Genomic DNA, 202,924 nt, shown 5'->3' with positions numbered 1-202,924 from the left:
CCGAAACAAGACGCCGCATGCCTCCCTCATTCCGAGCTAGACCATGCCTGACCAGCGAAAATCAAGCGATCATGTTCGGTTGAGATACGGCTTCTTACCCCGCCTCCGCCCGGGGGGCGGAGGCATCCGGCGCCGAGGGGGCACCGGAGTCGGTCGGCCCTGGGGAGCCGACCGCAGAAGGGACCATCGGACCGTCGTCGAGCGTGACGCAGCAGTCCGCGCCGCGTCGTCGACTGCGTGACAAGCAACTTCGCGAGCGCCGCATCCACCCCCGCTACAACGAGCATGAGTTCGACCTCGTCAAAAATGCCGCCGCCCTGAGCACCATGGCACCGGGCGGCTACGTCGCCGAGAGCTCGCTCGCCGCCGCTCGCGCTGACAATCCCGCCTCGGCCGTCGCCGACTACCGCGCTCTGGTGAAGGCGCTGATGGCCGCCAACGGACAGCTCGGCAAGGTCGGCAACAACCTCAACCAGCTAGCCCGTCACCTCAACCAGGACGGAGCCTGGCCCCACCACGACACCGTCCAACGGCTCCTGGACCGCGTCGAGACATCCATCGCCGACCTGGATGCCGCCGTCGACCAGGTCACGACAGGGCGGTGATCCGGTGATACCTAAGATCATCCTCGGACGGGGTACCACGCGCAGCCTGATCAGGTACCTCTACGGCAAGGGCCGGACCAACGAGCACGTCGATCCACACCTGGTGGCCTCCTGGAACGGCTTCGCCCCCGATCCCGGCCGCAGTACACATCGCGATCCCAAGGAGGTGGAGAAGCAACTCGCCGCGCAACTCGACCAGCCGGTGCAGATGCTCGGCGACCTCGCCCCGGAGACGGCCTTCTGGCACTGCCCCGTCCGCGCCGCGTCCGAGGACCCGATCCTCACCGACGCCCAGTGGGCGGACATCGCCCGTCGGATTGTGGCCGCTGCCGGCATCTCCCCCGAAGGGGATGAGGAAGCTTGCCGCTGGGTGGCGGTCCGCCACGCGGACGACCACATCCACATCGCTGCAACCCTCGTGCGCCAGGACGGACGCCGTCCCAAACGCGGTCATGACATCCGCGCTGTGCAGAAGGAAGCCCGCCGGATCGAAGTCGACTACGGGCTGCGGCGGTTGAAGGCCGGCGACGGCACCGGTGCCAAACGCCCCACCAGCAAGGAGCACTTCAAGGCCAAGCGCCTGGGTCAGGATGCCCCGGCCCGCGAGGTACTGCGTACGCGGGTGCGCCGCGCGGTCGCGGCGGCGGCCGACGAGGCTGAGTTCTTCTCGCTGCTGGATGCGACCGGCGTGGACGTACGCCTCAAGCTCGGTCCCTCCGGCGACGCGCTCGGCTGCAACTTCAGCCTGCCCGGCAGTGTGAACGAGCAAGGGGAGCCAGTGTGGTTCGCGGGCTCCACTCTGGCCTCCGACCTCTCCCTGCCCAAGATCCGTCAGCGTCTCACCACCACCGACTCCGAACCGATCGCCGTCCGGCCGGGCAATCCGTGGCACCAGGCCACTGCGGCCACCGAACGAATCCCGCACCACCTCACCCGTGGCGAGGAGCACGCGGCCCAAGGCCAACTTGTAGCACTCGGCGCGACGCTGGACCTGCTGCCGCTCATGGCACCGGCCGGGGCGAGGGGTGACCTTGAACAGGCCGCAGCCATCTTCGAGCGCGCGACCCGCTCCCGCGTCATCGCTGACCTCAACAGCGCCCGCATCCTGCGCCGCAGTGTCCAGGCCATCTGGCGTGAGCGCCCCCAGGACCGCGATGGGACAGGTTTCGCAATGCTCCTGGACACCGTGCTCACCGCAGTAGCCTTCGCGATGCACTGGCACCGCATCCGCCAGAACGCTCAACAAGAGACGGCCGCCGAGGAGACCTTGGTCCACCTGCGGATCGCATACGAACAAGTCGCCGAACCCGTACTGGCGGGCCTCGCACGCCAGGCCCCCGCCGTTCCGACCCAGCGCCGCCTCGCCCAGCATCTCCAAGAGGCGATGCCGGAGCACGCCGACCGCATTCTCAACGACCCCGGCTGGGAGGCGCTCGCCACGGTTCTCGCCGAAGCGGAGTCTGCGGGACACAACGCAGGCACCATCCTCAACCAAGCACTCGGTCAACGCCCCCTGGGTGATGCGCACAGCCCGGCACGCGCACTGACCTGGCGTGTCCGCCGACTCGGCGTGCGTCCCGCTCCGAGCCCCCGGGCTCAGGCAGCCAACGCCCGCAGCACCACCCAACGCACGCCACGCCCGGCAGAACCGGTCCGTCCGACAGTGACCTCCCCGTCGCCGCAGGCGCCGTCCGCACGACGGCGCTGATCACGGGCCCGCGCAAACGACCCGAGACCGCGCCATCAGAGCGTCGTCAGGAACCGGGTGGCTTGTTCAGGAGATCGGGACAACAGATTTCGACCACTTCGGAGGCACGGACGTCCGGCGCTTTTCGATTGCCAGACGGCTAGAAGAGGTCGGCCGAGGCGCCCCGCGTGAGATTCTCGAGGATCGTGCGCAGCCACGGGCTGCGCACGGCTGGCAGCCGGACCAAGGTGTGCCGGAACGTTTCCAGGTCGGCCCGGAACAGGTAGTTGGGGCGCGGCGGGAGCGGATCGTCGCGGAGTACGTCTTGGGGTATGCGGCCTGACGCGGGAACCGGCAAGTAAGGCTGGGGGGAGATCAGCCACAGCCACACCCCCAGCGGCAGGGGCACCAGGTATGCCGACGCAGCCGGGCCGGCGGGCGTCCAGGTCTGACCTGTCTGGGGATGGACCGGTACGAGGAGGATGTCGACGCCCGTGTCCGGGGATTCCTGTCCGGGGCCGGCCAGGACGGCGCGCCGCTTCGAGGGGCCTGCCGGCAGCAGGGCATCGAGAGCGCGTTGGAACAAGTCCGCGGTCAGACCCCCCGGGACCTTCACCGGTTGTCCTTGGGAGGCAATCAGCAGGTGGGCGAGCGCCTGGCCTGCGGCCGCCTCCCACTGCGGGCTCCACGACCAGTAGTGGTTCGACCCCAACCGTCCTCCCCACGTGGCAATCGGCTCGAACGGAGCCGTCTTCTCGCCCCTCTCTGCCAGCTCCGACCAGGAGAGGGGCGCAGCGTGGATACCGTCAACGGGGACGCGGTGCACGGCGTCCGGGCTGAGCCGCACTGCCTGCCAAAGCGAGCAGTCGTCGACCCTGGTCGCCACGGGGAGGTCGCATCTATCGCAGGCCGTGTTGGGCCCGTCGGCTCCGTCGAGGCCGCAGCAGGCACCGCCGCGTTTCTCAGGAATCAGCCGGGTTCCACGGATATCACCGGGCGCGATAACGCTCGCCCCGGGGGTGCTGTCGGACAGGGCGTAGACCGGCGCGTAGATGCCGTGTGCCTCCGCCTCGTCCGGATCGATCTCACCCCACATCCGCCACGGCCCTCCCCAGGGGTCCGGGTCCACAGCAAACGTCCCGGACTCCATGAGCACCGGCAGCTGGGCACCATTCCCGTACTTCTGACGCGCGTGGACTGGCAGTGAGACCTGGGACAGCGGGGTGGTCAACTCGGCGGCGCATCCCGCGCACAAGAAAACGAACAAGTGTCCTCCACCTGAGAAACACACGCATCCTCGCAGCTCGTCGGCAGCCAGCCAACACGTTTTCTCATCCGTGGCGGGAACGGCACCGGTCACCGTCGTGGAGTATCAACGCAGCAAGGAATAGACCGTGTATCGAAAGGAAAGTTCTGGGATCGTCGAGTGGCAGCTGAAAAGACTCAGTTGCCTGATCTCCGCTCCTGACCATCAGCGCCGGTAAACCCGGCGATCCACAGCCATAGCGACCACAACACCACCAGGGCGCGCGGGCCCGCCCCGAGACCGCTGGCGGCCGATCGCCAACGCTGCGGCAGACGCAGGGGCGGGCGGGCGAATGACCTGGGCGGGGTGAGGAGGTTATTCGGGACTGCCTTCGTCTGTAGTGGTCTCGTCGTCGATCAACCCGTAAGGTGGCCGGTCCTCGTTGCGGCTGAACCGGACCACGACGTTCTCTTCCACGAGCACGGGCGGACTGTTGTCGACGATGATCACCTGGGCACCGGCCCCCTGTTCAGCCAGCCAGCTGGTCAGGTGGCGGTAGAAGTCGTCAATGGCGATCGCGTCTGCGATTACCGCGTCCCGGGTGGCGCTGTGGCCCAGGTTCTTCTGCGGGCTGTCGATCATGAGGAAGCCGGGGTGAGCGGCCGATGTTTCGACGGCCACCTCGAAGACGGCCAGCTGCCAGGCCAGGGCCAGGAGTGTTCGGGCGCCGGATGACGCCTCGCGGTAGGAGTCGCCGCGTACGTGAGGAACCAGGTTCGTGTCGATGATCGGCTGGCTGAGTTTCGGGTAGCGCCACTGCCGCAGGAGTTCGCTGTACCGGCCGCTGATTCGGCCGACGACCAGGTCGCGGTCCTGTGCTGCATCTCCCAGCCGGTCGCGTTCCTCCCGCAGGCGTTCGATCTGTGCCTCCTGCCGCTCCACGAGCGCCGCGCGCTTCTCCAGGCCAGCCTGAAGCTTCGTCGCGTTCTCGGCGTGCTGGAGATGACGGAGAACTTCCTCGCGCCGGCGCTGGAGGTTGTCGCGAGCGGCGAGGAACGGGGTGACGGTGGGCGAAGTGGCTTCGTCAACCGCGGCAGCGGCACGCTCTTCGTCGATGGCGGCGTCTTCTGCTTGAAGCTTCAACGTGGCGAGCGAGCTGTCCAGGCCCTCAACGTAGGCAGTGATCTCCTTCAAACGAGCCTTGGTGGCCCTGACCTCGGCCGCGACATTCAGCCGCCCTTCATCCGACGAGTGCTCGGCTGTGGCCCTCCCGAGCGTCAGGTGCCCGTCGCCGTGGGGCAGCTCGTGGCTGCACAGACTGCACGAGCCGTTCTCCACCGACGGGGGAGCGGTCAGCCGATTCAGGCATGCGGGGCAGGTGGTGACGCTGAGGGGGTCGAACAGGCGCTGCGCTTCCGCCAGCATATTGAGCTTGACGAGGTCGTCCGCGTACTGCGCCCGCAGCGGCATCATCCGGGTAAGTTGCGTCTCGCAGTCACGCACCACGCCAGCGGCTCGCCGGGCGCGCTGGGCAGCTTGCTGGTGCTCGCGGCGCAGACGCCCGGCGAAGGTGGTGCCGGCTTGCGCTGCCTCGTCGAGGGCCCGCAGCTGCTCGGTCAGCTCCCGCAGCTCGCCTTCGTATTGCTGAGCGATCAGCGCGCCGACCGTGGGAACGTCCTGCTCGTCGACGAACGCCCGTGCTGCGGCGAGTTCGGAGCGTGCCTGGGTTAGTCGGGTGCCCAGTTCCTTGATGCGTTGCCCAAGCTCGACGGCGCGGTCGTCGTGAACGCCGAAGACGACGTCGACCACCTGCTTCAGCTTGTGCTTCTTCATGTACTCGTTCTCGAACAGGAAGTTCTTGGAGGCGATGCGCTCGTTGGGCAGGAAGGCGAGGTTCATGAGGTCGCGGATACTCAAGGGGTCGGTCCGGGACTCACGGCTGGAGGGGGCCTCCCGCAGCTGGACGCCTTCGAGCTTGCAGTGCCCCAGCAGCAGAGCGGAAAGGCTCTCGGGCGCTCCCGCCGGCTCGATGGTCCTGCTCTCGGGCTTGGAGAGCGGCGGGATGTCCAGCGTCCCCCGGCGTACGTAGGCGACCTTCGACGGCTCCCCGACGGGCCGCTCGATGACGTGCGGTTCGCCGGACAGCTCGACTTCCAGAAGGCAGGAACGGACTTTCCGCAGCACCTCAGGATGCCGTGGATGGCGCTTCCCACCGAGGCCGTAGGCGATGAACTCCAACACCGCGGTCTTGCCCGAGCTGAATGCCCCGGCCACCACGGACAGGTCCCGCACCCGCTGGTCCTGCGTGAAATCGACGTCATAGTTCCGGCTGACGCCAGCAAGGCGCAGGCGCCGGATCCGGATGCCAGGCAGAGGCTGCATGGTGGTCATCCTTCCCAGGGCATGTCAGGTGCCTGCGGTCCCGGTCCGAGTACGCTGAGAAGCGCGGCACCGGGCCCGCCCTCTCCATCCGGCCGCAGCCACCGTGCGGTCTGTTCCCGCAGCGCCTTGTCGGTGAGCTTGCGGAGTCGACGCACGACGATGGACGCCGCAGTGGTGAACGACGCGGCGTAGGTGGCGGTGAAGCTAGCCCCGAGTTCCCGACCGCGGTCGCTGATCGAATAGGTGAAGGCGCCGTTGCGGTTGTGGACCTCGCAACACCCGTAAGCCACGAGTAGTCCGAGGTCGTGCTGGATGCGCTCGCGTCGACTGGTGAAGCGCTGCGAGGAGGACGCGTACGAGAGCACCTGCGGATCGAACCCGGCCAGCCTGAGCATATTGCCCTCCCGGCCGTCGGAATCGACGACGAGGAAGGGATTCGCCGACAGGAAGTCGTAGTAGCCGATGCGCTCCAGGCTCGCCCCCTTCGCGTCCTGTCCGGCGACAGCGTCGAGAAGAAGCAGCAGCTGCGCCAGCCGGAAGGTCACCTCGTCCTCCGGCATCATCACCGGTCGGTGTGCTTCCACAGCGAACTCCTCGTAGGTCTGACAGGACAGGCGACGGCGGTCAGCCGTCGGAGTGCTCGGCGGCGATCTGCCGCCAGTGTTTGACCCAGCCCGCCTTGCGGTTGTCCACGAGCCGGTGGACCAGCCCCCAGCTGTGCACCAGCTCCAGGCGGAGCGACTTCGGCAGTTTGTCGTGCTCGTTGCGTACATCCCGCCAGACACGGGTGTGGAGAACCCGAAGCGCGTCCTCGGCCGCGCATTCGTTGAACTGCATCTCCCAAAGACCGTGGAGCGTCGCATCGGCGGAACTGAGCGCCGCCACCTCCGCCGGAACATCCTTGTGCGCGATCTCGCGAGCCACCAGATCGGCATTGAAGAACTGCCTCTTGGCCGAATCCAGCTCCACGTGGCCGGCCTCGGCCATCTGCCGAATGAACAAGGCGGAGCCGAAGGCGGCTGCCTTGTCGTCCTCGACTTCGAGTACCAGCCGGAGCTGCTCCACGGAGGCGGGGGCGGCCTGAGCGTATGTCTCGTAGAAGCCGCGACGCACGTCGTCGCCCTCGGGGCTAAGCAGCTTCTTCCGGAGGGCGGTCTCGTCCCAGAGCTGGATGACGAGGCTGTGTTCCTTCTCCCTCGCCTTCGTCCACGTGTCCCACCATGCCGTCATCGGGCCGTCCATGCTGGAGGGGATGCACAAAATCCAGCTGGCGATGGTGTGGCCGTTCTTGACGGCTGCCTTCAGCACGTTGTCGAGCGACTCTTCGACCTGCTGTACGTGCCTCTTGGTGGTGACCGGCATGAAGTACTTGGACTGCCACACTGCGATAGCTCCGCCGAGGTTTCCGGCGAAAGCATCGATACCCCAGTCGCCCGGGTTGGCAGCGACGGACCGTACATTTGGGGTCGTCGCGGCGGCAAGCTGAGTGATCATCGTTTCGAAATCCGCGCGGGCTCCGCCGGGGCCTCCCCCGCGGACTACGTGCACGTCGAAGCTGATTGGCTGGACACCCGTCGGCACGGCTATCGAGTCAGGCACAACTCACCCCCCTGCGCCGGTGACTGAACACAGGATGTTCCCCGAGCGTCACACACCGCATCGATGGAGCCTATCCAACGGTCACTCGACTGAACAAGAAGTGGAACGCATCAGCATCTCAAATACGGTCCACCGCAAAGCGCGGCAATCGCGCGAAACCTGCGGGCCACGGTCCAAGCGCGCAGGTCGTCTTGGCGAGAGGGCTGCAGCCCTCTCGCGCTCTCCCGCACCATCCGTCCGTAGTCGTGCAGCGGTCAAACGTCGCCGTTGCGTGCGGCAGCCGAACTGCCGCCGGCCCGAGCAGGCGTGTCCCGGTGATGTACGTCGTGACGCCGGTCCCAGCCATCCTGGCCAGGGCCGACCCTCGGCGTACGGGCCGTCACCCGGCACCACAGGCGCCTCCCCCGGCTGCCGCTATCCGGGCAGATCGGGCTCTCGGCATCAAGCCGACAGCCTTTAACTGCTTGCCGTTTCGTGCTTCCACCGGCTCCCGCCGCAGAAGTTGCACGTCAGCGAAAGCGGGAGCGGCGTGCGAGACTCTCCCGAATCACGCTTCCGCTGGCGTGCAGAGCACCCTTCAGTTGTCCTCGCAGCCCATCGGGGAGGGTCCCTGCCCCGAGAGCACAAGCACGCACGAGAGCACGGCAATCCTGCTCTTGCCGGTCCGTGGCAAGCGCGGTGAACAGAGGGTTCGCCACGTTCTCGCGGGCCGCGTAGCCGTCTTCGGCGTCCGTGGCCCGGCGGTGCAAGTCGTCGACGATGCGCCGTGCTGCGGGCCCCTCGGCGGAACCGATCGCGTCAAGGACGGTAAGTCCGAGGCGGATGTCGAAGACGGTCATTCCGGGTTCAGGCTTCCACTCGGAGTAGGTAGCCACAAGGCACGCCAAGTGCCCTTCGATCGGCTGCCCGGTGTCCCGGCGGCACAAGACCGTCAGGCATGCCGTGACCGCTTGTTCCCAAGGGTCGCCAGATGTCGTCTCGGCAAGGAGGACGCCAGCTTGATCCGTGTCGCCTGTGACAAGAGCGGCCAGCACGGCGACTTGACGCCCGTCGAGCATCCGCTTGCCTACGCCGTTGTGAGCTTCGAGGTGTGTCAGGGCCTCGGCCCATCGGCCCGCGGTGGTGAGAGTGCGTGTCCCGTCGGCGAGGAGTACGCGCCACAGCCACGCGCGGACCTCTTCGCGGTCCTCGTCCGTCGCGGTGAGGTCCGCCGGTACCTCGACTCCCTCGAACCAAGCCGTTGAACCCGCCCCGACCGCCTCATACAGGTCGAGCAGTCGCCTGCGGCCCTCGTCTGCCCGGCCGGCGCGGATCTGGAGGCGGGCCAGGTTGACGACGGGCTCCAGCCCTCGGATGGCGCTCATGCCGGGCAGTGGGCAGGCATGGAGGTAGGCGGCGGCGTGCTGGTGGCACATCTCGCGCGCGAGGTCGGGCAGCCCGACATCGGAAGCGATGAGTGCGGCCTGGTTGTAGACGGCCGAGGCAAGTCCCTGGTCGGTCTTCTTCGCTGCGATGTCGGCAATTTCGACGAGCGCGCTCACGCGCCTGGGTAAGGGCAGGCAGGCCGGCCGGAATCGGGCGACGAGCGGGAAGCGTTGGGCTGTGGGTCCGTACGGGTCCATAGGTGTCCCCCGGGTGTGAGTGAGAACGGCTGAGGTGACGGAGCCCGCCGGGGTACGGAGGCGGGTCCCGTCACGGTTGCGGGTGGAGCGTCACTACCAGGCGACCACGATGCGGTTCAGCGGGGTATCTAGAGCGAAACGGCCTGCACGCTGCTCGACGGCGGGGGCGTCAAGAGCCTGAATCTCGAACGTGACTTCACGGTCGCGGTACTCGCGGTCCCAGGTGCGGATGGCGTCGGCCACTTTTGCGGTCAGCTTGTCGTTGCCGGGGCCATGCCCGACTACGCCGAACTCCCAGAGCTTGCCGCCCTCGTGGGTCTTCCGCTCGGACAAGCGCCGTGCCAGGTATGCGACGGCGCCCTTGTCGACGGTCGCGGTCGACGAGGGGTAGGGATCCTCTGTGAGTAGACCGCCCTTGGCACTCTGGGGGAACAGCATCCGGATCAGACCGGATCGGAGGGAGCAGGTGACGAACAGTTCCATCCACTCCGGCGACTCCATGGCGCGGACGGTCACGCCGGTCCACTCCTCGGTGCGCGGCTGATCGAGGACTCCCGCGAGGGCATCAGTGTCGATCTCCTGTCCGGCGGGGGCCTGGAGCCGTACGGTGCCGTCCGCGCTGAGCGGGATGACTCGACGGTCGTCGTCGGCGATGCCTCGCCGGAGCGGCATGAAGGTGTTCATCTCACTGCCGCGGGATACCCATCGACCGTCGCGCTCCTCATAGGCGATGGAGCGGGAGACACTGCCTTTGAGGCGCTGGGGGACGAGGAGCCGGCCGCCGGGCACGAGCTGCCGCAACCAGGCGTGCGGCACGCCGTGCGCGCCGACCGTGGCGATGATCCGGTCGTACGGCGCTCCTTCGGCGTAGCCGAGGGCTCCGTCTCTGGTGACGGCTTCGACGTTGGTGATTCCCGCGGCGGCCAGGTGCTCGCGGGCACCTTCCACCAAGTCGTCGTCGACGTCGAGGGTGGTGACGTGTCCGCTGTCGCCGACCAGATGGGCGAGCAGTGCGGCGTTGTAGCCGGTGCCGGCGCCGAGTTCGAGAATGCGCTCACCGGGCTGCGTGTCGAGTTGTTCGAGCATGAGGGCGACAACTCCCGGCTGGGAGGCGCAGGAGATCGATGTGCCGTCGGTGTCGTACTTGATGTGCACCGGCGCGTCGGCGTAGGCGTCTTCGAGCGGCGCGTCGGGCACGAACACGTGGCGTGGCACGGTCCGCAACGCGGTTTCGACGGTGATCGTGCGTACGTGCCCGTCCGCACGAAGCTGGTCGACCAGGGCGTTACGGAGCCGCTCGGCTTCCGTCGTGGGGGCGGCGATCGAGTCGTTGTTCACCGCGGCGACGCTATCGATCCGGGCCGTGGGCCGGTCGGGCGACGCGGTGTTGTCACTCGTTTCCATGACTACCTTTCTGGCAATGGTGAACAGGGCACTCTGGTCGTCTAGGAGGAGACCCGCCCGGTTGGCGTGGAAGATGACGTGGTGAGCGAGAACGGCTCGAAGGCCACGGGTGAGGGCGCCGCGGTGGGCGAGGTCAGCGAGCGCGGCTCCCGCCCCTTCGAAGGCGTCCACCCACGCGTCGTGTGCATACAAGGAGCCCTTCGGGCGGCAAAGGTCATGCGCGTCGGCGGTCATCAGCTTCCGCAGTGCCTGGGCCAGTTCGGCGGCTCGTTCGGATCGTAGAGGGTTGGTGGCCGGTCGGAGGGCGGCCACCTTCGCCCATACGTCTCCCTGCTCGTACCAGTCGAGTCCCGCACCGCGCATCATGGCGCTCACCAGCAAGACGGCGGTCTCCCGACGTCCCAGGTGCTCCGGGCTCGGCTTGTAGGTGAGCAGGTGGCGGGAGTCACTGTGGAACAGTTCGTGGGCAGCGTCCATGGCCGCCGGGCCCCCGAAGGCGTCGACTTCGGGCTCGTAGACACAGGGCAGCCACGACACGACCGCACCGTCGCCGACGAGATCGCTCAGCAGCGACTCAACGATCGGGGAGGGCCCGTCAGCGAGGTATCTCAGGGGCCAGGGTTGCTTGTTCATGAACCACCAGGTGCTGAGCTGCCCATCCTGTTCGGCCGCGAGAAGGGCCGGACCGAGACGCTCGGAAATGACGCGCTTCGCGCTCTCGCGATCAGCGAAGGTGATGTTGTGCTGCTGCCAGTGGTCGAGAGGCATAAGAGGGTCCTTCGGTCGGCGGATCAGGCGATGAGCAGGCAGGTGTCCCAGGCGGATTGCGGCGGTGCGGTGGTACTTGGTGCGATGAAGGCCAGGGCTGTACCGGCGGCGCCGTCGAGGAGACCGGGGCCCCGTTCGTCGTCCTGAATCAGCGTCTTTGCGGTGAACTCGGGATCAGCGCCCGGCGGGTGGACCGCAGCCAGGAGGGCCGGAATGGCGGCCCGGAGTTGGTCCACGGTCGACGGGTGGGCGTCCTCGGCCGCACGGGCGGCGACGTGGGCAAGGCCGGCGAAGCCATGGCACAGGCCGTTGTCCGTCGTGGCCTTCAGTTGTTCGGGATTGGTGAGGGCGGCCACCAGTGCGTTCTCGGCGTCGATCTGGCGACAGGTGTTGCCGAGGGCGAGCGCGGCGAGTTGCTGGGCACGGGCGAGGCCGGTGGTGCCGTAACACCAGGACGGCCGACGGGGCGCAGACGGGGTGAGGTGACCGGTACGCAGCTCACTGCGGGTGACCCAGTACGGCCAGGTCGGTCCGCTGCCCGTCTCCTCGCGCCAGCGGTCCAGCCACGCCAGGATGGTGCGCAGTGCCGTGTGGTGTCCGTCAACAACAGTGTCTTGCCGGGCGGCGAGGGCCAGGAGCGCGAGCACGCCGCCGACGCCGTGTGCCATACCGATGTTGGCGTCTCCGCCGGGGAACCGTTCGTCCGGGCTGCCCGAGGGCCCGGTCTCCGTCCACCAGCCCGGGAGGTGCTCGCCGCGCTGGGTGATCGGTGCGGTGAGGCGTACGCAGTAGTCGAGGACGGCGCTCGTCATGGGGCCAGCGGGGTCGTGGCGCAGGAGGTAGGCGCCGTATCCGGTGAGGCCCCGAATGGTGTCGAACTCGGCGAGGACCGGCGGACGCCCGGCATCAATGCGGCGGTGTGCGGCATCGAGACGGCGCCCGACATCGGCCGCGACCTGTCGGTCCACCGTGCTCAGAGCGCGCAGGTAGGAACCTGGCAAGTGGTCGGCGGCGCAGGACAGGGCGTGGGCGAAGGCGGGTACTCCGTAGAAGGAGTGACTGTCGGGGCCGCTGGTGAACGGCTGGCGGGAGGCGGCGGCGAGCCAGTCGTGGGCAGGCTGCCAGGGGCCAAGGCCGCTCGCAGCCCGCTCGATGTGCAGGAGTGCGATGCCGGGCGGGCCGTAAGCGAGGTGCTGCCGGTAGGCGGACGCTGCCCGGGGCTCCGGGAACACCACTGCGGGGTCGGTTAGTTGGGAGGCGATGGCGTCGACCAACTCCAGTGCAGGGTGGGCGGTCACGTTGCCCTCCCTGCGGCGCGGGCGGTCCAGGCCAGTGCGGCAGCGCGTGCCAGGTAGAGGCACACCTCTTCTTCCGGGAAGTTCACCGCGACGTGTCGTACGAAGTGCACGTGCAGCAGGGAGGTCAGGACGTCGTCGATGGCGATGCCTTGGGTGTCCGGGCCTGGCAGGTGCGACCGGTACGCGGCGAGGGCCGTATCCCGGTCTGCCCATCCCGACACAACGGCGTCTCCGCCCGGGACAGCTCGTAACGCCGCCCAGTTGTCGCGGGGATCGGCGAGCCGTACGGCCTCGGTGAAGTGCGGGCGCGGTACGGGCACGGGGGCAGTCGGCGGGATGTGGTCGATCAGCCACCGCATCGCGGCTTCGGTACTGCCGAGGAACGCGGAAACGACGGCGACGGTATGCGCCACGACCAAGGTGCGCTGGCCGGGGCGCTGCGGCTGCGCGAGCTGGGCCAGGACGGCACGCGAGTCCGCCCGGAACACCTCTTCGGCCGCGTCCCACGCGGCGCCAGATCCCCAGCGGCCCATCTCGCGGTAAGAGGTGGGGTACCGCAGATCGGCCAGCAGGCCAACGCGACGCAGCTCGTCCGCCCACTCGCTCACCGTACGGGCCGTCTGGGCGAAGGCTCCCGGGTCGGGGAGGGCAATGCGCAGGCGGAGGTGCTGACCGGGGTCGCGGAAGCGGATGAACCACCACGGTGGGTTGCCGAGCCGTTCGAGGAGGCCGGGCAAGTGCGTTGCGAGGAGGGCGTCTTGACGGCGAGGGTCTCCGTACAAAGCGGCCAGAAGCACCGAGGACAAGGCGGGGGTCCGGATCTGGTCCGGAGAAAGGGTACGAGCCTGGGTGGGGGCGGGAAGGGACGGCCACGTCGGCGGCCGGGTCGCTTTGAGGGGCACGACGACCTCGTGGGCGCGGCCGTCGCACCAGCCGTACGACTCCGGTTCCGGTGCCTCGACGAGCACAGCCGGGCGCGTACGGTCGAGGTGTCGGCGCAACAGCGCCCGGTGGCCGGCCTCGTCAAGGTCGAGGAAGAGACGCCGGTCGTCCTCAATGAGGTGGACTCGGCTCGGCAGCCTTCGCCGGGCCCGCCAGTCGGTCAGCGCGGCATCCCACTCGGCCCGGGGGCTGGCGCGGCCGGGCAGCTCGGACTCCTCCAGCCGCCAGCGTGCCGGGGCCAGCGCCGTACGCCCGTACCGCAGGCGAGGAAGGAACGGCATCGCCGATGCGGCGCCCCAGTCGAACATGGTCACCTGCGCGTACTGGGCGCGAGAAAGCTCGGCGAGGAAGCGCGCCAGCAGCGGTGTATGGGTGCGCGGGTTCAGCGCGTTCATACCAACTGCCTCGACGCGGTGACCTCGTTCAGGGGCGGCGAGATACATGCGGCGCCCGTCGCACCCCACCGCCAGGTCGTCCGGGGTGAGGACGGCGTCGTCCGGGGCTCGGTGCTCCTGGAGGCTGATCATGGTGGGCACGACCTGCGGCGTACGGGCGACGTGGGCGCTCTCGGGGAGCAGCGGCGGGAAGGAAAGCTGTGCGGGCACGGTATTACTGTCCGCGGTTGGGAGATCGGTCAGTTCTGCGGCCAGGGCGTCGGAGTCCGCAGGGTCCAGCATGCTGAGAAAGCGGCCCGTGGATACGCCGGCACCACGGGACACGCTCACGACCTCCAGCCGGAACAGCCCGCGCTCCAACTCCCCGGGGTCGGCCGCGTACACCCGCACACCCATCTCCACGTGCGGTGGTACTCGGGGCTGGTCTGGCCCGACGTCCAGCGCCGCAACGAGCTCGTCGCTGAGGACCACCTCGTCGCGGCCGTCGAGCGCGGCGGTCTGGGCGAGCCGTACGAGAATGTCGTCCCGAGCGGATAGACGCGGCCGACGCCCGCCGGCCGGAGTGCCCGGGTAGCTGTCCGGATAGCCGACGCCGCTGTCGGCGACCACCTCCTGGAGCGGCACCATCGTGCCGATGCCGTAACGCTCGTAAAACCGCTGGTGGTACTCACCCCACGCGGGGGTCCCGTACGGCCGGGGGCTCAACCGGGTCAGGACAAGGGCAGCGCGCTTGACCTCGCGTGCCACTTCGTCCGGCAGAACGATGCGGGCGTCCAGACGCAGATCGAGGGCGACGGGATGCCGGCGCAAGCCGGGCACCAGGGCTCGCATCCGAGCTGCGACGCTGTCCCTGACGCGGCGCGTGTCGCACTCCTCCAAGCCGGCCCGGACTGCGCGCAACTCGCATACGGTCGCCGCGGCCGAAGCGAGATTCCCCGCGTCGACCGCGTCGAGCTGGCCGAGCAGATGTCCGAGGCCGTCAGTCTCGGTGCTTGGTGCGTGCAGACTAGTGATCAACACCCGCCGCCGGATCAACTCCCCGAGCAGACGCCCCGTCTTCCCCGGACCAGCCTCGGGGAACTCCGCCCGCAACTTGTCCACGAGCGCACCGACACGAATCGGAGCCCGCGTCGCGGCGAGGACGGCACGCACCGGTTCCGTCAGGGCCAGGGATGCTTCGACCGTACGGGTCCGATCGTGCTGGACATCGGGCTGGAACGGCACAATGAGCCGATCTCCCCTGCTCGTCGCCGTGTTGTTCGCCACGACAGGCAACCGGTCGAGCAGGTCCGGGCACGACTCCAACCGCTCGACCACGGCAGCCAACCACTCCGCCCCCGCGCGGCCGACGGCCACGTGGCGTGTGCCCCAGGCTGAACGGACCTGCGGGCCGAACGCTGCGGTGGCCACGCCTGCGAAGAGTCCGAAGGGCGTCGCCCGGTGCTGGGACCGAAGCAGGTAACGGGCGACAGACAGTGCCGCTCGCCGCGTGTCCCGCGCTGAGGGATTCTCGGTCATGCACGAGGTCCGTACCTGCGCGGCAAGGGCCGGGCTGGAGTGTTGCAGTGCCTCGGCGATGTCCTCGTTCGCCCAGACCGCGCGCAGCCACTCCACGAATACACCCGAGCTGCTGGTCGAGCGGTCATCGAGGTCAGGAATCGGGGGAACTAACAGCTCCGGCTGAGCAACGGCGCGCAGGAGAGCGGTTGTGCCGGTTCGGAACGCTTCAGGCGGTGTACCCACCAGTGACCTCCGTAGGACGAGGGACGGACGGCTGGTGCCGCCGAGCTGCAGCGCGGCGGCACCAGCCGGGAGTGACCAGAGGTCCGGGTCAGGCCACGTTGGTGGTGCAGGCTCCACAGGTGGAGCCGCAACCGTCGTCGGTCAGGTTGACCAAACCTGCCGGGTCGGCGATCTCGACGAGAGAGACGTCCAGGTCGAAGCCGTCTGACGTACCCAGGCTCTGCGGACGTGCCTGGGTGTCACTGAGAACTGCGGTGCCGTGTGTCATTCCTGTCAACTCCTCATATGTGGTGGTCTCTTGCTGTGTTGTGGTGTCTCCAGGCGCCTCACTCGGAGCATCTGCCAGTAGCTGGCTCCTCGGGGGCTCCCGGCCCCCCGGCACGAGCTGACGTGTCCCGCAGAGGCAATCCGCAGGCGCCGTCGCCGTACGCCGGGAAGTCGTGTGCCGAAAGTCCGATCAGGCGGACGCCGGTCGTCGTTCCATGAAGTAGGCGAGGGCTTGAGCCCTGAGACGGTTGAGGCACGGCTCGCACGCGAAGAACGGGGCGTGCTGCCCGTCCCACTGCACAGGGCCGAGCCAGATCACTCGCACGTCCGAGCGCCCGCACCCAAGCCAGCAGTCACCAGTGATCCATTGCCGCCCCACGGAAGACTCCCCCCGTTCTCGATAGCAAGGACGGTCGCTCGGCCGCCCGACAGTTGAGCGATGCGCAGCCCCGGGACCGGAATGACAGACCCCGGTGGCGCGCCTCCCCAAGCGTCAGGCCCTCGGGGGGACGGGCGGACGACGTCCAGAAGTGGCGGGTGCGCTGCGGAGCGGTGGTATTCACTCGTCGCCCTTGAAGCGGAGTTCGGCCCAGACCTCTTTGGCCCACGGATGCCCGGCCGAGCCGTGCAAGTCGTAACCCCAACCGTCGGCGACGGCATCAATGAGGAACAGTCCGCGACCCGACTCGTCCTCGTCATCCGCCTGGCCGAGAGTCGGCAGGCACCACGGCGCCCGGTCCACGACCCCGATACGCACCCGGGTCCCGGTCGGCCGTCCGACTATCAGGCGGACCTCATGACACGGCGTGTGCCTGACGGCGTTCGCAATCAGCTCGGTGACAACCAACGCAGCACGGTCAGCGAGGTTGTCGAGGTGCCATACGCCGAGGACTTCCCGAACAAACCGGCGGCCGATCTCGGCCGTCGACGGCTCGCACGGAAAACTCTGGCTATAAGCGGGACGGCCGACGGAAGCGGCCAGAACAGACCTACTGAGACTCGTCATTGGGGTAGAGCCTTCGCGTTGTCTCGGCGCTCGGTCCGCCGCAGGAAAACGCCAGGGCCGACCGAGCCGTCAACAGCCGCCCGCACTCACGTGACGGCCGACCAACAACCAGATAACTCCGCCTCGCCACAGACCGGTTAGGGCAATCACGAGCCCGGCCCACGGGATGACCTAGGGCGATTTGACCTTCTCCTTGCCTGGCGAATGAGTGACGTGAGAGCTACCGTGCGTCAATGGACATCACGCGCAACACCACTCTTGCGGTGTGGATGGCCGAACACGGCTACAGCTCCAACAGCCTTGCTGACGCGGTGAACAGAGCCTTGGAGCACCTGACCGGGCGGGCCGGCGGGCTCGACGGGTCATCGATCCGAGCCTGGAAGGCAGGCCGGGTGACGTGGCCGAAGTCGGCAACCCGCAGGGCACTTGAGGACGTCACCGGCCTGCCCGCCACGGCTTTAGGGTTCGTGCCACGGAGACGCCCTCCGTCCACCCCAGCCGCACCGCAGCAGGAGGACCCCGACATGAAGCGCCGCACCCTCGTCGGTGGCCTTGCCGCGGCTGCCGCGGCGGCGGCAGCCGCCCCTGGCACCGCAACCCGCCGCATCGGCATGGGCGATGTCGACCGTCTTCAGCAGCGCTTCGCCGAGATCGTCGCCAGCGACCACCGCCACGGCGGACAACTCGGCATCGAGCAGCAGGCCACCGCGCTCGCCGAGGAAGCACTGAACCTCCAGCACGCGGGCAGCGCCTCCCAGCGCGTACGCAGCAGCCTGTATGCCTCCGCAGCCGCGTTCCGCTCCTCGGCCATGTGGGCCGCCATCGACGGCCGCCGCTACGACGCCGCGAAGGCCCACATGCGCGAGGCCCAGGCCCTAGCCGAGATGTCAGGCGACCAGGCGATCAAGTTCCGTATCTGGAGTCACGCGGGCACCATGTACCGGCACATGGGCCGACCCGCCGACGCGATCGCCGCCAACGATGTCGCCCGCAACCTGCACCTCACCCGCCGCGACCCCCTGTTCGCCTCCCTCGGCCTTGCCCGACAAGGGGCCATCCACGGCACCGCACAGAACCGCGCCGGCACTCACCGTGCGTTCGGCCAAGCGCAGGAAGCCATGCTGCGTGCCGACCCCGCCGACTACCGGCCGGTGTGGATGCGCGCCTTCTACGACCAGGCCGAACTGGACTCCCTGGCCCTCTCCGCGCACTTGGCGCTCGGTGACCACCCGACCGCCGAGTTCCACGCCCACCGCTGCTTGTCCGCGTTGCGACCCCACATGGTCCGTTCCCGGGCCATCGCCACAACCCGCCTCGCCCACGCCCAGCTCGCACAGGGCGCGCCCGACGCCGCCACGGCCACCGCGATGAAGGTCCCCACCGACGCCGCCACCCGTCACGCCCGCGTGGCACGCATGCTGCAAGAGTTCGGAGCCGCGCTGCGCGCCACGGCCCCGGGCAGCTCCACCGTGCAGACCTGGAACGAGCACGCCGCCCTCTGGAGGACTCCCGCATGACCACTGCGCCCGCCATCGAACTCCGCACGTTCACCACCCTCGACACGGTTCGCGGCGATCTCCTCGACGTATACGCCGACGTACGCGCCCCACTCCTCCACCTGCCGAACTACGCGATCACGGCCTTCGGCGAACGACTGGACCGCCATGGCACCGAGCCCGGCTTCGCAGCCGTACTCGCGTACGCAGACGGACACCCGGTCGGCTACGCCTACGGCACCACCATCGAGCACGGCGACCGCTACTGGCAGCGCACCAGCCCAGAGCCGGCGGCAAAGTACACCGAGCGTCCGGCCGTATCCCTGAAGGAAATCGGCGTCCGGCCAACTTGGCGAAAGACCGGCACTGCCCGGCGCATCCACGACACCTTCCTCACCACCCGAGAGGAGCCGTTCATCACTCTCATGGTCAACCGGGCCGCCGGCGACGGAAAGGTCCATGCGCTCTACAGGACATGGGGCTACGAGGACATCGGCCAGAGCCAACCGTCACCGGCCTCGCCAGTCCTCACCGTGATGATCCGCGCCAGCCGCTGACCCGATTCGGCGTACGCCAGCGCAGCAGCGGTCCGCTTCCCATTTCTGGTGCGGCCCCCTCCGAGGCAACGGAGCCACGGACAGGCGCTGCCCGCGCCACCGCATCGAGCGAGACACTCGGAGAAACGAGCAACTCAGCCTCGAAACCAGGAGATCTCCTGAGCCGAACACAGCAGCAAGACCGCGCAGGGCAGTACTCCAGCCGGACTTCTTCATTGGCCCTGGTCAATGAAGAAGTCCGGCTGGAGTACTAAGAGGCGACAGTGCTGGTCGCAGCTATCAACGAGTGGCTTTGACCAGCATTTTCGCAACACACCCTATTCGAAGGATGTCCTGACCGAGTCCGAGAGACCGACCGCGCTAATGTCCCGGGAAAGCCAGTTGTATGCGAGGGCCGTGGCCGGAGTGTCCTTGAACACCCAGAGGGTTTCGTGCGCAACGCTACGGCCCGACCAAGCGGCCGACTTGGGGCGAAGACGGCGGAAGTCGACCTCGTCAGAATCGATCCACTCGGGCCAGTAGTCGGATTCGGCGCTGACATCGTCCACTTGCGTGACGTCGACCTGTGAAGCAGAACCGGACGGCAACGGAAGGACAATGCGCGAGAACATGGGCCCGATGTCCAGTCGTCGGCTGTCTCCGACAGGAGGCCAGCTGATCTTGCATGCGAACCGGACAGGCAACGCTCCCCCGAGCCGCAGGGTCCGCTGCACGGGCGACAAGTACTCCGTGACGATGTCCTCGTAGATGGACAAGGCGTCGGAGTAGACGTGCCTGACCAGATCAGTCAACACCTCCCTGCTGTACAAACCGGAGATGCTCCTCGAAGCCGCGTGAGGCGGCCTATCCGGCACCGGATAGGGACGGTAGATCTTTTCGTCGCGCATTGTCGGAAGGCACTGTTCTGCGCATTGGTCACGGAGTTCAACGAGTTCCGTCCGTAGCGCCACGGTATTTCGCTGAAACTGGACCTGATCAGCGTTCGGAGCCAGCCGCAAGATCTCGTCAATCGAAGAGATCACGTCGACGAGTGGAATGGGCAGGTGGCCTAGGCGACCGCTCTGGCCGGTCAGCAGTCGGGACAGAGACCAGGCCCGTTCCTGACACGCGGCCAGATTACCGGGGAGCAAGAAGGCTCTGCTCTCCAAAAGCACCTTCATGCTCTTCTTCACCCAGGACAGAGTCAACCGCCATGGCCAGGCCAGCATATCGGACAGCATATTCGCCCAGTAGAAAGACGTGATCCTCACACCATTCACCTCCCCCCGCTCCAAGTCTGACGGTCCGACGACCTCGAAAAAGCGCTCGTTACGGTCGTAGCATGCGGGGTCGGCAAACACGACGTGAAGACCGGTGGAATGTCCAGCATCTGATCCAACTCCAATAGGAACCCCACGTCCCGTTCCATCCGAGCAGCTGAGTAGAGTTCCCGCACGGCCGATTCCAGCGAGCCAGGCGTCGAGTGTTACGGATAGGCGCCGGGCGCACTCAAGGGCTTCGGGAAGGGTTGCTACTGGTTCGCGTTCATAGCTTGGGACGGCCTTGTCAATGATCCACGCTGCCAGCCCCGGGTCTACTGTCGTCAGATCGCAGAGGAGCGCCGTCACACGTTCCCAAGAGCCGCTGGAGACGACGAGGGTCAGCGCGTCACGCCACCGGTCCCGACGCTGTGGTGAGAATTGCACGAGCTCGGGCAGTCCGTTGTCCAGTACGTACTGGCCACCGAAGTACTGTCCGAGCACGGGCAACGCGAAGGTGAACATGCGATTGCGGTGGACAACCAGGCGGGTCTGGACAAGTCGCGCCTGCTCCTCGCTGGTACCAACCTCGCCAGCCGGCACTCCGCCGCCGACATCCAGAGTGAGCCGTCCGAGCCGGGCAAGCAGGGCTTGCGTATCTGAGCCAAGCCCCGAGGTCCGGTTGAGAGCCCGTTCGACAAGGGCGGCGAGGAAGGATCCTCGCGAGTTGGGCACCTGCGAGCCAGCCTTGCGGCAGTCGGCAGCGATCAGAGCGAAAAGGGGGCGGTGCAGTGCGTCGCGGATCTCGGGGTTGGGATGCCAAGCCAAGTCTCGCGGGGCTCCCACCCTTTCAAGAAGGTCGCCGAGTTCGGTGCCTGAGAGTGCAGGCAGGCTGAGACAGTCGTGAGCCCGGAGATTGTTGTCCGGGCGGCTGGAGGCCAGAACTTTACGGCCGGGCGCGCTGTAGAGCCAGGTCTGGAGGTCATCAACAATCTCTGCCGAGCGTCCGGCTCCGAACTCGTCCAGTCCATCGAGGAAGATTGTCACCTCGCTGTGGGCACCGGGAAACCGTGTGATCTGCTCATTAAGGGCCCGCAGGAAGTCTGGTCCGGTCCGCTTCGCGGACAGGTGGACCGGCAACGGCTCGTCGGCGTTGTCGATGGCCCGCAGTGCCGAGGCTTGGTACTCCCGCTCTAGCGCCACAGTCTTCCCTGAGCCGAAGTCACCTGTCAGAACGGCGAACCTACGTCCTGCGTGGAACTGCTCGAACTCCGGAAACAAACCGACCGTACTGTCGTCGGCCAACTCCTCCGCCTGTTCGGGGTCCAGTCCAACAGCGATCCAACGACTCACCAACCGACCCCGGCTGGTGGACAAGTCAGCGAGCAGCGCCTCCCGTCTGGTCGGCTCGTTCGCGGCGGACCCATGAAGCACCCGGCGCTGCACCACGGCAGCCTCATGGGCGCGTTTCATCGCCAGGAGGGCGTCCACGGGGAAATCAGACCCGTGATCCTTGTCAACCAGTGTGTGGTGAGTCGGGCAGAGCAGAATGAGGTTGTCGTATGCGTTCCGGTCAGCGAGAGGCACCCCGGGATCGCCCCTCGGTCCCTCATCCTCCCTAGCGACGATATGCGCCTCTTCCCCCAGCACGACCGCTTTCTGCAGCGCCGGTTCGGCGCCCAGGTCAACCGTGAGTTCCTGCCAACAGCCAGGGAAGGCGCACTCGTTCCCGGACCTCCCCCAGAGGAGCTTCCGGTCCACGTCCCTGATAGCCACCGGCCCTCACTTCGGTATCCGTGGGTGGTTCGACCCTAGTGTGCACCTACAACTGATCGCCCGGGCCGTCGGAGTCCCGGACCGACTGGGGAGGGCAAAGCAATTGCAGTTCTGGTTGCAGTCAACGGCGTCCAGCGGCATTCGGGCCCCCGTCCCGGCTCCACCGCAGGTCAGAACGCTCCCGAACGCACCGGACACCCGGGACGAAGACCTGGGAAGCATGTTGGGGCAGCCCCCTCACAAGTTCGAATCTCCTATCCTCTGCCAGTGCATCACCGGGCACAAATCGAAGGGCCCACCGTTCTCGGTGGGCCCTTCCACGCCGTGGTTAACACGTCGGTTCACTCACCGGCCGACTGAGGCCGCGGAGCAATGGCGCCGGGTGCGCATCAGCTGGGCAGACCGCTCAGACCCGCGACCGGGGTAAGAGCCGTACTCGGGTCAGTCTTCAGTCGAATCGAGGATGTACAAGGCGCGTGGTACGTCGTCGGTTGCCGCCCAGCCGACGGGCAGCGAATCCGGGATGTCCAGCGTGGTCGGATCCTCGTGGTCCGCTCCCCAGTCGACGGGCGAGGGCGCTTGCAGAGCTGAGGGTGCATCGCTATCCCCCCACGCCATCTCCTGCGTCCGGTCTGATTCGTTCTTCATTCGGTCTCCCTAACATGCGTGACTGAACGGAGCATCAAAGCTTCAAGTAGAGCGCGAGCGCCACCCAGACGGCCAGGGCGATCGACATCGCTGGAATGAGTGCGGGATGGCTGACAGCGATCAGAGCGGCCACGGTTGCGCCCAGTGCGGCAATCGCAGTGCGTTCGGTGGGCATGTGTTCTCCAGCAAGTCGAGGGGCCCGGACGAGTGCCCGGCTGCGGGACACAGTGAGGGATCACCGGGTTAGCGACGCAACCCCCCAACAAGCTGGCCTTATGTCGAATCACCTGGCTCCAGCGAGCACATGGCCCGGCAACCGAGGGCGAGCGCATGGCGATGCTTGAGGAGCTGAAAGATCTCGACGCCGTGCACGAGCACCGCGCCGCCAGAGGGCGCGATGCCAGGGCCTCACGAGGAAGCGGGCCGGTGATCACAGGCAGCGGCCATTGGGTCTTCGTACTCAACTGCAAGGCGCTCCATTGGCCGTACGCGGCAACAAGAAGATGATCGCCTGGATCGACCTAGCGGCTGGTAGCCGCGGCCAACTTCGTCAAGAGGTGCGACCTCAGTACTCCTGGTCTCATCCCACGCCATCGGGCAAGCATGCGCGGGTGGACAGAGGGACCGAACCGTTCGCGAGAGCGGACTGGCTCTGGCTGCGGCTCTGGACGGAAGTCCCCCGTCGTATCGGCTCGGGCCACCCAGCCGTCCCGCTATCGCTCTCTGACGGGTCAGCCCCGCCCCAGCCCTTCAGGGCGGTACACCGGGGTCAAAAACGGTCAATCCAACCCACTCCAGTATCGCTCGTGGACCCAAGTAATCCCTGGTCAGAGCGCTGCGGTACTCCGGAGCGTCGTTGATTCCCAAGCTCAGAGCGCGAGTTCGATTCTCGTCACCCGCTCCACACAAAAGCCCCAGGCCAGCGGCCCGGGGTTTCTTTGTTGTCCTGACCTCTCGGGGTGTGGGCGGGCCCTCCGCGCGCCCCATCTGGTGGTGGCGGATCCAGCCGCACTTGCGCGACCGCTCAGACGGATGCGGTTCCCGAAAAGACGAGACACAGATTTGGTGACCTGAGTCACTCCAGCCCAAGCCGTTATGAAATCGCGAATGCAAAAGAGCATGCTCTCCGCACGAAGTGCAAGGCGAAGAAGATTTGTAGCGTGTCGGCCGACGAGAAGGCGCTTCTGAGTCAGACGTCGGGTTTTCCCGGTGGAGTTGGGGCTCCGTGGAGCAAGGCGAGGTCTTCACAAGCGGCTTCCTCGGGGGAGGTGACAGATGCCGCTACTGCCATGGCGGACTGTGGCATCCTGCGGGGACAGTCCGGATCACGGTGGACCGCAGGGCCCGAAAGCGTGCCTGGAGTCCCTGTGGACAGCACGACCTCCGCGCCGATCGCCTATGCCGCCGGACAAAGCCCGGCCCGGACTGAGTACGCGCGGCGGAACCCGCTGCCGACCTCCAACTCGGTGGCACGGGGACTGGCCGCTGCCGTGCACTTGCGAGTCAACCGGATTGGGCAGGCTCGCGACTGGCTCGGACGATGGCAGGACAAGATCCAGGGAAGGCCACAGCGCCCCGTTCGAGCTCTGGACGAATCCACCGGTGAGTCCCTCGCGCAGCGGGCCTTGGATAACGTGCTTCACGCGCGGAGGAGCCCCCGCGGCGGGCATGGCCTGGTCGAGTCGGCCACCACCGGGGGAGGCCGGCTCGCGACGACGCAGCCTCACCATTCGGACGGGCCAGGTGAACGCACTCCGGCACCCAGTGCACCGTATGCGTCCACAGCGGCCTCAGCCTGTGCGCACCGTCCAGAAACGCGTCGAGGCGACCCTGCCCGCCCCCGCCGGCAGGCCGCCATACTGGCCGACGTGCGGAAGCGGACGCTCAGCTCGCGTACGTAAGGATCATCGCCAGGAAGAAACGTCAGCTCGGCGCCGGAGGCGCTGCGGTGAGCCCCAAGCCCTGTCGGGCCCCTAACTCTTTCGAGTGAAAGATCTGCCCCATCCAACCATTGGGGTGATCTACAGGGATCCTGATTGACGTGCAACGCTCTCGTGATCCATTGGATCTCCACGGCCAAGGGTGTCCTGCAAGGGTCCGAGCGGACCGTGTCCACCCTGCTTCATCGAAGACGACTGCCTGATGCCCGTCCACCTGAGGCTTGGAGCCCCGAAAGTGCACGTTGCTCTTACCGGTGCGACCGGGTTCCTCGGGTTACGTCTCGTTCGTGAGCTGTTCGGGCGGCACCACTCGTTGACCGTCCTCGCGCACGCCGGATCGGGCGGCGCTTTCGAGCGCATCGCCCGGTTCCTGGAACTGACCGGCGCTCCCGCAGAGTTGATCGCGGAGCTGCCCGACCGACTCCGGGTCGTGGAGACCGATCTGGAACAGCCGCGGCTGGGTCTTCCCACCGCCGTTTTCCAGCGACTGGCCGACGAACTGGACGTGATCTGGCACAGCGCCGCCGACATCAACCTCGACGGTGACTTGGCGCAGCTCCGCCGCGTCAACGTCGAGGGCACCCGGCAGGTGCTGGAGCTGGCTGCCGCCGGCTGCCGGAGACCGATCGTCTACCACGTCGGAACCGCCTTCGTGGGCGGGGCGCGACGCGACGGGGTGATCTACGAGGACGAACTGGATGACGCGTACGGCTTTGAGAACGGCTACGAGCAGTCCAAGTATGAGGCCGAGGTCCTGGTGCGCGCATGGTCACTGGCGCATGGCCGTCCGGTCGTTGTGCTGCGGCCGAGTGTCCTGGTCACCGACCTGCCGGCGCACCCGGAGCTGCCGAAGCATCCGCTGCAGTTCATCGATCAGATCGCGCAGGCGTCATTGAGCAGGGTCGACCTCCCAGGGATCGGCCTCGGGGGCCCGCGTATCCCGGAAGGGAACCGACCGGTGGTGCGCGTGCCCGGTCATCCTCTCGGGCACCTGAACCTGATGCCGGTGGAACACGCGGCCAGGGTCATGGTGCGACTGGCGAGCGGGAAGCCCTCCGGGCAGGTCGACACGTATCACGTCGTCCACGACCACGACGTGCCGGCCACGACCATGACCGCGGCGATGGAGCAACTCGCGCCCATCAGGGTGAAGCTGGTCGAGAAGAGGCCACTTGACCCGTCCCCGCTGGAAACCGTGGCGGACCTCTATCCCGGATTCACGCCGTATCTGAACCACCGCCGGCGTTTCGACGACACCCGGGTGCGCACTCTGCTCGGGCCGACGTTGTCCGGGATCCGAGTGGACCTGGACTATCTGCTGGCCGGCGTGCGCTCGAAGAAGCAGACGACGGCGTCCAGTTCGCGGTGGTGATGAGCGAACCCCACTGCCCGCAACGCTATCGAAGGCACATTCTGGTTCACGCAAGATACACATCCTGATGGAGTCTGCCCGTGTCCGTCTCAGCCCATCCTGGCTCGGTCGTCACATCTGCACCCGGCTTCACCTCGGAGGACATCGCGACCTGCGTTCGGCAGATTCGGGAACAACTGCACATCGTCGCCGATTCCACCGGCCGGGAGCTGGGCCTGGTGGTGGGGCAGCGGCCCACAGGCGAGGTTGTCGGTACGCTGCCGCCGCTCTATCCCGAATGGCTGGGAGAAAGATCCTTCTGCGAGGCGCACGGCGTCCGTTTCCCTTATGTGGCAGGGGAAATGGCGAACGGCATTGCGACGACGCGAATGGTCACAGCGATGGCCCGGGCCGAGATGCTCGGATTCTTCGGGGCCGGAGGTCTTGGCTTTCCCGAGGTCGAGCGCGCGGTGCGGGAGTTGGCCATCGAGCTGGCGGGCCGGTCGAACTGGGGGGTCAACCTGATCCACTCCCCGAGCGAGCCCGAACTGGAGTACCGCGTCGCCAGGCTGTTGCTGCGGCACTCCGTCCCCTGTATATCGGCGTCGGCCTTCATGGGACTGACCCCGGCCGTGGTCTTGTGCTCGGCCTCAGGGCTGAGCCAGGACACGGACGGGCAAATCGTCCGGCGTACGCGGCTGTTCGCCAAGGTGTCACAGCCCGAGGTCGCTGCGGCGTTCCTCTCGCCGGCTCCGCCGGACCTGCTGCGCCCGCTGGTGGAGCGGGGAGAGATCAGTGCCGAGCAGGCCGAACTGGCCGCACGGGTGCCGGTCGCCGAGGACATCACGGTCGAGTCCGACAGCGGTGGGCATACCGACAACCGGCCCCTCGGGTCATTGCTGCCGAGAATCCTTCTCCTCCGTGACGAGCTGACCCGCCGCTTCGGCTACCCGCGGGCGGTCAGGGTGGGCGCTGCCGGCGGGCTCGGGACCCCGGGCGGGGTCGCCGCCGCTTTCGCGCTCGGGGCGGCCTACGTCGTGACGGGGTCGGTGAACCAGGTGGCCACGGAAGCCGGCATCTCCGAGGAGGCCAAGGCGATGCTGGCCGACGCGGACGTGGCCGATGTGATCATGGCGCCTGCCGCCGACATGTTCGAGTTGGGCGTCAAGCTCCAAGTACTGCGCCGTGGCACCATGTTCGGGCCGAGAGCAGCTCAGCTCTACGAGGCATACCGGGGGTATCCGTCACTGGAGGAGCTGCCGGTGCGGCTGCGCGCCAAGATCGAACGGGATGTGCTGCGCGCCCCGATCGACGAAGTCTGGTCACTGACCCGGCAGTTCTGGCAGCAGCGCGACCCCGCGGAGATCGCCCGCGCCGAGGCTGACCCCAAGCACCGTATGGCACTGGTCTTCCGTTGGTATCTGGGGAACTCCAGCCGCTGGGCCATCACCGGGGACACGGCCAGACGCACCGACTACCAGATCTGGTGCGGTCCGGCGATGGGCGCGTTCAACCGGTGGGCCGCGGGCAGTTTCCTGGCCGAACCGGCGAACCGTTCGGTGGTGCAGATCGCGCTCAACCTGCTTGAAGGCGCCGCTGTGACCACCCGCGCCCACCAGCTTCGCACCCACGGCGTACCCGTACCGCCCTCGGCGTTCGCCTTCACGCCGTACCGCCTTGCCTGACCGCATCGGCCGCCAAGGAAGAGAGAGCATGTCAGACACTCGCCGCCGGCAGGTTCCCATCGCTGTGATCGGTATCGGCGCGCTGCTGCCCGGCTCGCCGGATGCCGGAGAATACTGGCGCACCGTGGTGGCGGGCAGGGACCTGATCACCGACGTCCCGGCCGGCCGCTGGCTGGTGGAGGACTACTACGACCCCGATCCCACCGCGCCGGACAAGACGTACGCCCGCCGGGGAGCGTTCCTTCCGGACGTCGGTTTCGATCCGTTGGCTTTCGGTACCCCGCCGAACACGTTATCGGCGACGGACACCGCGCAACTGCTCGCGCTCATGGTGGCTGAGCAGGTCTTCGCCGACACCGGCGGGCTGGCGGGGACGGACCGTGACCGGGTCGGGGTCATCCTGGGCGCGGCCGCGATGGAACTGATGGGGCACATGGGCGCGCGGACCCAGCGTCCGGTGTGGCTCAAGGCCCTGCGGGAGAACGGCATCGCGGAGGCCGAGGCGCAGGCTGTCTGCGACAGCATCACCGCGCACTACACCCCCTGGACCGAGTCGACCTTCCCCGGAATGCTCGGCAATGTCGTCGCCGGGCGGATCTCGAACAGGTTCGATCTGCACGGCACCAACCACACCACGGATGCCGCGTGCGCCAGCTCCTTCGCGGCGCTGTCCACCGCCGTCAGCGAGCTGTCGCTGGGCCGATCAGACCTGGTCATCAGCGGTGGCGTCGACACCGCGAACGACATCGGCATGTTCATGTGCTTCTCCAAGACGCCCGCGCTGTCTCCCAGCGGCGACTGCCGGCCATTCTCCGACGCGGCTGACGGCACGATGCTCGGCGAGGGCATCGCCATGTACGCGCTGAAGCGGCTCGCCGACGCGGAGAGGGACGGCGACCGGGTCTACGCGGTGATCCGGGGGATCGGCACCTCCTCGGACGGCAAGAGCACGGCGATCTACGCGCCGCTGGCCGAGGGACAAGCCAGGGCCCTGCGGCGTACCTACGAGGAAGCGGGCTACGGCCCGGGGACCGTCGAGCTGGTGGAGGGGCACGGCACCGGAACCGCCGCCGGGGACGCCGCGGAGTTCGCCGCGCTGCGCCAGGTGTACAACGAGTCCGACCGTGAGGACCGGCAGTGGTGCGCGATCGGCTCGGTCAAATCGCAGATCGGTCACACCAAGTGCGCGGCGGGCGCGACGGGACTACTCAAGGCCGTCCTTGCCCTGCACCACAAGGTGCTGCCTCCGACGATCAAGGTGGACCGTCCCAATCCCGCGCTGGCGACCGGCGACAGCCCCTTCTACGTGAACACCCGGACGCGCCCCTGGGTGCGGTCCGCCGGGCATCCGCGCCGGGCTTCGGTCTCCAGCTTCGGCTTCGGCGGCAGCAACTTCCACGTCACGCTGGAGGAGTACACGCCGTCAGGGCAGTCCGCCGGTCGTACGGCGTGGCGCACCCGTACCGCCCCCACGGAGCTGGTGCTGTTCAGTGGCCCGTCGCCCGATTCCCTGCTGGAGCAGAAGGGCGACAGCGGCCGTTCGCTGGCCGAGATCGCACGGGAGAGCCAAGCGAGGTTCCGGGCGAGCGACGCTGCGCGGCTCGCCGTCGTTGCCTCGGACACCGACGACCTGTCGGAGAAGGTCGCACAGGCCGCCGCCCTGATCCGGCGGCAGCCCGGCCGGGCATTCACCACTCCGACGGGTGTCCACTACGCCGCCGGCCCGGCCTCCGCTGGGAGAATCGCGTTCCTCTTCCCGGGCCAGGGAGCCCAGTACGTCGGGATGGGGGCCGATGTCGCCATGCTGTCGCCGGCTGCCCAGGCGATCTGGGACCGGCTGGGCAGCGTCGAGTTGGGTGACCGGCCGCTGCACCGGCTGGTCTTTCCGCCGCCGGTCTTCAGCGACGCGGAACGGGCCGCCCAAGAGGCGTTGCTGACCACCGCCGAGTACGCGCAGCCCGCGCTGGCGGTGCACAGCCTCGCGCTGCTCGATGTGGTGCGCGGCCTCGGCCTCGAAGCGGACTGCGTGGCAGGACACAGCTTCGGCGAGCTGGTGGCCCTGCATGCCGCGGGCGTACTGGACGCCGAGTCCCTGGTGCGCCTCGGGCACAGGCGTGGTGAGCTGATGCGGGAAGCGGCGACCACCCCGGGGCTGATGCTGGCCGTCACGGCAAGCCTGGCCCAGGTCGAGGCCGTCGTCAACGGCAGCGGCCCGGACGTCTGCGTGGCCAACCACAACTCTCCGAGCCAGGTGGTGGTCTCCGGTGCGACCGAAGCGGTCGAGGCCGTCGAGCGGAGACTCACCGCGGACGGCATCACCACTCGACGGCTGAACACCGCGACCGCCTTCCACTCCCCCGTCGTCGGCTCGGCGAGCGAACCGCTGTTCGCGTTCCTGTCCGAACTGGCGGTCGAGGAGCCCCGGATCGACGTGTACGGCAATGCCGACGGCTCGACCTACCCCTCGTCACCCGGGGAGATCCGGCGCAGGATCGCCGATCACCTGGCCTCGCCGGTGCTGTTCAGCGACGAGATCGAGGCGATGTACGGCGCAGGGGTGCGGACGTTCGTCGAGGTGGGCGCCGGCGCCACGCTGACGGGCCTGGTCGGGCAGACCCTCGGCGACCGCGAGCATCTGGTGGTGAACCTGGACCGTACCGGACGCAACGGAATCACCACTTTGCAGGACGCCCTCGGCCGCCTTGCCGTGCGTGGTACCGAGCTGGACTACGAATACCTGTGGGCGCCCTACGCGCCGCCCGAACCGGCAGCGAAGGAGAGCAAGCCGAAGATGACTGTCCAGCTCAACGGAGCCAACTACGGTCAGCCTTACCCGCCCGTGGGCGGGGCCCCCGCGCTGCCCCCACCGAATCCGCCCCGGCAGCAGCCGGTGTCCATACCCGTGGCGGATACGTCGATACCGATGACCACCGCCGTGCCTGCGGCTGTTACGTCCGTGTCGCCCGTGGTTCCAGGGCCGGTGAACGCTGTGTCTGTCCCGTCAGCGGTGCCGGCTCCCATGGCCGCTGTGTCCGTACCGTCCACTGCGGATGCCGGCTGGTTCTCCATGATCGAGAGTGCGCAGCGGCACACGGCAGAAGCCCACGCCGCCGTCCATCGCATGCTGATCGACAGTCATATGGCGTTTCTGAGCATGACGGAGACGACCTTCGCCGCGATGCTGGGGGCGCGGAGCGACGGTGGCGCGCCTGCTCCTACGGGGCTGATGCCGCCCGCGCCGGCCGTACTGCCCACACTGCCCGAGGTGGCATTGCCGCATGAGGTTCCGCCGCCTGCCGCGGCAACCGTGGTGCTTCCGTCGCCCGCGCCTTCCGTGTCCCCCACTCCCTCATCCACCCCCGTAACTCCATCGCCACCGGTCGCCGCGCCCCCGGAGAGCGTCCCGGTGGGGTTCGAGGAGTTGTTGTTGTCGGTGGTGGCGGAGAGGACGGGTTATCCGGTCGAGATGCTGAATATAGACATGGAGTTGGAGTCGGATCTGGGGGTGGATTCGATCAAGCGGGTGGAGATTCTGTCCGCCATGCGTGAGCGGGTGAGTGATCTGCCGGAGGGTGACGTCGCCGAGTTGGGGAAGCTCCGCTCGCTGCGAGAGATCGTCGACGCGTTCACCACCGGCACGAGCACCAGCCCCAGATCTGTCCAGAACACCGTCGCGGCCCCGGACACCAACACCGTCGCCGTCCCGGAGACTCCCGTCGCACGCCGGGATCCCGCCGAACAGGCCGTGCTGAGCAGGCTCGTCGTTCGCGCGCTGAACGCTCCCGCGCCAGGCTTCGCGATGGCCGGTCTCGGTGAGGGACCCCTCGCGGTGATTGACGGCGGTTCAGGAACCGCCGAACTGGTGGCCGCCAAACTGACCGGCCACGGTATCCGCGCGACCGTCGTGACCAGCCCCGCCCCTGACACGCGCGGGGTCGTACACCTCGGCGGCCTCGCGGAGATCGACTCGCCGGACGAGGCGCTGGAACTCCAGAGGGGCGCCTTCCGGTTGGCGCGTGCGGTCGCCGCGCGGTTCGCCGCTGACGGTGGGGTGTTTGTCACGGTGCAGGACACCGGTGGTGACTTCGGTCTCGACGGTCGCCAGGCCGACCGTTCATGGCTCGGCGGTATCGCCGCGCTGGCCAGGACCGCGGCCAAGGAATGGCCCGCCGCCTCGGTCAAGGCGATCGACTGCGAGCGCGGAGGACGCGACGCCGGCGCTGTCGCCGAAGCGATAGTCGGCGAGTTGCTCAAGGGGGGCCCCGCGACGGAGGTCGGACTCCGTGCCGACGGCACCCGCACCACACTCAGCGCGGTGCCCGCGCCGTCGGGGCCCGGCTCGACCGCGAATATCGGCTCGGACTCGGTGATCGTGGCCACGGGTGGCGCGCGCGGGGTGACGGCCGCCGCACTGCTGGATCTCGCCAGGACTCACCGGCCGAGAATCGTGCTGCTCGGCCGCACCGATCCGGCCGCAGAACCCGAGGGACTGGCGACGGCCACCGACGAGGTGGCGCTCACCCGTACGCTCGCGCAGCGCCCCGGGGACACCTCTCCCGCCGCGGTCGCCGCGGAGGCCCGCGGGATCCTGGCGGCGCGTGAGGTACGAGCGACGCTGGCGGCGCTGGAGGGCGCGGGGTCCCAGGTCCGGTACGTGCGGGTGGACGTCCGGGACAGCGTGGCGCTGACGTCCGTACTGGAGGAAGTACGCCGGGAGTGGGGGCCGGTCACCGGGATCGTGCACGGTGCGGGAGTGCTGGCCGACAAGCTGATCGCCGACAAGACCGACGAGCAGTTCGACCAGGTCCTGGCCACCAAGGCCGGCGGCTTGCGCGCGCTGCTCAAGGCGACCGCGGCCGACCCCCTCGACACGATCGTCCTGTTCTCCTCGGTGGCCTCGGTCTTCGGCAACGTCGGACAGAGTGACTACGCCATGGCCAACGAGGTGCTCAACCAGGTGGCCTCAGTCGAACGTGTCCGGCGGCCCGGCTGCCTGGTGCGTTCCATCGCGTGGGGTCCGTGGCGCGGAGGAATGGTCACCCCGGCGCTGGCCGAGCACTTCGGCCGGGCCGGTGTCGCTGTGATCCCCACCTGGCAAGGTGCCGCCGCCTTCACCGCGGAGCTGGGTGATCCGGCCGCCGACACCAGGGTGGTCGTCGCGGCCGGTGACGGCCTCGGTTCGACGGCCGGTGTCACCGAGCCGGGAAAGGCGGAGGTGCGGATCCACTCACGCACCCACCCCTACCTCGCGGAACACGCCATCGACGGAGTGCCGGTGCTGCCGGTGGCGATGGTTCTCGACTGGTTCACCGGCGCCGCCAAGGCATGGCGGCCGGACGCCGAGGGCGTAGTGCTGCGCGACCTCCGAGTGTTCAGCAAGGTCGCCCTGGGACAACTGGACTCCCAGGGGCACCGGCTCCCCCTCCAGGGGCGTCCCGCGATGGCCGGAGCGCCGTCGGACCTGGAGGCCGAACTGCTCGGTGAGGACGGCAGGCCGCACTTCCGGGCAGTCCTGGGGTTTGAGGCGAGCGCCCCGAGCAGGGAGAGCTGGGACACCCCGGAGGGGCTGGTCCCCTTGGCGCGCGACGAGATCTACGACGGCCGGGTGCTCTTCCACGGACCGGGGTTCCAGGCCCTCCGTTCGGTTCACGGAATCTGCGCCGAGGGAGCGGTGGCCACCCTGACCGGTCTGCGTCAGCTCGGCTGGAGCGGTGACAACTGGCACCTGGATCCGGCTGTTGTCGACGGTGGTCTGCAACTCGCGCTGCTGTGGGCCGAAGACGTCCTCGGTGACGCCTCACTGCCGATGGCGGTCGCGGAGTGCCGGGTGCACCGGGGCGGCCCGGTCACGGACACCGTGCGGTGCGTGGTGCGGGCCCGGAAGGTGCACGAGACGGGGGCGCGGTGTGATCTGGCGCTCATCGACCACGACGGGACTCCCAGGGTGGAGCTGATCGGCGTGGAACTGGTGCGACGCCCCTCCTGAGCCCCCCTCTGCCGCTGGTATCCATCCGTGTTCGTGAAGTGGGACTGGTATGGGATTCGAACCGATCGCCGTCGTCGGCCGGGGGTGTGTGTTCCCCGACGCACTCGACCCGGATACGTTCTGGGACAACATCGTCGCGGGCCGGTGCAGCCTCACGCCGGTTCCGGACGGCCGGTGGCGGTTGCCTCACCGGTGGGCCATGGGAACCGTCGACGATCACCTCGACCGTTCCTGGACCGACGTCGGCGGTTACGTACGGGGCTTTGACACCGCGTTCGACCCGAACGGGTTTCTCGTGGATCCGGAACAGATCCTGGGTCTGGACCCGCTGTTCCACTGGGTGCTGCACGGCACCCGGCAGGCATTGCGGGAGGCCGGACACGACGGGCCGCTGCCGCGCGCCGGACTGGTGCTGGGAAACCTGTCCTACCCGACAAGCGCGGGCTCAGCCTTCGCCGAGCACGTGTGGCTGTCCGATGAGGCGCCGTCCCTGCTGACCGGGGGACGGCGGGTCAGGCCCGACGCTCGCAACCGGTTCTCCTCGGGGTTTCCCGCGCACTTCGCGGCCAAGGCGCTGGGGCTCGGGGCGGGGGCGTTCGCGCTCGACGCCGCTTGTGCCTCGTCGTTGTACGCGATCAAGCTGGCCTGCGACCGCCTGCACGACGGCACGGCGGACGTGATGGTGGCCGGAGGGGTCAACCGGGTCGACAACCTGTTTCTGCACGTGGGGTTCTGCGGACTGTCCGCGGTGAGCCGGAGCAGCCGCAGCCGTCCCTTCCACCGCGACGCCGACGGGTTGCTGCACGGCGAGGGCGCCGGATTCGTCGCCCTGATGCGGCTGGGTGACGCGCTCGCCGCCCGGGTGCCCGTTCTCGGGGTGATCCGGGGCATCGGGCTGTCCAACGACGGGCGCGGCCGTGGGCTGCTCAGTCCGGCGGAGGAAGGCCAGGAGAGAGCGATGCGCCTGGCCTTCGCCATGGCGGAGATCGCACCGGAAACCGTCTCGCTCGTCGAGTGCCACGCGACGGGTACACCGGTCGGGGACGCGGTGGAAGCACGCAGCATGTCCCGCGTCTTCGCGGACAGCACCGACGTTCCCATCGGTTCTGTGAAATCCAATGTCGGCCACCTGCTGGCGCCGGCCGGTGCCAGTGGGCTGCTCAAGGTGCTCGGCGCGATGCGGGCGGGCATCCGCCCGGCGACGCTCGGCGCCGAGGAACCGCTCGCCGAACTGAGCGGCACTCCCCTGCGGATACTGGGCGCGTCCGAGCAGTGGCAGGGGCTTCGCCGCGCCGCCGTCAGCGCCTTCGGCTTCGGCGGCGCCAACGCTCATCTGGTCATCGACGCATGGGACGGTGTCGCCGGCACCCGGGCAACGGCGTTGCCGACCCCGCGGGTTTCCCCTGAGCCGGTGGCGATCGTGTCCATCGGAGCCCGTGTCGGCGACGGGTCCGACGCCGAGGACTTCCGCCGCGCGGTGCTCAACGGCGAGCGGCGCGGACCGGCGACGGAACTCGACGTGGCCCTGCCGGGCCTGTGCTTCCCTCCGCTGGCTGTGAAAGACGCCAGTCCCCAACAACTCCTGGTGCTGGAGGCCGCACGGGAAGCCGTACGGGACATCGCCCTGTCACGTGAGAGGACCATGGTGCTCGTCGGAACGGGCGTGGACGTGCAGATCGCCGGTGCGGCCGCGCGCTGGCGGGTTCCGTCGTGGCTCGAAAAGACCGGGCACCGCACCGATCCCGAACTGATCGCCCGGTTGCGGGACGCGTTTTCCTCGCCAATGGTCTCGGAGCGAGTGGTCGGAAGCCTGCCCAACCTCGCGGCCAACCGCGTCAACACCCAGTTGGACCTCGGCGGCCCCGGATTCACGGTGTCGGCCGAGGAGGCATCCGGCCTGGTCGCGCTGGACATCGCGGCACGCGCCATCAGAACCGGCGAGGCCGACGCCGCGCTCGTCGGTGCGGTGGACCTGTCCTGTGAACCGGTCCACCAGACGGCACTGCGTGAGCTGGGACGTGAGACCGCTCCAGGGGACGCCGCCGTAGTGGTGGTCCTGAAGCGCCTCAAGGACGCCCGCCGGGACGGGGATACCGTGCTCGCCCTGCTGGACGACGAACCCACCGCGCGGCCGGATCTGGTCGTCGGTGACGGCGCGGAGGCCGGGTTCGATCCGGCCGGGCTCTTCGGCCGGGCTCATGCCGCTCAGGGACTGCTGGGGGTCGCGGTCGCGGCGACTGCCCTTCGGCATCGCGCGATGCCCAGGGTGGGGGGCCGCGCTGAACCCGATCCGGATCTGTGTACCGCGGCGGTCGTGGTGTCGCCGCTGGGAGCACCCCCGGTGAGTGTCCGGCTGCGGGCCGGTGACGCCGGGCCCTGGATGACCGGACCGGCGCCACGACTGCACGTCTTCTCCGGCCGTGACCGGCAGGAGGTCCTGGCCGCGCTGGACGCCGGAGCCGAGTCCTCGGACGGTCCCGCACGGCTGGCTTTCGTGGCCGAGGAGGCTCTCTCCTCGCAGCGGGACGCCGCCAGGCGCTGGCTCGCCGATGGCGGCGTCAAGCCACCCGGCGTGCTCTACCGGGACCTGCCGGTGCCGGGACAGATCGCATTCGTGTTCACCAACGGCTCGGCCGCCTACCCAGGCATGGGCCGCGAAGTGACGCTGGCCCTGCCCTCGGTGAGCGAGGCCGCCACGGGCGCCTTCGGGGCAGCCGCCGTACGGCCGCCGAAGCCCGGATCGGAGCCGCTGGTGTTCGACCAGATCTGGGGAGCCGCCCAACTGGCCACCGTCCACACCGAAGTCACCCGAGGGCTGCTCGGGCTGAGACCGGACGCCGCCATCGGCTACTCCTCCGGTGAGTCGGCCGCCCTCGTGGCTCTGGGGGCGTGGCGGGACGTCGCGGACCTCCGGCGGGAAGCTTGGGAGAGCGGCATCTTCACCAGAGACCTCACCGGTGAACTCCGGGCGGTACGGCGTGCGTGGGAACGCCTTGGCGTACGGGGTGATCGCTGGTCGAGCTACCTGGTCACCGCCCCTGTCGACCGGGTCCGCGCCGAACTCGCGGGCGAACGCGCGGTCCACCTGATGGCGATCAACGCCCCAGGCGTGTGCGTGGTCGGCGGCGAGTCGCGGGCTTGTGGCCTCGTCATGGCGCGGCTCGGCGCCGCCCACGTCATCCCGATCGAATACGACCTGGCCGCGCACGCCCCCGAACTGGCCGAGGTCCGCGACCGGTGGTGGAACCTCCACCACCGTCCCACCACCGACGTGCCAGGGGTGCGGTTCTACAGCGGGGCCACCACTGACTCGTACTCCCCAACGGCCGAGCGGGCGGCTGACGCGGTCACCGCGCAGGGCGTCGGCACGATCGACTTCGCGGGCACGATCGAGCGGGCATGGGACGACGGAGTCCGGGTTTTCGTGGAGCACGGGCCCCGTGGCCTGTGCACCGGATGGATCAAGCGCATCCTGGGCGACCGCGACCATGTGGCCGTCGCGCTCGACGCCCCGCAGGGCAGGGGACTGCGGCAGCTGTGCCTCGCCGTGGCCGAACTCGTCGTCGCCGGGGTGCCCGTCCGCGCGGACGCTTTCTTCGAACAGCTCCGGGCGGCGGCACCCGTACAAGCAAAGGGCGAACCCACCATGAAGGTGCCCGCACACCGGGAGATCAGCTTGCCCTCCGTCGGACAACCGGTGGTGATCATGCCGCGAGCCCCTCAACTGGCCCCGGCCCTGGCTCTGGCGTACGAGACCGGTCCGCCCGTCATCGCCGACGCGGAACACGCTCGCGCCGTCCCCGACGTCCCAGCCCCCGCCCCCGCCGTGTCGCAGCCGACGACCACGCACGCGCTGGTCGCCCAGCACAGCCACCGCGTGATCGCGCTGCACCAGGACGTCGTCGCCCAGCACATGCTGTCGCACCAGAGGTTCCTCCAGACCAGAGCTCAGATGCTCACGGCACTGGTGAACGCCGCGGCGGGAACCACACCACCGCCTCCGTCTCCGCCCCCACCGCCGGTGCGCCCGGCCGCTCCGCCGCCGGCCATACCAACCGGTTCCCAGTTGCCGGAGTCCTTGCCAGGACCGAAGTTCGACCGGGCCGGACTGGAACACCTCGCCGCGCAGCGGATCTCCACCCTCTTCGGTCCGAAGTTCGCCGCGCAGGACGAGTACCCGGTGCAGACGCGGATGCCCGAGCCGCCGATGCTCCTCGCGGACCGGGTCACCGGAATCGACGCCGTACCCGCAGCACTGGTCGAACTCGGCCCGGAGCACGCCACCGGCACGATCTGGACCGAGACGGACATCCGCCTCGACAGCTGGTATCTCGACGCCACCGGACGGATTCCTGCGGCCCTGATGATCGAGGCGGGCCAGGCGGATCTGTTGCTGATCAGCTGGCTCGGGATCGACCTGGTCAACCGAGGCGAGCGGGCCTACCGGCTGCTGGGATGCGAGCTGACGTATTACGGCGGTCAGCCCGAGGCGGGGGAGACACTGCGGTACGAGATCCACATCGAGCGGCACGCCCAGCACAACGGTGTCCGCCTCTTCTTCTTCCGCTACGACTGCTACGTCGGAGACCAGCTCCGGCTGAGCGTCCGCGACGGTCAGGCCGGCTTCTTCACCAAGGCCGAACTCGACAGCACCGACGGAGTGCGCTGGGACCCCGCCGACTCCTCACCGGCCGAAGGCGTTCCCCTCGACGCTCCGGCGGTGCCAGGCGCTCCATCGAGTTTCACCGCCCAGCAGGTGCTGGCCTTCGCCGACGGACGGCCGGCGGACTGCTTCGGCCCCGGCTGGGAAGCGACCAGGGCGCATGTGCGCCCGCCTCGTATCGACAGCGGCCGGCTGCTGCTGCTCCAGGAGGTAACCGCGTTCGACCCGGCCGGCGGCCCGTGGGGACGCGGCTACCTCCGCGCCGAGACGCCTGTCTCGCCGGACGACTGGTTCTTCGACGGGCACTTCAAGAATGATCCCTGCATGCCAGGAACCCTGATGCTCCAGGGCGGGCTGCAGGCCATGGCCTTCTACCTGGCGGCCACGGGCTTCGCCGTCACCAGGGACGGTTGGCGCTTTGAGGTGGCGGACGAGCGGCCGTACACCGTCCGGTGCCGGGGGCAGGCCACCCCGGCGAGCAAGCGGGTCGTGTACGAGGTGTTCGTGCACGGCCTCTCTGCCGGGCCGGTGCCGACGCTGTACGCCGACGTGCTGGGCACCGTCGACGGGATCAAGGCATTTCACGGTCGGAACATCACACTCCGACTGGTACCCGACTGGCCGCTGTCGCACTGGCGGCGGCTGGGAGAGCACGTGGAGCAGACGAACGGCACCCCGCTCCCGCTCGCTTCGCTCGGCGGCCTGGTCGGCTACCGCGACTCCAAGGCGGCAGCCGTGTCCGACGGGTTCGCCTTCGACTACCCCTCCTTGCTGGCGGGCGCGTGGGGAAGGCCGAGCGAGGCGTTCGGCGCCGCGGCCGCACCCTTCGACGGCACGCGGAGGATCGCACGACTGCCCGGTCCGCCCTACCACTTCATGACCCGTGTCGTCTCGGTGGACGATCCGCAGGGCGCCATGCGGCAGGGCAGCAGCGTGGTTGCCGAGTACGACGTGCCCGACCAGGCGTGGTATTTCGAGCAGAACGGCGGCGTCATGCCGTTCGCCGTGCTCATGGAAATCGCGCTGCAACCGTGCGGGTGGCTGGCCGGCTACACCGGCGCCCCACTGACCACCGAGACCGATCTGCTCTTCCGTAACCTCGACGGGACGGGAACAGTTACCGGCGAGATCCTGCCGACGACAGGGACCGTGCGCACCGAGGCGGACCTGACCACCGTCTCACGGAGCGGTGAGATGATCATCATGTCGTTCGGGGTGCGCTGTTTCGCCGACGACGCGGAGGTCTTCTCGCTGTCGACCGTGTTCGGGTACTTCCCGTCGTCGGCCTTCGACAACCAGACCGGACTGCCCGTGTCCGAGCGGGACCTGGCCGCTCTGGAAGCTCCCTGCGACCGGACGGTCGACCTCACGATGTCTCCCGACCGCTACTTCGGCAGTCCGGCCCGGCTGCCCGGTCCCATGCTGCTGATGCTCGACCGGATCACCGGTTACTGGCCGGAAGGAGGCGACGCCGGGCTCGGGCGACTGCGGTCGGAGAAGGACGTCGACGCGGGCGAGTGGTTCTTCAAGGCGCACTTCTTCCAGGACCCGGTTCAGCCGGGCTCACTCGGAATCGAGGCGATGTGCCAACTTCTCCAGTTCTACTTGATCGAGCGCGGACTCACCGCGGGCGTACCGCGGCCCCGGTTCGAGCCCGTCATGCTCGGTCACGAGGTGATCTGGAAGTACCGCGGACAGATCACCCCGGCCAACCGGTTGATCAGGGTGGAGATGGACATCATGGAAGCCGGCGAGGACGCGCGTGGGCGCTATGCGATCGCCGAAGCCCGGCTCTGGGGGGACGACACATGCATTTACCACGCCCGGGGGATCGGCATGCGCGTCGTGCCGGGAGACGGCTCGCCGTCGGTGGTGGACACGCTGCTCGATCCCGGCGTCGATACCTGGGTGGCTGACCACTGTCCGACCTGGACACTCCCCGCGATGCCGATGATGTCCGTGGTCGACAGGCTTTCCCAGGCCGCGGCGGACTACACCGGGCAGAGCGTGGTCGCCGTGCGCGACGTTCGTCTTCGCCGCTGGATACCGCTCACCGAACCCGTCCGGCTGCGGACCGAGGTGGAACCCGGGCCGACCGGGCTCGCGGTGAAACTGCTGACGTGGCGGGAAGCGGGAATGCCCGCGCTGTCCCGGTACGAGGAGGTGGCGCGGGCCACTGTACTGGTGGGCGACTGGCCGGACACCCGGCCGGACAGGTTCGCCGCGCTGCCGGACGCCGTGGTCCAGCCCGACCCGTACGAGTCGGCCGAACTCTTCCACGGCCCGTCGTTCCAGTACCTGACCTCGTGGGCGACCGGGTCCACCGGCTCCTCCGCGATCCTCGATGCCGGGCGCGGAACGGTGCCGAAGGGGTGCCTGGGTCAGGGGCTGCTGGACGCGGGGGTGCAGGCCATCCCGAACAACAGCCTGTGGCGATGGGTAGCGGAGATCGGTGACGGCAAGGTCGGATTTCCGCTCCGGGTGGACTCGCTGGAGCTGTTCGAAGCCCTGCCGGATGCCGGTGAGATCGAGGTCGAGGCCCGCTTCACCGGTTTCGGCTCCGGCCAAGCGGGCCTCGGGCCGTTGCCTGCGACCGAGATCCAGTTCTGTGTGGACGGACGGGTCGCGGCGGTGCTGCGGCTGATCTGCATTCTGTTGCCGATCGGGTTGCTCTCCCGTGTATCGCCGGTTGAGCGCCGGGAGTTCTTGGCCAACGCTCGTCCCCTCAACGGGCCGGGGCTGACCAGGACCGTGGACGGGACGACGACACTCCACGCGGGGGAGGTGGACGAGGTGGACTGGCTGCGAGGCACGGTGGCGCACGCGTGGGGCCTGCCGCCGGACTCCCGGGCCAGTGATCACCTTGAGCTCATGGCCGTCAAGGAGCACGTCGGTCGTCTGGCCGGGGTGCATCCGTCCACGGTGGAGGTGAACGCCGACCTGCGGACCGCCCGCGTCGCATCGGGGCAGCCGTATTACGTCCAGGTGAACCACGTGGGAGACAAGGTCACCGTTCGCTCCGTCCACGCACAATGAAACGCCGACACATCGTTCGCCGTCGTCCGTGCCGACCGGTGCGTGGCGCCCACCTGCTGGTCGGTCACTGTCCTGACTGTCCTGGGGCCACCCGGACGCGGCATGTCCCTGTTTCCCGTCACGCGGACTTGTCGAGGACCAATGCGTTGTACCCGGTGGCTGTGCTTACCGCCCGGTGGGCGTGGACGGCTTTGACGAAGTACTGCCAGTCGCGGGCACTGAGTTCCCGAAGACCCCGCCAGCGCAGGCACAACGTCTCCCGGCCCGCGCGGGACCCCGCCATGGTCGCGGCCCAGGTGCTCACCCACGCGAAACGGTCGGTGACGGCGCTGGACCAGTCCAGGACGTTCTCCACGCGAAAGCCGACCGCGAGGGCGTGCTTGAGATAGCTGTCCAGGGGCTCGAATTCCTCGAACTGCCAGGCCCCGCGTACCAGGCCGGACGGGTCGAGATCCTGGATCATGTGCGGGTCCGCAGTACGCCAGGTGAAATCGACAAGGACAAGCCGGCCACCGGGACGCAGAACGCGGAAGCTTTCGGACAGGAAAGCCCGCCGGCCTGCCGGACCGAAGTGGAAGGCCGCTTCGAGACAGTGCACCTGATCGAACGAGCCGTCACCAAGGTCCCAGCCAACTGCCCGCGGAGGCAGAGCGGTCACATCGGCAACCGCGAACGCGACATTCGGAAAGCGCCCGAAACGCGTCCGCGCCTGGCTGATCTGCCCGTCACTGACGTCCAATCCGAGGACATCGCAGCCGACTTGACCCAGCGCGGCCGTCGTACGGCCTCGTCCGCAGCAGGCGTCGAGCACCCGTTGCCCGGCTGACGTCCGCAGCAGCGACATCGACTGCCGGGCCAGACGGCGTTGGAAGAAGGCCAACCCGCCCAACAGCGCGGGCAGGGTGGGAACGGTGAAGTACCCGAGGTTCACCAGATCGCCCCACCCCATGTGCCTGAGGACGTGGAAGAGCACGTTCTCGTCGCTGTAGGCATCGGAGATCCCGCTGTCATCCCGCATGACGAGTTTCTTCTCTCAGGACGCTGTGGGAACGCCGGCGGACCGCAACAGCCACCCGCTCGCGTGGGCGGTGCTCAGGAATTCGGCGTCGTCCGGTGGCATCCACCGTGGTGGCAGTAGGTCGTGTCCCGGCGAAGGGATCAGGATCGCAATGGTCTGTGCAGTCGGTGCCGATCATGATGTCGCGCCAGAATTCCCGTACGTCCCGGGCCGAGGGAAACGTCCCCGCGAGCCCCACGATGGCAATCGGATTCCGGCTCAGCCGGTCGTCGAAGGTATCGTCCCCCACGCGGCACACCCCTCGTTCGCTTCTCACAAGGCGAGCACGGCGTACGCGCAAGGCGCGCCACCGGCACACAGCGTGGCCCAGACGGGACACCGTGTCGACACCGCCGTCGATCACATGGTTTCGGTCCTGGTAATGGTCCGGCCAGCAAGCTGCAACATCGCGGTGGGTGCCAAAAATAAACCTCTGCCAGTTCACTCGATTGAGCGGCTTCTTACCCATTTCGGCACCCAAAGCCCTCACGAGCGGAAACACTCCGCCGCCGGGCTGCGTCCGCATCATCGATGGCACCTCAGGCGGCCGCTGTCCCGGGCCAGGGCCGGCGGGCAGTCCACGGCTTCGCCGCGCGCCTGATCGCTGCCGCAGGCGTGGCCCGACGCGGCGCAAATGTCCGTCTCACGCCACTGCCGCACCAGTAGGGGCGGTAAACCACGGCCACCCGGAGCACGTGACGGCGGCTCCGCAGATCACACCCAACAGCCACGTAAGCCGCTGACCTGCGAGAAAGCAAACAAAGCGCCTGTGATTCCCAAGCTCAGAGCGCGAGTTCGATTCTCGTCACCCGCTCCACGATGAACCCCCAGGGCAATGACCCGGGGGTTGTTTGTTATCTAGACCATCTCAGGGCCGCGCGCCATTCGCGTGCCATAAAGGACCGATTATCGCGCGGAATTGAGAAGCGCGAGCCTCTGGACAACGGCTCGATGCTAGCCATCTCATATCGCGAGATCCATTTCGAGTGACCTGCGCCACGCGATGGCCGGATCGTGCCGGCGCCTCCCCCCGCCACGGACAGCCCGACCACGACGCCCCGTTTCACCGCTGGACCCCGCAGGATCGCACCCGAAGCACACGCCACTACGCGCATACTCCAGTATGATGCCATCATGTCCTCAACGACTCGCATCACCGTCACCCTCCCCAGCGACCAGGTGGCGGAGCTTCGCAAGCTCACGGACAACGTCTCCGGCTACGTAGCGGAGGCCGTAGCCCGCCAGATCCGGCACCAGCTTCTGGGCGAGGACCTCCGCCGCCATGAGGAAGAGCACGGACCCTTCAGCGACGAGGAACTCGCCGAGGCACGCACGAAGATCTTCGGCTCCGCCGGCACCTCCAAGGGCGCGGACGCCGCGTGAGCGAGCGCATCGAGACCGTTGTCCTGGACTCGGAAGGGCTCTCCGCCTGGATCGGTCAGGACCGCAAGCTCCTCGCCATGCTTCAGGTCTTTCACGACATGGGAGCCGACCTCGTGATCGGGGCGAACACCATCGTGGAAGTCAGCCACTCCCGTACCAACATGCCTCGCCTGAACTGGGCTCTGTCCCGCGTCAAGGTGGAGCCGGTCACCGAACAAGCGGCGAAAGCAGCAGCGGAACTCCTCAAGGGCGCCGGGCTGCACGGACACAAGTACGCCATCGACGCCACGGTCGCCGAGGTCGCCCTGCGTCAGCCAAAACCCGTCGCCCTCCTGACCTCCGACAGCGACGACGTGACCAAGCTCTGCGGCAACCAGGTCCGCATCATCCCTTTCTGACCCGGCAGCCCACCCCGAGCACACCCCCTGGCAGGGTCCGCCGCACCGCTACCCTCGTGCCCCATCCGTGCCCAGCAGAGCGGACAGCAGCGGTCAGGTACAGCTTCCAGAGACCATGGCAATCCAAGCTTCCTCACGAGAAAGCGCAGGTCATAGCCCTTTCAACGGCTCAAGCACCGCTGATTCCCAAGCTCAGAGCGCGAGTTCGATTCTCGTCACCCACATAAAAGCCCCAGGCCAGCGGCCCGGGGCTTCGTTATTATCTAGACCATTTTCGGCTTGCCTAGCCCGCCACCAGCCCTATTCGCTAGCAGAAGCCAAGGTTCAGTGGACTACCGCGCCGCTCCGGAGCTTTCCGCGCCAGGCTTCTCGAATGGCGAGACGCATTCCTGTGAACTGGGTCATGCGGATGTGAGTTTATGCGAATGCGAGTTGTTGCGACATGGCGCAAACGAAGGCTAAAAGCCTCCATCCAGCCGCATGTGGGCGGACGGGTGCCGCATCGGCACCAGCTTGGCCCTCAGGACGTGATCAGTCAGAAGATACCGAAGAAGCGATGCCACCAGGTAGGCCGCTGAACGTGATGGGGTAGTTGGCTCGGCCCGTCGTAGTCGCACTCCAGCAGTTCCTCGGGAACCACCGCATATCCGAGGTCGACCAACGCTCGATGGACCTTGGCAAGATCGGCGGCGTCCAACTCCCCCTCGGCCTGGGCCTCGTCCGTACCCAGGAAGGCACCTGGGTTATCGGCACAGACGAGAGCCAGGGAGCCGAACTTGCTCACGCAGACGACGATCCGGGTCTCGCACACCGTTGCTTCCGCCGGTACAACGACACGTCCGTACTCACTGGAGTCCTGGGTGTCCTGACCAGCGGTGCAGCGAGCCGCGAAGCGGTCTTCCAGCAGGGCCACGAGACTCCCGAACAGAACGGCGTGCTCACCACGGTCGTAATGCCGCGGCCACTCCAGCCACTCCGGATCATCGATCTCACGCAGCAACGTCAGCAGATCCACTTCGCTCACCGTCACCCGCCCATCCTGACGCGGGAACCGCACCCGCAGCTACCCAAGCGCCGCAGGCACGCCCTTCCGGCCGCTGGGCTCCCCGGCAACACCAAGGCCAGTAGCTTCCACTGATCACTCAGTACCGGACAGATCGTCCGTGCCTCCACGCACCACTGCTCTCACACTGAGCTCATGCAGCGTTGGGATCGTCCGAAGCTCCGGCCCCGTCCATCACGTTGCCGCGTCGCTATCGTGGGGAGCGCCCCTACATCACGGAGGCAGCACGTATGCGTGGTCTCGGAGATCACCTGAGCATCGGCGAGCGGATCGCTTTCCACCGCAGACGCCGTGGCTACACGCAGCAGGTACTGGCCGGGCTTGTCGGCCGCAGCACGGACTGGCTGGCGAAAGCGGAGTCCGGTCGGCGCAAACCGCCGCGTATCGACATGCTCGCCGAACTGGCCCGTATTCTCCGCGTGCCGCTCGGAGACCTGGTCGGCCAGCCCGTACTCATGGAGGACGAGAGACAGCAGGACGATGTCCCGGCCGTGCGGGACGCGTTGATGAGTCCGCGTCGTCTTTCCCGGCTGCTGTACGGACCGGAAGCCGAGGCACAGCTCCCGAGCCCCGGCCCGACCGCCGAACTCGTGGAGCAGACCTGGGACGACTACCAGTCCGGCCGGCTCGGCAAGGTGATCGCCAGGCTCCCCGGCCTCCTCCAGACCGCTCAGGAGCTTGAGGACAGTGCCGCCCGCGCCACCGCGGAGCGCCGGGACTGCTGGGCCGTTTCCGCCCGGGTGCACCACCTCGCCGCCACCACGCTCGCGAAGATCGGGGAATCCGACATCTCGTGGCTCGCCGCCGAACGAGCCATGCGGGCCGCCGACGAATCCGGCGACCCGCTGGTCCTGGCGTCCGCCGCGCGGTCCGGCACACACGCCTTGCTGGCCAATGGCCGGTATGGCGACGCCATGGAACTGGGTGACACCGCGTCGGCGTGGTTGTCGGCCCGGGTCGGTGAGAGCGATCCGGCCGCCTTGAGCCTGCTGGGCATGATCTATCTACGGGCTGCCATCGCTGCGGCCCGGCATCAGGACCGGGCCACGGCGACGAGTCTCCTGAACCGAGCGGAGGCGCTCGCCGACCAGCTCGGCTCCGACGAGAACCACTGGCAGACGAGCTTCGGACCGACGAATGTCCTGCTGCACCGGCTGTCGGTGGAGCTGGACCTCGACAACATCTCGTATGTCGTGGAGCACGGTCAGATCGATGTGGACCACATGCCCCCGGAGCGCGGTGTCTCCCACCGCATCGACCACGCCCGTGCCCTCTCACTGGCGGGCCAGGGCGACAGCGCGTTCGCGGAGCTGTGTACTGCCGAGCACGCGTCAGCTCAGCTCGTACGGAACAATCCCCGTGTACGGGACACGCTGCGCGACCTGATCAAACAATCGCCGGTCACCGGCAGCGCTCGTTCGTCGGAGTTGTTCATGATGGCTCAACGATGCAGGGCGGTGGAGTGAACAGCAAGAAGCGCGGAGTCCTCGGGGTCGTGGGCACGAGCGCCGGCGGAGTCGAAACGTTGCGCACCGGGCTGGTGGGACCTGCTCTGGCACGCGGGTGGCAGGTCGCCGTGACGCTCACCCCGACGGCCGGCCGGTGGCTGCGGATGAACGGTGAAGTCGACCGGCTGGAGAAGCTGACCGGCCTGCCGGTACGAGACGAACCACGGCTGCCCGGCGAGGCAAGGCCGCACCCGAGCGTGGACTGCTATGTGGTCGCCCCCGCCAGCGCGAATACGGTCGCCAAGCTCGCGACGGGTATCGCCGACAACCAGGCGCTGACGCAGGTGGGGGAAGCCATCGGCACCCTGGGGCTACCGGTCGTCGTCTTCCCAAGGGTGAACGCCGCTCACGCCCGCCACCCCGCCTGGCGGCGCCATATCGCCGCGCTGCTAGAGGCCGACGTTCACCTCGTCTACGGCCAGGACATCTGGCCGCTGTACGAGCCACGCGCGGCCGCCGCCGGGCGAGACCTGCCGTGGGAAGCGGTGCTGGACACGATCGACCGAGCCATGGAGGCCACAACATGACGGCTCGTCAACTGCCCTGATCTGTGGGAACAGAGGACCCTGACAAACTGTCCGGGTCCTCTGTTCGTGGCGCATCGAAGCTTGCTGCCATGCCGGAGATGGTCGAGCGACACAGCGCGGGTACCGCACAAACGGACCACCGCACCCAACGGTATGCCCCGTTCAGGCCCCTCGATACCGTTGTTCGGCAGAGGCGGTGGCCGCGGTGAAGGCGGCCCTCCCCACCGAGGAAACGGCACCTGTCGACACCGGGCTCCGGCAGGCGATCCGCATGGACATCACCCCACAGCTCCACCTCGTGGCCCCCGTACGACACGCCGTCCCCAGGCGCAATGGTTTCTCGCCTCCCAGCTCGTACGGACCCTGCGCCGTGTCAAAGTCGTTGAACTGGGCGACCTTGTGTCTCAGTCCACTTCCCAGACAACCACCCGGCGGTCCGGATGCTTCGGCCCGGCCCTCTGGGCGGTCCCAAATCCCGACGCGAGGCGAGCGGCTTGACGCTCGCTCACCACGCGAGGCGGAGGCCTCGCGCCGGGTCGCACAGAGCAAGTTCGCAGCCACCCTCGGCGCGCACTGTCGAGAAGGAGAACCCCAATGAATGACGTCCCCGACATGAGAACCGAAGAAGCTCAACCCGCCTCTTCCGACAAGCAGTTGCGCGACGAGATGGTCGGCAGCCTGGTCAAGCTGGGGGCTGTCCGGAGCGAGCGGGTCGAGGCGGCCTTCCGCACCGTACCGCGCCATCTCGCCACCCCCGATGTGGACGTGGCGAAGACCTACCGCGTGGAGGACGCCGTGATTACGAAGACGGACGCCGACGGGGTACAGCTCAGCTCAGTATCCGCACCGCGCATCCAGGCCATGCAGATCGAACAGGCCGGCATCGGACCCGGGATGCGCGTCCTGGAGATCGGATCCGGCGGTGTCAACGCGGCCTATCTCGCTGAGATCGTCGGCGAGGATGGCCTGGTCGTCACCGCGGACATCGATCACGAGGTCACCGAGCGGGCCGAGAGGTTCCTGGCCTCGACCGGCTATGGCAGCCGGACGCATGTCGTCACGGGCGACGGTGAACTCGGAGTGCCGGAGCACGCCCCGTACGACCGCATCCTCGTCACCGTGCAGGCTGCGGACATTCCGCCGGCCTGGACCGAGCAGCTCGTGGATGGTGGCCGTCTCGTCGTGCCGCTCCGGATGCGCGGAACGTCAGCAGGGCTCCCGCCGTCCTGCCGCGCCTGCTGGCGCTGAGCGAGCACAACCCCGCCGCCACCCTGGACCTGGACGATCTCGCCGTCGGTGCGGACGCGCAGCGCCTCTTCCTGGTGTCGCTCTCGACGGGTGAGCGCATCGAGCCGTCGGTCATGAACGCGGTGGAACTCACCAATGCCACCCACCCCTTGGTCCGCTTCCTCTGCGAATCCCACCGGGCCCACGCCGCCGTTCTGGCTCCGTTCTCGTGGGGAGCAGCAGTCCGGATGCCGTTCCTGCCCCGTGTCCGCTTCGGCCGTACGGTGCTCTCGCCGGCCTGCTGGCGGCTGCGGAAGAGCGACGTTGCCGGTGACGGCCGAGCACCGTGGCACCACCAGTTCACGGACTGGCGCTGCCGCCTCGGAGTGACCCGTACGGTCTACATCGGCTCCGACGACCAGCAGCTTCGACTGGACCTCGACGAGCCGGCCCATGTGCAGATGCTCCGTATGGAGCTGAAGCGCACGCGCACGGGAACGGTGACCGTGCATGAAGCACCTGGCGACGACGCGTACGGCTGGCTGGACGGCCGGGCCCACGAGATCACCATGCCCTTCGCCTCCACTTTGCCTCCCGACGCCGCACCACGAACCAGCGGCCCGGTCGTCCTGCGCCGTGACGGCGGGCGCCTGCCCGGCACATCCGCGTGGGCGTACGTGAAGCTCTACGGCCATCCCGACCGCGTACCGGAGATCCTGACGACGCATCTGACGTCTCTGCTGGACAGTTGGGGCAGCCCCCCGCCGTGGTGGTTCACGCGCTACAGCGATCCGGGCAGCCACCTCCGACTCCGGCTGCACCTTCCCGGTCCGGACATTTTCGGTGACGTCGCGCAACGCCTCGGGACGTGGGCAGCAGTCCTTCGTAACGACGGAGTAATCAGCCGAGTCCAGTGGGATACCGACGAGCCCGAGACCGGCCGCTATGGCACCGGTTCTGTACTGGACGCCGCCGAACAGGTCTTTGCCTCCGACTCCGCAGCGGCCGTCGCGCAGCTGGCCCTCTCCATTCCCCGTGCGCAGCGCCCGGCGGTCACCGCGGCCGGCTTCGTTGATCTGACCGCTGGGTTCCTCGGAGATCCCGCCTCCGGCCACCGCTGGTTGGTCGAGCATTTCTTGAAAGGGGAGGGCACGGCGCCCGCGCGCGACGTACAGGCCCAGGTCGTCCGGCTGACCAGACCTGGCGACGACTTCGCTGTCCTGCGCGCCCTGCCAGGAGGAGAGGACGTCGCCAAGGCGTGGAGGCAACGCCGGGAAGCCCTCGCTCTCTACCGCGCCTCGCTGATGGACAGCGGCGCCGATCCGACCGCTGTCCTGCCCTCCCTGCTCCATATGCACCACAACCGGGCCGCCGGTATCGACACCGCCGCTGAAGCCACATGCCGCCGTATGGCACGCGCCGCCGCCCTGTCCTGGACCGCGCGGCACGGAGGAGGACCGAAGTGACCATCTCCGCGACCGCTCTGCCGGCCGTGCCCGCCATGAGCCCTGACACCACCAGCCGACAGTCCCTCTCACAAGGACCTTTGGGCACCGCGCTGCTCCACATCGAGCGAGCCCACCGGAACACTGGAACCTGGCAGACGGTGCACCGTTGGCTCTCCGCCGCGGCCGATCGGCCCCTCATCGACGGCAACAGCGCTGGCCTGTTTCTCGGAGCGCCCGCGATGGCGTACGCCATGAACCTCGCAGCCGCCGACAGCGACCGGTACGCGGGAGCGCTGCACACCCTGGACTCCGTCGTTGCCATACATACCCAACGGCGTCTGGACGCGGCGCACGCCCGTATCGACCGTGGCGAACAGACCAGCTTCGTCGAGTACGACCTCCTGCGCGGGTTGACCGGGCTGGGCGCCCTCCTCCTGCGCCGAACCCCGTACAACGACGTCCTGAAGGGAGTCCTCTCCTACCTGGTACGCCTGACCGAACCGCTCCCGTCCGGCCCCAGCGGTCGAACGCTGCCGGGCTGGTGGGTGTGGCACGGTCCCACCGACCTTGCCGCACCCACGCCCGGCGGCCACGCGAACGTCGGCGTCGCCCACGGAATCAGCGGACCGCTCGCCCTGCTCGCGCTGGCCAGCCGACGCGGTATCACGGTGGACGGCCAGGACGACGCGATGCGCCGGATCTGCCGCTGGCTGGACGGGGTGCGCCAGACCAACCACCACGGCACCTGGTGGGCTCGCTGGGTTACCGAGAACGCCGCCGTTCCCCGAGGGCCCGCCGCACCGTCCTGGTGTTACGGCACCCCTGGTCTGGCCCGCGCCCAGCAGCTCGCCGGCATCGCCCTGGGCGACCCCACGCGACAGCGCATGGCCGAACGGGCTCTTCTCTACTGTCTGGCCGACTCCGTTCAGCTCAACCACCTGGCCGGACGCGGCCTCTGCCACGGCGTCGGCGGGCTGATGCGCGTCGTGCAACGCGTCGCCACGGACTCGGAGACGCCGACCGCACTCACCGTCCACCTGCCGCAACTCAGCGAACGCTTCCTGGCAGTGGATCCCCCGAAGGACATCAGCTTCCTCGACGGCTCAGCCGGAGCGGCCCTGGCCTTCTACAGCGCCGAGGCGGACGAGTTGCCGGCCTGTGACTGGGACACCTGCCTGCTGCTCGTCTGAACTGCCCGCTTCTCGAAGGGAAGTCCTGGTGAACCGGTACGACACGGGAGCCGCCGAAGAAGCCATCCTGGCCGTGCTCGCTGGAACGCCACTCGCGCAAGCCGCCCCTCGGGTGCCCACGTCCGTCGAACGTCTCGCTGAGGCCATCGAGTTGTATCGCGACGCGGGTCGAGCCGCACTCGACGACCGACTCGACCCGTCCGGCTGGTTCCAGGTGTACATCGACTTCGCCGACTACCCGACAGCTGAACAGACTGTCCTCGCCTACCTGGTTCCTGCACTGGGAGAGGCGACGGAGGCCGGTATGGTCGGAGGCTGGTGGTTCGTCCGCAAGCACCCCTGCTGGCGCTTCCGGATCTCGCCCGGCCCGGCCGGAGCCATCGAGGACGTCAAGAAGCACATCGCCGATGCTCTCGACAGCATGGTCTCGTGGGGCGTGGCGAGGCGCTGGTGGCCGTCTCTCTACGAACCCGAGTCCTTCGCGTTCGGCGGCTCGGCCGGTACCGCCATTGCTCACAAGCTCTTCCACGCCGACAGCGTCGGCGTCCTCGACTACCTGCGCCGTACGACAACCAGGACCGACCCAGGGCTTCTCGATCCCAAGGCGACCTCGCTCCTCCTGATCAGCCTGTTCCTGCGTGCCGCCGGACAGGAATGGAGCGAGCAGGGCGACATCTGGGCGAAGGTGGAGGCCAAGCGAGCGCTGCCGGACGACGTACCCGCCGAGCGGGTGAGCACCATGACAGGCACGCTACGGAAGCTCCTGACCGCCGACAGCGGCCCCTTGCTCACGGCCGACGGCCCGCTCGCGCCCCTGGCCGACTGGGCCGCAGCAGTGGAGCACGCCGGTCAAGCCCTCGCCGACGCCGACCGGGAAGGATGCCTCAGCCTCGGCACACGCAGCATCCTCGCTCGGCACATCCTGTTCCACTGGAACCGCATGGGATTCAGCACGAGCCAGCAAGCCATCTGGACGCGAGCGGCCCGGGAGACGATCCTCGGCGAGTAAGGGGTAAGGCCGCCGGCTCGGTTCGACGCCGGCTGCGGGAAGGCCGTGTTCGTACCTCGCCGGCGCAGGAGGGGGTGGGCCGGCAGCCGAATCGCCGCCGCGAAACTGAAGTACTGCGGCCTTGAAGCGCTGACCGACATGGTGATGCTGCTCGTCTCCGAACTGCTCACCAACGCAATGGTGCACAGCGGTACCACGGAGATCGATCTGCGCCTCGTCGTACGTACGTGACGGCTTCCTGCGCATTGCCGTCATCGACGGCGTGCCGGGCTGCGCCACTCCCCTGCACGCCGATGACAACGCCGTGTCGGGGCGCGGCCTCCTACTTGTCGAGAGCCTGGTAGAGGAGAACGGCGGGAGCTGGGGGGCCGTACCGGCGCCGACAATCAGCACATGGAAGTTGCGGTCGCTCAAGCCCGTCCGCTACTGAACTTGAACTCGCGTGGCGCCCAGGTTCGCTTCGATCTCGTCGTTCGCTGAGCAGACTTCCGGCCACGACGGGGAGCCGCCGTGCGCGAGCACCAGGACCTCACCAGGGCACTCGCCGGTTTCGGTGAAGAGTGGTACATCTGCGGCCGCGAGGGAGCCCGGGCCGGTCACTGCGGGCACAACCTCGCCGACCGGTATGCGGCCTGCTCAGAGTATGCGGCCTGCTCACAGGTGGGCGTCCAGGAACTCCCCGAGCGCGGTCCTGGACATCGGACCGCTCCCGGCCGCCATCGCCTCGCCCCGATCGATCAGCACGAAGGAGGGCGCTCCGGTGACGCCGTACCGCCGTACAGGGCTGGGGCACCTTGCGATGTCGGCCCGCACGACGATCAGTCGGCCCTGGTAGGCATCGGCCACCTCCCGCACCAGGGGATCCATTTCCTTGCATGCTGCCGCGGCCTTGGGCCACACCCCGTGGAAGTACGCGAGCACCGGCACGTCCGCCCTCGCCAGGATGAACTCGAACTCGGCGTCCTCCTGGGGTCGTTGGATCCTGTTCGCCATCGGCACTCCTTGACGCTCCACTCGGTGCGAGGCAGTGGGTGCCTCCTTGTGTCTCCCGACCGCGGCGGCCGTACCGCCCGTCAGTGGGCCCTGCGCGCTCGGGCGGCCTTGCGGGCCTCCGCCATCGTGCGCGCCTCCGCGGCCTTGCGGGATTCCTTCGGCGGGCGGCCCGTGCGGGTGCCCAGACCTCGGAACGCCGCGTTGCCGGTCTTCACCCCGTCCTGCACCGGCGGGCGCTTCGCGCCTGTGATGCTGGTCAGCCTCTCCTCGCCGGAACGAACCTGAGCGACCGTGGGCCGGATCCCGGCGTCCGACATCATCCGGTTCACGTCCCGGCGCTGGCCGGGCGTGACCAGCGTGACCACCCTGCCGGACTCCCCGGCACGCGCGGTGCGCCCGCCGCGGTGAAGGTAGTCCTTGGGGTCGGAGGGCGGATCCACATTGACGACAAGGTCCAGGTGCTCGACGTGGATGCCACGGGCAGCGACGTTGGTGGCCACCAGCACCGTGATCTCGCCGTCCTTGAACTGGGCCAGCGTGTGCGTGCGCTGCGGCTGTGACTTCCCGCTGTGCAGAGCTCCCGCCTGTATGCCGCTGCTCCGCAAGTGGCGGGTGAACTGGTCCACACCGTGCTTGGTGTCCAGGAACATCAGCACCCGCCCGTCCCGAGCAGCGATCTCGGTGGCTGTCGCGTACTTGTCGGCGGGATGGACGTTCAGTACGTGGTGCTCCATCGTCGCGACCGAGCCCTCCGCCCGGTCGACCGTGGCGAACACCGGCTCACTCAGATATTGCCTGACCAGTTGATCGACGTTCCGGTCGAGCGTCGCGGAGAACAGCATCCGCTGCCCGCCGGGGGGCATCCGGTCCAGGGTCTCCGAGACCTGCGGCAGGAAACCCATGTCGCACATCTGGTCAGCCTCGTCCAGCACCGCGATCCGCACCCGGTCCAGGTGGCAGTCCCGCCGGGCGACGAGATCGGCCAGCCGTCCCGGCGTCGCCACCACGACTTCGGCACCCGCCCGGAGCGCCGCCACCTGCCGGCTGATCGCGAGCCCGCCGACCACAGTCACCGAGCGTAGCCCGAGCGCCTCCGCGTAGGGAGTCAGCGCCTCGCTCACCTGCTGCGCGAGTTCCCTTGTCGGCACCAGGACCAGCGCGAGAGGGCGCTTCGGTTCGGCGCGCCGGCCCGCCGTACGTGCGAGGAGCGCAAGCCCGAAGGCGAGGGTCTTTCCCGAGCCGGTCCGCGCGCGGCCGAGGACGTCCCGGCCGGCCAGCGCGCTCGGCAGGGTGGCCGCCTGGATCGGGAATGGCTCCCGTACCCCGAGCCCCGCCAGCACCCCCATCAGCTCGACCGGCAGTTCCAGCTCCGCGAAGGACCCGGCCGGCGGGAGGCCAGGCGCCAGCGTCCCCGGCACCGAGAGCTCCCCCCGCGGGGCCCTCCCCTGGTCGGACCTGCCGGATCCGGAGCGACCGGAGGCCGGCTGCTTCGCCTTCATGGGTTCCTCGTTTCGGCGCCCTGAACGGACCGGGGCCCGTACCTTGTCCGGCACGGGCCCAGGATCTCTGCAAGCGTGCCCCAACCTTACCAGCGCGGGCCTCGCGCCGGCCGTCCCGCGGCCCGCCGGGCACCTGCCCCGGGGATCGTCACGCGCTGAAGGCCGGTAAGCCCCTCCACATCGGGATGCTCTTGCCGAGCGGTACAAGGATTCCTGCCGTAGGTGGCCGGGCGCTGGACGCGATTGCCCCGCGGCTGGACACCATGGCCGGCACGGCCGGGGCGCGGGCGATCGGGGAGCTCGGGATCGATGTCTCGCGCTTGCACCGATACATGACCAGCATGTCCGTGCACGGCGCATACTCGGCCGAAGGCCAGGACTCCGATTTACGAGTGAGAGCCTGATGGGCCCCTGCTGACGTCCCTCGACGTCGCCACGCCCGTCCCCCCCACCGATGAATCCGTAGATCACTTCACATCTTTCCGGGAGAACCCATGACGGTGAGCAAGAACATCAACAACCCTGTGGGCATGGGCGGCGGCCAGCGCAAGAGGCTGTCCCGCGCCGAACGGCAGAACAATGGTCCGCACCGCAACCTCGACCGCCAGGGAGCGGCCGAACGCAAGGCGGAGCTGGTGCGCAAGATCCGCGAGAAGGCAGGCGCAGCCGAGGGCGCCCGGCAGACGGGCGATGACACCGCGCAGAACTGACGCACCACTGTCACAGGGCGGCACCGCACGGGGGCAGGGCCAGGGCCGCTACGCACGGTCCGGGCCCCGCTGCCGTACCGGGGGTCTACGGCCGTACCGAATGCGGCCGCTCCCGCTCAGCTCTCGGCCGACCACCAGAGTCTCAGCCGACCACCCGGGGATGGGCGTGCCACTACGTGCCAGTCAGGACGGTGAACAGCGGTCAGCAGGGGCCCGAACGAAGCCACTACGGCACGCTCCCAGGGGCGCGTTTCCCCAGGTCAGAGGCGGGCAAGCCTACGCAATACCGGGTGATTCCCAAGCTCAGAGCGCGAGTTCGCTTCCCATCGCCCACTCTTATCAAAAGCCTCAGGCTGGCGGCCCGGGGCTTCGTTGTTGTCCAGACCAGTTCAGGGGTCCCGCACCAGATCCGCACCAGAACGCCCCTGATCAGCCTTTTCCGAGCAGATCGCACGAGGTCGTCAAGACTGCCCGGGATCCGGCGTGGCCGGGACCGGGGACCCTGCGATCGGTGCGGAGGCGCGGGACCGGATGTACAACCAAATGAGGCTTCCGATGGTCACCTCCTGGTCCAGCTGATCATTGTTGAAAGGAAGCCTCTTTCTGTGAGACCCCATAGCCGGTTGAGCGGCGTCAGCGCGGCGGGCGTCATCTGCGTCGTCGCGGGCACGTTGCTCAGCGCCACGACCACCCCGGCCATCGCGGAAGTGAGTTGTACCTCTCCGGCCTGGAAGGCACAGTTCTACGCCAACACCGCTTTCAGTGGCACCCCCAAGTTGACCACCTGCGACAGTGCCGTCAGCGAGAACTACGGGACCGGTGACCCGGCAGGAGTCACCCTGCCCCGGGACAACTTCGCCGTGCGCTGGAGCGTCGCCCGCGACTTCGGCTCGGGTGGTCCGTTCACGTTCTCGGCCGCATCCCAGGACGGCATCCGCGTCTACCTCGACGGCGTCCGCAAGATCGACCTGTGGCGGAACGTCTCCAGCACCCAGAGCAAGAACGTCAATCTCACTGTCCCCGCCGGCAAGCACACCCTGCGCGTCGACTTCGTCGCCTGGACCGGGTCCGCGAACGTCAAGTTCTCCTACGCCCCCCGGAGCACCGCCACGGTCGACAAGGTCCGGCCGCTCGCCCCCACCGCAGTGACGGGCAGGCTCGACAATGCCACCGCCAATGCCCTGGTGTCCTGGGCCCGCAACAAGGAGATGGACCTCGCCGGCTACCGCGTGTACCGGCGGGAGTCGGGCAGAACCACTTGGGGCTACGTCGGTGTGACCACCGGCACCTCGTTCGCCAACCTTCCCACAGCCGCCGGCAGCACCTACTACTACGAGGTCCGGGCGTACGACAAGGCCGGCAACGTTTCCGCGGGCAGCGCGGACGTACCGGTCACCAGCATCGCCGTGGTCCCACCGGCCGGACTGGCCGCGCAGGGCCTGGACGCCGGCAACAAACTGACCTGGAAGGTGGTGCCGGGAGCGGTGAAGTACTCCGTCGAGTGGCGCGCCACCAACGGCGGCATCCACTTCCTCGGCGCGACGACCACCACGGGTTACACCGATACCGCGGCACCCCGGTCCGAGAGGCGGACGTACCTGGTGCGGTCCATCGACGGGGCCGGCCGGTACTCCGGCTATGCCGGTGTGGAGGTCTCGCGCCCCGTCGCGGCGCCGCACGACGTCACCGCCCGGGCCGACGCCAATCGAGCGGCACTGACCTGGAAGGTCAACTCGGCAACGGGCGGAGACTATTTCGACTACCACGTCTACCGCTCCACGTCCCTGCCGGTGGACACCACCGGCGAGCCGGTGCGGTGCGACGAGCGGCTGACCGCTCTCGCCGACGGCCAGAAGCAGTACAGCTGCACTGACATGACCACAGCCGCCGAGACCACGTACCACTACGTGGTGAAAGGCTACGACTACAGCGGTCGCGAGTCGGCCGCCTCCGGCACCGCGTCCGTCACCACGCTCGTCCCCGTCCGGGACCTCACCCCGCCGGCCGCCGTCAGCGGGGTCACCGCCGAGGCGACCGAGTACGGCATCACGCTGAACTGGAAGGCGAATACCGAGTCCGACCTCGCGCGGTATGTGGTCTACGTCGGGACGGTACTGCGCAGCGACGACGGCGAGACCATGTGCAGCGGCATGGAGTACGCCTACCTCAACAAGTCCACAACGCACTACCTGTACTCGGCGAAGCCCAACGGCGGCGAGCACTGCTTCTGGATCGACGCCGTCGACACCAGCGGCAACTCGAACTACCGATGGACCAAGGCGGCCGACGTCAGGATCGTCACCGCGCTGGACCTGACACCGACCGTCCCCACTCCCCCGGGTTCGCCCCTGTACCTGAACGCCCAGACGGGAACGCAGAGCGCGGTGGAGCTGTCCTGGAACGCGGTCGAGGGGGCGACAGGCTACCGCGTGTACCGCTGGGACCGGGCTGCGGCCCGGTACGAGCCGCTGACCGGTGCCGACCCGCATGCGTTCACTTGGTACACGGACACAACAGCGGCCTCCGGCACGACCCACTACTACTGGGTGACGGCCATCCTCGCCGACGGCACGGAGACCGCCCCGGGCGCGGACTGGGTCCCGACGCCGCCGACGGCGGGCTGACGGTCCGGGGGTCTCACGGGCGTGGTGGGCGCCGACACGGATCCCCGCCCCCGGCAACTTCCGCGAGGCGGTGGGAGCGGCGACCCGGAGGGCTCATCGGCGTGATCGGTGAGCCCTTCGGGCTGCGGGACGGGCAACCAATCCGGGTGACCCGTGAGCAAGTCGCCCGATTGTCGTCACCGGTCAATCGGTCCGCCGGCGCTGCGGCTGCGGACGCGTTGACCCGCTGGACATCCTGGCAGGTCAGGGCCATCGAGCCGTTGTCCGCAGCGCCTTGTGGCGGCCGGGCTCCGACGCCCGAGATCGCGGGGAAAGTTCACCGTGGTCTATATCTGAACGGCAGGATCAATCGCTCTTTCCACATGACCACCCGTGATCCCGCCCTTGCATCTCCAGACTGCGGTCTCATGGATATAACCCACATGCAGACCGCAGTCGTGATCACCACAGACGGGCCAGACCAAACGATAGTGGCTCATGACGAATTCCTGTACTCCTTCCGCCATGACGCCCAAAACCTCACCCCAATCCGGCGTCGAGACCTCCATGGACTTGACGCGAACTACGCCGACCGGCCCCAAATCCGGGTCGCGCAGATAATCAATGTAACAAAACTCCTGCCCAGTAACCCCTTTTCCCGTCTCCTCCTCCACGGACCTACCGATCATTTCGAAGGCCGTTCTCGCCATAGCAAAGGTTCGCAAGGTCCAGAATTCACAGAATCCCCTTTCCGGCATTTCTCCGAATTCGTCATAGAGGTCAGACATCCACGCCAGCACCTCTTCCGATGCACTTTCCTCCTGCCGCCGGACTGCCCGCAGCATCCTGTCCTGCCAGTCGGAAAAATTCGACATACTTGCCGCCTAAATAAATCGCGCATCGCCGGGGAAGGAGGGGTCGCCCAACTCCTCCGACAATGCACTTTACGGAAGCACGACGCGCAGTCGGCGCCCCTCGCTTCCAGTCCGCCAAGAGCCGTTCCCGCTGGTGATCTATGCAGCCACCCCGAGGATTCGGTTGACGATCCCCGCGGCCTGTTCCGGGTGTTCCTTGAACCAGTTGCCGAGGTGTTCCCGCACGGCCTCCTCGACGCAGTCCCGCACGTCGGTGTTGCCCAACTGCCCGCGTGTGGAGCCGACGAATTCGGGTTGGTCGAGTCTCACGGACACGACTGCCGTGAGACCCTCGCTGATCTGGTCGGCGCGGGGATCGGGGTCCGCCGCTGCCAGCAGTCCCTGCTCCCGCGCGTACCCGATGACCGCGGTTGCCACTCCGTCGCGGAAGCCGTCCACGTGCGTGCCGCCCTGGGGGGTGGCCCGGCTGTTGGCGAAACTGCGCAGCCACTCCTCGCCGGCGTCGCTCCACAGCAGGGCCACCTCCATCGTCCCCGCGATGCGCGGGTCCTGCCGCTCGAAGCCGATGACGTCCGGATGGAGGAACGGCCCGGTCTCCGCGTTGAGGGCGGCCACGAAATCCCGTACCCCGTCCGGGAACCGGAAGCTCACCGCCCTCGGCCCGGCCACGGGGCGTTCATCGGTCAGCGAGATCGCAAGGCCCCGGTTGAGGAAGGCAACCTGCCGGAAGCGCTCCGCCAGGACAGCGAACGAGCATCGCGTCGTCGTGAAGATCTCGGTGTCGGGCCAGAACGCGATGGTCGTACCGCTACCGGTCGCCAACCCCACGGCGGTGGGCGGGGTGACCGGGACTCCGCGCGCGTATTCCTGGACCACCCGGCCGGCCCCCGCGCCCTGCGCCTCGGCCGTCAGCCGGCTCAACAGGGCGTTGGCGACGAAAAGCCCCGCACCGAAGTGGCTTACGGCCCCGATGTACCAGCCTGCGGGCTGGGGCCCGGCAGGCATGCGGGTCAGCAGCGCTTCGAGATCCGGGCGGTCGGCGTCCCCGGTGGCGTCGAAGGGAACCCCCGGCCCGTCGTCGGCTACCCGCACGCAGCCGTCGAGCGTGAGCGTGACATCGACGCGGCCTCCGCCCCCTGACAGAACCTGGTTCACCGCCCGGCCGACGACCTCGAACACCAAGCCGTGCAGACCACGTTCGCCGGTCGAGCCGATCCACATCCCGGGCCGCTTCCGAACGGCTTCCCGCCCCTCAAGCACCTCGATCCGGGCAGCGTCGTACCCTGTGCCGTCCCCACTCACCAAGACCCCTCCCATCGCGCCCAGTAGACCTGCCCAGCCTAGGCGGAATCAGAGAAAACACCAGGTCAGGGCCGTTTCGCCGACATCGTGGCCGAGCGGGTGAGGGTGTGCCCGGCAGCAGGCGGCCCAGCCGCCGCGCACCGCGCCCACAACGTGTCAACGGGCCCGCCAAAGCCGCCTACGACCCCGTTCCGGACGCCCCTCATGCCCCCACTTCAGTTACGCAGCGAGTGGAGGCCGGAACCGGAGCGGAGCCACAGCGCCGGTCCCCGGCCCTTCCTCAGAACCCGGGGGCGGGAAGGAAGCCTGGCCACCACGGGGGTACGCCGCTGGGACAGTCATAGGTGACGCCGCTCCAGAAGAGCGAGATGGCGCACCAGGAAAGGCCAAGGAGTACCACCACGAGGGCGAGAGCGTGGAGGAGCGGCCGGTTCCCCAGGAGGGCGCCCACCGCCATCCAGCCCAGGAGCAGGACAGCCCAGAGGCATGGGATGAAAAGGAAGAGCAGGAAGGTGCTGTTCGCCGCATTGTTCACTCCAGCGTCGCAGGCGCTCAATGCCCTGCCGAGAAGCGTCGCAGTAAGCACCGCAAGAAACAGCCCCACCACGGTGCCGAGACATCCATGCAGCCGTCGGTTGCCCATATATCGCCATCGCCCCATAGCCGTCGGCTCCGGAAATACCTCCGCCGCACGGCTCGTCAATTACCCACTTGCTCAGCGCGTCCTGACCAGCGAAGACCGGCCCGGCCTGTGACGGACGGGCCGGGCCGGGCCCTGGCTACTTCTTTTTCACCTGGTCCATTCGCTCTGCATACATCTGCCCGATCATGTCGGTCACCGAGGCACGGAACTGTTCCCTGGTCAGGTCAAGGCCACGCTCGTCGAAAAAGTCGACCCCGGTCTGCATCGTCATGTGGTCCCCGGGGTCATCCTGCCCGACGAGGACGGGGCCGGCGACGGAGGCCCCTTCAATGAGCGTCTTGGAGTCGAAGCCGGCGGCCCGGCCGACGTTTCCGTAGTGGACGTGCGACCACATGCCGTAAAAGGTTTTGCAGTCGACGCCGAGCGGCCTGCGTTATGGGATTGAGCCCGCTATCGACACAAATGCGCTGAAATGACGGCGATGTACGAGTTCCATGGCTGGTTCGGAATCGCCGAATCACCCGAGGAGGCGGACGCGGGAAGCCTCCACGCGGGCATCGCCGAGCTACGGGCGCGAATCGCGGCGATCGACTGGGCAACCGGCGAAGTCGTACTGAACGTCCACAACGGCGAGTTCTTCGTCCTGGCCAACGGCCTGATGAACCGCCGCCGCGACGAGACCACGGACCTCGACGACCTCCTGCACCACATCGCCACTCGCTTCCCCGGCTCGTGGGGGCTGCTCTACGAGCGCGCCCCGACATGGACGTCCCTCCGGGACAGGGCGCATTCCGCGTCCGCGTCATGGCCAGGGGCGAGATCCATATCCGCCTTGACCCGTTCCTCTCGCCCGTCCGGCCGGTCATCGAGGACTGAACCGGCCCGTGTACGGCGATCGCGTGGGACTCCACCGTGACCTGATCCACATACGAGCCACCGTGGACCGGTGGCATCACACGCCAACTCGAAGCTTGGATTCGCCACCTGTCCCCCGAGAGCATCGACCTGGACGTGGGCGGCGACATCCTTGCCCGGGGAGACGAACCGACGCTCCCGAGCCCTCTCGCAGAAGCACTCGCCCTCGCGGCACGCCGCCAAGTAGACGGCCCAGTACGCCTACTGATCGCAGGCCCCGGCCTCGACGGCGAGATTCCCGCCGACCGGATACGCGGCCAACTCGGTCCCTGGCCTCCAAGACCACACTCGACCAGGTCGCCCCGTTCGAGACAGAGGCAGCCGCGGAGCCAGCCACACCACAGAAGACCTGGGCCGCAACGGCACTCAACGGCACTCAACGGGAAGACCTCAGAGCCCTCCTGATCAGCACCCGCCCCGACCAGTGCACAGCCCCGCTTTGGCGCATCCAGGCCGACACCCCCCGGCCATACACCTGAGGGTGATACTCAGGCCATGAGCGCATTCAGCAGTGACCCAACCCTGGGCGACGTCCGAGACGCCACAGGCGACCAGGCGGAAGTCGACGTCGCTACCAACCTGCTGACAGGCACGGTCCGACTCTCGATCCTCTGGACCCAGGAAATCCTGCTGTCCCCCGACGACGCGGCGCGAGTCGCCCAGTCTCTCTTGCGAGCCGCAGAGCAGGGCAACACGGTCGCACGGAACCGAGGACACATGGGGCCCCCAGAACCCACCGAAGCCTGAGTAACAAGTAGCCGCCGAACCCTTCGGTTCGGCGGCTACCGTCCGCAGCACGGTAGCGCGCCTGCCGTCGACCCGAAGGGAGCCGGCGGACTGTCCCGAATCACGTCGCCGCCGCGGCTTTCGGCCCGCCGTCGAGCGGCCCTCCCGTAACGGGAACGCGCCTCGCGGAGGGCCGGAACGATGCGGGCATGTTCTGGGTTGAACCGCGCGTCACCTCGCCCTGAAAATGAGTGACAGGGCCACACCGGCCCGTGCGGTCCGGTTCCGGATGATCGGGTGGTGCCGAGCAGCCGGATTCAGGGAACGAGGTGGCCCGCGGCGCGGAACAGTTCGTACCACTCGGCCCGGGTGAGTGGAAGTTCGGAGCCCTGGGCGGCGCCCGCGACGCGCTCCGGGCTGGTGGTGCCCAGCACGACCTGCATCTGCGCCGGGTGGCGTGTGATCCAGGCAGTCGCGATCGCGATGGCGGGGACGTCGTACTGGCCGGCAAGACGGTCAATCACAGCGTTGAGCTCGGGGTAGTCCGGCGAGCCGAGGAAGACACCCGTGAAGAAACCGGCCTGGAAGGGAGACCACGCCTGGATGGTGATGTCGTTCAGACGACAGTAGTCGACGATCCCTCCGCCATCGAGGGTGACCGACTGCTGCTCCGCGAGCATATTCGTGGCGACGCCTTGAGTGACGATCGGCCCGTGCGTGATCGAGAGCTGAAGCTGGTTGGCCACGATGGGCTGACGCACGTACTTGCGCAGCAGGTCGATCTGGCGTGGGGTCTGGTTCGAGACACCGAAGGCGCGCACTTTCCCCGCGGATTCGAGATCGTCGAAGGCGCGGGCGACCTCTTCGGGCTCGACAAGCGCGTCGGGACGGTGCAGCAGCAGGATGTCGATGCGGTCGGTCCGCAGGGCCGCGAGTGAGCCCTCGACCGATTTGACGATGTGCTCGTAGGAGAAATCGTAGTACGGCCCGTCCGTGACGATTCCCGCCTTGGTCTGGATCGTGATCTCGTCGCGCTGCGACGGGCTCAGCGCCATCGCGTCGGCGAAGCGGCGTTCACACTCGTGCAGCTCGCCTCCGTATACGTCGGCGTGGTCAACGAAGTCGATGCCCGCGTCGCGCGCGGTGCGAACGAGTTCGCGAACCTCGTCGTCCGTCTTGTCGGCGATTCGCATCAAGCCGAGCACCACGTTCGGGGCGAGGATGTCGGTGCCGGGCAGGGTGAAGGTCTTCACGACGGCTTTCCTTTCAGATGTTCAGGGCCGCACAGTACAAACGGCTCCACTCCGCACTTTAGGCGGCGGTGGCGGTGGGTTCATCGGCGGCCGGCAGCGAGTCCCGGATGCTCGCGGGACGGGACGCACGGGGACCGGGATCACGGCGGGTGGCAAGGCTCGGTGCTGATGCCAACCCGGCGTCGCCGCTCGCCCGTCTCCCCGGCATCGAGTCCAGCATTCGCTCCTCCGCTCGTGCGACGCGCCCCTCGTCGCCCTTGCTCCCGCCAGCACCACGGCGTGAGCGAAGACACCGTCCGCCGGGGCCCCGTCGAGCCTCCCTACTCCGGAGGGCATGCCAAAGGTCGTCCTCGGATGCTGGTGTGCTCAAGCTCCTCGATGACGAGGCGCAAGGGCCCCGGGCCCCCCGTGGGATGTTGGCGATCCGTACTTCGGTATTCCGCCGTGGACTTCATCGGCTTCCTCGTAACGCCCGAGCGCCCGGAGATTCCGCACCAGACGGGCGTGCGTACGCTTGGTGTCCGGGTACTCCTTCCCGGCCAGCCGCTTGAATCTCGGCAGCAGGTCCGCATTGATGGCGCGTGCCGCCTCGTAGTTCCCGAGCTCGTGGAGGGCGACGGCGATGCTCGCCGCCGCGTTCAGCGTCGGCAGGGAATCCTCTCCCGACACCCGTCTCCGCCGCGAGTGGACGTCCCGGTACAGGGTCAGCGCGTCCTGGTGCCTCCCCAGCCCGAACAGGCTGGCCGCCAGGGTCCGAGTGGCCGAGATCGTCGTCTCGTGGTACCTGCCGAGTCGTCGCTCACAGCGTCGCAGGGTGTCCTCGTTGAGGAGGAACGCCGCACGGTGCTCCTCAAGGAGGTTGAGGCACGCGCCCAGGTTGCAGGCCGCGAGGAGGGCGGCGGGATCGTCGTCACCGCATAGGCTCGACCGCTGCTGATGTACCCGTTCGAACAGCGGCCTGGCCCGTTTCGGCGCACCCTGTTCATACAGGCACAGGGCAAGTCGCTCGGCGGCGTAGACCGTGGCTGTGTCCGACTCCCCGATTCGCGTTTTCCATTCACTGTGGACGAGCTCCGCGAGAACGACGCCGGTCTCCGCACCCTCGGATGCGCAGAGGTAGTCGAGAACGCGGATCAGCAAGGAACGGAAGCGCTGCGACTCGCTGCTCGGGACACCGGCTTCGCGCATGTAGCCGAGGAGCGTCTGTACGTCCGCCGTGATCAGTTTGTACGAGGTCCAGGTGCGCAGATCGTGCGGGTCGAGATCCGGCATCCTCGCGAGCCGGTCCCGTGCCGCGCGGCACACCTCGTCGAGTCCGTCGGTATTCCGGCGGAACAGGTCCAGGACGTCCGCATGCGCCCGGGCCACCACGGGGTCGACGGGATGCGTCATAATGCCTGCCCCCTTTCCGTAGGACCAGTGGCGACAAGGTGCGCCAGACGGACACCGTCCACGACATCGGGGACCACACCCTCGGGAGAGGTGCAGGCGAGCCCGCGGGCGATGGCCGAGCCGAGGGTGGCCGCCGCGCCGGCGCCCAGCGCCTCCAGCAGGGCATCCGGCGCGTGTTCCAACAGCCACATGGCGGAGGACCAGTCACTCGAAGCGGCCTCGTAGAACCTGCGGAGCGCGACCGCCGGGGCGCGGTCCAGCAGGGCCGGGAACAGACGGACCACGACATACCTGGGGATCCAGGCATGTACCGGAAGGCGGATGTCGCAGCGTTCTGCTTCACGCAGAAGGCCGACGAGGTCCACCAGGTCACCAAGGGCGGGCGACACCGCCAGAGCGGCCAGCGCGTCCACGCCGACCGCGGAGCCGTCGCCGGCTTTCGCCATGACCTCCATGGCCAGTTCACGAAGTCTGTGTCGGTTCTCCGGCCTGATTTCCGCGGCGAACGCAAGCAGTTCCGCCGCCGCGGGCAGCGTGCCGGCGTCGAGCAACTTCCGCAGGCGTTCGATGAACGAAGGGCTGAGCGGGGCGCCGGGCGCGGCCCTCACGAGGTCCACGGCCGCGGCGTAGATCGGCTCCTCGATGTGTACCTTCGGCGCGCGGATCCGATGTCCGGGAACCTCGCGGGCGATCCGGTATTCGTGGTACGCGCATGCGGCCGCCATGATCTCGGCCAGGTCGCGCCGGTTCAGGTCGTGCTCAAGGCCGAGACTCTTCGGATGAAGTCCCCTGAATGACTCGTGGGGAGGTCTCTTGTCGATCACGTCGGTGGCATACGCCTCCGACACCCACACACGCTGGGAGAAGTGATGTGCGAAGGACAGGTAGGTCAGCCCCTCGATCGCCTTCATGTCCTCCGCCCGACACCCCAGAGCGCGCACGGCGAGCTCGAAGCGGACACGGTGATCGGGACGCGCGTACGCCCACGCTTCCTGCTCCGCGACGTGTGCGTCGGGAACCGTCCATCGGTAGCGCGGTAGTTCGCCGAGCGCGCGATCGATCTCCCTGGAGAACGCATCCGCCTCGGGCGAGTGAGGGGAGTAGCTGCTGACGGGGCCGTGCGCGGCCCGGTGTAGTTCCGCAAAACCGATGGCCCGTTCCCCGGGATCCGCGATGGAGCGTACGACGGGGCCCGCCACCGAGCGGTTCCGGTGCGCCAGCCGCTCCGCCAACCGCCGTACCACTCTGGCGGTGTTGCCGCTTGAGTAGAGCTCGATGGCGCGGACGACGTCGGCCGGATCCCGAAAGAAGTGATTACTCACGCGAACGGCCCAATCATGGCTCAGATTGAACACGGCCATGAAGGCGTAGGCGTTCATCCGCTCCCAGTCATTCCTGGCTGGAGGCTCACTCGAAGCGGGCAGCGCACTCGCGAAGCCCGCACCGACACCGTCGCCCCCGCGGAGCGGTGCGGGCTCCTCCCCGCACCTCAGCAGTTCCTCCAGGATCCTGCCGGCCTGGGCGGTCTGGCCTCGGGCGACGCGGAGATGGGCGATACCGGCGAGGACCGAGTACCGGTCGTCTCCGAAGACCTCCTGGGCCGGGGGCGAGGTCGCGGCCATGGCCCTGTCCCGGGCATACCAGTCGTCCCTCCAGGTGGTTCGGGACATGCCCCGCGCCATCTGCGCAGCCCGGTCTACGTCGTACTCGGCCATGGTCCGCACCACGCGGATCAGTTCGTCGTCGCGGTCCGAGCTCTGCGACGCGTACGCCTTTGGATCGGCAGGTGGCTCGGGGATGGCCGCATGGATCCGTTCCACGAGCCTCAGTTCCTTCGCCCGGCTCGACTGCCCCAGGGCCTTCATCACGTCCAGTCGCGCCCAGTCGCCCGGGGCCTTCGCGAGATACCGGTCGGCGAGAGTCCGCGCGCGCTCGGGCCGTTTCCAGTGGGTCCAGAGCCGTACACCGTCGAGGACCGCGCGCCCCGCCACGACCGTGTCCAAACGAGCCAGCAGGAAGCGAGCCGTGGTGCGGTCCACGTCCGCCAGCACGCCTGCCGCATCGACCAGACAGGCGTCGAGCCCCTTTACGACCAGTCGGCCGCCGCTCTTCTTCTCTTCGCCGGCAGCGAAGACGTGAGCGCGTACCTCGGCAAGGAATCGCCGACTGATGTCCGGATCGTGTGCCTTCCATGCGGAGGCCAGCCTCGCCAGGGCCAGGACACGGGTTGCCGGATCCACGGTTTCCAGGGCGAACTCGGCCGCCCGCAGCAGCTCGATGGCCCTTGCCGGGTCGGTGCGCTCCGCCAGGTCCAGGTAGTCGGACCAGCGCTCTGCGCTGATGCTGTCGATGAGGGCGCGGGCCTTGTCCACGTCCTGTTCCGCGACGGCGGCGGCACGGTACACGGAGTCCGGCTCCTTCTCGGGGAGGGACTCTCGAGACGCCGCCTCGCGTCCGTACCGCCAGAGCCGCAACGCACGTTCGAGATCGTGAGGTGCCACCAGTCGTGCGGCCGCCTCAATTGCGCTGTCTGCGTCCCTGTTGCCGTAGTAGCCACCGCTTCTGGGAACCGTCAGCGCGGACTCGACCAGGAGGTCCAACAGGTCGTCGGAGGAGGGATCGCCGAGTCCGGGACGCGCATACCGCAGGATCTCCGCGAAGGCCGTGAACTGCCACAGCGACGGCGTGACCCCGGCCGCGTGTTCCAGGGCCTCCCTGAGGCGGCCCAACCGGGCGAGCAGGCCGATCACCCTGGGCGGCAGCGCGCCGCTGGACTGCGCGGCCTGGTGACGCACGACGGCGAGGTACGTCATCGCGGGCAGTCCGGTGGCGACGGGCGCGGTGTCCGCGACGTGGTGGGCGACGCTGTCAACGAGCTCCAGAAAGCGGCCCTCGGCTCCGAACTCGACCCGCACGGCCTTGCGCAGACCGGGGCAGACGAGGTCGACGGCCTCGTCGAAGCTGCCCGGCCCGGCTTTCAGGAGGTGTGCGACCAGGTGGGCCAGGCCGTAGCGGTCCACCTGCGACCAGTTCACCTCCGCCCAGCTCGGTGCGGCGCCCCGGTAGTGCCGAACGATCCGTTCGTGCCACCGAGTCTCGTCGACCCAGCACTCCGGGTGCTTGTCGTGGGCTTCCTTCCCGGCGAGGAACTCGCTGATCGAGGTATGGAAGAAAGCGATCCGGTCGCTTCGGCGTTCCAGCAGCCAGCGCAGGCCCTCAAGGATCTTCCGCGCGGGTTCGTCGCTCACGGGAGCGCCGGACAGCGCGGTGAGCTGCTCCTCCGTCAGCGCCTCCCTCGCCACGGTCAGCACACCGATGATCGGCCGGCCCACCCCTTCCCAGCCGGACAACGAACCGCTCCTGCCTCTTGGCCACGGAGTGAGTTCCTCGCGGACCAGCTCCACAAAAAACCCGTACAGCCCGGGCAAATTGCCTGGTACGCCGCTGAACGCGAGCAGCCTGTCGACCATCTCGTCGTTCTGTTCCTGGGCGGCGTCGATCAGCGCCCGCGCGTAGGTGGCCAGATACAGGAAGTTCCCGGCTGCCCTGTGAACGGCGTACCGCTTCGTACTGCCCGGGAGGTTGCCCCTGGACCTTTCCGCGACGATGACGGCATCCGTCTCCAGGACGCGGTCCGCATACCTGTGCAAGTCATTTACGACCTGGGGTGAGCCGGCGTCGATGACCACTTCGGTGAGCCCGTCCTCGCGGGCCGCGCGGAACAGCCGCAGCCCGGAATGTGGTCGGGCGGTGATGACCACTTTGACGTTGGCGGGCAGCTCGGGCGAACGGGCCAGCCAGTGCAGGAGCCCCTTTCCGGGCTCGCTCGTGTCGTCCGCTATCTCGTCCAGCGCATCGAGCAGGATGACGATTCTGGCCTCCGGATTCTGTGCGGCCAGCACCTGCGCGGGCCCGATCAGTGCCAGGTGCGCCAGGTTGTCGGGTTCCAGCAGGCGGGGCTCCAGTCGGGCGGTGCCGATCTCGACGGCATGGGCCTCGCCCTCGACGTTGACGATGCGCTGCTCGACTTCCAGGGTGGCCGTGCGGTGGAACGGCGACACGCTCAGGTCCTCGATCCTGATGCCGACCACACGGCCCTCGGCCGCGACCGAGTCGATGTGCTGCTTGATCACCACCTCCAGGTGTTCCAGTTCGAAGAGCTCCGGGCGCACTCGGGCGAGCTGATGCCCGATGGCCAGCAGGAAGGACTGAATGTCCCCGCCGGTGAGCGCAATCCGGCTGTCCCGTCGGAAGAAGTAGCGGAGTCTTTCGGGATGTGCCCGCGCCATACCGGCGAGCAGGCTGGTCTTGCCCGCTCCCGGCTCGCCTGTCACCAGGACGTACTGGCCCCGATCGGTTTCCAGCGCCCGCTCGATCTCGTCGTACAGCCACGTGCGCTCGACGAAGTCCGCCTCTGTCCGGGCTCGGACCACGTCCTCGAAGGCGCGGCCCGTCCGGGGGTGGGCGGTCACTTCTCGTCCCTGGTGGTAAAAATGTCCGCCCCGACAAATGTTCCTTCGGACGTCACGCAACCGACCTTGGCAGTGGCTTTGATGGTGCCCTCAAGCCGGTCCGTGCGCACCATGGTCGCGGCCCCCGCTATCTTCTCCACCTCCAGGTCAACCTCTACCCGGGGCACGCCGCTCTTGTTCACGGGGCCGGTGGGCCCCTCCGGCGGCAGCGGAGCTTCCCCGGCGCCGGAGTCCCCTCCGTCGGTCTCGGGTCCCTCGGCGCCCGGAACGGTCGCCCGCCGGTCCGGCTCCAGGTCCGATTGCCGTATGCCGAAGCCCGGAACCCAAATCCAAGCCTCTCCCTCGTACTCCTTCTCTTCGACCCGCACCTGACAGAACTCGTCCGGTGGAATGGTCGTGTACGCGTCCCGTACGACATCGTGGAACACGGCCGCCGACACAGCGACGGCCAGGCAGGCATCCGGCGCCACCTGCAGAGCCCTGCGCAACGCCGTGCAGTCGAGGATGCGTCCGGTCTCAACGGGAGCCCGCCCGACGAAGCCGTTGGCGCCCAGCGAGGCCGCGCCGAAGTGGACGGCCGCCCTGAGCCTGAGCCGGCCTCGCGGCACCCGGTTCTGGTTGAAGGCCCGCAGTCCGGCGTCCAGAGCGCGCATGAAGGTGTCGATCAGGGCGGGCTCGTAGGCTTTCCCGGGCAGAACGGCGAACACGGAGTCCCCACCTTCCTGGATCACCCAAGACGCGCGGTACAGCCGGGCGGTGGCGGCTGCCGCGTCCAGCAGTCGAGTGATCGCCTCCTGGAACTCACGCTGCGTCACCGTATCGGCGCGACCGTACCCCTTCGCGTCGACCGCCAGCAGGAGCCTGCGCTCGAACCCTCCTGCGCTGCCCGGTCCTTCCGTACCGTTCGCTGTCATGTCGCCTCTCATTAGCCGCACTTGAGGGGAAGACTTCCGTTTCGCTCCATTCCCCTGTTAATCAATGGATTTGCTCCACGGCAGACCGACGCCCGTACCTTCCTCACCCCAGTGCCGACACTCAAGTCGTACACCCTCGGCCCGGTGTGAACCCCCTGGAATTACGGGATTACGGGAGCCGAGATCTGTGACCGCTCGCGAGGGCCATGACCCACAGAAGCCCACTGGACACAGCACACCCTCGCCCACGGAGAGACGTCCATGACACCGGGCGTCCGGGCATCCGACAACCGTTCCTCGCAGTGCATGTTCACCACGCCGCAAACGGCGCACCAGCACGCGGACGCGAGGGCCGGCGTCCTGGCGGCGGTGCGGGCCGGCCCTGTCGGCACGGCAGGGGCATGGAGTCGTGGGGCCGTGCTCGCCTGCGAGCACGGGGCGGGCCGGAGTGTTCGCCAGAGCGCTGTAGGCGCTGTTCGTCCGCGGCCTGATCGGTGGGCGGTGAGTCCGGCGGCAGTGCGGTGGTCTTCGGCTGTTGCGGATCGGACCGCCAATCCACCGGACGAGGAGGCCGCGAGTGCGAGCGCGGGGCTGAGCGCAACCCTGCTGCCGCTACTGGTCTGACGTCACCGGTCTGATGTCGGGTCGGCTGCGGCCCTTCGTGGGCCAGGTCCGCGAGGTGTCCGAATGTCCGCGAGTCGTTCGAGCTCGGGCAGGTCCCGGATGGTGGTGGAGCGGTAGCCAGTCTCCAACAAGCCCTCGTCACGCAGGTCACGCAGTACCTTGTGGATCGTCGTCTCGGCGGCGCCGACCATGGTGGCCAGCTCCGGCTGCGTCAGCCGGCAGCCGATCACCACACCTTCATCCCGCGACGAACCGTAGGACTCGGCGAGCTCCACCAACAGCCGGGCCAGCCGCACCTTTGCCGGATAGCCGCGGAAGTCCAGCCGCCGCCGGTTCGCCCAGCGCAGCCGATCGGCGACCATGCCGGTCAAGGCCATGGAGATCACGGGGTTGCGCTCCAGAAGCCTCCGCAGTTCACCGCTCTGCGACACTCGGGCGGTCAGCGGACCGCAGGCGGTGACCGTCGCCGAGCGCGGGGCCCCGCTCATGGTCGCCATCTCACCCACCGTGTCCCCGGCGGCCCTGACCGCAAGGAGTGAGGTCTCACCGTTCTCCACGGTCGCCGTGACTTTGGCGAAACCGGACACCAGCAGAAATACGTGCTGGTCGTTGTCCCCCTCTCTCAGCAGCACGGCACCCACGTCGAACTGGACCTCGGTACCCAGGCCGAGCAGGTCTCGCCGCGCCGGGGGCGACAGCACCCCCAGCAGACTGCGCGCGGGCCACTCGTCGGACCCGATGGGCACAACCATGGGTATTACCCCCTGTCTCCGTCTGGGTTCAGGCGTCGTCACCCGAACATCATCGTGCCGGTTGGAGCAGCCCGAGCACCTCCAAGGAGCGGCACGGGTTTCGCAGGTCGCCGACAAGATCGACTGCGGCCAACTCCCCCTTCGCCCGAGCCTCGTCCGTACCCAAGAAGGCGCCCGGGTCATCGGCACAAACGAACGGCCGGGCCGTCATGGCGACGGCCCCTCCGGGCGAACACCAGGGTTCGCCCGGAGGGGCCGTCCGCCCGTGGCGGTGCGCCTCCCGAGGATCAGCGGGATTCCGCCGCGGCCCCGCGGGGCGCGGCAGGTCCGGTGGTCACGTCGTGCCCGGCGCCCGGGGGATCACCTGGGCTCCGTCCACGCCGGCACCGGCGAGCGGAGTCCGGCGCCGTCGACCGAACGTGCCCAAAAGCCCCCGCCGCCGACGCCGCCGATGCCCCCGGTGCCCCCGATGCCCCCGACGCCGAACAGGCCGGAGGTGGGCCACGGGCCGGATCCCACGACGGCGGCGTCACCGCCGTCATGGCCCTTGCCGCCGGCCGCGACCGGCCGGTCGTCGCGGTCCGTGGGCTGGAACGCGACCGTGTAGGTCCGGGTGACCGAGCCGCTGGCCGAGGTCACCTTGATCGTGCGGGTGGTGAACCGGGACCCGGTCGACGAGAGGACCGTACCGCCGTCGGTGACCTTCACCCGCGCGCCGGACTGCGCCGGTACGGCGGAGACGGCCGGGATCTTCTTGTTCTTCGGCCAGTCGACGACGTAGGTGGACACTGCCGGAGCGAACCCGTCGATCGCGACGCCTCCGACGGTGATCGCCTTCGCGTCGGCGACACTGGCCCTGGTGGCGTCCGAGAAGTTCTTCACCGTGACCGACCCGTCGGCGTTGACGACGACGTGCGCCGCCATCGCGGCCGCCAGGTTGATCCGCTCCCAGCTCGCGCCGCCGGCCGCGGTGAGGTCCAGCGGGGAGCCGGAGTCTGTCGCGGTCTGCTCCAGGATCTGCGTGCGCTGCTCGGTGCTGAGGTCCGGGAACGCGGTGATCAGCAGGGCCGCCGCGTCGGACGGCGTCTTGAGGGCCTGCCCGGACTTCCCCACCGGGGAGAGCCCGTAGGTCAGGCGCCGCGTGTACAGGTCGACGTGCTGCGCCCTGCTCAGGCCGCCGTAGGAGTCGCCCTCACAGGCCGCGAGCGTGTTGCCGTATCCCTCCTTCTCGCACTGCGCGAGCAGCACGTTCTCCATCTCGGTGTGGGCCTGGGTCAGCAGCTTCGCGAAGTCGGGGTCCGCCCATCGGTGCGCGACGGTGGCCTGTCCGGCGATGCGCCCGCCCATGACGTCGAGCGGGTAGTGGAACCCGAGGACGATGCGGTTGTTCCCGTACTCCGAGGTGCGCGCGAGGATCGACGGTGCCAGCTCCGGCAGGAGCGTGGCGAGGACGGTTCCGGCTTCGTAGCCGCCGTAGGTGTGGCCGCTCGGGTAGGAGCCGCTGGTGGCGAGGCTGCCGTACGAGCCGTCCTGTGACTCGTAGATGTCGCCGCCGTCGCCGACGAACCCGAGCCGGACGTACGGGCGCTGGTAGCCGTAGTGGTCTTTCGCCGCGTCGACCTTGTCGAGGTTCTTCGTGACGCGGGAGAACAGTGCGCTGGTCTTCGGCAGCCGGCCGCCGTTCAGGGCGTCGCGGTAGATCTGGCCGAGCCGGGAGCCGAGGCCGTCGGCCATCGTGACGGTGGCGCTGTTGGTCGCGTCGACCTCGGCCCGGTCCACCTCCTTCTGTGTCGCCGCGTTGTTGATACGCACCGCGATCTGGTCGTTCTCAGCGGTGAGCGCGGTGCCGTTGGGCACCTTGGTGTTGGTGCCGAGGACGCCGGAGGGCAGGTCGTCGACACCGTTGAGCAGGCTGGTGAAGTAGTCCGTGCCGTCGCCGCCCCCCGGCCAGGTGTCCGACGCGTAGGTCGCGTTCAGTGTGTCGTCCGGGAAGGGGGACGGCTCGTACGCCGGGTCGGAGGCGGTCGCCGGGGCGGTCGCGCGGGGGTCGTCCGAGGTTCCGGCCAGGGTGACCGCGGTCACGGTGGCCGTGTGCGCCGTGGCCTTGCTCGTGGTCGTGAGCAGTGCCGTGTCGGTCGTGGCGGGCACGTGCGCGGTGGTCCCGTCACCGAGGGCCACGGTATAGCCGATGATCGGGAATCCGCCGTCGCCGGCCGCCCGCCAGGTCACGCGGACCTGCTTGCCGTCGGTGAGCACACCCTGCACGATCGGCTTCTGCGGTTTGCCGCCGCCGGTCACCACGGGCGCCGTGGCGGCGCTCGGGCGCGAGGCGCCGAACGCGTTCACCGCCTGGACGCGTGCCGTGTACGACCTGGTGGCCCGCAGCCGGGTGAACGTGGTGCTCCGGCTGTCCGGATCGTGGATCTCGACCTGGTGGCCGTCGCTGAGGGTGACCTTGTAACCGGTGACCGGCGAGCCGCCGGTGTCCTCAGGCGCGGACCAGGCGACCGTCACACTGGAGCCGGACGACGTCGCCGACACCGCGTCAGGCGTGGCGGGCACCGTCCTGGGCTTCGTGATGAGCGCGGACAGGGCATGCCGAAGGGCCCCGTACCGAGCGGTGAGGGTCGCGTCCGTGGCCGCGGTGTCCGCGACCTCGGTCCTCGCCTCGGCGAGTGCCGTGGTGAACGCCTTCCACGACGCGTCTGTGTAACGGTCGTTGCCGAGGGCCGACGCGGTCGTGACCAGGTCCTCCAGTCGCAGCCTCGGCACCGGGACCAGTTGTTCGGCGGCCAGGGTGAGCCTGCGCGTCTGCGCGTCGACGTCGAGCTGCGTCGCGTCGTCGGAGTCGACGAGGGCGCGCGCCCCGGCGAGTTCACGCCGGTACACACCGAAGTCGATCGTGTCGTAGCGCTCCGCGTCGCCGGAGAGCGCCTCGTACCGGTCGATCGCCTTCCGCAGGGCGGACGTGTCCGTGACGGCGGGCGTGTCGACGTGGCTGAAGGTGATCCGGCCCAGATTCGCGACGTACGGGTGCGAGGAGTCCGGGTTCGTCGTCAGCCGCAGGTGCACGGCGTGCCTGCCGGTGATCGCCTCGGGCAGCGTCAGACTCGTCGTCCCGCCTGACGACCACGCGCTTCCCGTGACCGGCAGCGGTACGGTCGCGTAGGGCGTGCCGGGGTCGGCCGCGTCGAAGGAGTCCAGGTAGAGCTGGACGGCGGAACCGGTGCCGCAGCGGGCGGAGTTGTTGACATAGGTGATCGTGACGGTGCTCTTGGGGGAGCCGCCGAAGTCGATGTCCCCGTAGTCGAGCCAGGCTCCGTCGTAGGTGCCGCCGAGGTCGGTGGTGGAACCGGAGCCGGTCCAGCCGACCGGTTCGCTCTTGAGCCCGCCACCGCTGTTCGAGCGGAACGCGGTGGCGTCGAAGCCCACGGGGGCGCCGGCGTCCTGCGTCAGGGTCAGCGAGTAGACGTTGGCCACATAGGGCTGGGAGCTGGTCTGTGTGCTGGAGACGAAGTCGGCGTACACGTCCTGGACGCCGGTGAAGACGGCCGGGTCGAGCCGCACGCTCGTGGTGGCGATGGTTCCCCAGCCCGACCCGGTGTAGTCGAGGGGGATGTCGACGCTCTTCGGGCCGTCCTTCGAGCCGAGGCGCAGTTCGATGTGCGAGTCCGACGCCGCGCGGGACTGGGGCTTGTCGTAGCGGACGGTGAGGGTGTCGGCGCCGTCGCGGAGGTCGGTGTCCTTCCACCGCGCCCACGCGCCGTTCGTCACGTTCTCGAAGATGCCGTTCGAGAGTGTGAGCGGGAGCGAGCCGTCACCGGTCGCGGTGGCGTTCACCGGGGTCAGCGTGGCGAGCGTGGTCGTGGGGGACGCGGAGACCTCGTACGGCGAGAACTGGTGCCAGTCGAAGTTCGACACCCACTGCTGCCCGGGCGGGGCGTGGAACACGAACGTCGCGCTCTTCGCGTCCAGCAGGGCGTCCGGGTCGGTGACGGCCGCCTGCACCGTGTTGTAGTACTGCCAGCCGCCGGTTCCGGGGAGCTGGACGGTGGCGACGACGGGGCCGTCGGCGGCGCCGGCGTGGATGTCGACGCTGCTCGGCTTCGCGTTGGTCGCCTGCGAGTTCGCGTAGCGGACCGAGATGCTTTGCGGGGCGACCCCGCCGAAGTCCAGCCTGGTGAACCGCTCCCACGATCCCTCGGTGACGCCGCCGAGGTTGCCGTCCGAGTTGTTCCGCTCGCTGACGAGGCTGGGGCCCTCCTTCTCGTCGGGGTCCTCGGCCTGCAGGACGGCGTAGCCGCCCTCGTCGAGGGTGAGCGCGTCGATGGCGGAGTGCAGCGCGTCGTCGGCGGCCATGATCGTGCCGGTCGCGGACGTGGGGTCCGCGAGGACGGTCCGCGCGCGTTCGAGCGCCGACCGGAACAGGCTCCAGGAGCCGTCGGAGTAGTTGCCACTGCGCACCAGGGACGCCTGGTCGACGAGTGCGCCGAGGGCCTCGCGGTGCACCGCGGCGGCGGAGATGAGGAGCGGGTCGGTCGGGGAGATCCCGGTGCCGCTCACCGTCGAGGCCCGCACGCCGTGGGCGAAGGCCGTGTCGTGGAAGGTGATGCCGAAGCGCGCGTCGACCTCCGCGGTGCCGGTGAGCGACAGCGTCGCCGTGCGCGAGCCGCTGACGCGGAGGTCCGCCGTGACACCGCCCGGCAGGCCGGTCACGGTCGCCGCCCCGGTCCTGGTGAGGCTGGTGCCCTTGCGGGCGGCGAACGACGCCGGTCCGTCCAGGGTCAGCTTCACGCCCCCGTCGACGGTGCCGTCGGCGGCGGTGGCGACGGTGTCCGGCTGGGCGGAGACGACGGTGTCGCCCTTGTCCGTTCCCGTATCGCCGTCACCCGTGTCACCCGCGTCGGTGTTCAGCGAGTACGCGGGCTTCGTGTGGGCGCCCCACGGGGAGGGCTTGGAGCCCATGGTGAAGTCCAGGGTGCCGCCGGAGATGATCTGGGAGTAGTCGAGCCACGTGTTGTCGAACCGCTTGCCGTTGAGCGTCGCGCTCCGCACGTAGTAGTTGCTCGGCGAGACGCCGTCGGCCTTCACCGTGAACTTCGAGCCGTTGGCGTAGGTGATCGTCGTGGAGTCGAAGAACGGGCTGCCGATCTGGAACTGGCTGGAACCGGCGGTCACCGGGAACAGGCCCAGGGCGGCACCGACGAACATGGTCGACATGGTGCCGGCGTCGTTGTCCATGGTCGGCAGGAAGCCGTTCGGGGAGAGCTTGTAGACCTGGGTCTTGACCGGCGGGGTGAACTGGCCGCCGGAGCTGGGGGCCTCGTTCGTGGAGCCCGTCGCGATGTAGCGGTTCCAGGTCGTGCCGGTGTAGATCGCGCGTACCCACTTCTGTGTCAGGCTCGGTTCGCCGACGTAGTTGAAGAGGTACGGGGCCTGCAGGTCGATCTCGTTCGCGTTGGAGTGCAGCATGGTCGAGCCGTCGTCGGCGGTGGAGTCCTCGCCGAACATGTGCTTGACGGCGGCCTTCCCGGCCTTCGGTCCGCCCATGGCCTCGATGAGGCCGCCCATGTCGTACGCGTCGTACCAGTGGTACTGCCACAGCGTGCCCTGGTAGAGGCCGGCCTCCTCGAACTTCTCGTAGTCGGCGCCCTGCCAGTCACCGCCCGCGGCGCGCGGGGTGAGCAGACCGACCTCGGTGCCGTCGGCCGCGGTCCAGGCGCCGGACTTCACCAGGTTGTCGATCGCCATGGTCGACTGGGCGCGCAGCTTCTTCGCGTCCGCCTTCTTGCCGAGCGCGTCGGCGATGACGGAGAGCGCCCACTGGTCGTAGCCGCGCTGGACAGTCGTACCGGGATCCCCGCTGACATATCCCTGGCGTAGCTGCGCCCCCGTGTAGTAGCCGGAGTACGACAGCAGCGCCGGATACGCCTCGTCGAGCCGGTCGAAGTTCTTGAAGCCCTTCGACAGCGCGTCGGCGACCAGCACGGCCGAGCGCTCCCAGCGCACGGTCGGGACCGAGTGGGTGAGGCTGCCGAGGCTCTTGCCGGAGGCGCGCGCGTCGGCGAAGAGCACGATCAGCGACTGGATCATGTCCCGGTAGGTGGCCGGGTCGATGTACGCCTCGACGGAGTACTTGCGGAAGTCGTCCCAGGTGGACCAGCCGTCGTAGTACGTGAAGCCGTTCGCCCGGTGCACCGCTCCGTCGGCGCCGCGGTACGTACCGCTGGTGCTGGTGGCGTTCACCGGCAGCGCGTACATGCGGTACAGGTGCGTGTAGAACTCCTTGGTGAGCGTCGACCCGGGGTCGGACTTCGCCGAGGAGCGCACGGCGACGGCGCCGAGCGCGCTGTTCCAGTCCGCTTTCGTCCGGGCGCGCGCCTGGTCGAAGGTGAGGTCGCCCACCTCGTTGCGCTGGTCGGTCGCGGCCTGTTCCGCGCTGATCGGCGACAGCGTGACCCGCAGTTCGATGTCGTCCCCCGCGGACTTGTCGAACCCGAGGACGGCGCCGGTGTCGGACCCGTCCCGCGTGGTCGCGTCGCTCAGCTTGCCGTCGTTGCCCCAGCTCTTCAGGGAGGTCACGGGGACATTCGTGGTGGCGCTGTAGTACAGCTGGTACGAGGCGCCATTGAACGATCCCGCGACGAGCCCGGTGATCGAGGTGGTCCCGTTCGGGAGCGTCGTCGCCTTCAGGGTCGAGCGGGTGCGGCTGGTGAAGTTGTTCGCCAGGTCGAGGACGAGTTCGGGGTCCGACCCGGCGGGGAAGCTGTACCGCTGCAACGCCGTGCGCGTCGTCGCGGTCATCTCGGCCTTGATGGTGCCGGAGTCCTGCTTCACCGCCGACCCGGTGCCGGAGAGGGCCCCGAGGCCGGCCTGGTAGTAGCCGGGCGTCGCGGTCTCGTCGTCGTGGCTGTACGGGTGGGCGTACGTGCCGGTGGCGGGGCGGCTGTCGTACCGCACGGAGGTCGGGACGACGAGCAGGTCGCCGCCGCCTCCCGAGCCGCCGACACCGTCGAGGTTCGTCGCGGTGAACCCGGCGATGTGGTCCTCGTTGTAGTCGTACCCGGTGTGGTTGCGGTTCGGTGTGGTCAGCGGGTTGACCTTGGCCAGACCGTGGGGCGCCTGGGCGCCCGGCAGGTCGTTGCCGTCGTCGCCGGCGGTCGACACGAACGGGTCGACGAGTTTCGTCCAGTCCGTACCGCTCGATGTCCCCGAGGACCCGGTGGAGGTGGTCGCGAGGGGCGCTGCCGCGGCCGCGCCGGCACCGGCCAGCGCGCCAAGGCCGAGTGCGCCGGTGAGCAGCGCGGCGACCGTCGCGTGCAGGGGCCGATGACGTCGGCGGGCGGTGCGCGGAAGAACCGCGCGGGGCAAGGGGGCTTGGGATGTGATGGGCACGTAACCTCTCCAGCGTCGCGATACGCCCGCACAGTCCGCCCTAGAGGACGACATCGTTGTCAGACCAAACACCGGAGCGTGCGAGGCGAGACGGCAGTGGACGCACGGGATGACACCCCTCGCGTTCACGACCGTGCGCCATAAAACAGGGAAAAGGCATACAGCGGGCAAACAGAACTCACACAGGAGATGCGCGCGGGACGCCACGACGGGCGCCACGACCGGACCGGACGCCACGAAGAGGGTCACCGCCTTCGCACACGGCGCGGCGCCGGTGACAGGGCGGGCCGCGTGATCACCCGCCAGGCGTCAGCACACTCCGTCAGCTCCTCCTACGCGGCCGCGGGCCGCTCACCGACGTCGGGTGCACCCCGTCCAAATCGTCTAGGACACCGAGGTCGGCCTGTTCGCATGAACGGGCTTCCTGGCAGGTGCTTTGAACCGAGTCCGGCACGCCCGTGAACGTGCCTGTGTGCGGGGCCGGGTGAGAGCTGGTGCTGACATGCATGCCGCACCCGGGGGCGGCCGGTCCCTTTCCCCTCCGGCCCGGGGCGCGCCTCCATGAGAACCGCCTGCTCCTTCGCACGCGTCCTGCTCCATGGTCCCATCACTCACCTATGACCGGGGAGGACCCATGCGGCAGCCGAATACGGCGCTCGCCGAGCGCATCGCCGAGCGCAGGAGCGGAGGCGACGACCCCCGTGCTCTGGTCGGCGAGATGCGACGCTCGGTCCTTCTGGTGCCGGTGACCGACGGAGGTCTCTGGTCGGTGCGTTCGGGCGGGGTGCGGTGGATCTGCGGGTTCACCGGCGAGGCGGCCCTGGCCCGGTTCGCCGTGCACCACACGTCTCCTGATCAGCCCATGGACTACGCGGCCCTGCTGGGCGCACGCATCGTCGACGAGATTGTGCCCACCCTGGGCGAGCCCGCTGGTCTGGCCGTCGACGTCGCCACCGAGGAAGGGTCAATGTTCTTTCCGCCGGTCGTCGGCATCGTTCCGAACGCTGTCGCCGTCGACGCGACCGCACCGGCAGTCCGGGGAGGGGGGCGAGCATGAGCGACGACGGAATGGACCTCCAGCTCGACAAGGCATCCGTCGCCAAGTTCACCCAGGGCGTGGGGGCGACGATCGACCAACTCGGTGAACTCGGCGGCGCCACCGGATCGGTGATGGGAAAGGGCTCCTCGGAGCTGGCGATGACCGGGATGGAGACCGGGCACCACGGCCTCTCGGTCGACTTCGAGGATTTCTGCGAGCGCTGGGAATGGGGCGTGCGCGCCCTGGTGCGGGATGCCGGCGAGATCGCGAACCGCCTCGGTCTGGCCGCAGGCACCCTGTGGGAGCACGACCAGTACATCGCGGGCACGCTGAAGGTGGGCGCCAACTCTCTGTTCGGCGGTAACCCGCACGCCGGCGAGGAGGAGATAGCCAAGCAGAACTGGGGTGACATCTTCACGCCGGACGCGCTGGACCCGGACTGGAGCGCCGAATCGTTCGACCAGGCGGGCCGGGACATGGCTCAGACCTGGAAGGACACCGGCCGCACCGTTCTCACCGAGGGCCAGGGCGGCCGACAGTCGGAGATCCTCAACCACGCGCTCGGCATCTCGGACGACCAGTGGAACAAGGCGCTGGACGACGCCTACGGCCCTTCGCCGGAGGAACGTGCCCAGCGGGAACAGCAGCAGGGTGAGTCCGGGGGGATCTGACAGTGGGTATCGGCGACTTCATCAGCGACATCACGCCCGACTCGGTCGAGGACGCGGTCGAGGACGGTGTCGAGTGGGTGGGCAACCGGGTCGAGGACGCGGGCAATTGGTCCGCCGACCGGTTGGAGGACATCGGCTGGAAGTCCGGCGCGGACTGGGCGCGTGAACAGTCCCGTTCGGTCGCCAACCGGATGGGCGCAGAGGTTGACGAGTTGGACCTCGGGCAGACCGAGGACAAGACCAAGCTGATCTACGGCAGCCCCAGCAAGATCAACTCCGTCGCCGCAAAGCTCCGCGCCTTCCAGTCGGCCTTCGACGACACCGGCGACGGTCTCAAGGGTCTCGACTCGTCCCGGCTCAAGGGGGAGGCAGCCGATGCGCTGCGCACCGCGGTGAGCACCCAGCCGCCCAAGTGGTACACCGCCGCCGACGCTTACGCGAAGGCGGTCGGCGCGCTCGAGGCGTTCGCGGACACCGTCACCTGGGCCCAGGGACAGGCGCAGACAGCGATCGACAAGTGGAAGGAGGGCGTCAATGCCTCCGAGAACGCCGTCGACGCCCACCGCAAGAAGGTCGACGCCTACAACAGCGCCGTCGACCGCTACAACGCCCAGCCCGCGGATCAGCGCGACCCGGCCTCGCTCCCGCCCAGGCCCGCGACAACCTTCGACGACCCCGGCACGAAGCTGATGAAGGAGGCTCAGGACATCCTCGCCGAGGCTCGCAAGCAGCGGAACTCGGCGGCGGAGACCGCGCGCACGGCGGTCCGCGCCGCACGCGACATGGCCCCGGAGAAGCCGTCCTACGCCGAGCAGGTGGGCGACGGCTTCCAGGAGCTGCAGCTCATGGGTGACCATGTCGGCGGTGGCATCATCAAGGGCACGGCGGGGCTGCTCAACTTCGTCCGCAGCGTCAACCCCACGGATCCGTACAACCTCACGCACCCGGCCGAGTACGCCACGTCCCTGAACAGCCTGGCCGCCGGTCTGGTGGTTGCCGCCAACGACCCGGTCGGCACCGGCACTCAGATGGTCAAGGACTTCATGAAGGACCCGGCCGAGGGCTTCGGCCGGCTGATTCCCGACCTCGCGCTGACCGCGGCCACCGGTGGAGGCGGCGCCGCGCTGAAGGGCGTGCGCCTCGCCGAGGAGGCCGCCGACGCCGCCCGGCTGCGCAAGCTGGTCGACGACGCTCCGGACGGGGCCCACAACCGGCCGGACGGCGAGCGCACCACCGACGGCACCGACCCGGTGGACCTCGCCTCGGGCCGGATGTTCCTGCCCCAGACCGACTTGGAGATCCCCGGCATCCTGCCGCTGGTCTTCACCCGCCGTACCGAGTCCGGCTGCGTGTCCGGCCGCTTCCTGGGGCCCGCCTGGTCGTCCACCGTCGACGAGCGCCTGAAGATCGACGCGGTCGGCGTCATCCACGTCACCGCCGACGGGCTGCTCATCACTTACCCGCACCCAATCCCGGGCGTGCTCACCCGGCCGCATTCGGGCCGGTCCCGCTCGTTCCTCGCCCGGGACGCAGACGGCGACTACACGGTCACCGATCCAGACTCCGGTCTGATCCGCCACTTCACCTCACCGCCTGGCGCCGAGCCGGGCGGCGACGGTACGGCCTGGCTGTCCGGCATCGCCGAACGCAACGGCCACACCATCACGGTCGACCGCGCCGAGGACGGTCTACCGCTGGCCCTCGTCCACTCGGCGGGCCACCAGGTGCGACTGTCCGTCCTCGACGGCCGGGTCACCGCCCTGTCCCTGGTCGGCGCGGGCGAGAACGGCATGGAGTTGCCGGTGCTGAGTTACGGCTACGAAGAGGGCAACCTCACGACCGTCACTAGACCTTCCGGCGCTGTCACACGGTTCCTCTATGACGAACGCCGCCGCGTCATCGCCTGGATCGACTCCAACGGACATCGCTACGACTACGTCTATGACGATCGCGACCGCGTCGTCGCCGAGGGCGGAGAGGCCGGCCACGTCCAGATCACCCTGGCCTACACCGAACCGGACTCCGAGACCGGCCATCGGACGACAGTCCTGACCACCGCCGACGGCCGGGCCACCCGGCACCTGATCGGCCCCGGCTGCCACGTCCTGGCCACCACCGACCCGCACGGCCACACCACCCGGTTCCGTTACGGTCCGAGCGGCGACCTGCTGTCCCGCACCGATCCTCTGGGGCGTACCGACACCTTCACGTACGACGAGGACGGCCGCCTGCTCACGGCCACCCGGCCGGACGGCAGCGAGCTGCACATCGTGTGCGGCCCTTTCGGTCTGCCGGTGGAGATCGTGGGGCCGGACGGCGCCCGCAGGACCTATGAGTATGACGAGTCCGGCAACCGCACGGCGGTCACCGACCCGGCCGGCCTCACCACCCGCTCTGCCTACGACCCCGCCGGCCGTCTCACCTCCGTCACCGACGCCCTCGGGGCAACGACACACGTGAGGTGCGACGCGGCGGGGCTGCCCGTGGAGGTGACCGACCCAGCCGGATCCACCACCCGCACCGAGCGGGACGCACTCGGCCGGCCGGTCCGCGTCACCGGCCCGTCGGGCGAGGTCACCCGGCTGGAGTGGAACCAAGACGGATGGCTCGCCCGCCGCACGGACCCCGGCGGTGCCACGGAGTCGTGGGCCTACGACGGCGAGGGCAACTGCCTCACCCACACCGACGCGTCCGGCGGCGTCTCCCGCTACGAGTACACCCACTTCGACCTCCCGTTGGCCAGCACCCGGCCCGACGGCGCACGCTACGAGTTCGAGCACGACGACGATCTGCGCCTCACCCGCGTCACCGGCCCTCAAGGGCTGACCTGGAGTTACGCGTACGACGCGGTCGGCAACATCGTCTCCGAGACCGACTTCGACGGTCGCACCCTGACCTACCAGGTGGACGCCGCCGGCCGACTCGCCGGGCGTGTGGACGCGCTCGGCGGCACTATCTCGTTCGTCCGTGACCAGCTCGGGCAGGTCATCCGCAAGGACGTCGACGGACGGGTGACGGCCTACACCTACGACGGGGCCGGACGTCTGCTGGAGGCAGTCGGACCGGACGGCGAACTCCGGTACCAGTACGACCGCCGCGGACAGGTCAAGGCCGAGCTGGTGGACGGCCGTCCCCTCGTCTACGCCTATGACGCCCTGGGTCGCCGCACACGCCGCACCACACCGACCGGTCATGTCACCTCATACGTCTACGGCTCTGACGGACAGCCCCACCGGCTCACGACGGGTCGTCAGCACGTCGACTTCACCCACGACGCCGCCGGCCGTGAGCTCACCCGCGCCTTCGGCGACGCGATCACCGTGACGTCCGCCTGGGACGAGGCCGGACGGCTCTCCACGCAGCACATCACCGCCGGAGCGCGCGCCGTCAACAGCCGCGCCTACACCTATCGTGCCGACGGTCATCTGATCTCCGTCGCGGACCGATTGTCGGGCACCCGCACCTTCGATCTCGACCGGTCCGGCCGGGTCACCGCCGTCCACGCCCACGGCTGGACGGAGCGGTACGCCTACGACGACGCCGGCAATCAGGCCACGGCGTCCTGGCCGGCCCGCCATCCCGGCAGCGAGGCCACCGGATCGCGCAGCTACACCGGCACCACCCTCACCCGGGCCGGAGACGTCCGCTTCGAACACGACGCCCTCGGGCGGGTCACCCTGCGGCAGAAGACCCGTCTCTCCCGCAAGCCCGACACCTGGCGCTACAGCTGGGACACGGAGAACCGCCTCACGTCCGTCACCACCCCCGACGGAACACGGTGGAGGTACCGCTACGACCCCCTGGGACGCCGCAGTGCGAAGCAGCGCCTGGCGGCCGACAGCGTAAGTGTGGTGGAGGAAGTCCGCTTCACGTGGGACGGCCTCACTCTGTGCGAACAGACCAGCGACCAGCCGGACACTCCGGGCACGGTCGTCCTCACCTGGGACCACCGGGACGTCGTCCCCCTGGCCCAGACAGAGCGCATCCTCACGGCCGACGCCCGCCAGGAAGAGATCGACCGGCGGTTTTTCGCCATCGCCACCGACCTCGTGGGAACACCCACCGAACTGATCGACGAGTCCGGCGACACCGCGTGGCGCAGCCGGAGCACGCTCTGGGGCACCACGGCCTGGACCCGTGACAGCAGTGCGTACACCCCCCTCCGCTTCCCCGGCCAGTACCACGACCCCGAGACCGGCCTCCACTATAACTGCTTCCGCCACTACGACCCGGAGACCGGCCGATACACCTCCCCGGACCCCCTCGGCCTCGCTCCCGCGCCGAATCCCCTCGGGTACGTGGACAACCCGGTCACCGGATGCGACCCGCTGGGCCTCATGCCCAAGTACACAAAGGAGGAAAGGGCCCAGCAGGCCAGGGAAAAGGCCATCCAGACCGCCGACGAGGTCATCGAGAGAGCTCAGGGTGACCGGATGAGAAAGGCCGGCAACTACCACGCGGATTCCATGCACGGCTTCAGCGACGACCGGGTCCTTGAGATCCTCAAGAGCCCGGATGCGGTGTACCACTCAACGGCGGGCAGTGGACGATTGATCTTCCGACAAGGGGAGAACATCGTGGTATCGGAGGGCGGCGGCGCCGGGGCAGGCAACGTCATCACGGCATACGGCCCGTCCGGCATGAGGGGCGATTCCGGGGTGAGGGCGCTGGGCGGCTTGCCCACCGATCCCGGTGGGCCGATTACCCATGCAGACGTGGTGGAGGGCAGGATCCCAGCCAAGAACGGCTACATGGCTCCCGGAGTACAGATTCGATGAGGCGGCATTCACCATGAAACTCACCCTCGACGGCGACTGGAAAGCGACGGTGGCGGGCGATCCATTGCGCAGCGCCCCGCGCTTCGATTTCCGGGGCCAATGTGTGCGTATCGCGGAGTACGCGGACGTGGAGGAATGGCAGCGGTTCCTCGTGGAGACCTTCGGCAGCCGGGAGTGGCTGTGGGACGCTCCCGACGAGCTCCGGTTCGGCCAGGTCGGCCGGGAACTGGTCGGCGCCGGGTTCCGGTTGCCCTATGAGACCGCCGGCGCCGATGACTCCGCCCGCGTTCCCGCCACGCCCCCCGTCCGCCCGGGCGGGCTGCACGCGGACGAGGCCCGGGATTTCCGTCTGGAGGTGACCACGGTGCTCTGCCGCGCCCCCGGCGATACCGTGCTGACCTGCCTCCGCGACCTCGAAGTCCTCGACGAGCCGCTGGAGGCCCGTATCGGCATCGCCCCCGACGTGGCACTCCTCGTCCAGCACAGCACCGTCGTCGGCTGGAGCCTCACCGACCCCGCGCAGTACCTGACCACCGGCTTCGCCGCCCCTGACCCGGACCCGCCGTCCCCCGCCACCCGGCAGTTGCTCGCCGAATGCCTGGATCTGGTCACCGAGCCACTGCTCTACGAGGTGAAGGACCGGGCTCCGGCCGCCCTGGCCCGTCTCCGGGCAGCCGGGAACGCCCTGCGCGACCAGCACGAGGACCGGCACCGCGCCAACGCTCTGCTCTCCCTCATCGCCAACCTGGCCGAGGACTACGGGAACTGGTGACGGTCAGCCGAGGAAACTGAGGCGTACCTGCCCCTCCGGGGTGTCCTTGTTGGTGTCGAGGAGGCAGTGGACTCTCGGGCGCCGAGCAGCAGGAGGACCGGCACACGGGCCGAGCCTCAGCCGGTCCCCGCAGTGGCGACAGCCCGGCGCGCGGCCCGGGGAGGATCCTCTGCCGGTGGACCGGCACATCACGGACGGCGGGCCGCCCCCACTTGTGACGCCGCTGTGACGCGTACTGTGACCTCCATCACGCGTGCAGGGTCAATGCCTTGATGTGATGACCGGATGAGCAGACCTGCCTCTCTTCGCCCGCGCCTCGCCGCGACCGCGCCCTTCCTGGCGGCTCTCGCCGCGATCGCTCCGCTGCTCACGGCCTGCGGGACGGAGCACGCCGGCGCCGGGAACACCGTCACGGGCGCGGCCGTACCGCCGTCCCGCACGCAGGTCGACGATCCGGGCAAGGACGGCGTACGGATCACCTCACTGACTCTCCCCTCGCCTTCCCCCTCGCCCACCCGCAGTTACTCCGTCTCCGCCGAAAGCCTCGCCACGGACTCATGGGTCACGGCCGCCTACGAGGTCACCAACGAGGGCACCGAGACCCTGACCTACTCGATTGTCTTCACCTTTATGAGCGGTGACGGCGGGGCCGTGACCAACCAGAGCGCCACCGTGCGCGACGTCCGCCCCGGGAAGACCGTGCGGGGCACGGTCCGGGCCGGGGGCCTGCCGCCCTCCGCGCCACGGGTGACGCGGGCCAAGGTGCTCGACGTGACCAAGGTCCCCGCGGGCGAGGCGCCGGCCGAGCCGGGCACCTGCCCCGCCTCCGGGATCCGGATCAGCGCCGACGAGGGCGACGCGGCCATGGGACTGCGCGTCGTGGGTCTGCGGCTCGACAACTGCGGCACGCGCGCCTACACCGTCGAGGGCTACCCGCTGCTGGAACTCCTGGACAGCGACCGCGAGCCCGTCGACGGCATCAGGATCCTCGACGGCAGCGGCGAGATCACCACCGGCGCCGGGCCCGACTCGCGGCCCCGGCCCGTCACGCTCAGGCCCGGCGAGTCGGCGACCGCCGGTCTGGTGTGGCGCAACACCACCGAGGGCGGCACGCCCGTGAACGTGCCCTATGTGCGGGTCCGGGCGAAGGCCGGCGCCGACCCGGTGACGGTGGCCCCGGGCCTCGATCTCGGAACCACCGGAAAGCTCGGGGTCAGGCCATGGGAGAAGGCGGAGCCCCGGTAGGGCTTTGTCAGGCGATGTCGTGGGGTCCCAGGGGCGGCCTGTGCACATCGAGCGACACGCCTGCGTCGGACCTCCCCGGGTCCCCGCTCACCCGGCCGGTCAGGGAGGTGTGTCGCCGCGTCGCGCCGTTGTGTCGAGAAGTTCCGGCAGGTCTGTGAGCCGGTCGAGGCCCTTGACCGCGCGGGCGGTGCGGTGATTGGCGGCCAGCCGTTCGCGGTGGCGGTGGAGGAAGGCCCAGTAGCCGGCGGTGTAGGGGCAGGCGTGGTCGCCGGTGCGGTGAGTGGGGCGGTAGGCGCAGGGACCGCACAGGTCGCTCATCCGGTGGATGTAGGCGCCGCCGGAGGTGTAGGGCTTGGTGGTCATGAGGCCGCCGTCGGCGTACTGGGACATGCCGACGACGTTCGGGAGCATGACCCAGTCGTAGCCGTCGACGAAGCAGCGGTGGAACCAGTCGGTCAGGGCCGCCGGATCCCAGCCGTCCTGGAGGGCCCGGCTGCCGAGGACCATCAGCCGGGGGATGTGATGGGTCCAGCCGGTGTCCCGCACCTGAGCGAGCACGGTGGACAGGCAGTTGGCGGTGACCGCGTCGGCGTCCAGTTCGAGGAACCACTCCGGCAGGGGGGTGGTGTGGTGCAGTGCGTTGCGGTGGCGGTAGCCCTCGCCGAAGTGCCAGTACAGGTGCCAGACGTACTCGCGCCAGCCGGCGATCTGCCGGACGAACCCTTCGACACTGTTGAGGGGCGCGTCGCCGGCGCGGTAGGCCCGCACGGCGTGTTCCACGCATTCGGCCGGGTCGAGGAGTCCGAGGTTCAGGGGCGCGGACAGCAGGCTGTGGCTCATCACCGGGTCGGCCGCGAGCATGGCGTCCTCGTAGCGGCCGAAGTCCGGCAGCCGGTGTCTGACGAACCGCCGCAGCGCGGACAGCGCCTCGCGCCGCGTCACGGGGAAGCGCCGGGGGCCGTCGCGGCCGACGAAGGAGACATCGCCGTCGCGCTCCCAGCGGTCGAGGTCGTGGCGGACCTCCTCGTCGATGGCGTCCTCGCTCGGCCGCCAGGGGCCCCGGACGTCGAGGGTTTCCTGTCCGCGCGGTGGGGGTTCGCGATTGTCGTGGTCGAGATTCCACCGTCCGCCGACGGGTTCACCGCCGTCCATGAGCAGGTCGTGCCGCTCGCGCACCCAGCGGTAGAAGCCCTCCAGCCGGGGCCGCCGGCCGGGGCCGCGTCCTGCCCATTCGGCGAAGTCGTCCTGGCTCATCAGGAAGCCCTTCGCCGGCAGGATCTCCACACCCTCCAGCGCGGCGACGAAGTCCAGTGCCCGGCGCGAGGTGGGGTGACACACCGTCAGTCGACCACCCGCGCCGCGCTCCCGTGCTGGGCCCGCGTGCCGCTCCTGGGCGCCCGGCCGGCGGCTCACCGGATGTCCGAGGGCCTGCTCCAGGCCCTCGGCATACGTCTCGGCCCGGACATAGGTGACCCGGTCACCGAGTTCCGCGGCGCGGTGCCGCATCGCCGAGAGCACCAGATGGGCCTTGGCGCGGTGGAAACGGCGCCGGCGCAGTACCGAGCGCGCCTCGATCATGACCACCGGAGCCCGGGTGTCGGGTCCGCCCCGGCCCGGGTCCAGGAAATGCGGACCGAGCTGGTCCCCGAACAGCCAGTGGGGACGTGGCGCCATGCGGGTTCCGCCTCTCACTGGGGGCCACCGGGGCCATCGCCCCTCGTTCACATCTCGCCGGGCCCGCGTGCCCCGGCGCCGCGCCTTGCGATCCGCGGCACCGGGCCCCGCTCCCCGACCCGGCCGGATCCAGACGAAAGACCCTACGCGCGCTGACTGCGGCCGTGCAGTGGCAGGGCGGCGAGCGCGAGCAGAAGGGTGAGTCCGAGCAGCACGATCGCCCCGGGCACGAGTTCCCTGGCCCGCCAGAGCTGGACCGGCAGCCCGATCCAGGGCACATGCAGTCGTGCTACGCCCTGGAGTCCCGCGGGCCGCAACGGGGTGGAGTCCGGTGAGGAGTTGGCGTCACCCTTGGTGATCAGGTCCTTGTTGGGAAGTACCTGGTGGACCCGATGGGTGAGCAGATGGCCGGGTCGGGTGGGGTCCTGGGCCAGCACGATCTGGCCCACCGCCGGTGTGCGGTCGCGCGGTGGCGGCTGGTAGAGAACGACGTCCCCCGGCGTGAGGGCGGGACGCATGGAGCCGGACTGCACCACGCCCGCTTTCCAGCCCAGTGCCACCACGGGCAGGTGCGCCCACACCAGCAGCCCGACCATCGAGCCGAGCACGGTACGTGAGGCGACCGAGGTGACCACGCGGATCGGGTGCGGGGTGGGCTTGGCCGTGGGCTGGTAAAGCTCGCCGCCGTCCGGGTCGCGGGGGAATGTCACTTCTGTTCCCGCGCTTCCCAGGTGAAGGACGCCTCGTTGGTGTTCGTGCCTTGCGCGCTGTTGGGTGCGCTGGAGCTGAACTTCCACGCGAAGCGGAAGCTCCTTGAGTTGGGTGGCTTGCCGGACAACCTCCAGGGACCCAGTCCGGTGCGGAAGTCGGTGTGCAGGGCGATGAACTGGTCCAGGGTGCCGTCGAACACCGTCTTGTGCCGAGTGAAGCCGCTGCAGTCTCCGGCGGTGCCACCGCTGCCCACCTCGATGGTGAGGTTGATGAAGGACTGGAAGTTGCTGGGCCAGTTCGGTGAATTGCTGTACAGCTTGAGCGTGGTGGGGAAGGTGGCGTTCGACTCGATGTCGATGCAGTTGGAGCCTGTGTCGCCGGGGCGCATGTTGTCGATGCGGAACATGGGCACCTTGCTGTCGTTGCCCAGCCCCATCGAACCGGCCGTCCACGTGTTGCCGCTGTTGCTGCTGGTCCCACTCCAGTCAGCGTTGGTGGCAGCCCACACCAGCGCACCGCTGAGCAGTAATCCGAGCGGAACGGGCACCACCTGTGCCAGCACGTTCAGCCAGGGACGCGCCATCGCCAACTCCGTTCATTTCCATCGCTAAGGGCTGTCCCGTAATCCGTGGTGGATCAGCGAGCGGCGTCGGATGCGGTGGGTCGCAAGGCGGAGGGGCGTCCTCATACTGGACGTATGGGGGCGTTCCAACAACGCGGCGACGTGCCGTAGCCGTCGTCGCGAGCCCACCAGGGATTACGGGACAGCCCTTGGTGCAGCATATTGCCTCCCGCTGTCTCACCTGCGGCGTTGCCGCTCCGTGTCGCGATCCGGGTCTGGCCGCCGCCGTGTGCCGCCCTCGTGCGGATGTCCTGGCCCGCTGTACGGCACCCGATCTCCCCGGGCGCACTCCATCGCTGTCTCCGTCCTCCGAGGCTGACCTGCACGGCTTCGCCCCTCTGCACTGCGCGAGCCCCCACACATCGGCTCCGAGCGCGGGTCGCACTGTCATGACATCGCGCCTGATGACCACCAGCGACCGCTGGCGGCCGAACGTAGTAACGACTCAGCACAGCCGGAAAAGGGCGCCCCGGGGAAGGGGCGCCCTTTCTCCCGGCGCGGCCGGATGCGGCCATGTGCCGAGGGTGTCACGGCTCGTCAGGAGGCGTCGGCCCGCTGGCGGCGGCCGACGAGGACCACGACGGCGCCGAGGGCCACCGCCGCGCCGGCCGCCGCGGCGAGCTGCGGGAGGGCCGAGGGCGAGCCGGTGCTGGCGAGGGAGCCGGTGCCGGTGGGGCCGGCGGAGTCGACCGGGGTGGTGGACGTGGCGCCCTGCGGCTTGGTGTCCGGGGTGGTCTTGCCCGGCTTGGCGTCGTCGGCGCCGTCCACGACGCTGCCTGCCGCGAGAAGCTCGAAGGCGTACTCGGAGGGGACGTTGCCGCCGCAGGACTCATCGTCGTTGAGGTAGTCACCGGCGACAAGGGCGAGGCCGTCCCCGGCCGGAGCCTTGGCGTCGACCTTCAGGCGCAGCTTCACATCGGCGTGGGCACCGGCCTTCAGCGGGCCGACGGACCCGGCGGAGCCGCCCTTTTCCACGTTCTTCCAGGACGGGGACGCGGTGGTCGACCACTGCAGGTGGAAGGCGTCGTCGAGGACGTCGTAGCCGCTCTTGTCCGTCGCGTGGAAGTAGACATGCGGGGAGACCTTGCCCAGCGTCTTGTCCGTGCCATTGGTCACGCGGAGTGAGAAGTCGGTTGTCGCGCCCGCGACGATCTTGGACGGCAGGCCGGTGACGACGGTGCTGAGGTCGCCCTCGAAGACGCACTCCGGCTCGTCCGGTTCCGCTTCGTCCCGTGCGTCGGCGAGCGCCTTGTCGGCGGCCTCCTTCGCCGTGAGCGCCGCTTTCGTGGCGTCCTGGACCTTGGAATACTCCCGGACGGCGGCGACGCGGGCGTCACTGAAAGCCTCGTCGGCCGCCGCGGCCTTCTCATCGGCGATGGCCTTGGCGTCCGCCGCGGCCTGAGCGGCGGACTCGGCGTCGGCAACGGCCTTCTCCGCGGTCGCCTTCTCCTCGGCGGTGGCGGTCTCGGGCAGCCCGGCCAGTACGGCCTGCGCGTCGGCGAGCGCCTGGTCGGCGATCTTCTCGGCGGTGGCGGCGTCGGCCGCCTCCTTCCTGGCGTTCTTCTCGGCGACGGCGAGGGGCGCGTCATCGGAGAGGGCGGCTTCGAGGACGACCCGCGCCGCCTTGCCCACGGCCACGGCGTCGTCGTACGCCTGCTGCGCCTTCTCGGCGGCCTCTTCGAGTTCCTCGATGGACGGCTTTCCCCGCTCGCCCTGCTGCCGCGCCCCCGAGGCGGCGGACGGCTTGGCGTCGGCGAGCGCGGGTGTGACGGAGAGCAGGATGACGGGGGTGGTCACGGCGGCGGCGACGGCCGTGGCGAGAATGCGGCGAATCTTCAACGGAGTCCTTCGCGGGTCCCAGAAGCGGGTTCGAAAAAGTATCGAGGCAGCCGCTGCGGCAGTACCCACGCAGGGCTTCATTAGTGATCGTATGATCGGAAACGCCTTTGTCGGAAGCGCGTTGGGCGGGCGTGGAGCGCGGCACACCACTCTCACTCGGCGGGCAATTGCCTCACCAAGGGACAGTTGCCTTCCCCGTAGTGTCCGCTTTGGTGATCCATGTCATGGAGGCCCTGTCCGCTCGGACAGCACCCGGACGGGCGGTGCCCGTGGTGTCAGGCCGGGTTGGCGCGCTCCCAGGCTTCGCGGATCCCGGCGGCGACGCGACCGCGGTCGGGTACGTCGTAACCGTTGGCGCGTGCCCATCGCCGGACGGTGTCACTGGCGACGGGCGGTCTGGGCCGGGTATCCGGAGGTGGACTGAGGACGGGAAGGGAGGGGGTGAAGCCCCTCGCCTGCTCAAGGAGGTCCTTGGGGAAGGCGGGGACGGCTGTCTCTCCGCTCAGGACGGACGTCAGGAATGCGGTCAGGGTGCCGTCGAAGGTGAACCACCGGGGTCCGCGCGCTTCGTTCACGGCGATGCGCCAGGCGTCGGGGGCGTCCCTCGGGTCGGTGATCCAGAAGAGGTGTTCGCCGTTGTCCGTGCCGCCGACGGCGAGGAGGTCCCGGGGGTCGTACGGGACGGGGTGGGTGCCCTGGTCGTAGTCCCGCTGGAGCTGCGCCCGCAGCCGGCCCGGCACGGGTCCGGTGAGATCGGCGAATTCGGTGTGGCCGCGCGGGTGGTAGACGTGTATGTAGCCGGAGAAGACCCCGGGGCCGTAAACCGTCGCGAGCCGCTTGTAGTCCTCGGGAAGGCGCACGCCGAGGACGGCCTCCACCCCGGCCCAGTCGACAGGGCGAGGTGAGTCCTGAGGCGGCGGGCAGAGGTGTGTCAGCGCGGCGATGTCCCTCACCTGAGGCCAGTGGCGATGTCAGTCACGGGGATTCCTGTCCCCGCCCCGGCTGTCCGGGAGGTCCGCTCGATGGTGAACAGCGTGTCCGTCAGAGCTGCGGGAGCACCTCGCTCGCGATGAGCTCCAGGTGGTCGAGGTCGCTGAGGTCAATGAGCCGCAGATGGATCCGGCTCGCGCCGATCGCGGCGAACTCGCCCAGTCGCTGGACGAGTTGAGCCGGGGAGCCGACCACCGGATCCTCCGGCGGCAGCGCGCTCTTGACGTGCAGCGGAGCGGCCCGGCGCCGTGCCTCCTCGTCGGTACGGCCGATCGCGACCACCACACCGGCCGAGAGCACCAGCGGCGGCCTGCCGGTGCCGGCCCGGCCGGTCCGGTCGCACGCCTCGGCCACCCTCCCGTACGCCCGCGCCGTCTCCGCCACCGAGGTGAAGGGCATGTTGAACTCGTCGGCGTACCGGGCGGCCAGCTCCGGGGTGCGTGTGCGGCCACGGCCTCCGACGATGACCGGCGGCCCCGGCGTCTGGACCGGCTTGGGCAGGGCCGGCGCGTCGGTCAGCCGGTAGTGGTCGCCGTGGTGGCTGAAGCTCTCGCCGAGAGGTGTTTGCCACAGCCCCGTGATCACGGCGAGTTGTTCCTCCAGCCGGTCGAAGCGCTCCCCGAGGCCCGGGAACGGGATGCCGTACGCGGTGTGCTCCCGTTCGTACCAGCCGGCGCCGAGACCCAGCTCGACCCGTCCGCCGCTCATCCGGTCGACCTGCGCCACCGTCACGGCCAGCGGACCCGGCAGCCGGAAGGTGGCCGAGGTGACCAGGGTGCCCAGCCGGATCCGGGAGGTCTCCCTGGCGAGCGCGCCGAGCGTCACCCAGGCGTCGGTGGGACCGGGCAGCCCGGGACCGTCGCCCATCGCCCGGTAGTGGTCGGCCCGGAAGAAGCCCTCGAACCCGGCCGCCTCGACAAGCCGTACGAAGCGCGACTGGTCCTCGTAGTCGGCGCCCCGGTGCGGTTCGGTGAAGACGCAGATCCGCATGGTCATCGCCCGTCCGTCCGCACCGGCGCGGACCCGCTCGGCTCCATGAGCAGTTCATGCAGATCGGCGCTGAACCGGGCCACCTCGGCAAGATGCGCCGTACGGCCCGGCGTCCTCGGCCGCGGGATGTCGATGCCGACCACCTCGCGGATCCGGCCCGGTCGCGGGCTGAGCACCACCACCCGGTCGGCCAGCAGCACCGCCTCGTCGATCGCGTGGGTGACAAAGACGACGGTGGCGGCGTTCTCCCGGTGGATCCGCTGGAGTTCCACCGCGAGTTCGGCGCGGGTCAGCGCGTCGAGTGCGGAGAACGGCTCGTCCATGAGCAGCACCCGGGGCTCTCCCATCAGCGACCGGCACAGCGCGACACGCTGCTGCATACCGCCGGAGAGTTCGTGCGGCCGGTGCTTCTCGAAGCCGCCCAGCCCGGCCGTTTCCAGGAGCTGGTGGGCGCGTTGGCGGTGCTGGGACGTGTCCCAGCCGAAGATCTCCACGGGCAGCAGGACATTGTCGAGGACGGACCGCCACGGCAGCAGGGCCGGCCGCTGGAACAGCATGGCGACATCCCGCCGCGCGCCGGTGACGCGCTCGCCGCCGATGGTGATCACGCCCTCGGTGACCGGCAGCAGTCCGGCGATCAGCCGGAGCAGGGTGGACTTGCCGCATCCGGACCGGCCCACCACCGCGACGAACTCGCCCTCGGCGATGTGGAGATCGATGCCCTGGAGCGCCACTGTCGTACCGGACCGGCTGGTGAAGGTCCGGGACACACCGGTGAGTCCGATCATCCGGCGTCTCCCCCGTCCACACTGGCGATCAGCAATGCCGGTTGGTTCGTAACGCGCGGTCAGATTACCCGGACAGGGCCGCTCAGCGGTACCTCTCGTCCTGTCGGTGAATTCCGCGCACGCGGCCCGGCGCGGGCGCCGTTCTCGTACGCTGGTGCTCGCCTGAAGTGTCATGTACTCCGGCGGTTCCGTCACGCCGTTCTGTCTCGATGTCTCGACGACCCGTCCGCGTCACATCAGCGGCCGGAAAGGACGACACGGTGCACATGAACAGTTTCGCCCGTACGGTCGCCGCGGTGGCCCTGTCCACAACGCTGGCGCTGGTGTCGGGGTGCGGCGGGCCGGACTCCGACGAGGCCCCCGCCGCGGACGGCCCGGCGCTGGAGAAGATCACCTATCTGACCTCGTTCGGCAACTTCGGCCGGGATGCGTACGCCTGGGTCGCGAAGGACAAGGGTTTCTTCAAAGAGGCCGGTTTCGAGGTGGAGATCAGGCCGGGCCAGGGCACCGGCGGCTCCATCGCGGCCGTCGTGAGCGGCCAGGCGCACTTCGCCCCGACCGATCTGACGGGCGCCCTGCTGCAGATGGGCAGCGGCCAGGCGAAGGACTTCGTCGCGGTGGCCGCCGTCCAGCAGCGCACCATGGCCGCGATCGCCACCACGGAGGACCAGGGCATCGCCGCTCCCAAGGACCTTGAGGGCAAGCGGCTCGCCGACACGCCCGGCTCCGTCGTACGCAACCTCTTCCCGGCGTACGCCCGGCTGGCCGGGGTGGACGCCACCAAGGTGACCTGGGTCAACGGAGACGCGCAGACCCTCATGGGCACACTCGCCGGCGGCTCGGTGGACGGCATCGGCCAGTTCGTGGTCGGCAAGCCGACCGTCGAGGCGGTGACAAAGAAGAAGGCCGTCCTGCTGCCGTACAGCGAGGTGATCCCCGATCTCTACGGAAATGTGCTGATCACCTCGACAAAGATCGCCGAGGAGAAGCCGGAGATGGTGAAGCGCTTCACGGCCGCGCTGCTCAAGGGCCTGGAGTACAGCCTGGCCCATCCGGAGGAGGCCGGCGAGATCCTGCGGCGGAACGTGGACGCCGCCGACCCGGCCGCCGCGGCGGCGGAGCTGAAGCTGATGGCCGCGTATGTCAGGCCGGGCGGTTCGGGCGGGGTGATCGGGACGCTGGACTCCGGGCGGGTCGCGAAGACCGTCGCGGTCCTGCGGGAGGCGGACGCGCTGCCCCGGGACATCGCGCCCGAGGAGATCATCGACTTCGGCCTCGTGCCAAAAGCCTGATCACGCCGGTGGCCCTGGCGGAAGGAAGAGCCGGGCGCCCGGGGAGGATGGGATGAGCGAACTCTCGCCGCCGCGGCCGGCCCCCGCGGCGGCTCCGGAACCGGTGCCCGTGCCGCGATCCGGCCCACGCCGCGGGGCGGGAGCCGGTGCCGTGCTGCTGCCCTCGGCCGGGCTGCTGGTCGCGCTCGGCGTGTGGTGGCTGCTCACTTCGGTGCTGCGGGCGGTCCATCCGGTGGTGCTGCCGCCGCCCGGTGCCGTGCTCTCGGCGTTCACCGCGGCCCCGGGACGGTTCCTGGAGCACGCGGGCGACACCACGGTGGAGACGGTTGTCGGCTTCGTACTCTCCACCGTCTGCGGCGTTCTGATCGGACTGTCACTGGCCGGGTCGCGGATCCTGGAGCGGATGTTCACGCCGCTGCTGGTCGCCGTCAACGCGGTCCCGAAGATCGCGCTCGGGCCGCTGCTCGTGGGGGCGCTCGGCTGGGGCCGGACGCCGGTCCTGACCATGGTCTTCCTGCTCTGCTTCTTCCCGATCGTGCTCTCCACCGCGACCGGCCTCACCTCGACCCCGGCGGATCTCGCCGAACTGGCGCGCTCGCTGGACGCCTCACGCTGGCAGGCGTTCCGGAAGGTACGGCTGCCCGCCGCGCTGCCGCAGATCTTCGTCGGGCTGAAGGTCGCCATGCCGCTGGCCGCGATCGGCGCGGTCATCGGCGAGTTCCAGGCCGGTGAGAGCGGGCTGGGCTATCTGATCGTGCAGGCCGGCGGGGTCGGTGACACCGCCACCGCGTGGGCGGCGATCATCCTGATCGGGCTGATGAGCATCCTGCTGTACTTCGCGCTGGTGGCCATGGAACGGTTCGCGCTGCCCTGGGTCCGGGAGACCACCTCGCGCGGCTGACGCCGGTTGTCGGGTGCCGGCCGTTCGGTGCCGGTCGTTCGGTGCCGGCCGGCGGGTTCCGGAGCGCCGTGCCCGTCCGCTCGCTGCCGCCAGGTCAGTCCAGGGTCGCGTAGACGATGAGGTTGTTCACCGGGTGGCCCTGGGCGTCGAAGTCGCCGTCGCAGGTGATCAGTCGCAGGGCGTGGTCCTTGGTCGGGCCGTAGACCTTCGCGGTGGGAAACGCGTTCTTGCTGACGCTCTCGGTGCCCGTGACGGTGAAGTGCGCCGCTTCTCCCCGGTCGTTGGTCACGGTGATGTCCGCGCCCTCGGCGATCTTCTTGAGGTCGTGGAAGACGGCCTTGCCGAAGCGTGTGTCGTTGTGCCCGATGATGACGGCGGCGCCGGCCTCGCCGGGCACGGCGCCGCCGACGTACCAGCCGGCCGTCATGCCCTTCTCGGCCGGCGGGACCTCCACGGTGCTGTCCGCGTTGAGCCCGAGCTCCATCAGGGAGCTGCTGATCCCGATCGAGGGAATGGCGACCGTGACGGGGGCCGCCGTGCGCGTGGCCTCCGGAGTTCCGGGCGACACGGCGGCGGCGCGGGAGGCCGGGGCGCGGGAGGCCGCAGCGGCCGGGTCTGCGGGCGACGAGCAGCCGGTGAGCACGGTCAGGACCGCCGGCACGGCGAGAGCGAGGGCGAGGCGGGTCAGGGCCGGCACGGTGCCGAAGCGGCGTACCGGAGGGTGTGCGAGGGACACAACGGGCTCCAGGGCGGGGTGACGTGGCGGTGGCGCCGCCCGGCGAAGGACGGCGCCACCGTTGTGCGGGGCGGACGCCGGTCAGACGGTGTGCCGCTCGGCGGAGCGGCGGCGCAGGACGAGGGTGCCGGCGCCCGCGAGCAGCAGCACCCCGGCGGCCGAACCGATGAGAGCGGGGCTGCCGGAGTTTCCGGCCGGGGCCTCGCCCGCGGCGACACCGCCGCGCGGCGCGCTCTTGGCGGCTTCGGCCCTGGCCGCCTCGGCCTTCGCGGCTTCGGCCTTCCTCTTGTCGAGGGCCTTGTCACCCTCGGTGGACTGCGCGGCGGCCGACGGGACCGGCGACGGGGCCTGGTCTTCGGCGACGGCCGCGGCGGTCGGTACGAGCATCGCGCCGGCCGTGACGGCGGTCAGAACGGCGAGATGCAGGCGGAGATGGCGGGACATGTATCGCTCCAGTTCCAGCCCGGCCTTGGTGGTACCTGGATGCCGATTCGCACCAGGTTCCGGGCAGGGCTCAAGACTGGCGGCCACGTGTGAAGAAGCTGTCAGGACGTCATGGTCATCGCATCAGGGCCCGGCAGGGGGCTCGTCGGTGGCCTCGGCGCGCTCGTTCGCCGCGTCCGCCCCGGTCCCGCCCGGCGCGGGCAGCCGTACGGTGAAGACCGAGCCCCGCCCCTCGGTGCTCTCCACGTTCACCGTTCCGCCGTGGGCCTCCGTGAGCTTGAGGACGATGGCCAGGCCGAGGCCGCTGCCGCCGGTGGACCGGTTGCGGGACTTCTCCGCCCGCCAGAAACGGTCGAAGACATACGGGAGATCGTCCGCCGGGATACCGCTGCCGGTGTCGGCCACCTCGACGGCCACCTCGTCCCCGGCCTCGGTGACATACGCGCGCAGCGTCACCCGGCCACCGGGCGGCGTGTGGCGTACCGCGTTGGAGACCAGGTTGCTGACGGCCTGGCGCAGCCGGACCGGGTCGGCGTCGAGCGGCGGCGGCCTGCGGGTGCCCGGCGCCGCCGGGGCGAGCGCCAGGGTGACGCCCGCGGTCTCCGCCAGACCCTGGTGTGCCGCGGCGACCTGGCCGAGGAGATCGTCGACGCGTACCGGCTCCCGGTGCAGCCGCAGCGCGCCGACATCGGCCGCCCCGAGGTCCTGAAGGTCGTCGATGATGTGCTGAAGCTGCACGGCCTCCTCCAGGAGCGAGGAGACGAACGCCGGGTCCGGATCGGCCAGACCGTCCTGTGCCGCCTCCAGCCAGCCACGGATATTGCTCAGCGGAGTGCGCAGTTCGTGGGCGACGTCACTGACCATCACCTTGCGCTGCTCCTCCAGCCGGGCGCGGTGCGCGGCCATGTCGTTGAAGGCCGTCGCCAGCCGCCCGATCTCATTGTCCGAGCCGACCGGCACGGGCGCCGAGTCCAGGCCGTCCCGCATCCGCTGAGCGGCTCCGGTGAGCGCGTGCAGCGGCCGTACGAGCCGGGCCCCGGCGATCACCGAGGCGCCGACGGTCAGGGCGAGGACAAGGGCAGTGACCCCGACGATGCGCGCGGTGTTCGCCGGCGAGAGGTCGAAACCGGGCACGCTGACGGCGCCCGGGTCGTCGATGAACAGCAGCGCCGGCGCGGAGACATACGCCGTGAGCTGCTCGCGGCGGGCGCTGCCGACGCAGTTGGCGATGGCCCGGTCGTATCCGCTGCCGGCGGCCTCGGCCGCGCGGTCCGTGGCCGCTCGCCGCCCGGACGCCCCCGACTGGGCCGCGCGTTCCTCGGCCGCCCGCCGCGCGACCGCCCGCTCCCTGCTGATGTCGGGCACGGGCTCCGGGACCGGTTGGACGACCTCCCTGGGCAGCTGGCCGTACCCCCGGTCCCAGGACAGGTCCAGGTTGAGTTTCACGCCTTTCCGGCCCTGGCGTTCCAGACAGGCGTCGGCCAGTTGGTTGAGGGCGCGGAGGGCCTTCTTCTCGGTCGTGGTGGGGGCGTCCGACCCGGGTGCGAGGCACTTCAGTTCCAGGGGGCGTTCGGTGTCGTTGCCCACGTACTGGACATGGGGCCGCCCGCTCGGGCTCTCGACGACATCCGCGGCGATGCCCAGCGTGTTGAGGCACTCCACATTCGCGGCGGCGACCCGGCGCAGCTCCGTACGTTCCTTCCCCGGCAGCAGGAACGGCCCGACGGCGCGCGGATCCACCCGGTCCGCACCGGCCGCGCCGGCCTCGGGGACCAGCAGGGTGTCGACGGACAGCGGGTCGACCACCGCCGAGGCCACCGGCGGCAGCGGGACGGCGGACGAGGTGCCCGCGGCGGAGTCGGAGAGCGGGCGCCGGTCCTCGGTGGTCAGCGCGATCCGGCGCTGGGACCGCTTGGCCAGTGCTCGTACGGTGTCGTCGACACCCTCCCAGCTCGGATGGGTGGCCCCGTAACCGAGCAGGGTGTCGTAGATCTTGGCGTCGGAGCTGAGGTTCTGCCCCTGCTGCCGGCGGATCGCTCCGGAGGTCGTCTGTACGGCGAGCCAGGCGGTGGCGGCGACGGAGCACGAGGCCACCAGCACCGACACGATCAGCAGCCGGCCGTGCAGGCTCTTGCGGAGCGGCAGCCGCGCCCGCTTGTCAGGACGACGCACGAGGTTGGTCCTTCGCGGGGTCCGTCAGCTTGTAGCCGACGCCGAAAACGGTGAGCAGCCGGGCCGGCCGCCGGGGAGCGCGCTCGATCTTCTTGCGCAGATGCATGATGTGCACGTCGACGGTGCGGTCGCTGATGTACTTGTCGAAGCCGTGCAGCTCTTCCAGGAGCCGCTGTCTGGTGAAGACCCGGTCGGGCTCCGTCGCCATCGCGGCGAGGATGCGGAACTCGCCGGGCGTGCAGACGACCCGTGTGTCCCCGATCGTCACCTCGTGCCGGGCCGGATCGACCCTGAGGGCGCCCACCGACAGCACCTCGTCCTCGACTGCGGCGGGCACGGGCGCGGGCGCGGGGGCCGCGGTGCGCCGGTTGCGGCGCAGCAGCGTGCGTACCCGGGCCATCAGCTCACGAGGGCTGAACGGCTTGGTCATGTAGTCGTCGGCGCCGAGGTCCAGTCCGAGCAGCAGATCGTCCTCGGTACTGCGGGCCGTCAGCATCAGCACCGGCACCTCCCGGCCCTCGGCCCGCAGGATCCGCACCACGTCCAGGCCGTCGGTGCGGGGCATCATCACATCGAGGACGAGCAGGTCGGGCTCCCCGTGACGGACCTCCTCAAGAGCCGCGCGGCCGTCCTCGACGACCACGACCGCGTGTCCCTCGTGCTCCAGATAGCGGCGCACCAGTTCGGCCTGCTTCGCGTCGTCTTCGGCGACCATGATGTTTGCGCACACGCCGACGATCGTAGCGAGCACGGTTCGGTGCGGCCGGGCCCGTGGATCCGCGGTCCGGGAGCCGGGGCGTGGGAACGTACGGAATGCGGGCCGGGATGCCGGTGTTGTGATGCTTGTGAGTAATCCGCCCGATGATTCCGTTTTCCAGCCGCCCGAGCGTGCGTCCGTCCGCGCGCGGCTGACGGCGGAACAGGCCGACACCAGCGCGCAGATCGCGGCGCTGAGCCGGGACTACGACGCGATCGTCCAGGCGAACGCCCTGGTGGCGGTCGACGACGAGCACGACCCCGAGGGGTCGAGCACCGCCTTCGAGCGGGCGCATGTCGCCGCCCTGCTGGCGCGGGCGCGCGACCATCTGGCCGAGCTGGACCGGGCGCGGGAACGGCTGGAGCGAGGCGACTACGGACGGTGCGAGAGGTGCGGCGAGCCCATTCCGGCGGCACGCCTGGAGGCGCGCCCGGCGGCCGGCACCTGTGTCCGCTGCGCCTCGGACCGCGCCCGCCGCTGATCGGCGCGCCTCAGTCCCCGACGATGCCGGCGGCGCGTGCGGCGGACAGCCACAGCGGGAACTCCCGCAGCAACTGGTCGTACAGGTACGTGTCGGAATGGGCCTTCGGTGCGGCCCCGGCGGCGAAGAACCCGGCGTTGTCGACCACGCGCCGGCCGGGCACCGCCAGGTCGTCGAGCTTGCGCAGGAAGCGGAACTCGTCGTCGCCGAACCCGACGAACTGCCAGAAGATCGGCAGTTTCGCGGCCGTGCACAGCACCTGCTCGGCGGCGGCCCTGGAGGTGGGTGAGCCGTCGGTCTGGAAGACCACGAACGCCGGATCAGCGGCTCCGGATGCCTGGTAGTGGTCGATGACGGCCCGCATGGCGAGATGGTAGTTGGTACGTCCCATATGGCCCAGGGACTCGTGCAGCGGGCTGATCCGGTCCCGGTAGGCGTCGAGGCTGATCTCGGCGGTCCCGTCGATGTCCGTGGAGAAGAAGACGACCGGCACCACACCGTCGTCGTCGAGGTTGGCCGCCAGGGCGAGCGTCTGCTCCGCCAGGTGCTGCACGGAGCCGTCGCGGTAGTACGGACGCATGCTCCCGGAGCGGTCCAGAACGAGGTACACGGCGGCCCGCCGCCCGCCGACATCGTGCTTGGCCAACGAGATCGCGGCGGTCTTGTAGAGGCTGACCAGCCCGGGAGCCCGGGCGGCGACCTTCTCCAGGCTGATCGCGGCGGCGGGCGTGCCGCGGCCGGTGGCCGGGCGCTTGCGGTAGTCGATGGCCATGGGCAGTCATTGTCCTCCAACCGGCCTTCGGCGTCCGCTCTTCGGCCGACCGTTCGCGGTCACGGCGGAGCGGCTGTGCCGGGCCGCGCGGCCGTCACGGGACCTGACATCATCGGGACGGTCGGGTATGCGGCCGAGCATGCCGTGGACGATGGAGGAACCCCGTGCCGCTGACCTCGGAGCCGTTGCGGAAGCTGGGTTTTCTGACCATTGGGCTGTTCGACGAGGCCGACCCGCGGCAGGGGCACGAGTCGACACTGGAGATCGTCGAACTGGGTGAGCGGCTGGGCTTCGACAGCGCGTGGGTCCGGCACCGTCATCTGCAGTACGGCATCTCCTCCCCCGTCGCGGTCCTGGCGGCGGCGTCGCAGCGCACCAGCCGTATCGAGCTGGGCACCGCCGTCATCCCGCTGGGCTGGGAGAATCCGCTGCGGCTGGCCGAGGACCTGGCGACGGTCGACATCCTGTCCGGCGGCCGGCTCAATCCGGGCGTCAGTGTCGGTCCGCCGATGCACTACGACACCGTCAAGCAGGCCCTCCACCCCGACACCGCCGACGCCGAGGACTTCGGCTACGAACGGGTGCGGCGGCTGCTGGACTTCGTACGCGGCGAGCCCGCCACCGACTTCAGCGGGGTCGAGGGTTTCGAGGTCTTCTCCAACCGTGTCCAGCCGCACGCCGAGGGCCTGGGCCGCCGCATGTGGTACGGAGGCGCCAGCCTGCGGTCGGCGCGGTGGGCCGGTGAGCACGGAATGAACTTCCTGACCAGCAGTGTCGTCAAGGCCGAGGAGTCCGAGGACTTCGCCGAGATCCAGCTCTCGCACATCCGGACGTTCCGCGCCCACCACCCGGACGGCGACCGCGCCCGCGTCTCGCAGGGACTCGTCGTCATCCCGACCGACACCGCCACACCGGAGCAGCGCGCGAAGTACGACGCGTACGCCAGGAAGCGGCTGCCACGGACCGCCACACCGCAGGGCCCGGCGCGGATGATGTTCGCGCCCGATCTTGTCGGGCCCTCGGCGGAGATCGCCGAACGGCTCTACGCGCACGCCGCGTTCCGGGAGATCGACGAGGTCGCGTTCGCGCTGCCCTTCACCTTCGACCACGAGGACTATGTCCAGATCCTCACGGACATCGCCACCGCCCTGGGCCCGGCGCTGGGCTGGCGGCCCGCCGCCTGACTCCGGGCGCGCGACGCGTGTGACCGGTGTGCCCGTCCCGGGATTGGGGCGATACGGCACATGACGCGTCCCGCATGCCATCGAACCGGTCGGATCGTCGTGGCAATCCACCGACGGCCGGAGGTGTGATGGTGAATGATGTGGCGCAGCCCGGTGGGCGGCTGATCAGGCGAGTGGTGGGGGGCCTGCTTGTGGACGACGCGGTCGAACTGGCGGACATGATCTGGCAATTGCGCCAGGAACTGAGCCGCGCGATGTGGGCCGGTGAACACGCCGATCTGCGGTTCAGGGCCGAGCAGGTCGAGCTGGAGCTGACCGTGGCGGTGGAGCGGAGCCGCGAGCCCGGTGTGAAGGTCCGTTTCTGGGTGTTCGACGCCAACGCCACCGCGCGGCGGGCCGACATGGTCACTCAGCGGATCACCCTGACGCTCCAGCCGATACGCAGGGACCAGCCGGACCGCGCGGCGCTGATCTCGGGCGACGAACTGCCCGGTGAGGACTGACGGGGGCCGTGGCCGGACCAGGGTGGAGCAGCAGGTGAGGGCCCGGCAGAGCGACGGCGGACTGGACCCGCGCCGCATCGCCGAGGTGATCGTCGTCGACACCGCGGGTGGCCGGCGGCGCGGGTCCGGCTACCGGGTCACCGACACGGCGGTGCTCACGGCGGCGCATGTCGTGGCCGGCGCCGCCGGGGTGCGCGTGCGCTTCGACGCCGACCGGCCCGGCCAGTGGGCGGTGGCGGCGACGGTGGCCTGGTCCGACACCGGCACCGATGTGGCCGTCCTGACGTTCACACCGCCGCCGGGCGCCGCCGCCGTCACACCCGCGCGGTTCGGCCGTATCGGCGACGACCGTCATGCCGTCGTCCATGTGCACACCGCCGGGTTCCCGCTGTGGAAACAGCGGCCCCGTCCCGATGGCGGGCAGTTCCGGGAACTGCACCAGGCCGACGGGACCGTGGCCGCGCTGTCCAACCTGAGAACCGGCACCCTGGAGATCACCGTCGCACCGGCGGGCGCCGACCCGCAGCCGGGGGCGTCGCCCTGGGCCGGCATGTCGGGTGCGGCGGTGTGGGCCGGACGTCACATCGTCGGAGTGGTCGCCGAACACCACCGCTGGGAAGGATCCGGCCGGCTGACCGCCGCCCGGGTCGACCACACCCTGCGCCGGGTTGACGAGCCCCGTCGTGGGCAGTTGGTCAGTCTGTTGGCGATAACCGACCCGGGAGCGCTGCCGGACATGTCGGCGGTGCCGACCGGGGTCAGCTCACGGGGCCCGCTGGCGGCGGAGCCGGAGGCGGACAGGACGGGTGGTCGTATGGGTTCGGACGCGGGTCCCCGCCGGGGGAGTTCCAAGGTGATCGGGCTCCCGGTCACACACGGGCTCGAACTGTTCAAGGACCGCACGCGGCAACGCGAGTTGATCGGCCGGTATCTCTCCGACCCGGCCATCCGCATGGTGACCGTCACCGGACGGCGGGGCATCGGCAAGAGCGCGGTCGCTGCCAAGGTCATGGAGCTGCTGGAACGGGGCGAGTGGCCCGGTCACGCCCGGGCGCCGCTGCCGTCGGGGCTGGTCAATCTGAGCACCCGCACCTCGGGGGTCTCCCTGGAACGCCTCTACTTCGACTGCGCCCGACTGCTCGGCGCGGACAGCGAGACGCGGCTGCTCGGCGTCTGGGCCTCGAACCGGTCCCTGCACGAGAAGATCGGCGAGCTGTTCACCGCGATGGGAGACCGGCTCTTCGTCATCCTGGTGGACAACCTCGAAGACCGGCTCCAGGACGACGGCCGGCTCGACGACGAGGAACTCTCCACCTTCCTCGACTGTCTCTTCCGGGCCCGCTCCACCCCTCGGCTGCTGGTCACCTCGCAGGTGCCGTTACGGCTCGCACCGGAGCTGCGCCGTTTCGCCGCCGAGGTCGAGCTGTCCGAGGGGCTGCCGCCCGAGGAGGCCGTCACACTGCTGCGCGAGCTCGACCAGGACGGCAGCCTCGGTGTGGCGCGGCTGTCCGACGAGCAGTTGCTGCGGGCGGCGGTCCGGGTCCACGGAGTGCCGCGCGCACTGGAGTTGCTGGTCGGCGCCATGGCGGACGACACCCTGGCCCTGCCGACCCTCCAGGACGTACTGGAGGACTTCACCCTGCGCGGCGATGTGGTCGCGGGCCTCGCCCAGGACCGGTACAACCGGCTCGATCCCGGGAGCCGCTCCGTACTGAACCTCCTCGCGGCGCTGCGCACCCCTGCGCCCCGGGAGGCGATCGAATGGATCGTGGCCGGACTCGCCCCCGGCCTCGATGTCGCGGCTGCCCTGTCCCACCTGGTGCGGGTACGCATGCTGTCGGTGGACCGCGCCAGCCGCACCTTCGCGCTGCACCCGATGGACGCCGACCTCGCCTACGGCGAGATGCCGTGGTCCGGCGCGCTGGGCCGGCAGTCGGTGGAGCGGCGGGTCGCCGACTGGTACGCGCACATCGCCTCGCCGCGCACGGCCTGGCGGACCCTGGACGACCTCCAGCCGCAGCGGCGCGAGTTCGAGCACCGGTTGCGCGCCGAGGACTTCGACGAAGCCGCGATCGTCCTCGGTTCGATCAGCGAGTGGATGGTCTGGCAGGGCTCGGTGCTCGCGGTGATCTCCATGCATCTCGCCGTGGACGGACGGCTGAGCGACGAGCGGGCGCGCCTGGCCCATGTCGGTGGATACGGGCACGCCCGGCTCAGCGCGGGCCCGATGGCGCAGGCGGTCGGCCTCTTCACCGAGGCCGCCGAGCTGGCACGCCGCCTCGACGACCGACGCGGGCTGCAACACGCCGTTTTCGGTCTGGGTGACGCGCACCGGCAGTTGGGGGACCTCGACGCGGCGGTGGGTCCGTTGGCCCGGGCGGCCGATCTGGCCCACGAGATCGGTGACGCGGAGCGCGAGATCCACGCGATTCTGAGCCTCAGCCTCGCGCACAGCTCCCTCGGCGACGGAGCGGCGGCCCTCGCCGACGCCGACCGGCTGAGCGGCCTCGCGCGCGCCCATGGCGACCCGCTCGCCGAGGCCCGCTCCTGGAACGCGCGCACGACCGCGCTGCTGGTCCTGGGCCGCTGGGAGGAGACGATCGAGGCGGGCGCCAGGGCCGTCCGGGCGTACCGCGACGCGGGTGTGCGCGAGGCGATCAACTACGCGCTGAACGCCCAGGGGGTCTCGCTGATCGCCCTGGGCCGGCTCACGGAGGCGCTGGCCGCGCTGGAGGCGGCCCTCCAGGAGTCGTCGGAGATGGAGAATCCGCGCGCCGAGGGGGTCTGTCTCCACAACATGGCGTGGGCGTACTGGACCGACGGCCGGTTCGAGCGGGGGGCCGAGACCGCCGAGCGGGCGACGGTGTCGTTCCAGCTCGCCGGGGCGGCGGAAGTGGCGGCGGCGCGGGCGCTGGCCGAGGCGGCCCGCGCCCGGACGGCGCCGGACCCGCGGGCGGCCGCCGACGCGCTGGTCCGGGCCGCCGAAGCGGGCGGACACAACGCCGAGATGGTCAGCCCGGACTGGCTCACCGCGGAGGCGGAGCGGCTGCGGGCGGCGGACTGACGCGCCGGGTGCCCGGGCCGGCGGCGCCCGCCGCTGTCGCCGTCTCGCCGGTGTTGTCAGTGGCACCCGTGTCGCCTGTTTCACCGGTGTCGGGCGTCCCCGACGAGGCCGTGGTCCCGGCCGGGATCCAGCGGCGCGCTCCGGTGTCGTAGTCGTAGGCGGGCCGCCCCCGGTGGCCGCTCGTGCGGAACGGCTGTCCGTTGTCGTCGACGCGTACGACACCGGTGCGCCGGCCGCTGCTCCACTCCAGCTCCAGATACCAGTCGCAGTCGCAGTCGGCCGTGCGGCCGGTGAACAGCAGGACCTCGGGGTCCTTGGCGGACACCCGGTACGGGAAGGAGACGGCGGGAATCGGCTCGCCGGAGTCGTTGCCCGCCCGGGAGTGGGCGACCGGCCGGGGCTGGTCGAGATCGATGTCGAAGAGCCGGGGCGTGAGGGCGCCGCCGCAGCCGTTGTTCATGGTGTAGACGTTGTACGCCAGTGGCGTCCGCCGCGCGACGACCCTGACATGGACGGCCTGGAGCACAACGGCGGTGTCACTCCTGCCCTGCACGGTGATCCGCACCCGGGTGTCGCCCGCGTGCACCGCGCCGACGGACCGGGCCCAGGGCTCGGCGTCGGACTCGGTGGGCGGCGGAGGTACGGCCGACGGGCCGCCCTTGACGAGATAGGCGTGCCCGCAACCACCCAGCCACACATGCTGGTTGACGCTCCAGGTGAGCGGGGTGCCGGTGCCGTGGGAGTCCGGTGCCCCGGTCGGCGCGGCGGACTTCGTACCGGGACGGGGCGAGCCCTGGCCGCCGGAGCGGCCCGTACCGGTCGGCGAGGCCGTGGGGGTGGATGGCGCCCCGGAGGTGGTGAGCGCGCGCGGCGCGGGGCTCTCACCCGGCGGCGGTGCGGTGTCCGTACCGCTGTCGCCGTTCCGCTGTCCGGTGGCGCGGTCCCCGTCGGCCGGGGCGAAGGGTGACTGGTCGAAGGCCAGGACCAGGGCGATCGCCAGGACCGTCGCGGCCAGGGTCGCGGCGGCGGAGTAGCCCGTGCGCCGGACGACCCACCGGCGGACCAGGCTTCGCGCCCTCTCCGACCGGGAAGCCGCGGCGGCGCGCTCCGGGGCCGTTGCCGCCGTGGCCGCCGTGCCCGTGGCGACCGTGGCCGCTGTCTCCGCCGGGCCCGCCGTACTCGCGCCGCCCTCCTGGCGCCGCTGGCGTTCCGCGTCCGCGCGCACCCACAGGCGGTGCAGCGAGAGCACTTCCTCGCTTCCGCGTCCGCAGAGCCGCGCCAGCCGTTCGACCGGTGCGAACTCCATCGGCACCGTGCTGCCCGAGCAGTACCGGTGCAGTGTCGACGCGCTGACCCCGATCCGGCGCGCCAGCGCACCGTAACTGCGGCCCGAGCCGTCCCGGATCTCGCGCAGCCGCCGCGCGAACTCCTCGGAATCGGTCTCCCCCGGTGTGCCCACGCCTCTCAGCTCCCCCCGGCCGTCGCGGGACGGCGTTCCACCCCGCTGAAGACTCCCACGTCAAAAGGGGTGGAATGGTTCCACCGTGCCACGGGGGTCTCAGCCGCTTGCGGCCGTCCCACGGCCCGTCAAAGCTGGTGATTGTTCGACCGATCACGACAACGGGGAAGCACTTCCATGAAAACGCTCCGCGCTGCCGCGCTGACCACCGCGGCCTCCTGCATGACCATCGTTTCGATCACCGCGGCCGCCGCCGCTCCCGTGGCGCCGGCCTTTCTGTCGGCGTCTCAGCTGCCGGCCGCGAGCACACCGTGGCAGGCCGACCCGGTGCGGCCCGGCGTGGCCGCCGACTTCTGCACCCGGGGCGTCGCGCCCGAGTCGGGCAGCAGGCACCGTGAGTTCAGGACGGACCTGGACACCACGGCCCGGCAGACAATCACGGTCGCCGTCAGCGAGTCCAGGGCGAACGCTCTGGCCGCGAAGCTCCGCGCCTCGGTCGAGAGCTGTCTCGACCGGCTCAAGGAGCAGTACCCGACGCTGGAGGGCGAGGCCTTCCACCACGGCCGGATCAATGTCGAGGAGGGCGCCCATGTCTACAGCATTGACACCTCCGACACCGAGATCGGCTCCACCGACATCTCGCTCTACTCGGTCGGGCGGGACGGCAGGGCCGTGACGGTGATCGTGTGGGGCCGGCTCGGCGACCTGGAGGGCGCGCCGCTGGAAGGCTTCAAGAAGACCACGCGCACGGCGGTCGCCAAGCTCTACTGAGCCGGCCACTGGGCCTGGGCCAGAGGACTGTCCGTCGGTACGCGTCAGCGCCCGGCGGGCATATCGGGGGAGCGAGCGGGCCCCGGGCCGGATCATCCGGTCCGGGGTCCGCTCACGTCGTCCGCCGGCCGGCCCGGCGGAGGCCCACCGCGCGGGTCACGGGCCGTCGTGCCGGTCGACCGTGGTGCCGCGGATGACCCGGCCGTCCGACGGCCGAGTGTCGTCGCCGTCCTTCAGCGCCCTGGTTTCGCTCTTCAGGATGCGGGCCGCCTTGCCCGCGCCCCGGACCAGCTCCGGGAGTTTCTTCGCTCCCAGCACCACCACGACCACGATGAGGAGCACACCGATTTCGCTTATCCCGAACACTGGTTCCGCTCTCTCCCGTGACGCGCCAAGACCATGGCTGGAAGCGTGAATCTACAGGACTGTAGAGTTCGCCGTGATGGGTCTGGGACGCCGCAGCCGTGGTCAACAAGCTTTCCCAGCAGACGAGATGGCCATCAAGTGAAGGAGTGAACGCCTCGTGGTGTTCAGGAAGCTGCTCGGAGCTCTGGGAGTCGGCGGTCCCTCCGTCGACACCGTGCTGCACACCTCCCCGGCAGTCCCGGGCGGCCAACTCGCCGGGCAGGTCCGCCTCAGAGGCGGCACGACCGACGCGGACATCGAACGCATCACCCTGGATCTGGTCGCCCGCGTCGAGGCCGAGGGCCAGGACGGGGAGGCCGAGGGCACGGTGGTCTTCGACCGCGTCACCGTGGGCGGTGGATTCCGCCTCGCAAAGGACGAGGAGCGCACCGTCGACTTCCGTACGGCACTGCCGTGGGAGACACCGGTCACCCAGCTCCACGGCCAGCACCTCGGCGTCGTCCTCGGTGTGCGGACCGAGCTCGCGGTGTCCGGCGCGAAGGACAAGGGCGACCTCGATCCGCTCCAGGTGGAGCCCCTGCCGGTGCAGGAGGCCGTGCTGGAGGCGTTCGGGCAGCTCGGTTACGCCTTCACTTCCGCCGACCTCGAACTGGGCCGCATCGGCCACACCGGCCAGCGGCTGCCGTTCTACCAGGAGATCGAGCTGACTCCGCCGCCCCGGTACGCGGGTGCCATGAGCCAGATCGAGGTGACGTTCCTCGCCACCGCCGAGGGCATGGAGGTCGTCCTGGAGGCGGACAAGCGCGGCGGGCTGTTCTCCGGCGGCCATGACGCCCTCACTCGTTTCACCGTCACCCACCACCAGGTCGCCGGCACCGACTGGAACGCCGAAGTCGAGTCCTGGGTGGAGCAGTTGATCGGACACCGCGCCGGTTACCACGCCGACCCGTACGGCGCCTCCTACGGGCACGGCCCGAGCGGGCACGGTTCGGACGGGCATCACGGCGGCAAGCACCACTCGGGTCCCGGGACGGGCGCCGTCGTCGCCGGAGTCGCGGCGGGCGCGGCCGTCGGTGTCGTCGGCGGCATGGTGGCCGCCGAGATCGTCGACGAGATCGGTGACGCGTTCGAAGACGCCGACGACGGGGACGAGGGCGGCGAGGACTGACGCCCGGCCGGGCCGGCTTCCCCGCGCCCTCTCGCGTCCGGCACCGCGCCGGGGCTATCTGAGTTTTGTATGAAGAGTCGCGTGCGGAGCGGGAACGCGGGCACCGGCCCAGAATGGATGGCACTCGCACGACGGACGCGCCAGAGACGGAAAGACATGTCCTGACGGATGCCGTAAGACCGCTCGACCGGACCGGTCACGACCGGGCGCCGGGAAGCACGGGCACCGGATCACCGGCGGCGGCCGGCAGTCATTTGCCGGACGGACGTGGTTTTCCCTCGGCGCTGCGGACCGGGGGCCGGGTCCGGGGTGTGGACGGGCTGCGGACTCTCGCCGTGCTGCTGGTGCTGGTGTACCACCAGGCCCCGGAGTGGGTGCCCGGCGGCGCCCTCGGAGTCGATGTCTTCTTCACCATCAGCGGTTTTGTGATCACACGGCTGCTGCTCGCCGAGTACGCGCGCACCGGCGATGTCGCCATGCGGTCGTTCTACTGGCGGCGCTGGCTGCGGCTGGTCCCCGCCCTGTTCACCGTCTGCGCGCTGTGTGCCGTCCTGGCCTTCACCCGGCTGCCGGGGTTCGACGGCGCCTGGCCGTCCATCGCGCTGTCCGCCGTCTTCGTGGTGAATATCGTGCGCGCGGCGCAGCCCGGCGTCTTCTCCGACACCACGGCCCTGCTGGGACACACCTGGTCGCTGGGTGTGGAGGAGCAGTTCTATCTGCTGTGGCCGCCTCTCGTACGGGTGCTGCTGCGCCGGGTCCGGCCACGGACGGTGCTGATCTGGACCCTGGTGCTGTGCCTGCTGCCGGTCCTCTGGCGCTTCGCGCTGTGGAGTCCGACCGCCGCGCACCGCGTCTACAACGGCACCGACACCCGCGCCGACCAACTGCTCGCCGGAGCACTGCTGGCGGTGGTCGTGGCCCGGCTGCGCGCGGGAGACCCCCGGCTGGAGGCACTGCGCCGCTGGTCGGGCCGGCTGGCCTGGCCCGCTCTGCTGATACTCGCGCTGATCGCCTGGCAGGTGCCGATGACCGGCACCAACTCCTGGACCGCGGCCTGGTACACCGTCGGGTTCCTGGTGGCCGCCGTGCTGTCGGCCACACTGGTGGCCTCGCTCGAACTCCGGCCGCGCGCGCTGCTCTCCCGGGCGCTGTCCGTGGCGCCGCTCGCCTGGACCGGCCGCAATCTCAGTTACGGCCTCTATCTGTGGCACTACCCGCTGGGCCGGCTGCTGCACGATCTGGGAGTCGACAGGGGGCTGCTGCCGGCCACGCTCGTGGCCAGCTTCGCGGCGGCCCTCGCCTCGTACTATCTGGTCGAACGGCCTCTGACCAGGCGTAAGCGTCGGCGCCCAACGGCCCGCTGACGGCCGGCCGGCGGTGTGGTCAGGCCGCCGCACCGCCTGCGGAAGCACGTCGACGGGAGCGTGCCCGGGCCCGTAGCGCGCAGGTCACCAGAGCGCGCACCGGCGCGGGCGGGCGGCGCACCTCCAGGGCCGTACGCAGCGGCTGGTCCAGCAGCGAAGCGGCCACCGCCGGGGCGAGCGCGGCGAGCGGCGCGGGCAGTCTGGCCGCCAGCAGGCCGTTGCTGGTGGCCGCCCAGAGCGCGCGCCCCTCCTCGCTCGGGGCGAAGGCACGGCTCTCGTAGTCACGCATCCAGCTTTCGACCCCGGCCAGTCCCCCGCCCGGGGGCGGGGGCAGTCCGAGGGCGTCCGACAGGCTCAACTGGAAGGCGTACGCGGCGTCCCGCTCCTCCTCCGTGGCCGTCCGGTGTCCGTGCGCGTCGACGAACCGCAGCGGGCACACGGTGAAGCAGGACAGGACGTACCGCATCAGCTCGGGCGTGATGCCGGGCCGGTCGTGGACCCGGCGCAGCCCCTCGACGTGCCGCCGCCCTTCGGGACTGTCCACGCCCTGTCCGATCAGGGCGAACATCGCCACCCCGGTCGCCTTGGCCCGCAGGCGCGGCTCGTTCGTCATCCGTCCCGTGCCGTGCAGTACCCGGGCGATCTCCGGAACGCCGAAGGTGCGGACAAAGCCCAGGGTGAGTCCCACCCGGGACTCCTCCGGCATCGTCTCCAGGACGAGCCGGGCGAAGGCGCGGTGCGTGCCGCGCGTCGGGACCGTCATCGGGCCGCGGTGGCGACGGCCAGGGCCTCGCCGGTCAGGGGCGCGTACAGGTAGTGGGCGACCCGTACGAGATGGGCCCGTTCCTCGGCCGGTTCCGCGTCCAGGCCGGGCAGCGGGGTCTGGTCCTCGCGGGGGCGCGGCGGAATCCCGGTGTCCAGTGCGCCGGCGGCGAACCGCAGCGCGGCGGCCACGGTCAGCGCGGCCCGGTCCGGGTCGTCCAGACCGGCCCGTTCGGCGATCCGGCCGGCGGCGGTGACGACGGCGGGGTCGACCCAGGGGCGCAGCGTCAACTGACCGTCACGTATCTCCAGTCCACGCCGGGCCGTACGCCACTCCAGGTCCCGGAAGGCCAGTCGCTCGGTCCAGGCCGACGGGGGCGCTTCCAGCGCGAGGCGCCGGTCCGCCCGGTACACCAGGTCCCACAGCGGACGCAGGGCCTGGTAGTCCTGGCGGCGGCGGGTCCACGCGGCGGCGGCAGGTCCGGCGAAGCCCGCGGTGATGAGCACCGCCCCGAGCGCGGCGAAACCGGGGCCGAGCGCGGTGCTCAGCCACTCCACCCCGCCGACCTCGGCGAAGGCCGCGCCGATCGCGATGAGCTTGCAGACGACATAGCCGCAGGCGACGAACCCGCCGACGGCGATCAGCCGGATACCGCGCCGCAGCCAGCCGGACGGCAGCCGGGAGGCGTGCCCGAGGCACACCCGGCTGATGTCGGTCAGCGCGAAGCCGAACAGCGCCTGGTAGAGCACCAGGAAGACCGCGATCTCCGGAATCGTGGCGAAGGTGGTGTCAAAGGTGAGGGGGGTCTCCGGGCTGTCGGCGCCCCCGGTGAAGAACAGGACGATCATCACCGGGACCAGCACGGCGAAGACCGCGAGGCGCCGCCGGGCCTGGCGCCAGGTGTCCGCGGTGGCCCCGTCCCACACCTGCGCGTTGGCACGTTCCTTCGGCGGCGTCCACATACGGGCCAGCACCACGGTGGCGGCGGAGAAGGCCGTGATGCCGAGGTAGACCAGCAGGGTCGCCAGATTGCCGCGGTGCGCGATCCGGTCGATCAGCCGGTACAGCACCGGCGCGGCCATCAGGAACGCGGTCGCCGGGGCCGAGATGACCAGGGCGACCACCAGCAGGCCGGAGGACGGGTCCCGGCGCCAGGCGCGGATCTTCAGTCCGGCCACGGTCCAGGCCACCGCGCCGATACCGAGGTAGACGAGGTCGTACAGCCTGTCGGGTACGTCAGACATGCTGTCCCTTACGGTGCTCCAGCGCGGGGGCGAGCTGGGACGTGGTCCCGGCCCCGGGCGCCAGCACGAGTATGCGTGTCAGCTCGGCCCCCAGGATCTCGGCTTCCTCTTCCGCCGCGCCATCGTAGTGGGAGCGGCCGAGGACCAGCCGGATCATGTCGGGGTCGAGGGTGGGTAATTCCACCTGGGCCGTCTCCTCGTCGGCGGCCGGAGCCTCGGCCAGGTGTCCGCACAGGAGATGCGCCAGCTCGTGGCAGATGATGTGGGCCTGGTGCAGGCCCGAGGTCTCCTGCTCGAAATAGATCACGTCGGAGTCCGCGCGGCGCTCGACGAACCCCGAGGGCTCGCCCACCCGCATCCGGCGCGGCACCAGCCGGACGGGACGCCCGGCCCGGTCGGCGACCGCCGCGCACAACTCCTCCACGGTGCTCATCTGCGGAAGATCCAGCTCTCTGGCCATGGCCCGCATCCGGCGGCGGGTACGTCCAAGATCTCGCACGTTCTCCCCATCAGCCGGTCGCCAGTGCCCCAACGGCGTCTGCCGGTGGTCGGTCACCCGTCGGTTCGGCCGTCGGGCAGTCCGACCGCCTTTCGCAGTTGTTCCACCACGGTGAGGGCCGCGTCCTGCATCTCGGGGGGCAGGCCGGCCGCGCGCATCGCGATGCGTTCCACCCGGGCGTCCCGCAGTGCCTCGATCTTCCGCAGGTCCCGCTCGACTGCCTGGGCGGTGGCGGAGTCGCTGAAGTAGTCCAGCGGAATGCCGAAGAACTTGGCGATCTTCACCGCGTTTTCGAGGCTGGGCTTCTGCGTGCCCTTGCGGAGGTTGCCGATGTAGGTGCCGCTCAGGCCGGTCCCCTCAGCGATCTCCGAGTCGCGCCAGGGACGGCCGAGGTCCTTCGGATAGATCACCGAGATCACGCGCCGGAAACGGGCCGCGAAGTCCAGGGAGTCCGGCGGCTCCCCGTCTTCGCCGGGTCGAGGAGCCGACGCTTCTGGGTGTGGAGAATCGGAGGCCATGAGCCGGATCATAGAACTCTTCGGTTGCCGACGGGGATCCCGCCGGCCCACCTATATGCACGATTGTTTCGAATAAAACGACCAAAAGGTGCATCGCGCGCGGAACCTCTGCCGATTAACCAGCAGGCAATCAACGATAGTTGACTTACGCTCAGGTCAAGTAGAGGATCGACAACGTCGGCGCACGCACCTCGTGACAGCTCCACAACGGTGCGCGGCTCCGAAGGCGCAGGGCGCCGCTGCCCCACGGGGGTGGGCAACAGTGCCCCGCGCCACGGTTTCCCCGGCGGTGCGCGGACGGACGGATGCCCACCCACGGGAGTGTGTGGTCCTCCTTCCGGCCGCCCGCTTGAGAAGGTGGGCCGGTGACCAATCTGCGCGACACCCTGGCGAAGCACGTCGACGAGGGTCCGGTGCCGGGCGCGGTGGGCCTGGTGGCTCGCGGCGACCGCGTCGAGGTGCGGGCCGTCGGCTCGGCCGATGCCGACGGCACGTCTCCCATGGCCCGAGACACGATCTTCCGGATCGCGTCGATCACCAAACCCATCACCGCCGCCGCGGCGATGATGCTGGTCGACGACGGCCGGATCGCGCTGGACGACCCGGTCGGGCGGTGGCTGCCGGAGCTGGCGTCACCGGTTGTCGTCCGTACGCCGGCCGGGCCGGTGGACGACGTGGTGCCGGCCGCCGGGCCGATCACCGTGCTCGAACTGCTCACCTCCCGTGCCGGGTACGGCTTCCCGGCCGACTTCTCGCTTCCCGCCACCGAGTTGTTGTTCAGCGCACTGGGACAGGGATCGCCGCAGCCGCAGCTTGTCGCGGCGCCCGACGCGTGGATGGCGGCGCTGTCCCGCATTCCGCTGCTGCACCAGCCCGGCGACGGCTGGCTGTACAACACCTGCTCGGACATCCTCGGGGTACTGATCGCCAGGGTCGCCGGGCGTCCGCTGCCCGAGTTCCTCGCCGAGCGGCTGTTCACCCCACTCGGCATGACCGACACAGGATTCGAGGTACCGGCGGCCAAACTCGACCGGTTCACCAGCTTCTACCGGCCCGGCCCGGCGGACGGCCCCGAGCTGGTCGACGCTCCCGAGGGCCAGTGGAGCAGCCTGCCCGCGTTCCCGTCCGGAGCCGGCGGGCTGGTGTCGACCGTCGACGACTGGCACGCCTTCGCCCGGATGCTGCTCGCCGGGGGCACCGCCGGCGGCCACCGGCTGCTGTCGGCGGATTCGGTACGGCGGATGACCACCGATCACCTCACCCGGTCGCAGCGCGCCGCCGGGGCGCTGTTCCTGGAGGGCCAGGGCTGGGGCTTCGGCGGCTCGGTCGACGTCGAGGTCATCGATCCCTGGAATGTGCCGGGCCGCTACGGCTGGGTCGGCGGCACCGGCACGACGGCACACATCACCCCGTCCACCGGCGCGGTCGCCATCCTGCTCAGTCAGCTCGCCATGACCGGGCCGACCCCGCCCACCCTGATGCGGGACTTCTGGCGGTACGCGGCCGACGCGTGAGGCGGCCCGGGACCGGGCTGGGCCTTGGCCCACGGGCTACGGGCTACGGGCTACGGGCTACGGGCTACGGGCTACGGGCTACGGGCATGGTCCTTGTGCCGGCCGCGCCCCCGCGCCCCGCTCGGCCGGCGGAGGCGCCCGCGCGTCAAGACGTTCATGCGTCAAGGACGTCGACGCCAAGTGCCATGAGCAGCGCGGACTCGGCGCGGTATCCGCCCCGGAAGGAGATCAGACATAGTAGTCGTCCGCATCGTCCTGGTCGCCCGTCATAAGACTGGAGAGCGCCTGAGCTGCGTTCGCACCGAGGTAATAAGGTCCGGTGTGGTGGAGATAGAAGAATCGGCCCAATCCATCCAGGAGCACAATTCCGTTCTCACCGGCTTCGTATCCCACTGGAAAGAGGTCCTGTCCGAGCAGCTCGGCGAGCTCCGCGATGTCTTCCGCGTCGCCCTCGTAGCCGAACGACGGATCGGCCCTGAAAACCCTGTCCCCGGACTTGGGTACGGGAAAGTCAAGCGATACGTAGGAGCGGACGAAGCGCAACACCTCGTCCCACGGCCTCAGTGGAAAGCCCTGGCGGGCAGAGCTGTCCACCCGCCATTGAACGCGCCGGTCCGCTTCAGCCGTCTCCTCGCGGCCAGGGAACCATCCGTTGGTCCGCAGCCAAAGGTCCACGTCCTCGGCAGGGGCGGGCGGTCTCATGTTCCTCATCTCTGCTCCGCGCGGTGTCCGATGAATGGCCCGCGCGACTCGACAGGCAGCCCATCGAAGAAATCCCGCACGGCAGGATGAAGATTCAGCCGTTCATCACCACTGAGATTGGTATGGCCGACCACTCCCCCTATCACTCCCCAGGTAGTAGGCACCGGTATGGTGATGAGATCCAGCAATGTGTCAGCCCAGTCCGGCACCGTGACAGCCACGCCCAACCCCCCGTACGCACAAGCGCGTTCGCCGCGTACCACCGCGAACACCCCGACACCGCCGACGATGATTCAAACCGTCCGTGCGGTCCGTCCGCAAGGTGCACGCGCCCGCTGGGCGCGCCCCGGGCGCGAGCGCCAGCGGCGCGATCTGAAACAAGCGGGTTCGACAGTTGGCGCGGCAACCCGCGCTGCCCGCATGATTGTTGTCTCCGCGCTGCCGGACGCGCACGGGGGGACTGGGGGCAACGGTGACCGACACGAGGCAGAGACTCTTCATCAGTTACGCGGGCCCGGACCGCGCCTGGGCGGAGTGGGCGGGCTGGCAACTCGAACGGGCCGGTCACCAGGTCGAGGTGGACCGGTGGGACTGGCAGACCGGCGACGATTTCATCCACCGGATGGACCGCGCCCTGAAGAACGCCGACGCCGTGGTGGCCCTCTTCTCCAACTCGTACTTCGCTCCGGAGCGCTGGACCCAGATCGAGTGGACGTCCGCCGTCGCGAGCAAGTACCGGCTGGTGCCCGTGGCCGTCGCGCCGCTGACGGTCGACGACATCCCTCCCATCCTGAGCGCGAGACTCCGCAAGGATCTCCATGGGCTGGACGAGACCGGTGCTGCCGCGGCGCTGCTCGAAGCGGTCGAGGGCCCCTCCCGCCCGACCGGGCCGGTCGCCTTCCCCGGCGGCGCCGGCACCCCCGAGGCCGTTTCCGGTCCTGAGCCGACCGGTCAGCGGCCCCGGCTGCCCAGCAGCGCCGGCCAGCCCGACGTCTGGAATGTGCGTCGCCGGAACCCGACGTTTTCCGGCCGGGAGGCCCAACTCGTCCAGCTCCGCGACGGCTTGCTCAACGGCGGGCAGTCCCGGGTCCACGCTCTGCACGGCATGGGTGGTGTCGGTAAGAGCCAGATCGCCCTGGAGTACGCGCACCGCTTCGCGAGCCAGTACGACCTCGTGTGGTGGATCGACGCCGAACAGGCCGACCAGTTCCCCGTCCACTACACCGAACTCGCCGACCGCCTCGGCATCGCCAAGCCCGATGCGGGCAGCGAGCACAACGCCCGTGCCCTCCTGCACGATCTGCGCGGCCGGCAGCGGTGGCTGCTCATCCTCGACAACGCCGAACATCCCGATCAGATCGACCCCTGGCTGCCCGACGGCCCGGGTCATGTGCTGATCACCTCGCGCAACCCCAACTGGGGCGACATCGCCCACCCAACGGCCCTGGACGTGTTCACCCGTCCCGACTCCCTCACCTATCTCAGGGGCCGCATCCCCAGCATCACCGACGAGCAGGCCGACACCCTCGCCAAGGACCTCGGCGACCTGCCGCTCGCCCTCGCTCAGGCCGCGGGTGTCATCGGCAACGGCATGACCCTCGATCGCTACCGCAAGCTCCTCACCAGCAGCACCGCACGCATCCTGCGGGAAGGCGAAGCCCCCGGCTACCCGGCGTCACTGGCCGCCGCGACCGACATCGCGACCACCCGCCTCGACGACAATCACCCCGACGCGACGGCCCTGCTCCGGCTCGGCGCCTTTCTCGGTCCCGAGCCGATCCCCACGGCATGGCTGGAGACGGCTCGCCCTCGGCTGACCACCATTCCGGGCGATCCCGACGACCTGATGTGGCCCCACGCCTCGCTCCAGCACCTGGGCCGCTACGGGCTCGCGCGCATCGACCACGAGACATTCCAGATCCACCGGCTCACCCAGGCCGTGCTCCGCGACCAAACCGGCCCCGGTCAGGCCGCGTTGATCCGGGCCGACGCCACCGCCATCTTCGCCGCCGTGGATCCGGGGGATCCGGAGACCCCGGAGACCTGGCCCGCCTGGGCCTCGCTCACCTCTCACCTCAGCGCGCAGCACATCGGAATCACCAACCGGCCGGAGCTGCGCCCGCTTCTCCTCAGGGCCGTCCTGTTCCTGATCCGAAGTGGCCAGTCACGCGCCGCACATGGCCTCGCCGACTCCCTGCGTCAGGCGTGGGGCGCCGAACTGGGACAGGATCATCCTGATGTGCTGAGCTGTGCGCAGTACTTCGGCCACGCGATGATTGACCTCGGCGACAGCAAAAACGCCCGCCCTGTCATCGAGGAAACCCTTGAGCGTCGTCGCGCCACTCTGGGCGACGATCATCCGGACACCCTCCAGTCCGCCAATGACCTCGGCGTCACCCTGAACACCTTCGGCGAGCACGCCGAGGCGCGGCGCATGCACGAGGACACCCTCATCCGCCGACGCCGTCTCCTCGGCGACGACCACCTCCACACGCTTCAGTCCGCCAGTAACCTCGGCACAGTCCTGCACAGTCTCGGCGAATACGAGGAATCACGGCGTATGGACGAAGACACCCTCGCCCGCTACCGCCGCACCCTCGGCGACGACCACCCGCACACCCTGCATTCCGCTTACAGCCTCGCCACCAGCCTGAACGAACTCGGCGAACACAACGAAGCCAGGCGCATGGACGAGGACACCTTCGCCCGCTACCGCCGCACCCTCGGCGACGACCACCCCGACACCCTGCACTCCGCTCACAGCCTCGCCACCACCCTGAACGAACTCGGCGAACACAACGAAGCCAGGCGCATGTACGAAGACACGCTCGCCCGCCGACGCCGCCTCCTCGGCGACGACCACCCCGAAACCCTCCGCACCACACACGGCAGCGCCGTCGTCCTGAACAGCCTCGGCGAACACACCGAGTCCCGCCGCCTGAACGAAGACACCCTCACCCGCCGACGCCGCACCCTGGGCGACGACCACCCCGACACCCTCCGCTCCGCACACAACCTCGCCGCCGCCCTGCACAACCTCGGCGAACACACTCAGTCCCGCCGCCTGGACGAAGACACCCTCGCCCGTCGGCGCCGCACCGTCGGCGACGACCACCCCGACACCCTTGACTCCGCTCACAGCCTCGCCATCACGCTGCGGGCGCTTCACGCCTATCCGGAAGCGGTCCACCTGCTCGAAGACGTGCGTGCCCGCCGGCGCCGACTCCTCGGAGACGACCATCCGGACACCCTGCGCGCCACGCAGACTCTCGCCAATACGCTCACCGCGATGGGCAAACGGTTCGAGGCCCAGAAGCTGCTGTCCCCGAAGAAGCAGAGCAAGCGCCGCCCGGGCCGCAAGCGCCGGTAGGCGCCGAAGAGCCCGCGAGGCGGAATCAAACGCTCCGCCGTAAGCGACCGGGGGCAGAAAAAAGAGGAGGGAGGGGCCCCGTCGCCCCTCCCTCCCCCGCCCGCCGCTCAGCGGCCGGGCATCAGGTGAGCTTCACCTGCTTGCGCGCCGACGTACTGGCCAGGAAGTTCCCGTTGCCCGCGTAGACCGCGGTGACGGTCGCCGTGCCCTTCTTCTTCGGCAGGGTGATGGAGAAGCTGAGCACCCCCTTCTTGTCGGCCGGCAACGTGACCTTGCGGGTTGTCGTCTTGCCGCCGACCTTGGCCGTCACCGTGATCGTGCCGGTCGGGTAGGCGGCGCCGGTGTGGCCTCCGACCGAGACCTTGACGGTCTCGGACTTGCCCTGTCCCAGCTTGGTCTTGGAGAGCGTGAGCGACGTGGTCGTCTTCGCCTTCTTGACCGTGAGCTTCTGCGACGCGACACCGCTGGGCTCCACGGAGTCGGTGCCGGAGAAGCGTACGGACACCGTGTGCGTACCGGCGGCCAGCGACGCGGGCAGCTTGAACGTGCCCGCTCCCGCCGACCCGACCTTCGCCGTGAGGGAGCCGGTCCCGTAGTTCACGGTCACCGTTCCGCTCGTGGCGCCCGCCACCGAGAACACACCGGAGGCCGGGCGGCCGTAGCTGGTGGACTTCTCCACCAGCGCCATCGCGATGGAGCTCTGGCCCTTCGTCAGGACGAGCTGCACCGGGTCGGAGGCCGAGGTGTCCGCCGACGCGGTGCCACCGAAGGCGGCGGTGAAGGTGTGGGTGCCCGCCTTGAAGCCGGCCGCGACCTTGAGGGACGCCGTCCCGCCGGTCGCCTTGGCCGTGCCGAGCACGGTGGTCCCGTCCCGGAAGGTCACCGTGCCGCCGTCGGTCCCGTCGCCGGTGACCGCCGCCTTCAGGGTGACCGCCGCGCCGATCTTCGGTGCGGCCGGAGTGAGGGTGACCTCCGTGGTGGTGGTCGCGAGGACCTCGACGGCGCCGGTGCTCGTGAAGCCGGAGCCCGCGCCGACCGCGCTGATCGTCGCGCTTCCGTAGGACTGGTCCGCGGGAAGCGTGGCCGGGAACGACACCGTGCCGTCGCTCGCGGCGATCGCGCTGCCGAGTGCCGCCGAGCCGAGCGTGAAGGCCACGCTCTCACCGTCGCGGTAGCCGGAGCCGCCCACCGTCACGGTGGCCCCGGGCGCCGGCCTGGCGTCGCTGACGGTCAGCGCGCCGGGACGGGAGAGCGCCTCGTACTCGGCGCAGGCTTCGCCCTGGACACCGACCGGCGGCGCGGCCGTCGCCGTCCCGGTCACACCGTCGTCCTCGCGGACCGTGATGGTGCCGAAGTCCTGACTGCCCAGGACCGCGTTGCTGGAGTTGGACACACCGAGCTTGTAGGCGGTGCTCGCAGTGGCTCCGGCGACGGTGTCACCGGCCGCCGGGATGTCCACCACCTGGCAGGTCGTGCCCGGTGCGAAGGTGACCTTCTGCATGGCCAGCCCGACCTTGCCGGTCGCCGAGCCGACGACGGTGAGGTACGCCGAGACCGGTGAGGTGCTCGCCTTCGAGAGGTAGACGGCCGCCGTGGACGCGCCGGGACCGTTGCCCTCCTCGGACGTGGTCGACGCGACGTTCACGGTCGGCCGGGTCTGCGGACTCGGCGTGCCCAGAGCCTTGTCGGCGAAGCCGAGGTCGGAGAGGTAGACACCACCGGTGCTGACGCCGTCGGCGCCGACGGCCGCGGTGAACGCGACCCTGGTGATGTGCGAGAGGTCAAGCCCGGCGGCTGCCAGGGTCGCGGTGGGGACCCGTACCTGCTGGAGCACTATCTTGCCCAGCGTCGTCGATCCGCTGGCCGGCATCCTGGTGACGCCCCAGGTGTTGAGGGCGGACACCAGGCTGCTCCAGGTGTGACCGGCGGAGTCGGTGACGCTCAGCGTCATGTCGGTGCCCGTGGTGACGCTCTCGTCCGGCGACATGCTGACGGACATCTCGTCGTAGCGCGACACGTTCTGCTGGGCGGACGGCAGCGTCACACCGAGCGCGCCGGTCGTCGCCGTCCAGGTCAGATGCGTCATCACATTGAGCGGGACGTTCGGCGCGAACGAGGCCGGGGTCCAGTACGGGAGCTGCTGGTTGGTGAGCGTGCTTCCCGGGTTGGTGCAGAGCGGGTACGGCTCCGGGACGGTGCGGCCGGACTTGTTGGCGCAGACGGTGGCCGTGGCCGTCGACGTGGTGCCGATCAGCGGGCTGGTGGTCTTGAAGGTGGCGACGTCCCGGCGCCCCGAGCTCGGCTGCTGCGCCACCGTACGGACATCAGCGAAGGCGGACACCGTCGGCGGCAGGAGCTGCGAGCCGTCGAAGAGGCCCTGGAACTGGGTCCGGCCGCCGAGAGTCGCCTCGAAGAACCCGGAGATGTACGCCGCGCCCAACTGGTACTGCTGCGGCGCCGTCAGCCGGATGTTCTTGCCGGAGGCCAGCGCGGCGGCGTTCGTACCGCACACGGCGTCGCCGGCGCTCGACCAGTCGTCGGAGCCGCCCGGGGACGGCGGAGTCCACTGCGAGTTGAAGAAGTTGTGGTCCGCGCCCATGACCCAGACGTCGGAGCGCAGCACATTGTCGGCGAACGCGTCGCGCGAGTCCGCGTAGAAGTGCTGGCCCTGCTGGTCGGAGACGTCGCCGTCGCAGTACGGGAGCATCGTGCTGGTGACCACGTCCGGCAGTGTGGTGCGGGTGAAGTCGACCGGGGCCAGCGGGAGCACCGACTTGATGTCCCACGGCTGCGGAAGAGCCTCGTTGAGAGTGCCGGCCGCCACGACGCCCTCGCCGCCGCGCGAGTGGCCCATCAGGCCGATCGCGCTGAAGTCCAGGGAGCCGACGAGCTGCGACGCCGTCAGTGTGCCGCCAGGATACGTGGCGTCCCCGGAGGTGAGCGCCTGCTCCAGGGTGACGTCCTGGTCGGTCACCGCGTCGTGGTACGAGACGGCCTGGCCCGCGTTGGCCTTCTTCAGCATGGTCAGCGTGTCGAGGACGAGCCGGCCACGGGCGCGTGCGCCGTTGTCGGGCGCGAGCTGGTTGTCATTGGCGTTGATCGCGTTGGCCGAGATCGACACCACCGCGATGCCGTCGGCCGCCAGCGCCTCGGCGGCGGCGTCGTAACCGGCGTAGCTGAGGATGGGCGCGGTGCCCGGCGCACAGGGCCAGCCGCTGGCACCGCGGAGGGTCGTGGTGTTGTAGCAGGAGCTGTGACGGCCGTGCAGGAAGACCGCCACCGGGTGCGCCTTGCCGTCGGTCGGCAGGTAGACGCGGCCCTCGAACTCGCCGCGGATGCCGCCGATTCCGTCGAGCGGTATCGACTGCGCGCCGAAGTTGTAGTCGGCGATCGTGTACGACCCTGTGCCAATGGTCGTCGGGTCGTCGGCAGTCGCTCCGGAACCGCCGATGTCGCTCGTGATCGCGTCGTCGGCCTTGTCCTTCGCCTCGGTCAGCTTCCGCGCCCGGCTCTGGGCCGCGGCCGACAGGAGGCTGGTCGGTCCGGTGGTGGTGCTGTTGCCGCCGGCCGACCACTGCCAGGTGATCTTCTTGGCCTTCGCCACCGAGGGATCGGCCGTGGTGACGGTCAGCGTGCGCCCGTCGGCGGACTCCGCGGCCGGACCGAGGTCGCTGCCGTCCGCCACCAGTTCGGGCAGGTCGCTCTTGACCGGGAGTGCCTCGTCGAGATCCAGCGACACGACGTAACCGCCGGCGGCCTGGGTCACGGTCCATCCGTCGCCCGAACGCACCACGGGCGAGTCCGCTGCCGCCGAAGCGGAAGCAACCGGAGCGAGGGCCACCGACAGCGCGCCCAGCGCCACCAGTCCCGCGACTCCACCAGCGAGCGGACGCAGCCGCGTCCGCAAGGGTCTTGATATGTCCACCTGTACGTGACCTCACTTTTCGAGCGCGCGGGCGACTGCCGCCCGTGCGCGGCGCGTCCGAGGACGCGGTTGAAGCGTTTGATCGACAGCGGGACGAACGTTCACATCTCAACTACCTGCGTAGGGCAATGAAACCCAGATGTTCCAGATTTTTGATCTCGCGGATATTTAAAACATCCTGAAAAACTATTTGCCGGATATCTCGCCCACCGGTTCTGACCTGGGCTTTCGCAAAACGCGTTACATAAGGCGATCCGGGGCGCGCGACGGCCGCCGGCCTGTGGATGGCTGGAACTCGTCGTGCCCGCACGCGCCTTGAAGGCGGGTCGATCGAGGAACAAAAGGTGCCTGATCGGACAGGGGCGGGCCGACCTCACCGAACTCCCCACGACGGCCGGGCAAGACACCGGCGCGGGGCCTCAACTCCCGGCGCCGCGCGCTGAATCCGCGGCTACGCCCGACGCTTACGCCTGCGCGGCCGTTCCGGCTCCGGCTCCTCGGCCTCGTCCGGCTCTTCTGCCTCTTCCGGCTCTTCCGGCTCTTCTGCCTCTTCTGTCTCGTCCGGCTCCTCCGGCTCTTCCTTCCCCCGTCCGCGCACCGGACGGCGGCGCGGCGCCTCGGGACGGCCGCCGGATTCCCTCCGCGCCGAGCGGGACACTCCGTGCGTGGCCTTCTTCCGCGTACGGCCGCCGGCGGCGGTCTCGTGCGTACTCTCGGCCGTGCCCTCGATGGCCTCTCGCGCTCCGCCCCCGACGTCCCGGGAGACACCCTTCGCTGTTTCCGCGGCGCCCTCTCCCAGCGCCTCGGCGCTCCTGCCGGCCCCCTCGCCGACCTCCTCGACCGCCTTTCCCGCGCCTTCCCCGACCTCTCCCACGGCCTTTCCGGCACCCTCACCGACGGCCTCGCCGGCCTTTCCGACCCCGCGTCCCAGTTCGCCGACCGCCGCGCCCCCGCCCCGTCCGACATCACGGACCGCCGACCCGAGGGAGGCGGTCAGATGCTCAAGGATCTGCGGATTGCGGTCGACGGAGGTCAACAGGCGGTCGACCACGGTGAGCACATTGTCGAGCCGGACCTTGAGCAGCGCCTGCGCGTCGACGCCCTTGATGTCGAGCTCCACCCGGCCCAGGGCCACGTCCGCTCCGACATTGAGCTTGAGCAGGTCGAGCACTTCCGCCTGGAGCGACACCCGCGCCCGCAGGTCCTCGACCTCAAGGTTGATCTCGTCGATATGGAGGGTGGGAACATCGAGCAGCACATCCGGTTCGCCGCCCGGCTCGACCATCGCTCCCTCGTCGACCTCTTCCGCCTCGTACGGCTCCTCTTCCTCGTCGGCCTCGTCGGCTTCGTCGGCTTCTTCGCCCTCATAGGGCTCTTCCGGCTCTTCGGCGATCTCGGCGTCGTCGTCCATGTGACCCCTCAGGCGTGGGTATGGATCTGCCACCTCCGCACTTCCACCATAAAGCGGGCAATGCACACGTGCGCTTCCGCCGAAGAATTCGAATGTACTTTCGCTACGGCGCCGGTGCCCGGCCGGTCAGCCCGGGGCCGGCGAGCCACCGGCCCCCGCACCGGCCCCGGCCGTACGATGCCGCCCGCCCGGAGATCCCTCCCGGCCCGCGCCGCCGGACGGCGGGCCGGGAGCCTGAGCGGGACGGCTCAGGAGAACGACCACAGATGGTCGTCCTTGATGTTGCAGTCGAAGAGGGTGAGATGGGCGTCGCGCCCGCCGACACCGTAGTAACCCGACACATCCAGGCACCTGTTGCCGCTGGAGTAGTTACGGATCCAGAACTGGCCGCTCGACCTCTCGTCGAGGTACCACATCTGGTTGTCGACCGCTCCCGGGTTGCAGTGCCACTCGTACACGCCCGTACCGGAAGGCTTGGCGCCGTAGTCCGGCAGATCGACGCAGTAGCCGTCCTTGGTGTTGCGGATCGTGAACAGATCGGCGCCGCCGGGGCCCGCGCCCTTCTGGCTCACCAGCAGATCCCACCGCTGGTTGTCATTGCTGGACCGGTCGCAATAGAACTGGTTGACCGGGCCGTTGAGCTTGCCCTTGCCGTAGTTCGGGACATCGGCGCACAGCCCGGTCATGGTGTTCTTGAGCAGGACACCCGTCACCGTGGCGAAGTTCGCACTCGTGGGCAGCACACCGCCCGTGCTGCTCAGTGCCCGCACGGTCTTGGCCCGGGTCTTGGCCGGCTTCGGGCTCTTCGCCGGTGCCTTCGCCGACGCGGGGGCGGCCGGTGCCGAGGACCTCACCACTGTCTGCGGAACACCGCCCGCGGCCGGAGTCTTTGACTTCTTGGGCTTCGGGGACGTGGAGGGCGAGGCGGGCGCGTAGCCGCCCGGGCGCTGCCGTGTGGCGTCGTCGTCTCCGAGCACGGTGTCCGAGGAGAGCCGCGAGGCGGCGGACGATTCGGTCCTCTTCTCGTCGCCATTCCCTCCCAGCAGCAGGAACGGGACGGCGATGAGCACGGTCCCGGCTATCGCCGCGGCGGCCAGCAGCGGCCGGTTGGGACGGCCGGAAGGCGGCTCGCCGCTCTCCGCGACACCGGCGGACGGCTCGGCGGGCGCCCCCTCGGCCGCCGCCCGGGCGGTGGCGGCACCGGCCTCCTCGCCCCGCTGTTCCGGCTCGGCACGGCTGTCGGGCGCACCGGGCGCGGTAGCCGCTGACGCGGAACCGGCCGGTTCGGCGGCCGGTACGGGGGCGGTGGCGGGCTCCGCCGTGGCGGGTGCGGACGCGCTGCCCCCGTGGGGCACGACGGGTGCGCCGCCGGGCCCCTTCTCCTTGGGCTCCGGGCTCTCCGCGCTGTCTGTGTTCTCTGTGCTGTCTGTGGTCTCCGTGGTCTCTGTGTTCTCTGTGGTCTCCGAGTCGCCGGGGCCGGGCAGCGGAGCGGCTCCGGCGCCCGCTCGTGGCGCGAGTGCGGGGACAGGGCCGGACCCACCGGTCACCTGCGGCAGGGCGGTGGCTCGGCGCACCGTCGGTCGTGGAGCGCCTTCTTGACGCGACATCAGCAGTCCATTCAGTTGCCGTTGGGGCCGACCGGCCCCGAGCAGCGGTCCGGCCAGTGGTACGGGCCTGCCGCTGCCGGGCGTCGGCTCAGCGATTCGTCCAGCCGCGCGAGCACGGCGAGGTCCTGGTCGTCGGGCGGGCCCTGCCGGAAGGGAGCGTCCGGCGGCCCGGCGGGGAGTTCACGGAGCAGGACGAGGGGTGATCCGCCGTCCGTCCGGAGATCGAGGATCCGGAAGGCCGTGCCCGGCGGGAAGACCACCTCGTCGCGCGGCTCGGCGGAGCCCGCCGCGTCGAACAGTGACCGTACTCGTCGGCCGGTGACCGACCAGATCGCACAGCGCGCGCCTCCGGGCACGGGGCCATCGCTGCCGAGGGGCAGCGCGCTCACCGGGCCGGGATCGCGCAGCACACTCCCCGGCGAGAGCCCGCCCGTACCGACAGCGGCGGTGGCGCCCCGCAGGACGGTCCCCCGGAAGGAGGGAAGGCGCCGCAGACCCGATGCCACACAGGCGGCGTACGGCAGAAGCCGTTCGTCGCCCGAGCGCAGGGCCGTGTTCAGCGCGTCATGGCTCAACGGGCCCTCCGCCGTACGGAGATAGAGCTGGAGCGCGATCAGATCGGCGCGGGCGGCCTCCTGCTCCTGGCCGCGCAGCGCGGGCATCCGGGTGAGCGTACGGACCACGGCGGCGCCATGCCGCTCCCACACCGTGTCCGCGAGCGCCCGGAACGCGGTGCGCTCCGCCTCGGTGCTGCTGTGACCGGGGTGGAACGGGACCGGCGGAAGGGCGGTCACCGGCGCGGGGGCCGCGGCGCGGGCCGGGACGGGAGCGGGCCCGGACGCCGTGGTGGACACGCGGGAGGGCTCGGGCCGCCGCGCCGGGGCGGGGTCGGGCACGCGCGCAGGGGCGGGGTCGGGCACACGCGGCGGGCTTGCGTCGGGCACGCGCGGCGGTGCCGCAGGTACCGAAGGCTCCGGCTCCGTACGCCCCTGCTCCGCCGCCACCGGCTTCGGCGGTTCCACCGGCCGACGTTCCGGCTTCGCCGCCGGACTCTTCGCCGCCGGACTCTTCTTTTCCGGTGGTGTCTTCCGTGCCGTTGGCTCGGTCCTGGCGGGCTGGACATTGCCTGCCGTGGCGCTCGCGACGGCGGGTCCTGGCGGGCCCGGCTCCGACTGCCGGTGGGGGCCGTTCGCCGCCGGGGCCGTGCTCATCAGGGACGGACGCACCGCACGGCCCGGCGCGGGCGGAGCCGCCGCCTCCGCCGCGGCGGGCACAACGGGTACGGGCGGACGCGCGGCGGCCGGGACGCGTGCCTCTCCGGGAGCGGGTACGGGCGGACGTGCGGCGGCCGGGACACGTGCCTCTCCGGCGGCGGGCGCGGGCCGGGTCCCGAAGCGGATGCTCCGTAGCTGGTGGTGGCCCGCCAGCCGGCGGAGTTCGCGTCCGCCGTCCACGGCCGTGCCGTGCACATGCAGCCTGGCCCGCGCGCAGACATCGGCGCCAAGTCCCACGAGCAGCCTGGAGAGTTCGGGCCAGAGCGAGAGGTCCAGCGGTTCTCCGGGACGGCCGATCTCGATCACCGGCCCGTCGGCGGACACCGGACGCGCCGTCGGCGACAGCCGTCGGCCGTCGCGCCCGCTGACCCACAGGCCCGCCCTGGTCACGGTGACCTGCCAGCGGTCGGAGAGCCGCACCACGCCGTGTTCCGTATTGCCGCGGCCCGGCACCGGCGGGCTCCACCGCAGCAGGCGCGGGCTCGGCGCCGGCCCGTCCGTCCCCTTCGCCGGGAGGCACTCCACCGCGTCCACATACGGATGCCAGCGCGGGACGCCGTCGGCGTCGGCGAAGGTCGCCCGTACGGTGTTCCGTCCCGTCAGGCCGCCGTGGGAGCCGCCGGAGAGGAGCGGCAGGCCGGTGTGGACCACGACGTCGGATTCGAGGGCGTCGGCGACCGCCTGGCCGGTGCTCAGCACATCCCGCCGGCCGCCGGGGGCGATCCGGACATGGGTGCGCGCCGGCTCCGGCAGCGCCGTGACGGCCTCCACCACATCGGCCGCCAGGACGTCCTCGCCGTCCGCCACGCCCACCAGCACGGTGGGCCCGCGGCGGTCGACCGGGATCGCGTAACACAGGTCGCCGGGGCGCGGCGCGATCGCCTCCTCCGGGCGTATCAGCAGCCCGGCCGGTATCTGCTCCACGACGCAGCCGTTCCGGGTCTTCGCCGGCAGACTCCCGGCCGGGGGCTGCCAGGCGGGAGCCGGCTGGCGCGGTCCCAGCGGCACGGGGTCGGCACCGGCGGAGAAGCTCCACCAGCCGCGTTCGGCACCGGAGTCGGTGCGCCGTCCGGGGACGAAGAGGCCGCCGCCGGGGACCACGAGGACGACCCCGTCCGGAGCGATCACCTCAAAGCCCCAGGCGTCGGCGATACGGCGGGCCACGGCCCGGCGGTCCGGACCGTCCTCGCCCGCGCCGGACATGACCAGCCTGACGGTGGTGATGTCCTCCTCGCGGAGGGAGTCGAGCAGGGTGCCGAGGCGCGGCCACATCGCGGCCGCCGACGCCTCGTCGGCCCCGGCCACCACGGTCACCGTGTAGTCGTCGTCCGAGGCGAAGGCGCGGACCAGGTCGTCGACGTCGGCGGGGCCGAGGGTCTCGTCCGAGGGGAGCCTGAGCAGCACCAGGCCGTCGTACTCCTCGACGGCGAACGCCGGTCCGGGTCCCGGACGCGGTCCGCCGGGCCCGGCCGCGTCCGTCCCACGTCCGGAGGGCGCCGCCCCGCGCCGTCCGGAGGATCCCTTGCGCCCCAGGGACCAGCGGCTCACAGGCCGGCTCCGGACTCACTCATACGGTCCTCATCTGTCACAGCGTCAGCCAGGGTCTCATGGACAAGGATGCACCGACATTAGTTCACAGACAGCACACCCGGACAATTGGCTTCCGGCAGGTTGTCCGGGCAATGCCGAAAAGGAATTCAGCCACCGCTCGCACAGGACTGAGGCACCCCCAACTCACTCTGGAGAAGGGACCATTGCCACATGAAGGAAAGGTGAACAAAGGGCGACACTCGGGGCATCGACCGCATTTTCGGCGGCGTTCCCACCGGCCTCCCGCCCGATGTCCCTACGCGGTTCCCGCCGGGGTGAATTCCGTGCCGTCGAAGAAAAGCCGCACCTCCGGACCGGTCCCGGGACCGAACCGCCGGGTCTGCTCACCCGGCCCGCCGACCACGATGTCGACACCGAACGTGGCCGCCGCCACGGCCGCCGCCGTATCGAGGCTCTCGCCCGGTGCCGGGCTCCCGCGCCGCAGCAGCAGACGCAGATACTGAAGCGGTGTCAGGCCCGCGTCGACCACGCTCAGCGAGCCGCCGAGCAGGACGGCCTGCGTGGCCCGACCAGCGCTCAGTGTCACTCCCACCGCCGCGAGATCGGCGATCGTCGCCTTGTCGTCCGGCAGGACCGGGCCGGCGTTCTGGAGCGCCGGCTCCCGCAGCAGGGCTTCGGCGAACGTGTCACCGATCGCGGCGCCGGTGAGCGGCGGCGCCGGCGGTGGCGGTGGCGGCACGGGGACCAGTGGCGCGGGCGGCGGCGGGGCGGGCGGCGGCGGGGCCGCCGTCTTGACCTGGTCCGGTCTGACCACCACACCGAGCCGGTCGCTGAACTGCCGCGCGATATTCTCCAGCCACTCTCCGGCCTTCTCGGGATCCAGCCCGGGCCTGACCGACTCGCTCATATAGCGGCCCGACTTGTCGTTCACCGTCCACTGCTGTCGCGCCGGGCTCCAGAGGAATTCACCGGACACCCGGCTCATCCCGGGCAGAGTCTCGCCGTCCTCGTCGAAGCGCGCCGCGATGCCCGTATGTCCCAGCCCGTCCAGATGCCCGCGCAGTGATTCCGCCGTCAGGTCCGGGTCGGCTTTCCGCATTCCGGCGAGCAGCGCGTCGAACTGCTCCGGCGTGATGATGGCGCTGGGCTTCTCGCTGCCCAGCAGGACGCGCCCGTCGCCGGTGACCGTGTAGATCCAGACGGCGTCCCGGTTCGCCGTGATCAGCAGGTCGGGGTCGACCTCGTCGAGCGGTGTCCACAGCGGATTGGCCCGGATGTGTCCCTCCGCGTCCAGCTCCTCGTCCTTGATCCGCTTGGGCAGCACCGCGCCACCGAAGGCGAGCAGATCGCGCGCCCCGGCGGCGCTGCCGTTGTAGTGGGTCGAGCCGTTGTAGTGCACCTCGACCACGCGGTCGGCGTTCCCGGGACCCGCCTCGGTGAGCAGCCGGGCGTTCCTGGCGACCTCCACCCGTGCCCCGAAGGCATGGGCCAGCAGGGGCAGGAAGACCTCGCCCACCGGTGTCATCCAGCGCCGCTGCCAGTTCGTGACGGCGTCCATGACGGCAGCCAACTCGTCCTTGTCCAGCGGCGCCGGGCTCGTCGCGTAGAGAGCGGTGAGCTCGTTGCGCAGTCCCGCGTCACTGCGGTCGACAAGCGTCTCCCAGTCGACGTCGTGGTGGGCGAGCAGGCTGACGAGCCGGGCGCGGTGCATTCCGTTCAGTCTGCGGGCGAAGTCGCTCTCCGTCGTCATCCGGAGCTGCCTGACGATCTGCGGATGGAGCCGGCCGCCGCTCGCGCTGACGTACTCCGCCACATGGGTACGCATCGCCACCACGACGTCGTTCGAGAGGCCGGCCGGGAGGTGCGCGGTGGTGGAGAGGATCTCGGCGTGGCTGCTCAGTTCGTCGCGCACCTGATCGGCGTCCCCGAGCCAGGCGTACGCGGCGGGGTCGTCCGTGGCCAGGCCGGGCAGGCGGTCGCGGACATACGCGGGGTCGCTCGCCATGAACGAGAAGAGCAGGCACTCGCCGGTCGCCGGCACCCGCACCGGCTCGCCCCTGGCGGGCACGTTCGGCGCGGGAGGGACCGCCTGCTTCCCGTCCTTGGCGGACGTGTCCCGGGACCCGTCCTTCGACGACTTGTCCGTGGACCGCTCGCTCTCCGGCGCCTTGCCCTTCGCCTCCTCGCCCTTCGGTTTCTCACTCTCCGGGCCCTTGCCCCTGGTCTCCTCGCTCTTCGCCTCCTCACCCTTCGGCTTCGCGCTCTCCGGATCCTTGCCCCTGGTCTCCCCGGACTCGCTCCCGGCCGCCACCGCGAGCTGATAGTGCTGGTCGTCCAGGCTCAGCACCACATGCGGACGCGGGGGTTCGGCACCGTCGAGCAGCGCCTTGAGCTGCCCCGAGTCCGCCCGGGTGCCGGGCGTGAAGTCCTGGAAGCGTCCGTCACCCCCGACGACGGTGATGTGCGCGCCGAATGTCCGCGCCGCCAGAATCGGGAGCAGATCCCCGGCCGAGTGGTTCCACCCGGTCTCCCCTGGCGCGTTGCCCGGCCGTCTGATCTGCGCGGCCGCCAGCGCGGCCCGGGTCGCGGCGTCCGGGCGCACGGAGTGCGGTATCAGCCCGCCGAGCGCGTCGAACTCCCGGCGGCCCGGCGTGTTCTGGCCGAGTCCCCCGGGATCCGCCGGGCCCAGGCCCGCGCCGGCCACCTCGTCAGCAGTGAAGGTGTCCGTCTCGTCCGGCGCGACAAGGTCGAGCAGATCCGCGTCGGACGGGTCGCTCAGCCGGCTCGCCAGCAGTTCCCGCAGCCGGGCCGACGCCGCCGGCCGGTCGGTGAGATCGACACCGTGCTCGGCGAGCAGACCGGGTGCGGCCCGTTCGAGGCCCTCGGCGAGCGCGTGCAGAAAGGCGTCGCCGTCCCTCGGCACGTCGTGCAGTGTGTAGTGGGCGTTCTCGGGCGAGACCAGCAGGGTGCCGCCGTCGTCCGTCGAGGTCCTGGTGTACGCCGGTGGCGGCGCGGCCTCCGGCGGCGCGACCGGCTTGGGCGGCGCCCGGAAGGTGACCGGAGGCGGCTCTTCGAGATCGCCGAGGCGTGCCCTGCCCTCCGCCGTCGCCGCCTCCTGGTGCCACCGGGTGAGCCGGTCCGCCGCGCCCCGCACCCGGTGGTACTCGCTCACCACGCTCTTCGCCCGGTCCTCCAGCTCGGCGATCTCCGCCTCACGGCTCTCCAGCGCGGTGCGAGCCGCGTCCCGCCGGGCGGTGGCCCGTTCGACCTGCCGGCCGGCGGAGTCCGCGGCCCCCCGGAGCCCGGCGAGCCGCCGGTCCTCCCGCTCCTTGCGGGCCCGGGCGGCGCTGACCCGCGCGGCGGCGGCCGTACGCAGAGCGGTCGCGGCCAGCTCGGCCGCCGCCAGGTCCCTTCTGGCGGTCTCGATCTGATCCCGCAACAGCTCCGCCCAGTCCTCATGGGCGGCGTCGCTCTCGTCGAGCCCGTCGAAGGAGTCGAGCGCCCGCCGGGCGTCGTCCTCGCCCCGCCGCGCGATGTCCAGGTCCCGGGTCTGCTCGCTCAGCGCCCGGTCCAGGGCGGTGTCGACCAGGTCGGCGGAGTCGAGGGCCGTCTCCAGCCGGCGCGTCGCGGCCGCGGCCGCCGTCTCCGCCGCGTCCAGGACGAGGCGCGCGGCCTCCAGCTCCGCCCGCAGTCCGGCGACCGTCCGGCGTTTCTTCACATACGCCTGGTCCGCGGCGACGAACGCCTTGGCCGCGGACGTTACGGCGTCCCAGGCGTCACCGACCCGCTCGGGGAAGTTGGTGTCATTGATCAGACCGAGTTCCTTGGCGATGTCGTCCCGGATCCAGGCGAGCGCGAACGCCTCGGATGTGACGGTCTTCAGCCCTGGCCTGACATGGCCGAACGTCCCGCCGACCGCCCGCGCCAGACTGGTGTCCTTGATGCCCCGCCGCACTTCGGCGACGCTGAGCCAGGCGGTGGGGATCGCGAACAGGAACGCCCGGCCGGTCTTCGGCTTGACGTTGATCGAGGCGAGCTGGTCCACGCCGGTCGTGATGCCGTCGCCCTCGGCGGCGTAGGGGCCCGTGCCCGACGCCCCGAGCTGGTTGAGACCCGTCTGGGGGGAGCTCACCATGACCCCGGCGCCGATCGCGGAGTCCTGGGCGTTCTCCCGGGCCACCGAGGTGCTCGCGCCCTCGCTGACCCGGCTGAGCACCTCCATCTTCATGCCGTCGGCGACGGTCAGCAGCAGCGCGCGGCTGAAGTCGGGCTTGGCGCGCAGGTCCAGTCGCGCGGACTCCGTGCCGATCAGGTTCTTCTCGGTCAGACCGGCCACCTGATAGCCGCTGTCCGCCGCGGCCTCGCTGAAGAACGCGGTGAGCGCCGCGTTGGTCGTACCGTCCTCCAGCGCCTGCGCGGAGCCGGTCCCCGGACGCGTGAGCGCGGTGTCCTCGGCCCGGCGCAGCGAGTCCGGCGCGGAGAAGGAGAAGGCCGCGTCGTACGAGAGGGCGATGGCATAGGTGTTGGCCGCCTGGATGTCCCCGAGGCCGACGATCCTGCGGACGTCGAAGCCGTGCGGAGGAAAGACGAACGGCTTCAGGGTGCCGTCCGCGTGCCGGGTGTCCGGCCCCAGCATGTAGTCGTCGAAGCCCGGTGCCGGCGCTCTGAGGCCGGTCAGCCGGGGCGGCGCCAGACGCGGATCGACCGGCGTGTCCTCGGGGCCCGGGTCCGGCACCATCAGGCTGAGCGGGACATGCTCCCGCAGCGAGCCGATGTCGCCCTCCTCGGTGATCCTCCGTCTGCCGGTGAACTGGTCGCGGTGCGCGACCGCCCGCTCCCGCAGCGACCTCCCGCCCGCCTCGGCGGTGCCGTCGCCGTCCGCCGACGCCTCGTCGTCCATCTCCAGCGCGATCTGGAGCCGGTACGGCGTGGCGATCTCGGCGTACGGTTCCGTGGACGCCGCCCGGAACACCGTCAGGGTGGTGACGGCATGGCTCGACCCGAACGTCCGCCGTCCCGAGCCGGTCTCCGTGTACGTGGGCCCCGCGGCCGCCGCCGTCCGGTCGCCGGTGTGCACCATCTCGCTGACGAGATAGCCGAGATCGGCCCCGCTGCTGGCGTCCGAGCCCTCTCCGACGGTCTCGATGGCGCGCCGGTTCTCCTCCATCTCCACGCTGTGGTCGAGCAGTTCGAAGGTGGGCGTCCCGGGGATCAGCCGGGCCCGCACACGGACGTGCCGGCTGCCGATCCGGACGCTGTGCCAGCCCCACGCGCCGGTCCGCACGGGCACCGAGGAGCCGACGCCCGTCATCTCCTTGTCGAGGGAGCGCATCACACGCGCCGACACCAGCGTCCGGATCCGCTCCTGGCCCGCCGAGTCCAGACCGAGCGTGCTCACCTTCCGGTTGAAGGCCGCCAGCACATCGAGCGGATTCAGCGAATTGACCGGATACGTACCGAAGTTGTTGCCCTTCAGCCAGGGCTGGGGGGACCAGGACAGCTCGGTGTAGCGCGGCATCTCTCCGAGGCCGTCGTCGAGGAGGCCGATCGCGTAGGCGCTCTTCTCCGGCACATGCGCCAGCCAGCCGCCGGGCACCGTGGTGCGCTGCCCCGCCGCCCCGGCCAGCCACTTCGGTACGAACGGCTTGCCCACCGCGCCCGTTCCCAGCAGGCTCGACGCCAGAGCGAGCCAGTGCTCGGCCGTGCCGCCCGCCAGGACATGGTGGCCGAAACCCTTTCGGTTCATATCGGCGACGACGGTCCTGATGACGGTCCGGCTCTTCGCGTTCGAGGACGAGTAGGGGCTCACGACAAGGCCGTAGTTGCCGAGCAGTCCGGGCCCGGCGCCGTGCGGCTTGGCGTACACGAGCTGCCCGCCGGAGAAGAAGGAGGTGGTCCGGCTGGACTTGCCGGACGCCAGACCGGTGCCGCCGAGGGTCATCTCGGTGTCCATCGGCACCGCTCCGGTCAGGGCCTGGATGTCGGCCACGGCCGTGAGATGGCGGAATGTCGCCCACAGCGTCGCGTAGGGGCCCTTGCCCATCAGACCGTTCTCGCTCCAGCCCAGCGGGCCCGAACTCTGGTCGAAATTGGCCGTCAGATACTGGGGCTGGAAGGCACGCAGCACCGACTCCCGGGTCGGCGTCCCTTCCTCGGTGAGCTGCCAGGCGCCGCCCGAAGCGATCCGCAGGACATCGTTCAGGCTGCTCAGAAGGGCGTCCGGCGCCGCCACGCTCACGATCAGGAACGGATGATTCTGGAGGGCCTGGAACATCCGCGAGCCGCGCCCGCCGGCGGGCGCGGGGGCGCCGGGCAGGGCGGGCACGCCGGAGCCGACGAGATCCTCCGTACGCACCAGCGGTCCCCGCCGGGACAGGTCGCCGAGCGCCAGCGCGCGGGCCCGGTCCGCCTTCATGTGCTGGACGGGCAGGGGGCCGCGCAGTGACAGCGACAGATACGGGTTGAGCGCTTTCGGCGCGTGCGGGTCCACCGACGGCGCGTGCCGGTCCGGGATGCTGATCAGCACCTGTCCGGTCCTCGGACCGCCTCCCACCGGGCGGCCCGCCGGGTCCCGGCCGATCAGCACATCCCTCGGCTGGCTGATGACGAACGGCTGGGTCCCCAGCAGACCGAGGGTGGCGACCCCCCGGAACAGCCCCCGGAACCGCCAGTAGCCCCCGCGGTCCACGGTGAGCGAGATGTCGTACCGGTACTGGTGGGACGGCCCGAGGCTCACCGCCATCGGCTCATTGGTGGCGGTGGCGCCGAATCCGGTCTCCGACTCGGTCCCCAGGCCGCCGCGCGCGCCGACCGCCAGGACCCCCGCGTTGCTGGGCGCGCCGATGTCGTCGGTGCTGGTGTCGCGGAACGCGGCCTGGCCGTCGAAACCGGCTTCCCTGATGCGTTTCGCGCCCTTCTGGCCGTCCAGCCGTTCGACGCCGATGGAGCTGTACCGCAGCTTGAGGTCGTCCTGCCTGCCCTCGTACCGCCGGTTGGTCAACTCGCCGCGCAGCCAGACATAACGGTGGCCCTGGCCGATCCGGCCCGGTTCGTTCAGCCGGATCCTGGTGCCGGTCGTGGTCAGCGCCTCCAGATTGCCCGACATCGTCTGGTGCGACAGGGCGGCGAGGACCTCCAGGGTGTTGGACAGCGCCGTCTGGTACTCCTCGGCGTTCCGCCACCGGGAGGGTACGAGGCCGGTCGCCGGGGCCGCGCCGTCGGTCAGCAGCGCCCTGGCCCGCTCGCGCAGGCTCCGCGCCGTCGGCGGCGCGAGCTGGTCGAGCGGCGCGACCAGGCCCGGATAGGCCGCGTCGATGGCCGCCAGTACATCGTCGGCGAAGGCGTCCAGGAAGGTGGGCGCGGATGCCGCGCCCCTCGCCGCGCGGGTGCGCAGACCGTCGTCGAAGGTGAATTCCTCGACCCGGTGCATGCCCAGGAGCGGCGGCCGGTCCCGGGTCAGATAGGCGGGCGCGAACGGTTCCGGCATGCCGTTTCGCACCGTCAGCCGCGTACCGTCGTCCCACCCCGCCAGCCTGCGCGCCTCGGTGGGGGTCATCCGGTCCACGCTCCAGGTGTGGAACGCCCTCGGGGGCGCGCCGCTGCCGCTCCGGGACACATGGACCGTCTTCTGCACCAGATAGAGGCCGGTGAGATCACCCTTGACCTGGCCCGACGACTTGATCGCCCCTGACCCGCCGAGGACGGCGGAGCGGGACACGGAGAAGAGATACCGGAAGGCGGGGCCGAACTGGAGCCGCAGATTGAGGACGCCGTTGCCCAGGTCGAGGAGGTTGAACGCGGGTCCGGCGACCCCGTCGACGCCGAACGCCGCCGTCTTGGCGAGGCTTCGCTCGTTGCGGACCGCCGAGGTGTTGATGTCCCGCATCTCGGCGTCGCGCGTCTCGGTGATCAGGATCGCCCGGACGGGCTCCACGTCCACCACGAACACACCGAGCGGTGTCTTCGCCTTGTCGTCGGCGAACAGCGGGACGGTGGTGACCCTGCCGTTCGCCTGCTCCCGCGCGTGGCGCTGAAAGCTCTCGGTCGAGAAGAACGCGTTCAGTTCGCGGTAGGCGGTGCTGCCGGGCCGCGCGGCGATCTCACCGGCCGCCCAGTCGCGGATCTTGGCGACGGGGCCGAAGCCCTCGCTGCGGACAAGCCGGTACCCGGAGTTCCGGCTGAGCACGATCGACCGGGGAATCCGGCCCGGCCGTGCCTTCTTGGTCACGCTGTCCGGCAGGCGCACCGTCAGCCCGTGCCGTACGGCGAAGCCGAACAGCGCCGGGTTGCGCGGCGTCACGGGGGCCAGGGCATCCGTCGCGTCCAGGTCGTCGGAACCGGTCAGGGACTGGTCGTCGGATCCGGTGAGCGACTCGCTGTCGGACGCGTTGTCGGTGCCGTTCCCGGTCTCCGTCAGGGCCGGGGCCCGGGTGGTGTCCCTGGCCCGGTCTCCGGGCCCGGTCAGTGCCAGGGTCTCCGGGCCGGTGACGGGCCGGTCGTCGGCGTCGGTCACCCGCACGTCGTAGTAGACGTTGTCGAGATGCACGTGCGAGCCGTCCAGCGCACGCGTCTCCATCTGGTTCGTGCCCTGGTCCGTCTGCGTGTAGCCGACCTTGTTGGTGAAGGCGAAGCGCAGCCCCAGACGGCCGAACCCACTGAACGCGGCGGTGCCTGCGGGGCCGATCGGGCCGCCGGCCGCGATCTGGGTGACGGACTGCATGATCTTGCTCTGGCCCGCCGTGGTGACGGCCCGGCTCATGCCGTCGACCTTGGCCGGATTGCCGTACGCGTCGGTGAACCGTTCCCAGTCTCCGTAAGGGCGCGCCACCAGCCAGAGCTTCCGGGGGCTGCCGTCGACGCTGGTGTACGTGAACACGCGCCCTTCGCCGGTCACGCTCTTCGGCTCATGGGTGAGCGCGCTCGTCACATCCGCCATCAGGCCGACGCCCACAGGGCCGCCCGGCTTCGGGTCCTTCGGCCGGACGGCCGGACTCCGCCGCAGCGTTCTCGCGATCTCCGCCACCACCTGGTCGATACCGCGCAGCGCGAGTTCGCTGTGGCCGAAACTGACGGAACTCACCAGGAGTTCGGCCAGCACGTCGTCCGGCAGGTCCGGCAGGAGTGACTGGATGTCGTCGATATAGGCGGGCATACGGCTGCCGTCGTCGAACTCGACCGGATCCCGTCGTCCGGCCAGCGGCCTGGGGCTGCGCCGGTCGATGCGAGGAGGCCGGGTGCGGTCGAGAGTGGTGGTGATCCACTCCTTGGCCTTCGGCGGCGCCTTCTCCGGCTCCTTCGTCTCGTTCTCCGGCGCCTTCTCCTTCTCCGGCTCCTTCTCCGGCTCCTTCTGCGGCTCCTTGCTGAGCGGCGTCTCCGTCGTCTCCCCGGAGGTCTCCCGCACGGTCGGCTTCGGCAGGAGGGCCAGGGTCTGGTCCTGGTCGGTGCCCGGGGGCACCACCGGCTCACCCTCCCGCACCTCCTCCGTGGCCGGGTCGCTCGTGAGCGCCTCCGGAGGTACGGCGGGCCTGGGCGGCACGGGCGCGTACGGCTCCGCGCCGAGCCGCCGGCCGACCGTCGGCAGGGGTACGGCCGGTGGCGGTACGGTCCCGTCGGCCGGGGGCCTCCGGCCGCCGGCCGGGCCCGGAGCGGCGGGGGTGAGATCGCCGATATGGGCGGCGATCAGGTGGAGATGGCGGTCGCGCAGACCGCCCTGCGCGAGGCCGGCCGGAGCCGCGCGGGTGTAGTCGCCGAGCAGACTGCCCTCGATGTCCGGGCGGTGGGGCACGCTCGCGTGCGGTGATTCGTCACGCAGCCCGAGCTGGTGCGTGATCTCGTGGACATAGTCGATGGGGTCGGCGTCGGCCCACCACGCCGACCGGGTCATCTGCTGGTCGCGGCCGATGAACTGGACATTGAGGCCGTTGGGGTGCGGATCGTTCGCGACCTGCTCCACGGTCACATGCAGGAGGTCGCCGTTGGGCAGCCGGTGTCCGGGGGCGTTCAGGATGTCCTCGACACCGCTCCGTACCTTGTCCCAGACGCTCTCGGGCAGTCCGTCCGGGCCCCCGGATCCCATGGTGACCGTCAGATCGGTGACCCACTCGCCCTGATGCTCGAAGCGGCGCGCGTCGAACTTCGAGTGCACGACGAACTGCGTGGTCCGGCCCGGATGTTGCGGGTCGGGAGGCGTGGAGACCGGGTCGACCCAGGTGTGCGACCGGGTGACCGGATCCGTCCCGGCCCGTGCGGCGTCCCAGACCGGATCGCCGGTGCGCGTGCCGGTGTCCGCCGCCGTCCCCGGCACGGCGGCCGGGATGTGGAGATCGGCCGCCCGCGGGCCGGTCTCCGTCTCCGGCCCGGTCGCCGTTCCGGGCCCGGTATCGGTATCGGTGTCGGTCTGCTCGCCGGACGACCGCTGCGGCGCATTGCCGTCGGCCGTGCCGGGCCGCTGCCCCTGACTGCCCTGGCCCTGGCCGCCCTGGCCCTGGGCGTGTGACGAGGCCCCCGGGGGCGGGAGATGCGGCGTCGTGCCGCCGGGCACGGAAGGAGTGCCCTCCGTCGTGCGGCCGTCCGCGCCCTCCGTGCGGTTGCCGGTGCCGGTGCCGGTGCCGGTGCCGGTTTCCGTCTCCGGGTCCGTGGCGGTTTCCGTCTCGGCCCCGGACCCGTCGTCGCCCGGGGACCGCTGGTCATGCAGCCCGTCGTCCCGCGCGCCCGGAGGCGGAGAGCTGACCGGCGAGGGTGCTGCCCCCGTCGGCGTGGTGCCGCCGCCCGTCCCCGGCCTGGAGGGCGCGGGCGGGGAGTCCGCGTCGCCGGTGCCGCCCGGCAGATGCTGCGGTGTGGTGCCCGACTGCGTCGGCACGGGACCGGCCGGCGCCGGAAGAACCGTCGATCCGGACAACGACGTCGGCGTCGGGAGCGGCGACCCGGAAGGCGTCGGCGTCAGGGGCGGGATCGGCGTCAGTGGTGAGAGCGGGGGCGGGGGAAGGCCGAGGGAGCCGGCGAAGTCGCCGGAATCGGTGAAGGTCTCCGAGCCGGTGAAGGGGTCCGGGCCGGTGAAACCGGTGGTCTCGGAGAACGCGCGGGAGTCACGCGCCGAGTACGGCGAGGTGCCCGGCGCGGGCACCGGCGGCGGTGTGCTGACACCCCCGTTCAGCGGCACGGGCGGGAGAAGCGGCACGGGCGGGGGAAGCAGCGCCGGTGGGGGCCCGGAGAGGGGCCCGCCGGTGTTCAGGACGACGCCCGGACCTTCCGGCGCGTTGCGCGGTCCCGGGCCGCCACCGCCTGTCTCGCTCATGGGAGGCAGGTCGTTGCGCACCGGGAACGGGCCGGGACCGGCCGGACCGGAGAAGAACTTGCTGTTGAGCCAGGACGCCCCGGCGCCGATCGACGACTCCGCGAAGGTGCCGAAGACACCGCTGGTGCCCGACCCCACAAAGGTTTCCCACTTGAAGGACCAGTTGTTGTCGAAGATCCCGGTGACCACCACCTCGGCCGCCGTCTCACTGATCCCGGACACCACGAATATGGCGGGGACGTCATAGGAGCCGTCCAATATCTTCGCGGTGAAGGGATTGTTCTTCACAAAGTTGTCGAAGTTGCCGAACCCGTTCTTGAGCCAGTTCTTGACATAGGGAGAGAAGCGGTCGAGTACTCCCTCGAAGAGGCCCGCGAAGGCGCCGAACGCGGCCGCCTTGCCGATGTCTCCCCAGTCAATACCGGGCGGCTTGCGCCGAGGCGGGTTGAAGGCGATCTGGGCCAGCTTGACCGCGAGGGTCTGGATGGCCTCCTCGATCGCCTCGCTGAGGGCCGGTGCGAGATGGGTCATCCGCACCAGCCGGTCGACGGTCATCAAAATCGCCAGCCGGCTTCTGGCTCTGGCCAGCGCCATCTGCGAGATGGACGTGCCACCCGTGAGCGTCGCCATCGCGGCCAGGAACGCCAGCTCGATGAGGAGCATGACGATCTCGGAGATGATCTCCCATTTCGCCTCCTGGATCTTCATCGAGTAGGTGATCTGGCCGTCGGCCATGTCGTCGAGCTGGTCGACCATCTCCTTGAGGTGGTTGACACCTCCGTCGTCGGTCAGCAGCGACAGGCCCTGGACATACCGCCGCGCGACGTCCGGCGGCAGGGAGTTGCTCGCGTCGCGGACGGAATCCTGAATGGCGTCGCGCAGTTCGAGAATCTTTCTCCCAAAGTCGAGATAGAGCGCGCGGCTGTCCCACGCCAGATTCTCTCTGGCCTGCAACGGCATTTCGCCGAGCAGGATCCAGAGCATCTTCCTGACGTCCTCAGGAAAAGTTATTTCCTGCACTCTCAGTGCTTCCCGCGCCCGTCACCGCCGGACAACACCGTGTCCGTCTTCTGCTGGTGGTCCCGGATCTGCTCGGTCGCGTCGGACTGGGTTCCCTCGATGTTCTCGAGGTTGGTGAGCGTCGCCGACACCAGCGCGTCGAGGGCGCCGAACAGAGCCGTACCGATCCGCAGGCAGTACTCGTTGTTGTCGTTGTACTTCGGCCGGACCTGCCGCGCGAAGTCGTCCGTCCAGCCGGGCCATTCGGTGTAGGTGTTCTCCGCCTGCCTGAAGTCCTCGCCCAGCGCCTTCGCCATCTCGGGGAGCCGCTTCATCCCGTCGATGCTCCGTCTCAGGGCACCGGGGTTCGCCTCGTAGACACCGCTCATGACTGACCTCTCCCTCTCGCCTGCCCGTCGTCCGTGTCCTCGTGGATCTCGTCGCGCAGCCGGTCCCTTCCCGGCCGCCCGGAGCCGGCGCCCGCGCCGCCGCCGAGCGCGGAGCCGAAGATGCGCTCCCACTCGATGTCGACACCGCCGAACTCCGGAACGTTTCCGCTGGGCCGTGTGAGCGGTGCGAAGGTCTCCATCACGCGATGGGCCATCTCCGCGCGCCCCTGGTTCGCGGCCTCCAGCACCGAGGCCGCGAGCTGAGTGGCGTTCATGGACCGGTACTTGCCGTCCAGGAACTTCAGCCCCGCCAGCTCGCCCTGGGGGCCGACGGTGACCTCCACCGCCCGGTCCCGGGAACGCACGGTCAGCGACGCCTGCCGGAGTTCGTCCTCCGCCCGCGCGACGGCGGCCTGTACGGCTTCGAGCTCGGCCATGGCCTGGGCCAGCCGCTTCTCCATCGGGTCCAGGGGCTCTTTCCCACCGCTCATCGGCCGATCACGGCCGGTGCGCCGCCCTCGTCGGTGCCCCAGACGTCCTCTTCCTCCTGCACCCAGGCCTCACGCGCGCGGTCGCCGCTCTGCGTCGCCTGCTGCCCGGGAGCGCCGCCGCCGCCCATCGGGGCGGGATACGGGCTGCCCCCTGTGGTGCCGGTCCGCACCGCGGCCTCCGCGTCGCGGAAGCGGGGGCTCCCGCCGACGGTGCCCGCGCTGCCGCGGCTGCCCCGGTTGCTGACGACCTGGCCGCCGTCGATCACATTGCGGACCCGCTCCGAAGTCGACTGTCCCTGGCCGCCGCCGCCCATACCGCCGCCGCCCATGGGCATCCCGCCCATCGGCATGCCGCCCATGGGCGCCCCGCCCGCCCCGGACCCCGGGAGCGACCCCGTGTTCAGCGGGGTGCCGGTCATCGGTGCGGCGGACAGTCCGGCGGCGGCCGGCGAGGGCCTGTCGTACGGCGATTCGTACGGCAGCTCGTCGTAGAGCTCCTCCTCGTAGGAGGGCGAACCGTACGACGACTGGGAGGAGGACGAACCGTACGAGGGCGACCCGTAGGAGGGCGTCCCGTCACCGCCGCCGTTCAGATAGCCGGAGGTCGTCGTGCCGTCCGGGGAGGTGTGCGTGATCTCGCCGGTGCTCGGGTCGAGGACGGACGTGCTGCCGTCCGGGAATTCCGTGACCACCTGGCCCCGCGGGTCGAGGTGCGACACGCTGCCGTCGGGATTGGGCAGTGAGTCACCGGAGTTGAGCGGGCCGGATATGGAGCTGCCGTCCGGGCGGGTGATGGTCGCCGTGTGTGTGTCCGGGTCGATGGTCGTACGGCTGCCGTCGGGGTAGTCCGTGACCACGCGGCCGTCCTGGTCGAGATGCGGCATACCGAGGTCGCTCCCGCTGCCCGGCAGATCGCCGCCCTGGTACACCGGGCCGCTGATCGTCGGCGGAGCCAGCGACGAGAGGTCGCCCCGGTTGAGCGCGGTCTCCCGCTGACGCTCGTACTCGGCCTCGGCCTGCTTCTGCGCCTCTTCCCGCTCCTTCTCCTTGGCCTCCTGCTTGGCCTCGGCCTCGGCCTGCTTCTGCTCCTGCTCGGCCTGCGCCTCGGCCTGCTTCTGCTCCTGGTCGGCCCGGAGCTGTTCCTGTTTCTGTTCCGCCTCGGCCTGCTTCTGCTCCTGCTCCGCTTCCTTCTGCTCCTGCTTGGCCTCCTGCTCGGCCTCCTTCTGCTCCTGCTTGGCCTCCTGTTCGGCCTGGAGCTGCCGCTGCTCCTTCTCCGCCTCGGCCTGCTTCTGCTCCTGCTCCTGTTCCTTGCGTTCCTGCTCGGCCCTGAGCTCGGCCTCCTTGGCCTCCTGCTTCTTCTCCGCCTCCGCCTGCTTCTGCTCCTGCTCGGCTTCCTTGGCCTCCTGCTTGGCCTCCTGTTCGGCCTGTTTCGCCTCCTGCTCCTTCTTCGCCTTCTCCTGTTCGGCCTTCGCCTGGTTCATCTGCGTGATCTGCATCTGTTCCTGGCGGGCCTGGGCCTCCTGCTGCCTCTTCTCGGCCTCGGCCTGCTTGGCCTCCTGCTCGGCCTCCTTCCGCTCCTGCTCGGCCTTGAGCTCGGCCTCCTTGGCCTCCTGCTTCTTCTCCGCCTCGGCCTGCTTGGCTTCCTGCTCGGCCTCCTTGGCCTCCTGCTTGGCCTCCTGCTCGGCTTCCTTCGCCTCCTGCTTGGCCTCCTGCTCGGCCTGTTTGGCCTCCTGCTCCTTGTCCCGGCGCTCCTGCTCCGCCTTGGCCTCGGCCTCCTTCTCCTCCTGTTCCTTCTTCGCCGCCGCCTCCTTCTCCTCCTGCTCCTTCTTCGCGGCGGCTTCCTTCTCCTCCTGCTCCTTCTTCGCGGCGGCGGCAGCAGCGGCGGCAGCGGCGGCCTGGTCCTTCTGCCACTGGATGAACTCGTCCTGCTTCCGCTGCGCGGCCTCGGCCTCCTCCTTCGCCTTGTCCGCGTCCCGCTCGGCCTTGTCGTCCGCGTAAGTGCTCGACAGGTCCTCGCCGCCCCTCGTCCTGATGGATCCGAGGTCGAAGTTCTTGGTGCTCCAACTGTTGTGCACAAGCTTCAGTGCTTCATCGGCGGGCTTCACGAGATTTTCAACGACGGAAGCCTGCCAGTTCTCTATCGCTCTCTCTCCGACCTTCTTCCAGGTGGATGTCTCGTCCAGCGGACCGAAATCATCGGGCTTTCCGAGCTGAAAGGCGTTCTGACTGAAAGCGCCCGTCGTGTGGTACGTGGTGTAGTAGCTGGTCGTGTAGTAACCGCCCGTGCTGTTCACCTTGTAGGTGATCTGCTTTATATTGTGTTCCCACACATGGTCCGCGATGTCCTTCAACAGGTCATGGAGCCACCGGAGTGGATTCCCCATGTAGAGTTCCCAGTCCATCCAGCGGCGGTGCAGCTCGACCACGGCATTGCGGAAATCGTCCTTCGCGGCGCGTATCTCGTCGCCCTGCTTGGAGCCGGTGGTGCCGGTCCGCATGTCCTTCGCATAACCGGCGTACTGCTTGCTGAGCGTATGGACGAGATTCCAGAAGACGCCGGCCGCCTGGCCGCGCCAGGCGTCGTTCTCCTCCACTCCGACCCGGCGTTCCCACTCCTCCACGGCGTTCTTGCGGTCCACGAAGAACTGCGCGACCCGGTCGAACGCGCCGGCCGCCGTGTCGAAGGAGGCCAGCGAGACGGCCTGGTCGTTCACCACGTTCTTGCCGTTCCACGAGAACCCGTGGGTCCCGTGGTCGTTGTAGAGCAGCGCCTCCAGCGCCCGGCCGGTGCCGTAGCTGTACTGGGTGAGGGCCTCGGTGCTCCAGGTCGCCTTGTCGCCGGACAGGCCGAGGTGGTTCTCGTACTGGCTCTTGAACTCGCCGCCCTCGACCACCCCGCCGGCCGGAGGACCGTCGCCGCTCTTGTTGCCCAGCAGCGTGAAACGCGCCTTGTACATGGAGACCTGGTCGCCCGCCGACGCCGTGTCACCGCTGGTGGCATAGAAGGGGATCACGAAGTCGGTGTTCTCGATACGCCAGCCGGAGTTCTCGACCATCCAGTTGAGGTCGTCCACATCGACATACGTCACCGAGCCCTGCTTGGTGATCTCCACTTTCATCTGCGGGATTCCGTCGTTCCCGATGAGGCTCTGGAACAGCGTGTCCCGCGCGGGCGCGGCGTATCCGGTGAAAAGACTCACGGCCTGCTGCCATGAGTCATTGTCACTGGTGAGCGGTACGACGTTGTCTTCGGCCATGATCAGTCGTCGTCCTCGTCGCCATTTCCGCCGAGAATTTCGTCGACGTCGGAGAAGATGTCCAGGAACTTCTCCCCGTCGATCTTCTCCAGATTTTCGCCCTGTGTCTTGAAGAGCTTTTCGAGCGTGGTCTGAAGATTCTCGTCGATACTGTCGAACAGGATCTTCTGGTCGTCGAGGATGGCCGTGACATCGGTGATCATCTTGACCACCGCGGTGCTCAGATGCTGTCCGTTGGTGGAGGCGTCCTTGACCATTCCGCCGATCGTCAGCGGCAGTGCGGCACCGGGCAGCGCGTCCTCTCCGAGATCACCCTCCGGCAGCAGATTGGACAGCGCGGGCACCACGGCGCCGTCGGAGAGCGTGCCGTCCCCCAGGATCTTTCTGATTTCTTCCTTGAAGGTCTCGATGTCCTGGTTGAGGAAATTCTCCAGCCACGCCTTGTCCAGGTTTACGGGAGCACTGTCCGCCATGCCGTCTTCCTCCTGGTTCGAATCGAACAGGACCTGGGCGGCCGCCCCGCGGTACGCGTGGGCAGCCGCCCGGTGGGTTGCGCCGCGGGTCAGCGACCGACGCGGACGCCCTCCCACAACTGGGTCAGGGACTTCTCGCTGTACTGGTAGCCGTCGGAGACGTCGGTGAGCAGGGCCGAGTGACTGGCGAGCAGGGACTTCATGGCGTCGACGGCCTGGTTCCACGCCGCCTGCTTCTCGCTGTACACCGCCCTGTCGTCACCTTCCCAGGTGTTCTTGAGCTCCTGGAGTTCGGCATCCAGATTGACGAGAATGCTCGCTATCGCCTTGGTCTGCTGGACCATGTCGTCCGCGGCGTTCTGCATGTGGGAGTAGTCGACGTAGATATGTCCGTCGGTGAAATCGCTCATCGCTTGCCTCGTCTCGCAGCGGGGATGGGGGTGGGTGCCGGCCGTGCGCCGGATCAGCCGTGCAGGGCGTCGAACACCGACTGGGACTGGCTGTACGCCTGGTTGATGGCCTCGTTGGAGGACCCCTGGGTCAGACCCTGCTGCCGGAGCGTCTCGTTGAGCGTGTCGATCATCTCCCGGACATTGCGGGAGATGATTTCCGCCTGGTCGTCCCACTGCTTCAGCAGGTCCTGATACGCCTTGCCGTCCGAGCCCTTCAGCCCGGAAGCGAGGTTGAACTTCATGTTCTCGACGTCCTGCCGGCTGTTCTGAATGCCGGTGAACGCCTGCTCAAGGGCGTTGACGCCGTTCTGTGTGGCGCGTGCCTCTGACTGCTGCATGCCCGCCATGGACGTGCACCTCCTGCTGATCGCGTCGAGTCGTCCGGGCAGCTAAACGTAGACAGGCGGCAGTTCCGGGAGCAATGAGTTCCCGGAAGTTCCTTCACTGGACGCCGGTCCTTGCCAACTGCCGTACCAATAATTCTTCCTGACGTAACCTCAGCTCAATGTGAGGCACGGTCATGCACGGCCGCACTTCGCGGCCGTGGTGGTGGCCCGGCCGGTCGCCGCGGCCTCCGGCGTGAGGTCGGGGCCGGTCGGCAGCATGGCCAGCAGCGGAGCCGGAAGCCCCTGCGCCTGGCTCTCCGTATATCCGAGCGCCGCCATCGCGCTCTCCGAGGCCACCCGGTACTTCATACCGGTGTCGGTCACCAGGTAGACAGTGCCGCCCAGCGCGCCGCCGCCCGCGCCCAGCGCGCGCACCAGAGCGCCGCCGCCCGGCCGTACGGTGATCCGTCCGACCGCCACACAGGCCGGCGTCAGCCCCTCCGGCGGGGCCTGCGCGGCGGGGCCGAGAGCGGCCTCCCGCACCAGGGCCACACCCACCCGGGTGCCGGTGCCGCCCGCCTGGATCCGCACACAGGCGGTCCAGTCCCGCTCGACGGCCACCGCACTCGGCGGCGCCTCCGGCAGCTCTCCGGCCGTGCCGGACCCGGAGACCGGTGCGGCCCGCCGGCCGTCCAGGGCGTCCGTCCCCAGCTCGGCGGCGGCCGCGGCGCCGCCTCCGTACACCTTCTTCCTGGTCTCCGGGTCGCCCAGCACCAGCGCGGCCCCGGTGGCCGTCAGCGGTGCCAGCCCCTCGCGCCGCAGCAGGTAGTACCGCTCGGCGGAGCCGGGCACCGTCACCCGGAAGACCTCGCCGATCCGGGTCTTCCTGCCGCTCAGCTCCGGCCCTTCCGCGCCCCTGTCCGGCACCTGGGGCGCGGCCAGATCGGGCCCGGAGGGCAGGGAGTTCAGAAACGCCGCCGACACCCGCACACGCGGCGCGGAACCGTAACCGAGGGCCTCGGCGGCGCCGTGCTCCCGGTCGAGGCGCAGTTTGCTGCCGCGCCACACCAGATAGTCGGCCTTGTCGGGCCCGGTCACCAGCAGCGCCCGCGAGGTGGCCAGACCCTGGCCGCCGGCGGCGGAACCCACGGCGAGGGTGGTGCCGGACGCGCCGTCGGCCGAGCCGGAACACACCTGCCAGGGACCGGTGTCCAGGTCGCCGCCCGCCGGCAGCACATCGGGCGCGCCGCTGATGCCCACGGGCGCGCCGTGCGGGGTGCCGCTCAGCGAGGCGGTCCCGACGCTGCTGGTCGCCATGTCGGCGCCGGCGAGCAGTCGCGCCGACGCGTAGTTGCGCACCGGCCGCAGCCGGCCGTCCAGATAGAGATAGCGGGACCCGGTGTCCTTGTTGACGACCAGCGTCCCGGCCTCCCGCCAGGAGTCCTTGGTGCCCGGCTTGAGCAGACCGAAGACGAACGAGCCCGCCAGCAGCAGCACGGCGATCACCACGCCCATGACGATGCCCCGGTTGGTTCTGCCCTGCGGGCTCTCCGGCGCGTCCGGGTCGCCGCGCAGCATGCCGGACGTCAGCCGCCCCATGACGAACATGTGCGCCTGGACCTGATCACGTTTGGACTGCACAGGGGTGCTCCCTCGGGTTCAGCGGGTTCAGCCGTTGAGGGCGCGCAGGTCGCCGTAGACGCCGAGCACCCACAGGGCGAGAGGCAGCAGGCTGATCGCCGCCGCCGAGTGCAGCAGCTCCGCGGCCCGGCCCCAGTACGGCACGAGCCGGCGCCCCGGCACGGTCCAGGAAAGGATGGCGATGACCGCGGTGGCGGCCAGCAGTCCGCCGGTGGCCAGCAGCCGGGTCTCCGGCGCGGCGCCGTGCACACCGGCGAGGACCAGCAGCACCGCGCCCCACGCGGCGGGCAGCACCAGGGAGAGCCGCTGCCAGACATTGCCCAGCCCTCGGGCGTGCAGCATCAGCAGCAGGACGAGCGCCACCACCATGCAGACCTCGGGCAGTCCGGCCCGGCGCACCAGCAGCGCGAGGCAGCCGGCGCAGACCACGCCGACGGCCCCGTACAGCGAGGTCATCCAGCCGTCCGCGAGTACGGCGCGGGTGGCGACCACGGCGGTGGGATGCGGCTCGATGCCTTCCTGGAGCTGCTGCGCGTTGGTGGGCAGCGGCGGCATCCGCAGTCCGGACATCCGGAACGACAGCGACGGCACAAAGGCGCCGAGCACCACGGCGGTCAGCGCGACGACCCCGGCGGCCTCCTGCGGCGCCAGGTCCGCGGTGATCATCAGGACCGCGCCGAGCGCGCCGAAGGCCGCGACCACGGCCAGGCAGAGGAACAGCGCCGCGAACGACGCCACCGCGGCCAGCGCGAGCACCGCGCCGCCCGCGCCGGCGGCGGACGCGGCGAGCAGCCGGGGCCCCAGCACCTCGTGGGCGTCGGGGCCGGTCAGCTCACCACCGGTGAGCAGCCAGCCGGCGAGCGCCAGATACGGACCGACCATGAAGCCGAGCGTCGCCGCCGCCGCCGCGTCGCCGACCGCGCGTCCGGCGGCGGCGGCCCCGGCGAGCAGCAGCAGTCCGGCGGCGGCGGCGCACAGGGCCCTCGGCGTGACGGATCCGCCGGGCAGCGCGAGCACCAGCATCCCGGTGAGCAGCACGGCCACCGCGAGGCCGCGCAGCAGCCGTCGCCCGGCCTCCGGGCTCCAGCCGTGCGGACGCTGCCGCATGGTGGTGGAGATGCCGTCCACCAGATCGTCGAGGTGCACCTCGGGCAGTGCCTCGGTACGGGGCCTGAGGTAGACCGTCTCGCCGTCGCGCAGCTCGAACGAGTCGAGGGTGCGCTCCTCGTCCATGGGTTCGCCACCGAGCCGCTGGAGCACCCAGCCCCCGTGCTCGATGCCGGATTCCTCCAGGCCGTCTCCCGCGTAGCCGAGAATCGCCGGCAGCAGGTCGGCCACCGGGACGTCGGCGGGCACGGCGAGGTCGATGGTTCTGGCCGGGGTACGCACCGTCAGGCGGCACGCGCCGGCCACCTGGTTGTCAGTCATCGGGCTGGGTCACGCCTCTCCGGTTCCGGCTGCCTGTCCGACGGGCACGTGGGATTCCGGCTTCGATCACCGGGCGATCCACGCGAGGACCCCGAACAGACAGAGAGATGTGCAAGGTTGATCCTTGGCGGTCCGCTCGACGGATCGTAGTATCAGCCGCCCGCCGCCGGGACCACGGACACCGGAATCGGCCGTTCACGCGTGAGCGTTCACCGGCCCGTCCCCGCCGGTTACCGATCCGTCAACCCGCCACGTTTCTGTTTCAGCGCCGTTAAAGGAGACCGTCCTTGAGTGTGGTCCTGTTCCGCAGGCCGGCCCGCAGGCGCGGCCCGGAGATGCCCGAGGGCGAAGTCAGCCTCCAGGAGCCGCCCACGCTGCCCGAGGTGGTCCCGGACTCCTCCGCCGTCTGGACCTATCTCCCGATGGCGCTCATGTCCGTCTCCATGATGCTGATGTTCATGCGCCCCGGCATGGCCCGGGGAAGCGGCGGTTTCATCTATCTCGCACTGGGGCTGATGGTGGTCTCCGCCGGGGCCATGATGGTCGGCCAGGTGATGCGCAGGAGCGGTGAGCGCAAGCAGCGGCTGAAGGGCGAGCGCCGCGACTACCTGCGCTATCTCACCCAGACCCGGCGCAAGGTCAGGGCCGCCGTCGTGGACCAGCAGCGCGCCCTCGCCTGGCGGCATCCGGTGCCCGCCGCCCTGTGGTCGCTGGTCGGCTCCACCCGGCTGTGGGAACGGCGCCCGCAGGACGAGGACTTCGGGGAGATCCGGGTCGCCGTCGGCGAGCAGAAGCTCGGGCTGCGGCTGACCCCGATGTCCACCAGTCCCGTCGAGGACCTGGAGCCGCTGGCCGCGCACGCGCTGCGCAGCTTCATCCGCGCGTATACGACCGTGCCCGAGCAGCCCATCGCCATCTATCTGCGGGCCTGGGCCCGGGTGCTGTTCCGGGGCGACGAGGAGCGGATACGGTCGGTGGCCCGCGCGATCGTCGCCCAGCTCGTGACCTTCCACTCACCGGACGACGTGTGGCTGGCGCTGTGCGTGTCCGACGAGCGGCGGCCGGACTGGGAGTGGGTCAAGTGGCTGCCGCACAACCTGCATCCGCAGGAGAGCGACGGCGCGGGCCCCGCCCGGATGACCGGCTCGGCCTTCAACGAACTGGAGGACCTGCTCGGCGCCGAGTTCCTGGAACGGCCGCCGTTCGACCCCGACTCGGTGCCCGGCCGCGAGGAGCCGTTCACCGTCATCGTGATCGACGGCGGCACCGTCCCCGGCGGCCACCGGCTGGACGGCCCCGGGCTGCGCAACACCGTCGTGCTCGACCTCACCGGCGCGCTGACCTGGCGGCCCGGCCGGGTCACGCTCCGCTTCGACGTGGCCGAGGACTCCTTCGACCTGGTACGCACCGACCGGGACCGCAAGGAGCAGACCACCAGGCTCGGGCGCCCCGACAGCTTCGGCCCGGTCGGCGCCACGGCCCTCGCGAAGCGGCTCTCGCCGTACCGCATGGGCATGGGCACCGATGTCGCGGAACCGCTGTCCACCAATGTCGAACTGACCACCCTGCTGGGCATCCCCGACCTGTTCCGGCACGATCCGCCGACGCTGTGGCAGCGCAACACCGGGCCCAACCGGCTGCGGGTGCCCATCGCGGTCGGCGCCGACGGCGTCCCGGTGGAACTCGACATCAAGGAGTCCGCGCAGGGCGGCACCGGCCCGCACGGCATGCTCATCGGCGCCACCGGCTCCGGCAAGAGCGAGCTGCTGCGGACCCTGGTGCTCGCCCTCGCCCTCGCCAACTCCTCCGAGACGCTCAACTTCGTCCTGGTCGACTTCAAGGGCGGCGCGACCTTCCTCGGCCTGGACGAGCTGCCCCACACCTCGGCCGTCATCACCAACCTCGCCGGTGAGGCCGCGCTGGTCTCCCGGATGCAGGACGCCCTGCACGGCGAGCTGATCCGCCGCCAGGAGCTGCTGCGCAGCGCCGGGAACTACACCTCCGCCCTGGACTACGAGAAGGCGCGGGCCGCCGGGACCCCGCTGGAGCCGCTGCCCAGCCTGTTCGTCGTCGTCGACGAGTTCAGCGAACTGCTCGCCGCACACCGCGAGTTCATGGAGCTGTTCGTGATGATCGGGCGGCTCGGGCGCAGCCTCGGCGTCCATCTCCTGCTCGCCTCGCAGCGGCTCGACGAGGGCCGGATGCACCAGTTGGAGAGTCATCTCTCGTACCGCATCGGGCTGCGCACCTTCTCCGCCATGGAGAGCCGTGGCGTCCTGGGGGTCCCGGACGCGTACCAGCTTCCGCCGCAGCCCGGCAGCGGCTTCCTCAAGTCCGGTGTGGAGGCGCTGACCCGCTTCCGCGCCGCGTATGTGTCGGGCCCCTACCGGCAGCGGCGCGGCACCGCCAACCAGGCCCGGGTGGCCAGCCAGACGCTGCCGTGGACCAGCGGCTATGTGGTGCCGCGCCATCTGCCCGCCGCGCCGGAGCCCGAGCCGGAGTCGGAGGAGACCGGCGACACGCTGCTGTCCGTCGCCGTGGAGCGGCTGCTCGGCTCGGGACCGCCGGCGCACCAGGTGTGGCTGCCGCCGCTGGATCTGCCGTCGACGCTGGACCAGGTCCTGCCGCCGCTGACACCCGACCCCGAACTGGGTCTCACCACCGTCGGCTGGCCGGGCCGGGGCCGGCTCCAGGTGCCCATCGGCATCATCGACCGGCCCTTCGACCAGCTCCGCGATCTGCTGCTGATCGACCTGGCGGGCGCGGGCGGTCATATCGCCGTCGCGGGCGGACCGCAGAGCGGCAAGAGCACCATGGTCCGTACGATCCTCACCGCGCTGGCTCTCACCCACACCCCCCGCGAAGTGCAGTTCTACTGCCTGGACTTCGGCGGCGGCACCCTGGCCGGGCTGGCCGGGCTGCCGCATATGAGCGGGGTCGCGGCGCGCCTGGACAGCGAGCGGGTGGGCCGTACGATCGCCGAGGTCAACACCCTGCTGGCGGCCAGGGAGCGCTTCTTCCTGGACCACGGCATCGACTCCATGGCGACCTTCCGCCGCCGCCGGGACGCCGGTGAGTTCCCGGACGAGCAGCACGGCGACGTCTTCCTGGTGATCGACGGCTGGTCGACCGTACGGCAGGACTACGACCGGCACATCACGACGTTCAACGCCATCGCCGCCCGCGGTCTCAACTACGGCGTCCATCTGATCGTCACCACCGCCCGCTGGGTGGAGCTGTCGTCCGCCGTGCGCGACCAGGCGGCCACCCATCTGGAGCTGCGGATGGGTGACCCCATGGACTCCGAGATCGACATGCGCCGGGCGGCCACGGTCCCCCGGCTCCCCGGGCGCGGCCTGACCCGCGAGGGCAAGCTCCACTACCTCACCGCGCTGCCGCGCATCGACGGCACGGAGCGGGCCGACGACCTCAGCGACGGGGTCGCGGGCCTGGTCTCCGCCGTCGCGGAGAGCTGGCAGGGCCCGCCCGCGCCGCCGGTCCGGATGCTGCCGACCGTCCTGCCGGTGGCGGAACTCCCGTCTCCGGAAGGCGACTTCAGGATGCCGATCGGCCTGGAGGAGGACGAACTCTCCACCGTCTGGCACGACTTCAGCGAGAACCCGCACATGATCGTGGTCGGCGACACCGAGAGCGGCAAGACCAATCTGCTGCGGCTCACGGCCAAGGCCATCATGGACCGCTACACCCCGGCCGAGGCACGGATCATGGTCGTGGACTACCGCCGCGACCTGGTGGAGACGATCCCCGACGCATACCGGCTCGGGCACGCGGTCTCCATCGACGGCCTGCGGGACCTCATCGACGGAGCGGCGCGGGCGGTCAAGACCCGCGTGCCGGGCCCGGACATCGCGCCGGCCCGGATGCGGCTGTGCGACTGGTGGTCGGGGCCGCGGCTGTTCATCCTGGTCGACGACTACGACATGGTCGGTACGGGCCCGATGAACGCGCCGTTCGACCCGCTGCTCGACCAGCTCGCGCTCGGCTACGAGGTGGGCCTGCACATCGTCGTCGCCCGCTCCGCCTCGGGCGCCGGGCGCGGTCTGGGCGACCATCTCATGCGACGGCTCCAGGAGGTCAACACGCCGGGTCTGCTGCTGTCCTGCCCGCCGTCCGAGGGGTACGTCTTCGGCAACGTCAAGGGCCAGATCCTGCCGCCGGGCCGTGCGACCCGTATCGCGAGGCGCAAGACCGTACGGGTGCAGACGGCACTGCGGGACTGACGGGCGCTTGACAGGCGGGACCGACGGGCGGGACCGACAGACGAGTCCGGTCCGAGGGATCGGGCCGGGGTGGGCTTCCGGGAGGGCTTCCGGGCCGGGGCGCGTGTGGCAGCGCGCTCAGGCCGGGGAGCCCTCCCCGCGTTGTGCCGGGCATCGGGATTTCCCCGAGCCGGCCGTCGGTCCGGGGGCCCGTTCGATCTCTCACGGCTAACCTGTTGACGAAATTAGCTTATGACGTTAGCTTTTGCAGTCCAAGGAGTAGCCGGACGTGAGGGACGCAATGACCGAATATCTGACAGTCGACGACGGAACGATCGCGTACGAGGTGGCCGGCGAGGGCCCGCTGGTCGTCCTGGCCCCCGGCATGGGGGACAGCCGTGAGGCGTACCGGTTCGTCTCGCCACGCCTGGTGGCCGCCGGGTACCGGGTCGCCGCAGTCGACATACGGGGCTGCGGCGAGTCGAGCGCGCGGTGGCCGTCCTACAGCCGTACCGATATCGCCGGCGACCTGCTCGCGGTGATCCGCCTCCTCGGCGGCCCGGCGGTGCTGGTCGGTCACTCGATCTCCGGCGGCGCCGCCACCATCGCGGCCGCCCAGGCGCCCGACCTGATCACCGGCATCGTCGAACTGGGGCCATTCACCCGCGGGCAGTCGTTCAAGCTGGGCGATCTGCGGTTCGGCGGCTACCGCAAGGCGGCGCTCCAGATGGCCGGCGCCGGCATGCTGGGCAGCGTGGCCCGCTGGCGCGGCTACCTCGACAGCGCCTACCCGGGGAAGAAGCCCGCCGACTGGACCGAGCGGTTGGCCCAGATCGATGCCATGCTGCGCGAGCCGGACCGTATGAAGGCGTTTCAGAAGATGTTCCAGTCCGCGCCCACCGATGCCGGGGCGCAGTTGGAGAACGTGCGTTGCCCGGCCCTGATCGTGCAGGGCTCGCTCGACCCGGACTGGGCCGACCCGCGGGCCGAGGGCGAGGCGATCGTGGCCGCCCTGCCGGCCGGGCTGGGGCGACTTGAGATGATCGAAGGCGCGGGTCACTACCCGCACGTCCAGTATCCCGACGACGTGGTGTCCCTGATGCTCGCCTTCCTGCACGCGCACGCCCGTGCCTAGGGCCGGCCTCAGCCCGGCCGCGGTCGTCGCAGCCGGTGCGGCGCTCGCCGACGAGGTCGGCTTCGCGGAGCTGTCCATGGGCCTGTTGGCCGAGCGGGTGGGTGTACGGACGCCCTCCCTCTACAAACACACCGCCTCGCTGGACGCCCTCCGGCACGGCATCTCCGTCCAGGCGAAACGCGAATTCGGACACGCGCTCGCCCGGGCCGCCGTCGGCCGGTCCGGCCCGGACGCGGTCCACGCGATCGCCGACGCGTACCGCCGCTGGGCGGTCGACCACCCCGGGCGCTACGCCGCCACCATTCGCGCACCCGCGGCCGGTGACGAGGAAGACCTCCGGGTCAGCAGCGAGGCCCTGGAGATCTTCTTGGACGTCCTCGCCGGCTTCGGACTGCGTGACGACCGCGCCATCGACGCCACCCGCACGCTGCGCTCGGCCCTTCACGGCTTTGTCAGCCTGGAGAGCTCCGGCGGCTTCGGGATGCCCCGCGACGTCGACCGCAGCTTCCGCTATCTCGTCGACACCCTGATCGCCGGCCTGCGGGCGGACCAGCCCTCCACCCCTCCCGCTCACGAAGGACCGGCATGACCGCCACCGATCCACCCACGAGGACCACAGACACGCCCCCGGCCGGGAAGAACGCCACCCTCGTATCGCCCGGCGTCGCCACCCCGGGCGTGGTCAACGGCCGGCCGCTGACCTGGCTGCGGATCGAAGGACTGGCGGTCGCCGGAGCCGCTCTCGCCGTGTTCGCCACCACCGGGTATGCGTGGTGGCTGGTCCCGGCGCTGTTCCTGGTCCCTGACCTGTCCTGGCTCGGTTACCTGGCAGGCCCGCGGGCGGGCGCCTGGATCTACAACCTCGCGCACACCGCACCCCTGCCACTGGCACTGCTCGTCGCGGGGGCCGGATGGCACATCAGCGCGTTCACGGTCGCGGGGGCCGTTGGCCTGTTCCACCTCGGCCTGGACCGCCTCATGACATACGGCCTCAAATACGATCACAGTTTCGTCGTCACGCACCTGGGAGTGCACGGCAACCACTGACCGGCCGGCAAACGCCCGGCCCCGGACGGCCGGCCTCCGGACGAGGCACGACGCCGAGAACGGCCGGCGCCACAAGCCCCGCGACCACCCGGCCCACACCCGGGCCCGGAGGCGGGCCCCGCCATGGGATGCCCAGCCCGCTGAAGGTTCCGGCCAGGGGCGGCGCCGCCTCCAGTTTCCCGTTCCGGAAAGCCAGTCCTCTTGTCCTGCACTCACCGTGCCCGTAAGGATCGACAGGAAGACCGCGGTCCACGGAAAAGGGGAGCGTTCGTGAAGGTGACCATGCTGGCGACGACGTGCGACAAGAAGGACTGCCCCACCATTTACAAAACCGATCGGGGCACGATCCTCGTTCAGGGCGAGACACCAGCCGACCATGGCCTACGGATTCCCGCGCATGAAACGCTTGTGGAGATCCCGATGGATCTGATCATGAAGGCATTCGGTGATCAGCTTGGCTAGGTCTCTCGGAGACATGTTCGATACCTTCGAGCGCGAAGCGTTCCGGCTGGAGACTCTGGACGACTACAGCGGCTCAGGCAGCACGGACGCCTTCAGGGCGTTTATGGACGGCCAGGAGCGGCCGGCCGAATACAACGCCGACTGGCTGGCGGAAGTCAGGTCCTACGTCGACTCGGGACGCCGCATGTACCGGGTCCATGTGCTCACTCGGCCATTGTCACCGTACCTACGGTTCGAATTGGGCTGGGGATACGTCACGAACGCCACGGCCGGTGAGGAGTTCTTCATCCTGGACGTGACCAATCGGCCCACGCCTCTGCCGGAAAACGCAAGCGATTTCTGGCTGTTCGACTCAGTCACTCCCGCACCAATGTATTACACGCACGGTGGCAAGTTCCTCGGGGCCGAGGTGCTGCCCGACGACCGAGCGGCGGAGTTCGTCGCTCGGCGAGACGTGGCTTTGGCGCACGCTGAGCGGTTCCCGGACTGGTGGGCGAAGTACGGCGAGTGAACCGTTCGGAGTTGGGTGCCGCGCTACGGGCACTGCGCGCTGCTTCCGGTAAGGAAGCCAAAGCGGTAGCCCGTGGCGCTGTCATGTCAGCAAGCAAACTCAGCAAGATCGAGACCGGGAAGTTCAGCCCCAGCACGGATGACGTAGACCGCATTCTCACCGCTATCGGCGTCTCGCACGATGTGAAATCCGAGTACATGGATGCCGCCCGCGCCGCGGCGACAGAAGCTACCGCGTGGCGCCTGATCCAGCGCGCCGGACTCCACAAGGCGCAGCGGCAACTGAAGGCCGTGGATGCCCGCATGAGCCGGCTGAGGCTCTTCCAACCAGCCCTGGTGCCCGGTCTGCTCCAGACACCGGAGTACATGAGAGCCGTCTTGTCCCGACACCAGGAGCTGAGCGAGACGACCGTCCGGGAGACCGTGACCGCGAGGCTTGAACGCCAAGCCGTGCTCTACGACGAGAGCAAGGCTCTCCGCTTCGTGATCACAGAACCGGTACTCCGGTGGCTCATCGTGCCCCCATTGGTCATGGCCGGGCAGTTGGACAGGCTCATCAGCGTGTCCCGGCTCCCTCATCTTGACGTGCGGGTAGTACCTCTGTCCGGGCGCCAGCACGACATACCGAACCACGCGTTCGTCATCCGCGACGACCGCGCGGTGACCGTCGAGACCGTGCATGCGGAACTCATCGTCACGGACCCCAGGGACGTGGCCCTCTACGTGGCGAAGTTCGACGGGTTCGCCGCTACCGCCCTTTACGGCGACGCCATGCGAGAGGTGTTGGGTGGCCTGCGGGACGACTTGTTGCGGAGACGGGAAAGGCCCTAGCCGCTGTCGCGCCTTCCGAAAGAGCATCAGGTCAGACGACATTCCGCATGGAGGGACGGCGTGCATGGTGACCCCAGAGACACAGAAGCCGCAGGCGTACGGCTTGAGGGAGCTTCCTCCCGAACCATCCGCGCATCCGGGGTGCGGTCACTGTCTGCCCCTGGCGGTCCGTAGGCAGAACGCCCGCTCCACCGGGGACCACAGCGCGGTATCCGAGGCGAATGGTGAGCTACAGCGACACATCAAGGTGATGCACCCGTGAGTGCCCGGTCGGTGATGCCGTATGTCATTCGCAAGATGGCGGAGTACCCGGACACAGACGGCGTACGAGTCGGAATGCCTGTGGTGTGAGTGGAGGGCCATGCCGTGAACGGACCGGACGGAGCGGTCGGCGCATGCGGCCGGCGCGCCGGGACGGCGGGGATCGGCGCACTCCCCAACTCCGCGCGGCGACCCTATGATCGAGCGATGTCGGGACACGGGGGAAACAGCGGGGCCGACGCGGAGCGGTCGCCGGGAAGCCGGCCGTTCAGCGAGACGAAGTGGACGTGGATGCCGGTCGGCGCCCTGGTCCTGCTGGCCGCGAGCTGGGGGATCGTCGGTCTTGCCGAGGGCGGTTGCCAACAGGGGCCGCGCGGCGGCTGTGTCGCGGCGGACGGCTTCGGGTGGCACGGCTGGGTGTTGTTTCTCGCCGCGATGCCGTCCTATGTGGTGGTGATCACGGGACTGACGACCGACCGCTGGCAGCCCGCCGTCGGCCTGTCGCTGGGCGGTGTCGCAGGCGGCCTGTACGCCGTCCTCCAAGGGCAGACGGCGGCGAACCTGATCACCGCGGGCGTTCTGTTCGTGCTCGCCGTGGTGTCACCCGCGCTGACATGGCGACGCCGCCGGCGGGGGACTCTCGCCCCGGCCTGAGTCCGCCACCGTGGCTCCGCGAGCCGGAAGCGGCCCCGCCTCGCCCCTACTCGCCCGCCGGGCGCCAGCCCCGGGCCTTTCCGCGCGGGATCACCACCGCCGCTGCCGCCGTCAGCAGCACCAGTCCCCCGCCCACTCCCGCGATGATCAGCGCGCGGTCGCGCGGCGCGGTGGAGGGCCTCGTGATCACTCGCGCCGGGGCCGGCCGCGGCACCGTGCCCCGGGCGCCGGTCAGCACCGCCGTCATCGCCGCGTACGGGTCCAGCCGGGGCGGCGACGCCGGGTACGCCGCCACCGTGAGCTGGCGCGAGACCTGCGCGGCCGTCATGTCCGGATGCTGCGCCCGTACCAGCGCCGCCGCACCGGCCACGTGCGCCGCGGCCAGCGACGCTCCCGAGCCGAGGAAGTGCCCCGGCCCCTTCGGGCCGACGCTGACCACCGCGTCGCCCGGCGCCGCGAGGTCCACGCCGGAGACCACCGGCGCGTTGGCCGGACGTGCCCCGCCGGGGCCGTAGTCCGAGACGGACAGCACGCCGGGCACGGCCGCGGGCCAGTACCAGGGCTCGGCCCGTGCGACACCGCCGGGGGCGCTCCGGTCCACGGGCAGCGCGTCCGGCGCCGCCGGGGCGACCACCAGGGCGTCCCGCTCGGTCGCGTGGGCGACCGCGGACGTCAGTACGGACTTGCCGGTGGCCAGCGCGGATCCGACGTAGATGACCCGGGCCCCGCCGTCCGCGGCGGCCCGGATGCCGTCCGCCAGCAGCGCCGCCGTGGCCACGCCGCGTCCGTCCGTGCCACGCACGGCCAGGATGCGCGCGCCGGGCGCCACTCCCACCGGACCCACCCCGTCGATACGCGCCGCCGCGATCAGCCCGGCGGCGAAACTGCCGTGCCCCACACAGTCCTCGCCGGCGCCGCCGAGCGCCGAGACACGGCCGGAGAGCCCGGGTATCCCCGTCCCCACGCCGGTGTCCACCACCGCGACGGTCACTCCGGCGCCCTGTGAGATCAGGGCGGCCCGCGAGAGCCCCAGGGCCCGTACCGTCCACGGCTCGGACCGGGCCGTCCTGGGCGACGCCTTCGCGCACGGATCGTCGGGCGCCAGCGTGGCGCGCACGACGGGCAGTTCGACGGAGTCCGCCGCGACCGCCGGTGATCCGGCGGCGGCCAGCGGTGCGGCGGAGAGCAGGGCGGCCGCCAACGCCCGTACCACAGGGAGACGGTGAGTCCTGGCGCGTCGCATGGCGGGCATCCTATGCGGCCGAGATGACGGCGCGACGACGCGAACGGCACACCAACCGCATGCTCCTGTGTGGATGATGAAGTACCCGTTCCCGTAGCCTTCACCGGGCGCACACCGACGTCCCACTGCTCCCTCCCCCCTTGGACAGGGAGGATCGGCGGTGGCGGCGAAACAAGGAGGTCCGAGCGTGTCACGGCAGTTGCTCACGGTGTGCCCGGAAGAACCGGACAGTTTCCGGACGATCGGTGAGGCCCTGGCGAAGGCGCGTACGGGAGCGGTGATCCGCGTCCGGCCCGGCCGTTATCCCGAGAATCTGACGGTCCGCAACCGGGTCACCATCGTCGCGGAGGGCGAGCGCGGCAGCGTCGAGATCTGCCCGCGCCGCGGCACCGCGCTCGTCCTGGTCGCCGACGCGGTGATGCTCACCGATCTCACGCTGCGCGGCGGCAGCGACGACTTCCCCGTGGTGGACGCGCCGCGCGGCCAGGTCGCCATGGACGGCTGCACCGTCGTGGGCTCCGGCTGGACGGCCGTACTGGCCCGGGAGACCGGGGCGCTGGCCATGCGCGACTGCCGGGTCTCCAATCCGGTCGGCGCCGGTGTCGTGGACACCGCCGACACCGGCAGCGTCATAGCGGACTGTGTCATCGAGAACCTCGGCACGTCCGGCATCGTCCTCAGCGAGCAGGCCCGTACGACCGTGCGCGGCTGCCGCATACGTGACGCCCGGGGCAACGGGATCCTGGCCAACGGCGAGGCACAGGGCCTGATCGAGGACTGCGACATCTCCGGCGCGGAAAAGCCGGCCGTCGCGCTGGAGGGCAGCAGCGCCACCCGGGTGCTGCGCACCACCGTCCACGACACCGCCGTTGGCGTCTATGTGACGAGCGGCTCCCGGCCGTCCCTCGACCAGGTCACGGTCACGGACACCACCGGTCCCGGGATCGCGCTCGCCTCGGGCGCCGACCCCGAGCTGCTGCGCTGCCGCACCGCGCGCACCAAGGGCAACGGCCTGACCGTCACCGAACGCTCCCGGGGCTCCTTCAAGGACTGCGAGTTCGACGCGTCGGCCGCCCCGGCGATCCGGGTGATCGGATCGAGCGCGCCGATGCTCTCCGACACGGCGGTGCGGGACTGCGCGGACAAGACCGGTGCCGTTGTGCTGGAGGAGGAGTCGGCGGCGGAGTTCGACCGGCTGGAGGTGACGGACGCCGCGGGTACGGGCATCCTCGTGCGCACCGGCGCCAATCCGCTGGTGCGCCGCGCCCGGATCGTCTCGCCGCGCGGCCACGGTGTGGAGGTCGTCGAGGACGGCCGGGGGCGCCTGGAGCACTGCGAGATCGAGGGCGCGGGCGGCTCGGGTGTGCGGATCGCCGCGGGCGGCAATCCCGAGCTGCGTGACACGACCGTCCAGGCGTCCGCCGAGTCCGGCGTCCAGGTGGCTCAGGAGGGTCTCGGCACCGTACGGGACTGCCGTGTCCAGGCGAGCGGCGCGTCCGGTGTCGCCATTGAGAGCGGCGGCGGGCTCTCCGTCCTCCGCACCCAGGTCCTGGAGTCCGGCGCGCACGGCGTACTGCTGGCGAACGGCGCCCGCGCCTCGCTCAACTCCTCCCAGATCACCGGCAGTCTGGGAGACGGCATCCGGGTCGACAGCGCCGAACAGATCTCCGTGACCGGCTGTACCGTGCGGGACAACCGTGGCGCGGGGCTTCGGCAGACGCGCGCCGGCGACCGGCTCACGGTGGAGGACCTGACCAGCGCGGGCAACGCCGTCCCGGACGCCTGGGGCGACACGGCCGCCGAGAACGCCCCGCAGGGACCGGGCGAGGGCAGCGGCGGCAAGACCGCCGCTCCCGAAGGACCGCTGGAGGAGCTGGAGTCGCTGGTCGGCCTCGCCGACGTCAAGCACCAGGTGCGCACCCTCGTCAATCTCAACCAGCTCGCGCAGCGGCGGGCCCGGCTCGGCATGCCCGCACCGCCGATGAGCCGCCATCTTGTCTTCTCCGGGCCGCCCGGCACCGGCAAGACCACCGTGGCCCGGCTCTACGGCGGCATTCTGACGGAGCTGGGCGTGCTGCGCTCCGGGCATCTCGTGGAGGTGTCCCGCGCCGACCTCGTGGCGCAGATCATCGGTGGCACGGCGATCAAGACGACCGAGGCGTTCAACGAGGCGCTGGGCGGGGTGCTGTTCATCGACGAGGCGTACACCCTGCTCTCCGACGGCAAGGGCTCCGGCGCCGACTTCGGCAAGGAGGCCGTCGACACCCTGCTGAAGCTGATGGAGGACCACCGGGACGACGTGGTCGTCATCGCCGCCGGATACACCGAGGAGATGGGCTCGTTCCTCTCCTCCAACCCGGGCCTGGCGTCGCGGTTCACCCGCACCATCGAGTTCGCCAACTACTCGGTCGAGGAGCTGGTGACGATCACCGAGTCCATGTGCGAGGCGCACCGGTACGAGCTGGATCCGCGCACTCTGGACGCCCTCGCCGCGCACTACGGGCGGATGACCCGGGACGCCGCCTTCGGCAACGGCCGTGCGGCCCGGCGGGTGTTCGAGGAGATGGTGGACCGGCAGGCGTTCCGGCTGAGTTCGATGGCGGACCCGGCCGAGCGCGATCTTTCGCTGCTGCTGCCCGAGGACGTGGCGGAGAACGCGGACGCCGGCGCGGACGGCGGCCGGAACTCCGAGGAGCTGCTGGCCAGGCTCGACGCGATGGTCGGCCTGGGCGCCGTCAAGCGCGAGGTGACCGACCTGGTCTCGCTGCTCGCCGCCACCAGGCAGCGCAAGGCCGCCGGGCTGCCCACGCCGAAGATCAGCCACCATCTGGTCTTCTCCGGCCCGCCCGGCACCGGCAAGACCACGGTGGCCCGGCTCTACGCCGAGCTGCTGCACTCCCTGGGTGTGCTGCCCAAGGGCCAGCTCGTGGAGGTGGCGCGCGCCGACCTGGTGGGCCGGTACGTGGGCCACACCGCGCAGCTCACCAAGGAGGTCTTCGAGAGTGCCCTGGGCGGTGTGCTGTTCATCGACGAGGCCTACACCCTGACTCCCGAGGGCGCGACCTCCGACTTCGGCCGGGAGGCCGTCGAGACGCTGCTGAAGCTGATGGAGGACCACCGGGACGACGTCGTCGTCATCGCCGCCGGATACACCGAGGAGATGGGCCGGTTCCTCGACTCCAACCCGGGACTCGCCTCGCGGTTCACCCGGTCCGTGGAGTTCGAGAACTACACCACCGACGAGCTGGTCGGCATCCTGGAGCAGCACGCCTCCGTCTCCGGGTACGACTGCGCGCCGAAGACGCTCGACGCGCTGCGCGCCCATGTGGACGCCCTGCCGCGCGACCGCTCCTTCGGCAACGCGCGCACGGCCCGCAGTCTGCTCGACGTGATGATGACGCGCCAGGCGAGGCGGCTCAGCGCGGTGGCCGCGCCCGACCTGGACGATCTGCGGCTGCTGCTGCCGGAGGACCTCCCGGCGTAACGCGGACGGCGGACCGGCGCCGTACGCGAACGGGCCTCGCGCACGGCGCCGCCGCGGTCTCTCCACGGCTCCGGCGGCGCCGTATGCCGGGTGCCCGCGCCTCGCCGGGACATATGCGGAGGTTACGGAGCAGACTGGGTGGGGGAGGCGTTTGTTCCTCGGCCGCCGTTCGAGAACCGGGCGTCTCGCCCAGGTCCCGTACGGCGCCGAACCCGAGGAGAGCCGTCGTGAAATTCGGAATTGCGAGCTTCATCACCGATCAGGGCATCGGCCCCGCCGAGCTGGCCGGAGCGATCGAGGAGCGCGGCTTCGAGTCGCTGCTGATCGCCGAGCACAGCCATATCCCGGCGGACCGCAGGACTCCGTATCCCGACGGCGGTGAGCTGCCGGAGATGTACTACCGGCTGCTCGATCCCTTTGTCGCGCTGACCGCCGCCGCCTCGGCCACCGAGCGGCTGCTGGTGGGCACCGGTATCGCCCTGCTCTCGCAGCGGGATCCGATCATCACCGCGAAGGAGGTGGCCTCCCTGGACGTCGTCTCCGGCGGCCGTGTCATCTTCGGTGTGGGCATCGGCTGGAACCGCGAGGAGATGGAGAACCACGGAACCGATCCGTCCACTCGCGGCCGGCTGGTCGATGAGCGGCTGCGGGCCATCCTGTCTCTGTGGACGGAGGAGAAGGCCGAGTTCCACGGTGAGTTCGTGGACTTCGACCCCGTCTATCTCTGGCCCAAGCCGGTGCAGAAGCCGCACCCGCCGGTCTATGTCGGCGGCGGCGAGGGGGCTTTCCGCCGGGTGGCGGAGTTCGGGGACGCCTGGCTGGTCAGCAAGGTGCCACCGGACAGGCTCGGCCCGCAGATGAGGCGGCTGCGCGAGACGGCCGGACGTGATGTGCCGGTGACGGTGTACTGGGCGCCGCCCGACCCGGAGGACACCGCCGCGTACTCCCGGCTCGGTGTGGAGCGGATCCTGTTCTCGCTGCCGGCGATGCCGGAGGCCGAGACGTTCCGGGAGCTGGACGAGATGGCGGCGGTCATGGACAAGAGCCGCTGACCTCTGCCGGGACCCGCCACAAGGCTGTGAGGAGGCCACGATGCCCCGTCTGAGCGGTGTGGAGGCGCGGGACCGGCTGGCGTGCTGCCGGGTGATCCGGCTCGCCACCGCCGACGCCTGGGGCCGGCCGCATCTGGTGCCCGTCGTCTTCGCCCTGGACGGAGACACGCTGGTGATGGCGGTGGACCACAAGCCGAAACGGTCCCTGCGGCTGAAGCGGCTCGCCAATATCGCCGTCAATCCGGAGGTCTGCCTGCTCGCGGACGGCTACGACGAGGAGTGGGACCGGTTGTGGTGGGCCCGCGCCGACGGCCGCGCGGTGGAGCTGCCCCCCGCGTCCTGGTCCGCCGGGTCCGCGCGGGACGTGGCCCTGCTGGTGGACAAGTACCGGCCCCATTACGAGGGCCGCCCGCCGGCGGGACCGGTCATCGAGGTCGGGATCAGCCGCTGGAGCGGCTGGTGCGCGAGCTGACTCGCCGGGCGGGGACCGCGACTCAGTCGTCCGCCGTGACATTGGCGATCAGGGTGCGCAGGATCGACCTGACCGTGCCGGTCTGCTCCGGCGTCAGGCCCATCGCCTCCCCCATCGCCGGAGGCACGGCGTCCGCGCGCTCACGCAGCGCCTCCCCCTCCTCGGTGAGGCTCACCAGGACGGAACGCTCGTCCTCCAGCCGCCGCTCCCGGCGGATCAGTCCGTATGTCTCCAGCCGCTTGAGCAGCGGTGACAGCGTGCCCGAGTCGAGCTGGAGCGCCTCGCCCAGATCCCGCACCGACGCGGAGTCCCGCTCCCACAGCACCAGCATCACCAGATACTGCGGATAGGTGAGGCCGAGCTCCTGGAGCAGCGGCCGATAGCGGGCGGTCACCGCGCGGGAGGCCGCGTACAGGGCGAAGCAGAGCTGGTCGTCGAGGCGGAGGGTGAAGTCCTGCCGGGACTCGGCTGTTCCTGTGTCGCTCATCGCGCCCACTTTCCATCGCGTCTACGAGGCGTTCATCCCATTGTCTCGCCTCCATGACTCTAGCGCTCGCCATTCAGTTGCACACAATCAAGTTGCCCTCTACTCTTCTGGTTGTGGGAATCACCCCACCGCCGGCTCCGGCCGGCGGCCCCTGCGCACCCGAGGAAACGACATGTCCGAGACCCGCTCCGACCGCCCCGTACTCGAACCCGCGGCCGCCGCGTTCGCCGAGGCCACCGCGAACCCGCCGTACCTTTTCGACCTCGGTCCCGCCAAGGGCCGCGAGGCCGTGAACGAGGTCCAGTCGGGTCCGGTCGACGTCCGCGCGGTGACCGACGAATGGCTGACCGTGCAGGGCGGTCCCACCGGCTCCGTCCGGGTCCGCGTCGTCAGGCCGGCCGGCGCCACCGGCACCCTGCCGGTGATCCTCTACATACACGGGGCGGGCTGGGTCTTCGGCAACGCCCACACCCACGACCGGCTCGTCCGCGAACTGGCCGTGGGCGCGAACGCCGCCGTCGTCTTCCCCGAGTACGACCTCTCCCCCGAGGCCCGCTATCCGGTGGCCGTCGAGCAGAGCTACGCCGTCGCCCGGTGGATCGGCACCGACGGCACGGCCCAGGGCCTCGACGCCTCGCGCCTCGCCGTCGCCGGTGACTCGGTGGGCGGCAACATGACCGCCGCGCTGACGCTGCTCGCCAAGGAGCGCGGCGATGTCCGCTTCGTCCAGCAGGTGCTCTTCTACCCGGTCACCGACGCGTCGTTCGACACCGGCTCGTACGAGCAGTTCGCCGAGGGCTACTTCCTGCGCCGCGACGCCATGCGGTGGTTCTGGGACCAGTACACGACCGACCCCGCCCAGCGCGCCGAGATCACCGCCTCGCCGCTGCGCGCCACCACCGAGCAGCTCACCGGCCTGCCGCCGGCGCTCGTCATCACCGGCGAGGCCGACGTCCTGCGCGACGAGGGCGAGGCGTACGCCAACAAGCTCCGCGAGGCCGGAGTGCCGGTCATCGCGGTCCGCTACCAGGGCATCATCCACGACTTCGTGATGCTCAACGCGCTGCGCGAGACACACGCCGCCGAGGCCGCCATCACCCAGGCGATCGGCACACTGCGCGCCGCCCTCGGCACCGTCTGAGCGGCTCGTCGCACCACCGGGGCCCGGACCGTTCCGACGACGGTCCGGGCCGATCCGTGCCGCACCACCACGGCGACGCCGGGGACCCTGGGTGCGAAAATGCGGCAGGGATCCGGCGGAATTCGGGGGCGGCATGTCGGGGAGCGCGCAGCGGCACGGAATACCGGACGAGTATCTGGCGGGGCGCCGCCGTCGAGCAGTCCGTCGACGCGTTCGCCGAGGGGTACGAGCGGGCACAGCGTCTGGCGGTGCGTCAGGAGGCCGCCGCGCGGCGGGAGTTCATCGACGACCTGCTCTACGGGCGCAGTGACCTGGGGCGGCTCGCTGAGCTGGCCGAACGGTTCGGGCTGCGGCTCGCGCACACGCACGCCGTCGCGGTCGCCGAGGGCATGTCCGCGTACGACGAGGGCGACGCCGTGTCGCGTTCCGTGGAGCAGGCCATGATCAGCCGGTTCGGTGACCGCAGCATCCTGCTCACCACCCGCGGATCCACCGGCTCACCGGCGCCAATCCGGCCGATCCGCTGCACCGCTACACGCTCCAGACGGCCGTCATCGGCGCCAGGCTGCTGAACTGGCCCGCGGAGCCGGTCTGACGGCGGGCACCGGCCGCGCCGCGGCAGGAGGCGTCCGCCTCACCACTGGTACGGCAGGAACTTCCCGTCGAGCGTGACAACGACCCGGTCACCGTCCGGATCGGGCACCCGCCGCACATCGAAACGGAAGTTGATGGCGCTCATGATGCCGTCGCCGCACTCCTCGTGGATCAGTTCCTTGATGGTCGGCCCGTAGACCTGCACGATCTCGTAGAAACGGTAGACGGTCGGATCGACGGGGACGGCGGAGTCCAGCCCGCCCCGGGTGGGCTCCGCCATGAACGCCATGACGGCGTCCTTGCGCAGATCGAGGAAGGCCGCGGCGGCGTTCGCCTCGTCCGCGCTCATCGGCTGCTGCCCGAGCAGGGCCGAGGTCGTCCATGCCACCGGCCGGCCCACCGCCTCGGCGATCTGAGCCCAGCTCAGGCCCAGCTCCGCCTTGGCCCGACGGACGGCCTCGGCCGCCTGCTGTTTGGTGAGCATGGTGACTCTCCTCGCGATGAGAACGCCCGTCTGATCTCTGCTGAGGAATATAGGAGAGCGGACACGCACCGGCAACGACGCCGGGACCGGCCGAGGCGGTCGGAGGGGCCCGCTCTCAGCGGACGCGGGCGGCGCCGACATAGAAGGAGCTGTGCTCGTCGGCCGGGGCCGGGGGCACCTGGTACCACTGCGGCGCGGTCACCAGTCCGGGCGGGACGAGATCGAGGCCGTCGAAGAACCGTCTGACCTCGGCATGGCTGCGGAGCCGCAGGCTGATGCCGCCCTTCCCGTACGCGCCCGTCACCCGGCCCACCAGATTCTGCGGCTGAAAGTCGGCCGTGCCGTGCGAGAAGAGCAGCACACTGCCGGACGGCAGGGCGTCCACCAGGGTGCGGGTGAGGCCGTACGGGTCCTCCTCGTCGGGGATGAAATGCATCAGGGCGATGAGGGACAGGGCGACGGGGCGGCTGAAGTCCAGCACGGTCCGGGCGTGCGCGAGTATCTCCTCGGGCGCGCGCACATCTCCCTGGACATAGTCGGTGACCCCCTCCGGCGCGCTGACCAGCAGTGCTTCCGCGTGGCGCAGCACGATGGGGTCGTTGTCGGTGTAGACCACGCGGGACGCCGGAGCGATGCTCTGGACGATCTGATGCAGATTCGGCTCGGTGGGAATGCCGGTGCCGATGTCGAGGAACTGGTCGACACCGCTGCGTGCCACCCAGGCACAGGCGCGGTGCATAAAGGCGCGGTTGAGCTGGGCGTCACGCTTCGAGACGTCCGGGAGCTGCTTCCCGATCTCCCGGTCGACCGGATAGTTGTCCTTGCCGCCCAGGAGATAGTCGTAGACCCGCGCGGGGTGCGGCTTGCTGGTGTCGACCTGAGGCTTGGGAGTGGCTGCGGCCATGCGGAACTCCGTTGAATGGATCGATCTGTGGGGCGTCACCGGCAGAGACCGCGGGCGCTCGGGCGCATTTCCCCCCGGAAGGGCCAGGGCCCGGCGGGGGCTTCCCGGTCCGGCGGTGCGGGCTCCACGCGGGTGCGGGCGGCGGTCCGGGGCCCTCGGGCACGCGGCGGACTCGGGACCGGCCGTGCGCGCCGGGGCAGAGCGGCGGCGCCCACGCCCCTCTCCGAGCACCGCCATGACGGGAAGTGTTTCACAGGGGGCATGAGGTGAAAACGGTGCCTCCTGTGGCCCTTGTGGCGTCAGCGTCCTTTCCGGACAAGGGAGTTGGCGGTACGCGGCGGCGCACCGGCGGGCCCCGGTGGGTGCCCCGGCGTCCGGGGCCCGCCCTGGTCGCGACGGGGCGGTCAGCCGCCCACGACGTCGAGTACGGCCTTGCCGCGTACGCGGCGGCCGAGCAACTCCTCCACCGCCTCCGGCGCGCGCTCCAGCGGGCCGCGCCAGCCGATCTGCGGATCCAGCTCTCCGCGCTCCAGCAGACCGACGAGATACGCCAGATCGGCCCCGACCGGGGACGCCACCGTGAAGACCTCGATCCGCTTCCGCCCGCCCCTGAGCCGCTCCGCCTCGAAGTCGATGACGGTCGGCTGTAAGGACGCCTTGCCGATGGACTGGACCGAGCCGCCCGGCTCGACCCGCGCGAACGCCTCGGCGAGCTGCGTACCGCCCACGTTGTCCAGCACCCCGAAGACCGGCGCCGAGACCTGCTCAGGGCCGATGACGACCTCGTCCGCGCCGAGCGCGAGCAGCCCCTCGCCGCGCGCCGGGCTGCCCACCGAGGCCACGACCCGCGCGCCCGCGCGGGCCGCGAGCTGCACCGCGTACCGTCCGACTCCGCCCGAGGCCCCGGTGACCAGCACCCGGCGGCCCACCACGGGGCCGAGCAGCCGCAGCGCCTGGAGCGCGGTGACGCCCGCGACGGGCAGCGCGCTCGCGGCCCCGAGCTCCACGCCGTCCGGCACGACGGCCAGTTGCGCGGTGTCCACGGCGCGAAGCGCCGCCCACGCCCCGGCCCAGCCGAAGGTCACCACCCGGGTGCCCGGCCCGGGCCCCGAGCCGTCGGCCGCGGCCCGCACCACCACACCCGCGGCGTCCCAGCCGGAGACATGGCCGGGTTCGAGATGGCCCTTCCGGTAGACGATCTCGCCGAAGTTCAACGAGGCCGCGTGGACCTCGATCAGCGCCTGGGACGGCTCCGGCACCGGATCCGGCGCCTCCCCGTCTCGGAGCCCGCCGGGTGCCTCGGGGTCGTACAGCAGAGCACGCATACCGTTCCCTCCCTCTCGTCGGCCTGCGCCACGCGGTACCGGTCCCAGCGGACGCCGCCGTCACTGTCGGTCACGGCCCGTGCGGCTTACGTGTGGGCGCAACCGCCCCCGCCGCCGGCGTTATTCCGGGGTGCTCCGGGCCGCTCGCCGCACGGCGGCCGGGCCGGTTCGCACAAAGATGAACCCAAGGGGACGGCAGAGATACCTTCCGGTGACCGAAGGGTGGCGACGGCCGGATAGCATCGGTCCTCATGCCGTCAATGAGAGCTGGGTGATCTGGACGTGTCCCGACCGCGTGTGGGTGTGGCCGTGCTGACCATGGGAACCCGGCCCGTTGAGCTCCGGGCCCTGCTGGACTCCGTGGCCAAGCAGCGTGAGGCCCCGTCGCGGATCGTCGTGGTCGGCAATGGAGCGCCGCTTCCCGAGCTGCCCGAGGGCGTCATCGGAGTGGAGCTGGAGAAGAACCTCGGTGTCTCCGGGGGGCGCAATGTCGCCATGGAGAAGCTCCGCGAGACCGGTGACGTGGACGTGCTGGTCGATCTGGACGACGACGGGCTGCTGATCGAGGCCGATGTGATCACCCGGGTCGCCGATCTGTACGAGGCCGATCCCCGGCTGGGCATCGTCAGCTTCCGGATCGCCGACGAGACCGGCTTCACCCAGCGGCGGCACGTGCCCCGCCTGCGCGTCGACGACCCGATGCGCGGCGGCGAGGTGACCACCTTCCTCGGCGGCGGACACGCGCTGTCCATGGCGATGCTGGAAGAGACCGGCGGCTGGCCCGACGAGTTCTTCTTCACCCACGAGGAGACCGACCTCGCCTGGCGCGCGCTGGACGCCGGCTGGAAGATCCAGTACGAGCCCGAGCTGGTCCTCCAGCATCCGCGCACCTCACCCGCGAGGCACGCCGAGTTCTACCGGATGACGGCCCGCAACCGCGTCTGGCTGGCCCGCCGGCATCTGCCCGCGCTGCTCGTGCCGGTCTACCTCGGCACATGGATCCTGCTCACGGTGGCCCGTACGCGCTCGGCGAGCGGACTGCGCGCGTGGTTCGGCGGCTTCTTCGAAGGCGCCAGGACCGCGTGCGGCTCACGCCGTCCGATGCGCTGGCGGACCGTCGGCCGTATGACCGCGCTGGGCCGCCCGCCGGTCATCTGAGCCTTCGCCGGGGCGGCCCGTACGGCCACCGGCCGCCGCCGTACGGCGACTTGACGGATCGTCAGGGACGGCTCAGGTTTGCCCGACTCAGCCCCGGGGCAGATTCCGGGCCCTCGTCAGGGAGGCCCCAGCACCGTGTCCAGAACCCGCACACGCCATCTCTCCGTGGCCGCCGCCGCGCTCGCCCTCCTGCTCACCGCGTGCGGCGGTGGCTCCGACGAGCCGGCGGACCGGGCGGGCGGCGCGCGGGCCGCCACGCACACGGTCGCGACGGTCATGGGCGCGGTCGAGGTCGGCGCCGCGCCGGAACGGGTCGTCGTGCTGGACACCGACGCGCTGGACTCGGCCGTGACGCTCGGGGTGACCCCGGTCGGCGCCACGACCGTCGCCGACAGGGCGCCCTTCTCGACCTACCTCCCCGCCGGCGGGCTCAAGGACGTCAAGCCCGTCGGACTCGTCGCCCAGCCCAATCTTGAGGCGATCGCCGCGCTGAAGCCGGACCTGATCCTCGGCAGCAAGGTCCGCGACGAGAAGAACTACCGGGCGCTGTCGGCGATCGCGCCCACCGTCTTCTCCGACACCACGGGCCCGGGCTGGCGCGAGAACTTCGCGCTGCACGCCGACGCCCTCGGCAGGAAGAACGAGGCCGCGCAGGCCGTCGCCGACTACGAGGCACACGTCAGGCGGCTGACCGAGGCGCTGGGCGGGCCCGCCGCGGCGCGGCGGACCACGGTCGGCTTCGTACGGTTCGTCGAGGGCGCCGACACCCGCCTCTATCTGAACGACACCTTCGTCGGCTCCCTCTTCAAGGACCTCCGGGTCGGCCGGCCCGCCAACCAGGACACCACCGGCTTCTCCCTCGACGTCAGCCCCGAACAGATCGACAAGGCCGACGCCGACGTCATCTTCTACTCCACCTACGGCGACGCGGAGAAGTCCAAGGAGGCCGCCACCACGGCCGGTCCGCTGTGGCAGAACCTGACGGCGGTCAGGAAGGGCACGGCCTTCAAGGTCGACGACAGCCTGTGGATGCTCGGCATCGGCTACACCGGCGCCGGCCAGATCCTGGACGCGATCGGGCAGAGCTACTCCTCCGCCGCCCGGTGACGGTCGCGCGGCGGTGTGCGGCGGGGCTCCGGCCGCCGCCCTGACGGCGCCGGGGGGCGCACGGTGGAATCCGTCCCGGCCGGGGCTCCGAAGGTCGTCCAGGCAGCGCGCTCCGGCACCCGCACAACTGTGCGCCCCGCCACCGAGTTGAGGATCGTCGCCGCGCGCCAGGCGCCCAGCGTCAGGTCGGGAGCGCCGACACCGTGCGTGTGCAGTTCGGCGTTCTGTACGTACAGCGCGCCGGACACCCGGGGGTCGAGCGCGACCCGGTAGTCCCCGTCGATCCGATAGCGGCCCTTGCCGTCCCAGTCGACGAGCTTCGCCAGCGCGCCCAGAAAGGCGGGACGGCCCGCCTCGTACCCGGTGGCCGACACGATCGCCGAGGTACGGATCTCGAACAGCGTGTCCTGCTCCGTGTGCCGGCAGGTCAGCACGTACCCCTCGCCGCCGGCGAGCGCCGCCGCCCCCACGACCGCCACGCCCGGATGGAGCGCGGCGCGCGGCGCGGTACCGCCGACGGTCCGCTCGTACAGCTCGTCGTGGATCTCGGCGAGGGTCTCCTCGCTGATCCCCTTGTAGAGCTGCCACTGCTCGCGCACGAGCCGTTCCCGCCGTTCCTCGGGCAGCGCCCGGAAGTAGCGGATGTAGTCGGGAGTGAAGTGCTCCAGGCCGAGCTTGGAGTACTCCATCGGCGCGAAGGCGGGCGTACGGGCCAGCCAGCGGACATACGGGCCGCCCTCGCCCCCGGCGTCCTGCGAGCGCAGCAGGTCGAGCGTGACCTCGGCGCCCGACTGGCCTGCCCCGATGACCGTGACATCGTCCAGGCCCGCCAGCCGCGCCCGGTGGCTCCGGTAGTCCGAGCTGTGCAGCACGCGGCCCGCGTGCGCGGAGGTGAGCAGCGGGCGCAGCGGTTCGGGGACGACCGGGAGCGTGCCGACGCCCAGCACCACCCGCCGGGCCAGCACACGTGTCACGGCGCCGGCCTCCGAGCGGTGGGTGACGGCGAACGCCTCCGCCTCGTCGTCCCAGTCCAGCGCGGTGACGCGCGCGTCGAAGCGGCACGAGGGCAGCAGTTCGGCGACCCAGCGGCAGTAGTGGTCGTACTCCCTGCGCGGTATGTGGAAGCGCTCCGAGAAGAAGAACGGGAACATCCGGTCGTGCTGCCGGAGGTAGTTCAGATACGACCAGGGGCTGGTCGGGTCGGCCATCGTCACCAGGTCGGCGAGGAAGGGGACTTGCAGGACCGTGCCCTCCATGAGCAGCCCGGGGTGCCAGGAGAAGGCGGGCTTGGCGTCGAGGAAGAGCGCGCGCAGGCCGGGCACACCGTCGCAGAGCGCGGCCAGCGAGAGATTGAACGGACCGATGCCGACGCCGGCCAGGTCGTAGACGGCGGAGTCCGTGGCGCCTCCCGGTCCGGTGCGTTCGTCGGGCGTGCTGTGCTCGGTCACCGCTGGGCCTCCGCGAGGGGGTGGAAGGACGACGTGTGTCGATGGAGCAGGACGGGGTGGGGACGGGCCGAGGTGGCGGCCGGGTGCCGGGCCGGTCCTGGTGGCCGGGCGGGCGCGGATTCACCGGGCGTCCTCCTCCGTGCGGCCGGCCGCCGCGACCGTGTGCAGCAGCCGCTCCACCTCGACGGCCGTGGTGTGCGGATTGAGCAGCGTGAGCTTGAGACGTATGCGTCCGGGACCCTCGCCTGGCAGCTCCGTACGGCCGACGACGGCCCGGCCCTCGCGCAGCAGCCGGCGGCGCAGCGCGGCGTTGATCTCGTCGCTGCGGGTGCCGTCCGCCGGCAGATAGCGGAACAGGAAGGCCGTCAGCACCGGTTCGCCGTGCAGTTCGAGCTGGGGGTGGTCCCGTACGGTCCGCGCTCCGGCCAGCGCCAGCTCGTGGCAGGCGTCGACCAGCCGTCCCAGGCCCTCTCTGCCGAGCGTCCGCAGGGTGACCGCGATCTTGAAGGCGTCGGCGCGGCGTGTCGTCCGCAGCGACAGACCGAGCAGGCTGGGATAGCCGGCCTCCTCGTCGTCCGGCGGGTTCAGATAGGCCGCGCGCCGGGTGAGCGAGGCGTATGTCTCGGACCGGCGCACCAGGAAGATCCCGGCCGCCGCCGGCTGCCAGCCGAGCTTGTGCCAGTCGAGGGAGACGGAGTCGGCGAGCCCGAGGCCGTCCAGGAGCGGCGCGAGACGGTCGGAGAGCAGCGCGCCGCCCCCGTAGGCGGCGTCCACATGCAGCCAGGCGCCGTGCTCGGCGGCGAGCGCGGCGCAGTCGCGGAGCGGGTCGATCGCCCCGGTGTCGGTGGTGCCCGCGGTGGCGACGACGGCGACCGGCAGCTCTCCGCGACCGGCGCAGCCGTCCAGCGCGGCGGCCAGCGCCCCGGTGTCCATGCGGAGTTCACGGTCGACGGGCACCGGCAGCACCGCGTCCTCGCCGAGCCCGAGGAGCGCGGCGGCGCGCTGTACGGAGAAGTGCGCGGCGGCGGAGACAAGGACGCGCGGCCGGCGGCCGGGCCCGGTGGCCGGCAGCCCCGTCTGCTCGATCCGCCGACCGGACGCGGCGCCGAGGATCCGGTCCCTCGCCAGCATCAGCCCCATCAGATTGGACTCCGTACCGCCGGAGGTGAGCACTCCGGCCGCGCGTCCGGGATCGTAGCCGACGAGTCCGGCCAACTCCTGGAGCAGCAGGGTCTCCAGGGCGGTGGCGGCGGGGGCCTGGTCCCAGGAGTCCTGGGACGGATTGAGCGCCGAGACCGCGAGATCCGCCGCGACGGCGACGGCCAGCGGCGGGCAGTGCAGATGGGCCGCGCAGGACGCCTCGGCCGGATCGGCGCTGCCCCGGGCGAGCAGCTCGGTGAGCCGCTCCAGCGCGGAGCCGCCGGCCCCGGCGGGCGCGCCCGGACCGGCGCTCACCTCGGCGAACACCGCGGCGACGGCAGCCGTGATCTCCTCCGGCCGCCCGGCGGCGATGGGCCCGCCGCGCCGCCGGGCGCCCTCGGCGAGTGCGTCCAGCACGGTGGTGACGAGGGGTTCCAGGCTCCGCGGCCCGCCCGTCCCGCCCGACAGCGCGGCGGCCCGCGTACCGGCAGCCGGCCACGGCTTGGGCGGAGTTGTCTCCCGTCCTGTCGGGTCCACCGCCGCGGCCCGCTCCCCCGGCTCCGGCGTCATGCGTTCCGTCCACTGCCGGTGGCGGCCAGCCCCGAGGACTCCCTGGCGCGCTGCCGCCGCAGCAGGGCGTCCGCCGTGGCGGGGGTGCGCGGGCGGGCGTCGGCCGGATCGGCGGCCCGCCCGTCCGCGGGCAGGGCGACGGGGGGCACGGTCATGGAACGGCTCCGGAGTATGAGGGAGACGGGTGCGGAGCGGCGGCGCCCGACGAGGCGGCGGCTCGGGAAGGGGTGCGCGGCGGACTTCCGCCGCTCGGGGAGCCCGCGCCGGGGGCCGGGATCCCGGCCCCCGGCGCGGTCGGCACGCGGTGCGAGGGCCGCGATCGGCCCGGGGAGCGAGTTCGCGTCAGACGGATCCGCGCGAGCGCACACCGGGGAGACGGTCACGGTCGCCGTCGCGACGTTCGGTGGCGCATGCACCCCCAGGGGGACGGAACGGCCGAAAATCCAACAAAAATCCAAGAAACTCGCCATAGAGTTAGGCGAGGCTAACCTAATGGTTCCATGGGAGGGATGCCAACCTGGTCGAACGCGGACAGATCATTTCCGGACAGTGCCCTCGGCCCGATGGCGGGCGCGGCGACCGGCCGTACGGGACCGAGCCCGGTCGCACACCAGGGCCCGTGCGGCCCGGCGGGAGTACGCTGAGAACACCGAGGGCATTTCGCACACCCGCTTCCACGCCGGTGTCGTTCCCGGCTTCTCACAACACCGGGTGGTTCTCGTGCCCCCGGAGGCGGGTCAGTCCCATGACGGCCGATCTCGATTTCCTCACCCCCAGCACCCCGGACGCGGACACGGTCCCCGGACAGCCCGGGGAATCCGCGCGCGCCAGGCTGTTCCTCGCGCCGGGCGGACACGGCGCGGGCGCCCTCGACGGAGCGTGGTGGCCGTACTCACGCGATCTGGCGCGGGAACTCCCCGCGCTGGCGGCGGCCATGGACGGTCCCTGGGGCCGGCTCACCCGGGTCCTGGTGAACCCGGCGCACTGGCCGGTCGTCCCGCGCCGGATCCAACTGCCGGGCCGGCCTCTGCACATCGGCTGGTTCGCGGCCGAACAGGACCCGGACATGATCATCCTGCGCTCCTACTCCGTGGGCCGCTGGGACCTGCTGGTGATCCCGCCGGGGACCCCGGCGGACACGGCGGCCCGGCTGATGACGGCGGCCGCGGCCCCGGACAACCGGCTGGCCGCGAGCGCGCTGCTGGCGCGGGAGACATCGGAGCGGGAGACACCGGAGCGGGACACCGGCGGGGTGAGGACGGAGCAGAAGGAGGAGGCGAGAGCCTCATGACCGGTTGGATCAGTGTGGTGGTGATCCTGGGCATGATCGCGGTGGGTGTGCTGTTGATCCATGTGGTCAACGGGCAGCACCAGCGGCGCATGGCCACCTACAAGTACGGCCGGGCCCTGTGGGACCCGCGCGACCGGCAGGCCCCGGGCGGCGGATATCTGGACACCGGCGGGCCCCACGATCACCGGACCTGGGGCCGCGGCCACTTCCGGCAGCACCAGCGGATCCACGGCCGGGGCCGGGGCCACGGGGAACGTCCGGCCGGAGCCGCGCCCCCGGCCGACACAAGGCCGCCGCGCCCCGATCCCGGGGCCGGGACCGGCGCGCGGCGGGTGGGGTGAGCGCCGATGCCGCACTACCCCGGATGTCGGGACGCGCCCGTGAGCGGTGACCTGATGAACGGCGCCAGGCCCAGGTCCCGCCGTCGGCCGCCGTCCGGACTGCCCGCGCGCGATCTGCCGGCGCCCGGTCTCGCCGAGGTACGTGTCATCGCGGAGTCGCCGGAGACGGCGCAGCTCATCGCGGATGTCCTGCGTGCTGTCTTCGCCGCCAGCGAGCCCCGCTCCTACCCCGCGGACCCGGTGCGGGGCGGCACCCGGCTGCATCTCACCGTGGACACCGACTGCGCCGCCGATCTGCCCGAGCACCGCCGTCCGCGCCGGATCTCGGCCCGGCCGCACGACGACGAGGTCTGACTCACCCCCGCCCGGGCGGGGCCACGCGCCCCGCCGGAGCCGCGCCACCAGGCCCCCGACCAGGACCGCGAGTCCCGGCCGGGGGCCTACGCCTGTCCCCGTACCTTCGCTGCGCCGGACATCCGTGCGCTCACCGCACAGTGCCTGCTCACCCTGGGGACAGAGCCGGAATAGAGACTGGGGGACGGTCGTTACAGTGGCCAGTTGAAACTTCAACCATTGGAGAGGTGAGCGCGATGCAGTTCGGGATCTTCACAGTCGGCGACGTAACGACCGACCCGACCACCGGACGTACGCCGACCGAGCACGAGCGGATCAAGGCGATGGTGGCGATCGCGCAGAAGGCCGAGGAAGTCGGACTGGACGTCTTCGCGACGGGCGAGCACCACAACCCGCCCTTCGTCCCGTCCTCGCCGACCACGATGCTCGGTTACATCGCGGCGACCACCGAGCGGCTGATCCTCTCCACCTCCACCACGCTGATCACCACCAATGACCCGGTGAAGATCGCGGAGGACTTCGCGATGCTCCAGCACCTCGCCGGCGGTCGCGTCGACCTGATGATGGGGCGCGGCAACACCGGGCCGGTCTATCCGTGGTTCGGCGAGGACATCCGCCAGGGCATCCCGCTCGCCATCGAGAAGTACGCGCTGCTGCGCAAGCTCTGGCGCGAGGACGTCGTCGACTGGGAGGGCAAGTTCCGTACGCCGCTCCAGGGCTTCACCTCGACGCCCCGGCCGCTCGACGGCACGCCGCCCTTCGTCTGGCACGGCTCGATCCGCTCTCCCGAGATCGCCGAGCAGGCCGCGTACTACGGCGACGGCTTCTTCGCCAACAACATCTTCTGGCCCAAGCAGCACTTCCAGAAGCTGATCCGCCTCTACCGCCAGCGGTACGCGCACTACGGGCACGGCACACCGGAGCAGGCGATCGTCGGCCTCGGCGGCCAGGCGTTCATCCGGAAGAACTCGCAGGACGCCGTGCGGGAGTTCCGTCCGTACTTCGACAACGCGCCGGTCTACGGGCACGGGCCCTCGCTGGAGGAGTTCACCGAGCAGACCCCACTGGTCGTGGGCAGCCCCCAGCAGGTCATCGACAAGACCCTGGAGTTCAGGGAGGCGTTCGGTGACTACCAGCGCCAGCTCTTCCTGATGGACCACGCCGGACTGCCGCTGAAGACGGTCCTGGAGCAGCTCGACCTGCTCGGCGAGGAGGTCGTACCGGTGCTGCGCAAGGAGTTCGCGGCCGGCCGTCCGGCCGACGTACCGGACGCTCCGCTCCACCCCGCCGTCGCGGCCGGCGCCACGGCCGACGCGGCCAGGACCGGTGACATCACGGAACCGAAGGAGGTCTGACCATGGAGCCGTTGAAGCTCGTCGCCGTCTCGGCGGGGCTGAGCAAGCCGTCCTCGACCCGTCTGCTGGCGGACCGGCTCGCCGAGGCGACCGCCCGTGAACTGACCGCCGGTGAAAGCCCGGTGGAGGTCAGAGTCGTCGAACTGCGCGATCTGGCGGTCGACATCGCCAACAACCTGGTCACCGGCTTCCCCTCGCCCGCGCTGCGCGAGACCCGGGAGGCGGTGACCGGCGCGGACGGTCTGATCGTGGTGACACCGGTGTTCGCCGCCTCCTACAGCGGGCTGTTCAAGTCGTTCTTCGACCTGATCGAACCGGACGAGCTCAACGGCATGCCCGTACTCCTCGGTGCGACCGGTGGCACCTCGCGCCACTCGCTCGTGCTGGAGCACGCGCTGCGGCCGCTCTTCTCCTATCTGCACACGCTGATCCTGCCGACCGCGGTCTTCGCCGCCACCGACGACTGGGGCACGGGCGCGGACACCTACGCGGGCGGACTGTCCGCGCGAATCGACCGGGCGGGCCGAGAGTTCGCCCGGCTGCTGGCCGGACGCAACCCGACGGCCACCCCCGGGGGACGGAAGTCGGCGGAGATGGACGAAGTGGTCCCCTTCGAGCAGCTTCTCGCGGACCTCGCGTAGGTTTGCTTGGAGGTATAAAAGATGATCGATCGGTTGGGAGCGTCATGAGCAACAAGATCGTGGTCGGTGTCGACGGCTCGGAGCCCTCGCTGAAGGCCCTGCACTGGGCCGTCCAGCAGGCGAAGCTGACCGGGGACCGGCTCGCGGCCGTCATCGGCTGGGAGTACCCGGCGGTGGGCTGGGCCGGGATGACGCCGGGCGTGCCGCCGGAGTTCGACCCGGAGCAGCTCGCGCGGCAGATCCTGGACGAGGCCCTGGACAAGAACCTGGCCCCGGACGTCGCCGCGTCGGTGGAGCGCCTGGTCGTGGCGGGCCATGCCGCCCAGGTGCTGACGGAGATCTCCGAGGGCGCCGCGCTGCTGGTGGTCGGTGACCGCGGTCACAGCGGCTTCACCGCGGCGCTGCTGGGCTCCGTGAGCCTGCATGTCACCCAGCACGCGAAGTGCCCGGTGGTCGTGGTCCGCGGCGAGGTCACCGAGGTCTGACAGCGGCCGACGGTGGGCCCCGGCCCACCGCCGGGCCCGCCCGTCACGCCACCGGCCGGCCACCATCGTCTGACGGCCGGCCGTGGCGGACGGTCCGCGCTCGGATCAGCCGTGGGTCACAGCGCCACCACGTCGGCCACGACACAGGCGATGTTGTCCGGCCCGCCCGCGCGCCGGGCCAGCCCGACCAGTTCACTGACCGCGGGCTCCGGCCCGTCGGCCATGACGACGGTCTCCCTGACCGCCTCCGCCGAGACCGCCGTGAACAGTCCGTCCGAGCAGAGCAGATAGCGGTCGCCGGCCTGCGCGTCATGCAGCCGCAGATCCGGCCGGGCCCCGTCGTCGCTCCCGTCCAGCGCCCTGAGCAGCAGCGCGCGCTGCGGATGCGAGAGCGCCTCCTCCGCACTCAGAGCGCCCTCGTCGATCATCGACTGCACCACCGAGTGGTCGTGCGTGATCTGGAAGAACTCACCGTCGCGCGACACATAGGCACGGGTGTCGCCGATATGGACCAGGGCGAGCCGGGAGCCGGTCCACATCAGGGCGGTGAGGGTCGTACCGGAACCGGCCAGAGCGTTGACGGACCGGTTCGCCCCTCGCACCGACTCCGCCAGGGCGTTGAGCAGTTCGCCGCCCGGCAGTGCGCCCGCTCCCGAGTCCGCGAGCGACCTCAGCGCCTCGATCGCCGCCGCGCCGGCGCGCGCGCCCTCGCCGCCGAAGCCGTCCGCGACGGCGAGCAGCCGTGAACCGGCGTACGCCGCGTCCTGATTGCTCTCCCTGACCAGGCCGGGGTCCGACCGGGCCGCGTAACGGATCGCGAGCCGCGGGACGGGGGAAGGGGTGGGAGGAGTGTTCGGACCGGATGACATGACGGCGTCCTTTCCTGCGGGATTCCCCGACAACTGGTCGATGAGGAAGGTCGCCAGGTCCCGGCGGACGGCCGTCTCGGCCTCCACCCGTGCCCAGTAGGCCCGGATCTCCCGGCCGGCCGCGGCCGGATCCGTCTCATGGAGATCGCACACGTCCCGGACGCGGGCCAGCGGCATCCCGATCCGGCGGAGCCAGGCCACCAGCCGGGCCCGTTCGAGCTGGGTCTCGTCGTAGTACCGGTATCCGGTGTACGGGTCGACACGAGCCGGCCGCAGCAGCCCCAGTTCGTCGTAGCGGCGCAGCGCCTTCGCGGACAGCCTGGACGCACGGGCGAAGGCACCGATCGTCAGCGAACCCATGCTTCCCCCTCCTCGTACCGGGCTTCTCGCCCGGCCCCACCGATGCTGGGGCTTCCCGGGGGAGGAAGGTCAAGCACGTGTGCGGCCGGTGACTCCCTCATCGTGGGAGTCACCGGCCGCACACGGTCCTCGCGGGGGCGGACCCGCCGGGGCCCGCTCAGGGCTCTCTGGTGTGGAAGAAGTAGAAGGTGAGGATGACGGTGCCGATGCCGAGCGCCAGCCCGATCGCCGAGGACAGCATGACGCTGTGCCCGGTGAGGCTGTAGAGGAAGCCCATGGCCCCGCCGACCAGCGTCCCGTAGGCCGCGGCCCGCAGTTCGCGGGGGAGCACGTCCCTGAACCGGTCGAGCGCGAAGACCAGCAGGGCCACGGCGGCCCCGGAGATCAGCGCGAGGGCGAGCTGCCCGTAGGTGGCGGGGCCACCGCCGCGCGCGATGAACTGCGCGTAGGCGCCGTAGATGACGCCCAGCAGGATCGGCATCGCCAGTGGGCGCGGCGAGACGCGACGCCGCGCCCGTGTCGGCGCGTGTACGGCCATGGCCGGGAACTCCTTCCGGTCGCACCCCCGTCCCTCCAGGGCACACCCGCCCGTCGTGCCCGGCAACCGGGCGAGGTCGGGGTGGACTCACCAGGTCGGCGGCGCACCGCTCGCGTGCGCCGTCCGGTCCGCGTTCGCTGGAGGGGTGCGGACCTACCTGTCCACGGCGTTGATCGTCTTGCTGGCGGTCCTCACCCCACTGAGCGCGATCGCGGCGTGGGCCGATCTGGAGATCGGCGACACCGACCGGTTCGTCTCCACCATGGCCCCGCTCGCCTCCGACCCCGCCGTGCGGAACGCCGTCGCGGAACGGATCACCGATGGTGTGATGCCCCGGATCCATGTGGGTCAGCTCCAGGACGAGGTCCGCGCGCTGCTGTTGGAGGCCGTGCGGTCGTTCGCCACCACCGATGCCTTCAAGTCCGCCTGGATGACCGCCAGCCGCGCCGCCCACGACGCCGGGGAGCAGGTCCTGACCAGCGGCGGCGGCAATACCGTGACCATCGATCTGGCTCCGGTCGCGGAACGGGTGAAGATGCAGCTCGTCACGGACCGGGTGCCGTTCGCCAACCGGATCCCGGTACGGCACGACGACATCACCGTGCTCAGGGCCAATGGGCTCGGGGTCTGGCGCGATGTCGTCCAGGGTCTGGTGGAGGCCGGTGTCCGGCCTGCCGTCGGGACGGTCGTCCTCATGGTGTCGGCCGTCCTGCTGGCGGTCCGCCGCCGCCGGGCGCTGATCGGCGTCGGGCTCTCGCTCGCGGTCGGCGCGGTGGTGCTGGCCGTCGCCGTCGCGATGGCGCGCGGCACGATCCTGGGCAATCTGCCGAACGACAGCGACCGTTCCGCGGCGCGCGCGATCTACGACGTGCTGACCGGTTCGCTCCGTACGACGTCCTGGTCCGTGCTGGCCGCGGGTCTCGCCCTGGCCGCCGGCGCCTGGTTCGGCCGCCGGCCGCGTCACCCGCCACCGGCACCGCCGGCGCGTGCCAGGGAGCCGGCGGAGTCACGGCTGCCGGGCGTCTCCTGACCGCCCGAAGTCCGGGATCCAGCCGCCCGAATATCCCTTTTGCTCCATTTGGGGCAGCATAAGGATATGAGTCAGAACACAGCACATCGGCCCCCCAACACGGGCATGGGCACCGGCACCGGCGAAGGCACGGGCATGGGCACCGGCACCGGCGCGGGCACCGGCGCGCACTCACAGGCGAAGGCAGCCTGGGCGACCGGCGGCAGTTTCTTCGCCGGTGTCCTCATGCTGGTCTCGGGGATCACCGACATACTCCAGGGCATAGTCGCCATCAACCAGGACGCTTTCCTCAGCAGCGCCACCGGCTACGTCTACGCCTTCAATCTGACCTCGTGGGGCTGGATTCATCTCGCCATCGGAATCCTGGTCGCCGCCACGGGCATGGGGATCCTCATGAGGATCCCGTGGGCGCGCTACGCGGGTATCGGGGTGGCGTCGCTGAATCTCATCGCGCAGTTCATGTACCTGCCCTACCAACCGGTCTGGGCGGTCGTCGGCATGGCCCTCTCCGCCTTTGTGATCTGGGCGCTGACCACGGACCGCGTCCGGTCCCACGTCACCTGACCGGTCGGCGGATCCCGCCCACGCCACCTCCGGCCCCCACGACAGCACACCGGGCTGTGGGGACGACGGCCTCGGCCGCCGTCCCCACAGCCGCGTGCGCACCCGGTCCAGCCGTCAAGTCCCAGGAGACACAGCCGCCATGAACGCCGCCGGCAACAACGACGAGATCCTCGACAACATCGGCGCCCTGGTCGCCGAGGAGCGCGCCCTGCGCGCACGCTCGACCCGGAGTCTCGGACTCGCGCCCGAGGAGCAGCAGCGGCTGCGCTCCGTCGAGGTCCAGCTCGACCAGTGCTGGGACTTGCTGCGGCAGCGCCGCGCCAAGTCCGAGTTCGGCGAGAACCCGGACGAGGCGGCGGTACGGCCGGCGAGCGAGGTCGAGGGCTACCAGGGCTGAGACCCTCAGGGTTGAGACCCCGGCAGACCCCAGCGCCGAGACCCCCGGCAGGGCCGGCCGCCCACGCCGGGAAGACCGCCGGTCACCCGGCCGGAGCTGACGTTTTCCCGCCGCGTGCGCGAAGGTTGCGCCCATGGGAAAACGTAGGGACACGAGCCGGGGCGCGGGCCGGCTCGCTCCGCCGGAGTGGCTGCTGGCGGGTCTGCGCCCCAAGCCCGCCCGTATCCCCTGGGCCGCCGCCGCCCGTGCCTCCGTCGCCCTGGCGGCGCCGCTGGCGGCCGGTATCGCCGCCGGCGCGCCCCAAGCCGGCGTGCTCGTCTCGGTGGGCGCGATGTTCGGCGTCATCAGCGACACCGCCGACGCGTACCGGATGCGGCTGATCACCATCGCGGTGCCCCAGCTCTTCGGCGCCGTCGGCATCACGCTCGGTGCACTCGTCTACGGACACGGCTGGGTCGCCGTCGGGATACTGACGCTGGTCGCGCTGGTCTCCGGGATGATCTCCTCGATCGGCGCGGTCGCCTCGTCCTCCGGGCTGCTGCTCCTGCTCACCGCCGCGCTCGGCGCCGGCCTGCCACTGCCGGGCCCCTGGTGGAAACCTCCGCTGCTGTTCGCCGTCGGCGGGTTGTTCGTCCTCGTCCTGTCGCTGCTGGCCTGGCCGCTGCGCGGCCGGGCGAAGGAACGGGCCGCCGTCGCCGGGACATACCGCGCGCTGGCCGATCTGCTGGAGGCGGCCGGCGGCACGGAGTACGACGGCAGACGGCTTGCCCTCACCCAGTCGCTGAACGACGCGTACGACGTCGTCCTCGCCCGCCGCGCCCGCGACCACGGCCGCCGCGGACCGCTCGTACGGCTGGTCGCCCAGCTCAATGTGATCATCCCGCTCGTCGAGTCCGCGCCCGCCGCCCATCTCCACGGCGGCCCGCTGCCCGCCGCGTTCCCGGCCGCCGTCAGGGAGTTGGCGGACGCCGTCGCCGAGGGCAGCACCGGTGGGCCCGCCCTGGAACTGCCCGCGCCCCGCACCCCCGCAGAACACGCCGTCGAGGCAGCGCTGCGCCATGTCGCGGCCGTGGTGCGCACGGGGGGCCCCGACCCGCACGATGTCGGCGACCGGCTCGGGCGCCCCGCGCCCCTGTGGGTCCGCGTCCGCAACGCGGCCCGCGACACCGCGCTCTCCAGGGCTTCCTGGCGGTACGGGCTGCGCCTCGCACTCTGCGTCGGCATCGCCCAGGCGCTGGTGTCGCTGATCGCGGTCGAGCGCTCGTACTGGATCACTCTCACGGTCATCTTCGTCCTCAAACCGGACTTCGGCTCGGTCTTCTCGCGGGCCGTGCTCCGGGCGCTGGGCACCGCCGCGGGGCTGGTCGTCGCCGCGGCGGTGCTGACGGGGGTGCCGCCCGGCTGGTGGGACGTGCCGGTCATGATGCTCCTCGCCCCGCTGGTGCCGGCGATCTCCGCGAAGGGCTACGCCTTCCAGACCGCCGCGCTCACCCCGGTGATCCTGCTGCTCACCGACATCCTCAACCACCAGGGCCCCGAGCTGATCCTCCCCCGGCTCGTCGACAGCGTGATCGGCTGCGCGATCGTGCTGGTCGCGGGCTATCTGCTGTGGCCCGAGAGCTGGCACACCCGGATCGGCGACCGGCTGGCCGACGCGGTCGAGGACGCCGCGGAGTATGTGCGCAGCACCTTCGGCACCGCCGGAGAGGGCGACCGGGTACGCCGGCGCCGCCGGCTCTACCGCGACCTGTCGGCTGTCCGCGCCGAATTCCAGCGGGCCCTGACCGAGCCCCCGCCCACCGGGGCGCGGGCGGCGGCCTGGTGGCCCCTGGTCATCGCGGTGGAACGCGTCGCCGACGCGACGACGGCGGCCCGCGTCCGCGTCGGCCAGGGCGCCCCGCCGCCCGCCCCGGCGGAGACCGCCGACATCGAACGCCGGCTGCGGGAACTGGCCGCCGCCCTGCGGTCGAGCGATGTCCTCGTCGGGGCGCGGGAGGAGCCGGCCGGTGAGGAGAACGGCGTGCTGGGGCCGCTGCGCCAGGAGGTGCGGGCGGCACGCGCGATCGCCTCTCCGCAGCGGCGGTCCGGCCTCAGGGACCCGACACTTTGAGAGTCACCCAGACCCGCTTCCCCGGCCCCTGCCGGGGAGCGACGCCCCAGTCGTCGGCGAGCGCCACGATCAGCGCGAGCCCCCGCCCGCACTCGTCGTCGGCCCCGGGCGTGCGCGGCCGGGGCAGGAAGTCGCCCGCGTCCTCGACCTCCATCCTGAGCAGCCCGTCCGACCGGTGCAGACTGACGGAGATCTCCCGGCCGGGCGGGCTGCCGTGGCGCAGCGCGTTGGTGACGAGTTCCGACAGCAGGAGAGCGGCGGTCGAGGCGGGCTCTTCCGGCAGGTCGATACTGGTATCGAGCGCCTCCCGGGCGCGGCCCACACTGCGCGGATGACTGGGCAGCCGGAACGTCACATGCTGCTCGTACCGGGCGTACTGGTCGTACTGGTCGCGCTGGTCGCGCCGTTCACCGTCGTGGTTCATGGGAAGGACCTTCCCTGCGGCGCGGCGTTTTACTTTCCGTACAACAAAGGTGACCGTACGCATTCGCCGTCGGTGATCGGCGGGATCCGGCAACACCGCCTGTGACAACGGGTGTTGTCCAGGGACGGGACGGACAAGCCGGGGTGCGGACCGGCGGAGATTTTTTACGGGAGCCCCAACTGAGGCCCTCCAGAGGCCAGATGGGCCGGAATAAACATCATCCCTGAGTGATATTTCGGCCCGTCCCGCCGGCGCGTCCGGCAGGGGGAGACGCCCTGCCGGACCCGCGCTGTGTTTGTCGGGCAATGTGAAGTCCCGGGCCCGGACAGCCGTCCGGGCCGGGCCCCACGCCGCGCGCGCCGCGCGCTCTTCCGCGACTACCAGGTGAAGGCCGGGTTGACCCGCATGCACGCCTTCTTGTTCGAGCCGTTGAGGGCGTCGGCCGAGTCCGGGATCTTGTCGTCCTCGGCCCTGGCCTTCGGATACGCGTCGCCCTCGCGCCAGTCACCGCCCACGATCAGCGTCACGCCGGAGACCTCCGTCGACCGCTGCACCGAACTCGTCGGGATGCCGAGGGCCTTGGCGACCGCCCAGGCGTCCCCCTCCATGTCCGCGCTCGGATAGCGGACCACGGTCTTCGGCTGCGCCGACGCCGCTCCCGGCTCCGCCGTCGCGCTGGTGAACCCCTTGCCCGCGAGCACCTGCGCCACACTGCTCGCACGGCTGCCCACCGGCGCCAGCGTCTCGGTACGCGTGGCGTTGCGGACCTGGACGGCGATCTCCTCGTCGGCCGCCGCCGGATCGTCCGGCGTCTTCTCGGCGCGGGACGGCTTCTTCTTGTCCTTGCCGTCCAGCGCGATGTCCTCGCGGACGAGCCGGAAGAGCTTCTCGGCGTCCTCCGGCTTGGGCTCCACACGGTTGCGGTCGGACACGGCCCACTGCCACGGCATGGTGGTCATGGTGATGCGCTCGGTCGGCACCTTCTTCAGCTCGTTGCTGAGGTCGTAGAGCTTCTTGACGGTGTCCAGACCCCGGTCGACCGTCAGCGCCGCCGTGGCCTCCTCGGCGAGGCTCCGCAGCTTCTGCGGGTTGCCCAGGGTGGCGTTCTCCCGCAGCTCACGCACCATCGAGTTCATGTACATGTGCTGGGCCTTGGTCCGGCCTATGTCGGTGTTGTCCTCGAAGCCGTAGCGGGTCCGCAGCCACTGGAGGGCCTGCTCGCCCTTGACCGGGTGTGTTCCCTTGGTCAGCTTGAGGCCGGATCCCTTGCCGTCCGACGAGTGCGAGTAGATGTTGGCGTCCACACAGACGGGTACGCCGCCTATCGCGTCGGCCATGGAGACCACTCCGGCGAAGTCGACCAGCATGAAGTGGTCGATGTGAATACCGGTCAGCTCCTCCCAGGCGGCGACCGTGCAACCCGGTCCGCCCCGCCCGAGGCTCTCGTTCGTCATCATCGGGAGCACGGTCGCCCGGTACACCTTGCCGTTCTCCGGATCGGTGCACTTGGGGATCTTCATCAGCGTGTCGCGCGGGATGCTGATCACCGACATGTTGCGGCGGTCGGCGGAGAGGTGCAGCAGCATCTGCACGTCCGCGAGCGGCGGCGCGCCGAAGGTCTCCTTGGCCCCGCCCAGCGCCTGATTCTCCTTGGAGTCCCGCGCGTCGGATCCGATCAGCAGGATGTTCAGCGGCGTCTGGCCCGCCGCGTTCGGCGTCGGCCTGGCGGCCTTGTGGTCGCCGAGGTTGAGGTCGGCCTTCTTGATGTTGGCGTTGAGGTGCTCGTAGTAGAGGTAGCCGACCCCGGCCGTGCCGAGGATCAGCGCCGCCAGCGCCGTGGCCGACCAGCGGAGTATCCGGCGTCTGCCGCGCCGCCCGCGCGGAGCCCCGCCCCGGCCGTCGGGTCCGTGCGGCGGCCGGTCCCCGCCCTCGCCTTCTCCGCCCTCGCCTTCGGCCTCTCCGCCGTCGGCGCCCTCGTACAGGCTGTCGTCCCAGCCGAGCTCACCGGCGTGCCGGACACGTCTTCGCGTGCCCTCCGCGTGCGTGCTGCTCTGCCTCATTGCTGCCCCTCCCGCCCCACCCCGGACCGCGCCCGCCCTCCCCGCTCATGAGCGGGGAGGGCGGGCGCGAATGTCTTACTTGGCGCACACGGCCTTGTCCGCTTCGACCCTCTGGATCAACTCCGGCGCCTTTGTCGGAGCGGTGAGCGGTATCCCGGCGCCCTTGAAGTCGGCGCCGAGCGTCAGTGTCATCGGATCCATCTCGCCCGCGTCCTCGGTGCCTTCCTTCAGCGCGGCGGCGGACAGGCCCATGATCTCGGCGAGCCTGCGCGCCTGGTCGGCCTGGTTGGGCGCGTATTCCAGCGTCGTCTTGGCCAGGTCCTTGTCGGCGTTGCCGAGCTGGCTCGACTTGAGCACGCCCTCGGTGTTCTGCAGCCAGGTGAGAGTCGTCTGAGCCGCGCCCTGGACACCACTGCCGTTGTAGACGCTGACCCGCACGTCGGCGGGGTCGGCCTTGGGCCCCTTGAGCTTGGCGCTCTCCTTGGCCGCGGCCTTCTTCTTCACCTCGGTCAGCGATATGTCGTCCCGCATCATCGCGAACAGCGGCTCGGCCTGGGACTCCTTGACGACGACCGTCGCGCGCACCGTCTCCGCCGGATTGTCGTCGACGGGCAGCGTGGTGAAGGTGATGTTCTTCGGGTCGACGTCCTTGAGCTCCATCGCCAGCGACTGGAGCTTGGTGATCGAGCCGATGCCCGAGTCGACCGTGAGGGCCTTGGTGGCCGCCTCCGCGAGACCAAGCACCTTGGTCGGGCTGGTCAGCGTCCCGGAGGACTTCATCTTCCGCATCAGCGAGGCCAGGAACTGCTGCTGCACCTTGATGCGGTCGAGGTCGCCCTCGTTGCCGAAGCTGTGCCGGGTCCGTACGAAGGCCAGCGCCTGCTCTCCCTGGAGCGTGTGCTCGCCGGCCGACAGCTTGAGATGCGAGTCGGGGTCGTCCACATCCTTGGCGAGACAGACCTCCACCCCGTCCACGGCCGTGGTCAGTGTCTTGACGGCGTTGAAGTCGGCCATCATGAAGTGGTCGACCTTCAGTCCGGTCAGCTCGGAGACGGTGCGCATCGTGCAGCCCGGGTCGCGGCCGTCCTGACCGAGGCTGGTGTTGAAGCGGACGCCCGTCGTGCCCGGTATGACCTTGGTGGAACCGTCGGGCTGCTTCGTCGGGCAGTCGGGTATGTCCGTCATCAGGTCACGCGGAATGCTCAGCGCGGTCGCGTTCGTCCGGTCCTTGGACACATGCAGCAGGATGTTGGTGTCCGCGTGGCCGACGCTGCCCTTGTCGCCGTAGCCCTCGTTGCCCGCGCCGGTGCGCTTGTCCGTGCCGATGATCAGGATATTGATCGGCCCGTCCTTGATGACGTCCTTGCTGCCCGTGCCCACGTCGTACGTGGTGATGTTGCCGTTGAGGTGCCGGTAGTAGAGGTATCCGCCCAGCGAGACGCCCACCAGCAGGAAGGCCATCACGCCACCGGTCCACACCAGTGCCTTGCGCTTCTTGGGCTTCTTCTTGGCGAGCCGGCGTCCGGCCGGCGCCTTGGCCTCCTGGGCACGGCGCCCGCGCTGGCCGGGAACCGGCCGCTCGGCACTGGACGAGCGCTGTCTCGGCGGGGCCTGTTTCCGGGCCGTCCCGGTCGACTCCGGCTTCGGCCTTTCCGGCCTCGGCCGCGATCTCCGGGGCCCCGGTACGGGCGACTGCCCAGCGGATGCGTCCAGTCGCAGTTCGTAGTCACCGGTATGCGGGTTCAGTACCCACTGGTCTGCGGGATCGATATCATCCGCCCGCCCACGGCCTTGCGCGTCCACGGTTGTTTACATCCTCCGTCGGGGCCACGCGGCGCCTTTCCCCCTCTTCAAAGGCGCGCGGTCAACGTCCGGCGTGCACGGCCTCACGGTCGGGTCCACCGGACCGCTCACACTATCCGTTTAATTCAAGCCAGGACGACGGCGGTGACGAATCCAACATCCCTACAACTGGGCAATCTGGAGCATTTCTTGGCCGCACTCAGACATTCACAGGTCTCGGTTGGGATTCGCTTGACCCACAACTGATCGAACGGCGCCCTTCGGGACGTTGAAGAGCAAGATCCAGGGCAGCGCGGCGCGCGCCCTCAGAAGCCCTGCAACCGGTCCAGGTCCCGGCGGTCCCGCTTGGTCGGCCGGCCGGCGCCCCGGTCGCGGATCGCGATCGGGATCGTGAACTCCCTCGGCGGTGGCGGCGGGCTGTTGTCCACGTAGCACTCCACCGCCACCGGCGCGCCCACCCGCTTGCGCACGATGCGCGAGACCACCACGATCCGGTCCCGGCCCGCGTGCCGCAGGCGCACCTCGTCGCCCTGCTTGACCGCGTGCGCGGGCTTGACCCGGTCCCCGTTGATACGGACATGGCCCGCACGGCAGGCCGCGGCCGCCTGGGAGCGTGTCTTGGTCAGCCGTACGGACCAGATCCAGCTGTCGACCCGTACCGTCCCGCCGCCCGGGACCTCCGCCTCAGAAGCCATATACCGAGGGTAGGCGCTGCGGCCTCCCGCTTCCCGCCTTTTACGGCCGGTCCGCCGGATCCCCAGGGCCGGTGGAGCGGGGTGACGCCGGTCCGAGTCGGCGCCACCCCGCGACAGTGTCGGCTCAGACGCCGATGTCCCCGCCGTCCTTGCGCCAGACGGCGACCACCGACGGCCGGACGATCTTCCCCGGGCCGTCCGGCCAGGTGCTCGCCGGCTTCTCGACGGACGCGCCGTCCAGCTCGCCCGGGTGCTGCACGGAGACCAGGACCCGGCGGTCCTGGATGAGCGGCCCACAGGTCTCCGCGCCGTTCGGCACGGTCAGGAACTGCTTCAGCTCACCGCGCCGCTCGCCCTGCGTCGCCACACCGAACAGCCCGTCATGGGTGCCGAGCGCGTTGCCGTCCGTCGAGATCCAGAGGTTCCCGTGCGGGTCGAAGGCGACATTGTCCGGGCAGGAGATCGGGCTGACCTTCTCCTTCGGGAAGCCCGCGAAGTAGGTCGCCGGGTCCTTCGGGTCTCCGGCGACCAGGAAAAGCCGCCAGGCGAAGCCGTCACCCGCCGGGTCGTCCCAGTTCTCGGCGAGTTCCAGGATCTGGCCGTGCTTGTTGGCGTTGCGGGGATTGGCCTCGTCGGCGCCGGCCTTGCCCGCCTTGCCGCGGTCGGTGTTGTTCGTCAGCGCGACATAGACCCGGCCGGAGCGCGGTGACGGCTCGACGTCCTCGGGGCGGTCCATCTTGGTGGCGCCCACCGTGTCGCCCGCGAGCCGCGTGAAGACATACACCTCGTCGGCGGTCATCCCCGGGACGTGCGACACATCGCCGGTGGCGAGCGGTATCCAGACGCCGGAACCGTCGAACTCACCGTCGTTCGGCAGCTTGCCGGTGCCGTCGAACTCGCCGGCCGGGCTGTCGCCGGACAGCTTGGCGACATAGAGCGTGCCCTCGTCGAGCAGCGTCAGGTTGTGCTCGCGCGCGGCGCGGCTGCTGCCCGGCTTCATCTTCTTCGACGAGACGAACTTGTAGAAGTAGTCGAAGCGCTCGTCGTCGCCCATGTACACGACGGGACGGCCGTCCGCGGTGAGTCTCGGCTGCGCGGCCTCGTGCTTGAAGCGGCCGAGGGCGGTGCGCTTGCGCGGCGTGGAGTCCGGGTCGTACGGGTCCAGTTCGACGACCCAGCCGAAGCGGTGGGCCTCGTTCGGCTCCTGCTTGAGGTCGAAGCGCTTGTCGAACAGCTCCCACTTGCGCTCGCTGGCGGCGGTGCCGATGCCGTAGCGCAGGTCCGTCTCGCTCGACCCGTTGGCGAAGTACTGGTTGAAGTTCTCCTCGCCGTGCAGCGTCGTGCCCCACGGAGTGGTGCCGCCCGCGCAGTTGTTGAGCGTGCCGCGCACCCTGCTGCCGGTTCGGTCCACCGAGGTGCGGAGCAGCTCGCTGCCGGCCGCCGGGCCGGTGAGCACGAACTCGCTGGTGGCCGTGAGCCGCCGGTTGAGCTGGTGCCTGGTCACCGCGGTGAGCTTGCCGCTCTTGCGGTCCTCCTCGACCACGACGACGGACAGACCGTGCGCGGCCCAGGCGATCTCCACCTGCTCGCGGGTCGGCTTCGCCGGGTCGTATCCCTTGAACATGAGGATCTCGTCCGTGTACTCGTGGTTGGCCACCAGCACCTGACGGCCGCGCTCGCCCTTGAGCGGCAGCAGGCTCAGGAAGTCGTTGTTGTAGCCGAACTGACCCGCCTGCGCCTTGGCGGACTGCCTGTCGGGGTGGAAGTCCGGCGCGCCGCGCAGGATCGGCTCGCCCCAGCGGATGACCACGTTCTGGCTGTAACCGCTGGGGACGGTCACCTTGTCAGCGGTGTTGGGGGCGACAGGAGCGAAGCGCAGACCGCGCGCGCCGTCGGCCTGGGGGCTGTTGCCGCCGCCCCTGCGGTCGTCACCGGCGGCGGCCGCCGCTGCCGGGGCCTCACCGGGGCCGACCACCACGGCGGAACCCGCCGCGGCGGCCACCGTCACCACAGCGGCGGCGCGGACCATGGAACGCCGCGAGAGGGCACGGGCGATGACATCACCCGCGTACTCGTTCTCGCTCTTGTTCGGCACTTCGTGGAAACACGCGTCCCCGCAGCGGTAACGGCAGGTCAGGGCAGACCGTCCGCCGGGGTGAGAGCTGAGCAGCGGCAGCAGTTTGCGCACTTTCGCCTCCGATGTGTGTGGTTCCGGCGCGCGCCCCGCGCCGACAAGGCCGACAGGGTGTCGGAAAGCCCTGGCGGTGACGGTAGGGGGGGACGCCAGCAGGGTGACGGCATAGGGGTGAACGGGTGATGAATGCGGAGCGTCCGGGAGGCCGGTGCCGGTTGTCACCGGAGGAACACCGGGCGCGCCGCGCAGGCCAGAGGCCCCGCACCGGCCGCCCTGCGCGTTGGCCGCCCCTGCCGGAGATCATTTGGGGCGGCCGCTAACCTTACGTATCCGCCCTGGCCAGGGATGTGCTTTTTTCCCCGGCGGCGGACACCGCACCCAACTCATCTGAAAGGCCTCGCCCATGGGCATTCGGAGCTTGCTGCGCAAGGTGTTCGGACGCGACCGTGCGGAGGAGCGCAACGAGTCGGCGGCAGCCTCCGTACCGTCCCAGGCCGACCGTACGGAGTCGGCGGAGCAGACCGAACCGGCCGAGACGGCCGAGACGGCCCGGCCGACCGAGCCGGCGGCCGAGCCGGAGACCGGTACCCCGGCCCCGGACACCGATACGCCGGCCGCGACCGTACCGGCGCCGGCCAGGAGGTCGTCCACGGAGCCGGCGGGAGCGGCCGACCTGGTGGCCGCGGCGTTCGACAACCCCCGGCCGCCCAAGGACGGCGGCATCGTCCCGCCGCAGACCTCGCGTTCGGCCGCGGCCGACGACGCACCGCAGGCGACCGTCCCGGCGCAGACGTCGGCGGAGCCCGCGGCGGACGCCCCGGCCACCGCCGCCCCCACCAACGACCCGGTGGCCGAGGCCGATCCGGTCGTCCCGGCGGACTCCGAGGCCCCGGCCGCGCCGGTCCCGGCGCCCGCCCCGGTCCCCGCCGCCGAAACGGCCGGGGAAGCCGTTGCCGCGTCCGCCGCCGAAACGGCCGCCGAACCGGTGCGGGCCGAGCCCGAAGCGATCGCGGCCCCGCAGGAGGACGTTCCGGTCACCACGGCCCCCTCCGCTGACGAACCGTCAGCGGAGAGCGTTCCGGCCGACCCCGCAGAAACGGTCGAGCCGACGCCGACTCCCGTACCGGACAGCGTGGTTGACGACACCGCCACAACCGCCGCCGCCGAGAGGGAAGAAGAAGAGACCGCCGCGGCGCCGGAGGCAGCGGCACCGGCCGCACCGGAAGCCGAACCCGAACCGGTCACCGCGCCCGCCGCAGAGCCCACGCCCCAACCCGAGCCGGTCCCCACGCCCGGACCCGAGCCCGTCTCCGCGCCCGCCGCAGAGCCCACGCCCCAACCCGAGCCGGTCCCCACGCCCGAACCCACATCGGTCACCGCGCCCGCCGCAGAGCCCACGCCCGCGCCCGAACCCGCGCCCGTCTCCACCGCCGCACCGCTCGCCTCGGTCGCTCCCGGCCTCACCGGCCACTACGACGCCGCCGGGGCCGCGCTCGACGACCTGGGGATCGGCGACCGCCGGGCCACCGTGTATCTCGTCCTCGACCGGTCGGGATCCATGCGGCCGTACTACAAGGACGGCAGCGCCCAGCACCTCGCCGAGCAGACGCTCGCGCTCGCCGCCCGCCTCGACGAACACGCGGCCGTCCACACGGTGTTCTTCTCCACCGACATCGACGGCACCGCCGACCTCACCCCCGCCGCCTACGAGAACGTCGTGGACACCACACACGCCGGTCTCGGGCGCATGGGCCGGACCAGCTACCACCGGGCGGTCGAAGAGGTCGTCGGGCACTACGAGAAGTCCGGGAAGGAAGGCCCCGTGTTCGTCGTCTTCCAGACGGACGGAGCGCCCGACGCCAAGCAGCCCGCACGGCAGGCCCTGGTCGATGTGGCCGGCAAGCCGTTCCACTGGGCGTTCGTGGCGTTCGGCGAGCACGACTCCAAGGCGTTCGACTTCCTGCGCAAGCTGGGACTGGACAACGTCGGCTTCTTCCACGCGGGCCCCGCGCCCCGCGAGGTCCCCGACGCCGATCTCTACCGCGAGCTGCTGACCGGCTGGCGGATCACCCCCGGGAACTGACCCCGGTACCCGGTCCCTCCGAACCGCCGCACGCCCCTTCGCCGCCGGCCCGCGTCACCGTCACGCGTGGCCGGCGGTGGTGTCCGGGGCCGCCGGCAGTGTCACCGTCACCAGCAGCCCGCCGCCGCTCCCGCCCGGCGCCGCCGTGACCGTGCCGCCGTGCGCCACCGCGATCGAGCGGACGATGGAGAGGCCGAGCCCCGCGCCCGGCCCCATCCGGTCCCGGCCCTCGCCGCGCCGGAACGGTTCGAACAGCGACGGTATGTCCGCGGCGGCCACGGCCGGTCCGGTATTGCGCACCGTCAGCACGCAGCCGCTGACAGCGACCTCCACGGTGCCGCCGGGCACGTTGTACGTGACGGCGTTGGCCAGCAGGTTCCCCACGAGCTGCCCCAGCAGCAGCCGGTTGCCGCGCACCACTCCCGCGTCCGCCACCTCCGGCGTCACGGCCGGTCCGTACCGGGCCGCCTCCCTGGTCACCGCCTCGCCCAGGTCGACCGGCTCCTGGTCCTCGACACCGCGCTCGCTGCGCGCCAGGACCAGCAGCCCCTCGATGAGCTGCTCACTGCGCCGGTTGTTGTCGAGCAGGGTCTGCTTCGTACGGGCCAGCTCGTCCGCCGTGCACAGCCCGTCGAGACCGACCTGGATCGCCGCCCGCTGGGTCGCCAGCGGGGTCCGCAGTTCGTGCGAGGCGTTCGCGATGAACCGGCGCTGGCTGTCGAACGCCGTCTGCAACCGCGCCAGCAGCGCGTCCAGCGTGGCCCCCAGCTCCCGCAGCTCGTCGTCGGGACCGCTCGTCCCGATCCGTTCGTGGAGATTGTGCTCGGACAGCCGGCGGGCCCGCTCCGTCATCGCGTGGACCGGCCGCAGCACCCGCCCCGCCGTCCACCAGCCCACCCCCACCGCGCACGCGGCCATCACCAGCAGCGCGGCGACCGACCAGACCAGCATCTCGTGGGTGGCGGCGTCACTGACGTTGTCGGTGAGCTGGTAGACGGTGACGGGCGCGAGCTGCCGCTCGGCCACCAGCCCGCGCGCCGAGGCCACCGGCAGCGCCGGAGTCACCCTGGGCGGCGAGACCCGGGCGGCGATGGCCGCGGCCTCGTCCTCCGTACCGGCGCTGGAGAGCAGATTGACGACCGCGAGCAGACAGCCGCCGAGCACGACGAAGACTCCGCCGTAGATGACCGCGACACGGGTACGGATGGTGGAGCCGGGGCCCGGGACGGGCCGGTTCAGCGGGCGTATCACAGGGCGTATCCCACACCCTGCACCGTGCGGATGAGGGGCGGTTCACCGAGTTTCCCCCGCAGCTTGCTGAGACAGACCCGCACCGCACCCGTGAACGGATCCGCGTGCGCGTCCCACGCACGCTCCAGCAGTTCCTCCGCCGAGACCGGCGCGCCGTCCGCCTCCAGCAGGATCTGGAGCACCGAGAACTCCTTGGGCGAGAGATCCAGCGCGCGTCCGTCCCTGGACGCCGTCCGCCGTACGGAATCGAGCCGCACCCCGTGCCGTTCGAGCTGCGGAGGCACGGGCCTGGAGCTGCGCCGCCGCAGGGCGCGCACCCGGGAGACCAGCTCGGGGAAGTCGAAGGGCTTGCCCAGATAGTCGTCGGCGCCCAGGTCGAGCCCCTCGACCCGGTCCTCCATGGAGGCGGACGCCGTGAGCATCAGAATGCGCGTACGGGACGACTCGGCGACCAGCTTGCGCGCGACGTCGTCGCCGTGGACGCGCGGCAGATCGCGGTCGAGGACGACCACGTCGTAGTCGTGCAGTCCCAGATAGGCGAGCGCGGCGTCCCCGCTGTACACGGTGTCGACCGCGAAGCCCGCCCGTCGCAGCCCGGTGGCCACCAGCTCGGCCAGGACCTCCTCGTCCTCGGCGACCAGTACCCGCATGCTGCCGTCCCCTGCCTCGCGCTCCGCCCGCGACCCCGTGCCCCGCGCCGGTCCGTGCCCCGCCCCGCGCCCCGCCTCGCTCATGATGCCCTTCTCCTCCCAGGATGCGCCTGTCTACGCCACGGGGTGTTTCGCAAAGCTCTCCGTCGGGTAGCGGCGGCCTTTATCGATGCGAGGACAGCGGCGCCGGGCCTATACCATTTCGACCATGGCGGCCACTGGATCCGAAGAGCAGGGTGGGAAGGCGTTCTACGTCACCACCCCCATTTACTACGTCAACGACGCTCCTCACCTGGGCCACGCCTACACGACCGTCGCAGGCGACGTGCTCACCCGCTGGCACCGCCAGCGCGGCGAGAAGGTGTGGTACCTCACCGGCACGGACGAGCACGGTCAGAAGATCATGCGCACCGCGGAAGCCAACGGGGTCACCCCGCAGGAGTGGTGCGACAAGCTCGTCGAAGAGGCGTGGAAGCCTCTCTGGGAGCATCTGAACATCGCGAACGACGACTTCATCCGTACGACGGAGAAGCGGCACACGGACCGTGTGCGGGAGTTCGTGCAGGACCTGTACGACAAGGACGAGATCTACAAGGGCGGCTACGAGGGCCCGTACTGCGTGGGCTGCGAGGAGTACAAGCTCCCCGGCGATCTGATCGAGGACGAGAACGGCGTCAAGCTGTGCGCGATCCACAAGACGCCGGTGGAGATCCTCCAGGAGGAGAACTACTTCTTCAAGCTCAGCGCGTACGGCACCAGGCTGCTGGAGCACTACGAGGCCAACCCCGGCTTCATCCAGCCCGAGTCGGCCCGCAACGAGGTCGTGAACTTCGTCAAGCAGGGCCTCCAGGACCTGTCGATCTCGCGCTCGACCTTCGACTGGGGCGTCCCGGTGCCGTGGGACGAGAAGCACGTCATCTATGTCTGGATCGACGCGCTGCTCAACTACGCGACGGCGGCGGGCTACGGCTCCGACCAGGAGAGGTTCGAGGCGACCTTCCCCGCCGACGTCCATCTGGTCGGCAAGGACATCCTGCGCTTCCACGCGATCATCTGGCCCGCGATGCTGATGGCGCAGGGTCTGCCCGTGCCCGGCAAGGTGGCCGCCAACGGCTGGCTGATGGTCGGCGGCGAGAAGATGTCGAAGTCGAATCTGACCGGCATCAAGCCGCAGGACCTGACCGCGCACTTCGGTGTCGACGCGTACCGCTGGTACTTCCTGCGGGCCATCGCCTTCGGCCAGGACGGCTCGTTCTCCTGGGAGGACTTCAGCGCCCGCTACACCTCCGAGCTGGCCAACGACTACGGCAACCTCGCCTCGCGCGTCGCGGCCATGGTCGGCAAGTACTTCGGTGGCGCGCTGCCGGCCGAGCTGGCGCCGGGCGACGCCGAGCGTGCCGTACGGGACGGGCTGGCCGAGGCGGTCGCCGAGGCCGACCGGAAGATCGGTGAGGAGCTGGACTTCGCGGGCGGTATCGCGGCGGTCTTCACCTTCGTCAAGCAGGTCAACGGCTATCTGACCGAGCAGGAGCCCTGGAAGGTCGCCAAGGACGAGTCGGCCGGGGGCCGGGAGCGGCTGGCGACGATCCTGTACACGGCCGCGGAGTCGCTGCGGGCGGTCGCCGTCCTGCTCAACGCGGTGATGCCGGAGACCTCGCAGAAGCTGTGGGACTCGCTCGGCGCGGCGGAGCCCCTGGGCGCGCTCGCGGACCAGAAGGTCCAGAGCGCGGGCGAGTGGGGGCAGTTGCCGGCGGGTGCGAAGGTGACCAAGGGCGCGGTGCTGTTCCCGCGTCTGGAGGAGAAGCCCGCGTAGCGCGTGACGCGTGTCGTGACGTGTGACGTGTGACGTGTGTACGGGGCGGGGCCCGGGATCAGATGTCCCGGGCCCCGTCGTCCGTGGCGCGGCGGCGCCGTCGCGCCACGGACGACGGGGCCCGCCGTCAGCGCTTCAGCGACTCCGCGTCCCCCATCACCACGACCGGCTTCTTCGCCGGGTCCAGCATGCGCAGCAGCTCCTTCATCCGACCGCGCGGCAGCGAGACACAGCCCTGGGTGGGCCCGGCGTGGTCGACATGGAACCAGATGCCGCCGCCCCTGCCCGCGCCGAGCGGCCGGGTCCAGTCGAGCGGTGTGTTCCCCGGGGCGCGGTTGTAGTTGATCGCCACGACATAGTCGAAGGACCCGGCGAGCGAGTCACCCCGGAATCCGGTGCCCGAGACCGAGAAGGCGGGGCCCCGGTCGTACGGGAGGCTCGTACCCGGATCGGGCAGCAGACCCCCGGCGTCGGTGAGGCCGAACACGCCGATGGGGGAGCGCAGATCGCCCTGGCGGTGGTCGTCGGTCCAGCCGCGCAGCGCGTTGTGCGAGGGCCACGCGTCGGAGACGGGCTCCCAGCCGGTGACCGGGTCGCGTTCGTAGACCACCACGCTGCCGGTGTTGCGGTCCCTGCCGGCGCCGGTCGCCACCACGGCCTGGTCCGTCTCCGCCGGAACACCGGCGAGAGTGTTCGGGCCGAGGCCGGGAATCTCCTTCGGCGCGACGGTCTGGGGCTCGGGCGCCGACCGGCCGGCGCTGCCGCCGCGCGGACCGGGACCGCCCTCGGCCCTGCCGTCCGAGGTGGCACCGCCCGGCGCGGACGGCGTCCGGTCCGCGGGGCCCGCGCAGCCGGCGAGCAGCAGACCGGCGGCCAGCAGCACGGCGGCCGGCAGCACGGCGGCTAGCCGTGGCCCGCCGTGGGGGGAGCGGGCGGAGTTGAGGGACAACTGGGGACCTCTCGTCGTGCGCGTCACGGTGCGTCCTGGGTGGTCGTGGGGCCGGGGGCCGGCGGCGCTCCGGTGTCGCCGAACCGGGCGGCGTTGATCATCGCGCGCACCTCCTCGACCGTCTCGGAGGCGCCGGATGCGGCGCAGAGGGTGAGGGCGACCGCCGTGGTCGGCGCGGGAGCGCCGCCGAACAGCCCGCTGTACTCGGTGCTGCCGCCGATCCGCCGGCAGGCCGGCGAGAGGGCGTCGGACGCGTACAGCTTCAGCGGCAGCTCGGGCTCGTCGGCGGCCAGGCCCGGCTTCAGTACCGGGACCAGGGTGAGCAGGGCTCCGCCCGCCGCGAGCGTCCCCACCGGCAGGCAGTCGCCGCCGTACTTGGCGAGGCAGGCCGGTCCGTACGCGGTGAGCGCCTGCGAGGAGACAAAGCCCCGGGCCGGCGTCCTGTAGAGGGGCTGGCCCGGCGCGTTCAGCGCCCGCCAGTGCTCGGGCAGCCGCAGGACGAGCCCCGCCACGTCCGGGAAACGCACCAGGGCGGCCGGTGCATCCGTCGCCGGTGGCTCCGTCGCGGCGACGGTCGGCACCGCCGCCGGCGGGGACGCGGCGGGCGGTACCTGCCCCGCGTCGTCCCGCGTCGCGTCCGGCAGGAGCGTGCCGGCCACCACGAGCCCGGTCACCGCCAGCGCGGCGGCGCCCGCACCCCGGCGCCGCCGGCGGGTGCGGCCCGCCCGTTCCCGCACCTGGCGCAGGCGTCCCTCCGGGGCGGGCAGTCGCGGCACGGCCCGCTCCAGCAGGATCCGCAGCTCCTGTTCGTCCTCCGCCCCCGGCTCCCGCCGGGAACCGCGCTCAGCCACGCCGGTCACCGCCTTCCGCGACCACGGGCAGCGCCGCCCGCAGCGCGCGCAGTGCCCGCGCGGACTGGCTCTTGACGGTGCCGGTGGCGCATCCGAGGGTGGCCGCGGTCTCCTCGACGCTCAGATCCTCGAAATAGCGCAGCACGACGACCGCGCGCTGCCGCACCGGCAGCGCCCGGACGGCCGCGGCCAGCGACTGCTCCAGGTCCACATGCGCGTACGCGTCGACCGCGCCCGCCGACTCCGGCA

At 70.3% G+C, this 202,924-nt stretch carries 142 protein-coding genes and 3 pseudogenes (1 of these 145 running past the window's edge); 66 read left to right on the top strand and 79 right to left on the bottom strand.

What is annotated here, in order from left to right; translation table 11 throughout:
* The first annotated feature begins 203 nt into the window (after positions 1 to 203).
* Both mobC and ABZ707_RS13365 read left to right on the top strand, forming a co-directional pair.
* Complete coding sequence (gene mobC / locus ABZ707_RS13370) at positions 204 to 605, top strand: plasmid mobilization relaxosome protein MobC (RefSeq protein ID WP_360172535.1); 402 nt, start codon at positions 204 to 206, stop codon at positions 603 to 605.
* A 4-nt stretch (positions 606 to 609) separates the two neighbouring features.
* A complete protein-coding gene (locus ABZ707_RS13365; protein WP_360172532.1) occupies positions 610 to 2,313 on the top strand; it encodes a mobilization protein in 1,704 nt (567 codons plus the stop codon).
* A gap of 139 nt (positions 2,314 to 2,452) precedes the next feature.
* Here the strand turns inward: ABZ707_RS13365 and ABZ707_RS13360 are convergent, their stop codons facing one another.
* From ABZ707_RS13360 to ABZ707_RS13315, 10 genes are all read right to left on the bottom strand, one after another.
* Positions 2,453 to 3,559, bottom strand: a complete 1,107-nt coding sequence (locus tag ABZ707_RS13360) for a hypothetical protein (RefSeq protein ID WP_360172529.1) — start codon at positions 3,557 to 3,559, stop codon at positions 2,453 to 2,455.
* A gap of 354 nt (positions 3,560 to 3,913) precedes the next feature.
* Entirely contained in the window at positions 3,914 to 5,929 is a 2,016-nt protein-coding gene (locus tag ABZ707_RS13355) for a DNA recombination protein RecN (protein WP_360172526.1), read from the bottom strand.
* Positions 5,926 to 6,504: an ABC-three component system middle component 2 gene (locus ABZ707_RS13350; RefSeq protein ID WP_360172523.1), complete on the bottom strand. Its 579-nt coding sequence runs from the start codon at positions 6,502 to 6,504 to the stop codon at positions 5,926 to 5,928. Before ABZ707_RS13350 ends, ABZ707_RS13355 begins: the two co-directional genes overlap by 4 nt.
* A gap of 40 nt (positions 6,505 to 6,544) precedes the next feature.
* On the bottom strand, positions 6,545 to 7,519 hold the full coding sequence (locus tag ABZ707_RS13345; RefSeq protein ID WP_360172520.1) for a serine/threonine protein kinase: 975 nt from the start codon (positions 7,517 to 7,519) through the stop codon (positions 6,545 to 6,547).
* A 509-nt stretch (positions 7,520 to 8,028) separates the two neighbouring features.
* Complete coding sequence (locus tag ABZ707_RS13340; RefSeq protein WP_360172517.1) at positions 8,029 to 9,141, bottom strand: hypothetical protein; 1,113 nt, start codon at positions 9,139 to 9,141, stop codon at positions 8,029 to 8,031.
* A 93-nt stretch (positions 9,142 to 9,234) separates the two neighbouring features.
* Entirely contained in the window at positions 9,235 to 11,313 is a 2,079-nt protein-coding gene (fxlM, locus tag ABZ707_RS13335) for a methyltransferase, FxLD system (protein ID WP_360172514.1), read from the bottom strand.
* 23 nt (positions 11,314 to 11,336) lie between these two features.
* Positions 11,337 to 12,611 carry a lanthionine synthetase C family protein gene (locus ABZ707_RS13330; protein WP_360172511.1) on the bottom strand — a complete coding sequence of 425 codons (1,275 nt, stop codon included), beginning with the start codon at positions 12,609 to 12,611 and terminating at the stop codon, positions 11,337 to 11,339.
* On the bottom strand, positions 12,608 to 15,562 hold the full coding sequence (locus ABZ707_RS13325) for a lantibiotic dehydratase (protein WP_360172508.1): 2,955 nt from the start codon (positions 15,560 to 15,562) through the stop codon (positions 12,608 to 12,610). The genes ABZ707_RS13330 and ABZ707_RS13325 overlap by 4 nt, the downstream gene beginning before the upstream one ends.
* A gap of 217 nt (positions 15,563 to 15,779) precedes the next feature.
* Positions 15,780 to 15,959 (bottom strand): FxLD family lanthipeptide, encoded by a 180-nt coding sequence (locus ABZ707_RS13320; RefSeq protein ID WP_360172505.1) that lies wholly within the window; start codon positions 15,957 to 15,959, stop codon positions 15,780 to 15,782.
* Between the two features lie 558 nt (positions 15,960 to 16,517).
* Complete coding sequence (locus ABZ707_RS13315; RefSeq protein WP_360172502.1) at positions 16,518 to 16,964, bottom strand: ATP-binding protein; 447 nt, start codon at positions 16,962 to 16,964, stop codon at positions 16,518 to 16,520.
* A gap of 233 nt (positions 16,965 to 17,197) precedes the next feature.
* On the opposite strand from ABZ707_RS13315, the gene ABZ707_RS13310 reads away from it, so the two are divergent.
* Positions 17,198 to 18,481 carry an XRE family transcriptional regulator gene (locus ABZ707_RS13310; RefSeq protein WP_360172499.1) on the top strand — a complete coding sequence of 428 codons (1,284 nt, stop codon included), beginning with the start codon at positions 17,198 to 17,200 and terminating at the stop codon, positions 18,479 to 18,481.
* Positions 18,478 to 19,017 carry a GNAT family N-acetyltransferase gene (locus ABZ707_RS13305; RefSeq protein WP_360172496.1) on the top strand — a complete coding sequence of 180 codons (540 nt, stop codon included), beginning with the start codon at positions 18,478 to 18,480 and terminating at the stop codon, positions 19,015 to 19,017. Before ABZ707_RS13310 ends, ABZ707_RS13305 begins: the two co-directional genes overlap by 4 nt.
* Before the next feature lie 317 nt (positions 19,018 to 19,334).
* Here the strand turns inward: ABZ707_RS13305 and ABZ707_RS13300 are convergent, their stop codons facing one another.
* The 3 genes from ABZ707_RS13300 to ABZ707_RS13290 all read right to left on the bottom strand — a co-directional run bounded on the left by ABZ707_RS13300 (position 19,335) and on the right by ABZ707_RS13290 (position 22,854).
* Positions 19,335 to 22,031, bottom strand: a complete 2,697-nt coding sequence (locus ABZ707_RS13300) for a hypothetical protein (protein WP_360172493.1) — start codon at positions 22,029 to 22,031, stop codon at positions 19,335 to 19,337.
* A gap of 441 nt (positions 22,032 to 22,472) precedes the next feature.
* Positions 22,473 to 22,679, bottom strand: coding sequence for a hypothetical protein (locus tag ABZ707_RS13295; RefSeq protein WP_360172490.1), 207 nt, complete (start codon positions 22,677 to 22,679; stop codon positions 22,473 to 22,475).
* A gap of 34 nt (positions 22,680 to 22,713) precedes the next feature.
* Positions 22,714 to 22,854: a hypothetical protein gene (locus ABZ707_RS13290; RefSeq protein ID WP_360172487.1), complete on the bottom strand. Its 141-nt coding sequence runs from the start codon at positions 22,852 to 22,854 to the stop codon at positions 22,714 to 22,716.
* A gap of 2,000 nt (positions 22,855 to 24,854) precedes the next feature.
* Between ABZ707_RS13290 and ABZ707_RS13285 the strand changes: the two genes are divergently transcribed.
* The 4 genes from ABZ707_RS13285 to ABZ707_RS13270 all read left to right on the top strand — a co-directional run bounded on the left by ABZ707_RS13285 (position 24,855) and on the right by ABZ707_RS13270 (position 41,340).
* A complete protein-coding gene (locus ABZ707_RS13285) occupies positions 24,855 to 25,991 on the top strand; it encodes an SDR family oxidoreductase (RefSeq protein ID WP_360172484.1) in 1,137 nt (378 codons plus the stop codon).
* 80 nt (positions 25,992 to 26,071) lie between these two features.
* Positions 26,072 to 27,655, top strand: coding sequence for a PfaD family polyunsaturated fatty acid/polyketide biosynthesis protein (locus tag ABZ707_RS13280; protein WP_360172481.1), 1,584 nt, complete (start codon positions 26,072 to 26,074; stop codon positions 27,653 to 27,655).
* Positions 27,656 to 27,683: 28 nt separating this feature from the next.
* Positions 27,684 to 33,641, top strand: a complete 5,958-nt coding sequence (locus ABZ707_RS13275) for an SDR family oxidoreductase (RefSeq protein WP_360172478.1) — start codon at positions 27,684 to 27,686, stop codon at positions 33,639 to 33,641.
* 49 nt (positions 33,642 to 33,690) lie between these two features.
* Complete coding sequence (locus tag ABZ707_RS13270) at positions 33,691 to 41,340, top strand: beta-ketoacyl synthase N-terminal-like domain-containing protein (protein WP_360172475.1); 7,650 nt, start codon at positions 33,691 to 33,693, stop codon at positions 41,338 to 41,340.
* A gap of 118 nt (positions 41,341 to 41,458) precedes the next feature.
* Here ABZ707_RS13270 and ABZ707_RS13265 read toward each other — a convergent pair whose 3' ends face one another.
* Both ABZ707_RS13265 and ABZ707_RS13260 read right to left on the bottom strand, forming a co-directional pair.
* Positions 41,459 to 42,358: a class I SAM-dependent methyltransferase gene (locus tag ABZ707_RS13265; protein WP_360172472.1), complete on the bottom strand. Its 900-nt coding sequence runs from the start codon at positions 42,356 to 42,358 to the stop codon at positions 41,459 to 41,461.
* Positions 42,348 to 42,926 (bottom strand): beta-ketoacyl synthase N-terminal-like domain-containing protein, encoded by a 579-nt coding sequence (locus ABZ707_RS13260; protein WP_360172469.1) that lies wholly within the window; start codon positions 42,924 to 42,926, stop codon positions 42,348 to 42,350. Before ABZ707_RS13260 ends, ABZ707_RS13265 begins: the two co-directional genes overlap by 11 nt.
* Before the next feature lie 605 nt (positions 42,927 to 43,531).
* Between ABZ707_RS13260 and ABZ707_RS13255 the strand changes: the two genes are divergently transcribed.
* Together ABZ707_RS13255 and ABZ707_RS13250 are read left to right on the top strand one after the other, a co-directional pair.
* Complete coding sequence (locus tag ABZ707_RS13255) at positions 43,532 to 43,780, top strand: type II toxin-antitoxin system CcdA family antitoxin (RefSeq protein ID WP_360172466.1); 249 nt, start codon at positions 43,532 to 43,534, stop codon at positions 43,778 to 43,780.
* The gene (locus ABZ707_RS13250; protein ID WP_360172463.1) at positions 43,777 to 44,178 is read left to right on the top strand and encodes a DNA-binding protein; all 402 of its coding nucleotides are present in this window, start codon (positions 43,777 to 43,779) and stop codon (positions 44,176 to 44,178) included. Before ABZ707_RS13255 ends, ABZ707_RS13250 begins: the two co-directional genes overlap by 4 nt.
* A 535-nt stretch (positions 44,179 to 44,713) precedes the next feature.
* Here ABZ707_RS13250 and ABZ707_RS13245 read toward each other — a convergent pair.
* The gene (locus tag ABZ707_RS13245; RefSeq protein WP_360172460.1) at positions 44,714 to 45,208 is read right to left on the bottom strand and encodes a hypothetical protein; all 495 of its coding nucleotides are present in this window, start codon (positions 45,206 to 45,208) and stop codon (positions 44,714 to 44,716) included.
* A gap of 263 nt (positions 45,209 to 45,471) precedes the next feature.
* Between ABZ707_RS13245 and ABZ707_RS13240 the strand changes: the two genes are divergently transcribed.
* The 7 genes from ABZ707_RS13240 to ABZ707_RS13210 all read left to right on the top strand — a co-directional run bounded on the left by ABZ707_RS13240 (position 45,472) and on the right by ABZ707_RS13210 (position 52,381).
* A complete protein-coding gene (locus ABZ707_RS13240; RefSeq protein WP_360172458.1) occupies positions 45,472 to 46,707 on the top strand; it encodes a helix-turn-helix domain-containing protein in 1,236 nt (411 codons plus the stop codon).
* Positions 46,704 to 47,276: a flavoprotein gene (locus tag ABZ707_RS13235; protein WP_360172455.1), complete on the top strand. Its 573-nt coding sequence runs from the start codon at positions 46,704 to 46,706 to the stop codon at positions 47,274 to 47,276. Before ABZ707_RS13240 ends, ABZ707_RS13235 begins: the two co-directional genes overlap by 4 nt.
* Before the next feature lie 594 nt (positions 47,277 to 47,870).
* Positions 47,871 to 48,524, top strand: coding sequence for a hypothetical protein (locus tag ABZ707_RS13230; protein WP_360172452.1), 654 nt, complete (start codon positions 47,871 to 47,873; stop codon positions 48,522 to 48,524).
* Positions 48,422 to 49,969 carry a thiopeptide-type bacteriocin biosynthesis protein gene (locus ABZ707_RS13225; RefSeq protein ID WP_360172617.1) on the top strand — a complete coding sequence of 516 codons (1,548 nt, stop codon included), beginning with the start codon at positions 48,422 to 48,424 and terminating at the stop codon, positions 49,967 to 49,969. The genes ABZ707_RS13230 and ABZ707_RS13225 overlap by 103 nt, the downstream gene beginning before the upstream one ends.
* Positions 49,966 to 51,141, top strand: coding sequence for a lanthionine synthetase C family protein (locus tag ABZ707_RS13220; RefSeq protein ID WP_360172449.1), 1,176 nt, complete (start codon positions 49,966 to 49,968; stop codon positions 51,139 to 51,141). The genes ABZ707_RS13225 and ABZ707_RS13220 overlap by 4 nt, the downstream gene beginning before the upstream one ends.
* A gap of 28 nt (positions 51,142 to 51,169) precedes the next feature.
* Complete coding sequence (locus ABZ707_RS13215; protein ID WP_360172446.1) at positions 51,170 to 52,150, top strand: thiopeptide-type bacteriocin biosynthesis protein; 981 nt, start codon at positions 51,170 to 51,172, stop codon at positions 52,148 to 52,150.
* A gap of 45 nt (positions 52,151 to 52,195) precedes the next feature.
* A complete protein-coding gene (locus ABZ707_RS13210) occupies positions 52,196 to 52,381 on the top strand; it encodes a hypothetical protein (protein ID WP_360172443.1) in 186 nt (61 codons plus the stop codon).
* A 423-nt stretch (positions 52,382 to 52,804) separates the two neighbouring features.
* Here ABZ707_RS13210 and ABZ707_RS13205 read toward each other — a convergent pair whose 3' ends face one another.
* Together ABZ707_RS13205 and ABZ707_RS13200 are read right to left on the bottom strand one after the other, a co-directional pair.
* On the bottom strand, positions 52,805 to 53,143 hold the full coding sequence (locus ABZ707_RS13205; protein WP_360172440.1) for a thioredoxin domain-containing protein: 339 nt from the start codon (positions 53,141 to 53,143) through the stop codon (positions 52,805 to 52,807).
* A gap of 80 nt (positions 53,144 to 53,223) precedes the next feature.
* On the bottom strand, positions 53,224 to 54,642 hold the full coding sequence (locus tag ABZ707_RS13200) for a DEAD/DEAH box helicase (RefSeq protein WP_360172437.1): 1,419 nt from the start codon (positions 54,640 to 54,642) through the stop codon (positions 53,224 to 53,226).
* Between the two features lie 494 nt (positions 54,643 to 55,136).
* Between ABZ707_RS13200 and ABZ707_RS13195 the strand changes: the two genes are divergently transcribed.
* Entirely contained in the window at positions 55,137 to 55,352 is a 216-nt protein-coding gene (locus ABZ707_RS13195; RefSeq protein WP_360172434.1) for a DUF6243 family protein, read from the top strand.
* A 605-nt stretch (positions 55,353 to 55,957) separates the two neighbouring features.
* On the top strand, positions 55,958 to 57,976 hold the full coding sequence (locus tag ABZ707_RS13190) for a PA14 domain-containing protein (RefSeq protein ID WP_360172431.1): 2,019 nt from the start codon (positions 55,958 to 55,960) through the stop codon (positions 57,974 to 57,976).
* 326 nt (positions 57,977 to 58,302) lie between these two features.
* Here ABZ707_RS13190 and ABZ707_RS13185 read toward each other — a convergent pair whose 3' ends face one another.
* From ABZ707_RS13185 to ABZ707_RS13175, 3 genes and pseudogenes are all read right to left on the bottom strand, one after another.
* The gene (locus ABZ707_RS13185) at positions 58,303 to 58,830 is read right to left on the bottom strand and encodes a hypothetical protein (protein WP_360172428.1); all 528 of its coding nucleotides are present in this window, start codon (positions 58,828 to 58,830) and stop codon (positions 58,303 to 58,305) included.
* Positions 58,831 to 58,968: 138 nt separating this feature from the next.
* Positions 58,969 to 60,147, bottom strand: a complete 1,179-nt coding sequence (locus ABZ707_RS13180) for a DNA gyrase subunit B (RefSeq protein WP_360172425.1) — start codon at positions 60,145 to 60,147, stop codon at positions 58,969 to 58,971.
* A gap of 764 nt (positions 60,148 to 60,911) precedes the next feature.
* Positions 60,912 to 61,172, bottom strand: a pseudogene (locus ABZ707_RS13175) (polymorphic toxin type 44 domain-containing protein); the annotation flags it as partial.
* 75 nt (positions 61,173 to 61,247) lie between these two features.
* Here ABZ707_RS13175 and ABZ707_RS13170 point away from each other — a divergent pair.
* The 4 genes and pseudogenes from ABZ707_RS13170 to ABZ707_RS13155 all read left to right on the top strand — a co-directional run.
* A pseudogene (locus ABZ707_RS13170) lies at positions 61,248 to 61,472 on the top strand (Imm7 family immunity protein); the annotation flags it as partial.
* A gap of 65 nt (positions 61,473 to 61,537) precedes the next feature.
* Positions 61,538 to 61,651 (top strand): Imm7 family immunity protein, encoded by a 114-nt coding sequence (locus ABZ707_RS13165; RefSeq protein WP_360172614.1) that lies wholly within the window; start codon positions 61,538 to 61,540, stop codon positions 61,649 to 61,651.
* Between the two features lie 75 nt (positions 61,652 to 61,726).
* The gene (locus ABZ707_RS13160; RefSeq protein WP_360172611.1) at positions 61,727 to 62,095 is read left to right on the top strand and encodes a DUF1152 domain-containing protein; all 369 of its coding nucleotides are present in this window, start codon (positions 61,727 to 61,729) and stop codon (positions 62,093 to 62,095) included.
* 90 nt (positions 62,096 to 62,185) lie between these two features.
* Positions 62,186 to 62,437, top strand: coding sequence for a hypothetical protein (locus tag ABZ707_RS13155; RefSeq protein ID WP_360172422.1), 252 nt, complete (start codon positions 62,186 to 62,188; stop codon positions 62,435 to 62,437).
* A 296-nt stretch (positions 62,438 to 62,733) separates the two neighbouring features.
* Here ABZ707_RS13155 and ABZ707_RS13150 read toward each other — a convergent pair whose 3' ends face one another.
* From ABZ707_RS13150 to ABZ707_RS13125, 6 genes are all read right to left on the bottom strand, one after another.
* Positions 62,734 to 63,669, bottom strand: coding sequence for an aldo/keto reductase (locus ABZ707_RS13150; protein WP_360172419.1), 936 nt, complete (start codon positions 63,667 to 63,669; stop codon positions 62,734 to 62,736).
* Positions 63,670 to 64,035: 366 nt separating this feature from the next.
* The gene (locus tag ABZ707_RS13145; protein ID WP_360172416.1) at positions 64,036 to 65,061 is read right to left on the bottom strand and encodes a tetratricopeptide repeat protein; all 1,026 of its coding nucleotides are present in this window, start codon (positions 65,059 to 65,061) and stop codon (positions 64,036 to 64,038) included.
* Positions 65,058 to 69,533 carry an AAA family ATPase gene (locus tag ABZ707_RS13140; protein ID WP_360172413.1) on the bottom strand — a complete coding sequence of 1,492 codons (4,476 nt, stop codon included), beginning with the start codon at positions 69,531 to 69,533 and terminating at the stop codon, positions 65,058 to 65,060. Before ABZ707_RS13140 ends, ABZ707_RS13145 begins: the two co-directional genes overlap by 4 nt.
* Positions 69,530 to 70,447 (bottom strand): hypothetical protein, encoded by a 918-nt coding sequence (locus ABZ707_RS13135; protein ID WP_360172410.1) that lies wholly within the window; start codon positions 70,445 to 70,447, stop codon positions 69,530 to 69,532. The genes ABZ707_RS13140 and ABZ707_RS13135 overlap by 4 nt, the downstream gene beginning before the upstream one ends.
* Before the next feature lie 626 nt (positions 70,448 to 71,073).
* A complete protein-coding gene (locus tag ABZ707_RS13130) occupies positions 71,074 to 71,823 on the bottom strand; it encodes a Crp/Fnr family transcriptional regulator (protein WP_360172407.1) in 750 nt (249 codons plus the stop codon).
* Positions 71,824 to 72,183: 360 nt separating this feature from the next.
* A complete protein-coding gene (locus tag ABZ707_RS13125) occupies positions 72,184 to 79,218 on the bottom strand; it encodes a glycoside hydrolase domain-containing protein (protein WP_360172404.1) in 7,035 nt (2,344 codons plus the stop codon).
* 634 nt (positions 79,219 to 79,852) lie between these two features.
* Here ABZ707_RS13125 and ABZ707_RS13120 point away from each other — a divergent pair.
* From ABZ707_RS13120 to ABZ707_RS13100, 5 genes are all read left to right on the top strand, one after another.
* Positions 79,853 to 80,275, top strand: a complete 423-nt coding sequence (locus ABZ707_RS13120) for an SseB family protein (protein ID WP_360172401.1) — start codon at positions 79,853 to 79,855, stop codon at positions 80,273 to 80,275.
* Positions 80,272 to 80,928, top strand: a complete 657-nt coding sequence (locus ABZ707_RS13115; RefSeq protein ID WP_360172399.1) for a hypothetical protein — start codon at positions 80,272 to 80,274, stop codon at positions 80,926 to 80,928. The genes ABZ707_RS13120 and ABZ707_RS13115 overlap by 4 nt, the downstream gene beginning before the upstream one ends.
* A 2-nt stretch (positions 80,929 to 80,930) precedes the next feature.
* Positions 80,931 to 85,706, top strand: a complete 4,776-nt coding sequence (locus ABZ707_RS13110; RefSeq protein ID WP_360172396.1) for a putative T7SS-secreted protein — start codon at positions 80,931 to 80,933, stop codon at positions 85,704 to 85,706.
* Between the two features lie 13 nt (positions 85,707 to 85,719).
* A complete protein-coding gene (locus ABZ707_RS13105; protein ID WP_360172393.1) occupies positions 85,720 to 86,478 on the top strand; it encodes a hypothetical protein in 759 nt (252 codons plus the stop codon).
* Between the two features lie 285 nt (positions 86,479 to 86,763).
* Positions 86,764 to 87,723 (top strand): DUF4232 domain-containing protein, encoded by a 960-nt coding sequence (locus ABZ707_RS13100; RefSeq protein WP_360172390.1) that lies wholly within the window; start codon positions 86,764 to 86,766, stop codon positions 87,721 to 87,723.
* Between the two features lie 99 nt (positions 87,724 to 87,822).
* On the opposite strand, the gene ABZ707_RS13095 is transcribed toward ABZ707_RS13100, so the two are convergent.
* From ABZ707_RS13095 to ABZ707_RS13065, 7 genes are all read right to left on the bottom strand, one after another.
* A complete protein-coding gene (locus tag ABZ707_RS13095; protein WP_360172387.1) occupies positions 87,823 to 89,397 on the bottom strand; it encodes a cryptochrome/photolyase family protein in 1,575 nt (524 codons plus the stop codon).
* 143 nt (positions 89,398 to 89,540) lie between these two features.
* Entirely contained in the window at positions 89,541 to 90,107 is a 567-nt protein-coding gene (locus ABZ707_RS13090) for a signal peptidase I (protein WP_360172384.1), read from the bottom strand.
* A complete protein-coding gene (locus tag ABZ707_RS13085; RefSeq protein WP_360172381.1) occupies positions 90,104 to 90,691 on the bottom strand; it encodes a hypothetical protein in 588 nt (195 codons plus the stop codon). The genes ABZ707_RS13090 and ABZ707_RS13085 overlap by 4 nt, the downstream gene beginning before the upstream one ends.
* Positions 90,692 to 91,267: 576 nt before the next feature.
* Positions 91,268 to 92,569 (bottom strand): peptidase, encoded by a 1,302-nt coding sequence (locus tag ABZ707_RS13080; protein ID WP_360172378.1) that lies wholly within the window; start codon positions 92,567 to 92,569, stop codon positions 91,268 to 91,270.
* A 275-nt stretch (positions 92,570 to 92,844) separates the two neighbouring features.
* Complete coding sequence (locus ABZ707_RS13075) at positions 92,845 to 93,522, bottom strand: histone-like nucleoid-structuring protein Lsr2 (RefSeq protein WP_360172375.1); 678 nt, start codon at positions 93,520 to 93,522, stop codon at positions 92,845 to 92,847.
* 88 nt (positions 93,523 to 93,610) lie between these two features.
* Entirely contained in the window at positions 93,611 to 94,549 is a 939-nt protein-coding gene (locus ABZ707_RS13070) for an LLM class F420-dependent oxidoreductase (protein WP_360172608.1), read from the bottom strand.
* A gap of 2 nt (positions 94,550 to 94,551) precedes the next feature.
* Positions 94,552 to 95,337, bottom strand: coding sequence for an ABC transporter ATP-binding protein (locus ABZ707_RS13065; RefSeq protein WP_360172372.1), 786 nt, complete (start codon positions 95,335 to 95,337; stop codon positions 94,552 to 94,554).
* A 266-nt stretch (positions 95,338 to 95,603) separates the two neighbouring features.
* On the opposite strand from ABZ707_RS13065, the gene ABZ707_RS13060 reads away from it, so the two are divergent.
* Together ABZ707_RS13060 and ABZ707_RS13055 are read left to right on the top strand one after the other, a co-directional pair.
* Positions 95,604 to 96,629: an ABC transporter substrate-binding protein gene (locus ABZ707_RS13060; protein WP_360172369.1), complete on the top strand. Its 1,026-nt coding sequence runs from the start codon at positions 95,604 to 95,606 to the stop codon at positions 96,627 to 96,629.
* Positions 96,630 to 96,780: 151 nt separating this feature from the next.
* Positions 96,781 to 97,530, top strand: coding sequence for an ABC transporter permease (locus ABZ707_RS13055; protein WP_360172366.1), 750 nt, complete (start codon positions 96,781 to 96,783; stop codon positions 97,528 to 97,530).
* A gap of 94 nt (positions 97,531 to 97,624) precedes the next feature.
* Here the strand turns inward: ABZ707_RS13055 and ABZ707_RS13050 are convergent, their stop codons facing one another.
* The 4 genes from ABZ707_RS13050 to ABZ707_RS13035 all read right to left on the bottom strand — a co-directional run bounded on the left by ABZ707_RS13050 (position 97,625) and on the right by ABZ707_RS13035 (position 101,597).
* The gene (locus ABZ707_RS13050; protein ID WP_360172605.1) at positions 97,625 to 98,191 is read right to left on the bottom strand and encodes a class F sortase; all 567 of its coding nucleotides are present in this window, start codon (positions 98,189 to 98,191) and stop codon (positions 97,625 to 97,627) included.
* A gap of 156 nt (positions 98,192 to 98,347) precedes the next feature.
* On the bottom strand, positions 98,348 to 98,710 hold the full coding sequence (locus ABZ707_RS13045) for a hypothetical protein (protein ID WP_360172363.1): 363 nt from the start codon (positions 98,708 to 98,710) through the stop codon (positions 98,348 to 98,350).
* 123 nt (positions 98,711 to 98,833) lie between these two features.
* Positions 98,834 to 100,882: a HAMP domain-containing sensor histidine kinase gene (locus tag ABZ707_RS13040; RefSeq protein WP_360172360.1), complete on the bottom strand. Its 2,049-nt coding sequence runs from the start codon at positions 100,880 to 100,882 to the stop codon at positions 98,834 to 98,836.
* Positions 100,869 to 101,597 (bottom strand): response regulator transcription factor, encoded by a 729-nt coding sequence (locus ABZ707_RS13035; protein ID WP_360172602.1) that lies wholly within the window; start codon positions 101,595 to 101,597, stop codon positions 100,869 to 100,871. The genes ABZ707_RS13040 and ABZ707_RS13035 overlap by 14 nt, the downstream gene beginning before the upstream one ends.
* Positions 101,598 to 101,727: 130 nt before the next feature.
* Between ABZ707_RS13035 and ABZ707_RS13030 the strand changes: the two genes are divergently transcribed.
* On the top strand, positions 101,728 to 102,120 hold the full coding sequence (locus ABZ707_RS13030; protein ID WP_360172357.1) for a TraR/DksA C4-type zinc finger protein: 393 nt from the start codon (positions 101,728 to 101,730) through the stop codon (positions 102,118 to 102,120).
* Between the two features lie 10 nt (positions 102,121 to 102,130).
* Here the strand turns inward: ABZ707_RS13030 and ABZ707_RS13025 are convergent, their stop codons facing one another.
* Positions 102,131 to 102,892 (bottom strand): VWA domain-containing protein, encoded by a 762-nt coding sequence (locus ABZ707_RS13025; protein WP_360172354.1) that lies wholly within the window; start codon positions 102,890 to 102,892, stop codon positions 102,131 to 102,133.
* A gap of 164 nt (positions 102,893 to 103,056) precedes the next feature.
* Between ABZ707_RS13025 and ABZ707_RS13020 the strand changes: the two genes are divergently transcribed.
* The 3 genes from ABZ707_RS13020 to ABZ707_RS13010 all read left to right on the top strand — a co-directional run bounded on the left by ABZ707_RS13020 (position 103,057) and on the right by ABZ707_RS13010 (position 107,643).
* Positions 103,057 to 104,076, top strand: coding sequence for an LLM class flavin-dependent oxidoreductase (locus tag ABZ707_RS13020; RefSeq protein ID WP_360172351.1), 1,020 nt, complete (start codon positions 103,057 to 103,059; stop codon positions 104,074 to 104,076).
* Positions 104,077 to 104,204: 128 nt separating this feature from the next.
* The gene (locus ABZ707_RS13015; protein ID WP_360172348.1) at positions 104,205 to 104,579 is read left to right on the top strand and encodes a trypco2 family protein; all 375 of its coding nucleotides are present in this window, start codon (positions 104,205 to 104,207) and stop codon (positions 104,577 to 104,579) included.
* Complete coding sequence (locus ABZ707_RS13010; RefSeq protein ID WP_360172344.1) at positions 104,569 to 107,643, top strand: tetratricopeptide repeat protein; 3,075 nt, start codon at positions 104,569 to 104,571, stop codon at positions 107,641 to 107,643. The genes ABZ707_RS13015 and ABZ707_RS13010 overlap by 11 nt, the downstream gene beginning before the upstream one ends.
* Here the strand turns inward: ABZ707_RS13010 and ABZ707_RS13005 are convergent.
* Positions 107,606 to 109,102 (bottom strand): helix-turn-helix domain-containing protein, encoded by a 1,497-nt coding sequence (locus ABZ707_RS13005; RefSeq protein ID WP_360172341.1) that lies wholly within the window; start codon positions 109,100 to 109,102, stop codon positions 107,606 to 107,608. The genes ABZ707_RS13010 and ABZ707_RS13005 overlap by 38 nt on opposite strands.
* 177 nt (positions 109,103 to 109,279) lie before the next feature.
* On the opposite strand from ABZ707_RS13005, the gene ABZ707_RS13000 reads away from it, so the two are divergent.
* Positions 109,280 to 109,873 (top strand): hypothetical protein, encoded by a 594-nt coding sequence (locus ABZ707_RS13000; RefSeq protein WP_360172338.1) that lies wholly within the window; start codon positions 109,280 to 109,282, stop codon positions 109,871 to 109,873.
* A gap of 156 nt (positions 109,874 to 110,029) precedes the next feature.
* Here ABZ707_RS13000 and ABZ707_RS12995 read toward each other — a convergent pair whose 3' ends face one another.
* A complete protein-coding gene (locus tag ABZ707_RS12995; RefSeq protein ID WP_360172335.1) occupies positions 110,030 to 110,239 on the bottom strand; it encodes a twin-arginine translocase TatA/TatE family subunit in 210 nt (69 codons plus the stop codon).
* A gap of 157 nt (positions 110,240 to 110,396) precedes the next feature.
* Here ABZ707_RS12995 and ABZ707_RS12990 point away from each other — a divergent pair, with 157 nt between their 5' ends.
* Both ABZ707_RS12990 and ABZ707_RS12985 read left to right on the top strand, forming a co-directional pair.
* Positions 110,397 to 111,407: a sporulation protein gene (locus ABZ707_RS12990; RefSeq protein WP_360172332.1), complete on the top strand. Its 1,011-nt coding sequence runs from the start codon at positions 110,397 to 110,399 to the stop codon at positions 111,405 to 111,407.
* A gap of 311 nt (positions 111,408 to 111,718) precedes the next feature.
* Positions 111,719 to 112,771 (top strand): acyltransferase, encoded by a 1,053-nt coding sequence (locus ABZ707_RS12985; RefSeq protein ID WP_360172329.1) that lies wholly within the window; start codon positions 111,719 to 111,721, stop codon positions 112,769 to 112,771.
* A gap of 19 nt (positions 112,772 to 112,790) precedes the next feature.
* Here the strand turns inward: ABZ707_RS12985 and ABZ707_RS12980 are convergent, their stop codons facing one another.
* The 4 genes from ABZ707_RS12980 to ABZ707_RS12965 are packed head-to-tail and all read right to left on the bottom strand — an operon-like array spanning position 112,791 to position 115,795.
* Positions 112,791 to 113,534 carry an oxygenase MpaB family protein gene (locus ABZ707_RS12980; RefSeq protein ID WP_360172326.1) on the bottom strand — a complete coding sequence of 248 codons (744 nt, stop codon included), beginning with the start codon at positions 113,532 to 113,534 and terminating at the stop codon, positions 112,791 to 112,793.
* Positions 113,531 to 114,778: an MAB_1171c family putative transporter gene (locus ABZ707_RS12975; protein WP_360172323.1), complete on the bottom strand. Its 1,248-nt coding sequence runs from the start codon at positions 114,776 to 114,778 to the stop codon at positions 113,531 to 113,533. Before ABZ707_RS12975 ends, ABZ707_RS12980 begins: the two co-directional genes overlap by 4 nt.
* On the bottom strand, positions 114,771 to 115,277 hold the full coding sequence (locus ABZ707_RS12970) for a toxin (RefSeq protein ID WP_360172320.1): 507 nt from the start codon (positions 115,275 to 115,277) through the stop codon (positions 114,771 to 114,773). Before ABZ707_RS12970 ends, ABZ707_RS12975 begins: the two co-directional genes overlap by 8 nt.
* A gap of 53 nt (positions 115,278 to 115,330) precedes the next feature.
* Positions 115,331 to 115,795, bottom strand: coding sequence for a helix-turn-helix transcriptional regulator (locus tag ABZ707_RS12965; protein ID WP_360172317.1), 465 nt, complete (start codon positions 115,793 to 115,795; stop codon positions 115,331 to 115,333).
* A gap of 365 nt (positions 115,796 to 116,160) precedes the next feature.
* Here ABZ707_RS12965 and ABZ707_RS12960 point away from each other — a divergent pair, with 365 nt between their 5' ends.
* The gene (locus ABZ707_RS12960) at positions 116,161 to 117,309 is read left to right on the top strand and encodes a serine hydrolase domain-containing protein (protein WP_360172314.1); all 1,149 of its coding nucleotides are present in this window, start codon (positions 116,161 to 116,163) and stop codon (positions 117,307 to 117,309) included.
* A 228-nt stretch (positions 117,310 to 117,537) separates the two neighbouring features.
* Here the strand turns inward: ABZ707_RS12960 and ABZ707_RS12955 are convergent, their stop codons facing one another.
* On the bottom strand, positions 117,538 to 118,011 hold the full coding sequence (locus ABZ707_RS12955) for an SUKH-3 domain-containing protein (RefSeq protein WP_360172311.1): 474 nt from the start codon (positions 118,009 to 118,011) through the stop codon (positions 117,538 to 117,540).
* 472 nt (positions 118,012 to 118,483) lie between these two features.
* On the opposite strand from ABZ707_RS12955, the gene fxsT reads away from it, so the two are divergent.
* Complete coding sequence (gene fxsT / locus ABZ707_RS12950) at positions 118,484 to 121,381, top strand: FxSxx-COOH system tetratricopeptide repeat protein (protein ID WP_360172308.1); 2,898 nt, start codon at positions 118,484 to 118,486, stop codon at positions 121,379 to 121,381.
* A 121-nt stretch (positions 121,382 to 121,502) separates the two neighbouring features.
* Here fxsT and ABZ707_RS12945 read toward each other — a convergent pair whose 3' ends face one another.
* From ABZ707_RS12945 to eccD, 13 genes are all read right to left on the bottom strand, one after another.
* Positions 121,503 to 125,306 carry an Ig-like domain-containing protein gene (locus ABZ707_RS12945; protein ID WP_360172304.1) on the bottom strand — a complete coding sequence of 1,268 codons (3,804 nt, stop codon included), beginning with the start codon at positions 125,304 to 125,306 and terminating at the stop codon, positions 121,503 to 121,505.
* Positions 125,307 to 125,757: 451 nt separating this feature from the next.
* Complete coding sequence (locus tag ABZ707_RS12940; RefSeq protein WP_360172301.1) at positions 125,758 to 126,717, bottom strand: hypothetical protein; 960 nt, start codon at positions 126,715 to 126,717, stop codon at positions 125,758 to 125,760.
* Between the two features lie 248 nt (positions 126,718 to 126,965).
* Complete coding sequence (locus ABZ707_RS12935; RefSeq protein WP_360172298.1) at positions 126,966 to 128,324, bottom strand: RICIN domain-containing protein; 1,359 nt, start codon at positions 128,322 to 128,324, stop codon at positions 126,966 to 126,968.
* Between the two features lie 11 nt (positions 128,325 to 128,335).
* Positions 128,336 to 131,146 carry a hypothetical protein gene (locus ABZ707_RS12930; protein WP_360172295.1) on the bottom strand — a complete coding sequence of 937 codons (2,811 nt, stop codon included), beginning with the start codon at positions 131,144 to 131,146 and terminating at the stop codon, positions 128,336 to 128,338.
* A 298-nt stretch (positions 131,147 to 131,444) separates the two neighbouring features.
* Positions 131,445 to 143,426 (bottom strand): hypothetical protein, encoded by an 11,982-nt coding sequence (locus ABZ707_RS12925; protein WP_360172292.1) that lies wholly within the window; start codon positions 143,424 to 143,426, stop codon positions 131,445 to 131,447.
* Between the two features lie 38 nt (positions 143,427 to 143,464).
* The gene (locus tag ABZ707_RS12920) at positions 143,465 to 143,830 is read right to left on the bottom strand and encodes a hypothetical protein (protein WP_360172289.1); all 366 of its coding nucleotides are present in this window, start codon (positions 143,828 to 143,830) and stop codon (positions 143,465 to 143,467) included.
* Positions 143,827 to 144,321, bottom strand: coding sequence for a YbaB/EbfC family nucleoid-associated protein (locus ABZ707_RS12915; protein WP_360172286.1), 495 nt, complete (start codon positions 144,319 to 144,321; stop codon positions 143,827 to 143,829). The genes ABZ707_RS12920 and ABZ707_RS12915 overlap by 4 nt, the downstream gene beginning before the upstream one ends.
* Positions 144,318 to 147,578, bottom strand: coding sequence for an AAWKG family protein (locus tag ABZ707_RS12910; RefSeq protein WP_360172283.1), 3,261 nt, complete (start codon positions 147,576 to 147,578; stop codon positions 144,318 to 144,320). The genes ABZ707_RS12915 and ABZ707_RS12910 overlap by 4 nt, the downstream gene beginning before the upstream one ends.
* A gap of 2 nt (positions 147,579 to 147,580) precedes the next feature.
* Positions 147,581 to 148,051, bottom strand: coding sequence for a type VII secretion system-associated protein (locus ABZ707_RS12905; protein WP_360172280.1), 471 nt, complete (start codon positions 148,049 to 148,051; stop codon positions 147,581 to 147,583).
* 89 nt (positions 148,052 to 148,140) lie between these two features.
* The gene (locus tag ABZ707_RS12900; protein WP_360172277.1) at positions 148,141 to 148,461 is read right to left on the bottom strand and encodes a WXG100 family type VII secretion target; all 321 of its coding nucleotides are present in this window, start codon (positions 148,459 to 148,461) and stop codon (positions 148,141 to 148,143) included.
* Positions 148,462 to 148,514: 53 nt separating this feature from the next.
* A complete protein-coding gene (locus tag ABZ707_RS12895; protein ID WP_360172274.1) occupies positions 148,515 to 148,850 on the bottom strand; it encodes a hypothetical protein in 336 nt (111 codons plus the stop codon).
* Positions 148,851 to 149,021: 171 nt separating this feature from the next.
* Positions 149,022 to 150,470, bottom strand: a complete 1,449-nt coding sequence (gene eccB / locus ABZ707_RS12890) for a type VII secretion protein EccB (protein WP_360172271.1) — start codon at positions 150,468 to 150,470, stop codon at positions 149,022 to 149,024.
* 27 nt (positions 150,471 to 150,497) lie between these two features.
* A complete protein-coding gene (eccD, locus tag ABZ707_RS12885) occupies positions 150,498 to 151,898 on the bottom strand; it encodes a type VII secretion integral membrane protein EccD (RefSeq protein WP_360172268.1) in 1,401 nt (466 codons plus the stop codon).
* Between the two features lie 293 nt (positions 151,899 to 152,191).
* On the opposite strand from eccD, the gene eccCa reads away from it, so the two are divergent.
* From eccCa to ABZ707_RS12845, 8 genes are all read left to right on the top strand, one after another.
* Positions 152,192 to 156,139: a type VII secretion protein EccCa gene (gene eccCa / locus ABZ707_RS12880; protein ID WP_360172599.1), complete on the top strand. Its 3,948-nt coding sequence runs from the start codon at positions 152,192 to 152,194 to the stop codon at positions 156,137 to 156,139.
* A 280-nt stretch (positions 156,140 to 156,419) separates the two neighbouring features.
* Entirely contained in the window at positions 156,420 to 157,253 is an 834-nt protein-coding gene (locus tag ABZ707_RS12875; protein ID WP_360172596.1) for an alpha/beta hydrolase, read from the top strand.
* Entirely contained in the window at positions 157,246 to 157,842 is a 597-nt protein-coding gene (locus ABZ707_RS12870; RefSeq protein ID WP_360172265.1) for a WHG domain-containing protein, read from the top strand. The genes ABZ707_RS12875 and ABZ707_RS12870 overlap by 8 nt, the downstream gene beginning before the upstream one ends.
* A complete protein-coding gene (locus ABZ707_RS12865; protein WP_360172262.1) occupies positions 157,839 to 158,300 on the top strand; it encodes a DUF4260 domain-containing protein in 462 nt (153 codons plus the stop codon). The genes ABZ707_RS12870 and ABZ707_RS12865 overlap by 4 nt, the downstream gene beginning before the upstream one ends.
* Before the next feature lie 270 nt (positions 158,301 to 158,570).
* Positions 158,571 to 158,762, top strand: coding sequence for a hypothetical protein (locus tag ABZ707_RS12860; protein WP_360172259.1), 192 nt, complete (start codon positions 158,571 to 158,573; stop codon positions 158,760 to 158,762).
* Positions 158,746 to 159,273: a DUF6879 family protein gene (locus ABZ707_RS12855; RefSeq protein WP_360172257.1), complete on the top strand. Its 528-nt coding sequence runs from the start codon at positions 158,746 to 158,748 to the stop codon at positions 159,271 to 159,273. Before ABZ707_RS12860 ends, ABZ707_RS12855 begins: the two co-directional genes overlap by 17 nt.
* The gene (locus tag ABZ707_RS12850) at positions 159,270 to 160,103 is read left to right on the top strand and encodes a helix-turn-helix transcriptional regulator (protein ID WP_360172254.1); all 834 of its coding nucleotides are present in this window, start codon (positions 159,270 to 159,272) and stop codon (positions 160,101 to 160,103) included. The genes ABZ707_RS12855 and ABZ707_RS12850 overlap by 4 nt, the downstream gene beginning before the upstream one ends.
* 468 nt (positions 160,104 to 160,571) lie before the next feature.
* Positions 160,572 to 161,018, top strand: coding sequence for a hypothetical protein (locus ABZ707_RS12845; RefSeq protein WP_360172251.1), 447 nt, complete (start codon positions 160,572 to 160,574; stop codon positions 161,016 to 161,018).
* Positions 161,019 to 161,064: 46 nt separating this feature from the next.
* Here the strand turns inward: ABZ707_RS12845 and ABZ707_RS12840 are convergent, their stop codons facing one another.
* Positions 161,065 to 162,270 carry a S8 family serine peptidase gene (locus ABZ707_RS12840; RefSeq protein ID WP_360172248.1) on the bottom strand — a complete coding sequence of 402 codons (1,206 nt, stop codon included), beginning with the start codon at positions 162,268 to 162,270 and terminating at the stop codon, positions 161,065 to 161,067.
* Positions 162,271 to 162,448: 178 nt separating this feature from the next.
* On the opposite strand from ABZ707_RS12840, the gene ABZ707_RS12835 reads away from it, so the two are divergent.
* The 3 genes from ABZ707_RS12835 (at position 162,449) to ABZ707_RS12825 (ending at position 167,269) form a co-directional block, all read left to right on the top strand.
* On the top strand, positions 162,449 to 165,745 hold the full coding sequence (locus ABZ707_RS12835) for a right-handed parallel beta-helix repeat-containing protein (protein ID WP_360172245.1): 3,297 nt from the start codon (positions 162,449 to 162,451) through the stop codon (positions 165,743 to 165,745).
* A gap of 227 nt (positions 165,746 to 165,972) precedes the next feature.
* Complete coding sequence (locus tag ABZ707_RS12830) at positions 165,973 to 166,797, top strand: LLM class F420-dependent oxidoreductase (protein WP_360172242.1); 825 nt, start codon at positions 165,973 to 165,975, stop codon at positions 166,795 to 166,797.
* A 40-nt stretch (positions 166,798 to 166,837) separates the two neighbouring features.
* Complete coding sequence (locus tag ABZ707_RS12825; RefSeq protein WP_360172239.1) at positions 166,838 to 167,269, top strand: TIGR03668 family PPOX class F420-dependent oxidoreductase; 432 nt, start codon at positions 166,838 to 166,840, stop codon at positions 167,267 to 167,269.
* A gap of 22 nt (positions 167,270 to 167,291) precedes the next feature.
* On the opposite strand, the gene ABZ707_RS12820 is transcribed toward ABZ707_RS12825, so the two are convergent.
* Positions 167,292 to 167,756 (bottom strand): MarR family transcriptional regulator, encoded by a 465-nt coding sequence (locus ABZ707_RS12820; protein ID WP_360172236.1) that lies wholly within the window; start codon positions 167,754 to 167,756, stop codon positions 167,292 to 167,294.
* Positions 167,757 to 167,928: 172 nt separating this feature from the next.
* On the opposite strand from ABZ707_RS12820, the gene ABZ707_RS12815 reads away from it, so the two are divergent.
* Together ABZ707_RS12815 and ABZ707_RS12810 are read left to right on the top strand one after the other, a co-directional pair.
* Positions 167,929 to 168,897: an alpha/beta hydrolase gene (locus tag ABZ707_RS12815; RefSeq protein ID WP_360172234.1), complete on the top strand. Its 969-nt coding sequence runs from the start codon at positions 167,929 to 167,931 to the stop codon at positions 168,895 to 168,897.
* Positions 168,898 to 169,082: 185 nt separating this feature from the next.
* Positions 169,083 to 169,492, top strand: a pseudogene (locus ABZ707_RS12810) (hypothetical protein); the annotation flags it as partial.
* A gap of 39 nt (positions 169,493 to 169,531) precedes the next feature.
* Here the strand turns inward: ABZ707_RS12810 and cynS are convergent.
* The 3 genes from cynS to ABZ707_RS12795 all read right to left on the bottom strand — a co-directional run bounded on the left by cynS (position 169,532) and on the right by ABZ707_RS12795 (position 172,204).
* Entirely contained in the window at positions 169,532 to 169,975 is a 444-nt protein-coding gene (gene cynS / locus ABZ707_RS12805) for a cyanase (protein WP_360172231.1), read from the bottom strand.
* A gap of 115 nt (positions 169,976 to 170,090) precedes the next feature.
* Positions 170,091 to 170,879, bottom strand: a complete 789-nt coding sequence (locus ABZ707_RS12800) for an SAM-dependent methyltransferase (protein ID WP_360172228.1) — start codon at positions 170,877 to 170,879, stop codon at positions 170,091 to 170,093.
* Between the two features lie 404 nt (positions 170,880 to 171,283).
* A complete protein-coding gene (locus ABZ707_RS12795; protein ID WP_360172225.1) occupies positions 171,284 to 172,204 on the bottom strand; it encodes a zinc-binding dehydrogenase in 921 nt (306 codons plus the stop codon).
* A 282-nt stretch (positions 172,205 to 172,486) separates the two neighbouring features.
* On the opposite strand from ABZ707_RS12795, the gene ABZ707_RS12790 reads away from it, so the two are divergent.
* Together ABZ707_RS12790 and ABZ707_RS12785 are read left to right on the top strand one after the other, a co-directional pair.
* Positions 172,487 to 173,362: a glycosyltransferase family 2 protein gene (locus ABZ707_RS12790; protein WP_360172222.1), complete on the top strand. Its 876-nt coding sequence runs from the start codon at positions 172,487 to 172,489 to the stop codon at positions 173,360 to 173,362.
* Between the two features lie 135 nt (positions 173,363 to 173,497).
* Positions 173,498 to 174,469, top strand: a complete 972-nt coding sequence (locus tag ABZ707_RS12785; RefSeq protein WP_360172219.1) for an iron-siderophore ABC transporter substrate-binding protein — start codon at positions 173,498 to 173,500, stop codon at positions 174,467 to 174,469.
* Here ABZ707_RS12785 and ABZ707_RS12780 read toward each other — a convergent pair.
* From ABZ707_RS12780 to ABZ707_RS12770, 3 genes are all read right to left on the bottom strand, one after another.
* A complete protein-coding gene (locus ABZ707_RS12780) occupies positions 174,448 to 175,917 on the bottom strand; it encodes a SidA/IucD/PvdA family monooxygenase (protein WP_360172216.1) in 1,470 nt (489 codons plus the stop codon). The genes ABZ707_RS12785 and ABZ707_RS12780 overlap by 22 nt on opposite strands.
* A 120-nt stretch (positions 175,918 to 176,037) precedes the next feature.
* Entirely contained in the window at positions 176,038 to 177,627 is a 1,590-nt protein-coding gene (locus ABZ707_RS12775; protein ID WP_360172213.1) for a pyridoxal-dependent decarboxylase, read from the bottom strand.
* Complete coding sequence (locus ABZ707_RS12770; protein WP_360172210.1) at positions 177,624 to 177,782, bottom strand: hypothetical protein; 159 nt, start codon at positions 177,780 to 177,782, stop codon at positions 177,624 to 177,626. Before ABZ707_RS12770 ends, ABZ707_RS12775 begins: the two co-directional genes overlap by 4 nt.
* A gap of 590 nt (positions 177,783 to 178,372) precedes the next feature.
* On the opposite strand from ABZ707_RS12770, the gene ABZ707_RS12765 reads away from it, so the two are divergent.
* The 6 genes from ABZ707_RS12765 (at position 178,373) to ABZ707_RS12740 (ending at position 182,094) form a co-directional block, all read left to right on the top strand.
* The gene (locus tag ABZ707_RS12765; protein WP_360172207.1) at positions 178,373 to 178,918 is read left to right on the top strand and encodes a DUF5994 family protein; all 546 of its coding nucleotides are present in this window, start codon (positions 178,373 to 178,375) and stop codon (positions 178,916 to 178,918) included.
* Positions 178,915 to 179,259 (top strand): hypothetical protein, encoded by a 345-nt coding sequence (locus tag ABZ707_RS12760; RefSeq protein ID WP_360172204.1) that lies wholly within the window; start codon positions 178,915 to 178,917, stop codon positions 179,257 to 179,259. The genes ABZ707_RS12765 and ABZ707_RS12760 overlap by 4 nt, the downstream gene beginning before the upstream one ends.
* A 39-nt stretch (positions 179,260 to 179,298) precedes the next feature.
* Positions 179,299 to 179,613 carry a hypothetical protein gene (locus tag ABZ707_RS12755; protein WP_360172201.1) on the top strand — a complete coding sequence of 105 codons (315 nt, stop codon included), beginning with the start codon at positions 179,299 to 179,301 and terminating at the stop codon, positions 179,611 to 179,613.
* 236 nt (positions 179,614 to 179,849) lie between these two features.
* The gene (locus ABZ707_RS12750; protein ID WP_360172593.1) at positions 179,850 to 180,968 is read left to right on the top strand and encodes an LLM class flavin-dependent oxidoreductase; all 1,119 of its coding nucleotides are present in this window, start codon (positions 179,850 to 179,852) and stop codon (positions 180,966 to 180,968) included.
* A 2-nt stretch (positions 180,969 to 180,970) separates the two neighbouring features.
* Positions 180,971 to 181,609 carry an FMN reductase gene (locus tag ABZ707_RS12745; protein ID WP_360172198.1) on the top strand — a complete coding sequence of 213 codons (639 nt, stop codon included), beginning with the start codon at positions 180,971 to 180,973 and terminating at the stop codon, positions 181,607 to 181,609.
* A gap of 44 nt (positions 181,610 to 181,653) precedes the next feature.
* Positions 181,654 to 182,094, top strand: a complete 441-nt coding sequence (locus tag ABZ707_RS12740) for a universal stress protein (protein ID WP_360172195.1) — start codon at positions 181,654 to 181,656, stop codon at positions 182,092 to 182,094.
* Between the two features lie 116 nt (positions 182,095 to 182,210).
* On the opposite strand, the gene ABZ707_RS12735 is transcribed toward ABZ707_RS12740, so the two are convergent.
* Entirely contained in the window at positions 182,211 to 183,323 is a 1,113-nt protein-coding gene (locus tag ABZ707_RS12735) for a MerR family transcriptional regulator (RefSeq protein WP_360172192.1), read from the bottom strand.
* A 157-nt stretch (positions 183,324 to 183,480) separates the two neighbouring features.
* Entirely contained in the window at positions 183,481 to 183,861 is a 381-nt protein-coding gene (locus ABZ707_RS12730) for a hypothetical protein (protein WP_360172189.1), read from the bottom strand.
* 145 nt (positions 183,862 to 184,006) lie between these two features.
* On the opposite strand from ABZ707_RS12730, the gene ABZ707_RS12725 reads away from it, so the two are divergent.
* The 4 genes from ABZ707_RS12725 to ABZ707_RS12710 all read left to right on the top strand — a co-directional run bounded on the left by ABZ707_RS12725 (position 184,007) and on the right by ABZ707_RS12710 (position 187,962).
* Positions 184,007 to 184,891 (top strand): hypothetical protein, encoded by an 885-nt coding sequence (locus tag ABZ707_RS12725; protein ID WP_360172187.1) that lies wholly within the window; start codon positions 184,007 to 184,009, stop codon positions 184,889 to 184,891.
* A 66-nt stretch (positions 184,892 to 184,957) separates the two neighbouring features.
* Positions 184,958 to 185,455, top strand: a complete 498-nt coding sequence (locus ABZ707_RS12720; RefSeq protein WP_360172184.1) for a hypothetical protein — start codon at positions 184,958 to 184,960, stop codon at positions 185,453 to 185,455.
* A gap of 139 nt (positions 185,456 to 185,594) precedes the next feature.
* Positions 185,595 to 185,852 (top strand): DUF2630 family protein, encoded by a 258-nt coding sequence (locus ABZ707_RS12715; protein ID WP_360172181.1) that lies wholly within the window; start codon positions 185,595 to 185,597, stop codon positions 185,850 to 185,852.
* Between the two features lie 133 nt (positions 185,853 to 185,985).
* Positions 185,986 to 187,962, top strand: a complete 1,977-nt coding sequence (locus ABZ707_RS12710; protein WP_360172178.1) for an FUSC family protein — start codon at positions 185,986 to 185,988, stop codon at positions 187,960 to 187,962.
* Here the strand turns inward: ABZ707_RS12710 and ABZ707_RS12705 are convergent.
* The 5 genes from ABZ707_RS12705 to ABZ707_RS12685 form a co-directional block, all read right to left on the bottom strand.
* Complete coding sequence (locus ABZ707_RS12705) at positions 187,943 to 188,386, bottom strand: ATP-binding protein (protein WP_360172175.1); 444 nt, start codon at positions 188,384 to 188,386, stop codon at positions 187,943 to 187,945. The genes ABZ707_RS12710 and ABZ707_RS12705 overlap by 20 nt on opposite strands.
* 377 nt (positions 188,387 to 188,763) lie before the next feature.
* A complete protein-coding gene (locus tag ABZ707_RS12700) occupies positions 188,764 to 190,446 on the bottom strand; it encodes an LCP family protein (RefSeq protein WP_360172172.1) in 1,683 nt (560 codons plus the stop codon).
* A 75-nt stretch (positions 190,447 to 190,521) separates the two neighbouring features.
* Entirely contained in the window at positions 190,522 to 192,249 is a 1,728-nt protein-coding gene (locus tag ABZ707_RS12695; RefSeq protein WP_360172169.1) for an LCP family protein, read from the bottom strand.
* A 305-nt stretch (positions 192,250 to 192,554) separates the two neighbouring features.
* On the bottom strand, positions 192,555 to 192,944 hold the full coding sequence (locus tag ABZ707_RS12690) for an RNA-binding S4 domain-containing protein (RefSeq protein ID WP_360172166.1): 390 nt from the start codon (positions 192,942 to 192,944) through the stop codon (positions 192,555 to 192,557).
* A gap of 124 nt (positions 192,945 to 193,068) precedes the next feature.
* Positions 193,069 to 195,132 (bottom strand): PhoX family protein, encoded by a 2,064-nt coding sequence (locus ABZ707_RS12685; RefSeq protein ID WP_360172163.1) that lies wholly within the window; start codon positions 195,130 to 195,132, stop codon positions 193,069 to 193,071.
* Positions 195,133 to 195,481: 349 nt separating this feature from the next.
* Between ABZ707_RS12685 and ABZ707_RS12680 the strand changes: the two genes are divergently transcribed.
* Positions 195,482 to 197,161, top strand: a complete 1,680-nt coding sequence (locus tag ABZ707_RS12680; protein WP_360172161.1) for a VWA domain-containing protein — start codon at positions 195,482 to 195,484, stop codon at positions 197,159 to 197,161.
* A 60-nt stretch (positions 197,162 to 197,221) separates the two neighbouring features.
* Here the strand turns inward: ABZ707_RS12680 and ABZ707_RS12675 are convergent, their stop codons facing one another.
* Both ABZ707_RS12675 and ABZ707_RS12670 read right to left on the bottom strand, forming a co-directional pair.
* Complete coding sequence (locus ABZ707_RS12675; RefSeq protein ID WP_360172158.1) at positions 197,222 to 198,412, bottom strand: HAMP domain-containing sensor histidine kinase; 1,191 nt, start codon at positions 198,410 to 198,412, stop codon at positions 197,222 to 197,224.
* Positions 198,409 to 199,062 (bottom strand): response regulator transcription factor, encoded by a 654-nt coding sequence (locus ABZ707_RS12670; protein ID WP_319679148.1) that lies wholly within the window; start codon positions 199,060 to 199,062, stop codon positions 198,409 to 198,411. The genes ABZ707_RS12675 and ABZ707_RS12670 overlap by 4 nt, the downstream gene beginning before the upstream one ends.
* 208 nt (positions 199,063 to 199,270) lie before the next feature.
* Between ABZ707_RS12670 and metG the strand changes: the two genes are divergently transcribed.
* A complete protein-coding gene (gene metG / locus ABZ707_RS12665) occupies positions 199,271 to 200,875 on the top strand; it encodes a methionine--tRNA ligase (protein WP_360172155.1) in 1,605 nt (534 codons plus the stop codon).
* Positions 200,876 to 201,002: 127 nt separating this feature from the next.
* Here metG and ABZ707_RS12660 read toward each other — a convergent pair whose 3' ends face one another.
* From ABZ707_RS12660 to ABZ707_RS12650, 3 genes are all read right to left on the bottom strand, one after another.
* Entirely contained in the window at positions 201,003 to 201,770 is a 768-nt protein-coding gene (locus tag ABZ707_RS12660; protein ID WP_360172589.1) for a L,D-transpeptidase family protein, read from the bottom strand.
* 77 nt (positions 201,771 to 201,847) lie between these two features.
* A complete protein-coding gene (locus tag ABZ707_RS12655; RefSeq protein ID WP_360172152.1) occupies positions 201,848 to 202,675 on the bottom strand; it encodes a hypothetical protein in 828 nt (275 codons plus the stop codon).
* Positions 202,668 to 202,924: the 3' portion of a SigE family RNA polymerase sigma factor gene (locus tag ABZ707_RS12650; RefSeq protein ID WP_360172149.1), read on the bottom strand. 253 nt of this gene lie beyond the right edge of the window; only the last 257 of its 510 coding nucleotides appear in the window; the start codon falls outside the window, past its right edge; it ends in the stop codon at positions 202,668 to 202,670. The genes ABZ707_RS12655 and ABZ707_RS12650 overlap by 8 nt, the downstream gene beginning before the upstream one ends.

It is taken from the genome of Streptomyces sp. NPDC006923 (assembly GCF_040635655.1).
Taxonomy (GTDB): Bacteria; Actinomycetota; Actinomycetes; order Streptomycetales; family Streptomycetaceae; genus Streptomyces.
The sequence above is the reverse complement of the archived record's forward strand: the minus strand, read 5'-3'. Positions and strand labels throughout refer to the sequence as shown.

Bases quoted from the DNA above. Each gene is read 5' to 3' on its own strand.
- ABZ707_RS13355 (WP_360172526.1), bottom strand. From the start codon at position 5,929: ATGACCACCATGCAGCCTCTGCCTGGCATCCGGATCCGGCGCCTGCGC.
- ABZ707_RS13340 (WP_360172517.1), bottom strand. From the start codon at position 9,141: ATGGACCCGTACGGACCCACAGCCCAACGCTTCCCGCTCGTCGCCCGA.
- fxlM (WP_360172514.1), bottom strand. From the start codon at position 11,313: ATGCCTCTCGACCACTGGCAGCAGCACAACATCACCTTCGCTGATCGC.
- ABZ707_RS13320 (WP_360172505.1), bottom strand. From the start codon at position 15,959: ATGACACACGGCACCGCAGTTCTCAGTGACACCCAGGCACGTCCGCAG.
- ABZ707_RS13315 (WP_360172502.1), bottom strand. From the start codon at position 16,964: ATGACGAGTCTCAGTAGGTCTGTTCTGGCCGCTTCCGTCGGCCGTCCC.
- ABZ707_RS13310 (WP_360172499.1), top strand. From the start codon at position 17,198: ATGGACATCACGCGCAACACCACTCTTGCGGTGTGGATGGCCGAACAC.
- ABZ707_RS13305 (WP_360172496.1), top strand. From the start codon at position 18,478: ATGACCACTGCGCCCGCCATCGAACTCCGCACGTTCACCACCCTCGAC.
- ABZ707_RS13295 (WP_360172490.1), bottom strand. From the start codon at position 22,679: ATGAAGAACGAATCAGACCGGACGCAGGAGATGGCGTGGGGGGATAGC.
- ABZ707_RS13290 (WP_360172487.1), bottom strand. From the start codon at position 22,854: ATGCCCACCGAACGCACTGCGATTGCCGCACTGGGCGCAACCGTGGCC.
- ABZ707_RS13275 (WP_360172478.1), top strand. From the start codon at position 27,684: ATGTCAGACACTCGCCGCCGGCAGGTTCCCATCGCTGTGATCGGTATC.
- ABZ707_RS13270 (WP_360172475.1), top strand. From the start codon at position 33,691: ATGGGATTCGAACCGATCGCCGTCGTCGGCCGGGGGTGTGTGTTCCCC.
- ABZ707_RS13265 (WP_360172472.1), bottom strand. From the start codon at position 42,358: ATGCGGGATGACAGCGGGATCTCCGATGCCTACAGCGACGAGAACGTG.
- ABZ707_RS13260 (WP_360172469.1), bottom strand. From the start codon at position 42,926: ATGATGCGGACGCAGCCCGGCGGCGGAGTGTTTCCGCTCGTGAGGGCT.
- ABZ707_RS13255 (WP_360172466.1), top strand. From the start codon at position 43,532: ATGTCCTCAACGACTCGCATCACCGTCACCCTCCCCAGCGACCAGGTG.
- ABZ707_RS13240 (WP_360172458.1), top strand. From the start codon at position 45,472: ATGCGTGGTCTCGGAGATCACCTGAGCATCGGCGAGCGGATCGCTTTC.
- ABZ707_RS13230 (WP_360172452.1), top strand. From the start codon at position 47,871: ATGAATGACGTCCCCGACATGAGAACCGAAGAAGCTCAACCCGCCTCT.
- ABZ707_RS13205 (WP_360172440.1), bottom strand. From the start codon at position 53,143: ATGGCGAACAGGATCCAACGACCCCAGGAGGACGCCGAGTTCGAGTTC.
- ABZ707_RS13200 (WP_360172437.1), bottom strand. From the start codon at position 54,642: ATGAAGGCGAAGCAGCCGGCCTCCGGTCGCTCCGGATCCGGCAGGTCC.
- ABZ707_RS13195 (WP_360172434.1), top strand. From the start codon at position 55,137: ATGACGGTGAGCAAGAACATCAACAACCCTGTGGGCATGGGCGGCGGC.
- ABZ707_RS13185 (WP_360172428.1), bottom strand. From the start codon at position 58,830: ATGTCGAATTTTTCCGACTGGCAGGACAGGATGCTGCGGGCAGTCCGG.
- ABZ707_RS13180 (WP_360172425.1), bottom strand. From the start codon at position 60,147: ATGGGAGGGGTCTTGGTGAGTGGGGACGGCACAGGGTACGACGCTGCC.
- ABZ707_RS13165 (WP_360172614.1), top strand. From the start codon at position 61,538: ATGGACGTCCCTCCGGGACAGGGCGCATTCCGCGTCCGCGTCATGGCC.
- ABZ707_RS13155 (WP_360172422.1), top strand. From the start codon at position 62,186: ATGAGCGCATTCAGCAGTGACCCAACCCTGGGCGACGTCCGAGACGCC.
- ABZ707_RS13145 (WP_360172416.1), bottom strand. From the start codon at position 65,061: ATGACGCATCCCGTCGACCCCGTGGTGGCCCGGGCGCATGCGGACGTC.
- ABZ707_RS13135 (WP_360172410.1), bottom strand. From the start codon at position 70,447: ATGACAGCGAACGGTACGGAAGGACCGGGCAGCGCAGGAGGGTTCGAG.
- ABZ707_RS13130 (WP_360172407.1), bottom strand. From the start codon at position 71,823: ATGGTTGTGCCCATCGGGTCCGACGAGTGGCCCGCGCGCAGTCTGCTG.
- ABZ707_RS13120 (WP_360172401.1), top strand. From the start codon at position 79,853: ATGCGGCAGCCGAATACGGCGCTCGCCGAGCGCATCGCCGAGCGCAGG.
- ABZ707_RS13115 (WP_360172399.1), top strand. From the start codon at position 80,272: ATGAGCGACGACGGAATGGACCTCCAGCTCGACAAGGCATCCGTCGCC.
- ABZ707_RS13105 (WP_360172393.1), top strand. From the start codon at position 85,720: ATGAAACTCACCCTCGACGGCGACTGGAAAGCGACGGTGGCGGGCGAT.
- ABZ707_RS13100 (WP_360172390.1), top strand. From the start codon at position 86,764: ATGAGCAGACCTGCCTCTCTTCGCCCGCGCCTCGCCGCGACCGCGCCC.
- ABZ707_RS13095 (WP_360172387.1), bottom strand. From the start codon at position 89,397: ATGGCGCCACGTCCCCACTGGCTGTTCGGGGACCAGCTCGGTCCGCAT.
- ABZ707_RS13085 (WP_360172381.1), bottom strand. From the start codon at position 90,691: ATGGCGCGTCCCTGGCTGAACGTGCTGGCACAGGTGGTGCCCGTTCCG.
- ABZ707_RS13070 (WP_360172608.1), bottom strand. From the start codon at position 94,549: ATGCGGATCTGCGTCTTCACCGAACCGCACCGGGGCGCCGACTACGAG.
- ABZ707_RS13065 (WP_360172372.1), bottom strand. From the start codon at position 95,337: ATGATCGGACTCACCGGTGTGTCCCGGACCTTCACCAGCCGGTCCGGT.
- ABZ707_RS13060 (WP_360172369.1), top strand. From the start codon at position 95,604: ATGAACAGTTTCGCCCGTACGGTCGCCGCGGTGGCCCTGTCCACAACG.
- ABZ707_RS13045 (WP_360172363.1), bottom strand. From the start codon at position 98,710: ATGTCCCGCCATCTCCGCCTGCATCTCGCCGTTCTGACCGCCGTCACG.
- ABZ707_RS13035 (WP_360172602.1), bottom strand. From the start codon at position 101,597: ATGGTCGCCGAAGACGACGCGAAGCAGGCCGAACTGGTGCGCCGCTAT.
- ABZ707_RS13025 (WP_360172354.1), bottom strand. From the start codon at position 102,892: ATGGCCATCGACTACCGCAAGCGCCCGGCCACCGGCCGCGGCACGCCC.
- ABZ707_RS13015 (WP_360172348.1), top strand. From the start codon at position 104,205: ATGGTGAATGATGTGGCGCAGCCCGGTGGGCGGCTGATCAGGCGAGTG.
- ABZ707_RS13000 (WP_360172338.1), top strand. From the start codon at position 109,280: ATGAAAACGCTCCGCGCTGCCGCGCTGACCACCGCGGCCTCCTGCATG.
- ABZ707_RS12980 (WP_360172326.1), bottom strand. From the start codon at position 113,534: ATGACGGTCCCGACGCGCGGCACGCACCGCGCCTTCGCCCGGCTCGTC.
- ABZ707_RS12975 (WP_360172323.1), bottom strand. From the start codon at position 114,778: ATGTCTGACGTACCCGACAGGCTGTACGACCTCGTCTACCTCGGTATC.
- ABZ707_RS12965 (WP_360172317.1), bottom strand. From the start codon at position 115,795: ATGGCCTCCGATTCTCCACACCCAGAAGCGTCGGCTCCTCGACCCGGC.
- ABZ707_RS12955 (WP_360172311.1), bottom strand. From the start codon at position 118,011: ATGAGACCGCCCGCCCCTGCCGAGGACGTGGACCTTTGGCTGCGGACC.
- ABZ707_RS12940 (WP_360172301.1), bottom strand. From the start codon at position 126,717: ATGGACGACGACGCCGAGATCGCCGAAGAGCCGGAAGAGCCCTATGAG.
- ABZ707_RS12935 (WP_360172298.1), bottom strand. From the start codon at position 128,324: ATGTCGCGTCAAGAAGGCGCTCCACGACCGACGGTGCGCCGAGCCACC.
- ABZ707_RS12925 (WP_360172292.1), bottom strand. From the start codon at position 143,426: ATGCTCTGGATCCTGCTCGGCGAAATGCCGTTGCAGGCCAGAGAGAAT.
- ABZ707_RS12920 (WP_360172289.1), bottom strand. From the start codon at position 143,830: ATGAGCGGTGTCTACGAGGCGAACCCCGGTGCCCTGAGACGGAGCATC.
- ABZ707_RS12915 (WP_360172286.1), bottom strand. From the start codon at position 144,321: ATGAGCGGTGGGAAAGAGCCCCTGGACCCGATGGAGAAGCGGCTGGCC.
- ABZ707_RS12910 (WP_360172283.1), bottom strand. From the start codon at position 147,578: ATGGCCGAAGACAACGTCGTACCGCTCACCAGTGACAATGACTCATGG.
- ABZ707_RS12905 (WP_360172280.1), bottom strand. From the start codon at position 148,051: ATGGCGGACAGTGCTCCCGTAAACCTGGACAAGGCGTGGCTGGAGAAT.
- ABZ707_RS12900 (WP_360172277.1), bottom strand. From the start codon at position 148,461: ATGAGCGATTTCACCGACGGACATATCTACGTCGACTACTCCCACATG.
- ABZ707_RS12895 (WP_360172274.1), bottom strand. From the start codon at position 148,850: ATGGCGGGCATGCAGCAGTCAGAGGCACGCGCCACACAGAACGGCGTC.
- eccD (WP_360172268.1), bottom strand. From the start codon at position 151,898: ATGACTGACAACCAGGTGGCCGGCGCGTGCCGCCTGACGGTGCGTACC.
- ABZ707_RS12875 (WP_360172596.1), top strand. From the start codon at position 156,420: ATGACCGAATATCTGACAGTCGACGACGGAACGATCGCGTACGAGGTG.
- ABZ707_RS12865 (WP_360172262.1), top strand. From the start codon at position 157,839: ATGACCGCCACCGATCCACCCACGAGGACCACAGACACGCCCCCGGCC.
- ABZ707_RS12845 (WP_360172251.1), top strand. From the start codon at position 160,572: ATGTCGGGACACGGGGGAAACAGCGGGGCCGACGCGGAGCGGTCGCCG.
- ABZ707_RS12840 (WP_360172248.1), bottom strand. From the start codon at position 162,270: ATGCCCGCCATGCGACGCGCCAGGACTCACCGTCTCCCTGTGGTACGG.
- ABZ707_RS12825 (WP_360172239.1), top strand. From the start codon at position 166,838: ATGCCCCGTCTGAGCGGTGTGGAGGCGCGGGACCGGCTGGCGTGCTGC.
- ABZ707_RS12820 (WP_360172236.1), bottom strand. From the start codon at position 167,756: ATGAGCGACACAGGAACAGCCGAGTCCCGGCAGGACTTCACCCTCCGC.
- ABZ707_RS12815 (WP_360172234.1), top strand. From the start codon at position 167,929: ATGTCCGAGACCCGCTCCGACCGCCCCGTACTCGAACCCGCGGCCGCC.
- cynS (WP_360172231.1), bottom strand. From the start codon at position 169,975: ATGCTCACCAAACAGCAGGCGGCCGAGGCCGTCCGTCGGGCCAAGGCG.
- ABZ707_RS12800 (WP_360172228.1), bottom strand. From the start codon at position 170,879: ATGGCCGCAGCCACTCCCAAGCCTCAGGTCGACACCAGCAAGCCGCAC.
- ABZ707_RS12795 (WP_360172225.1), bottom strand. From the start codon at position 172,204: ATGCGTGCTCTGCTGTACGACCCCGAGGCACCCGGCGGGCTCCGAGAC.
- ABZ707_RS12775 (WP_360172213.1), bottom strand. From the start codon at position 177,627: ATGACGCCGGAGCCGGGGGAGCGGGCCGCGGCGGTGGACCCGACAGGA.
- ABZ707_RS12770 (WP_360172210.1), bottom strand. From the start codon at position 177,782: ATGACCGTGCCCCCCGTCGCCCTGCCCGCGGACGGGCGGGCCGCCGAT.
- ABZ707_RS12765 (WP_360172207.1), top strand. From the start codon at position 178,373: ATGACGGCCGATCTCGATTTCCTCACCCCCAGCACCCCGGACGCGGAC.
- ABZ707_RS12760 (WP_360172204.1), top strand. From the start codon at position 178,915: ATGACCGGTTGGATCAGTGTGGTGGTGATCCTGGGCATGATCGCGGTG.
- ABZ707_RS12750 (WP_360172593.1), top strand. From the start codon at position 179,850: ATGCAGTTCGGGATCTTCACAGTCGGCGACGTAACGACCGACCCGACC.
- ABZ707_RS12745 (WP_360172198.1), top strand. From the start codon at position 180,971: ATGGAGCCGTTGAAGCTCGTCGCCGTCTCGGCGGGGCTGAGCAAGCCG.
- ABZ707_RS12740 (WP_360172195.1), top strand. From the start codon at position 181,654: ATGAGCAACAAGATCGTGGTCGGTGTCGACGGCTCGGAGCCCTCGCTG.
- ABZ707_RS12735 (WP_360172192.1), bottom strand. From the start codon at position 183,323: ATGGGTTCGCTGACGATCGGTGCCTTCGCCCGTGCGTCCAGGCTGTCC.
- ABZ707_RS12730 (WP_360172189.1), bottom strand. From the start codon at position 183,861: ATGGCCGTACACGCGCCGACACGGGCGCGGCGTCGCGTCTCGCCGCGC.
- ABZ707_RS12720 (WP_360172184.1), top strand. From the start codon at position 184,958: ATGAGTCAGAACACAGCACATCGGCCCCCCAACACGGGCATGGGCACC.
- ABZ707_RS12715 (WP_360172181.1), top strand. From the start codon at position 185,595: ATGAACGCCGCCGGCAACAACGACGAGATCCTCGACAACATCGGCGCC.
- ABZ707_RS12710 (WP_360172178.1), top strand. From the start codon at position 185,986: ATGGGAAAACGTAGGGACACGAGCCGGGGCGCGGGCCGGCTCGCTCCG.
- ABZ707_RS12705 (WP_360172175.1), bottom strand. From the start codon at position 188,386: ATGAACCACGACGGTGAACGGCGCGACCAGCGCGACCAGTACGACCAG.
- ABZ707_RS12700 (WP_360172172.1), bottom strand. From the start codon at position 190,446: ATGAGGCAGAGCAGCACGCACGCGGAGGGCACGCGAAGACGTGTCCGG.
- ABZ707_RS12690 (WP_360172166.1), bottom strand. From the start codon at position 192,944: ATGGCTTCTGAGGCGGAGGTCCCGGGCGGCGGGACGGTACGGGTCGAC.
- ABZ707_RS12680 (WP_360172161.1), top strand. From the start codon at position 195,482: ATGGGCATTCGGAGCTTGCTGCGCAAGGTGTTCGGACGCGACCGTGCG.
- ABZ707_RS12670 (WP_319679148.1), bottom strand. From the start codon at position 199,062: ATGCGGGTACTGGTCGCCGAGGACGAGGAGGTCCTGGCCGAGCTGGTG.
- metG (WP_360172155.1), top strand. From the start codon at position 199,271: ATGGCGGCCACTGGATCCGAAGAGCAGGGTGGGAAGGCGTTCTACGTC.